Below are 230,686 nucleotides of genomic sequence, written 5' to 3' on the forward strand. Positions count from 1 at the left end.
GTTTCCAAAACCATATAATAACTAATATCATAAGGAATAATACCCATTACACCAATTCTAGCTCTGTTAAAATCGAACGTATTCGTATCATCGTTTGTATCCATTTGATTGTATTCAAATCTCGGTTGAAAAAAACCAAACACATTAACACCCTCAGTTGAAGGTTCATCGCATCCCTGAGCATTTACTATGTTGGGAATCAATAATGCCATTGAAAGCATAAAAACATATATATTTTTCATGTGATCTAATTTTTATGTTGAAGAAACTGCATAACTTCTACTGAAGAAATACAATTCCGATAACTCAGTTAATTTATATAGAGAAATACTCTATTATTAGTAATAATGTCTAATCTGTACTTAAGGGCAAATCTGTTGTTGGAGTAACAAACTTATGAACCTCTAAGTTTGGATAAATCATACTATTAGCACCGAATTTCAAGGATAAAGCATTATACCCAAGGACATTTAAATATGCAGTAACCATAGATGATGTCTGACCAGTCCAACAGTAGGTTACAACTGTAGCATCCGGATCAATATTTGCAATTTCTCCATTTTCTATACTTAACGGATTAATTCGATGAGCACCGACAATATGCCCATAATGATCCACATCAGCTTGTGCCCAAAAGTTATTAATAAAATAGTTGGTGGGATTTGTCAAAACATCTGTTGCTGAAACGCCTTTAAACCCACCTGATATCATTGACTCAACTCTTTCTTCAAGAATAGCTGGTCCTGTAGTAGAAGTAACTATTAAAGCAGGATATTCGAATGATTGAATGCCTGCAATAGGATCTGTTGTCCAACTAACATTACCAATTGCAGCAGCACCATTTACATCTCCCGAATTAGCTTCCCATTTACCTGAAAGGGTTGAATTCCAACCACTCATTCCCCACTTTAATACTTTAGCTGTAAGATATCCGCTTAAACGAAGAGCCACAACTGCATGAGCTGCAGTTTGACCAGTATAACATACCACCAAAAGAGGTTTCGTTGTATTTTGAGCATCGACAAGAATATTTCCTAATGTCGAATTTACTGCACCTTCAATATGTCCATTTGCATAATCCGCAGCAGAGCGAATATCAAGAATATCATAAGTATCAATAAAAGTGGCTACATCAGCAGCAGCAGGTGCTGCTACAATCCAACCAGTTAATACATCAGGTAAGTCCATATCATTATCCACTAAATAAGTAGTTAAGATTTCAAAACTATTATCCCCACCTACAACAACACTATCATCTTTTTTGCACGAAGAAAGAAACAACGTCGGCACGAGAGCCAAAATCAATAAATATTTCAATAATTTTTTCATAACTATTAGGTTTTGAATTAGTATTTAGGTTCTGATTTTAAATTTTCAACATAGGATAAATCCTATTTCTTATTTTGGAATTAACAACCACCAACTTCTTCTACTTGCTGATGAGATTCTTCTTCCAAATTCTTCTCCTGCATCAAAGGATAGCTTAGTTCCCATTTTTTAAATCCCCCTTTGATATATTTTACATTTTTATATCCCAGCTTTTTAAGTGATTCAGCAGCTAATGCACTTCTGCTGCCCTTTTTACAGCACAAAATAAATTCTTCATCTTTCGCTGGCAAATACAGTCCTTCATTTTCCCAATACTTATTGTTAGCTATCTTAAATTCTAGTGAACCTCTCGGAATATTGATAGCACTCGGAATATATCCGTAATTAAATTCAGTTCGCTCCCTCACATCAATCAGGTTAAACATTTCCATAGAATCAATTTTTTGTTTCACCTCTTCCACGCTAATAGCAGCAATATTTGATTGAGCAGCTTCAACCATTTCTTCAACATTAGCATAATCAGCTTTATTATTACAACTCAGGAACACTTGAGATGTCAGTAAAAACATCAATACGAAAAGTAATTTTATATTTTTCATAATATACATTTTTAATCTTCTTTAGATTTACGTTTTTTAAATTCTTCATCAATACGAATTTGTTTTTTTAACAACTCTCTTTCTGCTAATAACTGCCCCGTTGTATCAATTATGAATCCTTCAATACCTACAATTTTATCTTCCTTATAAACTGGTGATATAGTTAAGGTGTGATAACCAATAGAACCATCCTTACAAATTCGTTTTACTTCGCCGTGATTAATAATTTGCCCCGTTTTAAGTACTATTCCGACATGAGCCTCCAATTCAGCAAAATCCTCTTCTGTTCTACTTAAGCGATAATGCTTACCAATAATTTCATCCTTAGAATCATATTTATAAAGTTTGTACCATGTCTCATTCACGTCGTTGTATATTCCGTCTTTACCAATAAAGAAATAACCAGCACCGCTATTCTCAATCGCATCTTTAAATCGAGGATCGGCAAGCGATGTAATCCCTGCCTTTTTACCAACGCTACTTATCGCCGCATCAAACAGCTCGTTATAATCTTCAGTTGATTTTAATTGGGCTCGGCTCTTCAAAATTGATGTTTCAATATCACTAACCAAACGTTCTTTTATTTCTTCTTCACTCATCTCTTCCCAACCCGTAATCATCGCTTTTATAGCAGACATCGGTTTATATCCGGTTGTTGTTAAATATACATGAGCAATCATGAAAGCAAGAAGCAAAAACGCTCCGAAAGTATGTATAACTGCCACTAAATCCAGACTTTGAAGCTCCAGCCCTTTAATAGGATAATGGAAGTAGAGATAAAGAAACCCTGAAATCACCTGTATAGGAATCACCAGGACTTTTAATCCCAAATAGATCAATCGTTGCAGAGGATTAAACTTGTTATAAACCAATTTTTTTGTTGGATGCGGAGCTCCTCTAAAAATTCCCACGACATAATAGTCAAATTGTGCTTTAAGGTATTTTGTTGTTGGAATATACTGCTTCCATTCACCAGTAGTAAAATGCCAAAATATCGCAAAGATGATCAAGACCAGAAATGCCCAAGCAGCAAAGTCATGAATTTTAACAGCAGTACCGTAGCCCAACAAATTAAAAGAACTATGAATTTCAAAACCGGAAATCATCAGGATTAGGATTAACAAAGCCTGAGCCCAATGCCAAAACCGTTCAAATATTTTATATATATATACTTTCTTCATTACTTACTCTCCTATATTTTAGATGATGATTTTTTCCTAAAAAGAACACGTAAGGAGCCATGAAGTATCGCCCCAAGAGCAGCCAAAACAACCAATCCGATACCGATAAAATCAAAGAATCTGTTTTTATCTCTACCCGGAAGATAAAAGTCATTCAGCTGAGCTAATCGTCCTTCATTTCTACTATGGCACTCCTTACAACTCAAAGCTTTTTCTTTGGGCGAAACCATATGATTTAATGGCCAATACATTTCTGTTTTAACAAAATCATATTTACCACTAAAAGGGAGTCCCAAATAATTCATTCCCGCCTGAGATGCTTTATTCCAATCAAAATCTTTCCAATAAGCACTGTCCCCTTTCATTTCGGCATATAACTTTGGTTGTATCAGTTTGTTTAAAACAGGATCGAAGATTTGTTTGCCGCGATGAACCTTAACAGGCCATATTTTAGAAGGTTTATTTGTTTTTTTATGTTCCCCTTTATCCATGTAAGAACCACTCAGGGAATTCATTTGAACAGGAATCGTACCTATTGTATCGGTAATCAGCTGATGATTAGCAATTCCATTAAACCAATAATATTCAGGAATCACATCTGTGTCATAAACAAATGTTCCTTTAATAGACAAATAGTTGTGGTTACCGTCTGCATCATTTTCATGAATCGGATTCCCATCCTCATCCAAACGTCCTGCGGTTGACCAATCCCAATACAATTTGGTGCCATTCACCTTGGCATATGTAGGTATATGACAAGTCTGACAAGCCACTCTTATAAAGTGTTCATTTAATAATTTATCCGTATGAGGTGCATTGGAATGACAGTGGGTACAAGTTGCCCTATTTTTATTTTCGGATGACAAAGCATATAGTTTGCCTTCAATATTGTGCTTATCGGTAATATGACATTCAATACAACTCATATTTTCGCCTTCAACAGCCATGTGTACATCAACCTCTCTGTTGCAATCAAGCAATGCTTTTTCCAAATCACCGTGTTTGACATTATTTCCGCCACCACCCCAAAAATGACAGACTCCACAGTTTATTTTAGATGGTTTTCCTACACTTTGAGCAACATAGTTTAAATCAACTGATTCATCTGGATATCCGGCTCCTCCTCGTTTCTTTTTGTAAGTATCGGAATTATCATGACAAATCAAACAATCAACATTTAGTTTATTGGAAAAATCAAAAGACTTATCCTTCCATCCATATCCAATATGACAACGTGTACAGGATTTTTCGTTTCCTGATATTCCAATACAAAAATTATTCAGAATATTTTTCTTGCCCAAAGGAAGCTCCCCTTTTCCTTCTAATTTTTCGGTTCGTTCCCACAACCAGTGGTTGGTTTTCATGATCTCGTCAGCGCGACCCGTATGACATGAGATACAGGCTGCCGTTACATCATGGGCTGTTTTAAATTCCTGTTTCAGTTGAGGAAAAGTAGAATGATCAACCGAAGGGGTTAAATTTCGATTTTCCATTCTAATGTAATTTTGAACTTTCAAGACCGAAGTAGAGTCAGTCTCCCTATTTTCTGTTTCTATTTGCGCATTACTCCATAAAGGAAACAGAAAAGCAACAAAAAAGAATAGTCGTATTTTTTTCATAAGCCTTAAAGATTAGGTATAGGATAAATTTAAGTGCTTATCAGATTAAATAAATAAAAATAGCAGTAAGAAGGATCTTGTTCTGAATACAATTACATCAAATAGAAAATGATCTGGATCAGAATAAAAAATGATTCTCATCAGAATAGTATTTTTCTAGAACTAAAAATAAAACCAGACTTAAGTAATAATTGTAAAGAATATTAGAAATATTTGATATTTTTATGAAGAGTAAAAACTATAAATATGACTTGTAAATTCAATAATACCTGTACTATTTTCAATAAAAACCTCACTCTTTTTGATGAATTATCGTTAGAACAACAAAAACTAATTGAGGCAAATAAAGTGACAGTTACTTATAAAAAAGGAGAAACAATTTGCAAGCAAGGAGCCTTTGCTTCTCATATAATGCATATCAAAAAAGGTTTAGCTAAAGTTTATTTAGAAGGAGATGCCAGTAATCTTATTTTAAAAATTGCACCCAGTAACAGTTTAATCGGCATGCCCGCCATTTACGAAGGAAACAATACTTTTATATATTCTGTTACTACTTATACCGAATCAACTGTTGATTTAATTGATATGAAGGTATTTAAAGATCTTCTACAGGAAAATGCAAAATTTGCCTTTCGTACGCTTAATATTATGAATGAAAATATTATTCAAATCTACGGACGATTTTTTTGTTTGTCGAACAAACAGCTTCACGGTCGCATTGCAGATATCTTAATGTGTTTAAAAGATCGGGTTTACAAAAAAAATAAATTTGAATTTTCCTTTTCGAGAAGCGAATTGGCTGAACTGACAAATATGTCAACCGAAAGTGTAATTCGTGTCATGAAGAATTTTAAGGATGACGGATTAATTCATCAGGAAAACAAAACGCTCCAAATTTTAAATCCTGATATGCTGAACAAAATTAGCAGTCTGGGATAATCGGATTGCCCAAGAGTTATAGATCTAATTTTAGCCTGATACTGCAGAAATAAGCAATTTCCACATTGAAATATTAGTTATAAGAAGTTAAAGCCCTTTGGTCTAAATCTTATCTTTTCCCAAGAATTACACCATCTTATCTACAAATTAAAACAGTGGTTATTCATATTAAATCACTTCACAATTCCTTGCTGCACATTTCCATTAAAACCTGTTAAACCTCATCATACTCCCTATCGATAAGATGCTGCAAGAAACAGGTACTGCATTCCTGTACATCAAAATCACGCACATCAATTCAAAAAAATCAAGGCTCTTGATTTTTCTTGCACACTTCTTTCTATAATCAAAACAAAAAAAAACATTTCAGTAGTGGGGGTATCTCCCGATTAAATTGTCTTCATGGTAATTGAAACATTTTTACAAATAACTATGCAAAAAAGAAACTGTATCATCTCCCTAATTCTAATTTTAGTATTGGGAATTCAAACCAATCTATCGGCGAACACTACCCAATTCTATCAAACCATACGTGGAAAAATAATTGACACAGAAAGCAAACAATCGCTAATTGGAGCAAATGTTGTGATATTAAATTCAAACCCGTTTATCGGAACGGCAAGTGATATTAATGGAAACTTCAGATTGGACAAAGTTCCTGTTGGACGTATCAACCTCCAAATAACCTGTTTGGGCTATGAACCCAAAATAATTACAAATATCGAAGTAGGATCTGCCAAAGAAGTAATTCTTAATATCGAACTTATCGAATCTGTTACAAAAATTGGAGAAATAAAAGTATATCCTAAAACTGCAAAACACGAAACACTAAACAAGATGGCTGTTGTAAGCGGGCAAGCCTTTACTGTTGAAGAAACCAGTAGGTACGCAGGTGCAATTAACGATCCGGCAAGAATGGTATCGGGCTATGCAGGGGTAACCGGAGATGCCGAAGGAACCAATGAAATTATTGTGCGTGGTAATTCACCCAAAGGAATTCAATGGAGATTGGAAGGAATAGAAATACCCAATCCTAACCACTTTGCAGACGAAGGAACTACCGGAGGTGCAATAAGCGCACTGAACAGTTTTATGCTGTGCAAGTCCGATTTTTACTCCGGAGCATTTACCGCAGAATATGGAAATGCTTATTCTGGTATCTTTGACATCAAGCTCAGATCAGGAAATAATGCAAAGCATGAAAATTCATTCGCTCTTAGTTCAGTAGGAGTTGATTTTTCACTTGAAGGTCCGATTCACAAAAACTATTCAGGTTCCTATTTAATTAACTATCGATACTCCTCTTTAGGATTATTGGATAAATTGGGTATTATGAGTTTTGATGGAGTCCCAAAATATCAGGATGGATCTTTCAAGATTGTTCTCCCTTCTCAAAAAACCGGAACATTTACGTTTTGGGGACTATTGGGCAAGAGTAGTATTGATGCTGTTGAAAAAACAGATGATGAAAGCTTAAAATTAGGTGAATATCAACTGAATTCTAATTTGGGTATTATAGGATTATCAAATCTTTTGCCTGTAGGAAAAAAATCTTATCTAAAGAACACTATTGCTTGGTCAGCCAACAAAATCCAAAATAAATCAAAGCTACTTGGTGATAATAACTCCATGTTTGTAGCAGTAAATGAAAACTACCAAAAATCGTATCTCAAATATGTCTCAACATTTAACACTAAATTGAATGCGAAACACAGTCTTAAAATCGGTTTGGTTTATACAAATCTTAGTTACAATGTCAAAAACATAAATGATCTTAAGAACTCAGGTATATCAACTGTATCATTAAATTCGGATGGCAGCTCACAACTATTTCAATCCTTCGTCAGTTGGAAATATCGGATTACATCCAATCTATCTGTAATATCCGGAGTACATAGCACCTATTTCCAATTAAATAAAGACTACAGCATAGAACCTAGATTGGGGATGAAGTTTCAATTCTTGCCAAACCAATCCATCTCCTTAGGAATTGGAATGCACAGCAAAATAGAAAGTATTTCAACCTATTTTGTACAATTAACCGATGCGAAAAATAATATTTATACGCCTAATTCAGACCTGAAGATGAGTAAAGCAAGACATTATGTACTCGGTTATAACAACCAGCTTGGGCGTAATCTACATTTAAAGATAGAGGCTTACTACCAGGATTTGTATAATCTGGCAGTTGAAAATAATCCAAACAGCAGAATTGTACTACAAGATTTAAATTCAGGTCTTGCAAAATATGATTTTGTAAATAAAGGCCGCGGAAAAAATTATGGACTGGAACTAACACTAGAACGTTTCTTTCACAACAATTTTTATTATCTGCTCACAGGCTCCTTATACGAAGCTAAATTCACCGCACTTGATGGAGTTGAGCGCAATTCACGATACAATGGTAAATTTGCTGCAAATATATTAATTGGCAAAGAGTTTAAAACAAGCTCGAAAGGACAAAATACACTAGGATTAAATGGAAAAATATCGTTCCGGGGAGGACAATATTACACTCCAGTTGATTTAAAGAAAAGTCAGGACGCAGGAGAAACTATTTATACAGATAATAGCTCATTTAGCAAAAGAGGTGATAATATTTTTATTCTGAACGCTTCAGTAAACTATAAAATTAATCACAAAAAGACACAACATGAATTTAAGCTTGAGATACAGAATGCAAGCAATCACAAAGCAAAAATAATGGAACGATATAACGAAGCCACTCATTTAATTGAAGATGCAGATCAATTATCTTTACTACCGGTTTTAAGTTATACCCTGCATTTTTAGCTTATAGAAATTACTAAAAAGTATCGCGCAAATTAATCGATATAGCAACTTGTACATCATAGCTTCGCTTTTAAGCGGGGCTTTACTCATGTAAAATTGCACATATCCCTTATGTTCGTTACTTTATCACAAAAAAAAACATTTACCTTTGTTTCTCTTAACAAGCTTAACATTGATCACACAACAAAGCATACAGTCTGATTGCATCAGCAGATCAGATTTCGAAACCCTATTTAACGACCACTATAGCCGGTTGTGTGCCTATGCCTACAATTTTATAAAGGAACAGGAAGGCTCGGAAGAAATTGTTCAAGAGGTGTTTTTTAAGCTTTGGATTAATCGATCAGATATCAAGATTGAGAGTTCAATAATATCCTATCTCTACAGAGCCGTCCGAAATGCTAGTCTGAATTTAATTAAACACATTAATATCAGAGAGAATTATAAGCAACACAATAAAGAACAGATAGAACAATCCGAACAATTAGATTCTGACCCCTTAAATGTTTCTGAATTAGAAAAAAAGATAAGAGCAAGTATTGATTTACTACCCGAGCAACGTAAAAAAATTTTTATCCTGAGTAGATATGAGCAATTAAAATATAAGGAGATTGCTGAAAAACTTGGAATATCGATAAAAACTGTAGAAAACCAAATGGGAAAAGCACTTCAATTTCTACGTAAGGAATTAGTCGAATATCTGCCACTACTCATTATTTTTTTCAACCACCTGATAAACGGGGAATAGGGTTAAATCAGTTTTTAATTGTCATACTAATGCAGATAAAGAATAAATATAGTAAACTAAAGAGCCTAAAGCCAAATACTAATTAAATGAGCATGAGAAATGAGAATAGACATATTAGCGATACTCTGCTTGCAAAATTTCTTTTGGGTGAAACCAGTCAGAAAGAACAACAGATTATTATAGGCTGGTTAGAGGAAAATATAGCTCATCGTAAACGCCTGGATCAACTGGAAGAAATGTGGCTGGAGACAGGAAAAATAAATCCACGCCCAATCCCTGTGAATAAACACTTAGCATGGAAAGTTTTAAATAAGCGTTTGGATCATCATGAAAAGCTCTCCTCTACTGTCCTTACAAAATTTTCAAAATTCAAGCTCGTTTTATACAGTGCGGTGGCTGCATCTGTTCTTATACTATTAGGCCTGTTTAATTGGTATTTGATTGACTCCTCTCAAAAACAGGAATTTTTGCTAACGAATAACACAAAAACAACTTTGACAGATACCTTACCGGATGGTTCGAAAGTACATCTAAATCAGCTTGCTCAAATTAATTACAAACCATCAGCTGATGGGCATAAAAGAGTAGTTCAACTAAAAGGAGAAGCTTTTTTTAAGGTTAAAAGAGATACACTAAAACCTTTTATAATTCATGCAGGTATTGGTAGTGTTAAAGTATTAGGCACCAGCTTTAATGTAAAAATAAAAAAGAATAGAGATATTGATGTGAGCGTAAAAACAGGACGGGTAGAACTCTTTTATCCCAACAAAGCATTGACTGATACGCTTCACATGGTTTTAAGAGCAGGAGAAAGTGGATTGATATCACTGCAAAAAGATAGTATTATTAAGATGAAAAATCCTTCTGCCTTTTTCTGGATGGACAAAAAGCTGGTATTCCGTAACAAGCCACTGAAAGATGTTTTTGAGGTACTTGAAGATTGTTATGCAGTAAAAATCAATTCGAACAATCCATCCATAAATAATTTAAACTACACATCTACTTTTATTAATAAAGATATAAATGAGGTTATTAAAGTTGTCTCTACCAGCTTTAACTTCACTTATACAAGTGAAGGAAATACATATACCATATTAGAGCTGAAAAAAGATGAATAAATTACTACCAGGAATATTATTTTTCTTCAATTGTTGGCTACTGTCGCCTCAGATCTGTGCACAGAATTATCTGGAAAATAAGTTAAGTATTGAAATCACCAACCAAAGAACAGAAGTAATCATGCTAACTCTGGAACAATTGGGTGGTTTTAACTTCTCATACAATTCACAACTGGTTGATCCGGCAAAAATTATCTCTCTTAAAGAAAGACAAGAAAGCTTACACAAAATACTCGACCAACTTTTTAATAATGAACTCACCTACAAGGTAATTGGATCACATATTATATTACAATCCGTAAATCCGGAAAAGGACAAAAGCAATACAATATGGATTCTTTCCGGAATCATTACTGATTCGAAAGGACATCCTCTGGAAAATGCAATTGTATATGAAATTAACCGGCAGACTTCTTTCATCACTGCATATGATGGAAAATACGCTTTAAAATTAAAGGGCAATCAATCTATCGGAGTAAATTTTAGCTGTAAGGGCTATCAGGATACTATTGCTTACATCCATCCTATGAATAAGCAACTGTTAAATGTAAGCCTTCAGAAACAAATTAGCACTACACAAATACAACGATCGAATGTAGTGCCGATAAATAGTAAATCTATCAACTGGACATATACCAATAAAGAATTGAAAGACATTGGCGTAGTCCATCTCATAGTGCCTAACGAAGCTCTTTATGTCTCCAATAACCTTAATGTAAGTGAAACAAAATTTGCACAAATCTCCTTTGTTCCTTTTTGGGGCACCAATTACCTCACCAGCGGCTTGGTTACAAATAAACTCTCTTTAAATATCCTTGCAGGATACGCTGCTAATGTAAAAGGATTGGAATTAGGAGGACTTGCAAATATCATCAGACAAAACATGAATGGGGTTCAAGTATCTGGTTTAATTAATATGGTTGGACAAGATGTTAATGGCCTGCAAATAGCAGGAGTAATTAATACGAATTTGGGGAATATGCATGGGATTCAAATCAGTGGTACTATCAATAAAGTAAAAGGAAAAATTGATGGTATGCAGGTAAGTGGATTAATGAATATTGCAGCAGCCAAATCTCTTGATAGTCTCAAAACTTCAGGTTGGAACGGACAGTTTAGCGGTGGATTCAATTTACATGGCGGAGACCAAACCAACCTCCAAATCAGTGGACTTTACAATCAGGCCAACAGCTGTTCCGGTCTTCAGGTTGCCGGTGGAATAAACATCGTAAAAGGCACAACCAATGGTTTACAACTGTCTTCCATTTTCAATCATACCGATAAATTACGAGGAGTACAGATTGCTTTGATCAACCATGCCGATACGATCGAAAATGGTTTTCCCATTGGTTTGGTAAATATTATCAAGAACGGATATCAAAAGCTTGAATTTTCGACAGACGAAAGCTTTTATTTCAATGCAGCCTATAAAACGGGAGGAAAAGCACTGTACAGTTTCTTAAGACTAGGAGTAGGCAAATATCTTAATGCTGCTTACGGAATAGGAATTACCAGCAATACCAAGCGTCGCCTTTCTGCCAACCTCGATCTATCCGGATCTGCCCTATTCAATACCGATTCCGAATATGATGTATTTGCGGGAGATCTGTACAGAGCACAATTGGGCTTAAACTACAAAGTATCCAAACACATTACACTTACAACAGGACCATCCTATAATTTTTGTAGTCCAAACAAAGAACAAAACAATGTTAACAATCCATCTATATCAGCTAAAAATTCCATCTATTTTGGAAATTATTACCTCGATAAGGCTATTAATACCAGAAAATCCCAATTCTGGTTTGGCTGGCAAATGGGATTAAGGTTTTAACCAGAATAATTTAAGCACGAATAATATCGAAATTCACCTGACTTTTTTAATCGGGAACAGAGCATTTATTTTCTGATGACATTTTCTACATATTCCACCAATATTGTCCAACTAAATTGGTGCTTCGCCCAAACCCGACTTCATTTTTTTTAAGCTATACAAAAAGTATAGATAAGTACATCACAACAAACAATCACATTCAAGTTTTTTCAAAAAATATTTTTATTTTTTTTAATCCGATAGGGGTATCCTCCTGTTCAATTGTCATCCTCCTATAATATCACAACACAATTATTTAGAAATTACAGAAAATGACAAAAACAAAATTTATCTCATTCGTTATCCTAATGGCATTGGGAACAACATTAACAGCACAACAGAAAACGCCATCAAATCGTAAATTTCAAACTACTTTTTTTCATCCAATCGGAACAAATGGTATTAAATCAACAGACTACACTAATGATTTTTCCTTTAACATGTTATTAGGAGTAAATGGTGGGGTTAATAAGATGGAAATTGGTGGATTAGTGAACTACAATAAAGGAGATGTGAATGGATTTCAGTTGTCGGGTATCGCCAATCTTAATCATGGGAATTCAACCGGTGCCCTTATTTCCGGAGTTTGTAATATTTTAAATGAAGATTCCAGAGGATTTCAGTTAGCAGGTGTAAGCAATATTAATTGCAAAAGCTCAAAAGGTGTAATGATTTCAGGTGTTACCAATATCTCAAAACAAAATGCAACAGGATTTCAATTGGCAGTATCCAATATCACCAATGGTAATTTTAAAGGAACACAGCTGGGAGTTCTCAACTTTGCAAAGACATTAAACGGTACTCAATTAGGGGTTTTCAATATTGTAGACAGTATTGGGAAAGGCACACCTATTGGCTTATTCAGCATCGTGAAAAATGGTTATTATGCAATTGAAATATCCACCTCCGAAGTTATGAATGCCAACTTAACTTACAAAATGGGAGTAGAACATTTCTATACCATATTTACAACCGGTTATACAAAGTACAAAAACAAAGATGTTCTTAAATATGGATTAGGAATAGGAAGTTTATTTTCGCTTGGTAAAAAACATCAAATTGCTCTTGAAGCAGAAAGTAGCCAATTGGTTTATAATAACGATTGGAATAAATTAAACCTGTTGAATACTATAAAAACCAATTACCATTTTCGTTTGAATCAGAAACTATCATTAGTTGCAGGACCTACATTTAATACCTATATAACGGAGAAAAAAACAGGGAATAAATACGGTACAATCAATGTTCCTTATACAATCTACGATCATGAAAGCAGTAAGAACAAATTATTTATGTGGATTGGCTTTAATGCAGGTATTTCATTAAGACTATAACACAAGCTGCATATAATCGAAAACCGCCCTGTCAGTATATTTTGGCAAGGCGGCTTTGTATTTTAGAACATTCCGATTTTCCTTGATTTTCCAGTACACGAAAATCATTAGCTTTGCAAAAGCAAAAGCCCCATTCTCCTCTCCTTTATTTTGCCTAACCTAAACTTACAGGGACAGGTTTGCAAAACATTAGAATATGGAAAACAGGGCCGGAATGCTGATAATACCAGCGAATCATCGGGCAATAAGTACCGGTGGTTCGCTTCTGGCATTTACCAACAAAAAACGATAACGATTTACTGGTTATCAGAACTACCAGACACTACAAGTTCCTCGTCCTGAGGTTCATTTTTCAGATAGCGATACTCAAAACCATAGGTGCGCATAAACCTTCGTTGCTTCGATGCCTCTTGCTTTCTCAGCGAGAATTGGATATAATCTGCAATTTCATGAATCATGTCATCTACCTCATCACGCATATCGGTTAAGGCTTGTTGCACCTGGTTAAATTCCCGATCGGCAGGGGCAACATCACCAATTTCGCGCTTTGCATTATCCAAATGCCGCTGAATTTCTGCAGCCGAAGGATTTTGCATGGCTTTGTAACCAGCCTTCACTGCTTCCCCATCCCCCAGGATGATATTTTCGGCAGCCTTAATCAAATCTGCATCTTTGCGGATATCAGGCAAATCGCCCGACAGGGTAATATTAAAAAAACGCAATACTTCTGCTGGTTGACTCATACGGTAAGTTCGCCGTTTTAATACCTCAAAGAAATCACGTACAAAAGTCCGAAGCACATCGATGCTTTCATTCTTTTCCCTCACCTCTTTCTGTCGAGCAGAAAGTTTAGAATTCACGAGCTCATAACTAGCCTGAAACCGATTCTTTATCTCCTCGGCATTTGTCAATAACTCCTCCGGAATAAAGTGCTTTTCTTGGGTTGCATCTTTTTTACCGGTTTCAATACTTTTCCCCAAAACTTCCAGACGCTTAGTGTCCGATTTTGGTAAAATTAAATTAGGCATATCTTTCTTATTTAATAATTATACATACAGGTTCCTTTTTTTAGCCAAAAAGGAATCCCATTAACTACATTTTTTTATTTAACCCTTACTTATAGTAAGTTTCCCCATTTCACAAGGCTTTCCTGTATTTATAAGGGGGTGCGGACTGAGTTCCGCGGGGTCTTCGTGTCGCACAAAGGGGGCACGGAGTGAAATCCGAGGCCATTTTCTACCTCACAAATAGGCGCGGAGCCAAATCCGAAAGCATTTTTCACCTTGCTAATGGGCGCGGAGCCAAATCCGAGGGCATTATCCACATCGAAAATGGGCGCGGAGTCAAATCCGAAGGCATTATCGACATCGAAAATGGGTGCGGAGTCAAATCCGAGGCCATTTTCCACATTACAAATAGATGCGATCCGAATTCCGAACCAATAAGAAAATCACAAAGTAATTGTGGGAAATATCATTTATCGGTAGAAATAGTCAGGATTTGCAATGCATGGATAGGCATAGATGATGCCCTCTCTTTTTATCCCGACAGGACAACACTATTATTTAAAATTTGGAATATAAATTGGTAAGCTACACTCACAATGCAACTTTTATTGATGAACTCGACTCCCCTATTCGAAACCATGAAAATATATTTAAAAAGTAAAATTGAAATTAATCATATCTTATAAATAAACAAAACAATATGTAAATATTTTGTGTGATATTTCGATAAACAAGCCATATACCCTGTTTAACAGGCATCAGACACTATGAACGAATACTTATTAACTTTCTATCAGTAGGAATGGTATTAGGGAAAATCAATATTTAAGCTAGTGTACCGGAATGGAGTATCATTGGAAATAGAGTGCTACAACACCAATAGCTTACTTTCCGCTCTCGAAAATTAAGCAAAAACTTCATCGCGAATTAAAATAAGCCTTAGAGATAAATTGTATCTTTACCAGTAATCACACCAACTGCTATAATCCACGAACAAAACATTAGATATTGCTTATGAACCAAGTACTACCAATTGTACAGTCAGACTTCTATTTGGAGCCCTATCAGTTTGTTATCGAGCAGCGAATGAAGACAGTGCTCCAAAAAGAAAAAGCCCTGACAAGCACTACCCTATCCGAATTTGCCAACGGACATCATTATTACGGTCTTCACAAGAGCGAACATTCCTGGATTATTCGAGAATGGGCACCCAATGCTACTCAAATCTATTTAATCGGTCCTTTTTCGGATTGGAAAGAACATGCCGACTTTCAATTTAAAAAAACAGATCGCGGTAATTTTGAATTACAAATTGCATCTTATTTATTAAAGCATCAGGATTTATATAAGCTATCGGTACACTGGCCTGGCGGACAAGGAGAACGAATTCCTGTTTGGGTCAATCGGGTGGTTCAGGACGAAACCACCAAACTATTCTCTGCGCAGTTATGGTATCCGGAAAATACGTATATCTGGAAAAATGATAAGAAACGATACCAACCGGAAGTACCTCTTATCTACGAAGCACATATCGGTATGGCTACCGAAAAAGAAGGCGTAGGCAGCTATGCCGAATTTCGGAAATTGGTACTGCCCCGCATCCACAAAGCCGGATACAATACCATTCAACTTATGGCAATTCAGGAGCATCCTTACTATGGCTCCTTTGGATACCATGTTTCCAGTCTGTTTGCCCCCTCCTCGCGCTTTGGCACACCCGAAGAACTGAAGGAATTGATTGATGAAGCGCATGGTATGGGTATTATGGTGATTATGGATATGATTCATTCTCATGCCGTAAAAAATGATTTGGAAGGCATCGGAAATTTCGATGGTTCTCCCTATCAGTTTTTTCATGAAGGAATACGTAGGGAACATGTTGCCTGGGATTCCCTTTGCTACAATTATGGCAAGAATGAAGTTCTGCACCTATTGCTTTCCAACATCAAATATTGGCTGGAGGAGTTCCATTTCGATGGCTATCGGTTCGATGGGGTAACCAGCATGTTATATTACGATCATGGTTTATCCCGCGACTTCACCGGCTACGATATGTATTTTGATGGCAACCAGGATGAAGATGCCATCTGTTATTTAGCTCTTGCCAATAAACTGATGAAGGATTACAATCCCAATTCCTTTAGTATTGCCGAGGAAATGAGTGGCTATCCCGGTTTGGCTGCACCGCTTGAAGCTGGAGGATTGGGTTTTGATTATCGCCTGTCGATGGGTACACCCGATTACTGGATTAAGCTCATCAAAGAACAACAGGATGAAGCCTGGGATGTTGGAAGCATATTCTACGAACTTTCGAATAAACGCAAAGAAGAAAAAACCATTAGCTATGCCGAATCTCACGATCAGGCATTGGTAGGTGATAAAACCATTATATTCCGATTGATAGATAAGGAGATGTATTGGAATATGGCTAAGGATAGTGTAAGTCTGGTAGTGGATCGGGGAATTGCCCTTCACAAGATCATTCGTCTCCTCACCTTTTGCTGCGCCGGTAATGGATATCTTAACTTTATGGGAAATGAATTCGGACATCCCGAATGGATAGATTTTCCACGCGAAGGGAATGACTGGTCGTACAAACATGCACGCCGACAATGGAGTTTGGTGGACAATTCGGATCTGCGCTTTGGTCAGCTGAATGCTTTCGATCGGGCCATGATTCAATTGCAAAACGAACAGCACTTTATGGAAGATAGCTTTATTCATTGCCTTATGGCGGATAAGGGAGATCAGGTTTTGGCAATTCAAAGAAAGGATTTGATTTTTGTATTCAACTTAAATCCCAGCGAATCCTTTACCTTCTATGGCATTCCTGTAACAGCTGGTAAGTACCAGGTATTGCTCGATTCCGATGCAGAATCATATGGCGGTTTCCATCGAGTGGATGATCAGCAAATATACTATTCTCGTGCAGAGGCAAATTTATCCGACAAGCACAGAGTCCATTTATACCTGCCAAGTAGAACGGTTTTGGTATTGAAACACACCCCGCCAAAAAGTATTTTTTAAGCTATGGAGAAAACGAAGATTGTTATCTATCAGCTATTCGTTCGATTATTTGGGAATCGAAATACCAATCCTATTGTAAATGGAAACAAAGAAGAAAATGGAAGTGGTAAGTTTAGTGATATCAGCCATTTGGCCTTAAAAGAGATAAAGCAACTGGGAATCAATCATATTTGGTACACCGGAATTATAGAGCATGCCATCACAGAGGGCTATCCCGACTTAGCTATCCCTAATGGTAACCCTTTGGTGATAAAAGGAAAAGCCGGATCGCCCTATGCTATCAAGGATTATTACGATGTGAATCCTGACTTAGCCAATAATGTGGAGGAAAGAATGCAGGAATTTGAAGCTTTAATTCAGCGTACCCATGAAAATGATCTGAAGGTGATAATTGATTTCGTACCCAACCATTTGTCCCGAGAATATCATTCGGATAAAAAGCCGGAAGGCGTTGAAGACTTTGGTGCAACAGATGATACCGATATTACTTTCACTCCATCCAATAACTTTTATTACCTACCCAATCAGGAATTACAATTGGCAGCAGCAATTCAAAATAGATTTCCCGATACGCATTATCACGAATATCCTGCCAAAGCAACAGGTAATGATCTGTTCACGGCTTATCCCAAGCTTAACGATTGGTATGAAACCATCAAACTCAATTACGGAGTAGATTACCAAAATGAAAATGCTTCTCACTTTCATCCAACTCCCAATACCTGGATAAAGATGAAGGATATTTTATTGTATTGGGCTCGCAAAGGAGTAGATGGCTTTCGTTGTGATATGGCCGAAATGGTTCCTGTTGAATTTTGGGAATGGGTGATTCCGGAAGTAAAGCAGGAATTCCCCGAAATCCTGTTTATTGCAGAGGTTTATAATCCGTCTTTATACGATTCCTATATCCACAAAGGAAAATTTGATTATCTCTACGATAAAGTTGGATTGTATGACACCCTTCGGGGTATTATTCAGGGAGAGCAGTCTGCCAAAGAAATTACGAATTGCTGGCAAAGTCTGAATGGCTTAGATCCCTATATGCTACGTTTTCTGGAAAACCACGACGAGCAGCGCATCACATCCCGATTTTTTGCTGGCGATGCATGGAAAGCCCTTCCGGGAATGACGGTATCTGTATGTTTGCATCAGGGACCTGCCATGCTCTATTTTGGACAGGAAGTGGGAGAAGCGGCTCTGGGAGCTTCTGGTTTTAGCGGTGATAATGGCAGAACAACAATCTTCGATTATTGGAATGTACCCGAGCATCAGAAGTGGATGAACAATGGAAAGTTTGATGGGGACTCACTTTCCCAAGATCAAAAAGAATTGCGAAAGGCCTACGCTGACATTCTACACCTGGCAAAACAACCCGCAATAGCAAAGGGTGCTTTTTACGATGTGATGTGGGTGAATTCGGATAAGAAGCTGTTCAATTTTGATAAAGCATATGCCTTTTTGCGCCATTGTGAGGTACAAAAATTACTTATCGTCTGTAATTTCGATTCTCAATCACAAGAAGTACATCTCAAAATCCCCTCTCATGCTTTGGAAATAATGAATATCCCACGACCTATTTCTATCACCTTACAAAATCTTCAAAATTCCTTAGCAGTAAATACGGATAGTGAGCAGTTGACTGAGGAAGGAGTTAAACTAAAGCTTAAGACTTATGAATCGCTTGTTTTGGAAATAATAATCTAAAAGCTTCGTATTTATAAATCTTCATTAAAATAAAAAAATAGGTTGTCGATTCTATATCAACAACCTATTTCTATTTATTTAAATCCACTTCACATAGTTGAAATCCTGTCTGTGCGGTAGATTAGGATTGCAGGCATACATCCGCAAACCAAAATCGAATATTCCCGGATCTTCCAAATCCAAATCTAATTGATAGAATGCTAAACTGTCCACTTTACGTTTCTGCTCTAGTTTTACAGATCGAATTGGACCAGCAGCCACCCCGTTCATGGCAGTACGAATCACTAATTCTACACAAATTTCCTCTTCAATCAAACCTTTTAAATCCAAAGCTACCTCTACATGGTATGCCTCTCCCGATAAATATTTGTGCTTCGGAGTACTTGGAGCATCTACAGATACCACTTCTATCTGCTCCCAACCTGATAATATCTTCCGCTTCCAGGCAGCTGTACTTTTAGCCAATTCATAATTACTACTTCTGATATCCTTCACTCTTTCGAATAAGGGAGCATAATACCTTTCCTTGTAATCGTCAATCATTCGTTTGGTGGTATAATCAGGAGCAATCTCCGCAATACAATTTTTAATATATTTCACCCAATCCACCGGTATATTATTCTCATCTCTTTTATAATAAAGAGGAATAATCTCATTCTCGAACATGGAATAAATAGTCTGTGCATCCAACTCATCCTGGAAAGCCTGATTTTCATAGGTTCGCTTATCCGTTAGGGACCAGCCAGCTCCTTCGCGGTATCCTTCCAACCACCAGCCGTCTAGCACACTATAATTCAGGACTCCATTCATTACCGCTTTTTCCCCCGATGTTCCGGAGGCTTCCAATGGCCTGGTTGGCGTATTCATCCATATATCCACACCTTTCACCAATCGTTTTCCCAGTTCCATGTCGTAATTTTCCAGGAAAATAATTTTACCTACAAATTCTGGTCGGCGAGAAACATCAACTATCAATTTAATCAAATCCTGTCCGGCCTTATCTGCCGGATGAGCTTTTCCTGCGAAAATAAACTGTACTGGTTTTTCAGGGTTATTTAATAATTTTGATAATCGATTCAAATCGCTAAACAGCAAGTGCGCCCGCTTATAGGTAGCGAATCGTCGTGCGAAACCAATGGTTAAAGCATTCTCATCAATAGAGTCCAATATCTCCACCAAACTACGGGGATCCTCATAACGGCGAATCCAATTATCCTGGAAACGAACTTTCGCATAATCAATTAATTTCTTACGAAGCACATTTTTAATATTCCAGATTTTTTCATCAGCTACTTCATGAATCTTTCTCCAGTAATCTTTGTTGGAAAGATCATTTAAGAAACCATCATTAAATTCGCTTTCATAAAGGGTCCTCCATTCTTTCGCGGTCCAGGTAGGATAATGCACTCCATTGGTAACGTAACCGATATGCAGTTCTTCGGGAAAGTATCCCTCATACAGACTATTAAACATCTTCTGGGAGATTTTACCATGTAACCAACTCACACCATTCATTCCAACAGAGGTGTTCGCAGCCAAATTACTCATAGAAAATCTCTCATTTGCATCTTTAGGATTCACGCGACCTAATGCCAGAAAATGCTCCCAACTTATTTTCAATTGTGCTGGAACATAGGAAAGATAATGCCGAATCATTTCTGGGGTAAAAGTATCGTGTCCGGCTGGTACAGGTGTGTGCGTAGTAAATAAGGAAGATGCTCTTACGATTTCCAAAGCCTCATCAAATTGATACCCTTCTGCTACAAGTTTAACCAATCGCTCCACATTAATTAAGGCAGCATGTCCTTCATTGCAATGGTATAAATCCGGCTTAATTCCCATGCAATCCAAGGTCTTAATACCACCCAAACCTAAAAGTATCTCCTGTTTGATTCTATTATCCCAATCTCCACCATAAAGCTGATGAGTAATAGAACGATCCTGTTCTGCATTTCTTTCTGTATCTGTATCTAACAAATACAAAGAGATTCGACCAACTTCTACTTTCCATATTTTTGCAGTAAGTGTTCTATCCTCCAAAGGCAGGTTGATGGTTTTCTGAATTCCATATTCATCACGTACCTGAGTAATAGGAAGCTGCGAGAATTTCTGAGCATTTAACTCCACTAACTGCTCTCCGCTTAAGGATAAGCGTTGTGTGAAATATCCAAACCGATACATGAATCCGACTGCCACCATGTCCACAAGAGAATCACTTGCTTCTTTTAGATAATCGCCAGCTAATATTCCCAGACCACCCGAATATATTTTAAGATTATCACTTAAACCATATTCCATGCTGAAATACGCAATTTTAGGTTGTGATTTATCTGGTGATTTAGACATATACTCTTTGAAATCCTGATAGACAGCAGTATATTTTTTAATAAATTCTTTATCCTTAGCCAATTCATTTATTCTGGTACTGGATATTTGTTTTAACAAAATAATTGGATTCTTTTTACAGCTCTTCCATAATTTTGGATCGATGGACTCAAATAAGTCAATGGCAGTAAAATTCCAGCACCACCAAATATTCTTTGACAGTTCTTCCAATCCTAACAAATTACTCGGTAAATTGGATTCCACAATTAGCTTACGCCAATGAACGTGATTGCTTTTGGATATTGCAAGTTGCTTTTCAGCCTCAACACTTACATCCACTTCCTTTCCCTTTTTCATTCTTTTTCTAATTGCTAATTCATATGCCTTATAATAATATCCTATAAAATTCTTCCACAAAGCTTTTTCTGCAATTTGTCTTGCATTTTCCCTGCAGGCCTCTATTTCCTTTTTCTTCTTCCCTGCAAAAGATTGAATGTAGTTTGTTATTTGCTGAGTCAATTCTGCGGTATTGGAGTCGCTACGCTCCAAAACCTCTACTCCTCCTTTTCCCGATAGCTTAATTCTTTTAACCCATTGACCAAAACCAGCTAATGAAGTAGTTAGACTAGGAACGCTATACGCAACACTTTCCATGGGTGTATATCCCCAAGGTTCATAGTACGATGGAAAAACAGAAAGATCTAATCCCATGAGCAATTCGTAATAGCTTTTATTAAAAATACCATCGGAACCATCCAGATAAGTAGGTGCAAAAATTACCTTTACCTTTTCTCCAACCTGATTTGTAAATCCCAGTTGTTTGATTTTATTCAAAATATCATCGTGATCAACATTTCCCAAATAGTGAGTAAGGAATGGAGTTACCAAAGGCAGATTCTTTGTTTGATTTTCCAAATTTTCCTGCAAATCTTTACGTGCCCCACGATTATCACCCGGAATTAAAAAGAAGGCAACAATTTCCCGCTGCTGATTTTTATTCTTATTAATCTGGGCTAAGGCTTCCAGAAATACATCAATACCCTTGTTTTTAAACTCGTATCTTCCACCTGTTCCCAGAAATAAAGTATTCTCAGATAGCTGCTGACCCAATAGTGCTTCTGCAACATCTTTCAAAAGGTATCGTGAAGCAATAGATTTAGAATTTAGGATCTGCTGATCAGGAACGAAATCATCCTCAAAACCATTTGGCATGATAACATCTACCTCTCTGCCATAGAATTGTTTACATTCTCTGGCCGTAATTTCACTCACAGTAGTTAAACAATCAGCCGATAGAGCAGCTAATTTCTCTAAGGAACACTTGGCCGTAACATTATATTGCCTGGTTTTTTCGACAGCATTAAACTGATAGAGATCATCGTAAAGGCGTTCATTATTACTGGCCAAAACACGCCCAAGCATTGTTGCATGAGTAGTAAATATAGTAGCAATACTTGCTGCCTGATCTTTAAGATACAGACAACCCATTCCAGTCATCCATTCATGAAATTGAGCCAATACCTTATCTCTAGCATCCAAATTGAATTTAACGAAACTCTCAATCGCCTTTCCTGCAGCATATCCAAACATGGCTGGTTCATGATAATCATCTCCTCCATAAAGAGATTCCAGACCATAAATCTCCCAAAACTTCGCATAAATGGCATCCTTTTTAGGCAAAAAATATTTGAAATCTATTAAGAAAACAATAGGATTTCCAGGAATCTTCCAACGCCCAATCCGAACAGATAGTCCTAAAACTAAAGCAGCTTCTCTCCATTTCGCAAACAAAGAATTGTCTTCCTGAAATTCTTTTGCTCGTTGCTCTTCAGAATCAAAATCAGGACCAACATATACAATGTTGTCCTTAAATTTTTGTTGTAGCGATAAGGCTTTTGTAGAAACTACTGTATGAATTCCTCCTACCTTGTTACAAACCTCCCAACTAACTTCAAAAATAAAATCCGGAGTTAATATCACCTCATTCATACACAATATATTACTTGTAATTCTTTAATACTTAATTTACATACCTCTTAAAACAGCAAATCTTTCATTAAGTTCTGGCATATGAGAAATAAAAACCTATCGTGTTCACGTCAAACATCAAAGGAAATCATTTTTTGTTGACCTTAATTTAAATTCTTGCGTTCTCAGATTTATACATTCAAGAGAATAACCTTCATCATGAACTGGATTCATTAGGAATATTCTTAATCACATTCAAAATTTATTTAATCCAGCATGGCAAAACTTATTCTGTCTTAGAGTACTCATCTTTCAGTTTTCTGATCTCAGATTTATATTCTAAAATTATGGCATCTCTTTTTGTTATTTCAGCTCTCAATGCCTCCGCATCATCCGATGCTAATCCTTTCTTCTCTTTGATTCTTAATTGAAAATCACTTAACACATTCATATAATTAATGAATGCATCATATGGCGAAGAATATGGATTGAAATAGGAGTGAACATCTCCATCAGAGAAAAATTTAGTACACATATAATAAAAATGATCACTGGCCTGCAAATATTTCCAATCCTTAAGCAGAAGATTGTCATTCAAAGCCAATACATCATCACGAAGCGCATATAATTTCTCGAAAGCTTCATTCTGTAATTTATTACCTAACCATGCCGACACGTCTCTTTCTTCATCCGCCCACGAAATAGGATAAGGTACATGTGCTTGAGCTATAGGTTGAAAATTTGTTGCCAGATTAGAAGGTGTCTCAAATTTTAATTTTGATTTCAGAAAAATTTCTGCTGGTAAATACTGCAGAAATTCAAAAATTCCTGATTCTTTTTTCTGGTGTTCCCCAAATGTTTCGTAATCCATAAAGATATTCACAAGCTCCTCTTTCGCATCAATTTCATTGATCCAATCCACAAACTTACCTGCTGTTAATGGCCAATCTTTCCAACCTTCTGCCGAGAATCTAAAAGCAATATCATCGCTCAACTTATAATTTCTCATCAAGATTTTCAATTTGGGATTAATGGCATTGCAGTATAAGTAATTCGGACTCTTCCAACCAAGAATATGTTTTGCACCTTCGGTTAGAATTGCCTTATACCCCATCTCTGAAACCATTTCACCAATACCATCAGAATATATCATTTCTGTATTTCGAAAGGCTGTTGGCCTTACACCAAACAAATTTTCGATTCTATCGCTATGCTCTTTTACCTGAGATACAAATTCATCTTTATTCTTTAGCGATGCCAAAGAATGCGCATAAGTCTCCGCCAAGAACTCTATATTTCCGGTTGCTGCCAACTCCTTAAAACTGTCAATAACCTCTGGGGCATAGGATTCAAATTGATCCAAAGCAACCCCTGTAATGGAAAAACTAAGTTTAAATTTCCCTTTGTATTTTTTCAGGATATCAAGTAATATTTTATTTGCAGGCAAATAACATTCATCTGCAATCTTCCGCATAATCGATTCATTGGTGTAATCATCGTAATAGTAATGGCTATTCCCGATATCGAAAAAACGGTATCTTTTTAATCTTAACGGTTGATGAATCTGAAAATATAAACAAATTGCTTTCATAATTTTGAGTTTTGTGGTTAGACTAAAGAATTAATTGCTGCGGTATAAACCTCGTGAACATGAATTGCTGCATTGGCCCATTTTAAGTTATCAACCTCTTCTTTTCCTTCTTTCTTAAATACTTCAGAAAGAGAATTATAACTAATAATTCCATAGATAGCATCTGCCATGGCATCAATATCCCAATAATCTACTTTCACAGCATGAGTTAAGATTTCTGAGACTCCGGATTGTTTAGAAATAATAACAGGAACATTAGATTGCATTGCTTCTAAAGGAGAAATTCCAAATGGCTCCGAAACGGATGGCATCACATAAACATCACTCAATAGAAACATTTTAAAGACATCGTCGCCTTTTAAAAATCCAGTAAAATGAAATTTGTCAGCAATTCCTAATTGCGCTGCACGTTCCACCATTTTCTCCAACATATCGCCGCTTCCGGCCATAACGAACCTCACATTAGGTGTTCGCTTTAAAACCTGATAAGCAGCCTCCACGAAATATTCTGGACCTTTTTGCATGGTAATTCTACCTAAAAAAGTCACTATTTTATCTTTCACTCCTTTTTTGATAGCCAATTTTTCTTCTACAGAAACTGGTTCTACAGCATTGTACACGGTAATAACCTTAGAAGGATCCTGACCGTATTTCTCAATTACAATATTACGAGTAAGGTTACTAACAGTGATAATTCTATCCGCAGCATCCATTCCCATTTTTTCGATTTCAAAGACTTTAGGATTCACATTTCCACCACTTCTGTCAAAGTCTGTAGCATGAACATGAATCACAAGCGGTTTCCCCGACACTTCCTTAGCAGCAATACCTGCAGGATAGCAAAGCCAATCGTGAGCATGAATCACATCGTGTTCATAATCCGAACTAATGGCAGAAGCAACGTAGGCATATTTGTAAATCTCTTCAATAAGATTGGCTCCGTACTTTCCGCTAAACTCCAATTTACCTTCCTTGTCCACTTTGAAAAATTTATTCTTTCCGTACAAATCCTGACTGGAAAAAGTATAATATTCATCAGGATCATTATAAGGAACCAGATGTGAGTCAACTTCCAGGTAAGTATGTTGTGATTTAAATTTTTCGATATGAGACTGAACCTGCTTTATATTTACACCATTTGCTCCTACTAATTGCATTTTACTTTGATCTTCATCCCCATGTGCTTTGGGAACAACAAATACAATCTCTAAATCTTTAACTTTAGACAATCCTTGTGTCAAACCATAACAAGCAGTACCCAATCCTCCGGAAATATGAGGTGGAAATTCCCACCCAAACATTAGAACTTTCATATTCAATCTATTTTAGATGGTTGTTGTAACATTTTATTCACTCTAATAATTTCGGCAACACTCAGAGCGTAGGAAGTTGCTTCATTGGGACGATGCGGAGGATTTCCGTCGTAAATTTCAGATATCGATCCCAATCCATGTTCATTCAAACAATCTTCAAAATTATTCAATAATCGCTGTATTCTGGATTCTCCTCCAGACTTATAAAGAGCTAAGTAAGCATTGGCAAAATGCCCAAACAACCAAGGAAAAACAGATCCATAATGAAAGGCATTATTCCTTTGTGTCTCATTCCCCTGAAAGACACCAACATACTCGTGATTTTTAGGAGAAAGCGATCTCAATCCTCGTGATGTAACAAGTTCCTTTTCAATTAAATCTAAAATTGACTTTTTTTGTTCTTTTGACAAGCAAGAATAGGGAAGTGAGGCCGCAAATAATTGATTAGGACGAACTGCCCAACTTTTGTGAGAATCATCTATATAGTCTGCCAAATACTTTTTATCCTTATCCCAAAAAACCTCTAAAAAGGATTCTTTAACCATAACGGGAACATCTTCCCAATCAGAAACAAATAGATGATCTTTTGCTTCAGCTGCTAAATCTAAGGCAAAACAAATAGCATTGTACCATAAAGCATTTATCTCAACAACATAACCCATTCGCCGATTCAGAAAAGTTCCATTATTTTGAATATTCATCCAGGTAACACCTTGTTTGATGGTCCAGAGCAAGCCATTCTCATTCATCTTAATGGCTAGATTGGATCCAAATTTATAGTGTTGAAAGATTTCCTTTATTTTCTTTCCATACTTCTTCCATAAATTCTTCTTATCTGCACCATACTCCACATATTTTTGCAAAGCCCAAATAAACCAAAGCGGTACATCAACCGAAGCTTTGCCCTTACTAAGCACACGATCACTGGAGAAACGATCGCACAAATGCTTATAGGAAGTATTCAGTACTGCTAAAAAAGTTTTTTCATCTCCTCTTGCTAGCGTCAGGCCAGGAAGTGAAAGATAAGTATTTCGTTCACTAGTACTAAACCATGGGAAACCATTAATAATTGTAGTTTCTCTTCCTTTTCGGGAAATAAATTGATCCGCTGAATTCTCCAAGCAATTCTCAAAACTATCCCGTTTCACCCTTTTTTTTAATTCTGAATTGAATTGCCGATTAATAACATTTGGAGCAATTTCCTTAGTTCCGGCACAGAAAACAATAGACTCCCCTTTCTGAATCTCCATCTCAAAATAACCAGGAACAAAAAGATCCTCATGACAATCATATCCTCTTTTCTTTTCCTCTTTATATTCCACATTGTAATACCAATCAGGAACATGTATAAATTCAGATTTTTTTGAAGTTTGCATATGCAGGTATGGGAAACCTTCATATAATTTACTTCTTATACCATTATTAATAACCTCTGCTCTTGTATTTGCATCCAGGTTAGCTTTGGTTAATTCATGAATATTTCGAAACGCCAGAAATGGCTGCAAACGTATAACTGTTGGGGAATGTGCATCCAATAAAGAATAACGAATTAATAAACGTTGTTCCTTCTCCACTAGTAAAAATTCCTTCTTTAAGACCACACCACCTACTCTATAAGTAATAGCAGGCATAGGATCCATCTCATATTTCCGAATATACTTATGTCCTTTAGGACTATATTCACCTGGAAATTTGTGAATACCTAAATGAAAATCAGTATCATGTTGAATGATGGTTTCATCCAATGCGGATAAGAGCACATAGTTTTCACCAGAGAAATTTTCAATAGGGCATATTAACATCCCGTGATATTTTCTAGTATTGCAATTAATAATGGTTGAACTGGCAAAAGAACCAGCGCGGTTGGTTCTAATAAACTCCTTCTTTAATGAATACTCCGTATTCACCAATTGAGATTTATCAAATTTTAAGTAATCCATTCGCAAATAATTAGGGTTAGAATTTAAGACACAACATCGTTATTTTATCATAACTTTCAAATCGTACTATTAAAGGTATTATAAATTTTCAAAAAAAATTGAACTATCACCTCTTTTTATTATTAATTTTTCTATAAGTATTAAGGTAATTATCAACTCCTTAACATAGCACTTTCTTGAAAGTGCGAACTGCAAACGTTCCCAAAAAAAAATACCTACATTTACATCGTTTTAAATTTCCTATTCTGAATTATATTTGTTCAATTAAACACACAAAACAACCCAATTTATGATTAGTATTATTTTTCACAGCAATAAGGAAATAATTCTATATTAAAACCTTAATTCAATTAATTTTATAAAGTCAGATTCCTAAATGAATTCTTTACAATACCTATCCCTTACTTTACTCGTATTATATTTTGTTGGTATTATGATTATTGTTCTTCGTTCGAAGGCAAGCGAAAATACAGAAGATTATTTTTTAGCAGGAAGACAATTGCCTTTCTGGGCCCTATCTATTACATTTATTGCCTCTTGGTGGGGAGGTGGTTCTGCCATTGACCTGGTTGATCATGGGTTTAATCAAGGAATTAGTTCCTTTTGGATTTACGGAATGCCTGTTCTCTTCTCTACATTCCTAATGTATCTGTTTTCTAAAGCAATTCGAAAAATAGGAACCATCACTCAACCACAACTTATGGAGGAACGTTATAATAAAAGTGTGGCATTACTCCTTTCTATTCTTATTTTGATATTCATGACCTTAGGTGTTGCCACGCAGGCAGTTGTGATTGGAAATTTCTTTCAATCCTTTTTTGATGTAGATTACAAAATAGCAGCCCTGATAGGAACTGGAATTGTACTCACTTATTCCTTCTTTGGAGGCTTTAAAGGGGTTGTGCTTACCGATATTATTCAGTTTGTATTCCTACTGATCGCAGCAATTGTACTATTTATTTTTGCATATAATCATTCAGGTGGGTTTGAAAAAGTTCGGCAAATTGCAGTGAGCACAGACAAGAAGTCCTTCTTTTCATTTTTTCATAACATCTCCAACAATTTTGTCTTCATCATCACATTCGGATGTTCTTGGATGATACAAGCTAACATTTGGCAAAGAATCTCAGCCACTAAAACTCCTACTGATGCAAAGAGAATGATGTTACTTGCCTTTATTGTTTTTATTCCTTTATACTTGATCGTGACACTTACTGGTATGCTTAGCATTGCTCTATTCGATACTGTTCCCGAGGGAGGGATTGTTCCTGCCATAATCTTAAACTATATGCCAACAGGTTTGGCTGCTCTCCTTTTTGTAGGATTATGCTCGGCTATTATGTCCACTATGGATTCTATGATTAATACCGGAGCTTTGGTCTTAAGTGTTGATATTTATAAACACCGACTGAGACCCAATGCAAATGCAAAGCAGATGGTCTGGACGGGGAAAATAGCGACACTAATCATCTCATTTTTAGGTTTATTAATTGCATTGGAAATCCGATCCATATTAAAAATATCGTGGATTGGCTCCGATTTTCTGGCAACCGGTGCTTTTGTTCCATTGATTTTAGGCTTTATCTGGAAAAAAGGAAACTCGAAAGCGGCAGCTACTTCCTTAATTTTTGGACTTTTATTTTCTGGCTACAATCTTGCCATTGCTCTTGGTGCCAATCTACCAAGCGCATGGGAGATAGCTTCTGTACAACAAGCTTCCATTGGAATGTCTGCTTCATCTATTCTATTCATCGCGGTTAGTCTGCTCACCAAACCCGAGGAGAAAAAAGCAACGGATTTTATAAAGAAAGCTGGTATGATAAAATAGGTAAGAACGTAATTGTGTACATCCTCACCAAATATCAGCAAATTGAATTTATCTTAATCCGTTCAAAAACTTCTCACTATTACCTGCTTGTAGGGCTTTAATAAAAGCAGTTCCAATAATTGCTCCATTTGCAAAACGACTAGCATGTTGAAAACTTTCCTTATTGTGTATTCCAAATCCAATTAAGCTTGGAATATCTAATTGAGATACTTTCTTAAAATATTCTTCTCTTTTAGAATCATAATGCAAAATACCTCCGGTAGTAGCCAAAGAGGAGACCATATATAAAAATCCTTTTGCTGATTTCTCGATTTGCATTAATCGCTCCCTTGTGGTTTGAGGTGTAACTAATAGAATGTTATAAATTCCTGCAAGCTCAAACTTAGCTTTATAATCTTCTTCATATTCCTCCACAGGTAAATCGGGTAAAATCACTCCGTCTACACCACTTTTTCTACAATCAGCCAAAAAATGATCGACACCATACTTATAAACAGTATTCCAATATCCCATTAATATCAATGGCATTGCAATATTTCCCCTTGCATTTTCCAATTGCTGAAAGAGCAGCTTCAAACTCATTCCATTATCCAATGCTCGCTTAGCTGCGGTTTGAATCACAGGACCATCAGCCAATGGATCCGAAAAAGGAATTCCAATTTCTACCAAATCCACACCTTTCTTCTGCAAGAGCTCCAAAGTGGAATTAGTATCGTTCAGATGAGGATATCCGGCAGGAAAATAAATGGATAAAATATTTTTCTTTTTAGTTTGAAATAATTGATCTATTCTGTTCATTTTTTTTGATTTGTTATGCAAATGCTTTCATATAGGTTTCCATATCCTTATCACCTCTACCTGATAAATTTACAACCACTACATCCTCTTTTTTAAATTTAATTTTATCCAATGCAGCCAAAGCATGAGCCGATTCCAAAGCCGGTATAATTCCTTCGGATTGCGCCAGTAGTTTCGCAGCATCTAAAGCTTCCTGATCCGTAGCCGAAATATAGGAGACTCGTCCGCTAACTGCCAAATGAGCATGCAAGGGACCAACTCCCGGATAATCCAGACCAGCAGAAATAGAGTACGGTTCGGTAATTTGTCCATCCTCATCCTGCATCAACATGGTTTTACTTCCGTGGATAAAACCAACATCTCCGATGGTAATGGTTGCTGCTGTTTCGCCACTGTTTACTCCCAATCCGGAAGCCTCTACGGCGATCAATTGCACCTTCTCCTCGTTTAAATAATGATAGAAAGCCCCGGCAGCATTCGATCCGCCACCAACACAAGCAATCACGTAATCGGGATTCAGATTACCCGTCTCTTCTTGCAATTGCTTCCGAATCTCTTTCGAGATAATAGACTGTAGACGAGTTACCAAATCTGGATAAGGATGAGGACCAACCACAGAACCGATCAGATAAAAGGATTCAGGATTTGCTATCCAATCGCGAATTGCCTCGTTGGTAGCATCCTTTAAAGTCTGATTCCCGGATACTGCCGGAATCACCTTGGCTCCCAGCATTTTCATGCGAGCCACATTGGGTGCTTGTCGCTGCACATCAAGCGCACCCATGTAAACTACACATTCCAATCCGAACAAAGCACAAACTGTAGCGGTTGCAACGCCGTGTTGTCCCGCTCCTGTTTCAGCAATAATCCGCTTCTTCCCCATATATTTTGCAATCAGAATCTGGCCAATTGTATTGTTAATTTTATGAGCACCAGTATGTGTTAGATCTTCCCGTTTCAAATAAATATTAGTACCATATTGTTTCGAAAGATTTTCCACTTTGGTGAGAGGCGTTGGTCTGCCCACATAATTATTCAATAATCGATGATAATCGGTTTGAAACTGCTTCGAATTAATAATTTTCAGATAATTTTCGCGTAGTTCATCCACATTAGCACGAAGTAATTCCGGGATAAAAGCACCACCAAATTGCCCGTAATAGCCCCGTTCATCAACGGCATATTTATTCTTTGTAGTCATTTTAATCTCCTTTAAAAATCTTGCCAGTTTGTTTTTGTTCTTTTGTGCCGGAACATCCTCAAAAGCGGAATTTAAATCCAACGCATATAATTGTTCATGCTTAAATTCTTTTATATCCTTAACGTCATCAGCACCAATGCCACCACTTAAAAAGAAAGGTGTTTTACCTTTATATTGCTTCAAAATTCCCCAATTGAATTTCTTTCCACTTCCACCATACTGTTTCGATTTGGTATCGAAAAGGAAATAATCAGCAGAAGAGCGATAGGCAGCAAGTTTTTCGAAATCAAACTCCTCATCTATTTGAAATGCCTTAATCACTTCTAAACCATTCCTTTTTATACTTTCACAGATTTGCAGAGATTCCTCTCCGTGTAGCTGAATGCCATTCAAGCCATATTTTTTCGCCTTAAACATAATTATATCAAGGTCTTCATTCACAAAAACACCAATCTTTTTTATTCCTTTCGGGATGTTTTTCAAACAAAAAACATCAAGTTCCTCTCCTACATATCGTGATGATTTAGGGTAGAATATGAATCCCATATAATCAATGGGAAGCTTAGCCAATGCCTCTATGTTTGAGGTGAATTTTAATCCGCAGACTTTTGTTTTCATTTGTAATTTTCTTTTTGTTCCCATGGGCTGAAGCCTAGGGCAATTGATGTCTAATTAATCTCATTAATGAAATTTCGACATGCATCTCCAGGTGAATCTTGTTTCATGAAATGTTCTCCCATTAGGAAAGCCTGAAAGCCATTTTCTCTCATTTCTTTCACTATTTCAGGATTATCCAATCCACTCTCCGCCACGCGGATTACATCATCGGGTAATTGTTTCGACAAGCGAATGGAATGATCTGTGTCAACCGAGAAATCTTTCAGGTTTCTATTATTGATTCCAACCAAATCTACAAATCTATTCACATGGTCGAGTTCTGATTCATCATGCAATTCCAAAAGGACTTCCATACCCAATTCTTTGGCTAGGAAGGCAAAATCTTTACATCTTTCCGGACTTAATATTGCAGCAATCAATAAAATAACATCAGCTCCCATTGCTTTAGACTGATAAATCTGATAGGGATCCACAATGAACTCTTTTCTCAATAATGGAACACTCAAACATTGTCGAGCTTCCTTAAAATCAGAATTCTTTGCTCCAAAAAAAGTTTCATCAGTTAGAACAGATACCATGGAAACACCACCTTCCTGATAAGCAAGAACCACTTCCTTAAGATGGGAAGTCTCATTTATAACTCCTTTTGATGGAGATTGCCGTTTAAACTCTGCGATAATACCAGATGCCGTATTCTTACTGATCGATTCTTTAGCCGAATAGCAAGTACATTTAAAATTCTCTTCTGCCATTAGAAGAAAAATAGGATGTTGAATCTTTTGTACTGCTACCTCAGCAATTTTCCTTTGCACAATCCGGTCTAATATATTTGGTTTCCCACTCATCTTTAATCTAATTTGCAAGTTTTTTCAACACCTCATATGCTTTACCAGATAATAAAGCTTCCTCTGCTTTACTTATGGCTTCTTCTCTGCTAATTTCCGGATGCAAACAATGAATTGCCAAACCGGCATTTCGGATAACTACAGCATTTTGAGCTTCAGTTCCTTGTTTATTCAAAATTTCAACAAATATCTTGGCAGCTTCCTTTACTGTTTCCCCTCCATATAACTCCTCTGGTTTCAACTTTCTAAAGCCCAAATCTTCCGGTTCCAACAATTCCTCCTTGCCATTTCCAATTAATTTCACTTTATCTGTAAGCGAAACCTCATCATATCCATCAATTCCATGAATTATGGTATATCGTGAATCGGTTTGCTGTAATAAATATTGATACAAACGAGCCAGCTCCAAATCAAAAACACCTACGATCTGATGTCCCGGTCTGGATGGATTTACCAGGGGTCCCAGCATATTAAAGAAGGTTCGCACACCTAAATCGCGGCGAATAGGAGCAATATTTTTCATGGCAGGATTAAAGAGCGGCGCGTGCAGAAAGCAAATTCCGGCTTTATCCAGATCTCGTTTTAAATCTTCTTCCGAATTCTTAAACTGATAACCCAAATATTCAATCACATTAGACGAACCACAAAAAGACGAAACACCGTAGTTACCGTGTTTGGTAACCATCTCTCCAGCTCCGGCTACCACAAAAGAAGCAAGCGTAGAGATATTAAATGTGTTTTTACCATCACCACCAGTTCCACACAAATCAACTCCCTTATATTCCGATAAATCAACAGGAATACAAAGTTCCAATAATGCCTCTCTAAATCCTGTTAGTTCCTCTACCGTAATACTTCTCATCATAAAAACAGTTAGAAAAGAAGTAATCTGAAACTCGTTAAATTCTCCTTTTGTAATTTGAATCAAAACCTCCTTCGCTTCCTCTCTTTTTAAGGTTTTGTGCTCAAATAAATGATGTAATATATTTTTCATTCTATTTCGTTTTAGATTTAATAATTAGGATTCCATAATCCTTACGATGGCTTATCTCCTTAGCTATTCAACCAATTTCGTATCATATCAATACCTTTCGGAGTAAGTACCGATTCGGGGTGGAATTGAACACCTTCCACATCGTATTCTTTATGACGAATTCCCATGATTTTTCCATCTGCATCTTCGCATGTTATCGTCAGACATGAAGGCAAATCCTTTTTCACCACATTCCACGAATGATAGCGACCAGCCTTAAATTCCTTATTTATATCTTTCAATATTCCATGATCGTTATTTGTTCTGAAAACAGAGCTTGCAACCCCATGAAACACTTTATCTAAATTCTCAATGCTCCCGCCAAAGACCTCGGCAATAGCCTGTTCTCCCAAACAAATTCCCAGAATAGATTTTATGGGAGCATATTCCCGAATCAATTCTTTTAAAATTCCAGCTTCCTCTGGAATTCCCGGTCCCGGCGACAATAAAATTTTATCATATTTAGCTACATCCTCCAATGCTATTTCTCTATTTCTGTACACATCAATATTAGCTGCCCCAAGCTTTCGCAGATATTCCACCAAATTATAGGTGAACGAATCGTAATTATCCAATACCAGAATCTTCATAACCTAAATGTTTTGTGCCAAATCCATTGCCTTACGCAATGCAGCCAATTTATTACTCACCTCTTGTAATTCACTCTCCTCATTCGATTTATCCACAACTCCGGCTCCTGCCTGATAATACAACTGATTATCCTTACTTAAAAAAGTCCGAATCATTATGGCTTGGTTTACCTCACCATTAAATCCTAAAGCACCAATACAGCCGCCATAGAAACCTCTCGCTGTAGGCTCATATTGATCGATTAATTCCATCGCGCGGTATTTTGGTGCTCCTGATAGGGTTCCGGCAGGAAAAGTATCTCCCATCAATTGAAAAGGATTATAGTTTGCAGGCAATTCCCCGGAAACCTTCGAAACCAGATGAATTACATGAGAGAAATATTGCACCTCGCGGAATGTTTCTACCTTGATATTTTGAGCATCACGACTTAAATCATTTCTTGCCAAATCAACCAACATTACATGTTCGCTTTGTTCCTTTTCATCACTTAAAAGCGCTTCTGCCAATTCAGCATCCTTTAGTGAATCCCCAGTACGTTTAAAGGTTCCGGCGATAGGATGAATGTATGCTTTCCCATTTTTAATTTCGAGCTGAGCTTCCGGTGAAGATCCCATAATTCGGTAGGATCCGTAATCAAAATAGAAAAGATAAGGCGACGGATTTATGGATCGTAACGCACGATACAGATTAAAATCATCTCCTTTATAAGCATGAGAAAACTGACGCGACAAGACAATTTGAAATACGTCCCCACGCTTGCAATGTTGCTTTCCCTTAGTAACAAATTCCTTATAAGTCACATCATCCATATTCGACTGTTCTTCTCCCTCCAAAGAGAAAATAAAAGCAGGCAGATTTCTATTTCTCAACAAATCAGCAACCTCACGAATACGAGCCTCGTCTCCATTTTTCACCAACTCAATTATCTTCAAAGTATTATTGAAATGATTCACCTCAATAATAAAGCGATAAAGCGAATAGCACATTTGTGGAATCCCTGATTGTTTCTTAGAGGTATTAAATTCAAGATCTTCGAAATAGGGAACCGCATCATAAGCGGTATATCCAAAAAGAGCATTCGCTTTTGTTACTTTTTCTTTACCCTCCAAATCAAATTGATTGACAAATTTTTGCAAGCGATCAGAAATAAACCTTTTTCCTTTTCCCTTAGCCTCGTAAATATCTTTCTTGCCTTCAATCTCTTCTGTTAAAAAGCCATCTTTCAGCGTAATACTTGCTATGGGTTCGAGTGCTATAAAGGAACTAGCATTTTCAGGACTATGATAATCCGAACTTTCCAAAAGAATTGCTCCGGGAAAACGATCTCGAAGTTTCAAATACATGCTTACCGGAGTAATTACGTCGGCAAGCAATTCTTTTTTTAGGTACTTAAATTTAATCATGGTTTATAGCTATTTTCACATTTGGTAAAAAAAAGAAGCGGCCTACTGAGTATCAGTAGGCCGCTTGCATTGTTCTTGTATATTTTCAGAACAAAATTTTGCATATACGGAGTCACATCTGCTCATATTTATTTGAGAGAATCCAGCTGTGCCACCACCAAAATTTACAATTCATTCCGTTCATAATTCTTTGTATTATCTCTACAAATCTAAACAATTATTTTTTCAATATCCAAATTGATTTTCTATAAAAGTTGAAATAAACACTTCTCCTTTTTCACTCAACCCACTAATTTCACAGCCGTTTCAGAGGAATATAAATTTTTAATATTTTTTCATCTGTTGTTCCAGTTTCAAACTCTTTCATCCAAATATTTAACTAAACTGGGGACTAATTGATAATATCTATGGAATTCTTTCTATCACCCATATTCATTAGACTGTCAAAAGTTGATTTTTTTCAAAAAAACTAGAATAATCCCTATATGTATTGATTTTACTAGGATAAGCAGACCTTTAACTATATATTTCAAACGTTATCGTTTTATTGAGTCTAAAAAATAGATTTGCTGGTTATAAAATAATTCATACATTTGAATCAAATAACACACGTAACAATGATGAATACGGTTTCAACATACAATTCTAACTTTTATTATTTTTGGTTTTACTTTTATTCTAAACAATAAGGGCAAGAGTTGATATGTAAGGAAACGAACAAATAAATCAAAAGGTCTTGCCATCAGGTAAGACCTTTTTTTATTTAATAGATTATCATGAAAAATACAGAATTTACATACCGCTTTTATTTTTATTATTTCTGGTTTAGCACATTAAATCGGGCGGGATGCCTTATACCTAAATTCAAGTAAAAAGTATAAAGAGTCCTGCCATATAGAAGCAGGACTTTTTTTTGGATAAAATTAAAAAACCACAATCAAAATTTTTAATACGCAATAAGAAATGATTCAACCAGCAAACAGAACCCAAAGTATTCAAGAGTACTATTTCTCCGTGAAGCTGAAAGAGATAGCTCAGATGAATATGGGGGAAGTAAAAGTGCTCAATCTTGGTATCGGTGATCCGGACATGAGTCCATCAGAAGAAACATGGAACTCACTTAGGGAAGCTTGCTTTCATCCCAAAAGTCATGGATACCAAAGCTATCAAGGAATTCCGGCCTTAAGAGAAGGATTTTCAAAATGGTACAAAACCTACTTTAATGTAGATTTAAATCCGGCTAATGAAATATTACCATTAATGGGATCCAAAGAAGGAATCATGATTACGTCCCTAGCCTATTTAAATGAAGGAGATGAAGTTTTAATTCCAGATCCGTCCTATCCAACCTATAAGTCAGTAACTAACTTACTGGGTGGAAAAATTGTAAGTTATCCTTTATCTGAAAGCAAAAATTGGCAACCCGATTTTGTATCTCTTGAAAAGCGAGATTTGAGTAAGGTTAAGATAATGTGGATCAACTATCCACATATGCCAACTGGTGCCAGAGCCACTAAAGAATTATTAGAGAATATCGTTGCCTTTGGAAAAAAGCACAAAATTCTTATTGTAAACGATAATCCTTACAGTTTTATTCTCAACAATGAACCACTAAGTATATTAAGTATTGATGGTGCTAAGGATTGCTGTTTAGAATTAAATTCATTGAGCAAATCGCATAATATGCCAGGTTGGAGAGTGGGAATGATTGGTGGAAACCCGAAAATGCTGGAGCCTATTTTAAAAGTAAAAACCAATATGGATTCCGGTATGTTTTATCCGGTACAACAAGCAGCAATCAAAGCTCTTAGTCAGGATCAGACATGGTATGATTCCATTAATAAGGTTTACCAAAAAAGAAGAGAGCTTGTTTTTCAATTATTGGATTTAATAAAATGTAAGCCAAGCGCAGACCAAAGTGGAATGTTTGTGTGGGCTTCCATTCCGGATAAATACGAGGACTGCTATAAATTAAGTGATGAAATTCTGCAAAAAACAAAAGTTTTTATTACTCCCGGAGGTATATTTGGGGATCAAGGAAAAAAATACATTCGAATCTCATTATGTAGCAGCGAATCTGTTTTTAAAGAAGCCATCGAAAGAATAAAAAGAAATTAGATTAATAGATAAAGAAGATGATAGTATCAGTAATTGGATTGGGATTAATCGGAGGTTCTCTTGCAGTGGATTTAAAGCAAAGAGGATTTGCAAGCAAGCTTATTGGAGTAGACAATAATCCTATGCATGCACATACAGCAAAGAAACTAGGTTTAGTGGATGAGATTCAGGATTTACAATCAGCAATCCAAAATTCTCATTTAATAGTACTTGCCATTCCTGTAGATGCTTGTGTGAAGATTTTACCAACATTAATGGATCAAATAGATCTGCAGATTGTAACAGATCTAGGATCCACAAAGGAAAAATTAATCACTAGTATCTCCAATCATCCTAAGCGTAAACAATATGTTCCTGCCCACCCAATGGCAGGAACCGAATTTTCTGGTCCGCAAGCAGCGCAAAGAGGACTATTCGATGGTAAATGTTCTATCATTTGTAATCCAGAAGATTCCACAAAAGAAGCTGTTGCTATTGTAGCCGATATGTTTCACTCTTTAAAAATGAGATGTGTTTATATGGATTCAGAAGTACATGATCGACAAACAGCTTATGTTTCGCACTTATCACACATCAGTGCATTTGCCTTATCGCTAACGGTTCTTCATAAAGAAAAGGCAGATAAGCATATCTTTGAATTGGCTAGTGGAGGTTTTGATTCCACAGTAAGATTAGCAAAAAGTTCGGCTGAAATGTGGACACCAATCTTTCAACAGAACAAAAAAAATGTTGGAAAAGTACTTCAAAAATATATTGATACCCTTCAACAATTCAAAGACTTAATTGAAATGGATGATCTGGATGGCATGGACAATTTAATAAATGAAGCCAATGACATAAGAAGGGTTTTGGATCAGAAAGAAAAGAATGAACAAGAGACAATAAAAAAATCAGTAAAAGCAAAAAGAGCTTAGTACTAGTTAAAGAAATAAACCAAATTTTTAATCACTCTAAAAAGAGTTTAAGACATTATACCATGAGTAAAGAAATGAAAATTAAAGATCTCAGCAGCTGGCCAATAAAAAACACGACACGTCCACTAATTATAAGTGGTCCGTGCAGTGCTGAAACAGAAGAACAGGTTTTAACCACAGCCAAAGGAATTAAAGCAGCGGGAATTCCAATTTTCCGTGCCGGCATTTGGAAACCACGTACTCGTCCAAATAGCTTCGAAGGAATTGGTGCCCAGGGTTTAATATGGCTGCAAAAAGTAAAAGCAGAGACTGGATTACTAACAGCTACGGAGGTTGCCAACGCAAGACATGTTGAATTAGCTGTAGGCGCAGGCGTTGATATACTTTGGATAGGAGCACGTACCACGGTAAATCCATTTGCTGTTCAGGAAATTGCGGATGCTTTGCGAGGAAAAGATATTCCTATCCTGGTAAAAAACCCAATCAATCCAGATTTAGAGCTTTGGATTGGAGCAATTGAAAGACTATACGCTGCGGGCTTAACCAGAATTGCAGCAATTCACCGTGGTTTTTCTACCTACCAAAAACAAAAATACCGTAATGATCCGCAATGGCAAATTCCTATTGAATTAAAACGCAGATTGCCACAAGTACCATTATTTTGCGATCCTAGCCATATAACAGGTGACCGTAATTTACTGGATGAAATTGCACAGAAATCAATGGATTTGAACTACGAAGGATTAATTATTGAATCGCACTGTAAACCAGAAGAAGCCTGGAGTGATGCAAAACAACAATTAACACCGCAATCACTTCAGGAACTTTTAGCTAACTTAGTCCTTCGAGATCCGGAAGCTAATAATGAGGTAATCAATAATACCTTAGGGGAACTTAGACACCTAATAGATGATTTTGATGAGAAGCTATTAGAATTGCTGGAAAACAGGATGCAGATAGCCAAGACTATAGGACATTACAAGAAAGAAAATAACATCACGGTATTGCAAAATAAACGCTGGAGTGAAATTTTGGAAAAAAGTCTGGTTCAAGGAATAAAAAAGGGATTCAGCGAACAATTTGTCAGTAATTTATTCAAGGCCATTCACCAGGAATCAATCAACCAGCAAGAAGATATTATGAATTCTTAATTCATTGCTAAATTAGCAGTAGTTAGTATTACACAATTAGTAATACTAGCTACTTAAAACGAAACAACACATCTCTAAACAACATGAAAACCATACATATTGAAAATCAGAATAGCACAATTTATATTGGTGAATCTTATAAAAACATAGGCAAATACTTACCAAAAAAGAAATGCTTTCTGATTTGTGATGAGAACATCTATCAGTACTATTCTGATTTCATTAATAAATTCGAACATGTTGTTATTGGCTGTGGCGAAATCAATAAAACTTGGTCGTCAGCACAATTAATTATAGAAAAATTATTGGAAATGGGTGCCGATCGAAATAGCTTTCTGCTTGGAATGGGCGGAGGATTGGTATGTGATATTAGTGGCTTTGTTGCTTCTATTTACATGAGAGGATTGGAATTTGGTTTTATATCCACCTCCTTACTTTCTCAAGTTGATGCCAGCGTAGGTGGCAAAAACGGAATCAATTTCGGGAAACTTAAAAATATGATAGGTGTTTTTAATTCACCAAAATTTGTTATTTGTGACCCTGTTTTGTTACAAACTCTGCCAAAACGAGAGCTTCGTAGCGGATTTGGAGAAATTATTAAACATGCTTTTATAAAAGATGAAAGTCTATTCCATTTCCTGAAAGAAAACAAAAATGTTTTACTGAATTTGGACTCGGATTGTATAGAGGATTTAATCTATCGGGCAGTATTCATTAAAACAGAGGTAGTGAGACAGGATCCTTTAGAGAAAGGCGAGCGAAAAAAATTAAACTTTGGACATACCATAGGACATGCCATTGAGAATAATTCTGATTTAACCCACGGAGAAGCAGTTGCGGTTGGTATGATAATAGCCTCTAAATTATCTCATGAAATATGCGGATTATCTGAATTGGATGCTTTCAAAATTCAAAGCCTTCTAAAAGCGTATGAATTACCAGTAACTCACCAGGTATCAGCAAAAGTGATCAACGAATTTTTAATCAAGGATAAAAAGAAAAATAGAGATACCATTGATTTTATATTGCTCCGAAAAATTGGAGAAGCATGCATTCAATCTATTCCAATTGAAGATTTAAAAAATAGAATAGAAAACCTTTTTACAGATCCTAAACAAGAATCAAAATGATAATAGTTAGTGCATGCCTGGCCGGAATTAAATGCAAATATGATGGCAAAGACAATTTGATGCCAGAGATTCAACAAATGGTTTTAAAAGGAGAAGCAATTCCCCTTTGTCCTGAACAGATAGGAGGATTATCAACACCCCGAATTCCTTGTGAAATAATTAAGAAGGGGAATTCTATAAAAGTTATAGGGGAAAATCAAAAGGACTATACCAAGCAATTTAAGATTGGCTCTATTAAAGTAGCAGACATTGCCAAAATTCTTGAATGTGAAATTGCTATTCTCAAAGCAAATAGTCCATCCTGTGGATATGGGAAAATATATGATGGCACCTTTTCGGGACGAAAAATAATGGGAAATGGTTTAACTGCCGAACTTCTTGCCAGCAAAGGAATAAAAATTCTGAATGAAAATAATTATCATTCCACTTTACATACGCAAGAATAAACTATTGGCTATTTTTATCTTTACAAAAGAGAATAATTTTAAACTATTCTAATTACTAGTTTCTAAAGACTAACAACAGTATTTATAAATGAACAACTTCGGAAGAATATTCAGAATCAGCATATTTGGAGAATCTCACGGAAAGGGAGTAGGTGTCACTATCGATGGCTGCCCTGCCGGGATCTCGCTAACAGAAGAAGATTTAATGCCTGACTTAGGTCGGCGAAAGTCAGGAGCCAGAGGAACTACTCCCAGAATAGAGAAAGATCTCCCGGCTATTTTAAGCGGAACCTTTGAGGGGAAAACTACAGGTGCTCCTCTAATTATCCTTTTTCGCAATAAAAATACAAAATCGAAGGATTATAGTAATTTATTAGACAGTCCCCGCCCCGGACATGCCGACTTTGTCGCACAGCATAAATTCGGCAAGCATAATGATTATACAGGTGGCGGACATTTTTCGGGTAGAATTACCTTGGGAATTGTGGCAGCCGGAGTTGTGGCAAAAAAAATATTAGGCGATATAAATATCGATGCCAAATTAACAGAAATAGGCGGTAAAACAGATTTTGATGCTGCCATTGAGGAAGCATTATTAGAGCAGGATTCAATAGGTGGAATTGTAGAGTGTAAGGCAAGTAATATGCCAATAGGTTATGGCGAGCCATTTTTCGATTCAGTAGAATCATTGATTTCACACTTAATTTTTGCCATTCCTGCAACAAAAGGAATTGAATTCGGTTCCGGTTTTGCAGCTGCAAAAATGAAAGGTTCGCAACACAACGACAACTTTATTGATGAATCGGGAAAGACAGAAACCAATAATGCAGGTGGTATAAATGGAGGAATCTCCAATGGAAATGATTTGGTATTCCGGGTTGCTATTAAACCAACCTCATCTATTGGAAAGGCACAAAACACCATGAATTTTGCAAAAGGGAAGGTGGAAAGTCTGTTAATAGAAGGCAGACACGATGCCTGTATAGCGCTTCGGATTCCGGTAATTATTGAAGCTGCGGCTGCAATTGCTCTCGCTGATTTAAAATTATTAGACAACACAAGACATTAATTAGATAAAACACAAAAATAAAGCCCTGCAAAGATTCCTTCTTTGCAGGGCTTTTGTTTGCAAATTACCTTCTTTCATTAAGAAAGACCTCTGTAACCTCCTCTTTTCTATAAGCATTTTTTTCCGTAACTTATTCATTATAAATTCACTTGACAACTTTAATTAAACTTAAACCAGCCATGAAAACTTACATTAAACTTATCCGAATAACTACCCTACTTCTTATTTCTTGTGCCTTCACTTTTAAAATTGCAGCACAACAGCCACAAATTAAAAAGAGAATTGCTGTTTTTGTTTTCGAAGACAAAACGGATAGGAGTTGGAGATGGTGGAATAACAAAGGTGTAGGAAACGGAGTGAGTGATATGCTTACTACAGCTCTCGTAAAATCTGGCAACTACAGGGTAATTGAACGACAAGAACTCGATCGCATTTTAAATGAGCAGGATTTTGGACAAAGTGGAAGAATTACACCACAAAGTGCTGCAAAAGTTGGTCAGGTTTTAGGTGTAGAATTGGCTGTAATGGGTTCTGTTTCAGAATTTGGTTATAAGAAAGGCGAAACAGGTGGTGCAATTAAAGGCTTAGGAATTGGTGTTTCCAATCAAGCAGCAACAGTAGGTATTGATGTGCGCATGGTAAACACCTCAACAGGTGAAATAGTAACGGCAGAAAATGTTCGCAAAAAGAAATCAGCAAAAGGAATTAAACTTCGTACCAATAAGTTAAACTTTAAGGATAGGAAAGACTTTGATGAATCCTTGGTTGGGAAAGCCGCCCGAGAAGCAATAGAAGATATTGTTTCGCTAATCGATAATAGCGCCAACGAAATTCCCTGGCAAGCCAAAGTAATCATCGAAAAATCTGGAGTAGTCTTTATTAATTCAGGGGAAGCAGATGGACTAAAAGCTGGTGACAGCTTCGCAGTTTATAGCAAAGGTGATGATTTAATCGATCCTGATACAGGTATTTCATTGGGTAGTGTAGATACAAAAATCGGTGAAATAAAAATTACAGATGCTAGCATAGGAAATGGAAAAGCTTCTAAATGTTCCATAGTGCAGGGATCTGGATTTACCAAAGGCAATTTTGTACGATTAAAATAATCTAAACTTCAATTGATTTGTAGAGATGTTGCATTCCAATGTCTCTACACAATTCCATTAGCCGCAACAGCAGCTCCAATGATTCCTGCTCTATTTTGATATTCAGCGAGCAAAACAGGAACAACTATATCAATCTCCGATTCAAATTTATGTAGTTTCTTACTCACCCCCCCTCCAATAATAAAATAATCAGGAGCACATATTGAATTCACATGATCTAGAAATTTATTAAATCTCTTGCCCCATTGCGAAAAACTTAGATCTTCTTTCTTGCGAACAGAATCTGCTGCATATTTTTCAATGATTTTACCATTCTTATAAAATAATCGTCCTAGTTCAAAGTTGGGAAGTAGCATTCCATTAAAAAAAACACCTGATCCCAAACCTGTGCCAATGGTTACCATTATAACCAACCCCTTTTTCCCTTTTCCTACTCCATATTTCATTTCAGCTAATCCTGCAGCATCAGCATCATTTATTACTGTAAAAGGTAATCCTGTTTTTTGAGCAAATAAATCATCCACCTGCACTCCGGTCCAATCCTTATCTAAATTACCATTAGCCAGAGCCTTCCCTTTTGAAATAATAGTTGGAAATCCACAGCCCACAGCTCCTTTCCAATTAAAATGATCCACAATTTGTTTTACTACTTCAGCCACCTCATTAGGTTTAGATGGCTGCGGTGTCGGAATACGAAAACGCTCGCCAACTAATTCGCCTGTCAACATATTTACGGGTGCACCTTTTATACCCGATCCACCTATATCTATACCTAGTATTTCCATTTTACAAACATTCTAAGGTTAACACTTTAGATAAAAACTAAAAATACAAAAACAATTACTTTTATCTGATATTAGGGCGTTATTTCAAATTAACTACTTTAGTAATCCTTTTTAAAAAGATAAAACTATAGAACAAACATGAATAATAATCATATGAAAGCACTTACATTCTCTGAATTTGGTTCAGCAGATGTAATGAAATATATAAATATTCCCCTACCGGAAGCTCATGATGGAGAAGTATTGGTAGAAATGAAGGCTATTGGGTTAAATTATGCAGATATATATCGCAGGAAGGGAAATTATCATTTAAAAGGAACTCCCCCCTACATTGCAGGTTACGAAGGTGCTGGAATCATTTCCTTATCTAAATCAGAGAAATATAGTATCGGAGATCGAATAGCTTTTGCGGATGTTCCCTTTGCCAATGCACAATATGTTGTTGTGCCCGAATCGCATATCATTCCCATTCCTGATAATATTAAAATGGAATTACCTGCTTCGGTTCTTTTGCAAGGATTAACAGCACAATATCTTGCAGAAGATAGTCATGCAGTCAAGGAGAATGAAATCGTATTGATACATGCAGCCTCTGGAGGTGTAGGTCAAATTCTCACACAAATCTGTAAAATGAAAGGAGCGATCGTTATTGGACTCACCAGAAGCGATGCCAAGAAGGAAATCATCCTTAGGAACAAAGGTGACTTTGCTTTAAATATAAAAGAAGATTGGAAAGAAGAAGTAATGCAAATCACCAATAATAAAGGTGTAGATGTAGTTTTTGATAGTGTTGGTTCCAGCCTTGCAGATAGCTTCGATGTTACCAGGGAATGTGGTCATGTGGTATTTTATGGTATGAGTGGTGGAGATCCGGCACTTGTAGATCCTCGTATGCTAATGGATACTAGTAAAACACTTACCGGTGGTGATTTATGGAGTTATTTGAATTCAGAATCAGAACGACAAAAGCGTGCTGCCAAACTATTCCAATGGATTTCAGAAGGTTTCATCCAGGTTGCACCTGCAAGCACCTTTCCTTTATCCGAAGGAAAAGCTGCCCACGAGTATCTGGAAAGTGGTAAAAGTGTTGGGAAAGTATTGCTGATACCATAAAAACGCCTAATCTTGAGAAAGACCTTTCCTCTTTAAAAGGTCTTTCCTATTTCATAAACCTTCGGATATCAATTTCAGGAGATAAGGGATAATCATGTACCGATAAAAAACGAACCATTTCTCGAGCGAAATACGGAGCCAGCATCACTCCTTTTGTGCCCAATCCGTTAAAAATGGCAATATGTTCGTGCAATGGATGAATTCCTAAAATAGGGCGGCGATCTTTCACTGTTGGACGAATACCAGCCCAATGGTTCACTACCTTGTAAGGAAGAGAAATTATTTCCTCCAAACGAGATTGCAAATCGGATTTGGCCTCCTCGGTTGTTATCTCATCCAGGTTATGCCAATCATAAGTGGCTCCAACCCGAAACCGATGATTGCCCATAGGCATTACAAAGAGATTCTTGTTTAAAATATATTGCTCCTGTAATCCTTCGCAGTAAATTTCTAACAACTCCCCTTTGGTAGGACGAAAATCAATCTTCTTGAAAAAAGGATTTGTCTGTGCGTGATATCCTTCACAAAACACAATGGTTTCAGCAGAAACACCATGCCAGGTAATTTGATTATCAATAAATCCTAAATCTTTATAATCGAAATAAGCATCAATTAATAGTCCTTGCTTTTTGAAAAACCTATTCATATGCTTTAATAACTTGGATAAATGAACATATCCGGAATTTGTTACCCTTCCAAAATTGTAAAAGTCTCTTATCCCTTCCCCAAAATTGTTTTTACCAATGTCAGTGATATAATCTGAAAAATTATCCTCCTTTATTCTCTCCTCCCACATTTGGCATTCGTGCTCCGACAATGGTTTGATAATGTCCATAGGATACAAAAACTGCTCCTGCAATTCACGTTCGAGCTCCCGATAAGTATCAAACATTACAGGCAAACAATCCTCTAGCATCCAACTTTTAGTAAGTCGTTTAAAAACCAAAGGATTGTACATACCTGCAGCCACATCAGAAGCCTTACGAAGTTCAAGACTGGAAATGATTTTAAAATTCAGTCCTGCCTTATACATTTCATAGGCAAGCAAGGAACCAGCAATCCCCTGTCCTATAATCAGAAACTTTTTCTCCATTAGATGTTTGTTGATAGTATTCTGTAAAAGTAGCAATTTAAGACAAATTTATCTTTTTTACAGTCAAAGCCTTTCTCATTTAGGGAAATGCATTATTTTTGCAAAGTTTATTTATTCTAAATAAAGAGATCAGAAAGAATGCAATTATACAATAAACTTAGCAAAGAAGAACTAAAGGAACAATTGGAAGCAGAAACCTTTAAGCGAAAAACCATTTCCTTTTATCGCTATGTGCAGATTGGAGAACCACAGGAATTTCGGGATAATTTGTTCCAAACATGGAATCATCTGAATTGTAAAGGAAGAATCTACATCGCAAAGGAAGGAATTAATGCGCAAATGAGTATCCCGGAGCAAAATCTGGATGCTTTTTTCTTGCAGCTTAATAATATAGCGGAATTAAAAGATATGCCTATAAAATGGGCAGTAGAGGATAATGGAAAATCATTTTACAAACTAATTATAAAGGTGCGTCCTAAAATAGTTGCTGATGGTTTGGATGATAGTGCTTTTGATGTTACCAATGTAGGTAAGCATCTTAATGCCCTTGAATTTCACAATCAGATTGGTAAGGAAGATACTATTGTTATCGATATGCGAAATCACTACGAAAGTGAAGTTGGACATTTCGAGCATGCCATTTGCCCTGATGTTGATACCTTTAGAGAAGAAATTGAGATGGTTGTAAAGGCTTTCGATCAGGAGAAAGACAAAAAGTTCCTGCTTTATTGCACCGGAGGAATTCGATGCGAAAAAGCCAGCGCATACCTTCGGCATCATGGATTTGAAGATGTAAACCAATTGCATGGTGGTATTATTGCCTATGCGCAGGAGATAAAGCAGGTTGGAATAGAATCTAAATTCAGAGGTAAGAATTTTGTGTTCGACGAACGATTGGGAGAAAGCATCAATAAGGAAGTTATTGCCAAATGCCACCAATGTGGTAAACCTTGCGACACGCATACCAATTGTGCTAACGACGATTGTCATTTGCTATTTATACAGTGTGACGAATGCAGAGAACATTATAATGCTTGTTGCACTGATGAATGCAAAGAAATTATTGCTTTACCAATTAAGGAACGTATACAGCTTCGTTCAAAATTTCATGACAAATACAGTAAAAGTCAGATTTACCGACAAAGAATCAGACCAAAATTGCAGGAAATAAGGATAAAGGCAAAAGGATAAAATCACTATTAAATTGCGCCGTGCATCCACCCGGCAATTAAAGAATAAAGATAAAAAATGAGCTTCTGGCAAGATATAAAAAACCCTAATTTCTCCCTGGCACCTATGGAGGATGTAAGTGATACGGCCTTTCGTGAGGTAGTGCTACAAACTGCCCAAACAGGAAAATTAAACCTCCTGTATTCCGAATTTACTTCGGTAGAAGGCATGTGTCACCCTATCGGGCACGATAAGGTAAAGCATCGTTTGCAGATTAACGAATCGGAAAAAGCCTTGTTGAAGAAAAAGAATGTAAAGCTAATTGCTCAAATCTGGGGAAAAGATCCGGAGAAATATTACAAAACTGCACAATACATTGCAACGGAAACCGATTTTGATGGCATCGATATTAATATGGGATGTCCGGTTAAAAATGTAGTTAAAAACGGATGTTGTTCCGCTTTAATATCTCAACCAGAACTTGCCAAAGAAATTATTTTGGCAACCCGGGAGGCAAGCAATTTACCTTTAAGCGTGAAAACTCGCATTGGTTACAAACAAATAGTGACCGAATCGTGGGTAAGTCATCTGTTAGGAATGCCCCTTGATGCCCTTACCATTCATGGACGTATTCAAAAACAAATGTCGGAAGGCATGGCAGACTGGAATGAAATTGCAAAAGCAGTACGACTAAGAAATGAAATTGCTCCAAGCATTAAGATTATTGGCAATGGAGATGTGGAAAGTTACGAAGATGGATTGGAAAAATGCCAAAGCTATGGCGTAGATGGCGTGATGGTAGGCAGGGGTATTTTTAAGAATCCCTGGTTCTTTCATCCTGATAAAGGTGCCGTGAGCCCGGAAGAAAAACTGGATTTGCTTCAAGAACACACCCGATTGTTCGAAGCTACTTGGGGAAGAACCAAAAACTTTGCCATACTTCGCCGATTCTTTAAGATTTATACCAGTGGTATCCGCGAAGCATCTTCTCTGCGCAATACTTTAATGACTACCTGCAATGCTGCTGAAGTCTATAAGGCTATTGCGGAATATTATAACATGCTAAAAAAGAATGAAATTGCCTGACATGACAATATTTACTTCCCAACCTTTGATTTCACCCATTTGTAAAGGTGCTTGGTATTCGTTTTGGCGAGTACTTTATTAACAAATCAAAAAAGCTAGTACTAGCAAATCGAATTAGCTAGTACTAGTAAATCAAAAATGGTAGTACTAGTAAATCAAACTTGCTAGTACTGGTAAATCGAAATTGCTTATACCTTAAATATAAATTCTCCCCTTAAGGTTTCCGACTGCTTAATCCTATACCCATTTAATTGCATATTAATTTCCTTTAAGAACCCAATTCAAGTCATTACCAATTAGGGAACAAGTCCGGCATATTTCACTCCGCTTAATCGATACATATCGTGATTGAAGGTCGTGAGATCGTCCTTATTGAACTGAGAAAATGAATTGTATCCGCATGCACGTGCAATAACCTTCATTAATTCATTGGTTGATAACAAAAAGCGTTTCAATTGAAGAGCTGATGTTTGCACCTTTAGCCGAGCTCTCAAATTTTCCTTTTGAGTAGCAACACCTACCGGACAATTATTGGTATGGCAAGCACGCATACCTATACATCCAACTGCCTGAATTGCCGAATTTGCAATAGCTACTGCATCCGCACCTAAAGCCAAAGCCTTGGCAAAATCAGAGGCTACACGCAGACCACCAGTAATAATAAGACTCACATCATTTGCATTTCTTCTATTTAGATGTGCCTTAGCACGAGCCAGAGCAGGAATAGTTGGAACACAAATATGATCGCGTAAAATGGTTGGAGCTGCACCCGTTCCACCTCCTCTACCATCCAATATGATATAATCAACCCCTACAGCCAATGCAAAATCTATATCTGCCTCGATATGGCTGGCGGAAAGCTTGAATCCGATGGGGATACCGCCTGTTTTCTCCCGAACCTTATTTGCAAAATCTCTAAAATCTTCCACTGATTTTAAATCGGGAAATGATGCAGGACTTATTGCTGCCTCCCCTTCTTTTAATCCTCTCACCTTTGCTATTTCACCTACTACTTTTTGTCCGGGAAGATGACCACCTGTCCCGGTTTTAGCAGCCTGACCAGCCTTAAAATGAAAAGCCTGTACTTTTGCCAGTTTATCCCACGAAAATCCGAATTTGGCAGATGCTAACTCATAAAAATATTTGGAATTCTCTTTTTGCTCATCGGGAAGCATGCCTCCTTCACCAGAGCATATTCCTGTTCCCGCAAGTTCAGCACCACGTGCAAGTGCAATTTTAGCCTCCCTGGATAGGGAACCAAACGACATATCCGAAACGAATAATGGCAAGTCTAATTTCAAAGGTTTCTTAGCCTTTTTTCCGATCACAACCTGAGAATCAACCTCCACCCCATCCAGCAATGGTGTTTTGGAAAGCTGAGCAGGTAGAAACAACAAGTCATTCCATTGAGGAAGCGTGGTACGATCTACTCCCATTGCCGCAGTTGGTCCATGATGACCATATTTCTCCAGTCCATATTTAGCCAAAGCCTGAATTTCTTTGGTATAAGGTTCGGTAGGTTCGGGGTGCGTATCAGCAAAATCCCCCAAATAAGTATCCGATTGAAAAGGAGAAGGTATCTCATGAACCTCAAAATTTCTTACCTCCTCTTCATCAATATACACCAGATTGTCTTTGACTGCCGCAGAGAATTTATGCAATCTTTCCTTTGGATTGTACTCACTCACACCAGTATCTTTCCTAAAATCCCATCCATGAACACCACAAATCAGATTGTTCCCCTGCACATGTCCATCGGCCAGTAAAGCTCCCCGATGCAAACACCTGCCATATAATACGGTAACCCCGTCTTGATAACGGATTACTACCAAGTCGGTTTTCAATACTTTAGCATGTACAGGAATATTTTCTTGAAGATGATCGTACTCGAAAAGGATAATTGGTTTTTTAAATTGTTCGAAAGAAATCTGGCAGCTCATATATACAATATTTAAAGATGAATACTTCCTAATTACCGATGGATTAACCAAACGAGACAAGAAGTTAATTCATTTCAATCTGCATATCAAATAAATAAGGTTTATATACAAAGCGATTCAGAACATAAAGTAAAAACCCAGCAAAGCAATTAAAAAGTTAAAACTTCGCTTAAACGCTCCTTTCGAAATTCATCCAATTGTTTTGTTTCAGATAAAAAACGAGGCCATTGTTTCGAAAGATCCTCGGCCATCATGTAGGATTCGCATTCTTTAAACTGATCGATAATCGATTGAGGTATTTGTTTCTTCTCTGCCCAATTGTAGAATCCCTGGAATTCATCTACCACCTTTTGTTTGTGATCTTCGGGCAATGCCTTTACATTATAATGCAAAGGGCGATCGAGAAGATTGATATAAAGTCCGTCGGATTCTATAATTTGTTCCATCAGGCAAGTGCGGTACAATTCCGGCAGATTTAGTATCGAGAATACCGATATAGTTGGAGCAATCACAAACCGAATGTGTGGTAGCTTTCTAATTGCATCTCTGTTTGCCTGAAATTGCTTCCAATCGAATCCCTTACGGATATACTCCCCCAATTTATCATGTGCATCGATACTCGCCATTATCTCTACGCTCCCAAACTGTTTCCAATACTCCAAAGCATTGAAATTGCCCAGTTGTAATTGCGAGAAATTAGTGTTGTATCTCAATCGGATTTTTGTTGCCTTATGCTTCACCAGCCAATCGAGCAACAGATAATGCTCTTTTGTAACCAATGGTTCCCCGCCAGCAAAGTAGATTTCCTGTGCCTGCAAAAGAGCCTCCCCGGTTTCACTAATAAAGCGATCAAAATCTTCGATATTTTGCAGCAAAGCAACATCCCCCAGGTTTCGTCTTAGCTTTTTTGCCTCTGGAAACCAGCCAGAACTGGCTCCATGCCAACAAGTACGACAGGCAAAATTGCAAGCGTTGGAAAATCGAATATCGAAATACACCGGTAGTTTGGGTGTATCCTGCTCAAAATAATCTCCAAATTTCTCGTGAGTTTCCTGTCGGATACTCTTGCCTCCTGCCTCTTCTACCCGCCTGCAAACGCCACATCGATTATCCGATTCCCCCTTGGTGAATCGCTCCCGCAAATCCTTAATGGCTTTCCCATTCCAAATTTCTCCAAAGGCTTGGGTATTGCAATCCCCGTAAGGGATATTGGCAACACAACAGGCTTTCACGCGACCTGCGTTGCTCACGTGGTAATGAATCCACGGCATCAGACAATATGGTTTTGGTTTTGGCATTTTTTTATAGAAACCTTGCATGATCATGTAGAGACCTTGCATGATTTTTCTGTAGAGACCTTGCATGGTTTTTCTGTAGAGACCTTGCATGGTTTTTCTGTAGAGACCTTGCATGCAAGGTCTGTACAAACAAATAAAATTAATCCGCCATCAATACGGATAATGCGATACAATAGAATTTCGATTTTTCGGATTCACTACGCGACATCACCACCACAGGTTTTGTGGTTCCCTGAATTAAACCACCCAACTCACCACCGGCAAATAGCATCAATCCTTTGTAAAAGGAATTACACGCTTCCAGCGATGGAAAAATCAGGCAATCGGCTTCTCCCTTAATTGGTGTTGGTATACCTTTAATCTCTACCGATGCCGGATCGCAAGCCAGGAACACATCCAAAGGACCATCCACAATGCAATCCTTTATCTGACCACGATCGGCCATTTTACAAATGATGGCATCATCCACACTTCCCTGAAATACGGGATTTGGTTTCTCAGTAGCAGAAATCAAAGCCACCTTCGGTCTCTCGATCCCAAATTTCTGAGCCATCTTTACCGAATAGTTTAGCATGGCTATTTTCTGTTTCAGATCAGGATAAGGCAATACCGCAGTATCCGAGACAAAAAGCAATTTGTTGTATTTTGGTAAATCCAATGCACAAACATAACTCATCACTGCTTTGGGAGGCAAAAGTCCGTGTTCCTTATTTAATACTGCTTTCAGGAATTTATCCGTACCAACCAAACCTTTCATCACCACATCTACTTCGTCCATGCGAGCCATGCGAACAGCTTCAGCAGTAGCAGCCACATCATTAGGAATATGTACTATCGTAAATATATCGGGATTAATATTTTCTTCCTGCGCCTTCTTGCTAATTTCCTCCTCATCACCAATCATCACAGCTTCCACAAACCCCTCTTCAATAGCTTTGGCTATCGCGCCAATAGTATTGGGATCCTGAGCATAGGCAACTGCAATTTTCTTTTTCTTTCCGCTTTCGCGAAGATGATCAACCATTTGATCTAATGAACGAATTGGTTCCATATGTAGTTTTTTAATCCTGCGTAAAAAAAAGGAGTAAACAGGTGTAGCAAACACACCACTTTTTACTCCCTATTCAAATATTATTTAGATGCTACCAAAGCAGCAAGTGCAATAGAGTACAATTTGGTTCTTACACTATCACCACGAGAGGAAAGAATAGCAGGACATTTAGCTCCAACTACCATAGCTCCCAGTTCAGCATTCGCCAATTTAGTATTGGTTTTATAGAATACATTACCTGCCTCTATATTTGGGAATACCATACAATCGGCATCGCCGGCAACAATAGAATCCATCTTTTTAATTTCAGCCGATTCCTTATCAATAGCTACATCTAAAGCCAAAGGTCCATCAACATATGCATTTTTAATCTGTCCTCTATCCGCCATCTTTGAAATAATAGCAGCGTCCACACAAGCCTGCATTTTAGGAAGTACCTGCTCCGATGCAGCAATTAAAGCAACCTTTGGTTTATCGATACCTAATGCTCGGGCAACACGAACTACATAGTTGGTTAATGCAATTTTTTGGTTCAAATCGGGCTGAGGAATTACAGCAACATCACTCACCACCAACAATTTGTGGTAATTAGGATTTTCCATTACAGTGATATGACTAAGAACTGCTTTTGGAGGCATCAAACCACACTCCTTATTAAGGATAGCCTTCATGTACTTGTCGGTACTAACCAATCCTTTCATGATCATATCGCCTTCGCCATTGTTAATCAATTCCACTGCCTTCTGAGCTGCTTTCAATTCGTTAGGCTCATGAACGATGGTAAATTTATTGATATCGAAGTTATGCTCTTTACATGTTTTGGCAATAACGTCTTTGTCTCCTACCAAAGTAGCTTCAATAATTCCATGTAAAATGGCATCATTCACAGCTCCAATTGTATGGGAATCATTTGCATAAGCTGCAACTAATCTTTTTTTCTCGCTGGCTTTCAGCACTTCAAGGATTTGATCCAATCTAGTAATCATCTTCTGTATATATTTTAGTGAATGTGTTGTTTATTGATATTACGCTATTAATAACTTGTAAGGCAAAAATAGAAAATAATTACGAATAGAAGTGAAAACAAGCAGGAAAACGACTAATTGATTACTTACAGACCATTTTTGTAACAATATGAAATTGTCCGTGAATTAACTACTATGAAATGCTTAATGGATTTTAGAACTAAACTGCGATAGAATGAGGAATGGAAAAGAAGAATCTGCTTCCTTTATCCTTGACGCTCTCTACCCATATTTTGCCTCCATTTAATTCCACAAATTCCTTACAAAGCATCAGTCCAAAACCCGTTCCGGTTTCGTTAGCCGTTCCTTCGCTGGTAAATACAGTATCAATTTTAAATAGCTTATCCATCTGTTCCGCTGTCATACCAACTCCCTGGTCTTTCACCTGAATTACCACAAAACCATCTTCCTGCTTAGCGCGAAGATCAATTTCCTTACCGGCAAAAGAAAACTTAATGGCATTGGACATTAAATTTCGGATTACCGTATCGACCATTGCCTTATCTGCATTTACTTTTACAGATTCAAAATGCCCAACCACGTTCACCTCCTTCAGGGAAGCTAAACTCTTGTGTAAATCCAAATTATTAGCCATCACCTCTTCCAAATCAAATTCTTCCCGATTCAATTTAAAATTACCCTTTTGTACATTCGCCCATTCCAAGAGATTCTCCAGTAATTTAAAGGTATCATCAGAACTCTTGTATATGGTTTCTATCATTTCTTTTTTCTCCTCCTCGGTAAGGAAATCCTCATCCTGAACGAGAAGTTTAGAAAATCCGCGAATCGCATTAAATGGGTTTTTCAAATCATGGGCAATAATAGAAAGAAATCTATCTTTTGCCTTATTCGCCGAAAATAGATTTACATTGGCATCCTGCAATTGAATGGTTCTTTCCGAAACCAATTTTTCCAGTTCCATCAGGTACTTTTGCGCTCTTTTCTTACTATATCTGCTGGTTGCATAAACTAATAATAGAACTAAAAAAACTTCAAAAAGGAAAGTGTACCATTGCAAATACCATACTTGATTCACATGTAAAGGCACAATTCGATGATCACTCCAAGCGTAATTTCCCTCATGTTTGCAGCGAATACATATCTTATAACTTCCCGGATCTAAGTCTGAAACCAGAATTTGATTTTTGGAGGACAAGCCTTTCCATTCCGTAATTCTATCCTTATCCTTTTGAATACAGAACTGGAATTGATTTTGTTTTTGCGGATAAATGGTTGCGGTTACATCCATCAAAAGCATTGAATTTGCTGTTATCACCAAACTAGTATCGGGTTTGATGTATTGCGTAACCTCCTTAGCCAAATGTACTATGGGTTTTGGCGTACTGGGAATAGAATCAGAAACATGAGCATAAGCCAGTCCGTTGGAGGTGCCAACCCATAAATATCCATTTTTATCAATTAATAAATTCTTTGTAGTAAATGTTTTGGAAGGCAATCCCTGATCCGGAGTAAACAGGGAAACATCATTCTTTCTTTTGCGGATTACTCCCCTGCTGCTTGTCAACCAAAGAGCATCAAACTGATCGATGGCTATTCCATTAATCTCATTATCGCTCATATCATCTAAATTGACTCGGGTAATGGTTGAATCTTCTAATTGGAATAGACCTACAGAACTACCAAGATATAGAATATCATCATCCAATTTCATATCCCTAATCCAAACATCTCCAGTAAGTTCAAATTTAAAATTCCGGCTTAAATTTGTGATTTTATCATCCTTCCTATTATAGAAAAATAAATAAGCACTTTTACCTTCACCACCGATATATAAATTCTTATTCCCAGTGAGGCAGATATCTTGCACCAATCTTTTACCCCTGAATTGATTCAGGTAGGATTTAAAAGTGCCATCAATCAAATTCACACGAAACAGTTCTTTATTGGCAACCACCCATGCCTCCTCCTCTGAAATTACTTCAATTGCAGTAATTGCAAGATCTGAGATTTTAACAGAAGTCAACAGTACATTATTTTCATATACCTCCAGATTGCCAGACTCGGTTCCAATAAGCATTATATCGCCATAAAACTTTAAAACATTTGCCGATCCCTCAAATGAAATTGCTTCAGTCTCTATATTGTTGTGATTCGAAATTTTATAGATTCTATTTCTCCCTGCAAAATACACCTGACCCGATTTATCATCAGCTATGGAGGCCACATAATCGGAATTGGCAGTTAAAAACTGGGAAGAAAAAAACTTCTCCTCCATAACAACAGCCCCCGAATTGGTAGCAACCCAATACTTACCAAATTCATCCCTAAAGATGGCATTCACAGTAAAATAAGGAAAACCACTAACAGGATAAATCTTGTAATCCTGATCCATATCAATTTCTAACAAGCCCTGAAACCAGGTACCAGCCAAAATGCTATTGTCAGCTAATTGTTCAAAACTCGAAACAATAATATCTTTAAGGATTAAATCTGATTTTATAAGATTAGCATCCTCATCAAAACTGACTTTCAGGACACCTTTTGATGTTCCAATCAGAAAATCATTACCTCCCAATTTAAATGAAGAATGAACTAAAAAATCCTGACGACTAGTTATCGGTGAAAATGAATTTTTTGCTGAATTGTAATAATAAAACAATCCTTTTTGAGAAACCACGATCAAATTACCATTGTCGCATTCCATAAATTGAAAAGATCGCGCGTAGGAACTGGTGAGGTTCTTTTTCCCCATCTCGTATTTCTCAATGGTATTACCATTGTACCTGAAAATATTATTGTAATCGGCAATCCAGATCATCCCCTTACTATCCTGATAAATATGCTTGGGGTATTTGGGTGCAGCAGGATCTAAATTGCATTCTATCAGAAGCTCCATTTTACTCTTTTCAAAAGAAGGAGTAATCTGATAAATTGCATCATCAGAAACTGCTAAGATTTTATTATTCTTGAGTTTCAGCAGTTCCTTAAAATAATGGGATTTTCCCTCGGGTAGTCGAAAAGGAATGAAGTTATCATTAATCAAAGAAAAAACTCCCCCATCCGTGGCTAGATAATAGATTCCCATAGAATCCTGACAGATAGATTTTACCAGCTCCTGATTTAATTTATTTTGCTTATTGTATTCGTGAAATCGGAAGTTGGTTTGCAGACTAAAAGCTGGGAGGGAAATAAATAGGAGTAGCAGAACGCTATAAATTGATAAAAGGTTTTTATAAGTCCTCATAAAGTAGGTATAGATATAGAATAAAGTTGTAATGGTTTTGAATGCTAGTATTCTATGCTGCTAAACGCCATTAACACTAAATTGTTACAAAAAATAATCAAAATATAAATCTTTACCAATTTAATTGCCAAGTGACAATAGTAAATCTCTGGGGTTATGAATTTTTAACCTTTAAAATAGCTTCCTGAAAAATAAAAAAGAACATACAACAAAGCCCGATCAAACGACCGGGCTCTGAAATATAAATAGATATTCTTATTCCTTGCCTTAAGACAAGATTCTTTGTGTATCCGAAGCAATTACCAATTCCTCATTGGTAGTCACAATCATAGCAGTAACCTTCGATCCTTCTTTAGAAATAACAGCATCTTTACCGCGTAAACCTGCGTTCTTCTCCGCATCGAAATCCAGTCCAAGATATCCGAAATCTTTAATAATTTTCTCGCGAGAAATAACATCGTTTTCACCAATACCGCCAGTGAAGATCACTAAATCAACTCCTCCCAAAGTAGCAGTATAAGACCCAATAAAACGTTTCACACGATAGGCGAACATATCCAATGCCAATTGAGCTCTTTTATTTCCATCTTCAGCAGCAATTTCCAAGTCTCTCATATCCGAAGAAATACCTGAAACTCCAGCCAAACCACTTTGCTTGTTAATCATGTTGTTGGTTTCCTCGATAGAAAGATTTTTCTTTTCTGCGATAAATAGTAAAGCACCCAAGTCAAGATTACCAGTACGAGTACCCATCAACAATCCTTCGTTAGGAGTAAATCCCATAGAAGTCTCGATAGACTTACCACCATCAATAGCACAAACAGAAGCACCATTTCCTAAGTGACAGCTTACTATTTTTTTATCTTTAATATCCCAACCTAAGATTTCGCAAGCCTTATTGGCTACAAATTTATGACTTGTACCGTGGAAACCATATTTACGCACATGAAGTTCTTCGTAACAGCTATATGGCAATCCATACATAAACGCTTCAGGAGGCAAAGTCTGGTGGAATGAAGTATCGAACACAGCTACCTGAGGTAAACCTGGAAGTAACTTTTCCATGGATAGAATTCCCTCAAGGTTTGCAGGGTTGTGTAAAGGAGCTAATTCGCAACAAGCAGCGATATTTTTTTTAGCTTCCTCATCAATTCTTGCACTATCCTGAAAATATTCTCCCCCATGAGCAACGCGGTGTCCGGCAGCATCAATATCTTTCAAATCAGAAATTACACCATGTACCGGATCAACAAGAGCCTTTAATACCAAGTCAATTCCAACACTGTGATTGGGAATATTCTGGGTAATTTCATATTTAGCTTTTCCCTCTGGCTTGTGAGTAAGAATTCCTTCTTTTAGGCCAATACGCTCCACAAGACCTTTTGCCAACAAAGTAGCTTCTTCACCCATACTTAAAAGTTGATACTTTAAAGAAGAACTACCACAATTTAATACTAAAACGTTCATCAGAATTATTGTTTACTATTTTGTTTGATATATAATTTTCTTGTTTGATCGAATCCAAAGAACTTATTCAACTATAAAGACAAAGTTTCAGAATCGATCTTTGTATTACATGCCGGCAGCTTGGTTAGCAGTAATCGCAACCAAATTTACGATATCGCTTACCGAGCAACCTCTGGATAAATCATTAATAGGAGCGGCCATTCCTTGTAAAACAGGACCAACAGCTTCGGCACCAGCCAAACGTTGTACCAATTTATAAGAAATATTACCTACCTCAAGTGTAGGGAATACCAATACATTAGCTTTTCCTGCCACCTCGCTACCCGGAGCTTTTTTAGCGCCAATAGCTTCTACGATTGCAGCATCGGCTTGCATTTCCCCATCAATTTGAAATTCAGGAGCCATTTCTTTTGCCAAACGAGTTGCCTCCACCACTTTATCAACCATCTCGTGTTTTGCAGATCCTTTGGTAGAAAAGCTCAACATGGCAACTCTTGGTTCCATTTGAGCAATTGCTTTTGTAGTTTTGGCAGTTGCAACAGCGATCTCTGCCAACTCGCTAGCAGTAGGATTAGGATGAACAGCACAATCGGCAAATACCAACATACCATTATCGCCAAATGTTTTGTCTTTTAAGATCATGATAAAAGCACCGGATACAACCGAAATACCAGGCATGGTCTTCACAATTTGGAATGCAGGACGCAACACATCACCAGTAGCATTCCTGGCACCAGCTACTTCCCCGTCGGCATCACCGGCTTTAATCATCAGAGTAGCTAAATACAATGGATCTTTGGTTAATTCCATGGCTTGTTCCATGGTCATTCCTTTTTTCTTTCTTAGCTCACACAAAATTTCGGCATAAGCTTCCATTTTATCATGATTTTTAGGATCAACAATAATGGCTTTATCCATATTTTTCAATCCCAAACGATTTGCTTCCGCCATAATTTCTTTAGGATCTCCAATCAGGATGATTTGAGCAATCCCTTCCTCTAAAAGGATTTCGGTAGCTTGTAGGGTTCTTTCCTCTGTTCCTTCAGGAAGAACAATTTTTTTGTTGTGCAATTTGGCACTTTCCTTAATCTTCTGCAATAAGTCCATTGTGAATCAATATATTAATCTGTTTTGTAATCTCGACATTGCAAATCTAGGAATAAAACGTAAACTTTAGATTCCTAATTCGATTAATTTACGTGCATTTTATCCAAAAAAAATAATAAATAATGATTCTTGATAAGCCTGCTTTACGAAATAAAAATGTAAATTCAATACCGCAAATCGCGTATCATTAGACCAACAGTAAAGACATCATCAGAGACCTATGCAACAAAATACATCAGCACCAAAATTTCAACTACTTCAGGAAAGATTAGAAGGTGAAGTACATCAGGATATTACTACAAAAATATTGTATGCCACCGATGCGTCGGCCTATAAAGTTATTCCACTGGCAGTGATATATCCCAAGACAGAAAAGGATATTGTGGAACTGATACATTTTGCCCGACAAGAAAAGCTTTCGCTCATTCCGCGTGCCGCAGGTACTTCGCTGGCCGGACAAGTAGTTGGCAATGGCATTGTAGTAGATATCTCAAAATACTTCACAAAGATCATCGAATTAAATACTGAAGAGAAATGGGTGAAAGTACAGCCAGGAGTGATATTAGATGAGCTAAATCTGTATTTAAAGGAGTATGGCTTATTCTTCGGACCCGAAACTTCCACGGCAAGCCGTTGTATGATGGGCGGCATGTTAGGAAACAATTCCTGCGGATCGCATTCCATTATATATGGTAGTACCCGCGACCACACACTAGAGGCCACTTGTATATTAAGCGACGGATCGAAAGCAGTATTTGGGAATATCAGTAAACAAGCTTTTGAGGAAAAATGCGAAGCCAATAATGGCATGGAATCTCAAGTGTATCGTCAGATAAAAGAGATCCTTAGCAAACCCGAAAATCAGGAATCTATCCGCAAGGAATATCCCGATCCGCAAATAAAAAGAAGAAACACCGGATATGCCATTGATTTGTTACTGGAAACGGCACCTTTTACCGAAGAAGGAACAGATTTTAACTTTTGCAAATTGCTGGCAGGTTCGGAAGGAACATTGGCTTTTACTACCGAAATAAAATTGAATCTGGTTGCCACACCACCAAAGGAAAAAGCGCTGGTTTGTGCTCATTTTGCAAATTTGGAAGAAGCCATATCGGGCAACCTTATCGCTTTAAAATATAAGCCCGGAGCAGTAGAATTAATGGATGAAGAAATTCTAAAACTGAGTGAAGGCAATCATTTGCAGATTCAGAATCGATTTTTCCTGCAAGGCAATCCGGGAGCACTTCTCATCATCGAATTTGCCCGGGAATCGATGTCCGAAATTGAAAAGCTCGTCAGCGAGATGGAAGCCGATTTTAAAAAGAACAAGCTAGGATACCATTTTCCCATGGTTACCAGAGCAGAAAAGATCGCCAGGGTTTGGGAATTGCGCAAATCGGCACTAGGAGTGCTTTCCAATATGCCTGGAGATGCCAAACCTGTTTCGCTCATCGAAGATACTTCGGTTCGCCCCGAAGTTATGCAGGACTATATTGCAACATTTAAAGAATTGATGAAAAAGCATCAGATCAATTGCGTATTTCATGCACATATTGGTAGTGGAGAAATTCACATGCGCCCCATATTGAATTTAAAATCTGAAGCCGATCAGCAAAAATTCTATGCCATTGGTGCCGATTCTGCCAGACTGGTGAAGAAATATAAAGGCTCCTTAAGTGGAGAACATGGCGATGGCCGTCTTCGCGGAGAATTTATTTCCATCATGATTGGGGAACACAATTATAATTTATTGCGGGAGATTAAGCATTACTGGGATCCGGAGAACATCTTCAATCCCGGAAAAATTGTGGATACTCCCAAAATGAATACTCACCTCAGGTATCAAGCCAACCAAATTACGAAAGAGATACCTACCTATTTTGATTTTTCGGGAGATTTGGGAATTCTGCGCGCCACCGAACGATGCAATGGATCGGGAGATTGCCGCAACACCCATCTTACCGGCAAGGCAATGTGTCCTAGTTATCAGGCTGGCTTAGATGAAAAAATGAGTACGCGGGCACGAGCCAATCTCTTTCGGGAATTCCTCACCAATTCGGAGGAGAAAAACCCTTTTAATCATCCCGAATTGTATGATATTTTAGATTTGTGTTTATCGTGTAAAGCGTGTAAAGCAGAATGTCCATCGAATGTGGATATGGCAAAACTGAAAGCGGAATTTTTACAGCAGTATTACAATACGCATGGCATACCGCTGCGAAGCAGGCTGATTGCCAATATCACAAAAATAAACCAATTAGGAAGTCTGTTTCCCCGATTATTCAATGCCATTAATCAACATCCCTTTATTGGCAAAGTGGTGAAGAAAAATCTTGGTTTTGCCCCAGAGAGAAGCATACCGAAACTGTACTCCTCTACCCTTCGGAAATGGTATCGTGGCAACACAAATGAGCAGCAAACATTGGAGCGAAAAGTTTATTTATTTGCCGACGAATTCACCAATTACAACGACACCCCTATTGGGATAAAAACAGTGAAGCTGTTACAAGCTTTGGGTTACGAAGTATGTATTCCCGATCATCAGGAAAGCGGCAGAACCTATCTATCGAAAGGATTGGTGAAAAAAGCAAAAGCTCTGGCCATAAAGAATGTAAATTTATTAAAAGATTTAATCACTAAAGAAACTCCCCTGGTAGGAATAGAGCCTTCGGCAATCCTCACCTTTCGGGATGAATATCCGGAATTAGTCCCCACAGAAATGCAGGCTGTGGCAAAAAATCTGGCGAAGCATACCTTCACCATAGAAGAATTCTTACATCAGGAAATGCAACGCGGAAATATTAAAAAAGCGCAATTCACCCATGAGCAAAAAGAAATTAAATTCCACGCCCATTGTTACCAAAAAGCATTAAGCACGAGTAGCCACACGCAGTTTATACTTAGTTTTCCCGAAAACTATACTGCCACCGAAATACCATCGGGATGTTGTGGTATGGCTGGTTCCTTTGGATATGAAAAGGAACATTACGATTTGAGTAAGCAGGTGGGAGAATTGGTTTTATTGCCGGAAATACGCCGAACTGCCCCATCGGTATTGATTGCTGCTTCGGGAACTTCGTGCCGCCATCAGATTAAAGATGAAAGCGAACGAGAAGCCGTACATCCTGTCGAGATTTTATGGGAAGCATTGGTACCAAATTGATACCAAGACCTAATCTTATAAAATACTTTTTTCAGCTATATCTTCGATAAAAAAGATACAAGCTAAGCCAGCAATGTTTTATTTTTTTTGCCTCAAGAACATTTTATTCGTGGATTCTTCTGAAATCAATATTTCTCAATTCACAATTCGTATCAACTTGCTTAGCATCTCCAAGATGCTTAGCAAGTCAATGCTGCCTTTCTATGACTAAAATGTGTGATTTTACAGATAAATTAGAAAGACCTCGCTATTGGAGGTCTTTTGTTGTTTACGAAAGTATTAGTCGTTCCTACTCTCTTTTTATTCGCGCTGCGGCTTTTCAATCCCCGCTGCGGTAAAATCATAGTGCGCTGCGCTTATTTTTGCCACGCTGCGGCAGTTTGGAGTGCGCTGCGGCAATTTTTTGCAATTCTGCGGACTTTTTTGGTGCGCTGCGGTAAAATCATAGCGTACTTCGCGATTTTTTATCGTTCTGCGGCTATTTGAGGTCTCCTGCGGCAGTATCTTGCAATTCTGCGGCTATTTCGGGTCTCCTGCGGCAGTTTTTCACAATTCTGCGGACTTTTAAGGCTTCCTGCGCCTAAATATAGCGTCCTGCGGCAAAATTACCCTTCCTGCGGGTTTTTGCCTAGCCTGCGCGGGGGTTACAGAGCGTTTTCAGGTAGCTCGCTCCCCTGATTAGCCACATCAGTTTTACTTTTCGATACTGCTTTCCATTCCGATTGGGTGGACTGCAAAGCTCTAATTCTTGCAGGTAAAAGATAACTGTATGCTACCGGTACACCCTTTGTTTCCAAAAGACCATTGTCTTTTTTCCTTGCCGAACAATTGCATTATGTGATTTATAAAAAATGTACTAGTGAAATTAAAAAAGCAGTTGCATGTTAAGGCTAATGCATCAAGTTAATGGAGTAAGTTTCTATTTTTCCGGACAAAAGAAATAGACGAAGTATTACAGCAAGCTAAAGGCTTTACAGCAGCTTGCTCTCCCCCATTCAACTTATGAAAAGCTTATTTATATTGATTCCAGCTCAATTGTTTTAAATTTTGCACAGACAAATTAAATAAAATATATATTTTTATCGGACTCAAATAAAATCAACAGATTTTGTATTGTTTAAAGAGCACAACAAACAGGCATGAATAACTATGGAACTGCTTCGGAATTACTATAAAAAAGAAAAACCCAAGCAGTGGGTATTTGAAGGAGTAAATAGTTCTAAATACAGTGCCGAAAGTATTTTAAATGTGGTGAAACAAGCTGCAAAAAGAGCAAAAATTAAAAAACGAGTTGACCCACATATTTTACGTCATAGTTTTGCAACACATCATTTAGAGCAGGGAACAGATTTAAGATATATACAGGAAGGCTTAGGACATGGTAGTTCGAAAACGACTGAAATTTACACTCATGTATCCAAAACAGATTTCTGTAAGTTTAAAAATCCTATTGATGATTTAATCAACACATCTTAAAAAACATACGCATACACAGCCAAATTGGCTGTGTATGCGTATAAATTCAACCGATAAAAGAAGTACAAGTCGGAAGATTGTGCTGACAGTTGGGAATCAAAGCCATTTAATTATTTGTAAATTTCATTATTAACCTTTTAATTTCTAATCTAATGGGATACGTATTATTATTCATTTTCTTCATTTGTATTTGTTTTATTGCCGGATGGAACACTCTCGGGACAATCCTTGTTGTAGCTACAGTTGTGATTATTATTGTCGCTATTATTTTTTCTGAAAAAGACAAAGAAGAAAGGAATGAACGAGAAAAAAAAATCAAAGAAGCTAAAGCTAAAAGGAAACAAGAATTGCAAAATGTAATTATACCAGCATATAATGAATCTCGAACTGAACTCATTAATAAATACGGTGATCCTACAAAAGTATTTGTATTGAAACAATATAGCTTAGACAAAGAAATTATTGCGTTTGAAGAATCAAAAAGAATTTGGATTTGTGGTAAAAACTTTCAGATGAAAAGTATATTAAGTTGTACGTTTACAGATGATAAAAAGGTTGTTAAGGGACAAATTACTTCTACTACTAAGGCAAATAGTGGAAATATGGTTAAACGAGCTGTTGTAGGTGATGTATTATTAGGAGGTGCTGGCGCAGTTATTGGTGGTTCTACAGCCAAAAAATCCACTATTACTACGCAAGACGATGATAAAGTTTATCACGACTATACTGTTATTATTAATGTTGACAGTTTATCTGAGCCAATTATTCGAGTTCATATTGGTTCTGATAGAAAGACATTGAATGAAATTGTAGGACTTATGAATGTTATAATCAACAGGAAATAAAACTCATCCCAACAGGCTGTAAAAATCATAACAGGTGACGGATTCTTACAGCTATTCGTTAGGCACAAGCAGGAGAAATGAACAGAATGGGAATATCAAGTAAGACAAGAAAAAATATTTGGTCTAAATCAGCAAATAGATGCTCAATATGTAAGATAGAACTATTCTCAAAAAAAACTGATAGAGATGAATTCAATATTGGTGAAGAATGTCATATAATCAGCAGTAAATTAGATGGACCAAGACATAAACCGAATATTGATAATTATGACATATCCGACAACTTAATTTTATTGTGTAGAAATCATCACAAAGAAATTGATGAATTGACAGATACTTATTCTGAGGAACTACTCAGATACATCAAATTAAGTCACGAAAATTGGGTGAAAAATACTTTAGACAAATCAATTAACAAAGGAAAATCAAATAAACCAAGATTTTTAGCAAGAATAACTTCTGGAAAAGAACTCTTAAATATTGTTTCTGATTCCTATGGATACAGAACTGATTATGATGAAGTGGAAAATGAAGAAGATGCTAAATATATTGGCGGAGTTTTGCAAGATTTAACTGATTACGGAGATTTAAGTGGAATGGTTGAAGTTTATGATAAAGTACAAATGGGATTGCAATTAAATGAACTTTTAAAAGACCTTGAACAAAAAGGATATTATCTGTTTGGTGAAAAAAATATAGAAAAAATGAAATTTAAAAATGGAGAAACAGATAATTGGTCTATTGCAACTTTGGTAATTAAAAAAAAGGATAATGAAGAAGTAATAAAAATTAACCTTGACAAGAAAAAATAGTTGATTGCATTGAAAAAGACTACTGAAATATATGATAGAGATTTAGAATTGAAGGAGAGATTAAATGCTTTTCTCAAGAACTTAACAAAATCTGAAAAGGACTATTATAACACCTTAAATCAGAGCCAACTTCTTGACCTTAAAATGGCTTTATCTGATATAAATAATGTTTTAACATTAAAGACAACTTTAGCATTTAGTAACTGGATTGCTAACTATTTTAACTTATCAAATGAAGAGCACAATCAATTAGTTCAAAAAGTAAATAGAACTAAACCAAATACTAATGGATTTGATATTCAAGTACCGAACAAAAAAATAATAGCTGAAATAAAATGTGTTATTCCAATCAACGAAGGATTTTACTATGGAGCGGCACAACGAAATTCAATTCTTGATGATGCTATCAAATTAACAAACGGGAAAAGAGAACTTCCTGATACGACAAAATATATCAAATTAATTGGTCTTATTGACCTTAACGAAAAGACTGATAAAGCAATAGAAAAATTAATTAAGCCTGCTAAAAACATTAGAACAGAAACACAATTAAGACTGGATAGACACGATATTGTACATAAGTTAAAGTTAATTGATAACTCAACCGAATTAAGTGAATTAACAACAGACTATGTGTACTTGAAAAAAATAAAAATAGCCAGTGCCTAACAATGTATATAAAAAATAAGCGAGATTGTAGTAACATCAACATTCGTAGCCCGTTTAACCTTTCTTGCACACAGAAAGATTTTTGCTTCGCAACCGCTTTCTTTTCATATACGCAACGTTGAAATGAATATTGCTGTGAATTTGAGCGTTTGAGATAAAATTTCAGGGATTGGGTTAAGGAAGGATTCTTGGGAACGAAGTTCTTCAAAGTCAACGCTTGAAGCGTGCGAGTGTTACACACTTGGAACGTAAAAACGTTTTTGACTTTGAGAAGTTACAGGACTTTTCCCAGAAAGTCAAGTAAGGAAAGAATCCTGGGGTGTGGCAATCCCTTCTTCCCTTATTGAACAGATTCATACATGGATGTATAAACAATACAAAAGGGAATGAAATTTTAAAAGTAAAATTATAAATCAGAATAGCTTAAAATTTACGTCAGTGGTATTCACAGCAAAACTCATCCCAACAGGCTGTAAAAATCATAACAGGTGACGGATTCTTACAGCTATTCGTTAGCACTTATTTAAGAAAAAAATGAAACGATTACCTAAATTTATAGAAAAGAATATTTCAGGAAAAAAGGTTTTAGGACTTTTTATTTTGACCAATGTTGTTTACATCTTTATGCTGACTGTTACAATTCCTAAAACAATGGAATTCTCTAACGGAATGAAATTATTGGATATGATGCCCTCTGGATATGATTTGAATTATGTAAGTGAATTATTCAGTTCTCTTGGAGAAAATGGACGAGAGACTTATCTAACCAGCCAAATACCTGTGGATATGATTTACCCACTACTTTTCGGACTTTCTTACTGTTTGCTTTTGGGATATTTCTTAAAAAAACTAAACAAACTTAATAGCCCATTTTTATATTTATGCCTACTTCCTGTAATTGCAGGAATTTCAGATTATTTGGAAAATATAGGAATAATTACAATGTTGAACAATTATCCAGACTTGACAGAGACTATGGTTAATGCAACCAATACTTTTACAGTTCTAAAAAGTATTTCAACAAGCGTATTTTTTATTGCCTTGATAGTAATCTTAATAATACTTGGAATTAAATTCGTAAAAAGAAATAAAACAAGTGCTAATAAATAGAACTATGAGTGGTCTGCAAGACCCAGCGATGAGTACATGTTGAACTACATCCCGTGTTGCTTTGGATTTTCTATGCTTTTACCGACGATTTTTCTTGTATTCTGAAGTCTTCAGAGGGGGAGTTAGTATTAATCTGGTGCATTAATCTTCCTAATTTATGGATTTTCAACAGGCTGTACTGTTTGTAAAGCGATGAAAACCGAGAGATTAGGGCGTACAAATCCAGTCTTCATAGGAATGAAGATTTGAAACGAAGTCATTCATATTATTGTAAAAAGGCGTTCATCAATTGGTAAATAGGGCGACTGGGGGAACGTATTCGAGGGAGTTCGCCAACAATATGCATTCGTCCATGTTTGCATTTTGGGCATTTCCCAATATCAAAGCCTGTGAGCCGTTTGATATGCTCAAGCTTTGTTTCCTTTTTATTTTTGCCCGATAACTCCTTCTCTACAGCAGATTCTTCAGGAATAAATTGAAGTTCCAGGTTTCGTTTTGTGGTTGCATTATAAATGCCATATCGTCGTATTTTAACGAAGCCTTTGGGTAGAATGTGCTGACAAAAACGATTCAAAAATTCTACACCTGATAATCGGACTGGTTTTTTCTGAGCCTTATTGCGATAATCTTTGGCAATGAAACATACATGTGTATCGCTTATTTCAAGAAGACGATCATTGCTGATAGCCACTCGGTGTGTGTACTGTCCCAAGTATTTAATTACATGTTCGGCATCAGCCATTGACGGTTCACAATGTACCACCCACGGTTTATTATACGCTGTTTGAATAGCAGAATCGAAACCGCTGAGATGCCCTATTTTTCGCAATGCACGCTTGATGCTATCCAGGAATTTACCTTTGAATGTATCGCTCAGTTAATGTATCGGATACAAGTATTTTTTATTTTTCCCGATCTATTTCCATTCTCCTTGAGTTCCTTTCTGTTCAAAATGACAGGAAGTTTTGTTTCTCGTTTTAGGGATGGCAAAGCGATGGCTTTTTTATTCATTCCCAATAAGCGATAATAATACCGAAGTCCATAAACCATGTGCTTAAAACTACTGCGCGATGGTGATTTGGGATCTCTGGCAAGAGCCACAAGATATTCGTTGATTTCATCCTCGCTGATCTGTTCAGGCAGGCGATTAAAGTGAAGAACAAACAAGGCAATCCGCCTGATGTAGTTGTTTAAAGTACTTTGACTTTTTCCAGAAAGCTCGATAGAGCGTTTCATTCTACAAAAGAGTTCATTAAATTTAGGAATGATAAGACAAGCGCGTTCAATCAGATTCTTACTTTTCTTTCATCACAATAATTTTTAATTAAACATTTACTAAAAGTAGCCAGAGTTTTGTGCTTTAGCTACCTTTAGGTTTCGTTCAACAATAAATCATATTTCAGTTACCCATTTGTTGAACAGCACTCATGGCTGCTAATACAATAGGATAATTACCGGGACCAGCTGTAAGCATAGGTTGTGTACCATATTGCATAATAGCTAACTCAGGAGCAGTCATATTTTTCTGAATTGCTAATCCCAATATATTAATCATTTCCCCTGTCGTTGAGCCGCCAATTATTTGTGCTCCTAAAAGAACTCCTGCACCTTTTGAGAAAATTAATTTAATAATTTGAGGAGAAGTATTTGGCAATAAGGCAGGGTGATGATCAACACCTGTATTTCTACCAATAATAAACCTAAAGCCTTCAGCCTTAGCTTGCTTTTCAGTTAGTCCTGCTGCACCTAAAGATATCTCATTAAGAGTTGTTGAAAAAATCGCTATACTACCTTTAGTTTGCCTAATAACCCTCAAGTCATACAAATTCATTCCGGCAATACGAGCTTCAGAAGCACCTGTAGATGCAAGCATTAACTTCGACTGTTTTCGGGTAAAAAAATCTCTGTGTTCGACACAATCACCTACGGCATAAATATCATCTATACTAGTTCTAAGATATTCATCTGTAACTATTCCCCCATAAATACCAATTTCAAGTCCGCATTTTTTTGCCAAACTAATATTTGGTCTATAACCAATGGATAAAATAATCCGATCGGCCTTAATTACCTCTCCAGTTTTAAGTTTCACACCTGAAACTTTGCCATTTTCTCCGATTATCTTGTCCACCATAGTATTTGTACGAACATCAACGCCATGTTTTAATAGTACTTCCAGAGCAGGAGTTATCATATCCTTATCAAAAGCCAATGGTAAAATCGAATCCATTGATTCTATCAAGCTTACATTATCACATATCTTAGACAATTCATCGCTCATCTCAACACCTATAAATCCAGCACCTACAACAACAATATTTTGCCCACTTCTCAGTATAGGATTAATAGATTTAATATATTCTAAGTCTTTTCTTATTGCTACAACTCCTTCCAAATCATTTCCTTCGATTGGGGGAATAAAAGGCTGTGAGCCAGTAGCTATTATTAATTTCTCATAAGTTATATCTTCACTGTTTTTTAAGGTTAATAATTTCTCATCACTTTTAATAGATATTACCTCATCGATAAGGAAATCAACACCCATTTTCTTTGCAGGTTCTATACTTTTAATATTATCCTCAATATTATTAAGAGTACCAAATGTATAAGGTATTCCACATGGGATAAGAGATTCAGCCTCTTTTCTTATCACCAATACCGATTTATCTTCATGGATCTTTTTAGCTGCTATAGCAGCAGTACCACCTGCTGGATTACCCCCTATTATTACTATTTCGTAATTCATTATTAAAATTTTATTATTAATTATTACTATTTATGATTTAAATACGATTTATAGCATGATATCAGAATTTTAACACATTTATGATTTCTACCTACTACACTTTATTTTTAAAATAAAGTAAAGTGAAAAAGAAATAATGAGCATAAAAAAAATGAAAAATGCAGCATACCCAAGTTTACTAATAATACCTCCGGCTATCAGAGGAAAAATTGATGGAATTATATTTCCAGCACCAGCAAATCCTGCATAAAGAGCACGATTTTCGTTCCCTGAAATTTCAAGCAACAAACCATTCATGGTAATGGTAAATAGAGAAATTACAATACCTCCTAAAATAAATATATATTTTAATGTATCTACATTATTAATCAGCAGGATTAACAATGCCAACAGTATCGATAAAAATACATTACTATATAATATTGTATTATACTTAACTTTTTTATTGACTAGCCATATCATAAAGCTAACTATAACCACTCCAATTACTTTAAACAATAAAAATTCACCAGTATCTGAACCCTGTGTATTGAATGTTTCTTTTGCATAAAGCATTACAAATGGAATAAAAGATATAACAATACCTTGTGTGTTTATAAAGCCCAAAAAATAAACAAGTTTTTTATTCACCTTTATTTCATTCAGCATACTGCCTATAAAATTATTAAAACCTGAAATTTTTATCCCTGAAGGTTCTGTTTCTTTTATTTTCCAAAATCCCAATGAAGCAATAAATAATGCAGTTGCTCCAATTAAAAACATAATTGAATAATTTGTAGGATAATCAAATGATGACAACATTTTTTTTGCTAGAAACGCTGTAGACAGTACAATTACTCCTCCTATTATTTGCTTTAAAGCAAAGAAAGATTTTCTTTTATTTTGATTAATGGTTTTTCCAAATATATCAACATAACTTATGTTAGCAAATGCTCCACTCAGAGAAAATAGAGAAATAAAAACGAATACGAACCAAAAAATATAAATTGAATGACGTGAGGAAAACCAATATAGGACAATGGTTAAAGCAATCAATGACAACACTCTTAAGTTGATTCCATACAATAAATAATTCTTCTTATATTTGCTATTATTTACAAGAGGAGCAAAAAACAATTGTGTAAAACTAGATCCTCCCATCATAATTGCTGTTATTATTCCTATGTGCATGGCACTACCACCACTTTCAACAACCATTGCTGGAATAACTGTATCTACGTCCATGAAGTTTTGAGCGAAAGCCAAAAAACCAGCATGCCATAAAAAAGCTTTAAAATTATGTCTGGATATATTGTCAAATAATGTCATTCTGTAATTTCCTATATAAATCTTAACATTTATTCATAAAATATTCAAATATGATTAAAGTTCCTAAACCCTATTCCAAGTTTTTCCTATTTTTTGATAATAGTTTTAAGTATACCTTTTTTCATAAGAAATAATTTATAGTCTGAAGACTTGTTTATCAGTTCATCCTCAATCCAATTAATATGTCTTTTTAAGATTTCAATTGCCTCTATTGGCTCTTCCACACTCACAATTACAGGAATAAAATGACTATTAATCACTTTAATATTCTGTCCAAATTGTCTTGACACAAACACCTTAACCCCTTCATCTTTTAACAAATGAATAATTGCTTTTCCTTTTTGTTGTGAGCCATGCTTTTTTTCTTCTTTAAAGATTCTATATGGATTTTCAACCTCATCAACAAAGCTAATTTCCTTACCATTCAATGCATAAATAATAAATTTGTCGGCGTCACCAAAATGCTTTTGTTCAAACAAGTTTGAATGATTTACCGCAAATGCAAATTTTAAAATTTCATTCATTTTCTATTAATTAAGTACTCTGAAATACGTCTCAGAATTATTATCTTAGTGTATCAGGAATTTAATTAGAATAGATTCTACATTAAACCTGTATATTTTATTAATTACCTAAATTATCTGTTTTCAATGTTTACTCTATTATCATTTCGATCAAAAAGGTGTTCTATTTCTAGTTGCTTTTTCTAAACACGAGCTATTAAGCTTCCCCAAGCCTTATGCTCTGCTTAACAAAAATCCACAAATATAAAGTTTGAAAAACATCATCCCTTCCAAGCCTTAGACTCCATTTGCAAAAACAACTCACGTTCCAAATCATCCATAACTCTCGTTTCATACTCAAATTCTAAATCTAATTTTCTAACTACAATAGAAATTGAAGCAATCAATTGATCAGCGATTGGAATATTAGGGAATGGAAAAGCAAATACAACATTCACCTTTTTTCCTTCTAATTCAATATCCTTAACAATCCCAAGTTTTATCAAAGAATAGCAAATAGCCGGGTGTTCTATTTCATTCAATATCTGTACAATTTCCTGGTGATTCATAATTATATATATTCGTTTTTAAATTTTCGAATTCGCATAAGTCCTCTAATTAATCAAACCTCTTTTCATCTAAGATATTCCTGCCGGTATACCATTAATATTGCCTAAGACAAAACCAGATCTTGGGATCATATTTCCTGAGAGCACTGAAAATATTTCATAGACATTATCAATGTTTGTAATCTTAGGAACTGACAGCTAATTATTCTCTTTCACTTGTTATCTCTGAAATGATTGATTCATCAGAAATTAAAGTGCCTTCTAAGTATTTTTTAATTATTTCGTTTGAAGTAATCTTTCGAATACCTATAAACAAGTTAATTTTATGATTTCCGAATAGATTTACAATCCGTTTATCTATCTTAAATGTAACAACATCAGTTATTCCAATGCTTGCTATCCATTCCGGTAGTTGAATAATATCCTTCAATTGTGGAAAATCAATCCTACTGCTTTTTACATATGCTTTATCAATTTCGAATATCTCGAAGTAGCTACATTGTCCAAAAAACTCACTAAGTTTACCTTCTGCAATTGGGATAGCTAATCTTTTCATTATTTTTTTTACAAAATTATTTAAGATAAATTTTGTAACAACAAAAAATAATTTAAGTAATCGGTAGAATAAATTAATATATTATAGGAAATTACTTATCAAATATTAATTTTCGACTCTTAATGATTTGCAAACAAATGAAATAGAATATTTCTATTAGTTGCTGCAAAATCATTAATATTAACTTGACAAGTATATTCATAGCATTAACTTTTAACTAACAATTTAAATTCGAATAGTTTTGGCACTAAATGAAAATATTGAACACATTTCAGGATGCTTTCAAAATTTGAATAATGAGGATCTTAAATTCTTGAATGAAAAGAAAACTCAAATAAATTATTTAAAAGGAGAGACAATATTTAAACAGGGAGCATTCGCCCCTCATGTATTATTTGTGAATAGTGGTTTAGTTCGAGTTTATCTTCAAACAGGGAAAGAAAAACAAATTAATATTCGCCTAGCCAAAAAAGGAGACTTCATGGCTTTTTCATCAATTTTCAATAAAAACACTTATCAATATTCGGCAATTTCACTTACTGATTCATCCATTTGTATGTTAGAAAAGGAAGCATTAAAAGAAATCATTCTAAAAAATCCTGATTTTTCCATGCAAATCACTTCAAAGAATTCCAAAAATGAAAATAGGTATTTGGAAATAATTAAAAATGTTTCTTTTAAGCAAATGAGAGGCAAGCTTGCATCCTCTTTATTATACCTAACTTCTGATGAATTTAAAGCAGATAAGGTTTTTCAGTATTTAACACGTCAGGATATAGCAGACTTTGCATCTATAACTGTTGAAAGTGCAGTTAAATTCCTAAAAGAATTTGAAAAAGAAAGCATCATAAGCTTAAAAGGGAAAGAAATATTTATTGAAAACAAACAAGCTTTAAATGATATCAATATGAAAGGATAATATTTTTGGACATTTCGAATTTAGTGTTTCCTTTAAATAATTGCAATTTTACACCCACCATTCTACAAACTAAATTGCAACAATCTAATTATATACCACTTAATTACCACAGCTAAGATTAAAAAATAAATATGCAATCAAATATTTCTTTAAAATTTAAAGAATTCAGCGATTCAAATCAAAAAAATATCAAAACTTTAAAAAAATTCGTTGTATAGGATAATATGCCAGCTTGATTAAAAAGTAAGGTTCCATCAAATTACTATTGGCAATTATCTGTTACGGTAATCAGCAGATCTTCAACCCTACGAGCTTTCAGATCTGTTAAGACACTCATCCAGTAGGCTGAAGATTCTTTTTACACAATCATAATCCCTGCGAAGCCTTATGGCAATGTAAATGGTTTTGTTGATTACCTTCGAGTTCTCCCTCAGCTTAAAAACAATACCATCCATCCTAACAATCAGACAAACTGGTTCTAGTAGGCGATTTTGACAGGCAACAATATCACCAATTACTTTATCGGTAATACGGGATATTGTGCTTGTGGAGAATTCAAACTTATAGACTACCCGAATTTGCCGTTCGATGTCTCCATTGCTCATCCCTTTGACATAGAGTGATACAATAACATTTTCTATCCCTTCCACCATATTGCCACACTTGGGAACAATCATAGGGTTGAAAATAGCATCTCTATCGCGAGGTACAATGATTTCAGATTCTCCCAGACTTGTACGTACTTCCTTTGTACCATAGCCATTTCTGGAGTTATTTGTTATTGATTTTTCGTGCTTTTCGTAGCCCAAATGACCATCCAATTCTCCTTCTAGCATTTTCTCGATACCTCGTTTTTGCACCTGCTTTAAAAAGTCATCGGTCAATAAATCTTATTACCCGATGAAAAAAGACTGCCAATATTAAAATCAGCAGCCTTATCCTACATGGGTTAAATATCTTATTTCACCGCAATGGTTTCAATTTCAATCAGTGCTCCTAAAGGCAAATCTTTCACAGCAAAAGCAGCTCGTGCCGGACAATCTTCCCTATAATACTCACCATATACCTCGTTCATTATAGCAAAATTTGAAATATCGCTAAGTAAACAAGTTGATTTTACTACATCTTTATAGCTGTAACCAGCCTCTTCCAATATAAAGCCAATATTTTTCATGGCTTGCTGTGTTTGCTCCTTAATTCCACCTTCCACAAACTTACCAGTTGCAACATCAACAGGAAGTTGTCCTGATATGTATAATGTTCCGTTTGCTTCCACTGCCTGACTATATGGTCCAATTGCTTTTGGAGCTTTTTCTGAATTAATAATTCTTTTCATTTGTTAATAATTAGTATTTGTTGAAAATTGATTTATTTTGCGCTCTAAGTTAAAAGAAAAAAGCCTGAATGAGAATAGCAATAATTGATAATTACGACTCCTTTACCTACAATTTGGTTCATATCGTTGAGCAATACTGTGAGAAAGTATTTGTGATGCGAAATGATGAAATTGACTGGGAAAAAATTAATAAATCTGATAAAATTATATTCTCCCCCGGACCAGGATTACCTGATGAGGTATTTGCTATGAAGAAAATTATGGATCGCTATGCCAAACAAAAACCAATTTTGGGAGTTTGCCTGGGAATGCAATTTATTGGCGAATATTTTGGAGCTCAACTCATCAACTTGAAAGATATTATTCATGGAATTCCTAAAAACACCAGAATACTTGCAATAGATGATCCCTTATTTAAAACAATTCCTCAAACTTTTTTATCCGGAAGGTATCATTCCTGGGCACTTTCGGCAATACATTTTCCCGATTGTCTTCAAATCACTGCTGTGGATGAGACGGAAATTATTATGGCCATACGCCACAAACATTTGGATTTATGTGGTGTACAATTTCATCCTGAATCTATTATGACTCCATACGGTAATAAAATACTGCAAAACTGGATTCTGGAATAAGAACTCTAACCGGCCAAAATAGGGAGGATAATCCTACAATTAAATTTATCTAGAACTGAACATCCTGCCATGCTTGTTTCTTCTCGTATTTTAAATCCTGAAGAATAGATGATTTCACATTGATTCTGAAATTATAGGATTGATACGTCCCAAAAGGGATGGAATTAAAGGACATTTGCCAACAGTGAAGATCTCTGGTAATAGTAAACTGGGTTGCGGTAACTTCTTTATCAGCAAAATCATATCCTGTTGAAAAACTCATTTTCCATTTGGGTGTTAAGCTAAAATTACCGGTAACTCCCAGCGTTTGATTTACATTGCTCGTTCTTTGTGGCTTGGAATAAGTCCATCCATATTTTATGGAGAAAGACCAGGGAATATCAAAATCTACATAACGAGGATCTTTCCATTCTTTTGCAACTTCTTTATCACCTTCATTACCACCTTTTCCATCTGTCTGACCCGTTAAATCCCGTGACGAAAGACTAAATCCGACATCAATGGATGCATTTGTTAATCGGGGACCAAATTCGTTAATCTTTTGATTATTGGCATTCAATTTATAGGGATCAACCGTAGAGTTAAATTTCAGATCCAATTTCTTATTAAAGATTTTAGTTCTTCCGGTCATTCGTATAGCGGACCAGTTCAAAGAATCTGCAAACATGTTGTAACTAGTGGAAAATTTAAGACTCTCTAGAATTTTCACTTTCTTCATGTCTTCCACGCCGGTAGTATCGTTTGCCGTACGTACTTTCGCTTCAATATTATTATCCAGACTTAATCCAATACTTCCCGATTCCATTGCTCCTGAAGGAGTTCCATACAAACTACCTGCAAAGATGGAATACTCCACATCCGATTGCGTTTCTTCATTAAAATAGGTCTTATAATATTTACTCCTTGAAACCCCAATACCCGGCGTATAGCTTACACTCACGCTGGGAGTCATGACATGCCTAATCGCAGCAATTTTAGAACTCTCCTTAAAAGTGTACATCCCATAAATTTTAGGACTTAAGGACAAGGAAGCACTTGTTGAATAATTGTGCGCATATCGAAAGCCCTGAACCGTATCTATACGAACATCTCCAGCCCCTTCATTCAAACTATTGTCCCAAGACTTACGAATCGATTTGGTATATAATACCCCAGTATAATTTAAGGTTGGCGAAAGGGTTAAATCCTTAGCCAATTTAAAATTAGTGCTTATCGGAATGCTATGCTTATATCCATTTTGCCATTCTTTCGATAAAGAAGAGGACATTAATTTACTTTCCTTGGTATTAATTCGATTCTCCATTTTAGAAGAATAGCTTACTCCAACTTTATCATACCACCGTAAATTAGTACTCTTCCCTTTTGCTCTAAACGGATAGATTTGAGTCATGTTCAAGGACACACTTGGCAAGGTAAGCGAGATAGTAGTATCTCTACTATTCTGCGAATGTCTTAAACTGGCATTTAAACTAAACGGACTATCGGGCCATTTTTTACTATAGGAAATACTAGACTGTTTCTGATTATTTACAATATTCTGTATAGACTGTGAATTGTTTCTATCGTTATTTGTAGTGGAAACATTTACCGATGCCGAAAAGGTTCGATATGGGTTAGCTTTTGCATCCTGTGTATGCGTCCAACGAATTGCAAAGTCTGTTGATTCAGAATAATCCTCTAAACCCTTATCTCCATATTTATTAAAATGGTATTCTGTAGCAAGTGTACCACTATACCTATATCTTTTCTTATATTTTGATTCCAAATAGGTTCCCCAGGAGCCGTTGGCAAAAATATCTCCTTTAATTGCCAAATCTAAATAATCGTTGATAGCCCAATAATATCCACCACCACGTAAATTAAAACCTCTTCTTTGCTCTTCACCATAGCTAGGAATAATAATTCCGGAAGAATATTTGGAACTAAATGGGAACATAGCAAATGGTAGGCCAATAGGAAGAGGTACGTCTTCAATAACCAGGTTCAACGGACCGGAAATAATTTTATCTCCTTTAATCATCTTCGCCTTGCTCATATTCACGTAAAAATGAGGGTGAGGATGATCACAGGTGGTATATTTTCCATTACGGAGATAAAAAGTCTTGTCATCAATTCTTTTGGTTATCTCGCTATGAACAAACCCGCCTTCCTGCTCAGTAATAACTTCATTAACCAAGCCCTTACCGGTTTTAAAATTATATTTTAACTCCTTACAAGTAAACTCTTCGGAGCCATCTTTAAATTCGGGGGTATGTATAAAAGTTCCTATACTATCTTGAATTCCATAAGCAAAAGCTTCCTGCTTATCCAAATCAAGTTCAATATAGTAAGCCTTTAATTCGGTTTGTCCATATTTCACAAAAGCATTATTAGTTAGGAATACTTTCTGACCGGTAAGCGAAAAAATAATAGAATCATCAGCATTATACTCCACAACCGTTTCAAATAGAGCCTTTTTTTCAGTTTTTGTTGAATCTGAAGTAAGACTATCTGAGACTACCGTATTCAAAGTATCCTTTTGTGTGATTTTTTGCAATTCTGAGATTCCCTCCCCATTCCATTCATTATCAGACAAAATGATTGCAGATCTGTTCGGAATAGAAGAAAATGAAATATTGGCAAATATATTCAGAGGAAGAATAACTCCAATGAATAGAATAAAAACCCTTTGTTGTAATTTCAATTGCAATTTTATCTATTAATTTTGTGAAAGAGACGATTTCATGAATCTAAGTAGATGTCCCAACTTCCTTAGCTCATTCTTGAGTCGCCAAAAATACAAATAAATGTACTATATTCCCTAATCGAAACGAACTTCGAAAACATTTTTTAAGTTCTTTTATGAAGATTTTTCTAATGAACATTATCACATTCAATATTCTATCAAAGCTAATAAAAAGATCATCAATAGGTTTAATACTATTTTCGTCCTGTTTATTGGTAAGTAATAACTGCTATTCCCAAAAGCACAACTACCGTATCAAAACTATTGTTATTGATGCTGGCCATGGAGGAAAAGATCCCGGAGCTTTGGGAAAAAAAGTTAGAGAAAAAGATATTGTTCTGAAGATTGCATTAAAATTAGGCTCCTATATAGAGCAAACATATCCCAATTTAAAAGTTATTTATACTCGTAAAACAGATGTTTTTATTCCTTTAAATGAAAGATCTAATATTGCGAATCATAGTAATGCTGATCTTTTTATTTCAATTCATGCCAATTCCAACCCAAATCCCAAAATCCGCGGCACGGAAACTTATACATTAGGATTACACAAAACTCAAGAAAATCTGCGAGTCGCAATGAAGGAAAACTCTGTAATGCTCTACGAAGAGGATTATAGTACAAAATATGAAGGCTTCGATCCAAATAATCCAGCCTCCTATATCATCTTTAATTTAATGCAAGGTGTAAATCGTGATAAAAGTATTGATCTGGCAGAATTAACCGAGGCTCAATTTAAGAATAGAGCTGGTAGACATTCCCGCGGGGTTCGAGAAGCGGGATTCTGGGTTCTAAAGCAAGTAAGCACGCCATCCATATTAGTTGAAGTTGGATTTGTTTCGAATCCTACAGAAGAGAAATATTTGAATACAATAAATGGTCAGGATTATCTGGCTAGCGCTATATATAGAGCATTTAAACAATACAAAAACAAAATTGAAGATTCAAGTGTAGTATTGAATAGAAAGAAGATTGAAAAATCTGATTCTGTTACCTCTTACCCCAATGTAGCTGTTGCAAAAAAAAATGATTCTGAATTAATTTATTGTGTACAGATAAAATCATCATCTAAAAAAATCCCTTTAAACTCAAGAGAATTTAAAAGTCTCACCAATATAGAGGAAAGAATTTCTTCCGGAACTTATAAATATACCATTGGCGCAACAGATAATTATCGTGAAATAATACTTCTTCAAAGGAAGATAAGAGAAAAAATAAAAGACTGTTTTGTAGTTGCTTATTATAAAGGAAAGCGAATTTCTCTATCAAAAGCCAAAAAACTTCAAAAATCATGATTAACTTTACTTTAAATAAGTAAATCAAATCAACAAATTAAGTTGTTCCTAATCAGAACTTAAATAATCTTATAGGAATTAAATTCGAAATCAATAATATTCCATTTATTTCCTCAAAGATTCAAGTATTTAAGAAAATAGTCCATATATGAAGATCTCAAAAGATGCCATTATAGGTTTAGTAGTTGTAGGTACAGTTGTTATCCTAATTTGGGGGGTAAATTTTTTAAAAGGATTTAATATGCTTTCCTCTGAGCAAATATTTTATGCCCGATATGAGCGAGTAGACGGACTAAAAAATTCCAGTCCCGTAACTTTAAGAGGGTTTAAAATAGGACAAATCAGATCCATCAAATTTAATACCGCTTTAGCAAATCAATTAATTGTTGAATTTTCTATTTCAGATGAATATAAACTACCATCCAATACTATCGCCAGAATTGTTAGTTCTGATATAATGGGAACGAAAGAAATTAAACTTATTGCAGGTTCTTCAAAACAGATGCTTCAATCCGGTGATACCATAAAAGGAAATATCGAAGGAGATTTAAAAGAGCAAGTTAGCATGCAGATGCTACCACTTAAAAGAAAAGCAGAGAAATTAATGGCAAGTGTAGATTCTGCGCTTTCCGTTATTCAATATGTATTTAATGAGAAAACAAGAGAAAATTTATCCCAAAGCTTTAGTAGCATTAATACAACTATCAAAAGTTTGGAACATACTTCTGGAACACTGGATACTATTGTAACAGGTCAGAAATCTCATATGGAAAATATAATTGCTAATGTTGATTCCATAACTGGTAATTTGAAAGACAACAATAAAAATATCACTAAAATTCTAACTAATTTCTCTACAATCAGTGATTCTCTCTCCGGCGCTGAAATTGCACAAACTATTATTCAGGCTAAACAGACATTACAGAATGCCAACCAAATATTGGATAAGATTAATGCCGGAGAAGGATCTATAGGAATGCTGATAAACAACGATACATTATATATGAATTTGGAAGCAGCTTCGAATAATCTAACCAATCTTTTAATCGACTTAAAGAACAATCCAAAAAAATACATGCACTTCTCTCTTTTTGATACTGGAAAAACGGTTTACCTAAAAGCTGAAAAAAATAAAAAGAAACAAAATAAAGACAAAAAAGTATTCTATCGCATTCAAATCATGTCTTCCTTATCACAAGTCTCCGTAGATGACCCTGCATTTAAACAATACAGAAATATTGAAGAGATCTATTTTAATGGAAGATATAAATACACAATTGATGAAACTCAAAACTATAAGGAGATTATACGGAAACTTAAAAAAGCAAAGGCCGATTTCCCCGATGCCTTTATTATTAAAATAACACCTGAAGAATTGTGAAATATTTAACAGCTAAATTTATAGTAAAACAAAAACACTCAAATTACTGACTCTTATTTGGATAGAAGCACATTTCAAGCATTACTTAACCCGACTCACATTATGTATTTATCTAGCTGGTTTTAAAGATGATAAATCAGACAAAAGAGTACTAATATCAGAAAACTCTATTAACCAGAAGTTTAGATCTTTTTAAGCCGTTACGTACTGTACTTCAGCTACTTACATTTTTTTTGTTTTTTTTACATTTCTCAATCCCTTTAGTTTTGTAGGATAAAAAATGTTTTTAAAAAGTCAAGAGTAAAATAATTTTTTTTTCTTTTTTTTTTTCACAATCTTGCATAAGCAAATTTGAGCTACCCTATATCTTTTAAAACTCTGAAATAGAAATGAATAATAATCACTTCCAGGTTTGGAATAATTGCTTGGCTGTAATAAAGGACAATGTTCCTCCAATTAGTTTCAAAACATGGTTCGAGCCCATCGTACCTTTGAATTTGGAGAATCAAATCCTAACATTACAAGTTCCAAGTCACTTTTTTTATGAGTATCTGGAAGAGCAGTATATTGATATTCTGAGAAAAACACTTCGGAAAGAAATCGGTAATAGTGCTAAATTGGAATACAATGTGGTAATGGAAAATAACCATATTGCAGATTCAAAGCCTGTTTCAGTTGTTGTACCTGGATCGAACGGAGCTAAGACAAAAAATCGTCCTATTAGTATGCCTTCGGATAAAGAAGAACAAACCATTCGAAATCCATTTGTAATTCCAGGAATTAAAAAATTACATATTGACTCCCAATTAAATCCTGATTATTCATTTATGAATTTTATTGAGGGAGATTGCAACAGACTTGCAAGGTCAGCGGGTCTGGCTGTTGCTGAAAATCCTGGAGGAACAGCATTTAATCCTTTGGTTTTATTTGGTGATTCCGGATTGGGAAAAACTCATCTTGCACAAGCAATTGGTTTAAAAACGAAAGAATTATATCAGGATAAAACTGTATTGTACGTTAGTTCGAATAAATTCCAAACCCAATTTACGGAAGCTATCAGAAATAATAACAAGAATGATTTTCTTCATTTTTATCAAATGATCGATGTTCTTATTATTGATGATATTCAGGAATTAGCTGGAAAAGAGAAAACACAAAATACGTTCTTCCATATATTCAACCATTTACATCAATCGGGCAAACAATTAATTCTTACTTCGGATAAAGCTCCTATTGAGTTAAAAGGAATGGAAAACAGATTATTATCCCGATTTAAATGGGGACTTTCTGCTGATCTTCAAAATCCGGATTATGAAACAAGAGTACGTATCCTACAGCAAAAAGCATATAAAGATGGTATTGTATTAGACAACGAAGTCATCGAATATATTGCTAGTCAGGTTACGAATAATGTAAGAGAACTGGAAGGAGCCTTAATATCATTACTTGCTCAATCTACTTTAAATAAAAAAGAATTAAACCTTGAATTAGCCATTGGTATCATCGATAAATTGGTAAAAAATACCAAACGTGAACTTTCTATAGATTATATTCAGAAAGTCGTTTGTGATCATTTTTCACTACCTATTGATGTTCTTCAGGCAAAAACCAGAAAAAGAGAAATTGTTCAGGCTCGTCAGATTGCTATGTATTTCTCTAAAACTCTAACAAAAGCCTCTTTAGCTTCTATTGGTTCTCAAATTGGAAAAAAAGATCATGCAACTGTTCTGCACGCATGTAAAACAGTGAACAATCTGATGGATACAGACCGAGGATTTAAGACACAAATAGATGAAATTGACAAAAAATTAAAGATGTAGTTCTATCACTAACTACTATTGCTAACCGAGAAGCAGATTCAATTTGAATCTGCTTTTTTATTTTCTTTTGATTTACTTTACGCCAAATCAAACAACATGCTCAACTTACTATTTGCAATTCTCACCTCGTCCGGAATTTTTCTTTGCTTCAAATATCTTGAGAAATTCAATATTGATATTCTATATGCCATTATTATCAATTATATAACCGCTTCATTCTGTGGATTTGTTTTATCCACAAAATTCCATTTCGGGAAAATAATTCAGCAGGATTGGTTTATCTTATCCATATTAATTGGCATCTTATTTATAGGAGTTTTCTTTATTATAGGCAGATCTACACAAAAAGCAGGCATATCAGTTACAACTTTAGCAAGTAAAATGTCCTTCGTTCTTCCCATGATTTTCTCGATTCTTTACTACCAGGAATCCATTTCAGCAAAAAAATCAATTGGTATTGGGATCGCTGTATGCTCGGTGATTTTAGCCATCTACAAAGATCAAAAAGACAAAATAAATCGAAAATACATTTGGCTACCTATCCTACTCTTTTTTGGAGCCGGAACTGTTGACTCTATGGTAAAATATGCACAAGAAGAACATCTTAGTAAGGGTGGTACTGAACAATTTTCCACCTTGCTATTTGCAATTGCCGCAATAGCGGGATTAGTAATTTTGATGATACGAAAAGAAGATTTAAAGCGCCTGTTACAACCCAAAATATTAATTGGAGGAATAGTATTGGGACTTACAAATTTTGGCTCTCTCTACTTTCTAATTGCATCCTTAAACACATCCAGATTGGATAGTTCCATTGTATTTAGTATCGTTAATATTGGAATCGTTACACTCTCTGTTTTTTTTAGTTTGAGTATATTCCATGAAAAACTAAACAAACTAAATCTATTAGGGATTCTGATGGCATTTATTGCTATTTTTATCCTTACAAATTAAAACACCTGTATTTCTATAGCTAAATGAGTACTGATACCTATAAAACCATCGCCGAAATATCTGAAGGAGCCTATAAAGAAAAAGGAAGTAAATTTATTGCTTATGCCTATCCTGTAAATTCTGAAGAGGAGTGTAAGAAGATTATCACTAAGTTAAAGAAAGAATACTACGATGCCCGTCACCATTGCTATGCTTATATGCTTGGTGCTGATAAACAGAATTTCCGGGCAAATGATGATGGCGAGCCTTCCTCCACTGCTGGCAAACCTATTTTGGGTCAAATACTTTCAAATAATTTAACCAACTTATTGATTGTTGTTATTCGTTATTTCGGAGGAACAAAGCTAGGTGTTAGTGGTCTAATTCATGCCTATAAAACTGCCGCTGCCGATACTATTGGCAATGCCGAAATTCTGGATAAAACGGTAAATGATATTTACGAAATAAAATACGATTACCTGGTAATGAATGATGTCATGAAAATCATTAAAGAAGATCAGCCAGAGCAATTAACTCAGGATTTCAACTTAAATTGTACGATTACCTTAAGCATCCGCCAAAGTGAAGTGGAAAGAATTATTTCAAAATTCAATAAAATTGATAGTATAAAAACCAAATACCTTAGAACTGTATAGTAAATTTTCTAATTGAGTAGAAACAAAATCCCTACATTTTTTTTTGAATTGTTGATAATTAAATCGTATCAAACCCGAATTCCAGAAAATATTATTTCTATATTTGTGATCTAGAATGAAGCCTGTAAATATTCAATCTAGAACCGCAAATATCATTAAATGGAGTAAAAATCTTTACTTTCATTATCCTATTTTCCAATATTTATTTCGTTGTAAACATGATATGAGCAGGAATTTCTATTTCTCTGATTTGGATATTTCCCCTCGTAAAAAATATTTCTACAAAAAACCAACATTGCTCCTAATAACGGCAATTGTTGGTTTTTTTTTGCATAAAATAAACAATCATTTTATATACACTTTTAATTTTTAAACCATGGATAACAAAAGTTTAGTATCAATTGATGACTACACAAAAGAAGAAATCCTGGAAGTGTTGGACAGAGCTGCCAAATTCGAAGAAAACCCCAACTGCAATCTACTGGAAGGTAAAGTAGTTGCTTCTCTGTTTTTTGAACCTTCTACCCGCACCCGTCTAAGTTTCGAGACTGCAATAAGCCGCATGGGAGGCAAAATTGTTGGATTTACCGATTCTTCTTCGTCGAGTGTTACTAAAGGAGAAACGTTAAAAGATACCACTAAAATGGTAAGCAACTACTGCGATTTAATTGTAATGCGTCATCCTATCGAAGGATCTGCCCGCTATGCTTCAGAAGTATCTGATGTACCAGTTATCAACGCTGGAGATGGAGCCAACCAACATCCTACACAAACAATGCTCGATTTGTATTCGATTTACAAAACGCAAGGCACGCTCGAGAATTTGAATATCTTCATGGTTGGCGATCTCAAATACGGTAGAACGGTTCACTCGCTGTTAATGGCGATGTCACATTTCAATCCCACTTTCCATTTTATTGCACCGCCAGAATTGGAAATTCCTCGAGGATACAAAATTTTAATGGATAAGAATAAAATCTCCTATCATGAGCACACCGATTTTGATGATATCATTAATCAGGCAGATATTTTGTACATGACTCGTGTACAAAGAGAAAGATTTGCTGATCCATTAGAATATGAAAAAGTGAAAAATGTTTATATTCTAAAAAATGATATGCTGAAGAATACGAAAGATAATCTTAGAATTTTACATCCGCTGCCAAGGGTAAATGAAATTGCTGTTGATGTAGATACCAATCCGAAAGCCTATTATTTTGAACAGGCCCTTAACGGAGTTTATGCACGTCAGGCAATTATTGCCAAAGCTTTAGATCTTTAATTTTCTTTCACAAAAAGCACAACATCAGATGAATATTAAAAAAGAATTACAAGTAAGCGCCATTGAAAACGGAACGGTAATAGATCATATTCCTGCCGAATATTTATTTCAGGTAATTAATATTCTGGGACTGGATAAAAGTAAAAACTCCGTTACTTTCGGGAACAATCTGGAAAGTGATAAACTTGGCAAAAAAGCAATTATTAAAATATCAGAAAAGTTTTTTGAGGATGAAGAAATTAATAAAATTTCATTGATTGCCCCTCATGCAAAACTCAATATCATTAAAAACTATAAAGTAGTTGAGAAAAAGATTGTGGAATCACCTAAAAAAGTTGTGGGCATTGCCAAATGTATGAATCCAAAATGCATTACCAACGTAGAGCCTGTAACTACTCGTTTTAAAGTGATTAACGATTCACCAATTACCTTGAAATGTCATTATTGTGAAAAGATAACCGACCATAAGCATATCGAAATTATTTAGCACAAGTAAATAATTAAAAAAAGAAGTCTCAAAAAGACTTCTTTTTTTATATCCGTTTTATCAATCGCATCACTTTCCCGATCGCCTTGTTTTATACTACCTTTGCAGTGCATTAAAAAATATACATTCAACACAAAGATTATATGCTTACAAGTGTAGAACAGATGAAACAATTGGTTACCGAAGCCATTGATTTAGGGCAAAATGGAAAAATTCGCGATAGTAAAATTGCCTTAAGAAAAATATATCAAATCCTCAAAAAAGACCCCTTTATTTTATGGGAAGATATAATGGTTTCTCAACTGGGAAAATCTATCATCATGATGATTCATTGGGATTTGCTAGAGGAGGAAGAGGAAAATATAGGTTTGGCGCTTCTATCCTACCTTTATATCTCGAAGGGAATAAAACGGGAAGAAAATTTAAATAGCGAAGTCGATCTTTGTGAATTATTTCGATTGAGAAAAGATAGAATTATCCTTTTAAAAAGTTGCGATGATTCTTTTGTAGACAGTTTAATCTCCTTTTATTTCGCAGATAAAAAGGCCACTAATCTGGATACTTATAATGAACAACGAAAAGCAGTTTTAAGCAGGCTGCCATATCTGCAATTATCAGACATTTATTTGATTGAACAGGATTATCCCAATCTAAGAAATGATGAATTCCTATTAGAATTAGCGAATTATATTGAGAGCGATCATCAGGATTTTTCCAACGAAAATTTAAAGGAAGCATTCCTGCTTCATAAAGTTTTGTATCAACAAATTTATGCAAATCTAAAAGATGGAAAATTAATTTATTAGAACGATCAGCAATCTACTTTCATTAGTAAGGATTCCTAAAAAAGCATGATTAAAAAAAAGAATGATATACGGATACACAGATCAGAATTGGTTGAAATTATAGATCAAACTCAACTTATTATTTCTATTTTTATGCTACAAACGTAATTTCTCAACAATTAATGTACACCAAGTAAATACTATTCAACATACTATCCAGGAACAAATACTACATTTTTATGAGTATAGAAAAATACGATCTAGTTATTTTAGGAAGTGGTCCGGCAGGATTCTCAGCGGCAATGCGAGCAATAGATTTTAATAAATCTGTTTGCCTGATTGAAGCAAAACATTTAGGCGGTACCGGTATTATTAATGGTGCACTTACCTCCAAAACTATGTGGGAACTTTCCCGCGATTTTTCTATTGCTTCTTCTGTAAAGCGTGGGTATCGCGCATCAGGGCTAAATGTAAATTATAAACAAGTACAGAAAACCATTATACAGGCAGCTAAGCAAAAGCAACTACAAATGCTTTCGCAGATAGAAACCTATTCTCAACCTAATAAAGAATCTGGTAATATTACCCTCAAGAATGGATGGGGAAAATTCATCGATTCGCATACCGTTGAAATTACTTCTGGTTCAAAAACAGAGCAAGTACATGGCGAAAATTTTATTATAGCAACAGGATCTCGCCCCAGACAAATACCCGAAGTTGTTATTGATCAGGAGAGAATCATTGATTCGGAGGGAATCATGGGATTGAAAGAATTTCCGGAGCGTATGATTATTTTGGGATCGGGGATTATTGGTTGTGAATTTGCAACTATCTTTTCCAATTACAATCAGACCGAAGTACACCTACTCGATCGGCAGCACAAAGTGATTCCTTATGAAGATGATGATTTAAGTAGCTTTGTTTCCAAAAACCTGGAAAATAATGGTGTAAACATTCACCATACAGCCAATCTTAGAACCATACGAAAACGTCCCGATTGTCTGGAAGTTGTTCTGGATTATCAGGATGGACATTCAAAAGTCTTAGAAGTAGATGTGGCCTTGGTAGCCATCGGTAGAATTCCGAATTTAGATAATATTGGACTTGAAAATGTAGGAATCAAAACAACCGATCGTGGATATTTAGATATTAATGAGGTATGTGCCACCGATAATTTTAAATCCTGTAATATTTTCGCTGCCGGCGATATTTCGGGGCATGCTCAATTGTACTCGGTTGGAGAATTACAAGGCAGATATATTGTTGAAACACTGTATGGCAATTTAGAATATCCTCTCGACTACTCCAATATGTCGACATTAATGTTCTTTAAGCCCGAAGTAGCTGCGGTTGGATTGAACGAAAAAGCTTGTCGTAAAAATAAAATTCCCTACAGAGTTGCTACCTATTCTAATTCCCTGGTAAATCGTGCTGTTGCTATGCGTGCTGTTGACGGATTTATTAAAATTATTGTGAGTGACGATGGTGAAGATAGGATTCTGGGGATGCGTGCCGCAGGTCCACAGGCATCTACTCTAATCACCTCTATTGCCTATCAAATCACCCAAAAAGGAACTTTGAAAGATATTCGGCAAAATGTGCATCCTCACCCTAGTATTAGTGAAGGAGTACAGGAATGTTTGAGGGTTTTTGAAGAGAAATCGATATACAAACCAAAGGCTTTTCCCGATTTAATTAAACTGAAGAGTTGGAAACCTGAGGTATAAAAACAAAAAAGGCGTGATATAATTCACGTCTTTTTTGTTTATGGATTTTCGCATCCTTCACGTTCCTTTCAACAAATACCATAATCAGCAAGAGAAGCATCGCCAAATCTGCAAGAATCATATGTTGTTCTGACTTAAGTTTTGTAACTTTTACTAACACCCCTCTAAACTCAAGTCTTATGAATTCCGATGAAATGATGCTTATTATCACGCATGGCGAATGGTTTAATCCCGAAACCAATAATGTCTGTACCTTTAGCTGGTCAGATTCCGATCAGTCCATAAACATAGAATACCTTTCCGGGGATAAAGCGGGACGAAAGAAATCTCACCAGCTCGTTAAAATATACCAATCCCAAGAGGCATTACAAAACTGCACCGTTTTAAGATATCAAAGCAATTTATTTACAACAGAATTTAAACTTTGCTCAGAAGAAGGACCATTGTCTGTCGTCTCCAATGTATTTGGAAAAATGGAATTGATAAGAAGATGAAAACGCTATCCTACTCCCCTTTATTTCCGGCTCTTTTCCATGCCAAAAAGACTCACGCCTATATTTTCCCTGTGAACCTGTGAATTTCTTTCCTCGTAGAAAATCAATAAATGAATCTACATTTTATTTCCTTTCACCAATAATTTCCTTTTTTTAAAAATCCTCTGTAAGTCCCGCGATGATCGGATTCTTAAGCCGACAGGAGGGGTGATTTGCCCGATAGTCGACCCCAGAAGCCGATAGAAGGGGTGATTTATCCGATAGTCGACTCCAGAAGCCGATAGAAAGGGTAATTTATCCGATAATAGACTCCGGAAGCCGATAGAAAGGGTGATTTACCCAATTGATTACTTCTGGTAAAAGAGTTATTACAATTTAAGAGAATCCAAACTAATAGGATAAAGTAAAAACAGAAACCCAACTTTTAGAGTCGGGCTTTCAATTATTTCACAAGTATTCTATAGCTATCAGGGATTAATCAAATCCTTATTATAATAACTCATAATAGAGCGTATCATTTCAATTTTTACCTGAGCCTTTTTATTCTCCGGATCTAAATCAACAACACGTAAATAAGTACTTAAGGCATTTGTTAGTTCGCCCAACTGATGTTGCATCTCCCCCAGCTGAAATTGAGCATCTAAATCCTTAGCATCAATTTCCACTATTTCCTGATATTTTTTAAGGGAAGCAGCAAAATCTTCAGCTTTTTTAAGCTGCTCAGCTTCCTTTCTTAATTGTTCTATGTCCTTATTCATTGCATTTAAGTATTCACGAAGGAATTATACCCTTCTCGTTAGTGTTGTGCAAATGTAAATAAAATTGCTGCTCAAAATTAATTTTCCTTCATGGGATACGTAAAACAAAATCGATATTTGTAATTTTGATGTTCTAAATTGAAAATATTATGGCAAAACAACATTGGAAACCGGGAACCATGCTTTATCCATTGCCTGCAGTAATGGTGAGCTGTGGTGCAAATCCCGAAGAATATAATATCATCACAGTTGCCTGGACAGGCACCATTTGTTCCGATCCAGCTATGTGCTATATCTCTGTTCGCCCGAACCGACACTCACACGATATCATTAAAAAAACCGGCGAATTTGTTATTAACATCACTACCAAAGATCTTGCGTTTGCAACGGATTGGTGTGGCGTAAAATCCGGTAAGGATGTGAACAAATTCGAAGAAATGCATCTTACTCCCGGAGAGTCGAAAGAAATTTCAGCTCCCATTATCATGGAATCTCCTTTAAGCATAGAATGCAAAGTGAAAAATATTGTGGAACTAGGTAGCCATGATATGTTTATTGCTGAAGTGGTAAACGTGCAAGCCGATGAAAGATTCATTGATTTTAAGACAGGGAAATTTTTGCTTAGCAAAGCCCGTCCATTGGCCTACTCGCATGGATTTTACTACGAATTAGGTAAGATGGTTGGTAGCTTCGGTTATTCAGTAATGAAAAAGAAAACCAAAGAGAAACGATCTAAATAAAATTTTGTCAGAAGCAATATTCTGAGAAAAGGATAAAAAAAACCGACGATGATCGTCGGTTTTTTTTATAAGTTCTACTTTTTTATCTAATTCTATCCATCGAGCGGATTAAAGTTTCATCTTTTCCAATGCTTCGAATAGCCAGAAAAGTTAACACCATAGCAACCAAAGGAAATGCATTTATCAAGCTGTAATCAACGATAGCATTTAAATCGTTCACTTGACTATTAATGCTATAATATATCAAACCCATTGCTCCCAACATACAAATCAAATTGAAAATACTCAAACGAATTTGAAGCATTCTTTTCTTGAATAAGAAGATGGTAATGAGCGTGATTAAAGCAATAATACTCAATAATATTGCAACCGGATAAGCATTGAAAATTGCCGGATCGCCTTCTTTTACCGCTGGTATCCCCCTATAAAGAAAGGTAAATGTATTACCCGCAGCATCTATCAGTTCTGCCAGTGGCAAAAAAAACATTACTACTATTAGCACGAAACTTCCTAACAAATATAAACTCTGAATTCTTTGTATCATTTTATTTTTATTTTGATACAAATTTAAATTTAAATACAAAAGCAGCAAATTTTCATCTGCTGCTTTTTACCATCATTACTTAACTCTAACTAATCACACTCTTCAAAATATTGCTCGGGTGAACCCCTAATTTACTCTAAGCTAGTTCTGAAAGCTTTTGCAGTAAGTAAAGCTGCAAAATTTAAGCAGGCTAATTAACCTTTGCGTTTTAACGACATATAGTCGATATAATAAAGTATTTTAATCGAAAAACTATTAAATTGAGTGGCATCAAAAGTATTTTTCAGATTATTTATAAACCGATGTGCCACCTTATCATCATCGGTAAAAATGGAATTCTTCCAAACTACCGCCAATTCACTTCCGGGTGCAAATCGCCACGAATACACCATATCGATATTGAAACTGTTAAAATTAATATCCTTATTTTCGTTATAGTCCGATGGTTTTACATCTCCATTATCCTTCAAGGTGAAAAAGTGTTTATATTCTGCCTTAGCCCAATAGTGTCGCGCCCTAAAACTTAGTGAACTTTTATTATTGAAAATATAATTTGCACTGATGCGATTCTCTAGATAGGAAGTATTTCGTTCACCAATATACACCGTTGTTAATCCATTCTCTTCTATATCATCTGCATGCCCCAATTCACCTAATTGTCTTTCCCATTCTATCTTATAATCCATTCCAAATTTATCGTTGAAGCGGTAACGAGGTTGTATCTTCATAGAAAAAACTTTTAGATGATCATGATTCACACTCTTGCCATAATCTCCTTTCAAATCGATGGCAAAAGCTTTTCTATAATCTGAAGAAAGCCAAAGCCCTGAAAATACAGAAGCTCCTTTCTTCAATTTCATTCCATCCACGCGAGGTTCATTGAAATCATAATGAGCAATTGGTTTGATATTACCATATATTCCAACTGCGGTATGGTCTTTAAAAACAACTCTGGAATTATACCTTATCGTGAAACTGGAAAATCTTCTTGGCTGATATCTGGCCTCATGCTGAATGCCAATCCAGTTGCGCCGTTGTAATATTATTCCTTTGGGTTGATATACATTATAAAAAAAGTTGAGATTATTATTAATCTGATTATTGCGATGCAAAAATCCCATATCATTTGGGTTGTATTGATCGGATATCATTCGGTGATAAAAACTCCATGTGAATTGACCTTTTATTTTCTCAAAGATTAATTCATGATAATGTCCAAATTCATCATTTTCAGCTTGCTGGTAACGTTGCGAAACAATACCTTTTCCTTCTATTTTATAACTTCGAGCTGCATTCTTAAATGCAAATTCAGTACCGCTGACATTCGCAATATAATGGGTTTGCGGAGTATACAAATTTGTATTAAAAAGACTCACATACGATTCGTTTTTCAAACTCTGATCGAACACAAACATATTGTAATTTGTGAATGGCTGCGTTTTATATTTCCTGGTTTGTCCAGTAATAGTATCCTGTATGGTAGCAAAAGTTTTCTTTGTCATCGCATTTAAAACTCCAATACCAAGACCTTTGGTGTTACGTCCGGAAATTTTAGTAGCATTTATTATTTTCGATTCAATGGGATTTTCTGTGATGCTTTCGTTCTCCTTTAAATTATCCTCCACATCATACATATTTGCAGGTCGTCCTCCTATTCTTCGGGAATAAAACACTCCTCCTCTATCAAATAATTCTGTTGCTTCTGTGAAAAACTGTCTTTTTTCATCAAACTTTACCTCAAATGGAGATAGGTTCAACACCTCATCATCCGATTGAATTTGTCCAAAATCGGGAATCAACATCATATCCAGTGTATAGCTTTCATTGATCCCATATTTGAGATCCATTCCTCCCCTATAATTAATATCCCACGAAGAATTATCCGAGGCATTATCAAAATAAGTCGAAAAATAAGGTGAAAAGGATAGACGAACCGGTGGCTTAACATTTTCTATGCCTTTCAATACGCCACCCTGATTAATAAAGCCATCTTCCCCTTTATCGATAAAGTTCCAAGAGCATTTTTCTCTGTCCCGCTGAATGTTTCGCATAATATTAACGCCCCATTCCTGAATATCTTTAGAAGGAAATCGTAAGGCTGAATAAGGAATTTCTATTTCGGCACTCCAACCATTTTCATTTATATTAGCAGCACTATTCCAAACTCCATCCCAACTCGAATCTTCTCCATTATTTCCTACTTTAGCATCCCATTGGACTCCTGCAGGTGTGAGAATAAACTCGAAAGCATCCAAACCATTATTAAAAGGATCAATAATAATTGATAAAAAATCGGAGTTGTTAATTTCATCACGTCTGCTAAGCTCTTTAAGAATTTGATCTGGCTTAGGATCAAACATCATCACTCCTATTATTACCGCACGATCGGTATATATAAACTTCGCTTCTGTTTTGTACTTAGAAGATGATCCATTTTCTGGCTCAAATTGAATAAAATCGGTTGCAACAGGAACATTATTCCAAACTACATCATTCAGTTTCCCATCAATTATTGGCTTTTCACTTACTCGTACGGCAACAACTTCTTTCTTGATAGCAGTTGCCGACGCAGGTAATTTGCAAATTAAGACAAGAAATAAGATTAAAATAATAACTCTACTCATGATTAATTTAGTGGTATTATAACAGTGTTAAATTGGTTGACTCCGGACAAAAAGCACTTTTCATGCCACTTCTTCTTTCCATCTATCAAACAGACTCTTATTAAAATTTCACAAAATAAAAACTGAACGCATACGGAACGGTCGTGTCCGTAAACGAACACAATAAAAAAGAGCCGTTTGAATCAATCAAACGGCTCTGAAATTAATATATTAATGCAATTTTTAATTATTCCCTAAAATAAGAGGCATTCCCGACTTACCACTTCCAATTACTATGACTTTGGAATTAGGCGATTTTGAAAGCTCTATTGTTGCCTCAATACCACGCATTTTCAGCAATTCATTGGTTAAACTACTATTGATAATTTTATTTGCTTTTGCCTCTCCTTCAGCTGCAATTCTTTTTCTCTCTGCCTCACTTCTCTCCTTTTCCAACTTAAATCGATAAGCCAAAGCTTCCTGTTCCTGAGTCAATTTGTTTTCAATAGCTTGTTTAATCTGATCAGGAAGGTTGATGGCCCGTATTAATAGTTGAGACATCTCAATATTATTCTTTTTTAAGGCCTCTTTAGTCTCCTGCTTAATAGCTTCTTCAACTTCACTACGTTTTGTAGAATAAATCTCTTCGGCGGTATAACGTCCTGCTACCTGGCGAACAACTGATCGCAAAGGAGGAACAACAACTCTGGATACATAGTCCTTTCCCACTGATTCATGTAAATATCCAATGCGATCAGGAGTAGGATAAAACAATAGAGTTACATCCATATTCACCGAAAGTCCGCTTTTATCAAGTACATTCATAGTTTCTTCCCGAGTTTGACGTCTCACATCATATACATTCATTATATTCCATGGTGCAATTACCTGAAGACCTGCGGTATAAACATGATCCTTATCCAAACCGGCAAATCTGTTGAAAACAACTCCTCGTTCTCCTGGTTCAAGTGTTACAAACATACTTGACCCTGATAGTATTAGAATAAAGGCAAATACACCTAATACAATTAAAAAATATGGTTTCTGTTTCATAATATTGTTTTTTTACGATTCGAAATAAAATTTAGTTAAATATAGTACATTATTATTAGAATCGTATTTTCAAATGTTCTTGTATTGATAAGATTTTAAAAAATACATCATTTTACACCTATTTTGCTAAAAAATGTGAATATTGAAAAAGAAAACAAAGGCTTGGTTTGAAGATTCAAAAATTTTAAATAGCTTCGACTCCTTGTTTTTCAAAATTTTTTGAATATGGAAAAAATAAAATCATCAGAATTAATTATTAATCCAGACGGCAGTGTTTTTCACTTACATCTGAAACCAGAACATCTCGCTGATACAGTAATATTAGTTGGTGATCCGGGAAGAGTTGAATTAGTAGCTAGCTATTTCGACGAGATTGAATGTACTATTTCCAATAGAGAGTTTGTAACTACAACAGGTGTTTATAATGGAAAGCGTATTTCTGTTCTTTCTACTGGAATTGGTACCGACAATATTGACATTGTTGTAAATGAATTAGATGCTTTAGTGAATATCGATCTGGAAAATCGTACTCCTAAAAAAGAGCATACTAGTTTGAATTTGGTTCGAATTGGAACTTCCGGAGCCTTACAAGGAAATATTCCTGTAGATTCCTTCTTATTATCCCGTCGTTCGATTGGATTTGATGGAATGCTGAACTTTTATGCAAATAGAGATCAAGTTTCCGATTTGGATTTCGAAGCAGCTTTTAAAAAATCTGTTCAATGGAATGAAAAGCTGGCATCACCATATGTTGTACCTGCATCTTCCATGTTAATCGAAAAATTAGATGGACCTGATATGATTCAGGGAGTAACTATTTCCGCAAATGGATTTTACGGTCCACAAGGAAGAGTATTGCGCTTACAGACTCTGGATCCAAAACTCAACGACAAGATAGAAGCATTTGATTATCAGGGCGAAAAGATCACCAATTATGAGATGGAAAGTTCTGCAATCTTTGGTCTTTCTGCCATGTTAGGTCATGATGCAGCTGCCGTATGCGCAATTATTGCCAATAGAATTACAAAAGATGCAAGTAAAGATTATAAACCTACCATAAGAAGATTAATTCAGACTGTACTTGACCGTTTAAGTTAATTAGCTTTAAGGCTTATTATCAAAGTTTTAACCCGCAAGATTGCTTTTCCTTGCGGGTTTTACTATATTTAGAAAGGTCAAAACGTAAAGTTATGAATAAGAACAAACTAAATGCGCTTCTATCTCTTGTTGATGATCCTAATCTGGAAATATTACAAGAAGTTGAAAAAGAGCTAATTGAGTTTCCCATCTCAATTATACCACAACTTGAAGATGCGTGGTTGGAATCTAAAAATTCTTTATTTCAAGAAAGAATTGAACTAATAATTAACAAAATTCAATTTACACACGTTAAAAAAGAGATTATTGCCTGGGGAAAAACGAATGCCCCAAAGTTAATTGATGGTGCTATTCTAGTGAATAAAAGCTATAATCCAAACTTGCTTATCGATCCTATTTTAAAGGTAATCCAGAAAATAAAGCAAGATGTTAGGTTGGAAATAAACGATCAGTTAACTGCATTAGAAAAAGTAAAAGTCTTAAATCATTTCTTTTACAACATTCATAACTACCAACCTTTATCCCCTACAAAACCAACAAATTGGGATGGCGATATTAGCACTGTATTAGCTCAAAAACAAGGGAACTATATTATTTTAGCAATTATATATGCGGGAATCGCACAAGAATTGGATATTCCAATTTATGGTATTCATTTACCAGATAGTGTTCTACTTTGCTATATTGATAAAAAAAATAATGAGGACAACAATTCTCCAGATATTCTTTTTTATATCAACCCAATTGACAAAGGAAATATTTTTGGCCGTAAAGAACTAGAATCGATAATGCTTAATAAAAATATAGAAAATCGTCCCAGATACTTTGAGCCAACTTCCAATCCAAGTCTTATTAAAAGATTAGTTAAGCATGAAATTAGTGTCTACAAAAAGCTTAAACTCAACAGTTATCTTCCTAATTTTAAAGAATTATACAAATCGATCTAAAGTAAAAGCCCAACTCTAACAAGAATTGGGCTTCTTTTATTAATTCGATTAAAATTTATTTTGCGTAATTAATAGCACGAGTTTCGCGAATCACTGTAATTTTAACTTGACCAGGATAAGTCATTTCATCCTGAATTTTCTGTGCTATTTCCAATGAAATTGTTTCAGCTTCTTTATCAGATACTTTATCACTACCTACAATTACCCTAAGTTCTCTACCAGCTTGTATGGCATAAGTTTTAAGAACTCCAGGATGTGACAAGGCTAAATTTTCAAGATCTTTTAAGCGCTTAATATAAGATTCAACGATTTCACGTCGTGCTCCAGGCCGTGCTCCAGAAATCGCATCACAAGCCTGAATAATTGGAGAAATCATGGATGTCATCTCAATTTCGTCATGATGAGCTCCAATTGCATTACAAATATCCGGTTTTTCCTTAAACTTCTCTGCTAGCTTCATTCCTAATATTGCATGTGGCAATTCTGGCTCATCATCAGGTACTTTACCTATATCATGCAACAATCCAGCTCTTTTGGCTCTTTTCGCATTCAATCCGAGTTCCGTAGCCATTATAGCACATAAATTGGCAGTCTCCCGAGAATGTTGTAATAAATTCTGTCCATAAGAAGAACGATACTTCATTTTACCAATTAAACGAATTAGCTCTGGATGCAAACCATGAATCCCCAAGTCTATAGTAGTACGTTTACCAGTTTCAATAATCTCTTCTTCAATTTGTTTGCGAACTTTATTTACAACCTCTTCAATACGAGCAGGGTGAATTCTACCATCTGTTACTAATTGATGAAGTGCTAATCGAGCGATCTCTCTGCGTACCGGATCAAACCCCGAAAGAACGATAGCTTCTGGCGTATCGTCTACAATAATTTCAATTCCTGTTGCGGCTTCCAGAGCCCGAATATTTCTACCTTCCCTACCAATAATTCTTCCTTTAATTTCATCCGACTCGATATGGAAAATGGTTACCGAATTTTCAATTGCCGTTTCGGTAGCTACTCGCTGGATAGTTTTTACTACCACTTTTTTAGCTTCCATATTGGCACTCATCTTAGCCTCTTCCATTATTTCATTCACATAAGACATGGCTTCAGTTTTTGCCTCTTCTTTCAATGAATCTATTAATTGACTTTTTGCATCTTCAGCAGATAAGCCAGAAATTTTCTCCAATTGTTCAATCTGTTGCTTCTTAGATTTCTCCAATTCCAATGATTTCTTATCCACTAAATCAATTTGAATGCTCAAATTTTCACGAATTGCATCTACTTCCTTTTTCTTACGCTGGAAATCGTCAATACGCTGTGCTAAGGTATTCTCCTTTTGTTTAAATTTATTCTCAGAAGCTAATAATTTATTATTTCTGGAATTGATTTGTTTTTCATGTTCCGTCTTTAATTGTAAAAATTTCTCCTTTGCCTGAAGAATTTTATCTTTTCTAATCACCTCAGCTTCAATTTGAGCTTCCTTTATCATTGCCTCCCTCTTTGTTTTAAGAGCTTTTTGGATAACAAAGTACGATATAATACCGCCGCCAATAAAAGCAATGGATCCTATTATTATTTCAATCATATTTTAGAATATTAAGTCAATACTAGTTATATATAAGATAACCCGCATCACCACTCTTCCTCATAAAAATTATCACAGGTTTATTAATTGATATTGAAACAATTCAATTAAAACCTTTGTAATAATTACAAGTTCAAGAAATAATGCGGGTTACTTTTTAAAAATTTAAATAAAGATTAGTTCTCCTTCTCAAGAAATTCATTCAGCTCCTTCTCTATCGTTGCCAGTTCCTCAATAATAGGTGAAACATCAGCTTTGCTCTCCGATTCAATAACTTTAATGACAAATTGTAAAGAAGCCATTGCTAAAAAATCCTGAGTGTCTTTATCTTTATATCTTTGTTTGTATTGCAATACTTTCTCGTTAATCATCTTGGCAGCCTTACGAATTACCTCCTCTTGATCACGATCAATATTTAGCGGATAATAACGATCTGCAACATTAACTTTTATTGAAAGTTTATTATCCATAAACAAATATTATCTGTTTAAAAGTGCAATACATTTATCAATCTCCCGCACAATTCGGTTAATCTTGAGCTTTGCCTGGTGCGAATCATCACTGTTCGCAGCTAATGTTTTGGCAAGCTTTAACGTATTGTATTGATGATTCAGCTCCTCATTTATCCTATTCAAAGATTCAATCTGTTCCATGAGCTCAATTTTTTCATGAATTAAAGATTCCTTCTCCTCCTTAGATTTTTGATATAACGAAATAAGTTCGGTTATCCTATTTTTTAAACTGATTATTATTTCGCTTGATTCCTGAACCATCACTAAAAATTTCTTTTACAAAATTAACATTGCTGAGAAGATAATCAAATATATTAGTTTGTATTTTGCAGACTTTCTCCGAAAAAAATTATTTTTTTTGTAATTTAAACTCCTAATCTAATAAATAACAGGCACAAAGCATGAAGTATTCTAATTCAAACATAATAATTCTCTCTTTAATTCTATTTATTTTAAATCCATTTGTTCTATTTGCCGAAAAAAAGGAAATTCCCATTAATTATTTTCGAGCTCCAGTTGACTTCACAATGACTCTCGCTGGTAATTTTGGAGAACTTCGAAATAATCACTTTCATTCTGGTATTGATATTAGAACATTTACTACTGGGAAAAAAGTTTACGCAGCAGCAGATGGTTATGTTAGTAGAATAAAAGTTTCTGCAACTGGTTATGGGAAGGCTCTTTATATTGATCACCCTAATGGCTATACAACCGTTTATGCTCATCTAAGTAGATTTAACCCTGAAATTGAAGCCTTTATAAAAACATATCAATCTCACAAAAAATCTTTTGCAGTAGATCTTAATTTAGCCAAAAATCAATTCGTAGTAGAAAAAGGAAATATTATTGCCTATTCAGGAAATTCTGGTACCTCTGGTGGTCCACATCTCCACTTCGAAATTAGAGAAACAAAATCCGAACATCCTTTAAATCCATTGCTTTTTGGATTCAAAATAAAAGATACTACTCCACCCAAAATATTCAATTTATATATTTACCCTAAAGATTCGTTAAGTAGTGTAAACGGGAATAATTCCCGACTTAAATTCCCTGTCACTTTTTACAATAATGCATTTCATCTAAAAGGAGATCCAGCCATTAAATTATCAGGGAAAATAGGTTTTGCCATTCAGTGCTATGATTATTTGGATAATACATGGGGGAAGTGTGGCATCTATAAACTGCAATTAAAAATTAACGATTCTTTAATCACTAAATATCAATTTGATGAATTCTCCTTTGATGAAACCAGATATATCAACAGCTTAATAGATTATGGTTTGAATATTTCTGAGAATAGGAGAATCTATAAAACTTTTAGAGAACCAAATAATAAATTAGACATCTATCAGACAGTTAAAAACAATGGTATTTTTCAATTTAAAAAAGAGGTAAAATATAAAATAACATTAATTGCCTCTGACAATAAAAACAATCAATCCAAACTTAGTTTTCATGCAGAAGGATTTTCGATACATAAAGCTTTCCCCAAAGCAGAGTTCACAAAGATAATGAACTACGAAAATCCCAATTCATTTTCAAATTCACAGATCAAGGCCAGCTTTCCAATAAATAGCTTCTATTCTAATATTAATTTTGATTATTCTACAAGAAAAGATATAAGTTTTTTATCTCCTATTCATTCTATTCATAATGAACTCACTGCAGTTCATCGCTACTATACACTATCCATAAAAACCCCATTCAGCAGAAAATCACTATTTAATAAACTACTGATCGTCAGAATTAATAAAAAAGATGAATTAGTTAATGAAGGAGGTGTTTATATTGATGGTTGGGTTAAAACAAAAACCAGATACTTTGGTGATTTTGCAGTTACAATAGATACGATTGCTCCATCTATAAAATTATCGAATGGGTTGAAGAAAAAGAATTACTCAAAAAATAAGCATATAGATTTCATTATAAAAGATGAGCTTGCCGGAATAAAGTCCTATAATGGTTTTATAGATGGGAAATGGGTTTTATTTGAGTATGATAAAAAAAATAATCGTTTGCAGTATTATTTTGACATTAGAAGATTAAAGAGAGGCAATCATCAAATTAAACTTACAATTATCGATTTTGTGGGTAATAAAAGTGACTTTACAAGTAATTTTTATTGGTAATCAAAAGCATCTATACATACTACTACATTTCCTTATTTTATATAGTAACACTTCTATAAATAAGGACATTTATCATCTTTAGCTATGGTATTTTTTCCTATTTTTGCCCGTAATGATTACAAAACCTGCTTGAATTAGCTGGTTCGTATATATATTAAACAAGAAACACGCCATCAAATATAACTCAAGTTTAGTAATATTCATATGGCAATTCCAACCGACCTTAATCGGGATGGTATTAACATTTAAATTGTAATAACATGAAAAAAAATTATTTCGCTGCTGCTGTTCTTATGGTAGTATCGGTATTTTCAGCTCTGAATTCGGATGCGTGTACAAATTATTTAATTACTCGTGGTGCTTCAACTGATGGTTCGAATATGATTAGCTATGCTGCAGATTCGCATGTGTTATATGGAGAGCTTTATTTTCGTCCAGCAGCTGATTGGGCTGAAGGTACCATGGTTGACGTCTATGAATGGGATACCGGTAAATATTTAGGTAAAATCCATCAGGTTGCTCATACTTACTCTGTTATCGGAAATATGAATGAGAATCAAGTGGCCATAGGAGAAACCACCTATGGAGGAAGACATGAGTTAGGATCCCAAGAAGGTGCCATTATTGATTATGGTAGCTTGATTTATTTAGCGCTCGAACGTTCTAAGTCTGCTCGTGAAGCTATTAAGGTAATGACAGATCTTGTTGAAACCTACGGATATTATAGTTCTGGTGAATCATTTTCAATCTCAGATGCTAATGAAGTTTGGATTTTAGAAATGATCGGTAAAGGTAATGGTGAAAAAGGTGCAGTTTGGGTTGCAAGAATGATACCTGATGGTTATGTAAGCGGACATGCGAACCAAGCAAGAATTACCAACTTCCCTTTAGAAGGTAAAAATTCTATCTCTTCTGATAAAATGGATAAAATCTTCAATCCTGAAGTGACGAATGTGTATGCTAAAGATGTTATTTCATTCGCAAAAGAAAAAGGATATTACCCAAAAGAAGGTAAAAATAAAGATTTTAGTTTTTCTGATTCCTACGCTCCTGTTGATTTTGGTGGTGCCAGATTTTGTGAAATCAGAGTATGGTCCTTTTTCAATAGTGTAAAAGAGGGAATGGATAAATATTTTGACTATTGCAAAGGTAATATTGAGCACGACAGTAAAGGTTATGCTACTAATAGGATGCCTTTATGGGTTAAACCAGACAAGAAAATCAATGTCTTGGATGTGATGGACTTTATGAGAAATCACCTTGAAGGAACGGAACTTGATATGTCTAAAGATATGGGAGCAGGACCTTATGGTAATCCATATAGATGGAGACCTTTAACATGGAAGGTTGATGGAGTAGCATATTGTAATGAACGAGCAACAGCTACACAACAAACAGGATTTTCTTTTGTTGCCCAAAGTCGGAATTGGTTACCAAATGCAGTTGGCGGAATCAATTGGTTTGGAGTAGATGATGCTGCTTCATCGGTTTATTTTCCGATGTACTGCGGAAGCAATCGCGTACCAGAATCATTTGCAGTAGGAAATGGAAAAATAATGGATTTCACTAACAAATCGGCATTCTGGATATTCAATCAAGTAAGTAATTTTGCTTACACAAGATATAATCTTATACATCCGGTAATAGCTAAAAAACAAAAAGCACTGGAGAAAAAATATTATTCTTTCACTAAAATAATTGATCTTGCTGCTGAAGGTATGTTTAAGGAAAATCCTGATGCTGCAGTTGAATTTTTAACTGATTTTTCTTGCAATCAAGGAAATAATCTAGTTCGCGAATGGAGAGGATTTTACGGAGATTTGTTCGCTGAATTTATGGATGGAAATGTTAAGGCAAAGGATGGTAACAAACAAAATCCTAAATTGGATCAACCTGGTTATAGCAAAGAATTTTACAAAACCATCGTGAAAACAACTGGTGATAAATTAAAGGTAAAAGGTGAAATGAGTCATTAAGAAAATGAAATAAATAACCAATAAAATATTAGGGAGCTTTGGAGCTCCCTTTTTTTTCAATTATTTCTCTCTTCTTTAAATTCTTTTATTTCAAAAAATCAAATAAAAAAGTTCACTACTTAGATTTTTTTGCTAATTTTGCGGCGAATTCGTGCGTAATCTCTGACATGGAAATAGCTAAATATGTTTACATTGCGCTCGTAAACCTTAATAAATAATACAATGAATTTAATTAAAATTGCGGAAGAAGCTTTTGCTACCGGAGTAGATGTTCCTGAATTTAATTCAGGTGATACAGTTAGTGTTTCCTATAAGATTAAAGAGGGAAATAAAGAAAGAATTCAGATTTTTAGAGGTGTTGTGATTCAGATTAAAGGTTCTGGATTAACTAAAACTTTCACAATTAGAAAAATGTCTGGTAATGTTGGTGTGGAAAGAATTATCCCATTATTTTCTCCATTCATTGAAAAAATTGAAGTAAACAAAAGAGGCCGTGTTAGAAGAGCAAGAATATTCTATCTTAGAGGTCTTACTGGTAAAAAAGCTAGAATTAAAGAAAGAAGATTCTAAGCCATTATCGATTAAAAAAGGGTGTCTCAAAAGGACACCTTTTTTTATGCTTTTAAGTATCAAGAATAAAAATTCACGATATAATTATTTGGGATTAATCCATTCTGGCATTTCTGCATTTTTAATAATTTCCTCGCGATTCTGTCCATCAGTATCCATCGTCCAAATATTTTTTGTTCCATCCCCATCATTAGCAACATTCATAAAAATAATTTTACCACCTGTCTGTGAGAATACAGCCTGTAAATCATTTGTACCAGCTTCCTTATTGTCTTCTGATAGATCCGTTAAATTTGACCCGTCAACATCAATACTATATATTTTAGCATTAAATTGTTGACCTTGATCATCTTCATACAAAGAATCCAAGGAGAAAATAACCTTATCTCCAGTAATGGTAAAGTGAGGATTTGATAAAGTTCCAGGTAGATTATCCACTAAAAGAGTCATATTAGAACTATCCGGGTCCATCAAATATATCTCATTATCGTATGGTAATTCTCCTTGCGTTAGCGCTACAATTTTCTCCTGACTTCTATTTTTAAAATGCCCACTCCATTCACAAGATTTAAATTGACGATTAACTGGTGCTTTTGCAATAGACTGTAATCCTGTACCATTATAATTAATTTTATAAAGATTACTATAGTTTGCATAAGCAATTTGACTTCCATCTGGCGACCAGGAAAAACCAGAACCATTATTCTGATATCCTGCAATAGGAAGATCTGTAACCTTAGTCACATTATTGCCTTTCAGATCCATCGTATATATTTGATACTTTCCAGTTACATTTGATGAAAAAGCCAAGAGCTCTTCATTCGGAGAAATCCTAGGGGAAACTTCACTACCACCATCATCCGTTAATCTAATAAGATGATTCTCTGCTAAATCCCATGAATAAATATCTTTACTACCAAGTGTATCCTTAACGAAAAAGAAAGGGTTACTCGGGTATTTTTCTGTTTTAAATTTCCATAATCGCCCTTCAGTTTCATCCAAACTTCGGTTACGCGCCACAATCTTCCATTGATATGGTGTCTCAAATTTAAGACCAGAAACAGTATAAGTCGTATCAAGAATATTAGATGCCACTTTAGTTCCCTCAAAATCATCACCTCCTTCAAATATGATTACATCATAACGCAAAGTATCACCGGTTTCTGTCTCTCCGGCATTCCATACCAATTCTGTACTTGTAGCTAGATCAACAGTCGCATTTAAAGGTGTTATATAAACAGGCTCTTCAGGTGCTGCAAATTCAGGTGGTGCTACCTGCATCACAATATCCATAACCAGTGCTTGTCCTACAAGAACTTTAATACTAACATTTTCCGAAGTATAATCTTCCTTTTTAGCTGTAACAGAATAATCCCCAACCAGTACTTCGCCAAGATTAAAATGCCCATCAACATCCGTAGTAACAGACTTGGAACCAGGACTTGTGGAAATCGCAACTCCTTCCATAGGAAGATTTCCATCGGAAGTTTTGACCGTTCCGCTAATAGAGCCAAATTGATCTGGATCGATGGTGTTCTCATTACACGAAAAAACCAAAGAAAATATAGTCATCAAGAATAAAAATCTGAAGAGTAAGTAGAATTTTCTCATAAACTAGCTGCAATTTTAATTTTTCTTAATTTAATGATTATCTCCATGTAAAACAACCGAATCTTGAGCAATCAACAAGTTATTGTGATAAACCTTCAAGCTGACAATGAGATTATCATTACGCAAAAGATTTACTCTAGATTCAGATAATGATAAAATCGTTAATTTCTCTGATATTACCTTCCCTTTTTGTATTGTTGACGAATGCCCGGATCGACCATTCTTTTCAGTTTTCAGAATATAATCAAGGTTTATAAGCTTACTCCCTAAATTTTGTAATTTTGCCGTAAGTGTTAAATTACTCACTTCGCCTTCCATTTCAATCCAGGCTTTTATTTGCTTACCATCCAAAAGGTTTGTTTGACTAACTCCTATAAGTAGGAAGGAATACAAAATGATCAGGTGTTTAATAATCATTTACATGTGATTTTGATTTCCTTATAAATGTATTTAATATTTAACTTAAAATCAATCACTATTACGTTAAAATATTATAAATACATTAAAAAAAAATGTAATTACTATAAAATACCTTAAAAACAAAAGGGATGCCCTAAAGGACATCCCTAACAATTTAAACCTGCTCCGTATTCACAAACCACTCTTTATTATATCGTGATTTTCAATTTATTTAAAATATAGCATATCTTCTACGATAAGCAGTATTCATTGTAATCTTTTTGCTCCAACTTTAATTTTCAAAGCTCTTATTATTCCCAATAATTTTTTGTTGCAATGAATTAACATCACCAATATAATGGCGAATATTTGAAGAATTGTTGAATGCAAAGTTAATTCTCAAAAAAATAAAACATCAATTAAAATTAAAAGACTATATAATCTTGAATACTCTGCGATTTTATCAACATCCATAAGTCAGAACTAATCAACAAATGCAAATCGATTTCTATTAAAAATTTAATTGCTTATTAATAATAAAATTACGATGTAAACAAATGTCCTGATACAAATCTAAAATGAGATCAAAATACAATAAAGAAATTCTTTTATAAACTTAAAAACAATTGCACAGAGCATATCAATTGAAGAATTCATAAAAGAATCATTTTAAAATCTTTATCAGGAAAAAAATTCCCGCCATTGGCGGGAATTAATTCTTAATTTACTTATGGAGTTACGACAAATGAAGTACCTACATTACCTTGCTGAACGAAGGAGAAATTGTCATTACCATCTTGAATAACTAAACCGAAATGGTCATTACCAATTTGCTCTAGATGAGATGAATTGTCGTCACCAAACTGATAAGTTAAACCAGTATTGTTATCACCTGTTTGTGAAATGAATGCCATATTTCTTGCGCCATCCATTTGTGCAATTACAGCTACGTTACCGTCACCTTTTTGCATGATATCAGCAGAACTTCCATCTTGATCATACTGAAATACCCAACCTCTGTTGAAATCACCTCGTTGAACAACACTAGCAGAAGACATTGAACCACCAAATTGACCTACGAATGAGAAATTATGTTCTCCATTCTGTCTTATTTTAGCGTTATTTTTAACACCTCCAATTTGATCAATAATTGCAGTATTTCCATGATCTAACTGTACTATTCTTGCACGATTTCTAGTTCCATTAATTTGAGAAATATAAGCAGTTTGATGATCACCATATTGCTTAACAGTAGCTTTGTCTTTATAACCCCACTTTTGAGATACATCAGCAAAATTACGATAGCCATCTTGCAAAACATCAACAGTACCACCTACTTCAGCAATTTGATCAACATATGCAGCATTACGTGCACCTATTTGAGTTGTAGTTGCTGTATTATAACCACCACCAATTTGAATTGTTCTTGCTACGTTTCCGCTGCCATTTTGATCAATCGTTGCCATATTCATTTCTCCCCAACGTTGTAAGGTATAAGCACGATTAAAGAATCCATTTTGAAGGATATAAGATTTATTAGCATATCCTCTAAACTGCATCGCTTCAGCAGAATTAAATCCTAAGAACTGAGTGATTGTTGCATTATTGAACTGACCTCCTAATTGAGTGGTTCTTGCTCTATTTAAAAAGCCATCCTGATTCACAAGTGCAGAATTCATATAACCGCCTAGCTGAGAAACATTAGCCATATTGCGATAACCAAACTGTAATACAGTTGCAGTATTTCCGATACCGAATCTTTGACTAATATTGGAACGATTTCTAACACCAACTTGTAATACATTTGCCATTGTTCCCCAAGTAAGGAATTGTGAAACTGTAGAAGAGTTTGCTATACCAAGCTGTCCAACATATGCACCACTTAATGCACCCATTTGCCATACATTACTTTGATTAAAAGCACCTAATTGGCCAACAAGAGCAGTATTTCCAAATAACCCCTGAGTGATTGAAGAACCGTTTCCTAAACCAGCTTGCCATGCATTAGCAGAATTAAAGAAACCAGACTGACTAATAGTAGAGTAGTTAAATAATCCAATTTGAGTTACACCAGCATTATTAAATGCTCCTAATTGACTAATCATGGACATATTAAGAAGTCCCCATTGGTCAACAGTTGCAGAATTCAACAAACCAAATTGATTAATTAATGATCCGTTAAAAATACCTTTCTGTGTAACGTCAGCAGAATTAGCTATAAAAAATTGATTAATGTCTGAATAGTTTGCAAAACCATCCTGATCTACATTAGCCATATTAAAGAGTCCAAGCTGGTTAATATCACTATTATTATATAATCCGACCTGCATTACAAAATCGGTATTCATATAACCAGTTTGGCTAACATTGGATGTGTTTACCTGCGCAAAAGCAGAACTTGCTGCAAATACGACGGCCACAAATAAAAATAATAATTTTTTCATGGTTGAAAATTTTTTAAGGTTTTAAAGTGAATTTTAAAGTAAAATCTAAATAAAAGGTTTAAGAGCTCTGATCTATCACGAAAATGCTTTTCCAACATGTTTCGATCCTTTATCTAAATTAAGAAAAAGCAGTCCCAAAAGCCTTGATTTTTACATGAATGGACTTCATGTGTTGATTAATCCTATCGTCAGCTCAGCTAATTTTTATGAGGTCTAAAAAAAAATAAGAAATATTAAACAATTATTGAGCTTCAATGAATTACTGTGATATAAAGAAACCGCCAAATCGCATAAAATTCGCGAATTTGACGGTTTGGTTTATTCAAAATCAATCAAATCGAAGAAAAAATTTTGTTGCAAACAAATTAATTTGATTGAATAACTACTGCCGAATTTCCATTACCGTATTGAGTCACAACAGAACTATGTCCTAAACCATACTGATATACATCTACGCTGTTATTACTTCCAAATTGCTCTGTATAGGAAGAATTAAGTACACCTTCCTGATACGTATTAGCTACATTATTCTCGCCATAAGCTTGTACAGACACAGCTAAATTCAAATCACCATTCTGAATAATTAAAGCAGAACTATTGTCTACCTCATACTGAACTATAGCAGCCATATTACCATTTCCAAACTGGCCAATACCAGCATAACTAGCTTCGGTATTAGTTTGTTCAATGTATGCGTAATTATAAGTTCCAACTTGTAAAGCTTCCGCAACACTACCGTAATTACTTACCTGCATAATTTCAGCATCATTATCCATTCCAACTTGTCCGATATAAGCGTCATTCCACGCTCCATCAACCTGTGTAATAAGAGCTTCATTTCCTGCACCAAACTGATCCACTTGAGCAGTATTAAATTCTCCACCTAGTTGAACTACTTCTGCATCATTATAATATCCGAATTGATTCACAACAGCTGTATTATAAAATCCGTTCTCCTGATCAACAAATGCAGTATTTCCACGACCTTGTTGAGATACTAACGCCCAATTTAAAGAACCATAAATCTGATCAACTTCTGCTGCATTATCTCTGCCATGCTGATTAATTGAGGCTAGATTTCCGATACCGCCATATTGATATGTGAAAGCAAAATTATCTTTGCCATGCTGAGCGATACTTGCGGTATTAAACCAACCGCCATACTGTAATGCATAAGCATCATTTGACTTGCCATGCTGATTAATGTTAATATTATTCATCCAGCCACCTTCTTGTAAACTATAAGCAAAATTAAATTTCCCCTTCTGCATAATGGTAGAACTATTAGAATCTCCCCAATTTTGATCTATCATAGCTGTATTAAACATACCTCTTTGATCAACTGTTGCATAATTATAAACGCCGTATCGTTGAGATATTGAACTGCTATTAGCAAAGCCAAATTGATTTACCCATGCACCATTAGCATAAGTAAACATTTGCTCAACGTTGGAAGAATTAAATAATCCAATTTGGCTTACTTCTACCATATCATACATCCCTTCAAATTGGAATACATTTGACTGATTAAACCAACCATACTGGTAAACATCAGCTACTTCGCCATAACTAAACCACTGATTAATGCTAGAATAATTAATACCAAACTGATTTACAAAAGCACTGTTTTCTGAACCCCAAAATTGACTAATAAAAGAAGTATTTGCTCCCTCCTGATAAACAACTGCAAGGTTATTTAAACCAAATTGAAAAGCTTTAGAAAAATTACTTCCTGCCTGAGTAGCGTAATATTCATTACCTTCTCCTAATTGTTCTGATAAGGAAACATTAAAAATGCCATTTTGATCTACATTTGCAACATTAAGTGTTCCATTCTGATAGATATCGTTAATGTTAAAAAATCCAACTTGCGATACTATAACCTGATTTCCAAGTCCAAGTTGGTTGACATTAGATTGATTAATCTGTGCAAACGAAGCGGCACCAGATAAAATTAAAACTAAAAGAAAAAATAAATTCTTTTTCATGGTTTGATTTTTTAGGTTTAAAGTGAATAAATCAGGTTTCCCTGAGTAAAATTTAATTACTAGATTCAACTATAAATAAATTTCGATTTATTGATTTATGTTTTGAATACAGATTAAATTTAAAAAGATCATATGGAAATATAATGTTAGATTACATTAGTTTTACATTTTAAATGATGAAACATCCGAAGATATTGACTAACATTATTGAAATATACAAACCACTGATTATTTATTAATTATAATTAAACAAACACAAAACCACATGTAAATACAATAGATGTAATAGATTTTTTTCAACTTTTAATACTTCATAAAAAATGCCGGAATAAATCCCGGCATTGTTAATAACTTGTTAATATTTTATTTAGTAGAAATCAAGCTTATTTCTCTTTTTTCCTTATCTTTTTGTTCTTCTTATTCTTATTTCTATCCCAAATTTTATCAAAGTAAAAATTCAATCCAATTTTACCTTCCCAGAAATAATCATTATACTTTCCCTTATTTAATCCATCAACTCCATCATCAAATATATAATGATTTAAAATAGAAAAATTTAATCCAAACCTTTCATTAAGTAAAAACTCCACACCAACTCCATAAATACCTTGTGCATTAATTGAATTTGACAAATCAAAAGTGTAAGCTGATTTATTCTGCTCTGAAACTACACCAAAACCACCTAAAATATATGGTGTCCAATCTTTATATGGGGACAATCGATACTTCATGGTAAAATCCAAGGAATTAAACGTTTTCTGAAGATATTGAGTCGTAGCAAAATCACCTCGACTCAAATTTATCCCAAGTTGTAAAAAAGATTGAGTATCGTAAAGCATTGAAACTCCACCCATAAATTTCATTTCTGGATTACTATAATCACCCATAAATAGCCAAGAACCTGCATTAAACCCTAGTCCAAATTTATGCCGGCGTGGAGTTAGTAAATGATCGAAAAAATCAGCTCCCTGATTATCTTCTTTTTCGGCTACATAATTCTTGATTACATCAGAATTTACATCCTCTGGATTTTTTAAATCCCATAAACCTTCAATAACTCCTTCGATTATTAAAGACTCCACAGCCTTTTCAATAGCCTCTTTTACAGCCATTTCTGACGGCTCATTGTATGTGAAACCTGTTTCTGCCTCCAAAAGTCTTTTGAATTTCACATATCGAAAAATACTTGCATCAATCTTTTGGGAAAGAATCATTTTTGAAGTATACACAGTTTTAAGAATCCGACCATTACTGGTAGAAATAGCTCTTAAATATACCGTAACCCGATCTTGTCTATATTGTCCTGAAGCCCCTGCTCCAAAATATTTTAATCCAGCTCCTCCAGTAAGAACATTTGCATCATAACTAATAACTCCACCTTCTAAAACTAATCCGGCAAACAAAAGTGGTGGTAATAATTGAGATCCATCTTTTTGACCAGCATAATTCGCTCTGCTTGATCGAATTATTTTTCTTTCGTTAAGAAGATTTGATAAACCCTCCCTTTCAATAGGAATAAACCAACCAGACTCTTCAATTGCTTTTAATAAAATTGAGGTTGTCCCTTGCGTTACAGCAGTAGACCAATTCGCTCCTGTAGTAGATGGTTTATATTGACCTGTTTGGTCTCTAAATTTATATACAGCAGCTACAATCTTTTCTTTAGGTTCAGGAAGACCAACTAAAGTTTTTCGTCCTGGTGTTTCTGCACCTATTTCTGCCCTCTGTTCTGTTAGAGGTTGATTAAAGAATGGTACACAAGAAGTAAAGAGTAGAATAAATAATAGAATAAAGGAACTATAGCGTATAAGTTTGAACATATAGAGAGATTTAATAGATGACAATTATTTTTTAATAACTCGGTATAACTACATTGGTGAAATTCCCAGTCGTTATATCCTGCACATTAACCGTCACACCTCCTCCATCTTGAAAAACATCAACCTTATAATTTCCAAGATTATAAGATCCTGTCTCAAGATTTCCTCCATCACCAAAAATAGAATTTACCAATCGGCTCGACAATTGATTTAAAATTTGACGATTTAAATTATCCTGAAAATCATCTAATGGATCAGTTTTGAGTTGATCGTCTGCGTTAGGGTCCTTAAGTCTATTCTGTTGTGTCGCAGAGTTTAAAAGCCAGTTCATATTATACTGATTTCCACCAAACGATGAATTAATTGGCTGGTAAACGAAATCTTGTGCAGTAGCATTTAATTGTCCTAACAAGATTAAAACTGATAATATAAAGATTACTTTAAAAAATCTCATATGTTGATATTTAAGATTAAAATATTCCTGTTCCTTGTTGATCGTCTCCATCTAATTGAGCCTTCATTTTTTCATAGTTATTCAAATATCTTTTTGTTCGCTGACTTGCGTAATTCGACATTTGCTCTAAAATTTCATAGCGAGGTTGAACTCTTTGTTTAAAAACCTCATTATCATTAACCAAAACAGTAATTTGGGTTGCTAACCCAGGCAATACCATCTCCTTAATTGTGATAGTATAGTTTTTCGAGTTCTTGGGAGCATCCCAATTCGAAAAAAACAAATCGTAAAAGTCCCGGCCTACTTTTGTTATTGTTTGATCTACCACAAGACCATCGATTTCCATATCAAGTTCATTTGATTTAGCTTGATTATTCTCCTCAATTACAGCATCAAATGTCTTTTTAAGAAGCTTTAGTGTTCTCAAAGAATCTCTTTTTAACTTTGAACTTTGCGCATGTACCTGAGTTAAATTGATCAAAAACAAATTAACAAACAAAACGAGTGCGATTTTTTTCAAAAACCCTATCATTTACATTACTATAAATTACGTATTCAATACTATATAAATATAAACTTTCTATTTATAATTTCATAAACTTTTACACTACAATAGACTTCTATTAAGAAGTCTTAACTTTATTTAACTGCTTAAATAAAGTTAAACAGACAAAACTAATTCTTTGACTACTACTCTTTTTTTATCCATTAAAATTTTGGACACCTTATAGCATGAATCCTTCGTCTTCGTTTAAAGTAACGAGTTCCAGTACGAGAGTGACTTATTTTTCCCAACAAAAAACTAACACTAATTTCATGAGCTCCTGAATTAGTCTTCACCAATTTAGACACCACATAATCATAGGAATACCCAATACGAAAATTGTCTGTTTGATAACCCAATAGTATAATAAATGCATCAAAATCGAAAGATAAATTTTGTCGAAACCATCCTCCAATCACCCAATAATTTCTAGATAAATATAATCCATAGTTTATTTGCTCAAAATTATCTTGTTTCTGATAAAGAATATTAGGAGACATTATATAGGAACTTTTCAATAATCCTCGAGAAAAGCCAACAGGTATTGATGCTCCAGCATGAATTGTATACTTTCTAGGCAAAAGTGTGGGGTTATTATTAGGATTGAATCTTTGATCAGGTTCAGATATATGGTCTATTACTGCACCGAAATAGTAATTTTTATAATTAGCAACTAGTCCTCCTGAAAAATCAAGATAGGACTGAGTTAGGTTGTTTGGCTGAATTTCTCGGCTGGGGTAAATTACACCATAGAGAGGATCGATCATATCAGAAAAAACCAGAGCTTGCCAATCTAATGTTCTTTGCACATAACTAACTTTTAAACCCGTCTTTATTGAAAAATCTCTGTTTATATCAATTGAATAAGAATATATACCAGAAGCCATCGTAGTTTTAATGGCTCCTAATCCCTGATTATCCTGAAGAATCAGTACTCCAATCCCTCCATTAATAACATCTACAAATTGATCGTATGATGCGCTGTATGTAACAAAAGGACGTTCGTTTGTTGGCCATTGATTACGATAAGAGAAGGAAACAACAGGAACAATATCAGCCCCTGCAAGAGCAGGATTCAAATATAACCGATTTGCATAAAATTGAGAAAATTCAATATCCTGTGCCTGCATCGTAAAAGCGGACATCAAAAAGATGATTATATGAGTGAATTTCCATTTTAGCATTTTATCTGATTAAAGAAACAGTACCATCCTGTCGGGCTTTTCCGTTGATTAATAAAATCCATACATAAACACCAGTATTTGCATTTTTACCTTTGTAAGTTCCATTCCACCCCTCCCCTAAGTCTGTAAATTTATAAATCATCTCCCCCCATCGATTATAGATGTACATCTCAATATCTTCTCCTGCCAGATCACCAGTAATCACCGGTGCAAATGTATCATTTACCCCATCTCCATCAGGAGTAAAAGCATTGGGAACAAAAATCCGATAACGATCCACATAAACCATTATTGAATCCCTGCCAATACATGAATTTAGATCGGTAAATTGCAATTTATACACCCCTTCCTCAGTTACCGTATATGTTGAAGAAGTATTACCATCTTGCCAAAGATAACTTCCAGGCAAAAATTTAATATCAATAGCGGGATCAAGCACTTTACTCTCCGAATAAAAGATGGTAATATCCTTTCCTAAATCGAATATTGGTTTAGGATGAATGATGAAATTTATTACTGATAAATTGGAGCAATTACCATTATTAACCTTGGCATAAACCGTTAAATTATCAGTAAGAACATAGGAATTAGAATTAAATATTTCATCCAATAGGTCAAGATCTTCGTACCAGGATAAAATCGCTGCACTTGTATTTGTTATTTGAGAAGCTAAATCTCCCAGATTATAATTTTCAATCTCTCCACTCCCATGTATATTTTCACATAATTCAAGACTCAGATCATTTGCTTCAGGCAAAGAATTCACATAAAAGTTTAAACGAGCTGAATTCTCACATAAATTGCTATTTATAATTAAAGCATAATAAGAACTTTGATTACTAATACTTATATTCGCAGGATTTAATACCGGAATAGTATGTTGATCGTCTTCAAACCACTGAATAGTGGCATCAGGATCTATACTTACCTGAGTATCGTATTGTGTTAAATCTACATTTCCGGTTTGAGCTAAACCAAAACTGTCTTCACAAAACATTTCTGTTCCCGAATTTGTAGGAGGTAATCCAATAATCTTATAAGATAAAATTGCAAAATTTTCGCACGATCCATTCCATACTCTGGCATAAAATCGATCACCATCTACTACTCGGGTATTTTGAGGATTCCCAACAGGAATTGAGTAAGAGGCATCAGAATACCAAAGAATATTACTATTCGGAGCATTACTAATATCTGACTCATGTGATCGTAAGCTCTCTCCACTAACTTTACCAGTATTGTAAATATCTTCGCAAAGAACAACTTGGTAATCATTTGCAATAGGAAGTGAATTAACCGTAAAATCAATTTTACCAACATTATTTTCTCCCCCGAAACTAACTCTTACAAAGAAGCTGTCCCCATCACTAATACTTGTATTTGCAGGGGTAGAAACAGGGAGACCTAAGGCAGCATCAAAAAACCATTCCTTAACCGTTCCCGGATCATTATTTACTGCAGTTTCCAACTGTGATAAATCATAGCTGGAAACAGTTGCGCTTCCCTGAATATCCTCGCATAGCTCAATTTGTAAATCATTTGCTTCGGGTAATGGTCTGACATTAAAAGTTAAGCTCGCACTATTATTACATTTAGAATCGTTAACCAACGCATAAAAAACTATTCCCGATGAAACACTTACATTATTTGGAGTAACGACTAGTGTAATCAAGGTAATATCCTGATACCATATTACACCTGCCCCACTATTCTGTGTAATAGTATTATTATAATTTGAAAGATTAATCCCAGAAGCAATACCTGTTCCAAAACTATCCTCCCAGACATCCTGTATTTGATTTACAGCAACAGGTAAAGGGTTAATTGTGTAAGTCACAATAGACACATTTGTATTGGAACCGTCACTAACAGCTGCAAAAAATCGAATTCCATTAGTCGCCAACACATTAGTAGGATCTACGATTGCATTATTAGGCAATCCATTAGGTTCGGTTGCCCAATCAGAATACCAAGCGAAGGAGTCACCGTTTCCCTCATTAATTTGATTTTCCAATAAAGTTAAATCAACAAAAGCACTACCTGAGCCTGTAGCATCTTCGCAAATATCAGGAAAAACATCCCTAGCAACAGGAGTATTTACTACTGTAAAAGTTAATGTTGCTGTGTTGTCGCAAGTTCCATCTGAAATAAATGCATAAAATATGTCTCCATCAGTTACATCCTGACTTGTCGGATCAGGAACCACGGTAGTTAATCCAACATCAGAATACCAGACAATGGAATTTGACAAACCTCCTAGTATAGAATTGTTATAATTTGTCAAGTCGACACCCTGAGCAATTAAAGAACCAATAACATCTTCAAATTCAACCACAAACTGACTGTTTGCTGTTGGTAAGGATCCCACAGAATAGGTAACCGTAGAAGAATTAGATTCTCCATTGCTCTGTACCAAAACATAGTATATTTGGTTATTGTTAACCGTTACATTTGTTGGATTTCCTACAGGATTGGTAAATGCTGCATCAGTAAACCAATTAACCGATGCTGTAGTCCCCCCATTAACAGCGCCATCCAATAAAGTTAAATCAATATTAGATGCATTTCCACTACCACTGATATCTTCACAAACTTCTATATTCAAATCATTTGCTATGGGCGAAGATCTTACATCAAACTGAATGCTTCCTCTATTACTACAAGTACCATTATCAATCCATGCATAAAACACATCCTTATCGTTTACGGTCAAATTAGTAGGATCAGGAATCGCAATTGTAAGTGCAGCATCCTGATACCAAACTATACCGGCGGTACTACTCACCATTGCATCATATGATGTCAGATTTACACCTGAAGCAAAACCACTTCCAAATGTATCCTCCCAAATTTGGATAACAACATCATTGCCTTCTGGTAAACTTTCAACCGTATAAGTTATAGTAGCAACACTAGTTTGAGTACCTGTTGATACTTCGGCATAAAATATTTCACCATCAGATACTATCCTGTTGTTAGGAGTTGCAACTGGCTGAGTTAAATTAACATCATGATACCAAACCACTAAAAATCCATTATTATTTGTTATCGCTGGTTCTAACAAAGTAAGATCAATATTTGAAACGATGCCAGAATTATAATTGTCCTCACATACAATAGGATTCTGATCTACCGCCATTGGCAAGGTATTCACCGTATAGGTAACTATGGCTACATTTGAACAATTTCCATCATCTATTTCTACCCAAAATTGATCTCCATTAGAAACTGTTACATTAGTAGGAGTAGGAATAGTGGTACTTCGTGCTGCATCAGAATACCAGGTGTAAGTAATCCCTGAACTTCCATTTATTGCAGATTCCAGAGAGCTAAGATCAATACCTGTAGCCTGACCAGACCCTGGATTATCTTCCCAGACTGATAGTGTCTGATCATTTGCAATGGGCAATGATTGTATAATAACATCCTGAATAACATTATCTGTTCCTCCAGAAATTAAATTAACTGTTAGATTTACACTATATGTTCCTGATGAAGCAAAAACATGATTTACAGTAAAGGGACTAACATTACTGGTTAGAGTAGTACCATCGCCAAAATCCCACAATACATCAGCAATATCGGTAAGATCTGATGTAATTGTAAATTCTGTATTATCCCCCTCACAATCGAATTGATATGCAAATTTTACCGTAAATAAACTCGTGACAAAATTCGGAAGTCCTAATTGACATGCCCTTCCTGCTAAACTCTTTGAATCAGGTACAAAATTGCAGCCTAATCCGGTAACATCAGGGCTATTAATAACATCTAGATTAGGACTTCCTGCGCTTAGAGTCAAATTCATTTTTGCCAGATATATTTTTCCATCTGGAGCTAATTGTAGGGCTCCATATAACCAAGACACACTATTGCCAACTATCTGGGCAGAGGAATTAATTGTATTTTGAACATTTGAGGTAAGGTCAAATTGGAGCACTTCTCCTGTACTGAACAAACTAATATAAAGCAAATTACCTGAAGGGGAGAATTCAACGCCATAAGGAGTTGAATGATTATTTAGTTGAATTGGATTTGAAACAGAACCATTAGAAGTATTAAAATCAAAAAGCTCAACCCTATTTTGGTCATATATAGCTACTGCAAGTTTGCTACCGCTAGTTGAAGTTTTCATGTAACCCACGGCATCTAAATTTGTATTGTGGCTTACACCAACAGTAGATACAACAGGTGCTGATACTCCACTAGAACTTAATAGATAAGCATAAAAATCACGACTCTTCCAACGATGCATAAGTATCCAAAAATCAATGCCATTTGCATGTTTAACAGCCGTAATTTTCTCACAAACCTTATTTGCGTTTAAAACCGTATTTTTAATCGTCACTGCACCCAAACCTCCATTTTGTGATAAATCAACAATGGAATATTTTAAACCATTATTCAAATTATTTTGCCATGCATCTACGGTAAAAATGTAGTAGAGAACAGTGCTTCCTGGTTGTTGAACAATAATAGAAGACTGTGTCGCAGAAGAATTACCATCCAATCCGTTTCCATTAGCCATCACAACATGGTTTTTATTATACACGGTGACTCCATCTGAATAAAATAACAAATCCCCTTGAACATTTCCGACAGTAGAACATCCTTCCTGTGTATCCATCGCCCCATCGGTTAGAGCTACAGAAGGATTGACATTAAAATCAAGACCGGCTTTTTTCCCAAAATACCAAATTCCTGCCTGACCCTGCCCCAGGGTAATTAGAGAAGAGAACAAACACGTTAATAATATAATGAATCTTGATTTCACCTAATTCTGTTTTAAAAATCTCACAATTTGATGCTATTCATTGAGTTGAAATGCCAACCTGTTTATTAATGATTAAACATTGATTTTACTCACTTTACATACAATTTACAAAATACTTTCCCAATGAAATATTAATAAAATTAAAAAACCAGGTAATTATTTCAAAAATCTTGAATCATCACCTGGCATTTAATATAAGTTAAACCGTAATTGAATAAAAAAAATCAACTTAATCCTAGATAATCGAACAATTTAGATTTCACATTAGCGGTTAAAGGTCTCTTTCCATTAAGAATATACGACAAGTAAACATCAGTAATTCCAATAATCTTGGCTACCTTTTTTTTCTTGTCATCAAGAATTCTCAATCTCTCTTTGATTCTTACTAAATCATTTTGAACTTCTTGTTTCATAGGTACTGTTTTATATATGATTGAAATTAAGGTTTCTTTTTTCTTAACTTGGGTGAAAGTAAATGGTAATTCCATTTACCTCCACAATTCCAAGTTAATTTTCTGCAAATTTTAACCAATTTACATGGTCTGGTTTTAAAGTGAATAGAGCCAAAATTAGTTCGGACTATAACTCAATCCTGAACCAATAGCCTTTTTTAATTCGAACAATCTCAATTGCTTTTGCAATAAATCATAGTTCCGATATAAGGTTTTGTGACTTTCAAATTTTGAATTCTTCCCCTCCCGATCTACTGTAATAACCACCTTGGTTTCTTTAAAATGATCATTAATATATTTTAGCATTTCTAAATTAGATAATGCTTTAAGAGGTATAATAACTAAATCTATTGATGTTTTATTTAGAATTATCTGAGTTTGAAAAGGATCATCAGCGAAGTAGGCCATTGCATCCAAACTATGAATATATTCTTTCAATTCATCAATTAGAGATCTATTTTCATTTATAAATAAAATGTTCATTGTTTTTCCTGATGAGGGAAGGATTTTAAAACTATTCCCTTCCAATATTAAAACATCCATATGAGATATAATTACAACACAAACTCACTATTCAATACATATGCCGAAAACCACTAAAGCCTGAATATGTACCACTTACACCCAGCTCCTATAATGGAGAGATATAATGTTCGTATCCGTTTTTGGATAGATTTATTTAAGATCCCTGAAACTAAATATGCAATCTCTTGTTAATCTAGGACATATAAGATATTGTCCATTTTTATCCAATTTCGTATATATCAAAAATGGAATATTCCATCATTTTATGAACAAGCTAAATACACAGGGATAGATGTGATTTTAACAAATATAAAAGCGTATATATCCGAATCTGGATGAAAAAAAAATCTGGAAAAATCCAGATTTTTAATTTTCAATTTTATACTTTTTTATCCTCCTATTCAGAGACTGCCATGTGATATTTAATAGATCTGCAGCCTTTGATTTATTATTATTACAACGTTCCAAGGCCTTTTTAATACAATTTCTTTCAATAAGCTCTAAATCAAAGATTTCCTCCGATAAATTGTAATTAGTATGATTTTTTCCTTTCAGCTCTTGCAATTGAAAATGAGACAAGCGAAGTTTATTTCTATCACAAACGATTATTGCTCTTTCTACCATATTTTTAAGTTCTCTAACATTGCCTGGAAAATCATAGTCCAATAGTCTTCTAATTACGGCTTCATCAATTTCATTGATATTTTTCCCCATTATTCGATTAAAATACTTCACAAAGTAATCCAATAACAAAGGGATATCTTCCCGTCTATTTCTCAAAGGCTCCAAATGAATTATGAATGAGCTAATTCTATGGTAAAGATCCAATCGAAAACCTTTGGTAATATTAAGCTCTTTTAAATTTTGATTGGTTGCAGCAATTATTCTCGTGTCAAAAGGAATTTCAATATTAGATCCAACTTTTCTAATCTTCCTATCCTCCAAAACTCTTAAAAATTTAGATTGAAGATTCAACTGCATATCTCCAATTTCATCTAAAAATAAGGTTCCTTTATTAGCAGCCTCAAACCAACCGGTTTTAGTGTCAACAGCTCCGGTAAAAGCACCTTTAGTATGCCCAAAGAATTCACTTTCGAATAAAGATTCAGGAATGGCACTACAGTTTACCGCATAAAAGCACTTCTCCTTCCGATTACTTAAATAATGAATCGCCCGTGCCACCAGTTCCTTGCCTGTTCCACTCTCTCCTGTGATTAAAACAGAAGTATTCTCAGCTTTTGCAACCTTACCTATTAAATTAATAAGTTCCTTCATATGGCGGCTATCACCAATTATTTCATAGCCTAATGCCTTATTAAATTCTTCAGAAATAATAGAGTAATTTCTTTTTACTTCCTGCAAACTTTTATTTAAATGCACAAATTTTTTTGTTCTTTCAATAGCATTTTCAACATCCCGAAGACGAAATGGTTTGGTGAAAAAATCTGATGCGCCAAGTCGCATGGAATGAATAACAGAATCCATCTCACTATAACCACTTATCATGATAACCTCGATCTCCGAATAATCCTGCTTCATTTTCTCTAACACATCCAAACCACTCATTTGTGGTAAATTAACATCTACAATGGCAATGTCAATTTCACTTCTATCCATTATTTGAAATGCTTCCGACGGAGATCCTGCTTTAAAAATCTGAAAATTAGGATCTGATAAAAAATCACAGAGCTCATCTCTGACAAGTTTTTCGTCATCAAGTATTAATATTCTTAGGTTATTAACTAAAGTCATTTAGTGGTTTTTTGAGGTTATTTTGAAATAATACTCAGATTCTTTTTTCTCTCCTTTTTCTCAAATGGCAATATTAGTTTCATCTCGGTAAATTCATTTTTCGTACTGTGAACAGCAATTTCACCATTCATCTTTTGAATAATATCCTTACTTACGTACAATCCTAAACCCGAAGCAATTCCGGTTTGTTTAGTAGTAAAAAAAGGTTCAAAAATATAATTCAAATTTTCAGGATCAATACCTCTCCCATTGTCTTTAATAGCGATTACAAGCCGATCATGGTCAATTTCTGTTGAAATATGTATATTTTCATCAAATTCTTTATGTCCTTCTTGTCTTAATCTCTGGCCAATTGATTCAAATGAGTTATTAAGAATATCTACAATTACCTTCTGTAATTTATATTTATTTCCACATACATATAGGCTTTCCGGATTTACCTCAAGTTTAATATCAATATCGCTGTTCTTATATTGCTTTTTAACCATTTCAACAGCGTCCATAATGGTGTTATTCACATCAATAGAACCACTTTCTTTTATGTTTTGTGATGAATTAAATATTCCTATTTGAGATAAATATTTTTTAATCCGATCAATATCTTGAAATACTCTTGAGCATTTATCACGAAGATACTCCTCATCAATCTTATTCATGGATAAACGTAACAAGATATTATCCATTATCATCGATATTCCAGTAAGTGGTTGATTAATTTCATGAACAACAGAACCTGCCATTTTCCCCAATGATTCTAACTCGGACTTATTTGATAGTAACTGCCGTTGAAATTCGTTGACCTCTAATTCTTTTTCAATTTTTTCTTTAAGTTTAAGATTACTTTCCTCAAATTGTTTTTCTTTTTCTTTCAAATTCGTGATTATTTTCTGGTATTCCATTGAATTTTTGTTATCTGATATTTCAATCAAAATACCACGAATTCCTTTTTTAAATTCTTTTGATGTTACATGAGCAGCAAGAACAACCTTTTTTAGATTTCCTTTATTTGTTGCAACAGTAAATTGTTCAAAAATAAATTCCCGGTTTTGAGTAGAGTGCTCCAGTACCTTCAATATCCTTTCCTGATCATCTGATTCAAAAAACTTAATAAATTCACATCCCACGGATTTATTTGCTGCTTCACACTCAAAAAAATCACATGCAAAACCATTCAAATAATAAATACAATAATTTGTATCCAATTCAAAATACACTTTATCATGATATGATTCTTTATCCAAATTAAAACTACTTATAAAAGTTGCTTCCATCATCTTATGAAGAGAAATATCACATGTTAATCCATACAAATTTATAATATCATTAATGTCATCGTATTCGCAATAAACAACCTCTTTGAAGTGTTTTATGCTTTTATTTGCACATATTATTCTATGTTGAATTTCCAATTTCCTATTCTTTTTAGGAATATTAGATAAAATACGATTTATCACCTGTTGATCCTCAGGATGTGTTTTCATCCGAATCAATTCTAAATCGTGCTCCGAGTCACCTTTCTCCAACTCATACAAACGATAAAATTCATCAGATCCTCTTAATATCTTAGAATAGGAATCCCACTCCCAACTACCAATTTTCGCAGAACGTTCTGTTTTTTCAAGCAGTTTTTCCTTCCTAATCATTGATTCTTTAAGTATCCTTTTATCAGAAATATCTCTACCTACAACTAAATAATGCAATCCATCAAATTCCATATCCTTAAATACAGACCATTCCAACCACTTTAGATCTGATCTGTAATTCCTAATTGAAAACTCGAATTCAGATGTTCTCTCATTCCCGTTCATCTCTTTTACTTTATCAAGCAACTGGGAATTTAACTCTTCACTTATTTCAGCCAGCGAATTCAGAGACACCCCATCCATAGTAAAGTTGAAAAAATTTGAAAATGCCTTATTTGAAAATTCAATTTTGAGATTCTCATCAAGTTTGAATATTAATTCACGCTGACCTTCAAGAATTGTCCTGTAGTTGGATGCTAAATTACGGAGCCTGTCTTCCAAGACATTTTTTTCATTTAAGGCAGTACTCAGTTTTTCGTTTTTAATTTCTTTAATTCTACGATTTTTATACAAATCAAGAAAAACATTAACCTTACTAATTAGGATAGTTGAATCAAAAGGTTTTATTATAAAGTCAGAACAACCACATTTGTATCCTCTTAACTCACTTTGCCTATCTAAATAAAAAGCTGTAAGAAATATTATAGGAGTAGACGGATTCAGTTTACCTTTTCTGATTTTTTCAGCAAGCAGAAAACCATCCATTTGTGGCATCTGGATATCGAGAATAATAAGAGCATATTCCTTACTTTCAACTCTTTGCAGTGCTTTAACTGGTGATTGAATTAGCTCCAAATTAACATCCATATTTCCCAACAAGGCACGAAGTAGTTCCAGGTTTTCCTCTCTATCATCCACAATCAGTAATTCGGGAGTAAAATCTAATCCCATAAGCGGTTTTTTTAATTTTAATTAATTGATAAGAGAAAATTTCAAGAATTCTTGTATTTCTCTATTTTTCACTTTGTTTAATCAAAATTAAAACTAATGCGTGTAAATGTCAATGAATTTATGATTAATGACTATTAAAACTACTTGAGGTGATCTAAAAACTAGGTTAACTATCCGAAAATGGTTATTTCAGAATATGACAATTTCAGCTTACAATTAACCATAAATGCTATTTATTGTTACATTTCTAAACTTATATCCTTCTGATTTAAGGCGTTTAGAGACAACTTTTTGACCATTTAACAGAGCATCAGCGCCACCTAAAAATATCAAGTGCAATAAATAGGATGGAACCGTAAAAATGGCTGGCATTTTAAAATGTAATTTTAATATTTGAGTGAAATCAATATTGGAAATTATTTCAGGAGCAACTAAATTGTAAATACCTACAGATCGATCATTTTGAATAACATGCAGATAAGCGCATAGTAAGTCATTAATATGAATAAATGGAAATGCTTGCTGTCCATTGCCTATTTTTCCTCCCATCCCAAATTTGAAAACTGGTGAAATTCTTCTTAATATTCCTCCATCAGGACTTAATACCAACCCAAGTCTGAATATTACTGTACGTACACCTATTGCTTGAATTGGATTGGTTGCATTTTCCCACTCCTGACAGAGTTGACTTAAAAAATCATTGCCATAGTTTTTACTAAAATCATCATGCAACTGTAGAGAATTATAAATGCCAACGGCAGATGTTGAAATAAACAATTTTGGTTTTTTATGCATTAAGATTATTGCCTTTGCCAAGGTTTGAGTAGTCAGAACTCTACTATCACGTAGTACTTTCATTCGCTTTTTGGTCCAACGCGAGACAATTGGAGCTCCAGAAAGATGAATAATGACCTCACAATCTTCTAGGAATAGGGCTAAATCCTTTGGATCACTATAAAGTAATTTCCTTGTTATTGCAATAATTTCAGCCTGTAGTATTTTGTCTAAATAGGATCTCAAATGAGAACCGACAAAACCGTTGCTACCTGAAATACCAATTTTCATTTTTCAAGGCTTAATGAATAAATCCCGCAAAATCCCCTTCTAAAAAGCTCCTGAGTTCCGGAATAGAGATTCTAACTTTAATCTTACCACCCATTACATAGGATATATTTCCTGTCTCTTCAGAAACAGTAATAACGTGAGAATCTGTCGCCTGACTCATTCCTATGGCAGCTCGATGTCGTAAACCAAGACTTCCCGGAATATTAGTATTATCAGAAACAGGAAGAATACATCGTGCGGCTAATAAACGATTATTTGCTAAAATAACAGCACCATCATGCAAAGGAGCATTTTTAAAGAAAATAGATTCCAGAAGACTTGTAGATACTCTTGCTTTCACGATTTGTCCCGTTTCTGCATAGCTTTGCAAATCCGAGTTTTTTGCAATAACGATTAATGCACCGGTTTTTGATTTTGCCATGTGTTCACAAGCACCTAAAATGGCAACAATCTCTTTCTCTCTAATTCCTCTATCTTCAAAAGCAAACCAATTCTCCAAGGTAAACTTTTGATTAATATTATATTTAGACCCAAGTAACAGCAAAAATTTTCTTATTTCCTGCTGAAATACAATAATTAATGCAATTACACCAACACCAATAAACTGACCCAAAATACTAGATAATAGCTCCATATTTAAAGCTCTTACTAATAGCCACATCAAATAAAACAGGAATAATCCAACAAAAATATTAATCGCCACAGTCCCTCTTATCAGCATATAAACCTGATAAAGTAATAATGCAACCAATAAAATATCGATAATATCAAAAAGCCCCAGAGTGATAAATGCAAGAATCATTTTTTCTTTAAATTCAGTATGTTAACAAAATTACAATTTTATCGGATATTTCCGTCTCAAAAAGATTTGATCTTTGTATAGAGCCTAACGCAATCAACAGCTTCCCTTACATCATGAACTCTCAAAAGGCTAGCACCGCTATCCAAAGCAAACATGTTTAAAGCAGTAGTACCATTTAAACTGGTTGTTGGATCTCCTCCCAGAAATTTATATATCATTGATTTTCTGGAAACACCAACAAGCAAGGGACATTTCAACTTAGTAAAAATCTTTAATTTGCTTATAATTTCATAATTGTGATCTAAGGTTTTTCCAAAACCAAAGCCTGGGTCAATGATTACATCTTTCGCCCCAAACTCCTTCAAAAGTTTAATGCGTTGCTGAAAGAAATCCAATATTTCCTTTATTATATCATGGTAAATTGGGTTATCCTGCATGTCTTGAGGCATTCCTTGAATATGCATCAAGATATAAGGAACCTGTAATTTTCCAATTACTTGAAACATCTCTTTATCCATTGTACCACCAGAAATATCATTAATAACACAAGCACCAAATTCCTCAACAATTCTCTTGGCAATTTCAGCCCGAAAAGTATCTATGGATAATATGGTGTTGGGAAACTCCCTTCGAATACTTTTCACTGCCGGTTGCATCCTTTTATATTCCTCCTCGGTGCTAACCTGCTTGGCTCCTGGTCTTGTAGAATAAGCTCCCAGATCAATAATTGATGCTCCTTCTGTTATTATTTGCTCAGCTCGTTTTAAAATACTTTTTTCATTCCGATAATTTCCTCCATCAAAAAAAGAATCAGGAGTAAGATTCAAAATCCCCATTACAACAGGATTCTGGAAATTTATGCAGTGATTTCCACACTTAATGAAAAGATCATCGCGCTTAAAACAATTAGTTTTATAATTTTGCATAAAGGTTATTTTTAATCAAACAACGTAGCAAAAGTAAAATAAAATACTGTGGCTGCGGCTAATTTTGTACTTTTACGGGGAAAATTTCAAGAATGAATAAATTCTTACAAATGTGATGGGGTTTGCTTTTGAATATTACTATCAGAAACAGACTCTTTCGATTTGATTAAAGCATTTATTTAAACAATTAGCAAACCAACAGCATCTATCCATCAAGCTAATATTACATAATAATATGAATAAAACAGACCAACAATACAACTCAATTATTAAGATCTGCACAAATATCTTCACAAAAAAAATGCACGATTATGGAACAGCATGGCGGATTCTACGCCCAAGTTCAATAACCGATCAGATTTATATCAAAGCTCAACGAATCAGAAGTATCCAGACAAAAGGAATCAGCAAAATTGAAGATGACATTCGTTCTGAATTTATTGGTATCGTAAATTATGCAATCATGGGAATAGTGCAACTCGAATTAGGCACTTCGGAGCAAGAATTAGCTAGCGAGAAAGCGCTTGAATTGTATCAAAAATATTTTCTTCAGGCTAAATCATTGATGGAAGCGAAAAATCATGATTACGATGAAGCATGGCGAAGCATGAGGATTAGTTCGTACACCGATTTAATTTTAATGAAGATTAATCGTACCAAACAAATAGAAGACTTGCAAGGAAAAACCTTGATATCAGAGGGTATTGATGCCAACTATTTTGATATGATCAACTATGCAGTATTCGGCTTAATCAAAATAGAATTCGAGAACGCTAAATAAAAAATCTAATGAAAATAGTAAGGTTCGTATGTCGAATACTGGTAGGATTGGTTTTTACTTTCAGTGGTTTTGTGAAAGCTGTAGATCCTTTGGGATCTACTTATAAATTCTCCGATTATTTTTATGCTTTCGGTATGGATGCATTCGTGAGTGTGGCTTTTCCACTTGCTATATTCTTATCAACTCTGGAATTTGTATTAGGATTAAGCTTACTTTTTAATGCTCGTAAGCAAATTGCCTATAGCTTAGCCTTACTTTTCATGCTTTTCTTTACACCTCTGACTCTAATTCTGGCTATTTCGAATCCTGTTACCGACTGTGGATGTTTTGGTGATGCCCTCGTAATTACAAATTGGCAAACCTTCGGTAAAAACATTGTTATTCTCGTTTTCAGCTTAATTTTATTTTTGGGTAGAAAAAAAGAAGATACCACTTATCCAATCTGGCAGCAAAACCTATTGGTGCTTTTCTCCATCTTATCTGTTCTTTGGATTTCCATATTTTCCTATCGTCATCTGCCTATTATAGACTTCAGACCCTATCATATTGGTGCAAATATTAGTGAAAGCATGGTAATCCCCGAAGGTGCTCCAGCAGATCAATATCGCAGCATCTTTAAGTATCAGAAAAATGGAAAAGTGAAGGAATTTGACGAAACCAACTATCCTTGGCAGGACAGTACCTGGACTTTTGTTGATGCCACTCAAATTAAAATTAAAGACGGTTATACTCCTCTAATTCATGATTTTTCAATTTCTAATGAGCAACAGGGAGACATTACTGACCAAATACTACATGACAATTCATACACTTTTATTCTTATTGCAAAAGATCTTTCCAAAATCAAGAAAGATGTCCTTCCAAAGATTGAGGCCCTATCCTTATTTGCAATGGAAAAAAATATCCCCTTCCTGGCATTAACTGCCTCTGGAAGTGCCGAAATAGAATCTTTTAAAGAAAAAAATAATATATCCTTTGAATTTTATAACACAGATGAGATTCAGCTAAAAACAATTATCCGTTCCAATCCGGGATTGATTTTAATAAAGCAAGGAACTATTTTAAACAAGTGGCATTATAATGATTTACCTAAGCCTAAAAACTTAAATGGGGATCTTTTAGCCTATTCCATCACACAACATCAAAAATTAAATATCAAACTAATTATTATTAGTATTACATCGACTCTGCTTCTTATAATCAGCTTATTTATTTTGCTGATGAATAGGAAAGCAGTAGCGAAAAACAGATTACAATTATGAGAAGAAAAATTGTTGCAGGAAACTGGAAGATGAACAATACCTTAGAGGAAGGTGTTGTACTAGCAAAAGAAATCAATGAGTTAGTTGAGAAAACTGATATCAAAGATGTTAATGTAATTATTGGAACTCCCTTTATCCATTTAACTGAAGTTAATAAAGTAGTTGGAGATAAAGTTGCTGTTGCAGCCCAAAACTGTGCAGATCAAACAAGTGGTGCTTACACTGGTGAAATTTCAGCTCCAATGATTCAATCAACCGGAAGCAAATATGTAATTCTTGGTCACTCTGAGAGAAGATCGTACTATGGTGAAACCAATGAGATATTGGTTAAAAAAGTGAATCTTACTTTAGAGAATAATTTATTACCTATTTTCTGTATTGGAGAGGTTTTAGAAGAGCGACAAGCTGAAAAGCATTTTGACGTTGTAAAAAGTCAAATTGCAGAAGGATTATTTCACTTATCTGCAGATGATTTTGGCAAAATAGTTTTGGCTTATGAACCAGTTTGGGCTATTGGTACCGGAGTAACTGCTTCCTCTGCTCAAGCTCAGGAAATGCATGCTTTTATTCGTAAAACTTTAGTAGAGCAATATGGCGAAGAAGTTGCGAACAACACTTCCATTCTTTATGGTGGTAGCTGCAAACCTTCCAATGCCAAAGAATTGTTTGCAAATGCAGATGTAGATGGTGGACTAATTGGTGGTGCATCACTAAAAGCTGAAGACTTCATGGGAATTATTACTGCTTTTTAATAACCCTTGAAATATAAAACAAAAGCCGATGCCTGAGTATCGGCTTTTGTTTTCGTTTACTTCGAACCAAGCTTGGTTTTACCAATGAGTTGGTAGCAAATGAATGTAGATTTAGATTATTAAGACTTATCAGTTATTTTTTTGTGCCTCCTAAGCAAATATCCAATAACTTACGCATTATAATAAAACAAATAACACCATGGATTACATCGAGCTAAAATGCAATATACAACCATCTTCGGATGAAATTGCAGAAATCTTAATTGCAGAGCTAAGCGAACTAGAATTCGAAAGTTTCACACAAAACGAGAATGTCGTTGATGCCTATATACAAGCTCCATTGTTCGACATGGAAAAGGTCAATCAAATTACTGTCAATTCAATCCCCAACTATTCCATTGAGTATTCTTCTCAAATTATTGAATCTCAAGATTGGAATGCCTTATGGGAATCGAATTTTCAAGCTGTAATTATTTCCGATCAGGTTGTGATCAGGGCTTCTTTTCATACCGACGTTCCTAAGGTTCCCTATGATATAGTGATAGATCCCAAGATGTCGTTCGGTACCGGACACCATTCTACAACCTCACTAATGGTTCAAAGTATCCTGGAAACAGAATTGACTGATAAAACCGTTTTGGATATGGGCTGTGGAACCAGTGTACTGGCAATATTGGCTTCCAAACGAAATGCAGCTAAGATTGATGCCATTGACATCGACGAATGGCCTTACAATAATTCTCTGGAGAATATCAAAAACAATCATGCCAATAATGTTTCCGTGTTTCTGGGTGATGCATCTTTATTACAAGGAAAGAACTATGATGTGATATTCGCCAATATCAATCGGAATATTTTACTCAATGATATGAAACACTATGTAGCATGTCTAAACCAGAAGGGACAATTAATCATGAGTGGATTCTATACCGAAGATTTGCCTTTTATACAGAAGGAAGCTGAAAGAAATAATTTGAGGTATATCTCTCACAAGACAGATCAGAACTGGGTTGCTGTGAGATTCGAAAAAAAGTAAGATCAGAACATTGCCGGTTATCATTTTACAAGAACCATGTGAACGAACCGGCACTTTACTTCCCCTATATCGATCAAAATGGTTAAATTGCCTTAACTAATTTTTTCGCGACCCGAAATTTTAATACCATGAAGCACTCCTCTCTCCTTTTTTTTGGGATTTTTCTATTCACAATTTCCCTTTATGCGCAGACTCCAAAAACTTTTTCTCACGATTCATTGAAGTTTCAGGAAGAATTGCTCCAATTCATGGATCATCCTACGAAAAAAAAAGAAAGTAAATCCTTTGCTCAACAATTCCCGGAATTTTGGTTTTCTGCTAGTATTTCTCCAGAAGAACGTCAAAAAATCTATAAAATTTGTGATCTCTTTCTTTCGAAAAAAGCAAGATCCTTTCCCGATTTCTATAATTATTTTAGAACGCTGTTTTTATTTCAGAAACAGAACCTTCCTCAGACAGATTTCGAGAACTGGGAAAAAGGATTACTCCAGCAAATGGGAAATAAAAAAAATAAATTAAGCAGTATCACTGATTTTTTGGTTCAAACACAACACTTGTTTCGAGATAGTATCCTCAATGCATCCTATTCCAATAGATGGTCCATAAAAAATGCTGATTTCTCCTATCAATTCGAGAATAAACTGAGTATTGTATTCAATAATGCAGACCTATCCTGTATTTCGCAACGCGATACTTCCCGTATTTATAAAACCAGTGGAACATATTATCCATTCGAAAAACTTTGGATTGGGAAAAAAGGAAAAATAACCTGGGAACGTGCGGGAAAAGATCCTGCCACAGAATATGCCACATTCAATTCCTACCATATTAATATCAAGCAATCAAGTTACAAAATAGATACCGTTCAGTATCTTAATAAAGACTTATTCCCCGGTGTAATTCTTGGGAGTCTATCCGAAAAAATCAATCCTGTAAGAAATCCTCGAAAAGCCATCTATCCTAAGTTTGAATCTTTTGATAAAGCGATTCAAATAGATAGTTTATTTAAACATGTAAATTACAAAGGAGGAATTGCAATAAACGGAGCCAAATTTATTGGAAAAGGGAGTTCTGACTCTCCAGCTGAAATTCATATTTCAAGAAATGACACCCTGTTTCTTATAGCCAAATCTCAATATTTTGCGTTTCAGCCAGAAAGAATTGTAGGACAAAACACACAAATAAAAATTCTAATAGATACTTGCCTTATTTATCATCCCGGTTTGTTATTTAAGTATTTTCCTCAGAGAGAAGAACTCAATCTTATTCGTGATGGAGAAGGAATTTCTGCAAGTCCTTACTTCGACAACTATCACAATATCATTATGGATTTTGGAATGTTGATCTGGAAATTAGGCGAAAATATGATGCACTTTGGAAGCATGAAAGGGGCAACCAAACGACAGGCCAGATTCGAATCCATGAATTTCTTCAGTATGCGAAGATACATGCGTATTCAGGGCATGGATCAACAAAACCCTTTGGTTTTACTCCGCAAATTCGCAGACTATATGTATGTAGATACTTTCACCGCCAGCGAATATGCCAATTACATTAAAAAGCCTATCAACCAAATCCGCCAACAGCTTCTCTCCCTCTCCTTTCAGGGTTTTGTGAGCTACAACACAAATACCGATGAGGTGACCTTACAGAAAAGACTTACCGACTATATTCAATCGGGAATGGGAAGACAGGATTACGATGTGATTCGATTCACCACACAAACAAAGGACAAAGAATCGGATGCCATTTATTTTATTGGAAGTTCCAACCTTCAGATTAATGGAGTTCGGAGAATCGCAGTAAGTGATTCTCAAAATGTGGTAATCTATCCCAAATACAGGAAAATATTACTTAAGAAAAACCTGGATTTTCAGTTCGACGGTAAAATTACAGCCGGATTGCTGGATATGTATGGCAAGGATTTTAGTTTCTCCTATCAAAACTTTAAAATTGACTTGAACCGAATTGATTCTCTTCAAATTAATTTTGTGATCGATTCGCTTAGCAATTACGGCAAACGTTACACAACTCAATTAGGTAGTGTATTGGAAAAAATTACCGGTGATCTATTAATTGATGACCCGAATAACAAATCAGGACACCAAAAATTTCCGGAATATCCCATCTTTAATAGCACAGACTCCAGCTATGTCTTTTACGATGATCGAAGTATCCAAAATGGAGTTTATAAGGCCGATAAATTCTATTTTAAAGTAGATCCATACACCATTAAAAACATCAACAAGTTTGATAAGGAAGACATAGAGCTAAGTGGAACCTTTGTCTCCGATAGTATATTCCCGATTTTCGACGAAGTATTGAAAATACAAAAAGACAATTCTCTCGGCTTTGCCCATCTCACACCGCAAAATGGATTCCCGACTTATCGTAAAGGCGTATTCACCGATACTATTCATTTGTCTAATCAAGGGTTGCGAGGCAATGGAACCTTAAACTACCTTAGCTCTGTAACGCAATCAAAAGATTTTATTTTCAGACCGAATGATATGCGAACCAATGCACAAAGCTTTGTGCTTAAGGAACAGGAAACGCTCATGAATAATCCGGAAGTAAACGGAGAACACATCTATATTGAATGGTTTCCCTACCACGACGAGATGTATGTGAAGAGTTCGGCTCTGCCACTTGACATGTACCGTAAACTTGCTACTTTGGCCGGAACACTAAAAATTACTCCGGAAGGAATTACAGGTGAAGGTAATATGGAGTTGGTAAATGCTGAGTTAAACTCTAAATATTTCACCTACAACAAAAAAAATATACTAGCAGATTCCGCAAACTTTAAATTAAAAAATACAGAAGCCGAAGGATATACATTCGAATCCGAATCAGTAAATACCAATATCGATTTTGTTTCCCGTAGTGGTAAATTTGAAAGTACTACACCTAAAAACCTTAGTATTTTTCCCGCAGACCAATATCTTGCCAGGATCCAAAATTTTAAATGGTATATGGATCAGCAAAGTATTGATTTTGGAAATCGTGATGAAAGTATACTCGCACAACTGTGGGAACAAAATCAAATCGAAAGTCTGGATTCCTCTTCTTTGAATCAATTTATCTCTATCGATCCAAAACAAGATTCCCTCGCCTTTGCTACTCCAATCGGTCACTTTAATGCTCTGGATCAAACCATACAGGCAAAATTTGTGAAGCGAATGAATATTGCCGATGCAGAAATCTATCCGGATAAAGGGGATTTAAGCATAGAAAAAGGTGGATCGCTACAAACCTTGAGAAATGCCAAATTGATTGCCGATACCATTCATCATTATCATACAATTACCGATGCAACACTAAATGTTCATGGTAAAAACTCCTATTCGGGTTCGGGTAATTACACCTACATAGATAATAGCAAAACGGAGCAGAATATATTATTTGATGTGATTGATGTGGATTCCTTAGGACAGACCATTGCACTAGGTGATTTACCGGAAGAAAGATCCTTTAGTTTGAGTCCCGATTTCGATTATAAAGGGAAAATAAGACTCGAAGCCAGAGATTCTGCTTTGTATTTTGATGGTCAGACCAGAATTCACAATAAGTGCGATAAGATTAAAGACAATTGGTTGGATTTTGCTGCGAAAATCAATCCTATGGATATTCTAATTCCTGTAAAAACCTACGCTACCGACGATGACAGATTAAAACTCTACAATTCGTTTTTCCTAACCAACGATTCCATACATATTTATTCCTCCTTCCTGTCGCATAGAATTTTCTATACCGATAATGTACTGCTCGATGCCGAAGGATTCCTTACTTACAACAAGAATTTACAGGCTTATCAAATCGCTTCGCGTGAGAAATTAAAAGATGAAAATGCTTTTGGGAACATCCTCTCCTTTTACCAAAATAATTGCAATATGAAGGGGGAAGGTGCTATAAGTCTCGGTGCTGAACTAGGACAAATGAAACAAGTGGCTGCTGGTAATATCGATCACGATTTGTCGAGCGATATTGTAACCCTTGACCTTATTTATGGTTTGGATTTCTTCTTTTCGGATGCATGTACTAAAATCATGGAAAATGCATTTCAACAAGCCAATCTGCGCCATAGCAAACTGAATAAGCAGGTTTATACCAGAAAACTTACTGCATTAATGGGACGTGAGAAAGCAGTGCAAGCAATGAGTGAAATGGATGCAAACGGTATTTTTAAGAACTTGCCAAAAGAATTGCAACACAGCATTTATTTTAATAATCTCGACTTTATCTGGGATAAGGAAAGTAAGGCTTATCAATCGATTGGCGAAATTGGAATCGGAAGCATCAACGATATACAAATTAATAAATCGGTAAAGGGAAAAGTGGAGTTGGATAAAAAAAGAAGTGGCAACAGAATTACGATCTATCTGGAAATTGATAAATCTACCTGGTTCTTTTTCGAGTACTTTCATGGAGTGATGTTCGCACGATCTTCGGATGAGGAATTCAATAATATACTTCATGAAATGAAAGAAGATAAACGAAAATTTAAAGATCCGCTGAAGAAAAATCCATATTCCTATATTCTTTCGCCACGATCGGCTAAAACTAAATTCTTAAGACGATTTAATTTATAAGAAAATCAAGAAAGTATTGTATGACACCCATTAAACACTTAATACTACAACACTAAGCTTAACGATAATTTTTTAATCCAAAATCCAAAACTTTTAGCTTATATCGTGGTTCGAAGTACGGCTAAGTGTGCCTTTTTTAGCAACAAGTGTGGTTCGAACCACGATATAGCCCAAAACTTTTGAGGGCAAGCGTGTATCGATACTCGATTTAGGTGCTTCAAACCACCACCAAGCGTGCTTTTATTAGTGTGAGGCGTACTTCGATCCTCGCTTTATCCTAAAAGATGTGTACAATTTGTATTTACAAGCTGGGGGTATCGTGTTTGGAAACACACTTAAGGCATAATTACTTTAATTTCTACTGTTTGTTCCTGCTCTATATACAGGTAATTGGTACGCTACACTCGCAATGGCAGCTTTGATGGAACGGATATCAACAGAAACAGCCACAAGAAATAACTCCTGTAGCTGTAAATTATCACTAAAAAACCCCATAGAAAAAAGCCTTTCGCTACATTCTGTGAGGTCTTAAATTTATTCTATAATTTCTTGTACTCTTCCCACTTGACCATCCTCTAATCGTACTTTAATGCCGTGTGGATGAGAAAAGGAATTGGTCAGCAGATCTTTCACAATACCTTCGGTTAATTTGCCACTACGCTGATCGGCTTTCAATACTATTTTCACCCTCAATCCAGGCTTGATATTCTCGCGCTTGTTTCCGTCTTTCATCTGATTTCGATTTATGGTTATTACCCCATGTTCAAAGGTAGTGCTTTTGAGAGATTATTGCAGGAATGATGCGACAAATTGAATTTAATAGATAATTTCGCACTTTCACAAAGCTTATTGTGATAAAAGTATCAATCACTTAATCCTTTTGAAAATCGAAAATTACGAATGAATAAAAAAATAGAATTATTAGCACCTGGCGGAGATATTGACTCCATAAAAGCGGCAATAGCAGCAGGAGCAAATGCTATTTATTGTGGCTTAAATAAATTTAATGCCAGAAATCGTGCAGCAAATATAACTTTCGAGGATTTAAACGGGATATTAAGATTGGCTCATAAAAATGATTGCGAAGTTTTTTTAACGCTTAATATCATTTTTGTGGAGAGTGAGATTCCGGATCTCATTCGCTTGCTGAATAAGCTAATTAATACAAGCATAGATGGTGTTATTATACAGGATCTAGGATTATTTTATATCCTTTCCAACTATTTTAAAAGTCTTAAAATTCACGCCTCTACTCAACTTACCACCCACAACAAAGGTCAGCTTAAATTTCTGAGCAAACTAACTGCCAATCGGGTTAATCTATCCAGAGAATTAAATATTAAAGAGATAAATCATCTTAGCCACATTGCACACCAAAACAATCTCCTAACCGAAGTATTTGTGCATGGTTCCTACTGCATTTCCTTCTCCGGTATTTGTTATATGAGCTCTGTTCATGGTGGAAACTCAGGGAATAGGGGCAGATGCAGTCAGCCTTGCCGGGAACAGTATATAAGTACTCCAAGAGGCATCGATTACCCCCTTAATCTTAAAGATAATTCGGCTTACCTTGATTTACCGGAATTAGCCGACGCAGGAGTTGACTCCTTAAAGATTGAAGGAAGAATAAAAAAGTATCCATACGTATATACTGTGGTAGATGCCTACAGGAAACAACTCAACAAATTCTATCAGAAAGAGAAGCTAAACAGAGATACCAGTATTCTTTACAAGGTGTTTAACCGCGATTTTTCGGATGCCTTTTTACAGGGAAATCTTCATAAAGACATGTTTATTGATAATCCCCGAAACCATTCGGCAATTCATCTGGCAAAGCAAAAAGGAAGTCTATCAGAAGAGAATTTAGAAGCTGCCAAAAAAGAAGTTTACGAGCAAAGTATGGATATTAGCGCACAGGTTAAAAAGATAATAGACCAATACCATGCTGCAAAAGCTCCTGTAGAGATAAATGTTTCGGGGCAAGATGGACTTCCATTAAAAGTATCTGTCACTACTCCGGAAACTACTTTTGACTTAGTTTCGGATAGTAATTTAGTAAATACCGATAAGCAAAGCCTCGATTATGACGGTTTATTAAAAAGGCTAAAAGCAATTAACGATACCGAATATTTCATCAAAAATATGAAGATAGGAGATCTTCAAACCAATCTTTACCTGCCTTTTAAAGAACTCACTGCCATAAAAAATAAAATTGTATTTCGTCTAAATGATTCCAGAGAGATCCTTCCTCCAGTTAAAATTCCAGGTCTAAAAAAGCAAGATAGAAAGCAGACTAAAGCTTCCCTGTCGGTATTGATATCCTCGGAAGAGGATTTGAAATTATGTGGTGAAACCATAGCGGACATCTATTTTCAGATTCCGAATAGTATAAAAGATCAGTCGAAAGAATTGATGGCTCTTTTCACAAGTAACAAGAATATAATTCCCTGGTTTCCTACAATCCTAATTGGCGATGATTATGATGCAGCAGTAAATTTGCTTCGGGAAATACAGCCTAATTTAATTGTAAGCAATAATACAGGAATAGCTTACGAGGCCAACCAATTGGGAATTGACTGGATTGCCGGACCTCAGCTTAATATTGTAAACTCCTACAGTCTGCTGTGCCTGAAAGAAAATTTTAACTGCTCAGGCTCCTTTATTTCTAATGAAATTAATCAGCAGCAGATAAGAAGCATCAAAAAACCAAAGGATTTCAAACTATATTACAGCATTTATCATCCTATGGAATTAATGACTAGCAGGCAATGTCTGTTTCATCAGGTTATTGGTTGCGAAAAAGATAGTATTGATGAAAACTGTATCCCAAATTGTGATAAGTCTGTTTCCCTATCCAATTTGAAAAACACTTCCTTTTTTATTAATAAAACAAAGGGGAATTATCACAAAATTTATAACGAACATCATTTCTTAAATACAGCTATTGTTACTGATATTCCAGATTTCTTTTCCAGTTTTTTTATCGATTTAAGGGATGTAAAAACCGAAACAAAAATGGAGGTTGATAAATTAGAATTAATTAAGCTTTTTGAAAATCATCTTGAGGCTGATTCCCATTCAACACAGCAAATCAAAAAACGGATTCATCCTATCACCAATAATCAATATCAAAAGGGTATTTAGTCCTGATATTTTTTTTATCTGGTAAGATAATCCTGTATAAAACATCACATTAATTGGCTTGATCCAATAATTAAATTGAACGAATGCTACTATTCATGTGGGAAGACAACACACTCCTAAATAATATATTCGAGCAATCCAAAGTGGAAAAAAAGCAAAGCGAAAAGTCCAATATCACACAAGAGTTCCGACTTGCAAAACTGTTAGCCTGAACTCCATCGCGGAGAACGCTCCGTACATCGTGTAATATTCAACTCCATCGCGTTTTTTAATCTTTTGATGATTGAAAAAGGCTATACAGCGCCATTTTTTGAGTTTTACAGGATATATTTTCCAAGTCCGATGAGGAGAAGCACATTTTCATGATGTAATTTACTTACTCCGATGAGGAAAAGGCTATTTTCATGATGTAAATTACTTACTCCGATGAAGAGAAGGCCATTTTCATGATGTAAATTACTTACTCCGATGGAGAGAAAGCCATTTTCATGATGTAAACACACTTTACCGAAGGATTCTAGTGTTTTTTCATGGTGTAAAACTCAACTTCCTTCTATTCTCTGACATATTATCCATTAGAATTGATCTATTTTTATAATTGTCGAATTTTTTCATCCTATGAAATTCAATTCCTGAGAAGTAAAGGATGTGAACTTACTATAATTTAAAGGAACTGCACCGTTCTGTCCTGTCCAATATCTTCAAAACTGAATAATTAAAGAAGGTGCAATTGGAGTAAGATGGTGAACTTACTATATTGAGGCTGTATTCTTCTCCCCTTTTCAGAAGAAGGATAGGGGAAGTGTATTTAAGCCAAACCCTATATTTGTAAATACAGGAATCAAAAAATTGACTAATTTTAGAGAAGAATTATACTATCTATCAGAAACATTTATATGTCCAAATATCAATTTCTTAACCGCGATTTAAGTTGGCTCTCGTTTAATAAACGAGTATTGGAAATGGCACAAAACACCAATCTCCCGCTTTACGAGCGCATAAAATTTCTTGCTATCTACTCCTCTAACCTCGATGAATTTTATCGGGTTCGGGTTGGTACCTATAAACGATTTACCGAGTTAGCTCCCGAGGACAAAAAGAATCTGCGTGAAAATCCGGATATCATTTTAAAAAAAATTAATGCCGAGGTAGATCGACAACAAAATGAATTTGGACGAATCTTTACTCAAAATATTATTCCTGAATTGCAGGATAATAACATCACTCTTTTGCAGGATGAAGATCTGTGCGAGGAACATCATCAATTTATTAAAGATTTTTTTCTCGACAATTTATTGCCTCATGTGCAACCCATCCTTTTATTGAAAAAGCAGATACAACCTTTTTTACAGAACAATGCCATTTATCTGGCCGTGAAACTATTTAAAAAGCCAGGAAAGAAGGAAGAAGAGGGCAAACCTACAAAAATACGCAGAGCAAAATATGCCATCATCAAAATCCCGAGTCACCGCTTCGATCGTTTCGTTGAATTACCCGAAATAGATGGAAAGCACTATGTAATGTTTTTGGATGACATCATCAAACTACGAATGAAAGTGCTATTCCCCGGCTTTAAAATTGATTCGAGCTATAGTTTCAAACTAAGTAGGGATGCCGATTTATTGATAGAGGATGAATATTCGGGCGATTTGATCAAGATGATTGAAAATAGCCTGAAGAAAAGAGAAACAGGTCTACCATCCCGATTTTTATACGATGAAAAAATACCAAAGGACTTTCTTCGGTTTTTAAGAGAATCCTTCAATCTCCACAATATTGATATGGTGAAAGGTGCTCGTTATCACAATTTCCAGGATTTCTTTGGTTTCCCAAACCCTTTGAGCCCGGATTTGGAAATACACCCTTTTCATGCTTTGAAAGCAGCAGGATTTAGCGAAAATAAATCTGTTTTTAAAACGATAGGAAAGAAAGATCAACTTATCCACTTTCCCTATCAGTCGTACGAATATGTAATCCGTTTTTTAAATGAGGCAGCGATCGATCCTAAAGTGGAAGAAATTAAAGCCACCCAGTACAGGGTTGCTGATAATTCTGCGGTTGTCAATGCTTTGATAAATGCATCGCTCAATGGAAAGAAAGTAACCGTTTTTGTGGAGGTTAAAGCACGATTTGATGAGGAAGCAAATCTGAAATCGGCGAGAGAAATGCGCAAAGCAGGAATCAAAATTATTTATAGTATTCCCGGACTAAAAGTACATGCCAAAATTGCCCTTGTTTTACGAAAAGGTGATAAAAAAGATTATGCATTCCTTAGCACTGGTAATTTTAACGAAAACACAGCTAAAATATATGCCGATCATGGTTTGTTCACATCGCAAGAGCTCATCATTTCAGAATTAAAACAACTGTTCGATTATCTGGAGAACCAAACTCCCGGTTATACATTTAAAAAACTTTTGGTTGGACAATTTAATCTGAAACTAGAACTGGAAAAATTAATCGATCGGGAAATCGAAAATGTAAAAAGCGGAAAAACTGGTCATATTATCTTAAAAATGAATGGAATTCAAGAAAGAGGTATGATTACCAAGCTATATGAAGCCAGCGAGAAAGGAGTGAAAATAGATATGATTGTTCGCGGAATTTGTTGCTTGAAACCAAATAAAACCTACGCAAGAAACATACGAGTTATTCGAATTGTAGATCAGTTTTTGGAACATGCCCGTATCTTTTATTTCTACAATAACGGGGAAAAAGATGTGTATTTATCGTCTGCCGATTGGATGAACCGAAATTTGCACCGAAGAATAGAATGTGCTTTCCCCATTGAGAATGCTAGTATTAAACAAGAATTAATCGATATTCTACATTTTCAGTTGGAGGATAATGTGAGTGCACGCATTTTGGATAGGAAACTAAATAATTTACCTATCCCAAATTCGGAGAAGAAGAAGCAAGTGCAGTCGCAGAATACTATTTTTGATTATCTATTAAAAAAAGAATTAAAGAAGAATAAAAGCGAAACCCATTCCAATCCGATTTAAACAATAACCCAATTAACCAAGCCATGAAAAGATTAATCCTTGTTCGTCACGCAAAAACGGAAGTAATCAGATATGATATTACCGATTTTCAGAGAAGTCTGAAAGAACGTGGAATCAGCGATTCAAAACTAATCGCAAACAAGTTATTTTTAAAAAACGTTCAACCGGGTTTGCTACTTTCCAGTCCTGCCAACCGAGCCATAGAAACGGCCTTAATATTTGCTGAGGTATTAAATTATCCTGTTGAATTAATCGAACAGCTGGATGATTTATATGATGGCTTCACCACGCAGGACTTTCTTGGCATTTTATCAGAATTAGGAGAAAAACACGAGCGAATTATGGTGATTGGTCACAACCCCAGCATTGAATATCTGGCTTTTAATCTTTGCGATCAATTTTATGGTCATGTGCCAACCGGCACAGCAATAGGTATTGACTTCGACGTTGATGACTGGGATGACATTGAAGCGAGAACCGGAAAATTAGCCTTTTACGAATATCCACGAAAATATAAAACTGCAAAATAGATCAATATAAGCGAGAGTCTCACTACCGGAGACTCTTCTCTATTTTGGTATTATTGCTTTCCAAAGACAATCGTTCCCTGATTGTCCAGAATTAATTTTCCATTCACTAATTCATCTGTATTATCATCCTTAAAGCCTTTGATTAATCCTGTTTTGGATTTTGTAATCAGAGCTTTTACTTGCGATTCGCTCAATTTTTTTCCCATAAATTCAAATGGCACGATAAATTTACAGCCATTCTTATAGTTGGAACATCCATAGGCAGAATTTCCTTTTAGGATATTGCCGGTTTTGCACACCGGGCAAGTCCAAATCTCCTTTTCTTCCTGCTGAAATACAATCGTAAAATCAGGATCAAATACCAATGTTCCATTCTGCTTGTTGCCATCTACAACAAATCCCTTAATTTTTGGAGTTTCTCCTTTTAAAACCAAAGCCTCGATTTGTTTATTGCTAAGTTTTTTCCCCTCAAATTCGAACGGAATAAGAATTTTACAACCCTTATTCCAATTGGTACATCCCCAAGCAGATTTTCCTTTTACAATTTTGCCTTCCTTACATTTAGGACAAGTCCATTTCTTAATTTCTTTCTTTGGGGCACTTGTCTTCGAATCCTTCTTCTTGTTTTCTTTTACGTCCTCAACAATTTCTATTTTACTGATATTCTTTCTGGATTTCACATCCCAAACAATACCGGTAACCATATTCTTCAACTCTGCCATAAACTGATTCACCTCATAGTTGCCTAGTTCTATATCCCTCAATTTTTTCTCCCATTGTCCTGTTAACTCAGCCGATTTCAAAAGTTCATTCTGTATGGTATCAATCAATTGCATTCCTGTTACCGTAGCCACCAAGCGCTTTTTCTCCTTCTTAATATATCTTCTTTTGAATAATGTTTCGATAATATTTGCCCGTGTGGAAGGACGACCGATTCCATTCTCCTTCATTAGCTCGCGAAGCTCATCGTCATCTACCTGCTTCCCGGCAGTTTCCATTGCACGAAGTAAGCTAGCTTCGGAATAATATTTAGGCGCTTGCGTTTGTTTTTCGGCCAAGTCGGGTTGATGCTCCCCGGTTTCCCCTTTTACAAAGGCAGGTAAAATCACTCCTTCGCCAGCATTACTATCCTTAGCATACAGTACCCGCCATCCTGGTTCCAGAATCTGTTTTCCGGTAGCCTTAAAATCAATATCAGTAACCTTACCCAATACGGTGGTATGACTCACCTTACAATCAGGATAAAAAACACAAATAAACCTGCGGGTAACTAAATCATATACCTGCTTCTCCTCATAACGTAATCCAGATGGCAACACACCGGTAGGAATAATAGCATGATGATCTGTTACTTTCTTATCATCAAAAACCTTTTTTGATTTCTTGATTTTTTCCTTCAATAAAGGAATAGTGAAAGCTTCGTAGGGCTTTAGTTTCTTTAAAATATCAGGAATTTTCTTATAAATATCATCAGTAAGATAAGTGGTATCCACCCTGGGATAGGTAGTGAGTTTCTTTTCGTACAAACTTTGGATAATCCGAAGGGTTTCTTCTGCAGATAAATTCAATTTGCGATTGCATTCCACCTGAAGAGAGGTTAAATCGTACAAACGAGGAGGTTGTTCTTTTCCACTTTTCTTTTCTTGTGATACAATTTCGAAAGGTTCCGATTTTATCTTATCCAGAAATGCCACTCCTTCCTCCTTGTTATCAAACCTACCTCTGGTTGCAGCAAAAGACACTTCTCTATAATCTGTTTTTAATTCCCAATACGTTTGGGGAACGAAATTATCGATCTCCTTCTGCCTGTTTACAATAAGCGCTAAGGTTGGTGTCTGCACCCTTCCAATAGAAAGAACCTGCTTTCCATTCGCATATTTAAGTGTATACAATCGGGTTGCATTTATTCCCAATAACCAGTCCCCAATAGCTCGCGAAGATCCTGCTGCATAGAGCAAGTCGTACTCTTTCCCATCGTGCAGATTTTGAAACCCTTCCCGAATTGCCTCTTCAGTTAATGAAGAAATCCACAATCTTTTAATCGGAACATTGCATTTTGCCTTGTGCAGAACCCAGCGCTGAATTACTTCTCCCTCCTGACCAGCATCCCCGCAATTAATCACTTCATCGGCCTTGGCAATTAATTTTTCCAGCGTCTCAAATTGCTTCTGAACTCCTTTATCCGGTATTACCCGAATTCCAAAACGTGGTGGTATTAATGGCAAATCATTTAGATGCCAATATTTCCAATTCAAATTGTATTCATGAGGTTCTTTTAAGGAACATAAATGACCAAATGTCCAGGATATTTGATAACCATTACCTTCATAGTATCCATCTCTTTTGGATTTAGCTCCTAATATCATCGCAATTTCACGTGCAACACTAGGTTTCTCAGCAATACAAACTTTCATCAGCAAATAATTCTAATAAGATTACACATTCTTTAGGAAGATTATACTTCCTTAAATAGTCCTAAATTCAGTTAAAACAAGTACTTGAATTCTATAGAAAAAATATCATCTTCGGTTGAGTGGCTAAAATTAGTAGTTAATACCATTAATTTAAAAGGAGAGAGCCAAAAACCGCCACCAAAACCGTGATGCCATTTTTCGGAATTTTCATCGTCAATCCAAACCCTTCCAAAATCATTAAAGCCTAATAATCCCATCTCCCCGGCAAGATAATAAGATTTGAAGCGAGCCAATCGGAATCTTAAGTCTGTATTCTGATATACCATATCTTTACCGGCAAAACGATCCTGTCGGTATCCTCGCAAATTGGTTTTCAATCCTAATTTATTAGATTGATAAAAGGAAAATCCGTTCGTATTATGAGCAGCTCCCACTCGAATGGCCAGAATACTTCTTTCGGTACGTCCCAGACTAGTATAAAACCTTAAATCTGTTTCCATTTTTTGAAAATTGTGATCTTCAGCATTCAGTCCACGAAAAAAACTCCAGTTAGATGTCCAAAATAAGCCTCGCCGTGGAATTATCTTACTGTCCCTGGTATCCCAATTATATCTCGCAATCACGCCAATATACTTTCTGGTATTAAAATCGGCAAGTAGATTCAAGTCATATGCAGGATTGGTAATATCTGTAACAAAACGATCGGGAGTAGCTTTCAATTTTAACTGTTGATAAAATAAGCCAAAAGATACACTATGGGCTTTTCCAAATCTCTTTCTTAATCGGGAACTCACCATAAATTTAGCCATTCGGATTCGATTGTATTCATCAGCTTCCTCCTCCGACACTTTTGTTCGGTTTCCTAATCCAAAGTAATAACCTTGAAAATTTGGTGTGTTATAATCAATATCAGCTAAAAAGTCCAAACTTCGGATTGTGCCAATCATTTCACCAGAATATTTCAATTCAACGGATGGATACATAAAGGCATAATTCGCCAAAAATTTGTGTAATGATCCGTATGGTTCCTTTCTAAATTTCTGCGTTTTCACATTAACTCCTGCTCCCAAAATTAAGCCATCATCACTCACAAAATTTAAATTTGCTCCCGGACTCACAATATCATATTTAAAGTCTTTTCTGTTGTATGCATTCACCTTAGAATTTCCTGACAATCTTTTTTCGTAGGCTCCTTTCCCTTTTACCTTTGTTTTCCTTTTATCGTAAACCGCGACATTCTGGCGTCTTGTATTTTCGATATGAACTTTATCCTTTCCCTTTCCGCCAATTACTCTGAGTTTAACTCCTTTATTCCTTTTACCAATTAGATTAAATTTATCCTTTCCTTTCAGTCCGTATAACCTAACCTCCTTGGTTTCCTCTTTCACAAAAGTTCTATCGAATAGCAATTCTTTGCGATGATCTTTTTTACTCAAACGATGTATGGTAACATGAAGGTCGCCCTTTTCATTCCATTCCGCATCAAAAACTTCTTTCGCATTCGTGCCAACAACATCCACCTGCTTGGATAAAAAGTCATAAAATTGAATTGCCAAGGCAGGCAATTGATTCCTTCGAGCTTTTAGCTTTCTGATAATTTCTTCTCCCGAAATTTTATAAGCTTCTTTTGGTAGATCGCGAACTGCTGATTCAATTACCTGATCGGTCAATCTACTTTTCAGATCTGCGGCCATCTTCTCCCAATCTGATTTGGATTTAGATTCTAAAAAACTACGATCGAAATATCGGGAATTAAATCCCAATCCATTTACATTCTCAATGATGGTATCAAAAGGTTGAAACTTTGGCATTCCCCATTTCCTACGGATAAGCCATGGTAATTTCCCATTGCTATAAAAAAACACTTGATCGCGATCTCTCGGTATCGGACGTGCGATAATCTTTCCTTTCTCTTTGAAAGTAGCCCATCGCCACTGATCATCATGACGATCCCAATCATTTAAAAAAATATCAAATAGTCTGGCTCGTAAGACTGCAGTTTCATCTACTGATAAATCAGAATTCTTATATCTTTTCTCTATTAATTTATCCGTACCCAAAACACTTTTTGAATTCCCAAAATTATTCATGTCGGAAACATCACCCTTTGGGCGTTCCTCAAACAAAAATAAATCATTCTTAAATTCATCACGATAAATTCCAAATCGAGGATCATCCGGCACATACACAATTCTAGGATTAGTATGATATACTCCCGCAGCTTCGGCTAACTTGGGAACAGCAATCGCTGCATACGGGTAGGATTCTGATATGCCATCCTGAACCAATTTTGCAGCAAAAGTACCCTGCAACGACAGAGGGATTGCCTTCGCTGTATATTTCTCAACGGAACGTAACACGTATTGCTTTCCATCAGCTGCTTCTAATCGTAGGGATCTGGTTTGCTGACCTCCGCCGCGTTTAATAATCCGAAGGCCACCTTTTTCTGTGCCAATATCAAAAACAGGAACCTTAATAGGTGTAGCCCAATCTTTTCGATAGTTGGAACCAAGCATACTTTGTTTCCATTTGCTATCTGTTTCGTATTGATTGCTTGCCGCAACAGTGAGCACACTATCCTGATAATTCAAATTCTGATATTTCTTTTTTAAATCTTCTTCAGACAGATACTTTTTTGTGTATAGTTTTGTTCGGAAAGCAAGATGTGGCGGCTTTAGTCCATTCTCACCCATCGACCAGAATTCCAACCAAACTTCATCATTAGTGTAAAAATTAAGTCGGGCGAAACCAATTTCTCTGATGGCGATATCCATCTTTTTATCCGACACATAGTCGGCTTTACTCCCAGAACCAGAGACTACAAAGAAAGAAGAATCCTTTTGGGCAAACTGAAGGCTATTATCGTGTGCCGATACTGTAATTATATTTTCTTGCTTCTCCCCAAGCTTTTTTGCCATATATCTCATTTGCTTATAATGAGGATAAGCAAAATCCTGAGAGCTTCCGAAAAATTTGCGGTATAATTCCACCGGACCTGGAAATGGGAAATTTCCACCATGCTTACCAGCACTGTATATTGGATGATGCGTTGCAATTACAATTTTTTTATTTTGATTCCTTTTCAAAGCATCACTCAACAGAATTAAGAAGTCTGCACTACTCTCCAAGCCACATTCAGATTCCGGTTTATCACCTAAATGCAACCACCATTGAGAATCAACGATCAAAAGCACAATGTCATTGGTGAGATTTATTTCTACTGGTCCAGGACATCCACCTGAGGGAAGAAAAACATCACCTCGCCCCAAATAATCCTCTACATAAGTTTCTAAATTCATCAAGGCTTCCCAACCATGTTTTTCACCTTCACTCCATTCTCTATCTCCTGGAATAATAATAAGTTCTCCCTTAAAACTCTTTCCCAAATCCAATAGCTTCTGTAATTGCGGATCACACTGTTCTGTCTCCTCTTTATCTTCTAAAGTAATTTTTTTTGCAATTGAATTTCCAAGTATTACCAATGTTCCCTTCTCAGCGACCTGATTCAATTGGAATTTCATGAAATTGATATTTGCATCAACAATATCCGCCTCGCCAAGATCTCCAATAAAAAAAATCGACTGCTCCAATAGTGTATCATTCGGTGCTTTTGCGAACCTATTATCCTGTGAAAATACTTTCACCACAATAAACAACAATATTAAAATTGAAAATGTCTTTTTCATAGTATTTTCATTTTGCAAGGCCATTTCTAATAGTTTGGCCTCTGCAATTATCTATTTCTTAGGCTTAAATTTTAAAATGGTAGCTTTTCCACCTCTTCCTTCATTAGAAATAAACATCGTACCATCGGGAGCGAAACAAATTCCTTCGGGCTGTCGGAAAATTTTGCGCTTCAGCTTCACCGCTGCCAAAATTACTCCATCAGGATGGATCACAAGCAAAAGTTTACCAACGGAACCTAAAACATATAGATTTCCTGTAAGCGGGTTGATTGCAACTGCTGAAGGCTGAAAAGTAAGATCTCCTTCTGAAGGAATAAAAGTCTCTAATAATTTTACAGAGAAATCGGTATAGGAATTAAATCCAAGAATGTTTCTAATCTGCTCCTGATCGATCAAAAAAGCAGGAGTTTTCGCTAAAAAATGATCTTTTAAATAATATTTATAGATGGCTCTTTTACCTTGGTATGCATTATTCTTTCCGGGTAATCCTTTACAGGCAACCAGTAGGGCATTATCAGTTGGATCGTATCCTAATCCTTCCGTATTATTTCCAGCATTTAGAAAAGTTACTTTCTTATTAGTAGAATTTTCCTTCGCCTTTAAATGTTTCACATAGTAAATCGTTCCATCCGATCGTAAAACGTAAACCAATGAATCAACCAACTCTATTCCTTCATAGTCTCCTGACTTCCCAAATTTATATTTTTTTGTTATTTCTTTTTTCTTCCAATTATATTGGTAAATAATACCCTTTTCATCATTAATACAAAGCAAACTATGCCTACCAAAATAAGTCAATCCAGATATCTCTCGAAGCTCTTTTTTTAATTGAAATTTACTGCTTGGCTCGTATATAGAATACGGAAATTCATTATAGCTATCTGCTAGATACATCAAATTTGAATTTTTGCTGTTCTGTGTGCAAGATTCAAAAGAAAGCAGAAGAAGAAAAAAAATTATATAAGTGACTAAGAATTTTGGCATTTTCAATTTTCAAATCTAATATTAATAGAAATTTAAAATTACATAAATAAGCCTCAAATCCCAATAAAAATAGGAATGCAATGATTTACCACAAAGAATAAATCCATTTCCGCTTTAATGATTATATTTATTCGGAATTAAGATAATATGCTAATAGAAAATTATTTGGATATGAACATCGTACAGGAAGCTGAAAATTACGTTACTAGCCTAATTGAAGAAACTCATCAGTCTATTTATACCTATCACAATTTAGAGCATACACAAAGAGTTGTGAAGCATGCTGCCAAAATAGGTCAGGAATCGGATCTTTCTGAAGACGAAATGGAAATACTTTTATTGGCTGCTTGGTTTCATGATTCAGGTTATTATGAGGATTTCACAAGACACGAAGAAATAGGTGCTCAAAAAGCAATAAAGTTCTTAGAGGAAAGAAATTATTCACAGGAAAAAATTGAACAAGTTACAGAGGCCATAAGACATACTAAAGTTCCACACATACCCTGTAATCTACCAATTTGCGATGCGCTTTGTGATGCAGATCTTCAGCATTTATCTTCCAAAAATTACATGAAGATTTCGGAAAGTTTAAGGGAAGAAAAAGGAGCTCTACTTCAACATGAATTGGCACCTAAACTTTATTGGGAGCAGACTTTAATATTTTTGAAAGAACATAAATACAAAACAAAATACGGAAGGAAAGTACTTGCTAAAAAGAAAGAGGCAAATTATCAAAAAGTGGCGGAGAAAGTTGCAGGCTATCAAAACAAAGAGATTCAGAAACTCACAAATATGATTAATAAGCTTGAGCAACAAAATATCAAGCTGAAAACGCCGCAAAGAGGTATCGAAACCATGTTTAAAGTGACTTCACGTAATCAAATCAATCTAAGTTCTATCGCTGATAAAAAGGCAAACCTAATGATTTCGGTGAATTCAATAATTATCTCTGCCGTCTTTTTTATATTCAAAAATATTATGGATGTACCTCAGTTTATCATCCCTAGTGTCATTTTGCTCACAGTTTGTTTATGCACCATTACCTATTCAGTTCTTGCCACAAGACCAATTGTAACGTCCGGTACATTTTCACAAGAGGATATCAAAAAGAAACGTGTCAACCTCATGTTTTTCGGGAATTTTCATAATATGGATTTAATGGATTATTCAAAAGCATTAAAAGGAATGATGACAGACTATGATGAATTATACGATAGTTTAATTCGGGATCAATATTATTTAGGTAAAGTATTGGGTAAAAAATATAAGTTCTTAAGAATATCCTATACTATCTTTATGTATGGTTTAATTTTTTCAGTTTTAGCTTTCATACTAGCTACAGTATATCAACCAATGATTTGGTGAAAAATAATTGTCCTATTTCTATTTTAAAGAATACTTGAATTAACTTTGCACCCATCATGTTTTATTGAATTAGTTTTATGAATTTATTTTACACTCCTGATATTCAGGGAAAAACATATCAATTGGATGAAATTGAATCCAAGCATTGCGTTAAGGTTCTTCGTTTAAAGGAGGAGGACATTATTCATCTTATTGATGGCGTAGGAACCCTGTTTAAAGCAAAAATCATTCAAGCCCATCCCAAACGATGTACCGTGGAATGTATTGAATCTATAAAAGAATTTGGCAAACTAAACTATGAACTTCATATTGCTCTTGCACCAACAAAAAATATTGATAGAACCGAATGGTTTTTAGAAAAATGTACAGAAATTGGGATTGCCGAATTCACCCCCTTGCTTTGTGAACATTCTGAACGTAAAGTTGTAAAACACGATCGTCTTTTTAAGGTAATCACTTCAGCAGTAAAACAATCCTTGAAAGCTTATCATCCAAAGCTAAACGAAATAACAAAATTCAAAGAATTAGTTGAGTCTGATTTTAAGGGTGATAAATTTATTGCTCATTGTTATCCTGGAAAGAAAAAACATTTGAAGGAGATTTGTCAACTAAACAAAGATACGCTTATTCTGATAGGACCTGAAGGTGATTTTAGTCCTCAAGAAGTGCAACTAGCAAAGGTCAATAACTTTGTAGAAATTAGCTTAGGAAGCAGTAGATTAAGAACTGAAACTGCTGGGGTTGTGGCTTGTAATATCGTAAGTTTATCAAATCAATAATATGAGAATAATCCGATTTTTTCCTATTCTGCTTTTACTATTTATGAGCCTTCAGGTGTATTCACAAAGTTCAAGCGTTAGAATTGCTCTCCTAAAATATAATGGAGGTGGCGATTGGTATGCAAACCCAAGTTCACTTCCTAATCTTATAGCTTTCTGCAACAAAAATAATATTACAAATATTGAACATGAACCAGCAACAGTTGAGGTTGGAAGTCCAGAAATTTTTTCATATCCTTTTGTTCATCTAACCGGTCATGGTAATATTATATTTTCAAAAGAGGAAGTTGTCAACTTAAGAAATTATTTGCTTGGAGGAGGATTTCTACATGTTGACGACAACTATGGTTTGAATACTTACTTCAGGAGGGAAATCAAAAAGGTTTTTCCAAATGAAGAATTGATTGAGCTCCCCTACTCTCATCCCATTTATCATCAGATATATGACTTTCCAAATGGTCTTCCTAAAATTCATGAACACGACGGTAAAGCGGCTCAAGGGTTTGGTATCATTTACAAAGGACGCTTGGTTTGTTTTTATTCTTATGATACTGATCTGGGAGATGGATGGGAAGATCCCTCCGTACATCATGATCCTGAAAAAAAGCATTTACAAGCTTTAAAAATGGGTGCAAATATCCTTTCTTATTGTTTTAGTAATTAGATTTATTCTTAATTAAACACCCCAACTCAATTAATTCTATTCTTGTTAATCTTTTTCTTGAATATTCATTATCAAAATGATAACTTATAGTGATTTTTTTATTATTACCAATCATTAAAGTTTATCGCTATGCAAAGCATTAAAACAAGTAAGGGAATTATTGGAATTTTAACTGGTGGTGGAGATGTTCCAGGGTTAAATCCAGCAATTCGCGCAGTTACAATTAGAGCATTAAGGGAAGGCTATCAGGTTATCGGAATTAGAAAAGGTTGGAGAGGCTTAATTGATATTGTAAGAGACAAGAAAGTTGATAACAGTGAAAATTATGAAATTCTAACGGAAGAATTGGTAAATAAAGTCGGACGAACTGGCGGAACATTTTTACATACATCAAGGGTGAACCCTTCGAAAACACCCAAAGAAAGAGTTCCTACTCATTTACAAGAAAAATACAATCAAGACATTAATGACCTTACAAAAGAAGTTCTGGCAAATCTTGATTTTCTAAATATTGATTATCTTATTCCTATCGGTGGAGACGACACTTTAAGTTATGGTGTTCGACTTTATCAGGAAGGATTTAAAGTAATAGCCATTCCTAAAACTATGGATAATGATGTTCCCGGAACTGATTATTGTATCGGATTTAGTACCTGTATTACTCGTACCATTTCTCTAACACACAGTTTAAGAACATCAGCCGGATCGCATGAACGATTACTTGTCTTGGAAGTTTTTGGAAGATATGCAGGTTTCACAGCCATATTACCAACCTTAGCGGGTGCAGCAAATCGTTGTGTAATCCCTGAGTACGATTTCGACATTGAGCGCCTTACGGAACTCATGATACAAGATAGATTCTCAAATCCTAGTCATTATTCTGTGGTTCTAATTTCGGAAGGAGCAGCATTTTCAGGAGAAAAAATGATATTTCAAAACGCCCTGAAAGATGATTACGGACATAAAAAACTTGGAGGCATCGGCGAAAGAGTTTCCATGCAAATGAAACAATTGTCTCCAAAATTCAATAATTCCAAGCCAATTAATGTTATCAATCAAAAATTAGGCTATTTGGTTCGTTGTGGAGATCCTGATGCAATTGATTCAATTGTTCCGATGGCATTTGGAAACCTCGCATTAGACCTAATCATTAAAGGCATTCATGGTAGATTAATTACCTTGCGGAATGGCAGATACGACAATGCACCTATTGATATTGTTACTAGCACCAAAAAAATAGTAGATGTAAATAGATATTACAATGTGGATCGATTGCGCCCTAAATACAATAGTTTTGAACTACAACCACTTTTCCTTATGACAGGCTTGTAGCAATGGCATTTTTGCATAAAAAATTGAAGTTTAACACGTACACTTAGTTATAAACAAAAAGTTTACTAATTTTGAGAAACCTTTCAGTAATGGAAGGTTTCTACTTTTGCAACCATCCCTCATACCATTTTTAAATCCTTTTATTAATTTTTTTGTTTTAAATAATTCAACTTACTATGCTGGAATATAATTTATTAGGCATTTCTGTCTTAGAGTGGATTGGTTACGCTGCTTCTACTTTAGTTTTAATATCACTTACAATGACATCTATCGTCAAATTAAGATGGTATAATCTTGCCGGAGCTATTCTTTTTTCAACCTATGGATTTTTAATTGGATCATTGCCAGTTGGGATAATGAACTTTCTAATCGTTTGTGCGAACATCTTCAATCTCAGGAAAATGAATAGACAGAAAGAAGATTTCAAAATTATAGAAATTAAGGAAAATGACGATCTACTTCTTTATTTTTTAGACTATTACAAAAAGGATATCAAAAACTATTTTCCTGATTTCGAGCTTGTAAAAAATCAACTAAGCCTATTTGTTTTGAGAGATATGGCTGTTGCAGGAATCTTCATTGGTACAATGGAACAAGAAAATATACGTATCGATATGGATTATGCTTTACCAAAATACAGAGACTTTAAAGTTGGAAATTATTTATATAGAAAATTGAATCAAATATTAAGCAATCACAATATCCATTCGGTATATGCCAATTCCCAGATTAATTTGAAGTATATGGAAAAAATGGGATTTGAACCTAAAACTAAAAATGGCAAATCCATCCTAGTGAAATCAATTAAAAAGCCCTTATAAAAGGGCTTTTTTTAATCATCAATCATCATCAGTTAATTTCATATTCGATACTTTACTTCTTCCAGAATCCTTCAGCGCTTTATTCAAAATCCATTCAATTTGTCCATTCGTGCTTCGAAATTCATCCTGAGCCCACTTTTCCAATTTTTTGTACATCTCCGGACTTAGGCGCAGAACAAATGTTTTCTTTTTCGTCATAGCTGTAAATAATTTATTGATACAGGCTACCAGTATTTAATACAGGAGTCGCATCTTTATCTGAACAAAGCACTACCATTAAATTACTGACCATAGTTGCTTTCTTATCTTCGTCCAAATCAACGATATTTTTTTCGGTCAATTCCTCTAAAGCCATATCAACCATACTAACAGCACCTTCAACAATTTTAAATCGAGCGGCAACTACTGCTGTAGCTTGTTGACGACGTAGCATTGCACCAGCAATCTCCGATGCATAGGCTAAGTAATTAATTCTCGCCTCCATAATCTCAATCCCTGCAATAGTCAACCTATCCGTTAATTCACTCTCTAGCAACTCACTTACATCATCTCCTCCTGATCTCAAGGTAATCTCAGCACCTTCATCTTCAAAATTATCATATGGATAAGATCCTGCCATATTGCGAATTGCAGCTTCCGACTGAATGTTCACAAAATGCTCATAATCATTCACATCAAAGGCGGCTTTGAAAGTATCCTTAACTCGCCATACTAAGACAACACCAATCATTATCGGATTTCCTATTTTATCATTTACTTTGATCGGATCACTATCGAGATTCCTGGCTCGTAGTGATATTTTCTTTTTTACAAATAAAGGATTTACCCAAAAAAATCCATTTTTAAGAATCGTTCCTTTATATGCACCAAAAAGAACCAATACCATTGATTCATTTGGATTTACAACTGTAAATCCTGGGATACATATAATTCCAACAACAAATAATATGGCTAAAACCGGGTTTTTCACTATTGCTAGTCCTAATACCCCTAATGCAATAATAGCAAATACAACAAATACCATTAGAAATCCAGATACTGCCGAATACTTTTTTTCCGTTTCCATGTTTTTACACTTTTTTTAGTGATTAGTATTAATTTACAATCAAATAACTCATCGTAATTACGATGTTGTATTGATCTATATCTTAAAAAGATATTTAAAAAATTAAATTATTTTCTGCTAATACTCTTGAGCTAAAATTTAGTATATTTAATTCTTTTCGATATCATTTTGATATCAATTTATAATATTTAAATGAGAAATCAAAAAAAAATCGAAGTGATTATCACTTCGATTTTTTTTAATTTAAAGAAAACTCCCTGATAAATAAGGGTTTATGCTTTACAGAAATAGTAGAATTTTTGAAATTTTTCACCTTTTGTACTACCTCAGTATTAGCTTCGCTTTTGTATCGATCTAAATAGTTATACAACTCTAAGGAATCAAATACGTTAGTACTTGCTATTTTCTCAAGAAGTGAAATCATTTTATCCGCGGAATATAAAAAATCGTTTTGCATTAAAGTGTATAAGTCGTCCATAGGCATTTATTTTATGACTTAAACGCAATTGCAATCAATTTATTATATCTAAACCAATAGCGTCCTAAACGATTAAAAAAAAGAGAAAGAATTTAAGTATCTCAATATTAACTTTGAGTTGCATAACAAAAAAACTTTCTCTCATGACAAATTTAAACTTATTCTCTCAAATCATATCCAAATTGGATCGAACCTGTTTCAAGCGAATAGTTTCAGATAAGAAAACGGATAAGCATCAGAAAGGATATGACAGTTGGACCCATTTAGTATCAATGTTATTCTGTCAATTTGCAAAAAATCAATCGATCAGAGATATTAGTAATGGTTTGCGTTCGGCAACAGGAAATTTAAATCATCTGGGAATTGATAGAGCTCCATCCAAATCAACGATAAGTTATCAGAATAAACATAGAGACTGGACACTTTTTAGGAATTACTATTATCAGTTACTATCTAGTTTAGGACAGCAAGCTGATTTTAAACAAGTAAAATTCCGTATTAAATCGAAAATATTATTGCTTGATTCCTCAACTATAAGTTTGTGCTTAAGCCTTTTTGATTGGGCAAAATACAAGACAGCTAAAGGGGCAGTAAAAATGCATACACTTCTTGATTACGATGGTAATTTACCTACATATATAAATATTACAAATGGCAAAACAGCCGATAATAAAGGAGCTTACGATATTCCTTTACTTAAAAGGAGCGTCATTGTTGCAGATCGATATTATAATGATTTCGCCTTGCTAAATGTTTGGGGCAGCAACTCGGTATATTTTGTAGTGAGACATAAAGAAAATATTCAGTTTACATGTATAAAGGAAAATGAATTACCAGATGATCGACATCAGAATATTCTAAAAGATGAAATCATTGAATTATCAAGTGCCAGATCAAAAAAAAGATACCCTAAAAAGCTAAGAAGGGTGGCTATATGGAATGAAGAAAACCAGCAAGTGATAGAACTTATAACAAATCAAATGTCTTGGACAGCAAACACAATAAGTGAGCTTTATAAGAGCAGGTGGCAAATAGAAATATTTTTTAGAGAGGTAAAACAACTACTGCACATCAAATCATTTATTGGAACAACAGAAAATGCAGTGATGATACAAATATGGACAGCCATGATTACAAACTTATCCTAAAAATTCTTAAAGAACTCGCAAAGTTTAATTGGCAGTTGTCAAATCTTGTAGCCTTTATCAGGTTAAATCTATTTGTTAAAATAGATTTACAAATCTGGCTGGATAATCCGTTTAAAAAGCCTCCTAAGAGAGATAATTCTGTAATACAGGGGGTGCTTTTTCAAATATGACATTATAAACCTTGAAAAGATCATATTTAGGGTCTTGGAAATTATGAATGAAAACGTTTAGGACGCGATTGTATCTAAACAAAAAGGTCGGAGAAAAATATCCGACCAATACCTATTCAAACACAAACTATGAAACTAAGCTCATTTTTCTCTCCTCTATAATTTTACGCATATTAATTAAGGCGTATCTCATTCTTCCAAGAGCAGTATTTATACTCACATCAGTTTGCTCAGCAATATCTTTGAAACTTAACCCCTTGTAATGTCTCAAAATTACGACTTCCTTTTGATCAGCAGGTAATTCCTCTACAAGTTCACGAATATCAGCATAAATTTGATGTTTAATTAATTCGTCCTCGCAATTACTATCACTAAATTTAGCAGAATTAAAAATATCAAGTTCATAATCATCCTTTGAAAAGGTATTATTCTGTTTTACCCTTCTAAAATGATCTATGATCAAATTATGAGCTATGCGTAATACCCAAGCAAGGAATTTTCCATTATCCTGGTATTTGCCCAAGCGCAACGAACGGATTACTTTAATAAAAGTATCCTGAAATAAATCTTCGGTAAGCTGATGATTTTTAACAATTAGATAGATATATGTATATAAACGATCTTTATGCCGATTTATAAGAATATCAATACTATCTGGGTTACCATCAATATATTGCTTAACGAGATCATAATCGGTAGGATTAGTTTTTCTCAATTTCACATCTATTTAGTTTGAACTGAAAACAGTGTAAAATTTATTCGATAAGCAATTTTCTTTTAGTTATGAGTTTATGAATACAGGTAACAATATGCAAGAAAGTAATTTTAATTGATATTTGAAAATCTATAGAAGTTAAATAACTTTGTAGATTGAATTTTTCAATTATAGTATTTACCTTAATCGTAGGTGAAAATAGGAGTATGGCTAATCAGAATATCAATAAATTTATTCAAATAAAAGGAGCTCGTGGGCACAACCTTAAAAATATAAATTTACAAATACCCAGAAATAAATTCATTGTGATCACAGGACTTTCAGGATCGGGAAAATCTTCCTTGGCTTTTGATACACTTTATGCGGAAGGTCAGAGAAGGTACGTGGAGAGCTTGTCAGCATATGCAAGACAGTTTCTTGGCAGAATTGATAAGCCTGAAGTAGATTACATCAAAGGAATTCCACCGGCAATTGCGATTGAACAGAAAGTAAATACACGAAATCCAAGATCTACGGTTGGCACTTCCACGGAAATATATGATTATCTCAAACTATTATTTGCCCGAGTTGGCAAAACATATTCTCCTGTAACAGACCAATTGGTGAAAAGGCACAGTATTACTGATGTGTCAAATTTTATTCTATCACAAAAGGAAGAATTAACTGTGATGATTCTTGCCAAGGTGATAACGGAAGACAGAACGGCAAAAGAACAACTCGAAATTCTTACAAAACAAGGATTTACGAGAATAGAATCACAAGGTGAAATCTATAAAATCCTTGATCTTTTAGAAAATAGCGATGTCATAAAAACAAAAGATTCTATAAGCATTGTTATTGATAGAATAAAAGTTACTCATGATGAAGATACGCAAAATAGAATTTCTGATTCTTTGCAAACGGCTTTTTACGAAGGCAAGGGAGAGTGTATTGTTTTACTTGGATCTAATCAGGAGAAGCATCTTTTTTCGAACAGATTTGAGGCAGATGGCATTGTATTTGAAGAGCCAAGTGTACATACATTTAGCTTTAATAATCCAGTTGGAGCATGTCCTAAATGTGAGGGATTTGGAAAAGTTATCGGCATTGACGAAGATTTGGTGATCCCAAACAAAACCAAAAGCATCTATGAAGATGCAGTTGTCTGTTGGAAAGGGGAAAAAATGCAAGAATGGAAAAACCAACTAATTTATACCTCTGACAAATTTCAATTCCCAATTCATCGTCCCTATTTTGAATTAAGTGAAAATGAAAAACAACTGCTATGGACAGGAAATAAATACTTTAAAGGATTAAATGCATTTTTTAAATACTTAGAATCAAAACAATACAAAATCCAATACAGAGTAATGTTATCCAGATATCGTGGAAAAACTATTTGTCCGGATTGCAGGGGAACTCGATTGAAAAAAGAGGCTGGATATATAAAAATTCAAAATATAAATATTCAGGATTTAGTTTTAATGCCAATAAATGAATTACTCGAATTCTTCTCTAACTTAAAATTAAATGAAAATGATGCACAGATAGCCAAAAGAATCCTAATAGAGATCAAAAACAGATTGCAATTTTTATCAGACGTTGGACTCTCCTACCTCACCCTAAACCGACTATCAAGCAGCCTTTCCGGAGGAGAATCTCAACGAATCAATCTTGCGACTTCGTTAGGAAGCAGTTTGGTAGGATCACTTTATATTCTGGATGAACCGAGTATTGGTTTACATTCCAGAGATACACAATTATTGATCAAAGTATTAAAACAACTTAGAGACCTGGGAAATACAGTTATTGTAGTGGAACATGATGAAGATATCATTCTTGCTGCTGACGAACTTATAGATATTGGTCCATACGCGGGCAGACTAGGTGGTGAAATTGTTTTTCAAGGAACATTAAATGAACTTCCAAAGGCTAAAGAAAGCTTAACGTCGCAATATATTCTAGGGGAAAAATCTATCCCTTTGCCGAAGAGCAGGAAAAAATGGAATAACTTTATAGAAATTCTTGGAGCTAGAGAAAACAACCTTAAAGGACTAAATACAAAATTCCCTTTAAATATAATGACAGTGATTACAGGAGTTAGTGGCTCCGGAAAATCCTCCTTAATAAAAACAATTCTTTATCCTGCATTAAAAAAGCACTATGGTGGATATTCTGATAAAAGTGGCCATTTTGATGCTCTAAAAGGAGATTTACAATTAATAAAAAACGTTGAGTTTGTTGATCAAAATCCAATAGGTAAATCCTCACGATCCAATCCGGTTACTTACCTGAAAGCATATGATGAAATCCGCAAACTCTTTGCAGATCAAAAAGCGTCGAAATACAGTGGATATAAGGCTTCGCATTTCTCATTTAATATAGATGGCGGAAGATGCGAAGAATGTCAAGGGGAAGGTATCATTAAAGTAGAAATGCAATTTATGGCCGATATTTATTTGCAGTGTGAAAGCTGTAAAGGCCGAAGGTTCAAAGATGATATTTTAGATATTAGATACCAGACAAAAAACATTCATGACATATTAGAAATGACGGTGAATGAAGCAACTGAATTTTTTGCTAAAGGCAAGGGAGCTACAGAGAAAAAGATTGTTCAAAAATTACAACCATTAGTAAATGTCGGTCTTGGCTATGTTAAACTTGGTCAATCCTCGAGTACGCTTAGTGGTGGTGAAAGCCAACGCGTGAAATTAGCCTCTTTTCTTGCCAAGGAAAAGGCAGAACCTTGTTTATTTATTTTCGATGAACCAACAACCGGACTTCATTTCCATGATATTCATAAATTAATGGATGCATTTAATGCATTAATATCAAGAGGACATACTTTGCTTATTATTGAACACAATATGGAAATAATAAAATGTGCTGATTGGCTTATAGATTTAGGCCCGGAGGGTGGAAATTCAGGTGGAAATATTGTTTTCCAAGGCACTCCCGAGGATGCTATTAAATGTAAAGAATCTTATACGGGTAAATTCTTGAAAGGTAAATTATAAGCTTAAAAAAATAATAGCGTTTAATTCACTTCTATTGTAAAAAGGGAGGAATTAAACGCAATATATTACAACTTCATACCAAATAAAAGGGCAACACATCCACTCACAGATCGATCCATATCTTCTCCGGTTTGTACAAATTCCATGGAAATAATTAAGGTCGTGGATTTTGGTATTTCAAAATCATACTGGCCGATATAACCTTCATCTTTATTATCGAATAGAACGACGAGATCATCATTCATGACTTTAAAATGCACAGGGGGAAGCTGTTCCTCGGGACATACCACCATTCTATATTTCTGGCCACTAAAAAATGCCTTATGCAATTCCACTTGTTCACCCACATTTAGGACTACTCCATTGTAATTCCCATCATGAATGTATTCTTCCAGCTTAGGTTTACACTCTTCCTTTGCAAAATTTCTACATTGTGAAAAGGAAATATTTGTACTTAGCATCAATACAAGAAGTACAACAATCATTGGATATTTCATGAACGATATAATATTGAAATGTTATTTACTTAAAATAATAAAGAATTTAATGAATCATATAATCTCTAATATCATTAACCTTTCTTACCAATTTATCGAAGCTTTCAAAATCAATTTTCTCATAGAAATTCTCATCATCAGGGTTTGATTTAATAGATTCGGAAAACAAGTGCTCCAAATCTAAAATATCCTTATAAATTGGAGAAATTACGGGATCTGTTTTATTATCTTTTAAAACTTCCTTGATACTTTCCAATGAAAGCCTTTGCTCCAAAACTCTCTGTATTAATAGCTCATGAGCTATATCAGTAGATTGTAAGCTTTGGGTGGCTAGATATAAACTTTCAATCCATCCGCCAATTAGCATTAAAGAAGCCAATTTATAGCGATCCTGCTCCCGGAGTTGTTCACTTGACTCCATATAGATTTCAGAAATAATGTCCACAATCATTTTTTTATCGGTCACATTTTCCTCAAGTAATTGAATCTTCTCTTGGTCAACAGTACGCAATACCCCCAATGATTCTGCCAGATTTCTAGCAATGTTTATATATTCAATTGAAGTCTGATACTGCTCATTTAAACTCGCATAACTTAAATCAGCGCAATAAACCCCTAGAGCAATTGCTCTGGAAACACTGGTAGAATATCCGGATAAATTGTCCGCACTATTCAATAAATCTTCTTGATAGTGTATTCCTGATTTCTTGATCAGTAAAGAAATTTCAATAGGGCTTGGAAGCTCGAAGAAAATTCGCTTCATTTTTTTTGTGTTTTCCTGCATTAATGCGTGTTCAAGATTCTCGCTCTTTCCTTCCTTGTTGCTTTTAGAAGAGAACCAATTACACGAATAAAGAAGAAATAATATACAAATACCTGAAATTATTTTTTTCATAAAATTATACCAATAGGTTATTTATGCTTGCTTTTAGATATATTAAAATACAATTTTTATTAATAGAATATTATATTTTTCAATATTCCCCACAAAATTGGTGAAATATGACGAAATACGTATGGGTAATTTTGCCCAATTATTAATTGGTAATAATTGATAGTATTAAAACTACAAATGATTTTTAAAATATACTGAATTTTTAAATCAAAAAAAACAAATATATTTTACTAATTTTGTGCTTCGTTAAAAAATAGTTTTATGAGCGATAACAAAAAAAAAGAAATTAAATCAGGAGTTATTACAGGGCTTCAATCAACAGATATTAATGTTTTCTCTGGTTGCATCTCTCAACTTAAAAAAGGGGGTAAAACAGAAGATATACAAGTCCTGTTGGATTTATTATTGGACCAGAAAAATAAGGAAATTAATAATCTTATTTTAAAATTTCTGGCTGACGTAAAAGATAAAAGTGCTGTTGAAATTATTACCGCTGCGATCTCAAATGCAAAATATGCTGCTATTAAAAAGAATCTCCTAATCACCTGCTGGGAATCCAGTCTTGATTTTGGTGAATATCTGTCCATTTTTGTTGACTGCCTTATTCATTCTGATTTCGAAACGGCCTTTGAGGCTTTTACGGTGATTGAAAATCTTACCGAATCGATTTCGGATAAAGTAAAACAAAAACAGCAAGAAAAGTTAAAAAATGCAATCGCCGAAAGTAACGAGGATAAAAAAGGCATACTACACGAAGCAATACATATTCTCGATCAACATTAAAAATATAAAAGCCGCTAAAAGCGGCTTTTATTTTATATCATCACATCCTTTTCGTTACCAGAAAAGTATTTCATGAATTGTGCTCGTTCGTATAAGGATGAATTAGGAATACTTCCATAACTCAGTTTACCACGGAAAACATCTACTGATTTAAATTCCTTTTTCTTCATCCAAGCTGTAATTTCTTCAAGGATAATACTAATTTGATCGAATCCATGTTCATATACAGTAGAGCAAATTTGTACAGCCTTAGCTCCTGCAAGTATTTGCTTTATTGCTGCTTCGCCATCATGAATACCAGTAGATGCGGAAATATCCAACCCCTTAACTTTATCTGAAATCATTCCAACAAAGCGAAGTGATTTACGAATATCGCTTGCGGAACTCAAAACATTGGCACTTGTAATTTTCAGATTATCAATGTCTATATCAGGCTCATAGAATCTATTAAATAATACCAATGCATCTGCTCCATTCGCATTTAATCGATTGGCAACAGCAAATAAATTTGTAAAATAAATACCAATCTTCATTGAAATTGGAATATTTACTTCCTTTTTTACAGCGCTAAAAATATCAAAATAAATTTTCTCATACTCTTCAGCACTTTTATTTCTATCATTTGGTACCACAAATACATTCAATTCAATTGCATCTGCACCAGCTTTCTCAATTTCCTTGGCAAAGTGTGTCCAATCAGAAGAAGAAACACAATTTATACTGGCAATTACCGGGATCGAAACCGCAGCTTTTGCTTCTTTAATCAAACTTAAATATTTGGCGACAGAGTTTCCTTTTACATAATTTTGAATATAATCCTCAGCTTCGGGATAACCTACATTTTTAGGATCCTTACCAATCAAATTTTGAACTTCATTAGTAATTTGCTCTTCAAAAAGTGATTTTAACACAACGGCTCCAGCACCTTTTTCTTCAATTATCTTTATCTTTCTTACAGAATTTGTAAGGCCAGAACTACTAACAATCAAGGGATTCTTTAGTCGTAATCCCATATAAGTGGTTTCAAGATTTATCATGTTATTTTTTTTAAAATTTCAATCGTTGACAGACAAATATAAGCATTTAAACAAAGATAGAAACACCTCATTTGGAGAGATTGAATTCGAAGTAAATTATCTTCCTCCGAAAATAGAACTTCCCACACGAACTATTGTGCTCCCTTCTTCTATAGCAAGTCTATAATCGCCTGACATTCCCATAGAGATTTCCTTAAAAGTATCGTCGGTATTAAAATATTTTGCTCTCAGAAACTTAAATATATCATTTAAATTTCTGAATTCATTTCTAACTTGATTTTCATCAGGAGAATAACTAGCCATTCCCATCACCCCAACAATTCTAACATTTTGCAGTTCCTTAAAATTATCGGACATCAATAGTTCCTCTGCCTCGGATAATGACAAACCAAATTTAGATTGTTCTGTAGCGATATGAAATTGTAATAAACAGTCGATAACCCTGTTATTCTTTTCTGCCTGTTTATTTATTTCTTTAAGGAGTTTAATACTATCTACAGCATGGATCAATTTTACAAACGGAGCAATATACTTCACCTTATTTGTTTGTAAATGCCCGATCATATGCCACTCGATATCCTTTGGTAAATCGTTATATTTTAGAGTGAGTTCCTGTGGTTTATTTTCACCAAATATTCTGTAACCACCTTTATAAGCCTCAAGAATATCTTCATTCGGCTTTGTTTTTGACACCGCAACTAATTTTACATGGTCTGGGATACAGGCAACAATTTCATTTATTTTTTGAGATATATTCATAGTAAATATCAGATTTGAGTAATAAACTTCAAAATTAAAACTTTTCATGCTTTTGATGAACTTGATTGAAGATTAATTCACATCCGACAAAATAAACCCAACACCATGAACATTTTCAATTTTAATATTTTCATCTGCTTTTAAATGCTTTCTCAATTTAGAAATAAAAACATCAAGACTTCTACCCATAAAATAATCGTTCTCACCCCAAACCTTAACCAAAATATCTTCTCGTTTCAACACATTATTTTTATTCTGCAGAAGCATATAAAACACTTCCCCCTCCTTCTGAGTAATACGGGTTACTTCCCCATTTCTTTGTAAACTAAGGTTTGTGTGATCATATTCAAATGTTCCAATATTAAAATTAGTAACAGGAGTCTCATAATTACCCGTAGTTCTTTTTAAGACTGCATTTATTCTCCTCACCAACTCATCTTCATCAAAAGGCTTAGTTATATAATCATCCCCTCCTAAATCAAATCCCTTTAACTTATCTTCCTTAAGAGATTTTGCGGTCAAAAAAATGATTGGAATATCCTGATTTACCTTTCGGATTTTTCGAGCCAAGGCAAAACCATCTAATTTTGGAAGCATACAATCCAACAGACATAAATCAGGTTCTGCTTTCATGAAAGCATCAAAACCTTCAATTCCATCACGCTTTAGCGTAATAGAAAATCCTTCCATCAATAGAAATTCAGTTAATACCTGACCTAAGTTTTTATCATCTTCAACCAGCAAAATATTTTTTGTATCCTTCTTACTCATAAAATCAATTTAAACAATAGGTAATTCAACAGTAAAGGTACTTCCCATATTCTTTTTACTATTTACTTTAATGGATCCATTGTGAGCTTTTATTATCATTTTTGAATAAGATAAACCAATCCCGAATCCTTTTACATCATGTCTATCACCAGTTGAAGCACGATAATACCTATCAAATATATGTTTTTGTACTTCATTAGTCATTCCAATGCCATGATCAGAAATTGAAACTAACAGGCTACCATTAATATTTTTACTCATCAGTTCGATCTGAGGCGTATTAGGAGAATATTTAACTGCATTGTCAAGAAGATTACAAAACACATTTTGAAGCAAGTCCCTATCACCATAAATCAATTCCTGTGATGCAAATTTATTAAATTTCAGGCTTCCTTCACGTTCTGCTACTTGCATAGATAAACTCTCACAACAATCCTCTAATAAATCATGTAAATGAAAACTGTTAAAGTTTAATTTTAAATCTCCTCTTTCAATATTAGATAATTTCAACAACTGATCAATTTGCACACCTAATCTATTATTTTCAGATGATATAATATTTGAATAGTGATTAACCTTATCCTTGTTTGCACTTACTTTTTCTCGTCCAAGCATTTTACTTGCCAATGCAATTGTCGCCATTGGGGTTTTAAATTCGTGGGCAATATTATTAATCAAATCAGTTGTTCTACTAAGAATTTTTCTATCACGAATCAGGCTAAAAATAGTAATTCCCAATAAAACACATAGGATTAAAATCAAGATAATGGAACAGATAAACATACTTCCCATACTATCCATGAGGTTTTTTTCTCTTTTTTTGAAATACACATTTAATATTGCCTTATCGTGACTTAATGCCTTTCGAAGGCTAAAATAAAAACATTTGCTCTTCGGCTGTTCATCCTCCGTACTTAGTACTTCAATAGTATAAGGCGATTGTATTTGATAATTTTTGAATTGCTCTTTAATAATAGAATCTAAATGTTCCACTTCCGATTTTAACAAGGCACTGTCATGAGCATCGTATTTTGATTTACTCATGTATTCCTTCATTTTCTGGCAACTTTGTAAGTCTTTGGTAAATTCATCAACAGATTCATGTAAGGCTAGTCCTACCCGGTGGTTAAACTGCTCTTCATTCAAACTTCGAGCTCTCCTTATCCAGCTAAATTGTATCAAAAGCAAAAGCAGTAATACAATTACAGATACAGAAATAAAGATCTGTATTCTATAAGTACTTATTTTGTCAATTAGTTTTCGTTTGAAAATTCGCATATATTACCCTCTAAGACTCTTTAAATTACAGACCTTTCATGCTACCAAAGTTAATTTTAATTTTTAAGCTAATTACTGCTTTAACAATTCATTAACAAGAGATAATAAGATCTTTTGCGTTCTTGTAGAAGTACAATTCAAATCAATATGGATTTATAACACTTAAAAATTATAGAAAACATGAAAAAATTACTATTTGGACTATTGTTTGTATTTGCTTTTAGCATTGTAAGTTTTGCCAATCAACCAATGGTTGTTACTACAGATAACGCCATCACTGTAACCCAAAAGCAAGACCAAAAGAAAGATCAGAAGCAAGATCAGAAAAAAGAAGTTAAAAAGTGCAACAAAGACTGTAAAAAGGCCTGCTGTAATAAAGCTGTAAAATCAGATAAGAAAGCTTGTTGCGCCAAGCAGGCTAAAGCTGATAAAAAGTGTGCTGCTGACTGCCAAAAACCTTGTTGTAAAAAAGATGCTAAAGCTGAAAAAAAATGTGGCCCAGATTGTCAAAAGCCTTGTTGTAAAAAATCATAAGGATATAATGATCCAAATTGAAACTCTCTGGAACCCCAGAGGGTTTTTTTATGCATTTTGGTACAATTTATGCTCGGTATTTTGAGTTATATAATTAAAAACTGATAGTCATGAAACACATTATTATCCTATTAATACTGTCTTTTTTATCTTGTTTCTCTTTTGCTCAGAATGTGGATCGCTATATGAAATATCACGATAAAGGCAGAATGTTGATTTTAGAAGGAAAGTACGATCAAGCCATCCATTATTTGGACACAGCAATTCAAATCATGCCATACTATCCAAGCATTTTTCAGGATAGAGGATATGCTTATATGCAAGTCAAGAATTACCAAAAAGCAATACTTGACTTTAATCACGTATTGGATAAAAAGCCTTATCTCACGGAAGTACTTTTACAAAGAGGAATGGCTTATTATCATTTGAATCAATTAGAGCAAGCGGAAAATGATTTGCAAGAATTTGTTCATTCTACGCCCGTTAAATCTTTGGAAGCCATGCATTATTTGGATAATATCCAACATGAAAAAGCATTAGCTCAAGCTCAGGAATCCGCTCGTATCGATCAGCTGCATTATCAAATTGAAAATGAACGAATTCGTCGTGCTCGTCATAGAGAAGATGTAATTTGGAATACTGTTGTTCCCCTTGCATTCTGGACTACCCTTTTCTTAACCTGGTAGATCTGTATCTGGTTGAATGGATTTTCGTTTAAAGGAAATTGTTTTCCCTGTGAATCTATTTTTTTTATAGTCCTGGACTTTATTATTTTCCATTTTTAAACGGAGTTTTTCTATACTATCCAGAGATCCAACAACAGTAAGAACATCACCGATCCGCAAACGAGTAAAACCCGTAGAAATTATCGTATTTTGATTGCGTTTTGTCGCCAAAATAATAAGGTCGGTAGGTATATTTAAATCCCGAATCACTACTCCGTGGAATAAAGGATTCTGCATTTCCAGATCTACTGTATCCTGATTTTCTTCCATTCCTAAAAGTAAGGAAGTCGCAATAGGCGACCGTACCAAATGATCCATTAAACTTACCATTACCGTTGTAGGTTCAACAATTAGTGCTCCAAGCTCCTGGAATTTACTCAAATACCCTCTTTCATTTACTCGAACCACTAAATCTCTGGTTCCAAAATATTCATAAGCCAATTCACAAACTTTTAAATTATCTTTATCCTGATTTAACAAAACAAGTGCATCTGCTTTATCTAATTTAATCCGTTTAAGTTCCTCCAGCGTAAACTTGTTTATATATTCTGTTTCAACTCCATGATATTTTAATTGAGATTTTTCCTTATTTCTAGTAATAATTTTCACCTTCCATTCATGCGCAGCCAATTGACGGGCCAAAGTAACAGACTGGCATTCAAGCCCAAAAATAATTACATTTTGCACCCTGTTTTTTAGTTGCAATTCTCTTTGGCGATGGCTTTCACCTACCATTAAGATAGACCATTTAAAAAGTGGAGGACCAAAAATTTGATTCAAAACAATTACTGCTATTAATATCGTAGAAAACTCAGCCCCCCATGTAGGATACTTTGCCGCAACCACCTCAACTAGTCCTATAGCAACCCCGGCCTGAGTTACATATGGCATCCAGGATATCCGATTAAATCGTAAGGGATCACCTCCAAGTGTGCCTCCTATAAATGCACCAATTGCCATACTAATCAATCGAATAGCAAAAAACAATAAAGCAATTACCCATGCTTGCTTTAATATTTCTAAAGAAATGGAAGCGCCTGTTAGAGTGAAAAAGACAACATATATCATGGGGACAACAAGATCAATAATCTTTGAAAATTCTCTTCTAAACTTACTATAATTAACAACTACAAAGCTTCCTATAATACAAATTAATAAAGGTTCAATATAGATATCAACCCCTATTATTAAAATACTTTCATGATGTACAAAGCGGGCTAAAAGATAGATGCTATATCCCAGAGCAGCTAACAAAACAGCCTTTACTGCAATTGTCAACTTTAAGCTTAAGACCCAATTCATTATTTTACCAAGTAAAAACCCAATAAAGATTGATAAACACAATTCTCCACAAAGTATCAAGACCAACCAAATATCAAATGGAATATTGGAAATCAGAGCATTAGCAAGCGCAAAACAAATCGTAAATAAAATGATTACCAATACATCTTTAACAACAGTGACTCCTATTGCAGTTTGAGTAAATGGCCCTTTGGCTCTCATTTCATTTATAACAGCAATGGCAGAAACTGGGGATCTGGCAACAAAAATAGTTCCGATCAGAAGTGAAATTGCAAGTTTAATTTTCCAATCGAAATCAGAAATAAAACTGATGCGATTTGACAAAAACAAAATTGCACTACCACTTAAAACAAATGTGAAAAACAATTGCCCAAATGTCATCCATTTAATACTCTTCATTCTCCCCTTCAATTCTTTCAAGTAAAGCTCAGCACCTGCAGCAAAGGCAATAAAAGACAATGAAATTTCATTTAGAAAATACAATTTGGGAATGGCTTTTTCAGGAATTAAATTCAATACATATGGACCCGTTAAAATTCCAATAAATAATAAACCAGTAATTACAGGAAGTTTTATCTTCGGAAAATAAGAAGCAATTTTATTTGCTGCAATCGCAACAATTATAAATCCTGCAATAATATATAGTATATCTAAATTATTTTCCATTCAATAAACCTATTTAGTTAGAGTAAAAATTTAAAACACATTCTGGATTTTTAGTTCTATGTCTATTTCCTAATCATTCTAAATTAAGATACTGAATAATATTTTGATGTGCAATCATCAAGAATATCACAAAACATAACAAAACATTAATTACCCAAAGAAAGCACTTAGGAATTAATACTTTTTATTTGTTCAAATACGAACAGAAAGTGTCCGATCTGTAACAAATTCTCTCGTTAACAGACAAGACTAATTCCTATACATACCTGATTTTATGCATCTTATTTCTTACGGCACACTTACTGCAATAAATATACAAAGTTGATATATGCCTATTTATTCTGATTCCAATTGACTGATTAATTGAAAAAATAGAAAACAATGAAAACTATCAAACTTATTATTATTTTGCTATTTTTATTTCCTTTAATTTCCTATTCCATAAATGATATTGAAGAAATAGAAAAAGTATTTGCTGAAACAAGGGAGCTTTGCAATTCTGATAATGGATTTCTATGGGGATATTCACTTGAGGTGCCTATCCTATTTATAGATCGACAAAAAAATCTTATTTATACAAATCAGAATAGCCCTAAACTACAATTATACAAAACAGGCAACATTTATATAGGGGAAATTCCTGATTCGATCCCATCTGTGAAGGGAATTTTTCACTTGGATGATCAAAATTGGGCTTTAATTCCGCTTCCCCTCCCTAAGGACAAAATAAAACGACAGTGTATAATTATACATGAAGCTTTCCATTATATACAGGGAAAATTACACTTAAATCCACAGCCATACAATAATCAGCACATGGATGAAATGGAAGCAAGATTTTGGCTCAAGCTAGAATGGCAAGCCTTGCAGAAAGCATTAGTGGCAACTGAAGAAGCTAAAAAACAAGCTATTGTTGATGCGCTTTGTTTTCGTAAATACCGAAGAGCTCTTTTTTCTAATTGTGAAGTCTGCGAAAATCGATTCGAGATCTATGATGGTTTGGCAGAATACACAGCCATGAAACTTTGCTGCAACAAAGATGAATTTATTAGTACTTTACAAAGACGTCTTGATAAATATTGGAATACCCCGTCCTTTGTTAATTGTTTTGCTTATTTCTCTGCACCGGCCTATGCTTATTTATTAGATCAAACGAACCTGAAGTGGAGAGCAAATCTATCCGACAAAGATGATATTGCCCTACTCACACAATTTGCATACAACATTTTTTTACCAACCGATCTATTTCTGGAGGCAGAGGAAAGATCTGTAATCTACAAAGGCGCTCAAATCATGGGAGAAGAACTGAACCGTGAATTCTTGTGATAAAAAGACAATTCCTATCCTTCTACTTGATGTGATAAAATTTAAAAAATCGAATTCTTTTCTCTATTTACATTGCGATTTTCTTTGCTTAACTTTATATATCAAACGAAAATCTCATGAATATTTTAATAGATCAAGGCTGGAGCGAAATTGATAGTAAACTGATCAAGAACTATGTATTAACTAATTTTGTGGAAGCCATCAATTTCATCAACCTGATTGCCGAATCTGCCGAAAATATGGATCATCATCCAGATTTGAAGCTCTATAATTACAAGAATGTACGAATTACGCTCACCACACATTCCAGCGGACGCATTACTGATAAAGACATAGATCTGGCAAAACAAGTTGATCAAATTTATGAAAGCATGAAGTAAACTAACGGATTACAAGACCTTTGTTATAAGTCCCTAATATTCTCATTTTCACGGCAACTTCCTCAATTTTCTGAAGCGCATTTTTAAATTGTCGCGGTGCCTCGAATTCTAAATCTACATGAAAAAAATACTCCCAATTAATGCCGGGGATTGGATGGGATTGAATCTTTGACAGATTGATTTTCTCCTTGGCAAAACAATCTAAAATATAAGACAAACTTCCAGGTTGGTGACTGGTACTAAAATACAAGGAAGCTTTATTGTATCCACCATTGGGGTGCACATCCTTTTTCCTTTTCAGCATAAAAAATCGAGTTTGATTGTTTACAATGCTTTCAATTTGTTCAGCCAATATTTCCAAATCATATAACTCCGCTGGCAAATCACCGGCGATTGCACCTATTCTCAACCATTCGTTTTCACGGATATTTCTGGCACTAATAGCAGTATCCTCTGTTTCGACCAATCTAATTTGCGGATAATCGCGAAAGAAAGCTCGACATTGATTAATGGCCATTGGATGAGAGTGAACTTCCTTTAAATCTTCAATTTTTTGTCCGGGTAAAGCCATTAAGTTTTGCTTAATTCGAAGATAAATCTCCCCTTCAATGATTAATCCGGAATCCTGTAAAAGTCCGTAATTCTGCAGGATACTTCCGGCAATGGAATTTTCAATTGCCATTATACCACCATCGCAAATGCTTTCATCATTCACTAGATCAATCAACTTTGCAAAGTTTTCGGCAGGAATAATCTCCACATCTTCCCCATAATAGGCATTGGCAGCGAGATGGTGAAAACAGCCTTCTACTCCTTGTATTACAATTCTTCGTTTGTCCATGGTTATAACTAATAGTTAGATTTTACATCAAAAAAAGAGTCCTGTTTAAAACAGGACTCTTCATATATTATATTTCATATTTATACCATAAGAATCCCGTTTCATTCTCTGTTAAAAAAGAAGAAGCTAAAAAAGAAACTATGGAAAAATAAATTTGTCATTTTCTATTCTAAAATATTCTACGATGATCCAAAGGTAAATAAATAAATGCAAGATTCAATGGAGAAGGGAATCCCGATTCAAAAATGATTTAACAATTCAATAACAAGGCTTATTATATACAACTCCCTTGATAGTTGTATATTGAAAATTAATTATTCTGATATATGAAAATTTTAATAACCCTTATTGTGCTCATTTCGATGAATGAAATTCAAAGCGTATCCGCACAGGAAATAAAAACTGTTAACTTTGCTCAATTAAAACCGCTATTGCACCAAACCAACGATACCACATACGTGATCAACTTTTGGGCGGTGTGGTGTAAACCTTGTGTAAAAGAACTTCCCGAATTCGAAAAAATCAGAAAAGCCTATGCTGCTAAAAATCTTAAAGTAGTTCTGGTAAGTTTGGATTTTGGTGCTCATGCTGCAGATCGGGTGCGTAAATTTCTGGATAGAAAAGAAATTCATGCCCATGCAATTATTCTTGATGATCCGGATGCCAATGCCTGGATAGAAAAAGTTGATGAAAACTGGGATGGTGCAATACCGGTTACCCTTATTTACAATAAGGAGAAGCGAATATTTTTAAGTCATGCTATTACCTCTGCCGAGCTTTCAAAAACTATTGATCGAATTATTAACTAAACCAATAATACCAAAAGAAATGAAAAAGTTAATGTTTTTAGGAATTCTCCTTATAGCATGCATTACGATTCAGGCACAAGGCTATAAAGTAGGAGATATAGCAAGCGACTTTCAGCTTAAGAATATAGATGGAAAAACTATTTCTCTGGCCGATTACAAGTATGCTAACGGCTTTGTTGTAATCTTCACATGTAATACTTGTCCTTATGCAATTGCCTATAAGGATAGGATTATTGCCATTGATAAGAAGTACAAATCTAAGGGGTATCCCGTAATTGCGATTAATCCGAATGATCCGGAGTTGGTGCCAGGTGATTCTTACGAGAATATGCAGAAAAGAGCGATGAGGAAACGCTTCACTTTTCCCTACTTATTCGATGCCAGGCAGGAAGTGTTTAAAGCTTATGGTGCTACCCGAACTCCTCATGTTTATATCCTGAATAAGAAAGATGGAAAGCTAGTGGTGGAATATATTGGGACTATTGATGATAATTACAAGGATGCTTCGCTGGTAAGTAAAACTTATGTGGAAGATGCCATTGATGCTTTACTTCAGCATAAAAAACCAAGCGTGAAGTTTACTAAGGCCATTGGCTGTTCGATAAAAAGCAAAGGTTAATACAACTTAAAAGCTGTCCTTAAAAGACAGCTTTTTTTCTTAATCGGCAATCCGTAGGGATAACTTTCCGGTTACCCGGCCAGTCTCGCTATACTTATGAGCAGCTGCAATATCAGAAAGATTGAAGCTCTTATCAATATGTGTATTTAATAATCCGGCAGCCACAAAATCTGCCAACAATTCCAGGTCCGCTTTATTTTCCTGAACAAATATCTTTTTCATTTTTCGTGAGCTTACCAGATTATGAATAGCTCCCAGAAGCAAAACATTAAAAGTTGGCAATGTTGTTACATAAACACCAGCACGTTGCAAGAGATGTTTCACAGCTGAATAATTCTGATTGCCCACCACATCGAAAAATATATCATACTCTTCCTGAACGGCTAATACGTCTTCATGATGATAATCAATAACCCGATCGGCACCCATTTCTTTAGCAAAATCTACATTTCTGGTGCTACAAACACCCGTTACCCTACATTCGAAAGCCTTCGCCAATTGCAATGCAAATGAACCCACACCACCGGAACAACCGTTAATCATCACATTCATTCCTTTTCGGATATTCCCCATATTACGTAAGGCCTGAAGCGCAGTTAATCCAGCAAGTGGCATGGTTGCAGCTTGTTCAAAGTCCATTTTTTGGGGTTTTAGTGCCAGTTGCGATTCCTGAGCCGCAACATACTCCGCATAGGCTCCATTTTTAATGATATCCACCATTCCAAACACCTCATCGCCTACTCTAAAAAACTGCACTTTTTTGCCTACCTGAACCACACGACCAGCAATATCACCACCCAAAATACAAGGCAATTTCTTGCGCATAAACAACTTTAGCATGCCTTTTCGAATTTTCCAATCCACAGGATTCACCGAGGAAGCATATACCTCCACCAAAACCTCCTGATCTTTAATTTGTGGTCGATCCAGGTTGGTTAATTCCAACACATCAGGAGTCCCATATTTTTTCATCACAATTGCCTTCATAACTGATATGTTTCTAATTCAAAATATATTGATTTCGAGCTATCTACCAATCAAGTTACGACAAGTTACCATCAATTTCAAGCATACTTAAACAGGCCTACGCCTATTTATCCGACTGAATTTGATAATCGATCTCCACCCTATCTGTGAGGGCTATGGGATTAGGATTTGTAAAAGATTCTGCTGCAACGGAACTAGTCTTTAGCGATTCATTTTTCCCCATATATCTTATGGGACTATAGGGAGAATCGGCTACACCGTATTTAATTTGTAGTATTCTAATAAGTTGGCATTTGGAAGCCTCAGCAAGAATCTGAGCTTTTTGTACAGCATCAGCAACGGCCTGCTCCATCAAAGTCTTCTCAACCGATTTTAATAAGTCCGGACTCAGTTTATAGTTTGCGTTATAGTTCATCACCACCTCAGACTGTTTCATGGCTTGCAAACTGCTATAAATTACACCAGACTCAGCAGGGACTTTTAACATAAGCTGATAATTTGCACGGTAGCCATTCGGAACAGATTTTCCGCCTATATAGCTGCGTTCCTCATTTACTCTTTGCCCAACATCCAATAATTGCATATTCTTAATTCGTGCACTCTCCATTGCCTTCTTCAATCGATTCACCTGCTCCAAATTTTGATCGATGCACCCCTGGTATTCCATATCCTTATTGCTGATGGTAATGGATATCTCCATAATATCAGGCATTTGAAATATTTTACTCTCCCCTTTTACACTAAGAGTAGCCATTCCGGATTGTGCAAAGCTGCTTGCATAAAAGCTTATTAATATCAATATAACAGATATCTTTTTCATTATTTTTCTATTTAGTTTGTAATGCCAGATTCCTTCCCAAAAATGATACCAAAAAATCACACTACGATAAACCTTGTCCATTTATTTCATTACTTCCCAATCTCCGTCAAACAGAATGCTCTCCATCGGACGTCGAATTCTTTCGCTATTTTCCATTTCTCGGATATTCTCGGGCAATTGTTTTAGATCTCCCAAATATCCTACAGCAATCATAGTAAGCACATCAAAATCATCAGGAATATCGAATATCTCGCGAGCTTTTTCTGGTGAAAATCCAGCCATATGATGCAGATATAAATCCATACTCATGGCCTGAACAGACAAATTCCCCATAGCCAATCCCAAATCGTGCTGTGCATGGGCATTGGGTTTTTGATTCTTTGCAAATTTCTTAGATACCAGCGTGAGAATAATCATCGGTGCTGTTTTTACCCACATCTGATTAAACTCGCCCATACAGGAAAGCAACTGCTCGTACCTTTCCGGATAATCCTTCGTGGCATAGATAAATCTCCAGGGCTGCTCGTTAAAACAGGAGGCTGCATAGGAGGCAGACTGGAACAGCATCTTTATTTTTTCTTCCTCTATTTCCCGATCCGAAAATGCCCGTGGACTCCAGCGTTTGTCTATTAAATCATGAATTTTTTCAGTCATAGTGTTTTCAGTTTAAGTATTCATCCCGTTAATACGGGAACAAAAAATGATGGTATTCGTACTCCTTCTGTAATAATTAATATTGGTGATAGCAGCATACTAAACGATTCGTTGCTCTTGCTTTAGCACCATCTGAATATAACTAATTTTTAACAAAAATTAAGGACTAACTTGTATTTTATTCTATATATTTGGGGCTTATTATTATCACAGAATCACACGGTTAGAACCATATGCGAGCAAGTGTTTTCCTATTAATTCCGTTACTGCTGTTTATGTTGATGGTCGATTTTTACACCTATCGAGGTATAAAACCGCTTATCGCAAAGATCAGTTATTTGTATCTGCGAAGGTTCTTAGAATTTATATTCTGGGGAATTTCGATAATCGTATTTCTGGGTTTTGTCGTTTTCATGTTTGGGATTAAGCATGTGCATAAATCGGATGCCTACATTTATGTTGGCTACCTGGTAGCAGGCTTTTCCTTATTTTATATTCCAAAGTTTGTATTCATACTTTTCGTTCTAATAAAAGATATACAAGGGGCGATTGTAACCACCGTAAGGTGGTTGAGAGAGAGAAAGAAAAAAAGTGTACCACAATTAAATGCGAAAAGAAAAATGGAGAGATCCGAATTTTTGTATCAAATGGGATTGATGCTGGCAGCAATTCCCTTTGCCTCTATCCTTTATGGGGTAACCAAAGGCAAATTTAATTTCAGGGTGATGAAAGAAAAGATCCATTTCGATCATCTGCCCCAATCCTTTCAGGGATTAAAAATAGTTCAGATTTCGGATATGCACCTGGGTAGTTTCAATAAGAACTACGAGAAAATTGCAAAAGCCGTTGAATTAATCAATCAGCAAGAACCGGATTTGATTCTCTTCACCGGCGATTTGGTAAATAATTTTGCTGAAGAAACCGATGGTTGGGTTTCTGTCCTTTCCGGGATGAAAGCAAAAATAGGCAAATACTCCATTCTGGGAAATCACGACTATGGTGACTACTCCTATTGGGATAGTCCGCAACTAAAGGAAGCCAACCTGCAAGCCATTAAAGATTTTCACAGTAAAATGGGTTTTGAATTGATGCTGAATGAAAATAAAACCATAGCAATTGATGGTGAAGAAATTGCATTGATAGGAGTAGAAAATTGGGGGAAACCGCCATTTCCACAGCATGGCGATTTGAAAAAAGCCTCGGAAGGAATTCAATCTGTTCCTTTTAAAATATTGATGAGTCATGATCCATCGCACTGGGATGCTCAGGTGCTGGATACTAACATTGCGCTTACCTTTTCAGGACACACCCACGGCATGCAATTCGGTATTGAACGCGCCGGAATTAAATGGAGTCCCATTCAATATAAATACCCTCGCTGGGGAGGATTATACCGCGAATCTGCACAATATTTGTATGTGAACCGAGGTTTTGGATATATTGGATTCCCAGGAAGAATAGGGATGCCGCCGGAAATTACTGTGGTGGAATTAATTTCCCATGGTTAAAGCCATGGGCAATTCAAAAGCTATGGCAATTATAATCTTAGCCTTGCAGCTTTCCTGAAAATATCACCAAACCATTACTTTCCTTATGCTATGGTTTATAGTCAACATTGCAGGCACGCAAAAAGGCTTGCTTTTGCGCTTCAATTTTTGGTCAGCTTAGTCTGCAAGCTTACAAAGACAACCAAATCTCGGTGGAGTGTACTTTGTAAGCTTACAAAGCTCATTTTTTTTCTGTAGAATATACCTTGCAAGCTTACATGACGTATTTATCTTTGGTAGAGCATACCTTGTAAGATTACAAAGCATATTTTTTTCTGGTAGAACACAACTTACAAGCTTACAGAACATATTTTTTTTCTGTAGAATATGCCTTGTAAGCTTACAAAGCATATTTTTTTTCTGAAGCGTATGCCTTGTAAGTTTGCAGAACATACTTTCCCGAAAATTTAAATGGATTTCATTTCCGCAGCACAAAATCTCTTATGCTAAAAGCTAACAAAACGGCTTGCGTGAGGGGTAGTAGCGGCATCCTTTTGCGAAGGAACGTAGCAAAAGATATAGCGAATAACCCGACCCGCAGGGACACGCCCAAATGGTTATCCCCAAAATTCTAAAATGAGTTTAGTGCGAATGTGAGCAGGAAGCTGGCAAAAATACCATTGCTTTGACTCTCGTATCCCAATCGCAGCCCAAAGTTTACAGGCGCAGGAAAACGCAATACATGCATATCAGTATTAAACTCGCCTCCGAAAGAAAAAGAATCGAAAACGGAATTAAATAATTGATCGTCTCCATTGGGGATTTTACTTTGCTCGTAGCCATAATCGAAAAAAGCATCGAAATTAATTCGCTTGAAGTAAGCCAAGGCACCCAAATTCCAATCGGGATAAAACAATGGCATGGCATAATCGATGCCCAGCATGTAAATGTTCTCGCCAAATAAATCCTGTGTGCCGCGCGGACTCTTAATCATATTGCCATATCGTGAGTTATGACTGGAACGATATTGATAGCCGCCATATAACTTAATGCCATGATGCCTTTGGAATCCGGGAAAATACAGATGCGATTCGGCAGACCAGGTCTCGCCCAGACTTGCATCTCCGAATGGTGTATGCCGATAGTTGAGTTCGAGGATTTGTGCCCAGCGATATTGAACATCCCGTGGCGATGACTTAGCAATATTATAGGCAAACAATTGGTATTCCATTATCTCCTGCGTTTGATCGCGATCGGTGATATTATATTGCCCCAAAGCCAAATTGGAATTGGTATGAATTGCCAAAGGCTGCGTAAAAGTATCGGCAAACTTCACGTAATTATAGGTTATTTTCGGAATCACCTGTGAGGTAAATTGTCCCCTGGATAGTGTGAGAGGAAGGCGAATACTATTTTCCCATTCCCACTGCCGCCATGCCGTATTCACCAAAACAGTATCTACCTGAGGAGGTGATATCCGATTTGCCAAAGCCAGATAATTGTTATTGCGATCGCCCACCGTTAGCTTGGAATCGATAATAGGAAACCAGCCCCGATAGGATAGGTTGGCGTAAAACTGACCGTGATCAAAACCTTGTTCCTTCTTATAACCTATGGTGGTCATCAGTGTGCTTAACTTATTCTGACTTGCCAGGGAAACACCAACATCTGCTTGAGAATCCAATCCGTCGATAAATACAGGTGCCCAAGAATGAATATTAAATAGATGCGTGGTTTTGGAATAGTTCTTTACCTGAAAACGCTCCAAATTTGTGGTATCTGCCTCCATCTTTTCCCCCAATTGATTGGAAAGTGCTTCGGCCAAAGGAAAAGGCTCAAAATGCTGCTTCCATTCCTGCCAATCTGTTTTTTGTAAATCTATCCTTACCGGGATATATCCGTCAGAAGTATAATCGGAATAATACAGTTGATGATTATACCAACAAGCATCGGTAGCCCCAAATCGCGAGGAAGTCACCTGCCATACTTTTCCGTTGGAAAGCTGGTAGGCGTATATATTATCGATCCCCGAAAAGGCGGCCGTAAAAAAGATGTTATCCCCTCCTATTGCTACTTGAGCTATATCGTGTTTTCCGGCTTCGAACAGTGTTTTTCTTTTCCCTGTTGCCAGATCGATAGCAACCAATTGCTTTCCTTGTTTATTCAATAAAATCATCACTACTGATTTTCCATCAGGCATCCATTTTGGAGTGATAAAATATTCTTCTCCTTTGGCAGGATATTGCTTCACAATCTGTCCGCTTTGCTCATTCAAAACAACAAGGGTATTATTTCCTGATTTATCGACCTCTACTGTTAGAATTTGATTGCCATCGGGAGAATATACGGGAGCAAAGCATGAATTTGCAATCTTATAGGTTCTCCGCTTGTGCGTTTGAGTATTGTAAGTCACCAGAATACTTTTATCCGATTTCTCCCAGCGAATATTGTCCTTTTGCTCTGTCCACAATAGTTTTCCTTGCTGATAATCAAATCCCGGATAATAGATAAAACCAGGCGTGAATAATTTAGTGGCAACGCCAGCTTTATTCAAGCTCTCGAAATATCCCTCATCGGCCAATCCGCTTTTGTAAACAATTATTGCTCCGTTCTCTTTTACATGCGGATAGCGTTTATTGGTATAGATCTGTTCGCGATTGCTAAGGGGAACAAATTGCGATTTGATGGTTTTTGCATCCTGTGCCTTCCATTCCCATTCCAGCTCCTTCATTACATCGGCATACAAAAGCAATTTCCCATCGGCGTGTTTATTTTTTTCCTGTACGGCTTTCCAATCTATTTCTTCTACGTTTACTCCTTGTGCCACAAGCTTTTTTTGTTGTGCTTGCAAACGCTGAAAAACAGCATCGCGATTTGCTTGCATTCCTTTTTTAATTCCACTTGCAAAGCTTGTAAAACCAAACGGTCTGCGTGCAACCCGATTCAATGTATTCCTCCAAAGCTGATCGCCATAATTTGTGCGTGCCTTCCCTACCAAATAGTAACCTAGTTTATACCTATCGGTAATAAAATCGGCATAGGAGCCATTCACCGCCTTATCGTAGGAATACATTCCTTTCTCTAACAATTGTGCGCGCAATTCCTGTTCAAAGGCAGGAAATCTTCCTCTTCCCGATTCGCTTAAGGCTGTCTCTGTACAAACCGCATCTCCTTCCAAAAACCAAGGTGGCAAATACATGCCAACGACTACCACGGTAACTTGTTGTCCGAAAATAAAATTCAGTGCTTTAGTGAATCCTTGTTCTATCTTATCCAGCTGAATTACATGCCGGTATTCGTGTGTTGCCACATGATCGATCCAAAGCTGGGCATCGTTATCTTGCGGGGAGGTAGTGAAAACTTCCATTCGTTTCGGTGCCCATGCTACCATACCATTGGTTGTTGCATTGTAGGTATGCAAAATCACTGAAAACTTTTTAGGCTGATGTTGCAGATCCTTTCCTCCCTTTGCTAACAAATCTTGAAATACAGCAGCCATATAGCGTGCTTTTTGCTCGTAAGCAGCAGGAAATACGATTTGAAAATCTTTGGTATTGATCTGTTGCCAGGATATGGAAGCCGGATCTTGTCCAGTATTAAAATACTGAGCATAGGCTACAGATTCTGAAATTATTAGCAGTAAGCATAAGCTAAGAAATCGGAATACAATTTTCATCTGTTATATTTTGTTTTTAAAAGCCTGATGGAAACCAACAATAAATATTCTCTTGTGCGTTTAAATAAATTACACCTGATGCTTTCCCAATAAGTGCCTTCTTTGAATTAGTTTACCAAAGTACTAAAATCAAGCCAAAAATAAATAGGTAAGCACTAGCCAGGCCTCCATTTACCCATTCTCACAAAAAGAGAAAGTTATTACATCAAACTCCCGTAATTTGGTTTGCAAAATTCAATTTCAATGCAGACCTTTGCCTCCCTTAATACATAAATCATAGTTTCTGAAAGGAAAAATATATGGGAAAAATTATCATCAAAACCGCTGAGCAAATTGAAGGCATACGTAAAAGTTCTCAATTAGCCGGTAACACTCTAAAATATATTAGCGATTACGTGAAAGAAGGTGTTTCTACACTTTACCTGGATCAGTTAATCGAAGCATATATCCGTGATAACGGAGCCATTCCAGCTCCTCTAAACTATTATGGATTTCCAAAATCATGTTGTATTTCGGTAAACGATGTAATCTGCCACGGTATCCCTGATGAAAAGACAATTCTTAAGAAGGGAGATATATTAAATATAGATGTTACTACTATTTTAGATGGTTACTTTGGTGATACCAGTTCCATGTTTACTGTTGGTGAGATTAGTAAACAAGCTGAAAAGCTTATCGAGGATACCGAACATGCCTTGTATTTAGGAATTGAGCAAGTGAAACCAGGTAATTACTTTGGGAATATTGGTTTTACCATTGGTCGTTATGCCAAAGCAAAAAAATATGGCGTAGTGTATGAATTCTGCGGTCATGGTGTTGGTATTGAATTTCATGAAGAACCACAGGTAGAACATATCTGTCCTCGTAATTCGGGTCCGAAAATGAAAGCTGGAATGATTTTCACTATTGAGCCAATGATTAATATGGGAAAAGCAAGAGCTGTTGTGAATGAAGAAGATGGCTGGACTGCCCGAACAATAGACGGAAAACTATCGGCACAATTCGAACATACCATATTGGTTACTAATGATGGATATGAAATTCTGACCGATGTTGGAGAATATGAGATTCATAAGTAACAAAAACAGACAACAATGATAAAATAACCGCTTCGATATGTAGCGGTTATTTTTTTACTTTTAGGCTAGTATATTTTATTGTAAATTCCGCTCGTAATCTAAACCTGTGATATGAAAAATGTGGCTGTTCTCCTTGCCGGAGGTAGTGGAAAACGTATGGGAGGCAATCTTCCCAAGCAATTTCTGTTGATTGGTGAGAAACCAATTATTCAACATAGCATGGAAGCCTTTGAGCTTCATTCCCAAATCGAGGAGATTTGTGTTGTAATACCTACCGATTATATTGCTGAAATAGATGCTATTGTTCGTAAGTATTCCTTCAAAAAGATAAAACATATACTGGCTGGAGGAAAAGAGCGAAGCGATTCCAGTTTAGCTGCCATTCATGCCTATGCAAATGATACCGATGTAAATTTGATTTTTCACGATGCGGTTCGTCCCTTTATTTCTGAGAAAATCATATCTGATGTTATAGCAGAAGTTCAGCAAGGGAAATCGGTTGCTGTGGCAATTCCCACCACCGATACCATACTGAAAGTTACGGCGGAGAATTGCATAGAGTCAGTACCCGTGCGAAGTTCATTAAGAAGAGCCCAAACACCTCAAGCATTCCCTTATTCTGTTATTAAAAAGGCTTACGACCTGGCTTTAAAGGATATTCATTTTGAAGCAACAGACGACTGTGGTGTTGTATTGAAATATCTTCCTAAAGAAAAGATATATATCGTTGAAGGTGATGAATCGAATATTAAAATTACGTTTGAGGGAGATCTGATTCGGGGAGAGCAGATTAATAAAAATTCTAAATAAACCTTCCCCTTCTATTGCTCCATTTTTATGATGAAAGTGAAGCAATCAATTATTTGACATATTTATATCCAATGAGTGTTAAGGTAATTATCCGCAATTTTTAAACTATTTTTAGCAAAAATTAAACAACAAACCTTCATCGCTCTGCAACAATTTTAACTATCGCATTGTGATGCCTAAAATTGAATAACATGCGTAAAGAAAGAATTATTGTTTACACATCAGGCACATTCGATATGTTTCATAGTAATCATCTTAAAATGATTAACTATGCGAAAGCTCTGGGAGATTTGCTAATTGTTGGTGTTAGTACCGATGAATTAGTAAACACTTATAAAGCTCCTCCTATTGTTCCATTTGAAGAAAGACTTGCTATCATTGAAGGAATGAAAGCACCTGATTTAGTAATTCCACAGAGATCACTGGAACATACCGAAATTGTAAAAAAACTTCATATCGATATATTTGTTGTTGGAGATGACTGGACTGGAAAATACGATTACCTGGAAGAAATTGGAGTCAAAGTTTTTTATTTCCCTTATGGAGCAGGAACAAGTAGCACCGTATTAAAACAGAAAATCTACGAAAGCTATTCCAAAATTAAAAAGAGAATTGACACGCATGAAAATCCGGATATCGTAAAAACTCCAATTCTTACTAAATGAAATATGCATTCGTAACAGGTTCCACTAAAGGAATTGGCAAAGCAATAGGAATTAAACTTTTACAAGAAGATTACTTTGTCATTTTTAATTATGCCAATTCAGATGATGATGCTATTCTATTAGAATCAGAACTAGACAAAGAATTTTCCGGTCAATATAAAATTCTCAAACATGATCTTAGTGATATCAACCTTGTAAATGAAGTTTCAGAAAAGATTCTCGAAATAGCTCCAAAACTAGATTTATTAGTATTCAACACTGGATTAACAGATCGGAATACGTTTGGAGAAATTGAAGAAGCAGATTGGATAAACGTTTTCAATGCAAATTTGAATGTACCTTTTTTCCTCATGCAATCTCTAAGCAAGCATTTAAATCCTAAATCGAATATTATTTTCATAGGATCTATGTTAGGAAATATTCCTCATTCTGTTTCTATCTCCTATGGCGTTACCAAAAGTGCCATTCATACTCTTGTTCAGAATATGGTGAAATTTTTATCGAAAGATGAAATTAGAATCAATGCCATTGCTCCTGGTTTTGTAGATACGGATTGGCAAAAAGAAAAGCCAGATTGGTTAAGAGAAAAAATAAAAGCAAAAATTGCCTTACAAAGATTTGCTCAGCCAGAGGAAGTGGCTCAGCTATGTTATCAAATAATACAGAATGAATATCTGACAGGTCAAATTATTCAGCTTGATGGAGGCTATAATTACGAATAGAAAAAGAGCCGTATGGGCTCTTTTCTCTTTTAAATAAAATATCTAATTCAGTTATTTATTCCTACGATATTAGTCTTCCCTTTCTGAATTTTTGCTCTCTTTGATATTATTATCTTTTTCCTTGGTGGAATATTCCATTTGATGTTTTTCTAAAATATTTACCATCCGGAAAGACACTTTTCCATCCACAGGTCCAATGATTTCTTTTGCATATTCTTTTCTTTTTGCCCTTTTCTGTTCAGGATTTTTCAATTCTGATTCAACAGCAGCCTTTAAATCCTTATAATTCCATACATTTTCGCCAATATCCCTAAACTGATTCATATTCGACTCCATACGTTTATTAAACTTATATTTTCCGAACAAACGATAAGATAATCTCAAATGAATAAATCGGTTGCAAATAACTGGCTTATCTAATGCAGCAAATTCAAACACAACAGATGATTCATCTGATATAAGTAAATCTGCAATTGCAAAAAACGGAGCGATATTATAATCCTCGAAACCGGCAAAATAGACATTGTCAAAAGCCTGCCACTTTTTAAATGTTTTTCTTTGCTTTTTATACTTCTTCCTTAGATAACTAAAATAATGTGGCTTTATAATAATATTGTAATCTTTGAAATACCTTGGAAACTCTTTAGACATTTTCTCTATAGAACTAGGATAAAAAGTAGGAGCATATAACAACGTAGGTTTATCTGGGTTCAATCCCATTTTTAAGAGTAAGTCTTCCTTATCATTTTTAGTATACTCAAATACATCATCAAGCTTCGAAAAACCAACATTCTCCCATATTACTTTTGCATCAGGATAAAGTTCATTTAATTTCCTTAAGCGAAAATCACCTTCTACAAATCTGATATTATATTGATTCTTCTCCTCCGTAAATGCACTAACTTTTGTACCAATTCCATGTATGATTAATACATTTTGGCGATAGGGAATGTTAGTTTCAGGGTATCGGTCTCCTCCGCAGATCAAATATTCAATACTTGTATCTGATAATCCATCCTCTCCAATTTGATATGGTAGTCCTTCCTTTTCACAGACTTTGCAGATAGCATCATTCTGATCAAAAATATCGCGTTTACTACTTTCCTTAACAACAAAAAGAAAAGATAAGCCTCTTTTTTTCAATTCTTTTGCAACAGGTAAATATTGAGGAATATAGTAAAGATGCTCTGTATAAAAAACGGCAAAATAGTCTGTCGTATTCATATAAATTTAATTTTAATTGTAGGTATTGGAAATTGAATTGGTAACACAACCTAAACTCCCAAATTTAATGCCGCAAATATAAGAATAGACTTAATAAATTAACAATCAAATCACTATTTATTAATCATCTAACAAACCTATAAGTGAACCTATTAACATACCGGAGGAATAAAATAAGGAAATTCCTTTCATAACTTTTTCATACAGAGAAAAATCAATTTAAATTACCATATCAAAAGCCTGATAACTTAATCAATACAAACAAATTAAAACATATAGAACTAATTATAAATTGAAGCTTAAAAACTATTACATAAGCTTAAGTAGAGTCTTTCTGTTTATACAATAGTATCGTAAAGGAATTATTAAATTTTAGAACTTAAATGAGATTGCGAATAATTTATTACGATGATTCTATTCAAACTGAATCAACAATAAACCTCTTTTCTACTCCTATCCCTAATTCTTTGTGTATAGCAAAATTACAAATTGACTCTCAAAATTATTAAAACAACCTATCAAATTCATTTACAAGTTGCTCTTAAAATGAGTTATTGCTGACACCTGATTTTTATTCAATAGCAAAGAAATTTCATTTAAGATCTCAGAAGGTTTTATTTGGGAAATAAATAAATCCTCATCAATTAAACCATTCTCATTCTTCATATATCTACCAGAGTTTACTTTTGGTTTCACAATACAAAATGCGCTGGTTGAATGTCCTAAAACTGCTATAAAAGGAGTGTTAACAGCAGCAGCGATATGCATTGCTGAAGAATCAATGGTGATTAAAAGATCTAACTTTTTAATAATATTAATATGAGTGCCTACATCCGTTTTTCCAGAATAGTTTTGAATGTTTTTTGAAAATGGAGAGGTAAGCATCTCCATGTAAATATCATTTCTTTTTTGCTCTCTCGAATCTCCTATTAACACCAAATTAAAGCGATTCTGCTCTAACAACAACTTTATTAACTCAAGTGATTCCTTTTGGGGATAAGCTCTGGCGCCCTGTTCATCGCAGCCTAAAGCTAAACCAATTACCGGAAATTCATTATTAAAACCGAAATCAACCTTTTTCCCATTACTCCATATATTCAATGCTGGAAGTTCTAAATATTTATCTTCAAGATATTTATTTATAAGATTCGCATAATGGTTGATATAATGGCGACTTCGATCCATTTTAATCCAAAAATCAAGCAAAAACTTTCTGGATTCATTATTATATCCAATAACATGTTTTATTCTTGAAAATTTAAAAATAAGGGCACTTAGAAAACTATTGTGAAACAAAATTCCTAAATCATATTTTTTCTTTCGAATAGTAAAAATCAATTTAATTGTTTTAAAAAACCGATTTCCCCTTGCTTTCGTGTCATCAATAATAATATTTCCTAAACTGGGTAGGCTTTTAAATAATGCTTCCGATGGTTTTCTACATACGATAGTAAACTGAGCGTTGGGATACTCTTGAATCAAAAGCTTAATAGCTGGAGAACAATTAATAGAATCCCCTAAAAAATTTGGCAATCGAATAATAATATTCCGAACATCAGCAAGTGGAGCAACTCTCTTTTTCATGATATTATAATTGACAATTAAGCTCTAAAGTATAGTGAAACAATTATTTATTCAAATTGTGGATCTGAAGATCATCTAGGATAAAGATCCACAATTATTATTTATTAAACTTGAGTTTTATTTCGAAGCTTGCGTTTCAACGCATTTTTCCGATCAATTTTAAGCTTGTGAGCCTGGTCAAATTGAATTAGTAGTTTAATGGCCTTGTGTTCATCCTCCCCATTTATTCTTGCATATTCACGAGCAACTACTTCCAGTTCTTTTTCGTTTGCCCAAAGCTGAGCAAAATTCTTCAAGCCTTTTAGATAATTCATACGCTCGAATTTCATTCGATTAATATCAACGACACTAAAAAAATATTTGTTTGCCTCTCCCTTTTGAATCAGAATATTGCCTCTGGAATAATCCAGGTGATGAATTCCATTTAGATGCAGCTTTTCATAGGTAAATACCGCAAATTGCTTTAAAACATTTTCTTTATCCGGATAGTCATACCCTATAATATCGCGAATGGTAAAATCATACTCGTGATGTAGGCTCACATAATAGCTTCTAGCAAATAAACCATTCCTCAAAACTTCCAGATAAGCAATTGGTTCCGGTGTGTTCGCTCCTCTTCTTATCATTTCCATTGCATATTCATAGGAGTGTCTGGCCTTAGAACCTCTTATATAAGCATAGGCAACTTTATTAATGAAATGAGGTATTTTAAATGATTTTACATTTATACGAAGTCCATTTTCTTCGAAGTACTTAATTGTATTTCTCCCTTCATAAATTGTTTCACCAAATTGATCAAATTGACCTGGCAATCCTTTTAGAAATTTTTCTAAGCCGTAATATTTTGGATTAATCTTGAACCTCATTCCTAAATGTAAAATTTTTATAAACACTTCTTATAATATGCCAATTTTAGCAATTTTGATAAACAATCCGATATTTTGCCCTAGTAAATCCCCATGATCTCCAGAAATTGCAAAACTAATATTAAACGGCAGCTTTGATGCAGGTATATCAAATTCTGTAATCCATGAGAATTGCTGTTTCATTCCTCCCTGGTACGGATTTCCATAGGTCCCCCAATTTTGGGTATAACTGCATCTGGCACGATAGGTAATCTTATGAAAGAGCAAGCCTTTGATTCCAATATGATGGGCGATAAAACGATTATTAGCAATTCCTAAGGTAATACCATCTTCCGACTCCGGAACAGTCAGGAAAAATGGAGAACCTATAGTCCGACCAAAATAGGTCCAACCTGAACGATAAATACCATTATTAAAAAAGTTATCCATTCCTGTATATAATCCACCATCCGGTTTTGCAGCTCCTCCTGGAGTACTACCTGATTGATATTTGGTATAATAATTCTCGTATAGAAAGGAAGATATCCATCGATTTTCATCTTTAAATTTCACGAATAAACCAGTAATACCATCAGGTCTTGTCATGTAAATGCCGGAATGATCTTCAAATATTGTCTGACGGTAAAGTTCTGCATCAAATTTTGCAGCATGATAATGTAGCTGGAAATCCCATCCACCAATATGGTTGCCCACGCTATTCTCCCATTCGAAGTAATTTGATTCATCGGTTCCTCCCTTAGCTTGAATCATTTGGATATAGTTCTTAAAATCGGAAGCGAGTTTCCCGTATTTAGGATCACGAGAAGTCCCGGCCCATTGAGAATAATGATGAAATCCCAGTACAAAATTAACACGTCGTTTCCCACCAAATTTCACGAATACATTCTTATAATGTACCCGAGTGTTCTTGACGAATCGCTTGTCATTCATAATTCCTTCGGAATACAAACCCTTTACTGCGACCCAATCTCCAATTACCGGAAGATCCATGTAGTTGGGAATGTTCAGAGCAACCCGAGGTATTGATCTTGCATTCCCTGAATAGAGAAGGTTTCCATTAGTGGAAGAAATACCATCAAACTGAACAGGGGCATCCTTAACTCCAATATCCAGCTGTAGTCCTTTCCATTTCATACTTCCATATGCTTGCTGCAAAATTAAATCCGCTTGATTTGAAACGGAACCTATCATTTCAACTCCAAAAGCATAATCTAAAGTTTCCTTGGCAGGAGTTAAGTCTGAATAGACTTTCATATTCATTAATCCACTGTTCCGATCCGGAATAATTCCATTTTTATTGGAAACCAACCAGAATGGAAGATGAGATTTACTGGAAAATTGAGATGACATTCCTGTTTCATAATTCATCGCCTTTTTTTGACTATGAGCGGATAGAGAACAAAAGAATATTCCTAAATACAGGAATAGATTTTTTTTATTAATCATTATTTAAACTTGAATATATTTTATAAATGCCTTAAGAATCGCCTTCATTGACGTCCCACCAATATCATTAAATGGTATCTCCTCCGGTCTGTAAAACTCAAAGGAAGAAATATCATCTTTTGCATCTATTTTGTTAAAAGATTTGATGGCGCAAATATATGCTAAATCAATTGTAAAAACAGAGATACCTCCAAAAACATATTCGTTTGGATAGGACATGAAGTACTTACTTTCTTCTATTTCAAGGTTTAGTTCCTCCTTAATTTCTCTGCCTAGAGCAGTTTCCACCGTTTCCATCACATCTACAAATCCTCCTGGCAAATCGAGCATTCCTTTTTGAGGCTCCACAGCCCTTCGTGTGAGTAGAATCTCTCCTTTATCATTCACAATCAGCGCAGCTACGGCAGCAGCAGAATTAACATACAAATGAAATTTACACTGTGTGCACAAAAAAGAATTATCTGTTTGATAAATAAATTCAGGATTACCACACTTGGGACAAAATCGAATTACTTTTTCGGGATTCGTTGGACTCATATTTTACTTTCAAAATTACTTGATTGATAATTAGAAATCATTTGCTTATCACTAAGCTATAGCTTCTAAATCCATCTGTTTTCAGCTTTAGAAGTTTTCCCTTACTTGGGATAACAAAACTAAAGGAATGAAAATTGTTTACCAATTATGTAAGCAGATTTTTCGAAACAGAATTCCGCTAAAAGTGGGGAATTTAAAGAATTATCCACTACAAGCATTCCTCCTCTAAAATTTTAAAAGCTAATTCTTATTTGGATTTAAATCAAACTATTCATGAAAATGCCATAGCAGAGATATGTGTATGAAAATGTTATTATTTTAGAAGCTTGTAAATACAAATGGGATGGCCAATTTCCCTTTTTTATAAATAGGACTTGGGATTGTATCTTACTCGAGATTAATAGTCGCTAATTATAATTGAATAAAGATATTCAGGCCGCCCATTGGATTTACATTCCACCTTTTCTAAATTCAATACCCAACAGCTCTGCTATCAGCATGTCTTAAAGTATCAGCAACACCAATATAGGCACCGCTTGATTCTATCATTATATTTGCCATCATTCCTATTTTGGGCACTTCTTTAATAATATGACCCATTTGTTCAAGTTGCTTTCTGATACTATCCGAAAGTAAATTGGGCTCTACATACACTTCGTCTGGTAAACATTGAGAATGAAAACGCAGTGCATTTACAATCTGTTGAGGATTCATTTTAAAGTCGACTGCGTTGATGATATTCTGAAATACGGAAGTAATGATGGTAGACCCTCCGGGAGATCCCAAAATCATATACAATTTATTGTTTTTCTCCAGGATAGTAGGCGACATACTACTCAACATCCTTTTCTCGGGCTGAATGGCATTTGCTTTGCCCCCAATTAAACCAAATTGATTGGGAACACCAGGTTTTGCACTAAAATCGTCCATTTCGTTATTTAAAAAGAAACCACCGCCCTGCACCACCAGCTTACTTCCATAGTTTCCATTTAGCGTGGTAGTAATCGCAATAGCATTGCCATCCTTATCTACAATAGAGAAATGAGTAGTTTCGAAGCTTTCGATCAAATCTACTGCTCCATCCATCACTTCCCGCGAATCGGTTTTCCGATTCATTTGAATATCTGCAAAACGCTTTTTTAAATAGGAAGTGCTGATTAATTCTTTAACAGGAACCGGATAAAAATCGCCATCACCAAGGTATTTTGCCCGATCGGCAAACACTCTGCGTTCCAGCTCTACTAACAAATGAATATATCTCGCTGAAGCAAAACCAAGTTTTTGAATTGGGTATTCCTGTGCCCCTTTAAGCAATTGAATTAAGGCAATTCCTCCGCTTGATGGAGGCGGCATACCTATCACCTTACAATCCCGATAGTTTCCTGTTAAGGGAGTACGCCATACAGCTCTATAATCTTTTAAATCCTGAGCAGTTATCAAACCATTGTTCTGTTGCATTTCGTCAATGATAAATTTCGCTATAGCCCCATCGTAAAACCCTTTTCTACCCTGCTTTTGAATTCGTATCAATGTTGCTGCCAATTCAGGATTCTTTAAGGTATCTCCCGTAGCAAAAGCTTCACTTTTTTGGTAAGGATTATTCTCATACCCTCCGTTAATTAATTCAATTTGATTTTTATAATTATTTAATTTAGCAGCTTCTAACCTGGTTAACACAACACCTTCTTTCGCAAATTTAATGGCAGGTTCAAGCAGAGCAGACCAATTTAATTTTCCATATTTTTGATGCAAACGCACCATTCCATCTACCGAGCCAGGCACTCCAACTGCCAAATATCCCAATTGACTCAAACCAGGAATCACATTACCTTCCTTGTCTTGATACATATTTTTCGTGGCAGCTTTTGGTGCTTTTTCTCTAAAATCGAGCGCGTTGTATTCTCCATTAGCAGTTCGGATTAGGGCAAATCCACCACCGGCAATATTGCCAGCTCTCGGATAAACTACTGCTAAAGTAAATTGAACGGCAACGGCAGCATCAAAAGCATTCCCTCCTTCTTTCAAAATTTCCACGCCTACTTCACTGGCAAGAAAATGGGCTGTTACAACCATTCCCTTATCTGAATGCTTCCCTATATTATTGATCTGACAGGAAGAGGAAATCACAAAAAAAACAACGAAGAATATTAGTAAGTGATTTTTAATATGCATTACGCAATTATTTAGGATTAAAGCTTAAAGATAATTGAATTGAGACAGTCTGAGAATAGAATCGGAGGAGAAACGGGATTAATTCCCGTTTCGTCCTTCCACACCACCCTACGTACCGTTCAGTATATGGGCGGTTCCTTAATTTACACCATTTCTCCGATAATAATCCGTAAAGAAGATGTATCCTGCTTGCTTTAGACGGTTATTGGTAGTGTAGCTCGCTACCTCTCTACTATTCCTCCCTTTTTTATTTTGTAATTAGCAATTAAATATTAGTTGTTTGTATTTGTAGGTATTAGGCTTTGTGATAGGAGCAATAGGGTTCTGTATCGAAATGCTTCGCTTATTTACCAAAGCATTTGGCTTAACTAACCGAAACGTTGGACTTAGGAAGCGAAATTATGCAGTTCTTAGCCTACTCAGAGTGGTTGATAAACGTAAAATTTTAGGTTCCGAACCTCAAAATTAGGCTAACAAACCACAACGAAAGCTTAGGGAACGGAAAGGGAAGTATAACGAACCTAAACAGAACGGTCGGTAACCTATAATTTGGGGTTTCGTACCTAAACGGCGGGGTTAGGGAACGTAAAATTTTAGGTTCTGAACCTCAAAATTAGGGCAACAAACCACAACGAAAGCTTAGGGAACGGAAAGGGAAGTATAACAAACCTAAACAGAAGGGTATATTCATGGAACTGTGTCTGACCATTTTTATTTCAGCTCATCTGTGAGATCTCCCGTGGTAAGACCAATAACTTTCATTCCATGTACCCGCATCATTTACACCCCGATTTTCCTGTAGTTTTGATCTTTGCTTTGTTGGCAAACTCATCCCATCAGATATGCCTGATGATATTCGTATTCCTCGAATCGGGAACTTGCCGCCAGACTTCGGCATTAGATTTATCGAATGCTTCCTTCAAGATTCCACCTCACGATGGACAGCCTGCTTTGAGCTAATATTTGGTTACTACAACCCCTCACACCTAGTTTATTACCATGCACGATACACCTAAAAAAAGCTGTTGCATTTTGCAACAGCTTCCTTGTGTATATTATAAGGTTTACTACAAACTATTAATTAAAAATATAACGTATTCCGATTTGTAACTGCCATTTTGAATTAACGGTTACATCATCAATGTAAGATTTTTTCAAGTTTGGATCGAATTGCAACCATGGAGTACCATTATTGTCCACGCCATTCACTGTGATAGGATTGTTCGTTGTTGCAAACTGACGAACTCCCCAATTAGAGCTTATCATATTTCCAAAATTCAATATATCAACAGAGAATTGGAAAGTATTTTGCTTGCCATGAATATCCAAATTAAAATCCTGCATAAAACGAAGATCCATTTGACCATACCAAGGTAACATTGCTCCATTACGCTGTGCATACTTTCCTCTTCGATCGCTTAAATGATCATCCTGACTAATAAATGCATCCAAAGCAGACCATTGCTGAGCAGCATCTGCAGCAACAACACCCAAACCATCGACAACGGTACCAAAATGAATATCACTGGAGTTTTCAGGAACATAAACCAAGTCGTTATTGGAGATTGCATCATTATTCACATCACCGGCATAAGTATAGGAATAACGATTTCCTTTTCCAGCCTCGTAGAACATAGCAAATGAAGATGCCATTTTACCATACTTCACTTTGTACATCACAGAAGAAATAATTCTGTGTTGTAAACCATATCTGGACCATGAGTAGGCAGGCATGTTAGGATTTCCTACAACAGGATTTCTTTGAAAAGCATCCGCTGCAATCTCGGCTGGAATGGAAGTTAAATCTTTTGCACTTAAATAAGTATATGCAATATCAGCAGACAATCCTGAATTCCATTTCTTTGCTAATTTAGCTGTTGCTGTAAACTGATAACCTTTTTTAGTATTATCCATCACGATAGCTCCTGCTTCCAAAAAAGCTTCTGATCCAGCCGAAGCTGAATAAATATTTTGCTCGTTAAAACCTGCAAAACGTGCACGTGTATCACCTGTCCCAGATAATTGTCCGGATGGTGGCAACATGTTATAGTTTCTGTGAACTACTGCATTTACATCCTTTGAATAAATTCCTTCTACTGTTGCTAGCCATCCATGTCCAAATTTCACATCCATTGCAAGATTGTTTTTCCATACTTGTGGAAATTTGAAATCCTTAGAAGTGGCATTCAACTGAAATTCGTAGCCAGCATCGATACGAGCATTCGTGGATTGATTCCCTAACCAAACAAAAGGAATACGACCGGTAAAAATACCAGAACCACCTCGTAATTGCATGGTATTATCACCTTTCACATCCCAGTTAAAACCGAATCGAGGCGACCACATTATTTTTGCATCGGGCCAGGTAGCTGGATCTAATTTAACAGAGTTTCCATTCTCATTTACCCAACCATCAAAGTTTTTACCACGATCGGTTGCTTCATCCTGAGGTATATCATTATAATATTTAGGAACATCCAAACGTAAACCAAAAGTTAATTTCAAATCATCATTTACCTGAAATTCATCTTGAGCATAAAATGCGATTTGAGCAACATCAACATCCGACCATGCGAATGGATTTTTTTGTGCATCGGTAACATCCTGATTTAAATCGCCTGTTGGATTTCCCACAAAATACGCGAAATTATCATCCAAAAAGTCCTGAACACTAAATGCAGTGATCCATGGATAATAGAAAAGATTAAAAGAATTTTCAAATTTGAAACGCTCATAGTTAAAACCCAAAGTAAACGTGTGACGATCGGCATAGTATGTCAAATTATCTGACACCTGAATTACATCCTGATTCAATCTGTTGTTGGTTGAGAACATTTCTGAACCAGCAGTAATTGCAATATTACCATTCTGATCCAGGATATCAACAACAGGAAATGGAGTAGAATGAGGATTACGCTTATCGCGGAAAGCAGTATAACCTGCCATAAATTTATTGGCTAATTTACTTGAGAACATAGAATGTAGTTCTCCAACTACCGAATGAATTTTATTAAAAATACGGTAAGACGAATTTTCGAATGGCAATCTAAAACTTGTTGGACCTCTTCCAAGTACTGCTTCTGGGTGAGGAAGGATATCTCTGTAGGCATCCAACATATTATAACGCAAAACAAAATTGTGCTTTGGAGATAAGTTCGCATCCAATTTGATCAAAAACTTATTATTGGAAGTTTTGTGATTATAATTCTGATAAGCTCCTGTATCGTATCCCCAACGTTCCATAAAATGTTGCTGTACAGCTTTAATATCAGCTTCGGCCACACTGGTTGTATTTGAATTACCAGTATTAGTACCATTATCTGCTACAAAACCATGTGCTTGCTGGTCTCTTCTTTCCTGCTCATAGTTAACGAAGAAAAACAATTTATTTTTGATGATTGGACCACCAAGACTAACACCGTATTGCTTAGTACTAAAGTCAAGGTTTTTCACGGTTAAACCATTTACTTTATTACCAATCATATTCTCGTTACGGAAAAAGTAGTAGGTAGAACCTTTAAATTGATTGGTTCCTGATTTTGTAACCGCATTTACACCCGCTCCGGTAAAACCACCTTCACGAACATCAAAGGGAGCCAATGAAACTTGAATCTGATCAATTGCATCCAATGATACTGGTTGAGCATCAGCCTGTCCTCCTGGAGTTGCAACATCCAATCCAAATGAGTTGTTGAAGATAGATCCGTCTAAAGAGAAGTTGTTGTATAGATTGTTACGACCACCAAAACTGTTTCCATCAGATTCAGGAGTTAATCTGGTCATATCTGCCTGACTTCTGGAAATTGTAGGCAAAGCAACAATTTTCTCCCGATCTACACTGGTTTGTGCGCCGGTTCGATTCTGACTGATTACATCATTTTTATCGTAAACAATAGTAATCTCGTCAATCTGAACATTATCCTCGTTAAGAACCAAATTGATCTCTGCAGATTTATTCAACAGCAAATAGATGTTTTCCTGTTTGGTTTCCTTGTAACCAATAAATGTTACTGTAACAGTATATGGTCCGCCAACCTTCATGTTTCGGATATCAAAACGCCCATCTTCCTGTGTAATGGTTCCGTATTGAGTTCCAGTTGGTGTATGAGTGGCTACAACAGTTGCTGCAAAAACAGGTTCATTTTTACTATCAACTATTTTTCCATTCATTGAAGAGGTGGTTACCCCTTGTGAAAATGCATTTGGCAAACATGTCGCCATTGCAGTAATCAGAAATAGCAATTTTAATTTATTCATATTCAACTAAGATTAGATTATATAATTAGGTAAGTGTAAAAATACAAAAAGCTCTCGACAATAAAGAGCTTCACACCTTATGCTTATGGACTTAGAGGTGTTTGAAAACAATAATCCGACAACATATTACCCGACACTTAACCATCTGCAATAAAGTTTGAATGTTAAAATTTGTTAAAGGAATCGAGCCTTCCGAAACATGTTGCTTAACATACTTTCATACCGAATATCAAATTTTATCATCAATTATTATTTTTTAATTTTTTTTTAAATTTCATCCTATTTTATATTCTCCGTAGCGAAATACTTCCCTAACTCATCAAAAAAACTTACTTTCACTTTTATTTGAGGACCAAATAATACTGAAGCAAATTCCAATTAAATAATCAATACTACCTATGAAGAGCTTTAATCAATTTCTTAATTATCCAATAATTTCTTCAAAAACGATCAGCATCAGCCCATACCATCTACTCATTATTATCGCGCTATTATTCACCACTATCATCACGCTACGAATCGTAAAAAAAGTATTCAAACGACTCACAGAAGAAAAAAAGATGGATCAGGGAAGTGGAGCTTCAATTTACCAGATTGTCAAATACATTATTTGGGTATCGGTAATTGCATTTAGTCTGGAAACAATTGGTATTCATCTCACGCTGCTTATTGCCAGTTCTGCAGCATTGTTAGTTGGATTTGGTCTTGGTATTCAACAGATTTTTCACGACATCGCCTCTGGAATCATCCTCTTATTTGAACGAAACTTATTAGTAAACGATATTATTGAATTGGAGAACGAGATTATTGGTAAAGTATCTGAAATAGGACTTCGAACTTCTAAAATTGTTACCAGAGATAACATCATCATGATTATTCCTAACTCCAAATTAATAAGCGATAATGTTATCAATTGGAGTCACAATGAAGAAATCACAAGGTTTTATGTTGAAATAGGCGTGGCATATAGTTCGAATGTAGAGCTGGTTGAGAAAATACTCCTGGAGGTAGCAAATAATCATGCCGAAATTTCTAAACGAAGAAATGCCTTTGTGAATTTCCGCAATTTCGGTGACTCATCACTAGATTTCCGTTTGTATTTCTGGACAAAAAAGAATTTCCGGGTGGAATTTATAAAAAGTGATCTTCGGTTCGGAATCAATAAAGCATTTGCAAAAAATAATATTAGTATTCCTTTCCCACAAAGAGATATTCATATTAAATCGGAGACTTTATAGCTCAGCATCCTATAATCTCCGCTATTATTCACTCCAAAGCTTACTTTCCTGATTGATATACCAAATTTTTCCGGAATTGCCCTTTAAATATGCCAAGAACTGTTTTTTGGTAATTTCTATTTGTCCCTGAAAACCAGGTTTTATCTCAACAGAATAGTAACCTTTTTCTGCAAAATATTTTTTTTCTTGCTGATAGATACGAATCAAAGTTATTTTTGTGATATAATCTTCATCGGGGATAAACATTTCGGTATCCTCTCCAACAATTTTATCTGAAAATTGCACATATCCCCAGGTTTCCGGCTGATGCATTGCAATTACGCCCTGTGGCGACCACACCCAATTATGCTCAGGAAGAGTTTTCCTGGTTTTGGGGTCTTTCTTTTTTTGATAATTGCCATCAACTACCTCAACATCCCAATTCACACGCGAAAAATTCACTCTCCATTGCTCTCCTGATAATGGTTTACGTTGCCCGGGAGCACACTCTTTCAATACCTTCCAGGGAAAAGCTATTTCAACAGTCCATTTTTCATCTGCATTGGAAGAATCATTAATACTTCCATAAATTTTCACCGCCGATTTTAATCCTTTTATATCCCATGCATTAATAGCAGGTGCCCCATCCCGATAAGGTTTTGCCAATAATAAATCCCAAATGGTATTTAAAGCATTCATCTCAAATTCGTAATACAAATGATTATCACCCTGCGGATCAATAAACACCTCAAAATCGTTATCATGAAATATTACAGCATCGCGTTGATTCAATTTTGCCCAAATATGTGGTTCCTGTAATTCCGCTGCGACATAAAAATAATCCTCATCCCACAACATTTTTACTCTTGTATGGTATGTAGGCAATGGCTTCTTATCTCCCTCTATATCCACAAAATTATGACTCCATTCTGCTTTTGCCCAGTCTGATTCCGAAACTGCCCCATCTACCGTAATTGACTCCGATGTTTTGTAGCAGACATAAGATTCTGGATGTTTTTGAGCAAATATAGAAACAGGTAAAACAAATAAGAAAAGAAATGTGAAAATATCCTTCATAAGTATATGATTTATTTAATAATCTAATTATACATTAATTACGACAGATATCGCAATTATTCTTTTACTACCTTTTATCCTACAAGCAAACGAATTTTCACTGTTTTTCTTGATGAAAAAAGTAAACAAAAAAATTTACTGCTTCCTCACACATGCCTACTCCGGATCGCCCAAATTTTTCATTCCTTCACGCTTCCCTGACAGTGTTAAAATTCAACTTCTATAGAAACTTTCGAGAACTTAACTTGATTTAAATTTTAACCACGAAGCTAAGGAATAAATTTGGCTATTTTATACATGCAACCCAATCAGAGCTTACAATACAACGTGTTTTACTGCTCCAACATCTTCTACTAATCAGGTTTAGTTACAATCTTAAAAAAAATCAAAATTTAATTCTTAAACACTAAGTAGAGTTCAACTATTAAAATAAATCATTTTACAGTTTCGCAGAACACTTCACCTTATATTGTCGCAAATTATGATGATACACTTAAATAAATTAATAGCAAGCAAAGGTTTAAAGTACATCTTTAAGCCAGATTAGTAATGATAGAATTTCAGACTTGGCAACAAGCTATTTTCCAAAGCAGCTTAAACTTGTTATGTAACACAATTTAAACATTTCGTTGTCTGATAAAATTTGTAGATTTGCTCGTGGCATAAATTTGTTTTTATGGTGACTATAAATTAACAATGAACAGATTTTAAAGAATGATTAAGGATACATCTGAACAATTGTATCCTTAAATTATTTAATTCACACTAAGTTTCACACAACAACCTAATATAATTATATGAGATTCTTTTACACAATGTTCCTGTTAAATTTCATTACTGTTTTAGGGACTTCTCAAACAGTAAAGGTTATAGATAAAACCAATATACAACCAATTGAAAATGTATATATTTTCAGTAACAACAAATCAATGTTAACAAATAAAAAAGGGGAAGCAGATATAAGTGCTTTTGGAAATAATGAAATACTGATCTTCCAGCATTCTTCTTTTGAAAATGATACAATTAGTTATGAAAATTTAAAGCGTGCAAATTTCAAAATAAAACTATCAGAAAGTATTCTAAAACTAAACGAAGTTATTGTTTCAGCTAATCGTTGGGAACAAAACAAAAAAGAAGTTCCCAATAAGATAGCAACAATTTCAACCAAAGAAATAAAATTTACAAATCCACAAACCACAGCAGATTTACTGGGCACATCAAATGAAGTTTTTATTCAAAAAAGTCAGATGGGAGGTGGTAGTCCGATGATAAGAGGATTTGCAACCAACAGAATTTTAATTGTTGTTGATGGTGTAAGAATGAATAATGCAATTTACCGAAGTGGAAATTTACAAAACATTATTTCGTTGGATGCAAATAGTATTGAAAATGCCGAAGTAATTTTCGGACCGGGCTCAGTTATTTACGGTAGCGATGCAATTGGAGGAGTTATGGATTTTCATACTCTACGACCTAAATTAACAACCACAGATAAATTGGATTTTACAGCAAATGCACTAAGCAGATATTCATCAGCAAATAATGAAAAAACAGGGCATCTCAACTTTAATTTTGGTACTGAAAAGTGGAGTTTCTTATCAAGCATCACACATAGTAATTTTGGTGATTTAAAAATGGGAAGTAAAGGAAATCATGAATATGTACGTCCAGAATATGTTACCAGGATAAACGGGCAAGACTATATCATGAAAAACGATAATGAAAACATACAAAAATACTCCGGTTACAATCAGATGAATGTGATGCAAAAAATCAGATTCAGACCAAATGAAAAACTGGATATTAATTATGGATTTCATTGCTCCAAATTATCAGATGTGCCACGATACGACAGGCTGATACAATACAAAAAAGGAAAGCTTAAATATGCCAACTGGTATTATGGTCCGCAAAAATGGATGATGAATATTCTGAATGTGAAATATTCTAATTCTACAAAACTATTTGATGAGGCAAAATTAATTATTGCTTATCAGAATTATGAAGAAAGCAGACATGACCGAAAATTTGGTAAAGATGAAATAAGAGAAAGAACCGAAAAAGTAAAAGCCTTTTCGGCAAATCTTGACTTTGATAAACAACTGAACCAAAAAAGCTTTTTATTCTATGGTCTTGAAGCTGTTACAAACAAAGTAAATTCATCCGGACAAAAAAGAAATATTGAAACAAAAGAAATTACACCTCATGCAAGCAGATATCCCGATGATTCAAATTATACATCTTATGCAGGCTATTTGAATTACAAAAATAATCTGAATACAAAAATGACTTTTATTGCAGGCATTAGATATAGCCGAATTTTATTAGATGCTGATTTTGACACTACTTTTTACAAATTTTCATTCAATAAAATAAGCATCAATACAGGAGCACTAAATGGTAGTATTGGTCTTGTTTTCAGACCAAATAAAAGCTGGCAATTTAATCTAAATACTTCTACTGGATTTAGAGCACCAAATATTGATGATATAGGGAAAACATTTGATTCCGAACCAGGTAATGTTGTTGTGCCTAATAAAGATTTAAATTCGGAATATGCATATAATATAGATTTTGGAATAATTAAAACTATAAATGATAAAATCCAGATTGAAGCAACAGGATTTTATACTCTGTTGAAAGATGCCATGGTACGACGTAATTTTACTTTTGACGGTCAGGATTCAATTATGTACGATGGTGAATTAAGTAGAGTACAAGCACTTGTTAATGCTGATAAAGCAAAAGTTTACGGAATACAATTGGGTTTATATGCTGATATTATTAAATATTTATCTTTTAAGACAAATCTAACATATACCAAAGGTGAAGATCAGGATGGAGTGCCATTAAGACATGTTGCTCCATTATTTGGCAGTACACACATCATATTAAAAGCTGAAAAAATAAAAGCTGATTTATATGCAAACTATAATGGTAAAATATCTAATGAAAATTTAGCTCCTTCGGAACAAAACAAAACCTATATGTATGCCACAAACAGTGAAGGAAAACCATATTCTCCCTCATGGTTTACTTTAAACTTAAAAGCCAGTTATCAGTTAAATAAACTTTTACAGGTAAATGCAGGAATCGAAAATATTTCAGATAAGCGTTATCGTCCTTATTCATCAGGAATTGCTGCTCCCGGAAGAAATTTTATTTTAGGATTAAGAGGAAGTTTTTAAACCATAAAAACAGGATAACGAACTTATCCCATCTTTCGCTAAACTTGAAAAATTATCCTGGGAAAATATTTGTAAATAAGCAATTAAACCGGATAGGTTTTGAAAACCTATCCGGTTTATATAGAAATACTCTCATCTCCATTCGTCGAAAATATTTTTACAATGCAAATATTAACTCAATTTATGACGCTGTTTCAAAACATCAATAACTTGTTCCAGCCTATACTCTTTTGCAGATAAAAGAACCAAATAGTGAAAAAGTAAATCAGCAGCCTCTCCCATAAATAATTCCTGATTGTCGTCTTTTGCTTCGATCACTAACTCAACGGCCTCTTCCCCAACTTTTTGAGCAATCTTATTAATTCCCTTCTGAAACAAACTGGCAGTATAAGACTTTTCGGAAAGATTCTTTTTTCGCTCCGTAATCACCTGCTGTAATTGCAAAAGAAAGTCAATATTTCCAGCTCTATTCTCCTCTGCCCAGCAAGTGTCTGTTCCCTTATGGCAAACCGGTCCTACCGGATCTACCTTCACAAGCAAAGTATCCTTATCACAATCCAAACTCAGGTCTTTCAGGTTTAAAAAATTCCCACTTTCCTCCCCTTTGGTCCAAAGCCTCTGTTTACTCCGACTAAAAAAAGTCACTTTTCCTGTTTCGATGGTTTTTTCATAGGATTCTTTATTCATATATCCCAACATTAAAACCTTTTGTGTTTTCACATCTTGTATAATTGCGGGAACCAATCCTTCTCCTTTTTCAAAATCAATTTGGTTTGTTAATTCTTTAAAATTCATAATTTTTGATATAAAATGTGAGACATGGGATTACAGAAAATTGCAAAAGAAAAAAATCAAGTTTGTGATCTTTCTAAGACAATTAGCATTCAACCCTTCTCACCTATTAATTTTTGTGGTTTGTTAAATTCTTATTGGTATTCCTTTGTCTTTTAGAAATGTTTTCAAATCAGGAATTTCAATTTCCTTAAAATGAAAAACACTTGCTGCAAGCGCCGCATCTGCTTTTCCTTCGGTGAAAGTGTCCGCAAAATGCTGCCTATTCCCAGCTCCGCCAGATGCTATTATCGGTATATTTACCATTTCGGATATTTGTGCCAGAGTTTCATTGGCAAATCCATTTTTAGTTCCGTCGTGATTCATAGAAGTAAATAAAATCTCGCCAGCACCAAGTTTTTCCACCTTCAAAACCCAGTCGAACAAATTGATGCCTGTTGCAATTCTCCCGCCATTTAAATAAACTTCCCAATCACCATCGGTACATTTTGCATCAATTGCCACAACTACACACTGACTTCCAAAACGAGAAGCCAATTCCGATATGAGATTTGGATTTCGCACTGCGGAAGAATTAATAGAGACCTTATCAGCTCCTGCATTCAAAAGCACTCCTACATCAGCAATAGTGGAAATTCCTCCACCAACGGTAAATGGAATATTTAATTCCCTAGCCACTTTCTGAACCAGTTCTACCAGTGTTTTTCTTTTTTCGTGTGTTGCGGTAATATCTAGAAATACCAATTCATCAGCACCCTGATCGGCATAGTATGAGGCCAACTCTACTGCATCACCAGCATCCCGAAGATCAACAAAGTTGACTCCTTTCACTGTTCGCCCATCTTTCACATCCAGACATGGTATAATACGTTTTGCTAACATCTCTACAGTATAAATTCTTGAACCAATTCCTTAACTTCTATTCTCTTCTCGTAAATGGCCTTGCCAATAATCACACCCCAACATCCAATTTCATTCAGGATACGCACGTCATCAATCTCTCCAACGCCACCACTGGCTACTAATTCCAAATTAGGAAACTCTTTTATTATTCCACGATATAAATCAATTGCAGGACCTTGTAACATACCATCCTTCGATATATCTGTACATATGATACGCTTTATTCCCTTGGCTTGATATTTTTCCAAAAAACGATACAAATGATAATCAGAATCTTTCTTCCATCCTGAAATAGAAATCATTTCATTGCGAACATCAGCACCTAGAATAATTTTTTCTGGTCCATATTGATCCAACCATCGTTCGAACAATTCTGGATTTGATACGGCTACACTTCCTCCTGTTACCTGAGTAGCGCCAGATTGAAAAGCTAATTCTATATCTGCATCAGATTTAACACCGCCGCCAAAATCTATTTTTAAATTAGTTCCTTCAGCTACTCGTTTCAATACCGCTGCATTGCAAATATGTCCTGATTTTGCTCCTTCCAAATCCACCAAATGAAGACGAGTAATTCCGATTTTTTCAAATTCTTTAGCCACCAAAAGAGGATCTTCGTTATACACTTTTTCCGTATTGTAATCGCCTTTCGTCAAACGCACACATCGTCCCTGTATGGTATCTATAGCGGGTATTATTTTAATTTCCGTCATTTAATTTCTTCTATTTATTCCTACATATCCTCATAGATTGAGAAAGTTTTTTAAGATCTGATTACCAACTTCTCCCGATTTTTCAGGATGAAACTGACATGCGTAAAAATTATCCTTTTGCAAGGCAGCACTAAATGTTTGAATGTAATCACAATTGGCAACAGATTCTCCTGTCATCGGAACATAATAGGAATGTACAAAATAGGCAAATGCCTTTTCGGATATTCCTTTGAATAAGCCTCCTTTCAGATTAGTTAACTGATTCCAACCCATATGCGGGACTTTTCGATCTTTACTAAATCGCCTCACATGAGCTGGAAAAATCCCCATTGCTGAAGAATCTCCTTCCTCCGAACTTTCGCACATCAATTGCATTCCCAAACAAATACCCAAGACAGGTTGTTTCAGAGAAGGAATTACCATGTGCAATCCATTTTTGCGAAGCGAGTTCATCGCCCATGATGCCTCGCCAACTCCAGGAAAAATCACTTTATCAGCAGTACGAATTTCTTCCTCCTGATTGGATACAATTGGAAAAACTCCCAATCGCTCGAAAGCATACTTTACAGATTGTATATTTCCTGCATCATAATCTATAATTACAATTTTTTGATCTTTCATTCTTGTCTCTTATTTCGGAATATTCTTAAAAAGATAGAATTCTATCCTCTGAATTACCAGATAGATATCTCTAAAGTTTCCCTTTAGTACTAGGCAATTGCAAACAGTTCGCATCCCTGCGAATTGCCATTCGTATTGCCCTTGCCAACGCCTTAAAAATCGCTTCAATTTTGTGATGTTCATTTTGACCTTCTGCTTTGATATTCAAATTGCAGGAAGCTCCATCAGTAAAAGATTTAAAAAAATGAAAGAACATTTCCGTAGGCATTCCTCCGATCATCTCGCGCTTAAATTCAGCTTCCCATACCAACCAATTTCTACCTCCAAAGTCAATAGCAACCTGAGCCAGACAATCGTCCATTGGTAAACAAAATCCATATCGATCTAAGCCTAATTTACTACCCAAAGCTTTCTTGAATACTTCTCCTAAGGCGATAGCTGTATCTTCAATTGTATGATGTTCATCAACCTCTAAATCTCCATCAACTTTCACTTTTAAATTCACTCCAGCATGACGGGCAATCTGATCGAGCATATGATCGAAGGATCCAATTCCGGTATCAATATCCCCATTTCCTTCTCCATCTAAATCCAATTCAATGGATATTTTGGTTTCATTGGTATTTCTTACTAGGCTTGCCGTTCTTTCCTCTAATCGCAAGAATTCAAATATATTTTCCCAGTCACTTGTTCGTAAAACAATACAAGACTCCAGTTCCTTCTTAGATTCAGACAACTCCCCATCTCCCACTTCCCCACTTGTCGTGATAAAAATAGCCTTGGAATTTAAATTTTTTGCCAACTCCATATCCGTCCAGCGATCCCCAATCACAAAAGAGCTTTTCAGATCATACTCTTCTGTAAAATATTTCGTAAGCATTGCCGTGCCAGGTTTCCTCGTCGCAACATTATCTTCCGGAAAACTACGATCGATACATACCTCATCAAAAGAAATTCCTTCATTGGCAAAGCCTTTCATCATCTTATTATGAGCAGGCCAAAAAGTATTCTCCGGGTAAGCATAACTTCCCAATCCATCCTGATTGGTCACCATTACCAATTCAAAATCAAGTTGTTTTACAATTTTTGATAATCCCCCAAATACTCCCGGATAAAACTCTAATTTCTCCAAGCTGTCCACTTGAAAATCTACGGGCGGCTCCAAAATCAGGGTTCCATCCCGATCAATAAATAGAACTTTCTTTTTTGTTGTCATTTTCTCTAAATTTGGTATCAAAGCTTAATAAAGCTTTTTTGAGCAATCGATTTTCTTCTTTGGTTCCCACGCTAATTCTTACACACTGTTCTAAGCTTTCTATTTTTGAACGATCCCGAATCACAATCCCTTGTCTCAACAAATAATCATACAATCCGCTGGCATCCTTCACTTTTATCAAAAGAAAGTTGGCATCAGAAGAATACACTTTCTCCACAAATTCACACTTAGATAAGAAACCAAACAAACTTGTTCGTTCCTTCAATATAAGTTCTATTTGTTTTTCATAGATTTTTTCCTTTTTCAAAGCTTCCAATGCCTTTTTTTGCGTCAGACTATTCACATTATAAGGAGGCTTAATCCGATTCAGAAATTGAACAATTTCATTGGATGCCATTCCAATGCCTAAACGAATACCAGCCATTCCCCATGCCTTCGATAAGGTTTGTAAGATCACAAGATTAGGAAATTGATTCAAATATTTAGTATAGGTTTTATCTTTTGCAAAGTCGATATACGCCTCATCCACAACTACAATTCCCGAAAATTTATTTAACAATTCAAACACACGGACTTCCTCATACAAATTTGCCGTGGGATTATTCGGAGAGCAGAGAAAAAGCAATTTCGTATTTTGGTCTGTGGTATTCAGAACAAGTTGTACTTCAGGTTGAAAATCAGAATTCAATGCAGCCTTCCGAATTTCAACAGCATTAATATTTGCAGCCACCTCATACATTCCATAAGTTGGCGTACATATCACCACATTGTCTGTATTTGGCTCGCAAAAAGCTCGAAACAAAAGATCAATCACCTCATCGCTACCATTCCCCAATATCAACCGATCCGAATCAACGCTCTTTATTTCTCCAATACGTTTTTTCAATTGTCTTTGCAAAGGATCGGGATAGCGATTCACCCCATTTTCAAAAGGATTTTCATTGGCATCCAAAAACACAGAAGCCTTACCTGTAAACTCATCTCTGGCAGAAGAATAGGGAATCAAGTTCTTTACATTTTTACGAAGAAGTTTTTTTAAATCAAAATTTGATGTATCCATACGATTTTATCCTTCTGCATTTATTTTCTGTAAACGGACACTCACAGCATTACTGTGCGCATCTAATTGCTCCGCCTTCGCCATTATTTCAATTACAGGTCCCAGATTCTGTAATCCCTCTTTAGTAATTTTCTGAAAGGAAATATTCTTCATGAAGGACTCCAGACTCACTCCTGAATATGCCTTTGCATAACCATTGGTTGGCAATGTATGATTGGTTCCCGACGCATAATCACCAGCACTCTCAGGAGTATAATTCCCAAGAAATACAGAACCTGCATTTCTTATTCCTTTTACCAGTTTCTCCTCCTCCTTCACCGATACAATTAAATGCTCAGGACCATATTGATTACTCAAATCCAATGCTTCCTCCAGAGAACTCACTACGATAATTTTAGAATTCTTTAATGCTAAATCAGCAACTTCTTTGCGAGAGAGAACATTGATTTGCTTCTCCACTTCGACCTCCACTTTTTTTACCAAGTCAACATCCCATGTCACCAAAATCACTTGACTATCTGCACCATGTTCGGCTTGTGATAATAAATCTGCAGCCACAAATACCGGATTAGCACTATCATCTGCCAAGACCATTACTTCGGAAGGACCAGCCGGCATATCAATCGCCACACCCAGATTATTCACTCTTTGCTTTGCAGCAGTAACAAATTGATTACCCGGTCCAAATATCTTATATACGCTTGGAATAGATTCTGTCCCAAATGCCATAGCACCAATAGCTTGTACCCCACCAACCCGAAACACACGATCCACACCAACCAATTTACTAGCATATAATATCGCAGGATCAATCTTACCATCCTTGCCGGGAGGAGTGCACAGAATGATTTCCTCACATCCTGCTAATTTAGCGGGAATTCCAAGCATCAACACCGTAGAAAACAAGGGTGCACTTCCCCCCGGAACATAAAGACCTACCTTTTCAATTGGAGTGGTTTTTCTCCAACATACTACTCCAGTAGATGTTTCAACCTCCTTTGATTCCGTAAATTGTGCCTTATGAAATCTCTCAATATTCTCTGCTGCTTTGGATAATGCATCTTTTAATTCCTGACTGATTACATCTTCGGCCTCATCAATTTCCTCAACACTAACTTCTAATTGGTCTAATTTTATTCTATCGTAGAACCATGTATATTTAAAGAGTGCTTTGTCTCCGTCCTGCTTAATCTCTTTATAAATTTGATTTACCACTTCTTCCAATTCATCTTTATCGATTGATGGACGAACGAGGATCTCTTTCCAATCTTCCTTTTGGGGATAATTTATTATTTGCATTTTGTTTGATTTTTAGCGTTATAAATACGATTACAATACCATTTTTTGAATTGGTATAATTAATATTCCCTCAGCTCCATTTAATTTTAACTGATCGATCACTCCCCAAAAATCATTTTCATTTATCACAGAGTGAAGAGAACTCCATCCCTTCTCTGCCAATGGCATTACGGTTGGACTTTTCATTCCTGGTAGTACATTTATAATATCGTCAATTTTATCATTAGGAGCATTTAAAAGGATGTATTTATTGTTTTTAGCAGCTAAAACCGAACGCATTCGAAATAACAATCTATCCAGAATAGCTTTTTTAAGATCACTGATATTTTTATTAACCACCAAACAAGCTTCCGACACCAAGATCTCCTCTACTTCCTTTAGCCCATTTTTAAACAGTGTACTTCCGGAACTCACCAAATCACATATTCCATCTGCTAAACCAATATTCGGAGCTATCTCTACAGAACCAGATATCACATGGATATCGCAATCTAAATTATTAGCCTTTAAGAATTGTTGTAGCGAATTAGGATAGGAGGTAGCCAGTCTTTTACCATTAAAATATTCTATTCCCTGATAATCCACATCTTTTGGGACAGCCATTGCCAAGCGACATTTAGAAAAGCCCAGTTTTTGCAAAATTTCTAACTTTTTCTGCTTCTCTATCACAACATTTTCCCCAACAATTGCAATATCAGCAACACCATCCTTCACATATTGGGGGATATCTGAGTTTCGCAAATACAACACTTCCAACGGAAAATTAAATGCATTCGCTTTTAGCTGATCCTTTCCGTTATCAATGGAAATGCCACACTCTTTTAAAATTTTTAATGATTCTTCTTGCAGTCGCCCTGATTTTTGGACTGCAATTTTTAATTTCTCACCCATGGTTTTTAAATTTTGGTTCGCCTGAATTTAGGACATGGGCAATAAAAAACGCCCAACCTGTATCAGGCGGGCGTTAATAATGTTAGTTAGAATATCTTAAGGATAAGGCACAACATCGTCAGCTCACCGGATGGTAAGTATAATGATGATGATGTAGTGCGCTAAATTTCATTTTTTCTCTTTATGGCTACAAAGATTAAGAATTTATTTTTAGTGTGCAAATATTTCTGTTAGGTATAAAAAGCTTTATCAAATAACACCTCCTATTTCAAAATCTAAAGAAATAGAACACTAAAACAATTACTTTTAAACTAATTCGTTTTTAAAAATGGCAGGAGTTTTTTCGACTCCTTGCCCTTTTTTTTTGTAATCCTAGACCAAACCAATAAAACATTGTAAATTCAAATGAACTAATTTACGAATGAGATTAGGAACAATTTTTCTTTAAACCTTATAACAATAAAAAAAATGAAAAAACTAAATGTTTTCTTTCTGGCAAGCTTACTCTTTGCTTTAAGTATTGGACAAACCGGCTGTTATGGCCCATTTCGATTAACTAAAAATCTTCACGAATGGAATAGTACTGTTGGTGATAAATTTATTAATGCGTTAGTATTTTTTGCATTTATTGTGATACCTGTATATGAAGTTGCCGTGTTAATCGATGGTGTTGCCTTAAATACTATTGAATTCTGGACTGGAGATAATCCGGTTACCATGGGAGCAAATGATAAAGATGTTCAGATTGTAAAACAAGATGGTAAGAAATATAGAATTACGGCTACAAAAAACAAATTTCACATCGAACAATTACAAGGTCCTGATAAAGGTAAATTTGCAGATCTTATTTTTGATCCTCAAACTAAATCCTGGAATCTGAAGGATGGCAATAAAGAGCTCCAAAGACTCGTCAATTTAGACGAAGAGGCACAAGTAATTCATATTTACAAGCCCGATGGGCTAATCATTACCATCGATCAAAACAATAATAATTTAGCCGATATCCAAAAGAAAATAAATTCACCCTCGTTGCATTGGGTAATAAAATAATTCCCTCGCCCCCAAATGAAACCATTTGGGGGCTTTTTATTCTTTTATTCACGTAAAAAATTTTTTTCCCAAACTCGTTAGACTTAACTTTATTAGTATCACGACGAGCAAGGAAATATGAATAAAAAATCCCGTAAATATTCTATTGCAATTTCAGGAATTCTATTCCTCTTTTTATTTGCGTCTTTTTCTGCTTTTAGCAATAACGCTTCCAAACAAGCTCCTCTTCAAAAAATAAGACTGCAATTAAAGTACTACCACCAATTTCAATTTGCTGGATATTATGCTGCAGTACAAAAAGGTTTTTACAAGGAGGAAGGCCTCGATGTTGAATTACTCGAAGGAGGTGCCATCAACTCTATAGATTTGGTTCTTAATGGGGAAGCAGAATATGGTATTGCTGCCAATGATATACTGATTGCACGATTAAATCATAAACCCATTGTTCTGCTAGCTTACATTTTTCAATCATCTCCTTCCATTTTTTTGAGTCTTAAAGCATCGAATATTAATACGGCTCAAGACATGATTCATAAAAAAGTAATGCTACTGGATGAATATCGTGACCCTGAGCTTTTGGCTATATTCTATCAGGAAGGCATTAAACTAAAAGATATTAATCGAGTAAGAACTACTTATGACATTCAGGACTTAATTGATGGTACTACTGATGTTCTCAATGCATATTCTACGAATGAACCCTATTATTTACAAGAACATCATATCGACTATTCTGTTATAAGGCCTCAAAGTTATGGTATTAACTTTTATGGAGATGGCATTTTCACCAGCGAATCAGAAATAAAAAAACATCCTAAACGAGCAGAAGCTTTTCTTCGGGCTAGTAAAAAGGGCTGGGAATATGCAATGCAAAACACCGAGGAAATTCTTGATATACTGGAAAAGGATTACGGTGTTAACAAGACTCGTGCTCATCTTCGTTTTGAAGCGAAAGAAATTAAGAAGCTTATTATAAATGACTATGTGGAGATTGGTCATATCAATCCGGGAAGAGTAGATCATATTGCTCAAATCTGTTCTAAAATGGGTATGGTTCCCACAAATTACAATCTGGATGGATTTATTTATCAGCACGAATCATTTAAAACACCCCCTTGGTTAAAATGGTTAATATTTTCGATCACTGTAATTAGTTTAATCATAATTATCATCTCCCTATACCTCTTTTTGTTTAACCGTCAGCTTCGGGTGGCTGTAGATAAGCAAACAAAAAGCTTAAGTGAGAAGAATAAGGAACTGGAAAGAGAAATATCAGAACGGGTAAAAACAGTCATCGCCTTGCAGGCGTCTGAAAAAAAGTTTCGGGAAATGATTGAAAACCTGCCATCCGGAGCTGTTCTAGTTGAAAATAAACAGATCTTCACAAATAAAAAAGCTTTAGAAATTACAGGCTATACTAATTCTGAATTACCTGATATAGACACTTGGTTTATCCGATTATATCAAAATAGGAGGAATGAAAATTACAAAATCTACAAGGAGAATAAGGAAGATAATTTTAAGTATCCTGTAACAAATACTATTATTTGTAAAAGCGGCGAGGAAAAACAGGTGGAGTTTCATGCCTACAAATTTGATAATAAAGAAATTTGGCTCCTAAATGATATCACGGAACGAGTGAAAATACAGCAAGAACTAATTGACAGTGAAACCAAGCTAAGCACATTTATTGAAGAATCACCAAATGGTATAGTCATGTTCACCGGAGATACCAAGGTTGTTTATACCAATCCGGCATTTAACTCCTTAATGAAAATTAATTCTGACCAGAAGCAAAATCTACGAATACCTGATTTTTTTACTCCTTCGCAATATCAGGAGAATAAAACGCTTTGGGAGCGCTTGCTCGAAACAGGAAAATCGCAAGGTGAGGTATTGGTAAAAAATACAAACAAAAAAAATATCCCTGTTTATATTAGTGCCCTTAAATTAATCAGTAATGAATACCTGGCCTTTGTAATAGATATATCCAACCTTAAAAATGTAGAAAAAGAATTGATAATCGCTTTAGAAAAAGCAGAAGAAAGCGATCGATTAAAATCAGCTTTTCTCGCCAATATGAGTCATGAAATCAGAACTCCTATGAATGGAATTCTAGGATTCAGTCAACTACTACTAAGAGATGATCTTACCAAAGAGAAGAAAGAACGATATGTTGATATTTTGAACCAAAATGGAAAACAACTACTGGATATTATTAATAACATCATTGATATCTCCTACTTAGAAGTAAAACAATTAAGATTGCTGAAGTCTGAAATTTCTATCAAAAAACTTATTGCTGATTTGGATGCTCTATTTCAATTAGAAAAGAAAAAATACCATAAAAGCGATCTGAAAATAAGTTTCCATAACGAGCTTTCCGAAGACCAGGATTTGATTACCACAGATGCCGGAAAATTAAAACAAGTACTCATAAATCTAATCAATAATGCACTAAAGTTTACAACAGAAGGATATATCAGAATCAGTGTGAAGCTTGAACAAAGCAAACTTTCCTTTAAGGTAGAAGATAGCGGAATTGGCATACCATTAGCTAAGCAGAAATTTATTTTCAAACGTTTTGCTCAGGTTGAAAATATATATACTCGTCAGTTTGGTGGAGCTGGACTTGGACTACCAATATCGAAAGGGATTATTGAACTTTTAAATGGAGAAATTTTCTTCGAATCAAAAGAAGATGAAGGAACTACTTTCAAATTTTATATTCCCATTTCGAAAATTGCCAAGCAAAATAAAACGAAAGATTATCCGACGCCCAACAACTACCAATGGAATAACAAAAAGATATTATTAGTTGAAGATATGGATACCAATATTACTTTTTTCAAGGAGCTTTTACGGGATACAAATGCTGAATTAAGTATTTGCTATAATGGTCTGGAAGCCGTGAATATTTGCAATACAGATTACCGCCCGGATATCATATTAATGGACATTCAAATGCCAGAGATGAATGGGATTCAGGCGAGCATAGAAATCCGAAAACACCTGACAAGCACTCCTATTATTGCTCAAACGGCATATGCTTCGGAGGAAGACAAAGAAATGGCTCTAAAGGCCGGATGTAATGATTATTTCTCAAAACCTCTTGATGCCGACAGGTTACTTCAGAGAATGAATGAACTCCTCCTTGATCGTGACTCCAATAAATATTAATCTCTTTTTGATTCTCGCATTTTTCCAAAATTCAGTAATAATCTGACCAACTATTTTAGGAGGTGCCAAACGAGCTTGCAACAGCATTTCCCCTTCTACGGGAAGTCCATTACGAGCTCGCAACAGCCTTTACCTCTCCGGGTATTGTCAATACGAGCTCGCGACAAGCCATTCCCACCCAAGGAATTTGCCCCTGCAGCTTGCAGCAAGAAATCCCCAAGCCGGGAATTTGCCCCTGCAGCCTACGACAAGCTTTCCCCACCGCAGAATTTTGTTTCTGCAAGTTACTTCAGCATTTTCAGAAGTAAGGAATTGGGTGCCTAGTGCACATAGGAGAGTTAAGCATAGAAGAATAGCTTCTGGTAATAATATTCCGTAATAAACCGCGCAAGAAAAAGGCCTACTTACTTTGACGATGTAGAAATCCTTTTCGCTCCATTTTTCCCCATTTTCTGTTTCCCATCAGATATTCTATATTTCCCTTAACTGCAAAAAACAGATTTAGTGGATGCAATAAAAACGGTTCAAAAACGGCGGCAATCCACAAACGAAAAACATCCATTTTTCGTTCATACCGATGAAAAGTAATTTCTTCGTAGAGAATGGCGGCAGTAGAAAAGAATAGTGCAAATGTATATACAAATACAAATGTGACCAGAATAAAATTAAGACTCAGATTATTCGTGAAGTAAAGTACCAATACATAAATAATGCCCAGCAATTCAACCAAAGGAGCAAGCCATTCAAAAATAAACCAAAATGGATATCCGAGCATCCCCATAGCTCCATATCGGGTAGAGAAAAATATTCTGGAATGATCGGTAAGCGTTTCAATTGTTCCCCTGGTCCATCTACTTCTTTGTCTTCCAAAATCACCAATGCTTACGGGAGCCTCCGTCCAACATAATGGATCCGGCACATATTCAATTTTATACTTCTCACGGCTCTCCGACATAAAACGACGAATTCGAACTACCAATTCCATATCCTCCCCTATCGTGTGGGCATATCCTCCACTTTGAATCACAATATCCCGATCGAACATCCCCATAGCTCCGGAAATAATAATCAATCCATCTAACTTAGCCCAGGCAATTCTTCCCATTAAAAAGGATCTTGTATATTCCAAAACCTGCATTCTGGCTAGTAAATTCTTTGGCACACGAACCTCCGAAATCCTTCCCTTCTCTACCATGCAAGAATTGGCAATACGCACCACTCCACCAGCTGCAATCACCCTTCTATCTGTTCTTTCGAGAAATGGCTTTACCAATTTAAGAACTGCATCCGGCTCTAATATGGAATCGGCATCAATAGCCATAAAAAGTGCTTTTCCAGAAACATTAATTCCCGCATTTAAGGCATCTGCTTTCCCTCCATTTACTTTATCAACTACTATTAAATTTGGGTATGTAGGAAGACTCGATTTATAAACGCCGCGCACTTCCTGCGTAGGAATTTCCATATTAACAGCGAAATTAACCTGTTCTAACTGAAAAGCTTTTTTCAATTCCTGAAATGTAGAATCTGTACTCCCATCGTTGATGATGATAACATCAAAATTATTGTAATGAATGGTATAAATAGACTCTACATTATCTACAATTGTCTTTGCTTCGTTAAATGCAGGTACCAACACAGAAACCGAAGGAGCCAGTGGTGAATCCAAAATCACACTATAGTCAACAAAGCTATTTTTCTTCAGATAATAGTTTAAGGAAAATCCGGAAACCAGGCTCAATATTGTATAACTAAATATCAATAGAAAGGCATAGGATATGAAAATCTTATCCAAAAAATAGCTTATAAAACGTATCAGTTCATCGTAATTCATAACCTTGGATCTAATACATGATTGATAATTTTTTTCAATGTCTCATCCGCCTCCAATTCAATCTCTCTCAAACGCTTTTCTCCCCAGGCACCAAGCAAAGCAATGGACTTACAACACTCCATCCTTATTTTAAATTCAGGATTCTTCAACTCCTTTTTTAAAAATCCTATTTCCCCTTCCAGTCTTAGCTGTCCGATAGATTTTAGAATATTCAATTTATTGGGTAATTCCTCTAAAAGATACATTTCTTTTAACAGGGCAACAGCATCAATATTTTCCAATTCCACCAATGTTTTTATTACTTTTCCTTTAACCCTGTCATTGTCGTGATTAACCAGCTCCAACACTTTTGGTGTGGCTTCTTTCTGTTTTAATATTCGAATCATATCCAAACAAAACATTACCACAGAATCATTCCAATGATCCAACCATAGGTGAAACTCTGGAATTTCAATTCTTTTCTTACGGATTAAATCGAATACATTGATTTGCTCCCAAACTGTAAAAGGTTTTTCCTGAGAGTCGAGGAAAGCAAAAGGAACAAAAGGAAGCAGCTTTATCAATCCGATCTGCGATTCAATCCGCAGCACCTCATTTTTATTATTTAGAAAATCCAGTATTCGTTGATTCTCCGACTTCTCCCGCATATGGCTCAATTCCCGAATCCCTCTAATTCGTTTGTACCAGGCTCGTTTCTGTACTTTTCTTCTGGAATCAGCATCTAGCTTGATATCCTTATAAAGTTTCCGAATCTTATCACTTACCTCTTTATTTTCAGCTTTATCTATTGCCATTAAAACATCAACCATCACTCTTCGGTGGAAACGAGACTTTCTATTTTTGAGTTCCTCCATATCCTTATCCTCCAAAGCATTCATAAGATATTGAATCACATCATTCGAATATTTCTTATACAAATGCGCATATTTTCTATCCCTATAGCTTATATATACCTTTAGAAAAGCAATGGATGGCAGGAGTACCATTAAGGCTACAAAAAATAAGATGATCAGGTAAATGATCAATCGGTTTAATGCATTATAAGGCAATCGTTCAAAAATATAATTCACAACAGCTTCCAGGCGTTCGATGATAGATTGAATCCAATCAAACACTTTCAGGCTTTCCTTCGGAACAAAACCGAACAAAACCTGACTCTGAGGAATGGCTATATGTGAAATCAACCAGAACATATTAGTTTCTCTCTTCGGTATTCATTTTCAACTCCTTTTTCACGGCCTTTATTCTATGATGAACGAAAGATTTTAGCCCGGGAATAAATGCTCCCGGATCCTCCTCATCTCCTATTGTACTATGTAAATTCTGTTCAAAATCAGCATTAGAATACATTTTATTATTGTCCTGATAAACATACTTGCGTATCTTAATCGATAATTTATCTATTCGATCAACCAGCTGATTCTCCGTAAATTTATTCTCTAAAAGATGGGTGATATAATTCGAATAAAAAGTTCTGTATTTTTCGAATCCCAATAAGTAACGAACCAAAGGCATTTCTTCTCCATTATAGAGATAAAATACACTGAGGTCTTGTGCTTCTGCCAAAGTAAATTTTTTACTAAAGGCACAAAAAGCATAATTCCCGTCGTATGGAATCCATTCCAACTTCTTCGTACTGCTGTTGCTATATAAATAATAGTTGTGCGGATACAGCAGGTTGTAGGCATCCACATTCATAAATAAGCTGGTAACTGCATAAATTTTCAAACAGGCTTCTACATTGAAAATAGAATCTAATTCCGAAAATTTTCCCCCATCGTCTATGCTATACTGATTAATAGTACGTATTAAATCCTTTAAATCAGGATAAGGATTTTCCAAGTTCGATTTATTGCGATAGTCCTCCTGATATTTCAAGCTATTTTCGCCCAAATATTTTAAAGTTGCTCTCGGTTCTCCTTTAAAAAATGCCCCATCTTTATTCCCGAAATTTCGCTTCAAAAACCCTTTATTAATCTCTTCTGTCAGCACATAAAAACCCAGATGTTCTCCATTTAGATAAACATTTGCATAGGAACATCGGGGAGCTGGAAGTCCTTCTTCTCTCAAAAAATCCAAATATATTTTTTCGCGCATATAAGTTGGATCTCTGAATGCATTATTCAGATTTAGAGTTTTCAGGCCATCTACCCGCTGCTTTTTCACATACTTGCCAAAATTTATTTTAAATGACTTTTTCTTTCCCGGATAAAAATCAAAGGAAGATTCTCCTTTCATACGAACGCCACAACTATAATAATGCTTGCCATCCACTACAACATTTCCTTGTAGGTATCTTCTTATTTCAAGAGAATCACGCATTTTCTTCACCATCAAAAGAGAATCCCAGGCATTGCATTGAAGAAAATTAATCTGAATTTCATGTACGATACCATCCACAAAAATTCTCTCCCCGGCTTTCTTTTTTTCTTGTCCTTTTGGAGACTGAGAAAAACCAGTAAGCGGTAATGTAAGACAACAAAGTACTATGAGTAAAGTAAATCGCATAGGCATCTATAGTTGATAAGATAATTTTAAGGAGAAGGTTAATACATTACGCTTGACATTCACCAAATATTCTTCCCGTTCAAATCCCAGACGGAGCAGATAAGTAAGACGCTTTTCGAATAGTTGATCCTGATAAGCAAGCTTAAATTTCCTGCTATCGTATTGATAAATATTAGAATTAGAAACATTTCCTCTGGGTTCATCGGGTGAAACTCCCGAGCCCAGTTCAATACCAATATAATGTTTTGAACTGCTTAAATAACGACGCATTAACAACCAATATGATTGCGAAATATCATTATTCTTAGGGCTTAAATAGGTGCGGAATAAAAACCAATAATTCCTATAATATTTACCGATAGAACCGGTGTATATATATACGTTACTGCGGCTGCTACTTGTATCAAAATTCAAATAGCGTATTCCTGCCGAAACTTCGAAGGATGCAGGTAACTTCTGATAAAATTCGGCTCCTGCTCTGTGTTTAGGAAATAAATGATCGGGAGAATATCCATAATTCAAATACATATAATTTGATTTTGAAATTCTGGGATAAGCATCCAACTCAAATTGCTTGGCAATATTATTGGACCAAAATGTCTCTCCATCCTTAATCAAATCACCCAGGTTAACTTTTGCAAACCAGCTTCCCCATATATTTCGCCTTGATAATTGAAAAGAACTTACATGCCACCTTCGAATGTAAGGTTTGGTGAAATGCTCAAAATCGTGCTGATAAATGATTTGATATTTTCTCCGGGCAGCTTTATATTTTTGAAGAAGTTGCCTTCCTGCCTGGCTCGCAGGCTTTAGATCCAATAATTCGTTAATGGTTTGTAATGCTTTACTCTCCTCTCCATTTTGCTGAAGCAGCTGAATCTTTTGAACCAGGAACTTCTCCTCATTTGGGAAGAAAGACTGTCCATAATCACAATAAAATAATGCTTTGCTTAGATCTCCTGCCCATTTCTCCAGATCAATTATGGCAAATATGGCATCTTTATTATCAAAATCATCTTCCAAAACCTGCTGTAACTCTTTTCTGCCCTGCTGAAAATTCTTCTGCCATGCAAAAGTCCTCCCAATCAGTATTCGCGCATCAAAATAAGCTGTATTTTTTTCAAGAATCTGATAACATATCTTTCTGGCCTCTTCCCTATTCCCATCAAAGGCTAATTGCTTTGCCCGCTGAAAATCAACAGATAGACTACTGGATATAAAATCCCTGTTTTCCTGCGAGAATAACATCGTGGAACTAAGTAAAACCAAAAACACAATACTTGTAAGCCGGGTAAAAAATTTTGCCATTCTTAACAGTTTATAAATACAATTTCATTTTTATAAGGTTGCAGTTCAGCACTTCCTTAATCTACATACTTTAGCTCCCGTTTCTTGCGAGCCGATATACTATCCATCACCGTTTTCATGAACGGACGATAGAACGTCCAAAAAAACATCTTCCTGTCCTTCACCTGGTTCGGATTATAAAATGCACCACTCAACTTATCAATACCATTAAAATAGGAAGAATAAATTCCCATCGGATTATCAGAAAAATCACATGCAAAATATAAAAAATGGTACTTCTGATCGTGTTCAAAAATAGCAGGAAAGCTAGTAGGAACATGATAAGCATCCATTAGTGCTTTACCAGATTTGTTCACATCAATATGAAAGTTTGCCAAAGTATAATTTCTATCATCCGTGGTATTAATCTCGAACCAATAAGGGTAAAAAATCTTCTCCGGAACATTATACTGTAACTGCGTACTTAACTCGCTTTCCAAAATCGGAAATCGTTGATTTAAATGCGTCTTATCCTCTAATATGATGATGTGTTCCTTATTATCTACTAATACGATTCCACTTTTTTTAAATTTATATTCTTTCTTATAATTCTTCCGATACAAAGCCGGCAACCATTTCGGTATTTCCGGGTCAAGCAAAGTATCCAGGGTGCTATAATGCTTGCCTACCCATCCACTCCATTTCACTCCCAGCAATTGCTCTGTCTGGTGCCGAAGCACTGCTGATGTTGGGGAAGCAAAAAGATTAAATTCTGCAATAATAGTTTTACCTCTCCTTTTCAATTCTCGCAATAAATTAAAATCCCCAGCTTGTAATCCACCATACAAAAGACTTATGGTATCTTTCCCATAGTCGGGATGATCCTTCCAATTCGAATTATAAATACCGTAAGTATCTGCAAAATAGACCACATCCAACGAATCCGCAATATTTTTCAAATCCTCCTTCTTATAAACGGAAAGGTCATTTATGGTATAAGTGCCATCAGAATGTGGATGGAATCCAACAAAGTCAGTTGCAAAATCATAGATCTCGCCATTCGATTTCACCCACCGATCTTGATTGGCTACCCAAAAGAAAGAAAGGTGTTCCGAATAAGTTGAATTTGGTGCAGTCTTATCAATCACCAAAAGGTTAATATGATTTCTATCCTCTAATTTCCAGCTTAGCCAGGAAAATACAGGAATTAGTAAAAGAAGTAGAATGAATATGCGTAGCAATTTCCACATTTGCCTATTTTTAATTAAAATTACCTATCATTCCCCTTTTTAACGGTAATAAAGTCAATTAAGTTTTATTTTTTTGATCGGTAATTTGAAATGATAGATCTATAACCTGTTTTTCCATATAACTAGATTCGTTAAGTCAGAAAATTTTGTCTGTTTTAATGCTTAAACGACTGATTTAATTTATTAAAGACATAAATTAATCCATGAGAAATAGAATTCATTGTCGTCAAACAGTCTGAATTTAAAACGCCTAATTACATCTAAATAATTACTAGAATATGTTACAAAAAGAAAGCAAAAAATTAGTAGTCTTATGGACAAGTGGAGATCGAGAGATTGCCTTAAAGATGGTTTATCCCTACACCTATAATTCTATCAAAATGAATTGGTGGGAAGAAGTTACTTTTATTATTTGGGGATCGTCTACAAAATTACTGAGCGAAGACACTGAATTGCAAGCCTATATTGCCAGAATGAAAGAGATTGGAATACGGCTGGAGACATGTAAGTTCTGTGCCGATTCCTATGGCGTATCCGATATTCTGGACAAGTTAGGAATTGAAGTAAAATATATGGGGGAACCTCTCACCGAATATCTACAGAACGACTATAAAGTAATCACTTTCTAACACCCCTTATCATGTTGAATAGTTCTATTTATGAGTTCCTTTTAGAATTAAGAGAAAACAATAATCGCGATTGGTTTCATGCCAACAAATCTAAATACGATCAGGCTAAAAAAGATTTTGAGCTTTTTATTGATTTAAGCATCGCACAAATTAAAGATATTGATCCGGACATAGCAGGACTGAATGCAAAGGACTGTATTTTCAGGATATTTAGAGATGTACGTTTTTCCAATGATAAGCGACCTTACAAAACCAATTTTGGTGCCTTTCTTGCCAAGGGAGGAAGAAAAGGAAGGTATGGAGGATATTATATCCATATAGAACCGGAAGAGTGTTTTTTAGGTGGTGGCTGTTATATGCCTGCACCAGCTGTTTTAAAAAAAATACGAGAGGAAATATTCCATAATCCGGAGACTTTTAAGTCAATCATTGAAGATCCGGACTTTAAAAGTAACTATCCCGAACTCTATGGAGACAAATTAAAAACGGCACCACGAGGATTCCCCAAGGATTTCAAGGACATCGATTTGCTAAATTACAAGAGCTATGCCGTTGGTAAAAAAGTGCCGGATGCTATCGTTACTTCGTCACAATTTCCAACAGAAATCGATCAAGCCTTTAAAGCATTATATCCATTAAATCATTTTTTGAACGATATTATCCTGGATCTGTAAATGTAAATCTATTATTATAGCAAGCATTCTCTAAAATTCTTTTTTAAAGACAAAATCCTATTATTGGTTGGATTTACAAAAGTATATTCCAACTTTTCATCCAAAATATCCTTACTATACAAGGAACGGTATTTTTTTATTAATCAACAAAGAATTGCATTAACAAAGAATAACATCTTTTAAGGCTTTTCCATTGTTCCTTACTTAAATCTGCGTTTACTTAGTGATGCCATAAAATGAAGATGCAGCAGAACAATAATTTCATAGAAGAAGTAGAAAAGTATGTCGGTAAATTGCTTGAAAAATTACCGGCAGAACTTTGTTATCACAATCTCAAACATACCTTGGAAGTTGTTGAAGCAAGTAAGAACCTGGCCGTAGAATCGGGATTATCTGCTGAACATACTGAAATTGTAATCATTGCTGCCTGGTTTCATGACTGTGGTCACACCATCACTTATTTTGGACACGAAGAAGCCGGAATGGAGATCGCTAAAAACTTTTTAAATAAAATAGAGTATCCTTCAGATCACACACAGGAAGTCCTTCGCTGTATCGCTTGCACCAAATATCCTTCTCAGCCACAAAATGAAATGCAAAAAGTACTTTGCGATGCAGATATGTTTCATCTCACTTTTGATGATTACGAATACAGAAGCATGAAATTAAAAGAAGAACTGGAAGCTGTCACTCACAAAGAAATCCCTTTTCAGCATTGGTGCGACACAAATTTAGAGTTTTTAGAAGATCATTGTTATTTTACCAATTACGGAAAGAAAATATTGACCTTTTTTAAGGAAAGCAATCTTAAAAAATTTTTACATGATTACTGTAATCATTAAAAAAATAGTGCTTTGTCTCTATTTTAATATCCTGATGCTAAAGAAATAGTCTTCCCCCAAGGCATCCTGGCCTTCCTCCTTTTGTTCCTTCTTAATTTCTTATGCACTAATAAATCAAGCTTAAACTGATAAATATCCCAATTAACAAGCAATTATATATTGCTTGTTTTCCTTCTTCTATAAGTTATCAATATAGAATCATTCTTATTTTAAATTTAGATATATTTAATTCACCTATAAATATAATATATCTAATCTTATGAAACACCTAAATTTACCAGTTACCTTATCCCTTTTTATCCTCCTATTGGTGGATTGTTCTAATTTATATGCTATAAAAGATCCTATTAAATTTGGCAAAGTAAGCATAGAAGAACTCCAAATGAAAACTTATCAGAAAGACACTTCTGCGGTAGCTGTCTATCTTTGTGATTATGGCGTAAGTGATATTACATTTCGAAACGATGTTGGATTCCTATTTATTTACACCAGAACCCTTCGTATCAAAATACTAAAAGATAAAGGGCTTGATTACGGTACCTTTAGCTTTGGTTACAATAAAAATAGCAGTCATGTTTCTTTAACCAGAGCATGTACCTATAATCTCGAAAATGGAAAAGTTGTAAAATCGAAACTCTCTGGTAAGGATAAAATTTTAGAGAAGACTTCGGAGAATTACTATAGCTATAAATTTACCCTTCCTAATGTTAAGGTTGGCTCCGTTGTGGAATTCATGTATCAGGTTAGCTCAGATGTTTCCTGGAGTTTACGGCCCTGGTATTTTCAGAAAGATATACCTGTAGCCTGGAGTGAATACCGTGTATCTATTCCGGAATACTTCAACTTTAAAAGAAATGCAAAAGGATATCTTCCCTTCCAGATCAATGAGCATGATTATTCCAATGGTATTGCTTATAAGGAAAATTATTCTATTGACAATTACCGATGGGTTGTAAAAGATGCACCTGCCTTTAAAAAGGAACCTTACGCTACCACCAGCAAAAACTTTAAATCCGCTATTGAATTTGAAATAGCAGGATATAAGGGTTTTAATGGCATCTACCATGACAAGACCGGTAGCTGGAAAAAAATCAATAAAATATTAATGGAAAGCGATGATTTTGGCTTGCAGTTGAGAACAGGAGGATTTTTAAAAGATGTAGTTACCGACATTAATGCCAAAGGAGGAACAAATCAAGAAAAAATGATGGCTGCATTCGATTATATCAAATCGAATATGAAATGGAACGAATATAATAGCGCTTTCACTACTACCACATTAAGAGCCGCTTTTAAAGAAAAAAAAGGAAATGTGGGAGATATTAATCTGATGCTGGTTGTACTTCTCAACAAATTGGGTATACATGCAGATCCAGTAATCCTAAGTACACGTAACAACGGCTTATTAAGCCTCGTTTCCCCCAGCCTTGGAAAATTCAACTATGTGATTGCCTGCTGTAAGATAGACAATAAACAAATCCTTTTGGATGCCACAGATTCCAATTGCCCTTGCAATCTATTGCCATTAAGATGTATCAATGACAAAGGGAGGTTGATTAGTAGTGCAGGTTCCTATTTTGTAAACATCGGAGCCAGGAACAGATACAAATCTGTTACCATTGCAAAGCTAAACCTTTCGGAGGATGGAAATGTTGATGGAGATTTGATGTTCTCCTACAAAGGACATGCTGCGCTTAATTTCAGAAATGAAATGAAAGATAAATCTACCGAAGAGATACAGGAGAGTCTGGCTAAAGAATATTCCAATATTAATATCGAAGAGCTTGAATTAAAAAATATGGATCAGGTGGAAAAACCTATTCAAACTAAGCTACAGATAGAACTTGCAGAAGAACCTGAATCCGGAGTAGATAGAATTTATTTTAATCCCTTTATTGTTGGCAAAACGGAATCGAATCCCTTTACACTGGAAGAAAGGAAATATCCTGTTGACTACGGTTATCCAATTGATAAAACCTTTATGTTAGAATTAACAGTACCTGAAGGGTATGCTTTGGAAACCACTCCAACTCCTGTCCGAATTAGTCTACCCGGGAAATCGGGACAATACCTATATTCTGTGGCGCAAAATGGCAATAAAATAATTGTTACCAGCAGATTTAAAATTAACAAACGACAGTTTCTATTCAATGAATATGCTAACCTGAAGGAGTTTTATAATCTAGTTGTTGCGAAAAATGCAGAAATGCTGGTCATCAAAAAAACCTCCTAAATCAATTCGATATAATCATCACATTCTATCCTGGAGATTCGTAAGTAATCCAATCACTTGATACAATCATCATCATCATCATCATGCGAATTACTGAAATGATCCATGAATAACATGTTAAACATCTGAAAGATGTCTTTTAGGCATCTTTCATCCTCCATATAAAAATACAATCAGATGAAATTAAAAAACTACCTATTTCTCCTTTTAATATTTTGTTACTCCATTAATGGATATGCAAAAAAAGATACAATATACCCTTGTTCTTCTATACCTGCTGATTTAAAAACCAATGCAAATGCTGTAATTCGCTATGAATCTACGCTGTTGACAATTTTATCAAAGAGTAAGTCTGTTAGCGAATATAAAACAGTGGTGAGTATTCTCAACGAAAATGGTAATGATTTTGGAAATGTTGAAATTTATTTCGATAAGGAATCCCCCATTTTTCAACTTCAAATTAACATCTATGATGCCAATGGAAAGCTAATAGAAAAGGTGAAGAATAGTGAAATAAAAGAATACAGCGCATCCGGCAGTTCCCTGTTTACGGATAATAGGGTGATGTATTACGAACCAGTTCAAAAGAATTATCCCTATACCGTAGTTTATTCCTACAAACAAAACAACAATGAATATCTAAATCATGACTCCTGGTATCCCTATGGAGGATATCGGTGTGCCATTCAGTATTCCCAGTTTAAGGTAATAACCGATGCTGAAGAAAATTTCCGTTACAAAGCTTACTTTCTGGATCAGGAACCAATTACTGCAAGTGTAAATGGACATAAAAGTTATTTTTGGAAATTAGAAAATCTCCCGGCGCTTAAATCAGAGCCCTATTCTCCTCCATTCTTTGCTACTGTGCCCAAAGTGCTTTGTGCTCCCAACAATTTTGAGATGGATAAGGTAGATGGTAAAATGGACAGCTGGAATCATTTTGGTAAATGGTTTTCTGCACTCAACCAGGAACGCGATGTATTAGACGAAGCCACCATAGCAAAGATTAATGATTTGGTTAAAGACTGTAAGACAGATAAAGAAAAGGTAAAAGTTTTATATCAATACTTACAAGGTAAAACCAGATATGTGAGTATTCAGATAGGTATTGGTGGATGGCAGCCATTTACAGCTCAATCGGTAGAAGACAAGGCCTATGGTGATTGTAAGGCCCTATCGAATTACATGAAATCTATTCTAAAAACAGTACACATTCCGGCTTATTATACTTTGGTGAAAGCAGGAAATTCTGCTATTGCCATCGACACTGGTTTTGTTCGCAACTTTGCTACCCATGCAATTCTAATGGTGCCACTTCAACAGGATACCATTTGGTTGGAATGTACAAGCAAAACACAAGCCTGTGGATTTCTAGGCTCGTTCACGGATGATCGGGATGTACTTTGTATTACCGATGCAGGAGGAAAAATCATACACACTCCTGCCTACTCTATGCTTGAAAATGAACAAAGCCGAAAAGCCATAGTAAAAGTACTGCCCAATGGCAATGCAGAAGCTCACGTATCTACCGTTTATAGTGGAATTCAGTACGAGAATATTTCCAATTTATACAACGAAGGTCTGGAGGATCAGAAAAAGAAATTATACAAATCTATCAAGCTTCCGGATTTCAAAATCAACACTTTACACATCAATCAGGAAAAAACCAGAATTCCCTCTTCCGTATTAGAATTAGATCTGGACATTCGAAATTATGCCTCTAAATCCGGAGAACGGCTCTTTATTCCCTTAAACTTATTGAATAGATCGACTTATATCCCCAAGAAAATTAAAAACCGAAGAACCTCTATCCTGATGAATAGAGCCTATTGTGATACCGATTCTATTGTCTTCGAAATCCCGTCAGGATACGAAATGGAGAGTATCCCTGTAAAAAAATCCATCCATTCAGATTTTGGAAACTACGAAAGGGAAGTCATCCAAACGAATCAACATCTTACTTATATTCGGAAAGTTCAATTCAAAAAAGGAGAATTTCCGGCGGACCGGTACGAGGATTTTCGGAATTATCAGAAAGCAAAGGTGAGAGCCGATAAAGCAAGATTGGTTCTGAAGAAAACTCCTTTGTTATCTAGTCAGCCATAAAAGGATCTTAAAACCAGTAGATATTCCTACTAATAAGCTAGCAAGGATTGCCTCCAATCCGATAGAAAAATAAACCAGCCTAATTAAAGAGTAGAATTTCTCTCCCTAATTAGGCTGGTTTAATTCTTTTATGCTGCAGGTTTTTGCACTTATCCAAATAGAAATGCACTTAGGAAAGCTAAATGAATCCCACAAGGTCATATATTACGCTATTCTAATATTCTGGTAACAGGAAAGAAACACGAACTCCGCCTTCCTCTAAATTTTCAACTTCCACATCGGTTTTATGAAGATCCATTACCAACTTAACTACTACCAGACCAGGAGTGAATCTTTTAAAATTATGATTGTGATCCTCCTTTTTAAGCTCGAAAAAGCGGAATGTATAATCAACTTCTGTCGGTGCAAAATGTACTCCTCTATCCTGAACAAAGATATTCACTTTCGGACCTTTTAATTCAGCTCCAATGGTAACTTCTGATTTTGGGGGAGCATTAGTAATGGCATTCTCTATCAATTTTTCCAGACTGATTTCCAACAACTTCTCATCCGCACGAACGATATAGTTTCGAGGAATATTCATCTTCACTTTCACCTTACGCTGATTACTTAAAGACTTCAACTTATCCGCGCTGTTTTTTGCAATCTCATGCACCGGAATTCCCAAGACCTTCATTTCATATCTATCGAAGCGTAAAGCAGAGAGTAGTAAAGCCATATCTGAAACCCCAATTAGCTTTTCACAAGCCTGGCGAATAAAGCGTACATATCTTAAATTGGTTTTGTTCTTAATGGCATATTCGAGCATCTCTACAAAACCGACGATTCCATTCAATGGTTCCCGAAGTTCTGTGGACATCAGCGAAAGAAAATCATTCTTTGCCTCCTCCAGGGAAGAAAGATGCTTATTGGCTCGCGTCAGGTCTTGATTCATTTCCTCCAATTCAAGGGTTCGAACCGCAACCTTCCCCTCTAAATCCATATTCATGAATTTCAACGCCTCGTTTTTATGCTTCAGATCCAAATGGGTATTCACCCTGGCTATCAACTCCTGAGAATTGAATGGCTTCGTCACATAATCCTGAGCACCCACCTCAAAGCCTTTGATGATTGCCTCCTCATCCACCTTGGCAGTTAGGAATATGATCGGAATATCTTTGGTTTTATTTTTTGATTTTAAAAACTGACAAACCTCATAGCCATCCATTTCCGGCATCATGATGTC

179 protein-coding genes and 2 pseudogenes (2 of these 181 running past the window's edge) are annotated in these 230,686 nt (G+C 35.3%); 80 read left to right on the forward strand and 101 right to left on the reverse strand.

Features of this window, described 5'->3' with window-relative positions; all coding sequences use genetic code 11:
* The 5 genes from DLK05_RS00915 to DLK05_RS00935 all read right to left on the reverse strand — a co-directional run.
* Positions 1–242: the 5' end (the start) of a porin gene (locus DLK05_RS00915; RefSeq protein ID WP_127342089.1), read on the reverse strand. It extends 793 nt beyond the left edge of the window; only the first 242 of its 1,035 coding nucleotides appear in the window; its start codon is at positions 240–242; its stop codon lies off the left edge, out of view.
* Between the two features lie 109 nt (positions 243–351).
* Positions 352–1,329 carry a rhodanese-like domain-containing protein gene (locus DLK05_RS00920; RefSeq protein ID WP_127342090.1) on the reverse strand — a complete coding sequence of 326 codons (978 nt, stop codon included), beginning with the start codon at positions 1,327–1,329 and terminating at the stop codon, positions 352–354.
* Between the two features lie 80 nt (positions 1,330–1,409).
* On the reverse strand, positions 1,410–1,928 hold the full coding sequence (locus DLK05_RS00925) for a rhodanese-like domain-containing protein (RefSeq protein WP_209319635.1): 519 nt from the start codon (positions 1,926–1,928) through the stop codon (positions 1,410–1,412).
* An 11-nt stretch (positions 1,929–1,939) separates the two neighbouring features.
* Positions 1,940–3,109: a cytochrome b/b6 domain-containing protein gene (locus DLK05_RS00930; protein ID WP_127342092.1), complete on the reverse strand. Its 1,170-nt coding sequence runs from the start codon at positions 3,107–3,109 to the stop codon at positions 1,940–1,942.
* Between the two features lie 11 nt (positions 3,110–3,120).
* Positions 3,121–4,728 carry a tetrathionate reductase family octaheme c-type cytochrome gene (locus DLK05_RS00935; protein WP_127342093.1) on the reverse strand — a complete coding sequence of 536 codons (1,608 nt, stop codon included), beginning with the start codon at positions 4,726–4,728 and terminating at the stop codon, positions 3,121–3,123.
* A gap of 246 nt (positions 4,729–4,974) precedes the next feature.
* Between DLK05_RS00935 and DLK05_RS00940 the strand changes: the two genes are divergently transcribed.
* The 6 genes from DLK05_RS00940 to DLK05_RS00965 all read left to right on the forward strand — a co-directional run bounded on the left by DLK05_RS00940 (position 4,975) and on the right by DLK05_RS00965 (position 13,533).
* Entirely contained in the window at positions 4,975–5,667 is a 693-nt protein-coding gene (locus tag DLK05_RS00940; RefSeq protein ID WP_127342094.1) for a Crp/Fnr family transcriptional regulator, read from the forward strand.
* 432 nt (positions 5,668–6,099) lie between these two features.
* A complete protein-coding gene (locus DLK05_RS00945; RefSeq protein WP_209319636.1) occupies positions 6,100–8,460 on the forward strand; it encodes a TonB-dependent receptor in 2,361 nt (786 codons plus the stop codon).
* Between the two features lie 172 nt (positions 8,461–8,632).
* Complete coding sequence (locus tag DLK05_RS00950) at positions 8,633–9,208, forward strand: RNA polymerase sigma-70 factor (RefSeq protein ID WP_127342096.1); 576 nt, start codon at positions 8,633–8,635, stop codon at positions 9,206–9,208.
* A gap of 86 nt (positions 9,209–9,294) precedes the next feature.
* Complete coding sequence (locus DLK05_RS00955) at positions 9,295–10,326, forward strand: FecR family protein (RefSeq protein ID WP_127342097.1); 1,032 nt, start codon at positions 9,295–9,297, stop codon at positions 10,324–10,326.
* Positions 10,319–12,160, forward strand: a complete 1,842-nt coding sequence (locus tag DLK05_RS00960) for an STN domain-containing protein (protein ID WP_127342098.1) — start codon at positions 10,319–10,321, stop codon at positions 12,158–12,160. The genes DLK05_RS00955 and DLK05_RS00960 overlap by 8 nt, the downstream gene beginning before the upstream one ends.
* A 311-nt stretch (positions 12,161–12,471) precedes the next feature.
* Positions 12,472–13,533 carry a hypothetical protein gene (locus DLK05_RS00965; protein ID WP_127342099.1) on the forward strand — a complete coding sequence of 354 codons (1,062 nt, stop codon included), beginning with the start codon at positions 12,472–12,474 and terminating at the stop codon, positions 13,531–13,533.
* Positions 13,534–13,829: 296 nt separating this feature from the next.
* On the opposite strand, the gene DLK05_RS00970 is transcribed toward DLK05_RS00965, so the two are convergent.
* Positions 13,830–14,561 (reverse strand): hypothetical protein, encoded by a 732-nt coding sequence (locus tag DLK05_RS00970; RefSeq protein WP_127342100.1) that lies wholly within the window; start codon positions 14,559–14,561, stop codon positions 13,830–13,832.
* 993 nt (positions 14,562–15,554) lie between these two features.
* Between DLK05_RS00970 and DLK05_RS00975 the strand changes: the two genes are divergently transcribed.
* Positions 15,555–17,567: an alpha amylase C-terminal domain-containing protein gene (locus DLK05_RS00975; protein ID WP_127342101.1), complete on the forward strand. Its 2,013-nt coding sequence runs from the start codon at positions 15,555–15,557 to the stop codon at positions 17,565–17,567.
* A gap of 3 nt (positions 17,568–17,570) precedes the next feature.
* Positions 17,571–19,271, forward strand: a complete 1,701-nt coding sequence (locus DLK05_RS00980; RefSeq protein ID WP_127342102.1) for an alpha-amylase family glycosyl hydrolase — start codon at positions 17,571–17,573, stop codon at positions 19,269–19,271.
* Positions 19,272–19,349: 78 nt separating this feature from the next.
* Here the strand turns inward: DLK05_RS00980 and glgP are convergent, their stop codons facing one another.
* The 4 genes from glgP to DLK05_RS01000 form a co-directional block, all read right to left on the reverse strand.
* Positions 19,350–23,585: an alpha-glucan family phosphorylase gene (glgP, locus tag DLK05_RS00985; protein ID WP_127342103.1), complete on the reverse strand. Its 4,236-nt coding sequence runs from the start codon at positions 23,583–23,585 to the stop codon at positions 19,350–19,352.
* 265 nt (positions 23,586–23,850) lie between these two features.
* Positions 23,851–25,155, reverse strand: a complete 1,305-nt coding sequence (locus DLK05_RS00990; protein WP_127342104.1) for a glycoside hydrolase family 57 protein — start codon at positions 25,153–25,155, stop codon at positions 23,851–23,853.
* A 17-nt stretch (positions 25,156–25,172) separates the two neighbouring features.
* Positions 25,173–26,468: a glycosyltransferase family 4 protein gene (locus DLK05_RS00995; RefSeq protein ID WP_127342105.1), complete on the reverse strand. Its 1,296-nt coding sequence runs from the start codon at positions 26,466–26,468 to the stop codon at positions 25,173–25,175.
* 2 nt (positions 26,469–26,470) lie between these two features.
* Positions 26,471–28,408, reverse strand: a complete 1,938-nt coding sequence (locus DLK05_RS01000) for a glycogen debranching enzyme N-terminal domain-containing protein (protein ID WP_127342106.1) — start codon at positions 28,406–28,408, stop codon at positions 26,471–26,473.
* 376 nt (positions 28,409–28,784) lie between these two features.
* Here DLK05_RS01000 and DLK05_RS01005 point away from each other — a divergent pair, with 376 nt between their 5' ends.
* Positions 28,785–30,236 carry a sodium:solute symporter family protein gene (locus DLK05_RS01005; RefSeq protein WP_127342107.1) on the forward strand — a complete coding sequence of 484 codons (1,452 nt, stop codon included), beginning with the start codon at positions 28,785–28,787 and terminating at the stop codon, positions 30,234–30,236.
* Between the two features lie 48 nt (positions 30,237–30,284).
* Here DLK05_RS01005 and trpA read toward each other — a convergent pair whose 3' ends face one another.
* From trpA to DLK05_RS01035, 6 genes are read right to left on the reverse strand one after another with little or no spacing between them, the layout of a single operon-like run.
* Positions 30,285–31,034 carry a tryptophan synthase subunit alpha gene (gene trpA, locus DLK05_RS01010; protein WP_127342108.1) on the reverse strand — a complete coding sequence of 250 codons (750 nt, stop codon included), beginning with the start codon at positions 31,032–31,034 and terminating at the stop codon, positions 30,285–30,287.
* Positions 31,035–31,047: 13 nt separating this feature from the next.
* Complete coding sequence (locus DLK05_RS01015; protein ID WP_209319637.1) at positions 31,048–32,853, reverse strand: bifunctional phosphoribosylanthranilate isomerase/tryptophan synthase subunit beta; 1,806 nt, start codon at positions 32,851–32,853, stop codon at positions 31,048–31,050.
* A 50-nt stretch (positions 32,854–32,903) separates the two neighbouring features.
* Positions 32,904–33,698, reverse strand: coding sequence for an indole-3-glycerol phosphate synthase TrpC (gene trpC, locus DLK05_RS01020; protein ID WP_127342110.1), 795 nt, complete (start codon positions 33,696–33,698; stop codon positions 32,904–32,906).
* A 7-nt stretch (positions 33,699–33,705) separates the two neighbouring features.
* Positions 33,706–34,692 carry an anthranilate phosphoribosyltransferase gene (trpD, locus tag DLK05_RS01025; protein WP_127342111.1) on the reverse strand — a complete coding sequence of 329 codons (987 nt, stop codon included), beginning with the start codon at positions 34,690–34,692 and terminating at the stop codon, positions 33,706–33,708.
* Positions 34,693–34,751: 59 nt separating this feature from the next.
* A complete protein-coding gene (locus DLK05_RS01030; RefSeq protein ID WP_127342112.1) occupies positions 34,752–35,321 on the reverse strand; it encodes an anthranilate synthase component II in 570 nt (189 codons plus the stop codon).
* Positions 35,322–35,324: 3 nt separating this feature from the next.
* Entirely contained in the window at positions 35,325–36,725 is a 1,401-nt protein-coding gene (locus tag DLK05_RS01035; protein ID WP_127342113.1) for an anthranilate synthase component I family protein, read from the reverse strand.
* A gap of 963 nt (positions 36,726–37,688) precedes the next feature.
* Between DLK05_RS01035 and DLK05_RS01040 the strand changes: the two genes are divergently transcribed.
* From DLK05_RS01040 to DLK05_RS01070, 7 genes are all read left to right on the forward strand, one after another.
* The gene (locus DLK05_RS01040; RefSeq protein WP_127342114.1) at positions 37,689–38,843 is read left to right on the forward strand and encodes a pyridoxal phosphate-dependent aminotransferase; all 1,155 of its coding nucleotides are present in this window, start codon (positions 37,689–37,691) and stop codon (positions 38,841–38,843) included.
* Positions 38,844–38,860: 17 nt separating this feature from the next.
* Positions 38,861–39,757 (forward strand): prephenate dehydrogenase, encoded by an 897-nt coding sequence (locus DLK05_RS01045; RefSeq protein WP_127342115.1) that lies wholly within the window; start codon positions 38,861–38,863, stop codon positions 39,755–39,757.
* A 62-nt stretch (positions 39,758–39,819) separates the two neighbouring features.
* Positions 39,820–40,908 (forward strand): bifunctional 3-deoxy-7-phosphoheptulonate synthase/chorismate mutase type II, encoded by a 1,089-nt coding sequence (locus DLK05_RS01050; RefSeq protein WP_127342116.1) that lies wholly within the window; start codon positions 39,820–39,822, stop codon positions 40,906–40,908.
* 83 nt (positions 40,909–40,991) lie between these two features.
* Positions 40,992–42,038: a 3-dehydroquinate synthase gene (gene aroB / locus DLK05_RS01055; RefSeq protein WP_127342117.1), complete on the forward strand. Its 1,047-nt coding sequence runs from the start codon at positions 40,992–40,994 to the stop codon at positions 42,036–42,038.
* Positions 42,035–42,484: a 2-thiouracil desulfurase family protein gene (locus tag DLK05_RS01060; RefSeq protein WP_127342118.1), complete on the forward strand. Its 450-nt coding sequence runs from the start codon at positions 42,035–42,037 to the stop codon at positions 42,482–42,484. The genes aroB and DLK05_RS01060 overlap by 4 nt, the downstream gene beginning before the upstream one ends.
* A gap of 88 nt (positions 42,485–42,572) precedes the next feature.
* A complete protein-coding gene (locus DLK05_RS01065) occupies positions 42,573–43,553 on the forward strand; it encodes a chorismate synthase (protein WP_127342119.1) in 981 nt (326 codons plus the stop codon).
* Positions 43,554–43,732: 179 nt separating this feature from the next.
* The gene (locus DLK05_RS01070; protein ID WP_127342120.1) at positions 43,733–44,659 is read left to right on the forward strand and encodes a CsgG/HfaB family protein; all 927 of its coding nucleotides are present in this window, start codon (positions 43,733–43,735) and stop codon (positions 44,657–44,659) included.
* A gap of 44 nt (positions 44,660–44,703) precedes the next feature.
* Here DLK05_RS01070 and ppgK read toward each other — a convergent pair whose 3' ends face one another.
* Positions 44,704–45,444 (reverse strand): polyphosphate--glucose phosphotransferase, encoded by a 741-nt coding sequence (gene ppgK / locus DLK05_RS01075; protein ID WP_127342121.1) that lies wholly within the window; start codon positions 45,442–45,444, stop codon positions 44,704–44,706.
* Positions 45,445–45,582: 138 nt separating this feature from the next.
* On the opposite strand from ppgK, the gene DLK05_RS01080 reads away from it, so the two are divergent.
* Positions 45,583–46,557 carry a quinone oxidoreductase family protein gene (locus DLK05_RS01080; protein ID WP_209319638.1) on the forward strand — a complete coding sequence of 325 codons (975 nt, stop codon included), beginning with the start codon at positions 45,583–45,585 and terminating at the stop codon, positions 46,555–46,557.
* Positions 46,558–46,603: 46 nt separating this feature from the next.
* Here DLK05_RS01080 and DLK05_RS01085 read toward each other — a convergent pair whose 3' ends face one another.
* Positions 46,604–47,650, reverse strand: coding sequence for an NAD(P)/FAD-dependent oxidoreductase (locus DLK05_RS01085; RefSeq protein ID WP_127342122.1), 1,047 nt, complete (start codon positions 47,648–47,650; stop codon positions 46,604–46,606).
* 138 nt (positions 47,651–47,788) lie between these two features.
* Here DLK05_RS01085 and trhO point away from each other — a divergent pair, with 138 nt between their 5' ends.
* Entirely contained in the window at positions 47,789–48,841 is a 1,053-nt protein-coding gene (gene trhO, locus DLK05_RS01090) for an oxygen-dependent tRNA uridine(34) hydroxylase TrhO (protein WP_127342123.1), read from the forward strand.
* A gap of 57 nt (positions 48,842–48,898) precedes the next feature.
* Positions 48,899–49,906 carry a tRNA dihydrouridine synthase gene (locus DLK05_RS01095; RefSeq protein WP_127342124.1) on the forward strand — a complete coding sequence of 336 codons (1,008 nt, stop codon included), beginning with the start codon at positions 48,899–48,901 and terminating at the stop codon, positions 49,904–49,906.
* Positions 49,907–50,202: 296 nt separating this feature from the next.
* On the opposite strand, the gene DLK05_RS01100 is transcribed toward DLK05_RS01095, so the two are convergent.
* From DLK05_RS01100 to pta, 7 genes are all read right to left on the reverse strand, one after another.
* Positions 50,203–51,846: a glutamate synthase-related protein gene (locus DLK05_RS01100; RefSeq protein WP_127342125.1), complete on the reverse strand. Its 1,644-nt coding sequence runs from the start codon at positions 51,844–51,846 to the stop codon at positions 50,203–50,205.
* A gap of 149 nt (positions 51,847–51,995) precedes the next feature.
* The gene (locus tag DLK05_RS01105; protein WP_127342126.1) at positions 51,996–53,258 is read right to left on the reverse strand and encodes a twitch domain-containing radical SAM protein; all 1,263 of its coding nucleotides are present in this window, start codon (positions 53,256–53,258) and stop codon (positions 51,996–51,998) included.
* A 25-nt stretch (positions 53,259–53,283) separates the two neighbouring features.
* Positions 53,284–54,195: a phosphate acyltransferase gene (locus DLK05_RS01110; RefSeq protein ID WP_127342127.1), complete on the reverse strand. Its 912-nt coding sequence runs from the start codon at positions 54,193–54,195 to the stop codon at positions 53,284–53,286.
* Positions 54,196–54,275: 80 nt separating this feature from the next.
* Entirely contained in the window at positions 54,276–55,181 is a 906-nt protein-coding gene (locus DLK05_RS01115) for a bifunctional enoyl-CoA hydratase/phosphate acetyltransferase (RefSeq protein WP_127342128.1), read from the reverse strand.
* Positions 55,182–55,380: 199 nt separating this feature from the next.
* Entirely contained in the window at positions 55,381–58,425 is a 3,045-nt protein-coding gene (locus DLK05_RS01120; RefSeq protein ID WP_127342129.1) for a sensor histidine kinase, read from the reverse strand.
* Positions 58,426–58,692: 267 nt separating this feature from the next.
* A complete protein-coding gene (locus DLK05_RS01125) occupies positions 58,693–59,892 on the reverse strand; it encodes an acetate/propionate family kinase (RefSeq protein ID WP_127342130.1) in 1,200 nt (399 codons plus the stop codon).
* A 105-nt stretch (positions 59,893–59,997) separates the two neighbouring features.
* The gene (gene pta / locus DLK05_RS01130) at positions 59,998–60,999 is read right to left on the reverse strand and encodes a phosphate acetyltransferase (RefSeq protein ID WP_127342131.1); all 1,002 of its coding nucleotides are present in this window, start codon (positions 60,997–60,999) and stop codon (positions 59,998–60,000) included.
* A 220-nt stretch (positions 61,000–61,219) separates the two neighbouring features.
* Between pta and DLK05_RS01135 the strand changes: the two genes are divergently transcribed.
* The 6 genes from DLK05_RS01135 (at position 61,220) to DLK05_RS01160 (ending at position 69,074) form a co-directional block, all read left to right on the forward strand.
* On the forward strand, positions 61,220–64,162 hold the full coding sequence (locus DLK05_RS01135; protein ID WP_127342132.1) for an FAD-binding and (Fe-S)-binding domain-containing protein: 2,943 nt from the start codon (positions 61,220–61,222) through the stop codon (positions 64,160–64,162).
* Positions 64,163–65,311: 1,149 nt separating this feature from the next.
* Positions 65,312–65,638, forward strand: a complete 327-nt coding sequence (locus DLK05_RS01140) for a tyrosine-type recombinase/integrase (RefSeq protein ID WP_127342133.1) — start codon at positions 65,312–65,314, stop codon at positions 65,636–65,638.
* Positions 65,639–65,790: 152 nt separating this feature from the next.
* Positions 65,791–66,483, forward strand: coding sequence for a hypothetical protein (locus tag DLK05_RS01145; protein ID WP_127342134.1), 693 nt, complete (start codon positions 65,791–65,793; stop codon positions 66,481–66,483).
* A 77-nt stretch (positions 66,484–66,560) separates the two neighbouring features.
* Positions 66,561–67,295: an HNH endonuclease gene (locus DLK05_RS01150; protein WP_127342135.1), complete on the forward strand. Its 735-nt coding sequence runs from the start codon at positions 66,561–66,563 to the stop codon at positions 67,293–67,295.
* A 9-nt stretch (positions 67,296–67,304) separates the two neighbouring features.
* Positions 67,305–67,964: a hypothetical protein gene (locus DLK05_RS01155; protein ID WP_127342136.1), complete on the forward strand. Its 660-nt coding sequence runs from the start codon at positions 67,305–67,307 to the stop codon at positions 67,962–67,964.
* Positions 67,965–68,498: 534 nt separating this feature from the next.
* A complete protein-coding gene (locus DLK05_RS01160) occupies positions 68,499–69,074 on the forward strand; it encodes a hypothetical protein (RefSeq protein ID WP_127342137.1) in 576 nt (191 codons plus the stop codon).
* Between the two features lie 265 nt (positions 69,075–69,339).
* On the opposite strand, the gene DLK05_RS01165 is transcribed toward DLK05_RS01160, so the two are convergent.
* From DLK05_RS01165 to DLK05_RS01195, 7 genes are all read right to left on the reverse strand, one after another.
* A complete protein-coding gene (locus DLK05_RS01165) occupies positions 69,340–69,951 on the reverse strand; it encodes an IS91 family transposase (RefSeq protein WP_127342138.1) in 612 nt (203 codons plus the stop codon).
* On the reverse strand, positions 69,948–70,310 hold the full coding sequence (locus DLK05_RS01170; RefSeq protein ID WP_127342139.1) for a phage integrase N-terminal SAM-like domain-containing protein: 363 nt from the start codon (positions 70,308–70,310) through the stop codon (positions 69,948–69,950). Before DLK05_RS01170 ends, DLK05_RS01165 begins: the two co-directional genes overlap by 4 nt.
* A 163-nt stretch (positions 70,311–70,473) precedes the next feature.
* Positions 70,474–71,820, reverse strand: coding sequence for an FAD-dependent oxidoreductase (locus DLK05_RS01175; RefSeq protein WP_127342140.1), 1,347 nt, complete (start codon positions 71,818–71,820; stop codon positions 70,474–70,476).
* 87 nt (positions 71,821–71,907) lie between these two features.
* Positions 71,908–73,128, reverse strand: coding sequence for an MFS transporter (locus DLK05_RS01180; protein WP_127342141.1), 1,221 nt, complete (start codon positions 73,126–73,128; stop codon positions 71,908–71,910).
* Between the two features lie 86 nt (positions 73,129–73,214).
* Positions 73,215–73,652: a NifB/NifX family molybdenum-iron cluster-binding protein gene (locus DLK05_RS01185; RefSeq protein ID WP_127342142.1), complete on the reverse strand. Its 438-nt coding sequence runs from the start codon at positions 73,650–73,652 to the stop codon at positions 73,215–73,217.
* Between the two features lie 260 nt (positions 73,653–73,912).
* Entirely contained in the window at positions 73,913–74,200 is a 288-nt protein-coding gene (locus DLK05_RS01190; RefSeq protein ID WP_127342143.1) for an iron-sulfur cluster assembly protein, read from the reverse strand.
* A 202-nt stretch (positions 74,201–74,402) separates the two neighbouring features.
* A complete protein-coding gene (locus DLK05_RS01195; RefSeq protein ID WP_127342144.1) occupies positions 74,403–74,756 on the reverse strand; it encodes a NifB/NifX family molybdenum-iron cluster-binding protein in 354 nt (117 codons plus the stop codon).
* A 241-nt stretch (positions 74,757–74,997) separates the two neighbouring features.
* Between DLK05_RS01195 and DLK05_RS01200 the strand changes: the two genes are divergently transcribed.
* Complete coding sequence (locus DLK05_RS01200; protein WP_235831937.1) at positions 74,998–75,675, forward strand: Crp/Fnr family transcriptional regulator; 678 nt, start codon at positions 74,998–75,000, stop codon at positions 75,673–75,675.
* Between the two features lie 271 nt (positions 75,676–75,946).
* Here the strand turns inward: DLK05_RS01200 and DLK05_RS01205 are convergent.
* Positions 75,947–76,553, reverse strand: a pseudogene (locus DLK05_RS01205) (transposase); the annotation flags it as partial.
* Positions 76,554–76,633: 80 nt separating this feature from the next.
* Positions 76,634–77,011 carry a RidA family protein gene (locus tag DLK05_RS01210; protein WP_127342146.1) on the reverse strand — a complete coding sequence of 126 codons (378 nt, stop codon included), beginning with the start codon at positions 77,009–77,011 and terminating at the stop codon, positions 76,634–76,636.
* Between the two features lie 68 nt (positions 77,012–77,079).
* Here DLK05_RS01210 and DLK05_RS01215 point away from each other — a divergent pair, with 68 nt between their 5' ends.
* Entirely contained in the window at positions 77,080–77,646 is a 567-nt protein-coding gene (locus DLK05_RS01215; RefSeq protein WP_127342147.1) for an anthranilate synthase component II, read from the forward strand.
* 49 nt (positions 77,647–77,695) lie between these two features.
* Here the strand turns inward: DLK05_RS01215 and DLK05_RS01220 are convergent, their stop codons facing one another.
* A complete protein-coding gene (locus DLK05_RS01220) occupies positions 77,696–80,329 on the reverse strand; it encodes a putative LPS assembly protein LptD (protein ID WP_127342148.1) in 2,634 nt (877 codons plus the stop codon).
* 173 nt (positions 80,330–80,502) lie between these two features.
* Between DLK05_RS01220 and DLK05_RS01225 the strand changes: the two genes are divergently transcribed.
* The 10 genes from DLK05_RS01225 to DLK05_RS01270 all read left to right on the forward strand — a co-directional run bounded on the left by DLK05_RS01225 (position 80,503) and on the right by DLK05_RS01270 (position 91,231).
* On the forward strand, positions 80,503–81,666 hold the full coding sequence (locus DLK05_RS01225) for an N-acetylmuramoyl-L-alanine amidase family protein (RefSeq protein ID WP_209319640.1): 1,164 nt from the start codon (positions 80,503–80,505) through the stop codon (positions 81,664–81,666).
* A 148-nt stretch (positions 81,667–81,814) separates the two neighbouring features.
* A complete protein-coding gene (locus DLK05_RS01230; RefSeq protein WP_127342150.1) occupies positions 81,815–83,047 on the forward strand; it encodes an MlaD family protein in 1,233 nt (410 codons plus the stop codon).
* Positions 83,048–83,436: 389 nt separating this feature from the next.
* Complete coding sequence (dnaA, locus tag DLK05_RS01235) at positions 83,437–84,867, forward strand: chromosomal replication initiator protein DnaA (protein ID WP_127342151.1); 1,431 nt, start codon at positions 83,437–83,439, stop codon at positions 84,865–84,867.
* Positions 84,868–84,963: 96 nt separating this feature from the next.
* A complete protein-coding gene (locus DLK05_RS01240) occupies positions 84,964–85,821 on the forward strand; it encodes an EamA family transporter (RefSeq protein WP_127342152.1) in 858 nt (285 codons plus the stop codon).
* A 23-nt stretch (positions 85,822–85,844) separates the two neighbouring features.
* Positions 85,845–86,456, forward strand: a complete 612-nt coding sequence (locus DLK05_RS01245) for an IMPACT family protein (RefSeq protein ID WP_127342153.1) — start codon at positions 85,845–85,847, stop codon at positions 86,454–86,456.
* Positions 86,457–86,832: 376 nt separating this feature from the next.
* Entirely contained in the window at positions 86,833–87,738 is a 906-nt protein-coding gene (gene pyrB, locus DLK05_RS01250; RefSeq protein WP_127342154.1) for an aspartate carbamoyltransferase, read from the forward strand.
* 28 nt (positions 87,739–87,766) lie between these two features.
* On the forward strand, positions 87,767–88,225 hold the full coding sequence (pyrI, locus tag DLK05_RS01255; RefSeq protein WP_127342155.1) for an aspartate carbamoyltransferase regulatory subunit: 459 nt from the start codon (positions 87,767–87,769) through the stop codon (positions 88,223–88,225).
* Between the two features lie 143 nt (positions 88,226–88,368).
* A complete protein-coding gene (locus DLK05_RS01260) occupies positions 88,369–89,031 on the forward strand; it encodes a hypothetical protein (RefSeq protein WP_127342156.1) in 663 nt (220 codons plus the stop codon).
* 218 nt (positions 89,032–89,249) lie between these two features.
* Positions 89,250–90,737 carry a dihydrolipoyl dehydrogenase family protein gene (locus tag DLK05_RS01265; RefSeq protein WP_127342157.1) on the forward strand — a complete coding sequence of 496 codons (1,488 nt, stop codon included), beginning with the start codon at positions 89,250–89,252 and terminating at the stop codon, positions 90,735–90,737.
* A gap of 179 nt (positions 90,738–90,916) precedes the next feature.
* Positions 90,917–91,231, forward strand: coding sequence for a hypothetical protein (locus DLK05_RS01270; protein WP_127342158.1), 315 nt, complete (start codon positions 90,917–90,919; stop codon positions 91,229–91,231).
* A gap of 467 nt (positions 91,232–91,698) precedes the next feature.
* On the opposite strand, the gene DLK05_RS01275 is transcribed toward DLK05_RS01270, so the two are convergent.
* Complete coding sequence (locus DLK05_RS01275; RefSeq protein WP_127342159.1) at positions 91,699–91,989, reverse strand: tetratricopeptide repeat protein; 291 nt, start codon at positions 91,987–91,989, stop codon at positions 91,699–91,701.
* Positions 91,990–92,138: 149 nt separating this feature from the next.
* On the opposite strand from DLK05_RS01275, the gene DLK05_RS01280 reads away from it, so the two are divergent.
* The gene (locus DLK05_RS01280) at positions 92,139–92,729 is read left to right on the forward strand and encodes a flavin reductase family protein (protein WP_127342160.1); all 591 of its coding nucleotides are present in this window, start codon (positions 92,139–92,141) and stop codon (positions 92,727–92,729) included.
* 82 nt (positions 92,730–92,811) lie between these two features.
* Here the strand turns inward: DLK05_RS01280 and DLK05_RS01285 are convergent, their stop codons facing one another.
* From DLK05_RS01285 to DLK05_RS01295, 3 genes are all read right to left on the reverse strand, one after another.
* A complete protein-coding gene (locus tag DLK05_RS01285; RefSeq protein ID WP_127342161.1) occupies positions 92,812–93,273 on the reverse strand; it encodes a DUF4293 domain-containing protein in 462 nt (153 codons plus the stop codon).
* A gap of 194 nt (positions 93,274–93,467) precedes the next feature.
* Positions 93,468–95,897, reverse strand: coding sequence for a DUF5916 domain-containing protein (locus DLK05_RS01290; protein ID WP_127342162.1), 2,430 nt, complete (start codon positions 95,895–95,897; stop codon positions 93,468–93,470).
* A 222-nt stretch (positions 95,898–96,119) separates the two neighbouring features.
* Positions 96,120–96,929 carry a prohibitin family protein gene (locus DLK05_RS01295; RefSeq protein WP_127342163.1) on the reverse strand — a complete coding sequence of 270 codons (810 nt, stop codon included), beginning with the start codon at positions 96,927–96,929 and terminating at the stop codon, positions 96,120–96,122.
* A 225-nt stretch (positions 96,930–97,154) separates the two neighbouring features.
* Between DLK05_RS01295 and DLK05_RS01300 the strand changes: the two genes are divergently transcribed.
* Positions 97,155–98,027 (forward strand): nucleoside phosphorylase, encoded by an 873-nt coding sequence (locus DLK05_RS01300; protein WP_127342164.1) that lies wholly within the window; start codon positions 97,155–97,157, stop codon positions 98,025–98,027.
* A gap of 92 nt (positions 98,028–98,119) precedes the next feature.
* Entirely contained in the window at positions 98,120–98,974 is an 855-nt protein-coding gene (locus DLK05_RS01305) for a transglutaminase family protein (RefSeq protein WP_127342165.1), read from the forward strand.
* A gap of 55 nt (positions 98,975–99,029) precedes the next feature.
* On the opposite strand, the gene rny is transcribed toward DLK05_RS01305, so the two are convergent.
* From rny to DLK05_RS17380, 3 genes are all read right to left on the reverse strand, one after another.
* Entirely contained in the window at positions 99,030–100,562 is a 1,533-nt protein-coding gene (gene rny, locus DLK05_RS01310; RefSeq protein ID WP_127342166.1) for a ribonuclease Y, read from the reverse strand.
* A gap of 176 nt (positions 100,563–100,738) precedes the next feature.
* A complete protein-coding gene (locus DLK05_RS01315) occupies positions 100,739–101,032 on the reverse strand; it encodes a cell division protein ZapA (RefSeq protein WP_127342167.1) in 294 nt (97 codons plus the stop codon).
* A gap of 9 nt (positions 101,033–101,041) precedes the next feature.
* On the reverse strand, positions 101,042–101,335 hold the full coding sequence (locus DLK05_RS17380) for a coiled-coil domain-containing protein (RefSeq protein WP_148114099.1): 294 nt from the start codon (positions 101,333–101,335) through the stop codon (positions 101,042–101,044).
* Positions 101,336–101,475: 140 nt separating this feature from the next.
* On the opposite strand from DLK05_RS17380, the gene DLK05_RS01320 reads away from it, so the two are divergent.
* From DLK05_RS01320 to rplS, 3 genes are all read left to right on the forward strand, one after another.
* Positions 101,476–103,203 carry a M23 family metallopeptidase gene (locus tag DLK05_RS01320; protein WP_127342168.1) on the forward strand — a complete coding sequence of 576 codons (1,728 nt, stop codon included), beginning with the start codon at positions 101,476–101,478 and terminating at the stop codon, positions 103,201–103,203.
* Between the two features lie 260 nt (positions 103,204–103,463).
* The gene (locus DLK05_RS01325) at positions 103,464–105,179 is read left to right on the forward strand and encodes a dipeptidase (RefSeq protein WP_127342169.1); all 1,716 of its coding nucleotides are present in this window, start codon (positions 103,464–103,466) and stop codon (positions 105,177–105,179) included.
* A gap of 222 nt (positions 105,180–105,401) precedes the next feature.
* Positions 105,402–105,749, forward strand: coding sequence for a 50S ribosomal protein L19 (gene rplS / locus DLK05_RS01330; protein WP_127342170.1), 348 nt, complete (start codon positions 105,402–105,404; stop codon positions 105,747–105,749).
* Positions 105,750–105,833: 84 nt separating this feature from the next.
* On the opposite strand, the gene DLK05_RS01335 is transcribed toward rplS, so the two are convergent.
* The 16 genes from DLK05_RS01335 to folP all read right to left on the reverse strand — a co-directional run bounded on the left by DLK05_RS01335 (position 105,834) and on the right by folP (position 128,963).
* Complete coding sequence (locus DLK05_RS01335) at positions 105,834–107,360, reverse strand: carboxypeptidase regulatory-like domain-containing protein (protein ID WP_127342171.1); 1,527 nt, start codon at positions 107,358–107,360, stop codon at positions 105,834–105,836.
* 30 nt (positions 107,361–107,390) lie between these two features.
* Positions 107,391–107,777 carry a hypothetical protein gene (locus DLK05_RS01340; protein WP_127342172.1) on the reverse strand — a complete coding sequence of 129 codons (387 nt, stop codon included), beginning with the start codon at positions 107,775–107,777 and terminating at the stop codon, positions 107,391–107,393.
* A 710-nt stretch (positions 107,778–108,487) separates the two neighbouring features.
* Positions 108,488–110,203 (reverse strand): hypothetical protein, encoded by a 1,716-nt coding sequence (locus tag DLK05_RS01345; protein ID WP_127342173.1) that lies wholly within the window; start codon positions 110,201–110,203, stop codon positions 108,488–108,490.
* 365 nt (positions 110,204–110,568) lie between these two features.
* Positions 110,569–112,191 (reverse strand): hypothetical protein, encoded by a 1,623-nt coding sequence (locus DLK05_RS01350; RefSeq protein ID WP_127342174.1) that lies wholly within the window; start codon positions 112,189–112,191, stop codon positions 110,569–110,571.
* Between the two features lie 383 nt (positions 112,192–112,574).
* A complete protein-coding gene (locus DLK05_RS01355; protein ID WP_127342175.1) occupies positions 112,575–114,011 on the reverse strand; it encodes a CsgG/HfaB family protein in 1,437 nt (478 codons plus the stop codon).
* Positions 114,012–114,042: 31 nt separating this feature from the next.
* The gene (locus DLK05_RS01360; RefSeq protein ID WP_209319641.1) at positions 114,043–114,465 is read right to left on the reverse strand and encodes a curli production assembly/transport component CsgF; all 423 of its coding nucleotides are present in this window, start codon (positions 114,463–114,465) and stop codon (positions 114,043–114,045) included.
* Between the two features lie 16 nt (positions 114,466–114,481).
* A complete protein-coding gene (locus DLK05_RS01365; RefSeq protein ID WP_209319642.1) occupies positions 114,482–114,892 on the reverse strand; it encodes a CsgE family curli-type amyloid fiber assembly protein in 411 nt (136 codons plus the stop codon).
* 281 nt (positions 114,893–115,173) lie between these two features.
* The gene (locus tag DLK05_RS01370; protein WP_127342178.1) at positions 115,174–116,193 is read right to left on the reverse strand and encodes a PorP/SprF family type IX secretion system membrane protein; all 1,020 of its coding nucleotides are present in this window, start codon (positions 116,191–116,193) and stop codon (positions 115,174–115,176) included.
* Between the two features lies 1 nt (position 116,194).
* Positions 116,195–120,967, reverse strand: a complete 4,773-nt coding sequence (locus DLK05_RS01375; protein ID WP_127342179.1) for a T9SS type B sorting domain-containing protein — start codon at positions 120,965–120,967, stop codon at positions 116,195–116,197.
* 224 nt (positions 120,968–121,191) lie between these two features.
* Positions 121,192–121,380 carry a helix-turn-helix domain-containing protein gene (locus DLK05_RS01380; protein WP_209319643.1) on the reverse strand — a complete coding sequence of 63 codons (189 nt, stop codon included), beginning with the start codon at positions 121,378–121,380 and terminating at the stop codon, positions 121,192–121,194.
* A gap of 156 nt (positions 121,381–121,536) precedes the next feature.
* Positions 121,537–121,962, reverse strand: coding sequence for a hypothetical protein (locus DLK05_RS01385; protein ID WP_127342181.1), 426 nt, complete (start codon positions 121,960–121,962; stop codon positions 121,537–121,539).
* Between the two features lie 348 nt (positions 121,963–122,310).
* Positions 122,311–123,696: a sigma-54-dependent transcriptional regulator gene (locus tag DLK05_RS01390; protein WP_127342182.1), complete on the reverse strand. Its 1,386-nt coding sequence runs from the start codon at positions 123,694–123,696 to the stop codon at positions 122,311–122,313.
* Positions 123,697–123,713: 17 nt separating this feature from the next.
* Complete coding sequence (locus DLK05_RS01395; RefSeq protein ID WP_127342183.1) at positions 123,714–126,170, reverse strand: response regulator; 2,457 nt, start codon at positions 126,168–126,170, stop codon at positions 123,714–123,716.
* Positions 126,171–126,386: 216 nt separating this feature from the next.
* Complete coding sequence (locus DLK05_RS01400; RefSeq protein WP_127342184.1) at positions 126,387–127,235, reverse strand: TIGR01777 family oxidoreductase; 849 nt, start codon at positions 127,233–127,235, stop codon at positions 126,387–126,389.
* 10 nt (positions 127,236–127,245) lie between these two features.
* Complete coding sequence (gene cdaA, locus DLK05_RS01405; RefSeq protein WP_127342185.1) at positions 127,246–128,037, reverse strand: diadenylate cyclase CdaA; 792 nt, start codon at positions 128,035–128,037, stop codon at positions 127,246–127,248.
* 56 nt (positions 128,038–128,093) lie between these two features.
* Positions 128,094–128,963: a dihydropteroate synthase gene (gene folP / locus DLK05_RS01410; protein WP_127342186.1), complete on the reverse strand. Its 870-nt coding sequence runs from the start codon at positions 128,961–128,963 to the stop codon at positions 128,094–128,096.
* Positions 128,964–129,198: 235 nt separating this feature from the next.
* Here folP and DLK05_RS01415 point away from each other — a divergent pair, with 235 nt between their 5' ends.
* The 5 genes from DLK05_RS01415 (at position 129,199) to DLK05_RS01435 (ending at position 137,386) form a co-directional block, all read left to right on the forward strand.
* Positions 129,199–129,744 carry a DUF1599 domain-containing protein gene (locus DLK05_RS01415; RefSeq protein WP_127342187.1) on the forward strand — a complete coding sequence of 182 codons (546 nt, stop codon included), beginning with the start codon at positions 129,199–129,201 and terminating at the stop codon, positions 129,742–129,744.
* Between the two features lie 8 nt (positions 129,745–129,752).
* Positions 129,753–131,006: a BT_3928 family protein gene (locus DLK05_RS01420; RefSeq protein WP_127342188.1), complete on the forward strand. Its 1,254-nt coding sequence runs from the start codon at positions 129,753–129,755 to the stop codon at positions 131,004–131,006.
* Positions 131,003–131,758: a triose-phosphate isomerase gene (gene tpiA, locus DLK05_RS01425; protein ID WP_127342189.1), complete on the forward strand. Its 756-nt coding sequence runs from the start codon at positions 131,003–131,005 to the stop codon at positions 131,756–131,758. Before DLK05_RS01420 ends, tpiA begins: the two co-directional genes overlap by 4 nt.
* Before the next feature lie 199 nt (positions 131,759–131,957).
* The gene (gene prmA, locus DLK05_RS01430; RefSeq protein WP_127342190.1) at positions 131,958–132,794 is read left to right on the forward strand and encodes a 50S ribosomal protein L11 methyltransferase; all 837 of its coding nucleotides are present in this window, start codon (positions 131,958–131,960) and stop codon (positions 132,792–132,794) included.
* A gap of 128 nt (positions 132,795–132,922) precedes the next feature.
* The gene (locus DLK05_RS01435) at positions 132,923–137,386 is read left to right on the forward strand and encodes a hypothetical protein (protein ID WP_127342191.1); all 4,464 of its coding nucleotides are present in this window, start codon (positions 132,923–132,925) and stop codon (positions 137,384–137,386) included.
* Between the two features lie 351 nt (positions 137,387–137,737).
* Here the strand turns inward: DLK05_RS01435 and DLK05_RS17395 are convergent, their stop codons facing one another.
* Both DLK05_RS17395 and DLK05_RS01440 read right to left on the reverse strand, forming a co-directional pair.
* The gene (locus tag DLK05_RS17395; protein ID WP_209319644.1) at positions 137,738–137,881 is read right to left on the reverse strand and encodes a hypothetical protein; all 144 of its coding nucleotides are present in this window, start codon (positions 137,879–137,881) and stop codon (positions 137,738–137,740) included.
* A 39-nt stretch (positions 137,882–137,920) separates the two neighbouring features.
* Positions 137,921–138,118: a YwbE family protein gene (locus DLK05_RS01440; RefSeq protein WP_127342192.1), complete on the reverse strand. Its 198-nt coding sequence runs from the start codon at positions 138,116–138,118 to the stop codon at positions 137,921–137,923.
* Positions 138,119–138,286: 168 nt separating this feature from the next.
* Between DLK05_RS01440 and DLK05_RS01445 the strand changes: the two genes are divergently transcribed.
* The 3 genes from DLK05_RS01445 to DLK05_RS01455 all read left to right on the forward strand — a co-directional run bounded on the left by DLK05_RS01445 (position 138,287) and on the right by DLK05_RS01455 (position 144,065).
* Positions 138,287–140,530 carry a peptidase U32 family protein gene (locus DLK05_RS01445; RefSeq protein WP_127342193.1) on the forward strand — a complete coding sequence of 748 codons (2,244 nt, stop codon included), beginning with the start codon at positions 138,287–138,289 and terminating at the stop codon, positions 140,528–140,530.
* Positions 140,531–141,426: 896 nt separating this feature from the next.
* Positions 141,427–143,535 (forward strand): polyphosphate kinase 1, encoded by a 2,109-nt coding sequence (gene ppk1, locus DLK05_RS01450; protein ID WP_127342194.1) that lies wholly within the window; start codon positions 141,427–141,429, stop codon positions 143,533–143,535.
* A 23-nt stretch (positions 143,536–143,558) separates the two neighbouring features.
* Positions 143,559–144,065 (forward strand): SixA phosphatase family protein, encoded by a 507-nt coding sequence (locus tag DLK05_RS01455; protein WP_127342195.1) that lies wholly within the window; start codon positions 143,559–143,561, stop codon positions 144,063–144,065.
* Positions 144,066–144,115: 50 nt separating this feature from the next.
* Here DLK05_RS01455 and DLK05_RS01460 read toward each other — a convergent pair whose 3' ends face one another.
* The 3 genes from DLK05_RS01460 to DLK05_RS01470 all read right to left on the reverse strand — a co-directional run bounded on the left by DLK05_RS01460 (position 144,116) and on the right by DLK05_RS01470 (position 151,059).
* On the reverse strand, positions 144,116–146,479 hold the full coding sequence (locus DLK05_RS01460; RefSeq protein ID WP_127342196.1) for a type IA DNA topoisomerase: 2,364 nt from the start codon (positions 146,477–146,479) through the stop codon (positions 144,116–144,118).
* 71 nt (positions 146,480–146,550) lie between these two features.
* Positions 146,551–150,165 carry a BamA/TamA family outer membrane protein gene (locus DLK05_RS01465; protein WP_209319645.1) on the reverse strand — a complete coding sequence of 1,205 codons (3,615 nt, stop codon included), beginning with the start codon at positions 150,163–150,165 and terminating at the stop codon, positions 146,551–146,553.
* Between the two features lie 51 nt (positions 150,166–150,216).
* Positions 150,217–151,059 (reverse strand): SdiA-regulated domain-containing protein, encoded by an 843-nt coding sequence (locus DLK05_RS01470; protein ID WP_127342198.1) that lies wholly within the window; start codon positions 151,057–151,059, stop codon positions 150,217–150,219.
* A gap of 261 nt (positions 151,060–151,320) precedes the next feature.
* On the opposite strand from DLK05_RS01470, the gene DLK05_RS01475 reads away from it, so the two are divergent.
* The 5 genes from DLK05_RS01475 to DLK05_RS01495 all read left to right on the forward strand — a co-directional run bounded on the left by DLK05_RS01475 (position 151,321) and on the right by DLK05_RS01495 (position 156,110).
* Positions 151,321–152,514: a Pycsar system effector family protein gene (locus DLK05_RS01475; protein WP_209319646.1), complete on the forward strand. Its 1,194-nt coding sequence runs from the start codon at positions 151,321–151,323 to the stop codon at positions 152,512–152,514.
* Between the two features lie 77 nt (positions 152,515–152,591).
* The gene (locus tag DLK05_RS01480) at positions 152,592–153,293 is read left to right on the forward strand and encodes a 16S rRNA (uracil(1498)-N(3))-methyltransferase (RefSeq protein ID WP_127342200.1); all 702 of its coding nucleotides are present in this window, start codon (positions 152,592–152,594) and stop codon (positions 153,291–153,293) included.
* A gap of 1 nt (position 153,294) precedes the next feature.
* Entirely contained in the window at positions 153,295–153,957 is a 663-nt protein-coding gene (locus DLK05_RS01485) for a DUF4159 domain-containing protein (RefSeq protein WP_127342201.1), read from the forward strand.
* A gap of 129 nt (positions 153,958–154,086) precedes the next feature.
* Complete coding sequence (locus tag DLK05_RS01490) at positions 154,087–155,289, forward strand: 6-phosphofructokinase (protein ID WP_127342202.1); 1,203 nt, start codon at positions 154,087–154,089, stop codon at positions 155,287–155,289.
* A 260-nt stretch (positions 155,290–155,549) separates the two neighbouring features.
* Positions 155,550–156,110 (forward strand): hypothetical protein, encoded by a 561-nt coding sequence (locus DLK05_RS01495; RefSeq protein WP_235831938.1) that lies wholly within the window; start codon positions 155,550–155,552, stop codon positions 156,108–156,110.
* Positions 156,111–156,128: 18 nt separating this feature from the next.
* Here the strand turns inward: DLK05_RS01495 and DLK05_RS01500 are convergent, their stop codons facing one another.
* The 3 genes from DLK05_RS01500 to DLK05_RS01510 all read right to left on the reverse strand — a co-directional run bounded on the left by DLK05_RS01500 (position 156,129) and on the right by DLK05_RS01510 (position 157,654).
* Positions 156,129–156,308 carry a type II toxin-antitoxin system antitoxin gene (locus tag DLK05_RS01500; RefSeq protein WP_127342204.1) on the reverse strand — a complete coding sequence of 60 codons (180 nt, stop codon included), beginning with the start codon at positions 156,306–156,308 and terminating at the stop codon, positions 156,129–156,131.
* Between the two features lie 13 nt (positions 156,309–156,321).
* A complete protein-coding gene (locus DLK05_RS01505; protein ID WP_127342205.1) occupies positions 156,322–157,176 on the reverse strand; it encodes an SPFH domain-containing protein in 855 nt (284 codons plus the stop codon).
* Positions 157,177–157,414: 238 nt separating this feature from the next.
* Positions 157,415–157,654 (reverse strand): hypothetical protein, encoded by a 240-nt coding sequence (locus DLK05_RS01510; protein WP_127342206.1) that lies wholly within the window; start codon positions 157,652–157,654, stop codon positions 157,415–157,417.
* Between the two features lie 143 nt (positions 157,655–157,797).
* Here DLK05_RS01510 and DLK05_RS01515 point away from each other — a divergent pair.
* Positions 157,798–158,972, forward strand: a pseudogene (locus tag DLK05_RS01515) (IS4 family transposase).
* Between the two features lie 127 nt (positions 158,973–159,099).
* Here DLK05_RS01515 and DLK05_RS01520 read toward each other — a convergent pair.
* Positions 159,100–159,693, reverse strand: coding sequence for an RNA polymerase sigma factor (locus tag DLK05_RS01520; protein ID WP_127342207.1), 594 nt, complete (start codon positions 159,691–159,693; stop codon positions 159,100–159,102).
* Positions 159,694–159,893: 200 nt separating this feature from the next.
* Here DLK05_RS01520 and uvrA point away from each other — a divergent pair, with 200 nt between their 5' ends.
* A complete protein-coding gene (uvrA, locus tag DLK05_RS01525; RefSeq protein ID WP_127342208.1) occupies positions 159,894–162,683 on the forward strand; it encodes an excinuclease ABC subunit UvrA in 2,790 nt (929 codons plus the stop codon).
* A 65-nt stretch (positions 162,684–162,748) separates the two neighbouring features.
* Here the strand turns inward: uvrA and DLK05_RS01530 are convergent, their stop codons facing one another.
* Positions 162,749–163,180 (reverse strand): hypothetical protein, encoded by a 432-nt coding sequence (locus tag DLK05_RS01530; RefSeq protein ID WP_127342209.1) that lies wholly within the window; start codon positions 163,178–163,180, stop codon positions 162,749–162,751.
* Positions 163,181–163,226: 46 nt separating this feature from the next.
* Positions 163,227–164,075 (reverse strand): hypothetical protein, encoded by an 849-nt coding sequence (locus DLK05_RS01535; RefSeq protein ID WP_127342210.1) that lies wholly within the window; start codon positions 164,073–164,075, stop codon positions 163,227–163,229.
* Positions 164,076–164,336: 261 nt separating this feature from the next.
* Between DLK05_RS01535 and DLK05_RS01540 the strand changes: the two genes are divergently transcribed.
* Complete coding sequence (locus tag DLK05_RS01540) at positions 164,337–164,858, forward strand: hypothetical protein (protein WP_127342211.1); 522 nt, start codon at positions 164,337–164,339, stop codon at positions 164,856–164,858.
* Between the two features lie 32 nt (positions 164,859–164,890).
* On the opposite strand, the gene DLK05_RS01545 is transcribed toward DLK05_RS01540, so the two are convergent.
* The 4 genes from DLK05_RS01545 to DLK05_RS01560 form a co-directional block, all read right to left on the reverse strand.
* A complete protein-coding gene (locus DLK05_RS01545; RefSeq protein ID WP_127342212.1) occupies positions 164,891–165,895 on the reverse strand; it encodes a dihydroorotate dehydrogenase-like protein in 1,005 nt (334 codons plus the stop codon).
* A gap of 96 nt (positions 165,896–165,991) precedes the next feature.
* Positions 165,992–166,654: a YggS family pyridoxal phosphate-dependent enzyme gene (locus DLK05_RS01550; protein ID WP_127342213.1), complete on the reverse strand. Its 663-nt coding sequence runs from the start codon at positions 166,652–166,654 to the stop codon at positions 165,992–165,994.
* 72 nt (positions 166,655–166,726) lie between these two features.
* Complete coding sequence (locus DLK05_RS01555; RefSeq protein ID WP_127342214.1) at positions 166,727–167,425, reverse strand: response regulator transcription factor; 699 nt, start codon at positions 167,423–167,425, stop codon at positions 166,727–166,729.
* 9 nt (positions 167,426–167,434) lie between these two features.
* Positions 167,435–168,703, reverse strand: coding sequence for a sensor histidine kinase (locus DLK05_RS01560; protein ID WP_127342215.1), 1,269 nt, complete (start codon positions 168,701–168,703; stop codon positions 167,435–167,437).
* A 180-nt stretch (positions 168,704–168,883) separates the two neighbouring features.
* Between DLK05_RS01560 and DLK05_RS01565 the strand changes: the two genes are divergently transcribed.
* Both DLK05_RS01565 and DLK05_RS01570 read left to right on the forward strand, forming a co-directional pair.
* Complete coding sequence (locus DLK05_RS01565; protein ID WP_127342216.1) at positions 168,884–169,237, forward strand: hypothetical protein; 354 nt, start codon at positions 168,884–168,886, stop codon at positions 169,235–169,237.
* 110 nt (positions 169,238–169,347) lie between these two features.
* On the forward strand, positions 169,348–169,923 hold the full coding sequence (locus tag DLK05_RS01570; RefSeq protein WP_127342217.1) for a tetratricopeptide repeat protein: 576 nt from the start codon (positions 169,348–169,350) through the stop codon (positions 169,921–169,923).
* Here the strand turns inward: DLK05_RS01570 and DLK05_RS01575 are convergent.
* Positions 169,912–171,930: a monovalent cation:proton antiporter family protein gene (locus DLK05_RS01575; RefSeq protein WP_127342218.1), complete on the reverse strand. Its 2,019-nt coding sequence runs from the start codon at positions 171,928–171,930 to the stop codon at positions 169,912–169,914. The two genes, DLK05_RS01570 and DLK05_RS01575, sit on opposite strands and share 12 nt — an antisense overlap.
* A 381-nt stretch (positions 171,931–172,311) precedes the next feature.
* Here DLK05_RS01575 and DLK05_RS01580 point away from each other — a divergent pair, with 381 nt between their 5' ends.
* Both DLK05_RS01580 and DLK05_RS01585 read left to right on the forward strand, forming a co-directional pair.
* Positions 172,312–173,256: a hypothetical protein gene (locus DLK05_RS01580; RefSeq protein WP_127342219.1), complete on the forward strand. Its 945-nt coding sequence runs from the start codon at positions 172,312–172,314 to the stop codon at positions 173,254–173,256.
* Between the two features lie 116 nt (positions 173,257–173,372).
* A complete protein-coding gene (locus DLK05_RS01585; protein ID WP_127342220.1) occupies positions 173,373–173,636 on the forward strand; it encodes a 4a-hydroxytetrahydrobiopterin dehydratase in 264 nt (87 codons plus the stop codon).
* Between the two features lies 1 nt (position 173,637).
* Here the strand turns inward: DLK05_RS01585 and DLK05_RS01590 are convergent, their stop codons facing one another.
* Entirely contained in the window at positions 173,638–174,477 is an 840-nt protein-coding gene (locus tag DLK05_RS01590) for a prephenate dehydratase (protein ID WP_127342221.1), read from the reverse strand.
* 326 nt (positions 174,478–174,803) lie between these two features.
* Between DLK05_RS01590 and DLK05_RS01595 the strand changes: the two genes are divergently transcribed.
* Both DLK05_RS01595 and DLK05_RS01600 read left to right on the forward strand, forming a co-directional pair.
* On the forward strand, positions 174,804–175,286 hold the full coding sequence (locus DLK05_RS01595; protein WP_127342222.1) for a TlpA family protein disulfide reductase: 483 nt from the start codon (positions 174,804–174,806) through the stop codon (positions 175,284–175,286).
* 19 nt (positions 175,287–175,305) lie between these two features.
* Positions 175,306–175,905, forward strand: coding sequence for a thioredoxin family protein (locus DLK05_RS01600; RefSeq protein ID WP_127342223.1), 600 nt, complete (start codon positions 175,306–175,308; stop codon positions 175,903–175,905).
* A gap of 39 nt (positions 175,906–175,944) precedes the next feature.
* On the opposite strand, the gene DLK05_RS01605 is transcribed toward DLK05_RS01600, so the two are convergent.
* The 3 genes from DLK05_RS01605 to DLK05_RS01615 all read right to left on the reverse strand — a co-directional run bounded on the left by DLK05_RS01605 (position 175,945) and on the right by DLK05_RS01615 (position 178,366).
* Positions 175,945–176,892, reverse strand: coding sequence for an NAD(P)-dependent alcohol dehydrogenase (locus DLK05_RS01605; protein ID WP_127342224.1), 948 nt, complete (start codon positions 176,890–176,892; stop codon positions 175,945–175,947).
* A gap of 103 nt (positions 176,893–176,995) precedes the next feature.
* Positions 176,996–177,712 (reverse strand): SIMPL domain-containing protein, encoded by a 717-nt coding sequence (locus DLK05_RS01610; protein WP_209319647.1) that lies wholly within the window; start codon positions 177,710–177,712, stop codon positions 176,996–176,998.
* A gap of 81 nt (positions 177,713–177,793) precedes the next feature.
* The gene (locus tag DLK05_RS01615) at positions 177,794–178,366 is read right to left on the reverse strand and encodes a nitroreductase family protein (protein WP_127342226.1); all 573 of its coding nucleotides are present in this window, start codon (positions 178,364–178,366) and stop codon (positions 177,794–177,796) included.
* Positions 178,367–178,599: 233 nt separating this feature from the next.
* Here DLK05_RS01615 and DLK05_RS01620 point away from each other — a divergent pair, with 233 nt between their 5' ends.
* Positions 178,600–179,874, forward strand: coding sequence for a metallophosphoesterase (locus DLK05_RS01620; RefSeq protein ID WP_498366000.1), 1,275 nt, complete (start codon positions 178,600–178,602; stop codon positions 179,872–179,874).
* A 610-nt stretch (positions 179,875–180,484) separates the two neighbouring features.
* Here DLK05_RS01620 and DLK05_RS01625 read toward each other — a convergent pair.
* The gene (locus tag DLK05_RS01625) at positions 180,485–183,529 is read right to left on the reverse strand and encodes a TolB-like translocation protein (protein ID WP_127342227.1); all 3,045 of its coding nucleotides are present in this window, start codon (positions 183,527–183,529) and stop codon (positions 180,485–180,487) included.
* Between the two features lie 299 nt (positions 183,530–183,828).
* Between DLK05_RS01625 and map the strand changes: the two genes are divergently transcribed.
* The 4 genes from map to DLK05_RS01645 all read left to right on the forward strand — a co-directional run bounded on the left by map (position 183,829) and on the right by DLK05_RS01645 (position 186,805).
* Positions 183,829–184,608 carry a type I methionyl aminopeptidase gene (gene map, locus DLK05_RS01630; protein ID WP_127342228.1) on the forward strand — a complete coding sequence of 260 codons (780 nt, stop codon included), beginning with the start codon at positions 183,829–183,831 and terminating at the stop codon, positions 184,606–184,608.
* Between the two features lie 111 nt (positions 184,609–184,719).
* Positions 184,720–185,418 carry an IspD/TarI family cytidylyltransferase gene (locus DLK05_RS01635; protein WP_127342229.1) on the forward strand — a complete coding sequence of 233 codons (699 nt, stop codon included), beginning with the start codon at positions 184,720–184,722 and terminating at the stop codon, positions 185,416–185,418.
* A gap of 191 nt (positions 185,419–185,609) precedes the next feature.
* Entirely contained in the window at positions 185,610–186,083 is a 474-nt protein-coding gene (locus DLK05_RS01640; RefSeq protein ID WP_127342230.1) for an FAD synthase family protein, read from the forward strand.
* On the forward strand, positions 186,080–186,805 hold the full coding sequence (locus DLK05_RS01645; protein ID WP_127342231.1) for an SDR family oxidoreductase: 726 nt from the start codon (positions 186,080–186,082) through the stop codon (positions 186,803–186,805). The genes DLK05_RS01640 and DLK05_RS01645 overlap by 4 nt, the downstream gene beginning before the upstream one ends.
* Before the next feature lie 69 nt (positions 186,806–186,874).
* Here the strand turns inward: DLK05_RS01645 and DLK05_RS01650 are convergent, their stop codons facing one another.
* From DLK05_RS01650 to ggt, 6 genes are all read right to left on the reverse strand, one after another.
* Complete coding sequence (locus DLK05_RS01650) at positions 186,875–188,029, reverse strand: CDP-glycerol glycerophosphotransferase family protein (protein WP_127342232.1); 1,155 nt, start codon at positions 188,027–188,029, stop codon at positions 186,875–186,877.
* Between the two features lie 528 nt (positions 188,030–188,557).
* Entirely contained in the window at positions 188,558–189,613 is a 1,056-nt protein-coding gene (locus DLK05_RS01655; RefSeq protein WP_127342233.1) for a glycosyltransferase family 9 protein, read from the reverse strand.
* 104 nt (positions 189,614–189,717) lie between these two features.
* Positions 189,718–190,479 (reverse strand): hypothetical protein, encoded by a 762-nt coding sequence (locus DLK05_RS01660; RefSeq protein WP_127342234.1) that lies wholly within the window; start codon positions 190,477–190,479, stop codon positions 189,718–189,720.
* A 30-nt stretch (positions 190,480–190,509) separates the two neighbouring features.
* A complete protein-coding gene (locus DLK05_RS01665) occupies positions 190,510–191,925 on the reverse strand; it encodes a capsule assembly Wzi family protein (RefSeq protein WP_127342235.1) in 1,416 nt (471 codons plus the stop codon).
* Between the two features lie 3 nt (positions 191,926–191,928).
* A complete protein-coding gene (locus DLK05_RS01670) occupies positions 191,929–192,462 on the reverse strand; it encodes an NUDIX hydrolase (RefSeq protein WP_127342236.1) in 534 nt (177 codons plus the stop codon).
* A 471-nt stretch (positions 192,463–192,933) separates the two neighbouring features.
* On the reverse strand, positions 192,934–194,634 hold the full coding sequence (ggt, locus tag DLK05_RS01675) for a gamma-glutamyltransferase (protein WP_209319649.1): 1,701 nt from the start codon (positions 194,632–194,634) through the stop codon (positions 192,934–192,936).
* A 39-nt stretch (positions 194,635–194,673) separates the two neighbouring features.
* On the opposite strand from ggt, the gene DLK05_RS17400 reads away from it, so the two are divergent.
* Positions 194,674–194,832, forward strand: a complete 159-nt coding sequence (locus DLK05_RS17400) for a hypothetical protein (RefSeq protein WP_209319650.1) — start codon at positions 194,674–194,676, stop codon at positions 194,830–194,832.
* A gap of 879 nt (positions 194,833–195,711) precedes the next feature.
* Here DLK05_RS17400 and DLK05_RS01680 read toward each other — a convergent pair.
* On the reverse strand, positions 195,712–198,891 hold the full coding sequence (locus tag DLK05_RS01680; RefSeq protein WP_127342237.1) for a TonB-dependent receptor: 3,180 nt from the start codon (positions 198,889–198,891) through the stop codon (positions 195,712–195,714).
* 398 nt (positions 198,892–199,289) lie between these two features.
* On the opposite strand from DLK05_RS01680, the gene DLK05_RS01685 reads away from it, so the two are divergent.
* On the forward strand, positions 199,290–200,129 hold the full coding sequence (locus DLK05_RS01685; protein ID WP_127342238.1) for a mechanosensitive ion channel family protein: 840 nt from the start codon (positions 199,290–199,292) through the stop codon (positions 200,127–200,129).
* Between the two features lie 24 nt (positions 200,130–200,153).
* Here DLK05_RS01685 and DLK05_RS01690 read toward each other — a convergent pair whose 3' ends face one another.
* Positions 200,154–201,185 carry a carbohydrate-binding family 9-like protein gene (locus DLK05_RS01690; RefSeq protein ID WP_127342239.1) on the reverse strand — a complete coding sequence of 344 codons (1,032 nt, stop codon included), beginning with the start codon at positions 201,183–201,185 and terminating at the stop codon, positions 200,154–200,156.
* Positions 201,186–201,982: 797 nt separating this feature from the next.
* Here DLK05_RS01690 and DLK05_RS01695 point away from each other — a divergent pair.
* Complete coding sequence (locus DLK05_RS01695; protein WP_127342240.1) at positions 201,983–204,373, forward strand: TonB-dependent receptor; 2,391 nt, start codon at positions 201,983–201,985, stop codon at positions 204,371–204,373.
* Between the two features lie 171 nt (positions 204,374–204,544).
* Here the strand turns inward: DLK05_RS01695 and hisIE are convergent, their stop codons facing one another.
* From hisIE to hisG, 8 genes are all read right to left on the reverse strand, one after another.
* Entirely contained in the window at positions 204,545–205,168 is a 624-nt protein-coding gene (gene hisIE, locus DLK05_RS01700) for a bifunctional phosphoribosyl-AMP cyclohydrolase/phosphoribosyl-ATP diphosphatase HisIE (protein ID WP_127342241.1), read from the reverse strand.
* 123 nt (positions 205,169–205,291) lie between these two features.
* Complete coding sequence (gene hisF, locus DLK05_RS01705; protein ID WP_127342242.1) at positions 205,292–206,047, reverse strand: imidazole glycerol phosphate synthase subunit HisF; 756 nt, start codon at positions 206,045–206,047, stop codon at positions 205,292–205,294.
* A 2-nt stretch (positions 206,048–206,049) separates the two neighbouring features.
* A complete protein-coding gene (gene hisA / locus DLK05_RS01710) occupies positions 206,050–206,781 on the reverse strand; it encodes a 1-(5-phosphoribosyl)-5-[(5-phosphoribosylamino)methylideneamino]imidazole-4-carboxamide isomerase (RefSeq protein ID WP_209319651.1) in 732 nt (243 codons plus the stop codon).
* 30 nt (positions 206,782–206,811) lie between these two features.
* Positions 206,812–207,402: an imidazole glycerol phosphate synthase subunit HisH gene (hisH, locus tag DLK05_RS01715; RefSeq protein WP_127342243.1), complete on the reverse strand. Its 591-nt coding sequence runs from the start codon at positions 207,400–207,402 to the stop codon at positions 206,812–206,814.
* Positions 207,403–207,472: 70 nt separating this feature from the next.
* A complete protein-coding gene (gene hisB / locus DLK05_RS01720) occupies positions 207,473–208,618 on the reverse strand; it encodes a bifunctional histidinol-phosphatase/imidazoleglycerol-phosphate dehydratase HisB (RefSeq protein WP_127342244.1) in 1,146 nt (381 codons plus the stop codon).
* Positions 208,587–209,678: a histidinol-phosphate transaminase gene (gene hisC / locus DLK05_RS01725; protein WP_127342245.1), complete on the reverse strand. Its 1,092-nt coding sequence runs from the start codon at positions 209,676–209,678 to the stop codon at positions 208,587–208,589. Before hisC ends, hisB begins: the two co-directional genes overlap by 32 nt.
* A gap of 6 nt (positions 209,679–209,684) precedes the next feature.
* Complete coding sequence (gene hisD / locus DLK05_RS01730) at positions 209,685–210,977, reverse strand: histidinol dehydrogenase (RefSeq protein WP_127342246.1); 1,293 nt, start codon at positions 210,975–210,977, stop codon at positions 209,685–209,687.
* 30 nt (positions 210,978–211,007) lie between these two features.
* Entirely contained in the window at positions 211,008–211,868 is an 861-nt protein-coding gene (hisG, locus tag DLK05_RS01735) for an ATP phosphoribosyltransferase (protein ID WP_127342247.1), read from the reverse strand.
* A 468-nt stretch (positions 211,869–212,336) separates the two neighbouring features.
* On the opposite strand from hisG, the gene DLK05_RS01740 reads away from it, so the two are divergent.
* Together DLK05_RS01740 and DLK05_RS01745 are read left to right on the forward strand one after the other, a co-directional pair.
* Positions 212,337–212,918 (forward strand): DUF3332 domain-containing protein, encoded by a 582-nt coding sequence (locus tag DLK05_RS01740; RefSeq protein ID WP_127342248.1) that lies wholly within the window; start codon positions 212,337–212,339, stop codon positions 212,916–212,918.
* A 117-nt stretch (positions 212,919–213,035) separates the two neighbouring features.
* Complete coding sequence (locus DLK05_RS01745) at positions 213,036–216,098, forward strand: ABC transporter substrate-binding protein (RefSeq protein ID WP_127342249.1); 3,063 nt, start codon at positions 213,036–213,038, stop codon at positions 216,096–216,098.
* Between the two features lie 400 nt (positions 216,099–216,498).
* On the opposite strand, the gene DLK05_RS01750 is transcribed toward DLK05_RS01745, so the two are convergent.
* The 5 genes from DLK05_RS01750 to DLK05_RS01770 are packed head-to-tail and all read right to left on the reverse strand — an operon-like array spanning position 216,499 to position 222,977.
* Positions 216,499–217,932: a glycosyltransferase family 2 protein gene (locus DLK05_RS01750; protein WP_127342250.1), complete on the reverse strand. Its 1,434-nt coding sequence runs from the start codon at positions 217,930–217,932 to the stop codon at positions 216,499–216,501.
* On the reverse strand, positions 217,929–219,116 hold the full coding sequence (locus tag DLK05_RS01755; protein WP_127342251.1) for a HEAT repeat domain-containing protein: 1,188 nt from the start codon (positions 219,114–219,116) through the stop codon (positions 217,929–217,931). Before DLK05_RS01755 ends, DLK05_RS01750 begins: the two co-directional genes overlap by 4 nt.
* 10 nt (positions 219,117–219,126) lie before the next feature.
* Positions 219,127–220,440 (reverse strand): CotH kinase family protein, encoded by a 1,314-nt coding sequence (locus DLK05_RS01760; RefSeq protein WP_209319652.1) that lies wholly within the window; start codon positions 220,438–220,440, stop codon positions 219,127–219,129.
* A gap of 6 nt (positions 220,441–220,446) precedes the next feature.
* Complete coding sequence (locus tag DLK05_RS01765) at positions 220,447–221,748, reverse strand: YaiO family outer membrane beta-barrel protein (protein ID WP_127342253.1); 1,302 nt, start codon at positions 221,746–221,748, stop codon at positions 220,447–220,449.
* A gap of 56 nt (positions 221,749–221,804) precedes the next feature.
* A complete protein-coding gene (locus DLK05_RS01770; protein ID WP_127342254.1) occupies positions 221,805–222,977 on the reverse strand; it encodes a hypothetical protein in 1,173 nt (390 codons plus the stop codon).
* 278 nt (positions 222,978–223,255) lie between these two features.
* Between DLK05_RS01770 and DLK05_RS01775 the strand changes: the two genes are divergently transcribed.
* The 5 genes from DLK05_RS01775 to DLK05_RS01795 all read left to right on the forward strand — a co-directional run bounded on the left by DLK05_RS01775 (position 223,256) and on the right by DLK05_RS01795 (position 229,461).
* The gene (locus DLK05_RS01775) at positions 223,256–223,606 is read left to right on the forward strand and encodes a DsrE family protein (RefSeq protein ID WP_127342255.1); all 351 of its coding nucleotides are present in this window, start codon (positions 223,256–223,258) and stop codon (positions 223,604–223,606) included.
* Positions 223,607–223,617: 11 nt separating this feature from the next.
* Positions 223,618–224,280, forward strand: coding sequence for a DUF2461 domain-containing protein (locus DLK05_RS01780; protein ID WP_127342256.1), 663 nt, complete (start codon positions 223,618–223,620; stop codon positions 224,278–224,280).
* A 242-nt stretch (positions 224,281–224,522) separates the two neighbouring features.
* Positions 224,523–225,122 carry an HD domain-containing protein gene (locus DLK05_RS01785; RefSeq protein WP_209319653.1) on the forward strand — a complete coding sequence of 200 codons (600 nt, stop codon included), beginning with the start codon at positions 224,523–224,525 and terminating at the stop codon, positions 225,120–225,122.
* 259 nt (positions 225,123–225,381) lie between these two features.
* Positions 225,382–227,355 (forward strand): DUF3858 domain-containing protein, encoded by a 1,974-nt coding sequence (locus DLK05_RS01790; RefSeq protein ID WP_127342258.1) that lies wholly within the window; start codon positions 225,382–225,384, stop codon positions 227,353–227,355.
* Between the two features lie 177 nt (positions 227,356–227,532).
* A complete protein-coding gene (locus DLK05_RS01795) occupies positions 227,533–229,461 on the forward strand; it encodes a DUF3858 domain-containing protein (RefSeq protein ID WP_127342259.1) in 1,929 nt (642 codons plus the stop codon).
* A gap of 214 nt (positions 229,462–229,675) precedes the next feature.
* Here the strand turns inward: DLK05_RS01795 and DLK05_RS01800 are convergent, their stop codons facing one another.
* Positions 229,676–230,686: the 3' portion of a hybrid sensor histidine kinase/response regulator gene (locus DLK05_RS01800; RefSeq protein WP_127342260.1), read on the reverse strand. 159 nt of this gene lie beyond the right edge of the window; only the last 1,011 of its 1,170 coding nucleotides appear in the window; the start codon falls outside the window, past its right edge — the gene reads right to left on this strand; its stop codon occupies positions 229,676–229,678.

It is taken from the genome of Ancylomarina longa, from assembly GCF_003996985.1.
GTDB classification, from domain to species: domain Bacteria; phylum Bacteroidota; class Bacteroidia; order Bacteroidales; family Marinifilaceae; genus Ancylomarina_A; species Ancylomarina_A longa.

Excerpts from the sequence above, each read along its gene's own strand:
- DLK05_RS00965 (WP_127342099.1), top strand. The coding sequence starts at position 12,472 with ATGACAAAAACAAAATTTATCTCATTCGTTATCCTAATGGCATTGGGA.
- trpD (WP_127342111.1), bottom strand. The coding sequence starts at position 34,692 with ATGAAAAATATATTACATCATTTATTTGAGCACAAAACCTTAAAAAGA.
- DLK05_RS01350 (WP_127342174.1), bottom strand. The coding sequence starts at position 112,191 with ATGAAAAAGAATTTATTTTTTCTTTTAGTTTTAATTTTATCTGGTGCC.
- DLK05_RS01135 (WP_127342132.1), top strand. The coding sequence starts at position 61,220 with ATGCAACAAAATACATCAGCACCAAAATTTCAACTACTTCAGGAAAGA.
- DLK05_RS01765 (WP_127342253.1), bottom strand. The coding sequence starts at position 221,748 with ATGGCAAAATTTTTTACCCGGCTTACAAGTATTGTGTTTTTGGTTTTA.
- hisA (WP_209319651.1), bottom strand. The coding sequence starts at position 206,781 with ATGACGGAAATTAAAATAATACCCGCTATAGATACCATACAGGGACGA.
- DLK05_RS01495 (WP_235831938.1), top strand. The coding sequence starts at position 155,550 with ATGACATCTATCGTCAAATTAAGATGGTATAATCTTGCCGGAGCTATT.
- DLK05_RS01050 (WP_127342116.1), top strand. The coding sequence starts at position 39,820 with ATGAGTAAAGAAATGAAAATTAAAGATCTCAGCAGCTGGCCAATAAAA.
- DLK05_RS17395 (WP_209319644.1), bottom strand. The coding sequence starts at position 137,881 with ATGGGGTTTTTTAGTGATAATTTACAGCTACAGGAGTTATTTCTTGTG.
- DLK05_RS01315 (WP_127342167.1), bottom strand. The coding sequence starts at position 101,032 with ATGGATAATAAACTTTCAATAAAAGTTAATGTTGCAGATCGTTATTAT.
- DLK05_RS01770 (WP_127342254.1), bottom strand. The coding sequence starts at position 222,977 with ATGTGGAAATTGCTACGCATATTCATTCTACTTCTTTTACTAATTCCT.
- DLK05_RS01575 (WP_127342218.1), bottom strand. The coding sequence starts at position 171,930 with ATGGAAAATAATTTAGATATACTATATATTATTGCAGGATTTATAATT.
- DLK05_RS01390 (WP_127342182.1), bottom strand. The coding sequence starts at position 123,696 with ATGACTTTAGTTAATAACCTAAGAATATTAATACTTGATGACGAAAAA.
- DLK05_RS01685 (WP_127342238.1), top strand. The coding sequence starts at position 199,290 with ATGAAGAGCTTTAATCAATTTCTTAATTATCCAATAATTTCTTCAAAA.
- DLK05_RS01615 (WP_127342226.1), bottom strand. The coding sequence starts at position 178,366 with ATGACTGAAAAAATTCATGATTTAATAGACAAACGCTGGAGTCCACGG.
- DLK05_RS01265 (WP_127342157.1), top strand. The coding sequence starts at position 89,250 with ATGAGTATAGAAAAATACGATCTAGTTATTTTAGGAAGTGGTCCGGCA.
- aroB (WP_127342117.1), top strand. The coding sequence starts at position 40,992 with ATGAAAACCATACATATTGAAAATCAGAATAGCACAATTTATATTGGT.
- DLK05_RS01080 (WP_209319638.1), top strand. The coding sequence starts at position 45,583 with ATGAATAATAATCATATGAAAGCACTTACATTCTCTGAATTTGGTTCA.
- DLK05_RS01275 (WP_127342159.1), bottom strand. The coding sequence starts at position 91,989 with ATGAATAAGGACATAGAACAATTAAGAAAGGAAGCTGAGCAGCTTAAA.
- dnaA (WP_127342151.1), top strand. The coding sequence starts at position 83,437 with ATGAATAATAATCACTTCCAGGTTTGGAATAATTGCTTGGCTGTAATA.
- DLK05_RS01210 (WP_127342146.1), bottom strand. The coding sequence starts at position 77,011 with ATGAAAAGAATTATTAATTCAGAAAAAGCTCCAAAAGCAATTGGACCA.
- DLK05_RS01170 (WP_127342139.1), bottom strand. The coding sequence starts at position 70,310 with ATGAAACGCTCTATCGAGCTTTCTGGAAAAAGTCAAAGTACTTTAAAC.
- DLK05_RS01145 (WP_127342134.1), top strand. The coding sequence starts at position 65,791 with ATGGGATACGTATTATTATTCATTTTCTTCATTTGTATTTGTTTTATT.
- DLK05_RS00955 (WP_127342097.1), top strand. The coding sequence starts at position 9,295 with ATGAGCATGAGAAATGAGAATAGACATATTAGCGATACTCTGCTTGCA.
- glgP (WP_127342103.1), bottom strand. The coding sequence starts at position 23,585 with ATGAATGAGGTGATATTAACTCCGGATTTTATTTTTGAAGTTAGTTGG.
- DLK05_RS01270 (WP_127342158.1), top strand. The coding sequence starts at position 90,917 with ATGAATTCCGATGAAATGATGCTTATTATCACGCATGGCGAATGGTTT.
- DLK05_RS01175 (WP_127342140.1), bottom strand. The coding sequence starts at position 71,820 with ATGAATTACGAAATAGTAATAATAGGGGGTAATCCAGCAGGTGGTACT.
- DLK05_RS01000 (WP_127342106.1), bottom strand. The coding sequence starts at position 28,408 with ATGGATTACTTAAAATTTGATAAATCTCAATTGGTGAATACGGAGTAT.
- DLK05_RS01400 (WP_127342184.1), bottom strand. The coding sequence starts at position 127,235 with ATGAAAATTGGTATTTCAGGTAGCAACGGTTTTGTCGGTTCTCATTTG.
- DLK05_RS00930 (WP_127342092.1), bottom strand. The coding sequence starts at position 3,109 with ATGAAGAAAGTATATATATATAAAATATTTGAACGGTTTTGGCATTGG.
- ppgK (WP_127342121.1), bottom strand. The coding sequence starts at position 45,444 with ATGGAAATACTAGGTATAGATATAGGTGGATCGGGTATAAAAGGTGCA.
- hisG (WP_127342247.1), bottom strand. The coding sequence starts at position 211,868 with ATGGGTGAGAAATTAAAAATTGCAGTCCAAAAATCAGGGCGACTGCAA.
- DLK05_RS01300 (WP_127342164.1), top strand. The coding sequence starts at position 97,155 with ATGGAAAAAATAAAATCATCAGAATTAATTATTAATCCAGACGGCAGT.
- DLK05_RS01320 (WP_127342168.1), top strand. The coding sequence starts at position 101,476 with ATGAAGTATTCTAATTCAAACATAATAATTCTCTCTTTAATTCTATTT.
- trhO (WP_127342123.1), top strand. The coding sequence starts at position 47,789 with ATGCAATTATACAATAAACTTAGCAAAGAAGAACTAAAGGAACAATTG.
- DLK05_RS01225 (WP_209319640.1), top strand. The coding sequence starts at position 80,503 with ATGAACATTATCACATTCAATATTCTATCAAAGCTAATAAAAAGATCA.
- DLK05_RS01775 (WP_127342255.1), top strand. The coding sequence starts at position 223,256 with ATGTTACAAAAAGAAAGCAAAAAATTAGTAGTCTTATGGACAAGTGGA.
- DLK05_RS01100 (WP_127342125.1), bottom strand. The coding sequence starts at position 51,846 with ATGAGCTGCCAGATTTCTTTCGAACAATTTAAAAAACCAATTATCCTT.
- DLK05_RS01245 (WP_127342153.1), top strand. The coding sequence starts at position 85,845 with ATGAGTACTGATACCTATAAAACCATCGCCGAAATATCTGAAGGAGCC.
- ppk1 (WP_127342194.1), top strand. The coding sequence starts at position 141,427 with ATGTCCAAATATCAATTTCTTAACCGCGATTTAAGTTGGCTCTCGTTT.
- DLK05_RS01540 (WP_127342211.1), top strand. The coding sequence starts at position 164,337 with ATGAGCGATAACAAAAAAAAAGAAATTAAATCAGGAGTTATTACAGGG.
- DLK05_RS01340 (WP_127342172.1), bottom strand. The coding sequence starts at position 107,777 with ATGATTATTAAACACCTGATCATTTTGTATTCCTTCCTACTTATAGGA.
- DLK05_RS01760 (WP_209319652.1), bottom strand. The coding sequence starts at position 220,440 with ATGCGATTTACTTTACTCATAGTACTTTGTTGTCTTACATTACCGCTT.
- DLK05_RS01420 (WP_127342188.1), top strand. The coding sequence starts at position 129,753 with ATGAAAATAGTAAGGTTCGTATGTCGAATACTGGTAGGATTGGTTTTT.
- DLK05_RS00920 (WP_127342090.1), bottom strand. The coding sequence starts at position 1,329 with ATGAAAAAATTATTGAAATATTTATTGATTTTGGCTCTCGTGCCGACG.
- DLK05_RS00960 (WP_127342098.1), top strand. The coding sequence starts at position 10,319 with ATGAATAAATTACTACCAGGAATATTATTTTTCTTCAATTGTTGGCTA.
- DLK05_RS01040 (WP_127342114.1), top strand. The coding sequence starts at position 37,689 with ATGATTCAACCAGCAAACAGAACCCAAAGTATTCAAGAGTACTATTTC.
- DLK05_RS01435 (WP_127342191.1), top strand. The coding sequence starts at position 132,923 with ATGAAGCACTCCTCTCTCCTTTTTTTTGGGATTTTTCTATTCACAATT.
- hisD (WP_127342246.1), bottom strand. The coding sequence starts at position 210,977 with ATGCAAATAATAAATTATCCCCAAAAGGAAGATTGGAAAGAGATCCTC.
- DLK05_RS01305 (WP_127342165.1), top strand. The coding sequence starts at position 98,120 with ATGAATAAGAACAAACTAAATGCGCTTCTATCTCTTGTTGATGATCCT.
- pta (WP_127342131.1), bottom strand. The coding sequence starts at position 60,999 with ATGGACTTATTGCAGAAGATTAAGGAAAGTGCCAAATTGCACAACAAA.
- DLK05_RS01640 (WP_127342230.1), top strand. The coding sequence starts at position 185,610 with ATGCGTAAAGAAAGAATTATTGTTTACACATCAGGCACATTCGATATG.
- hisIE (WP_127342241.1), bottom strand. The coding sequence starts at position 205,168 with ATGAATTTTAAAGAATTAACAAACCAAATTGATTTTGAAAAAGGAGAA.
- DLK05_RS00990 (WP_127342104.1), bottom strand. The coding sequence starts at position 25,155 with ATGAAAGCAATTTGTTTATATTTTCAGATTCATCAACCGTTAAGATTA.
- DLK05_RS01510 (WP_127342206.1), bottom strand. The coding sequence starts at position 157,654 with ATGGACGACTTATACACTTTAATGCAAAACGATTTTTTATATTCCGCG.
- DLK05_RS01545 (WP_127342212.1), bottom strand. The coding sequence starts at position 165,895 with ATGATAAATCTTGAAACCACTTATATGGGATTACGACTAAAGAATCCC.
- DLK05_RS01260 (WP_127342156.1), top strand. The coding sequence starts at position 88,369 with ATGCTTACAAGTGTAGAACAGATGAAACAATTGGTTACCGAAGCCATT.
- DLK05_RS01035 (WP_127342113.1), bottom strand. The coding sequence starts at position 36,725 with ATGATTAAATTTAAGTACCTAAAAAAAGAATTGCTTGCCGACGTAATT.
- rplS (WP_127342170.1), top strand. The coding sequence starts at position 105,402 with ATGAATTTAATTAAAATTGCGGAAGAAGCTTTTGCTACCGGAGTAGAT.
- ggt (WP_209319649.1), bottom strand. The coding sequence starts at position 194,634 with ATGCATATTAAAAATCACTTACTAATATTCTTCGTTGTTTTTTTTGTG.
- DLK05_RS00995 (WP_127342105.1), bottom strand. The coding sequence starts at position 26,468 with ATGAAAGTTCTAATGTTTGGGTGGGAATTTCCACCTCATATTTCCGGA.
- DLK05_RS01620 (WP_498366000.1), top strand. The coding sequence starts at position 178,600 with ATGCGAGCAAGTGTTTTCCTATTAATTCCGTTACTGCTGTTTATGTTG.
- DLK05_RS01470 (WP_127342198.1), bottom strand. The coding sequence starts at position 151,059 with ATGTATCTAGCAGATAGCTATAATGAATTTCCGTATTCTATATACGAG.
- DLK05_RS01580 (WP_127342219.1), top strand. The coding sequence starts at position 172,312 with ATGAAAACTATCAAACTTATTATTATTTTGCTATTTTTATTTCCTTTA.
- DLK05_RS01045 (WP_127342115.1), top strand. The coding sequence starts at position 38,861 with ATGATAGTATCAGTAATTGGATTGGGATTAATCGGAGGTTCTCTTGCA.
- cdaA (WP_127342185.1), bottom strand. The coding sequence starts at position 128,037 with ATGATTCTTGCATTTATCACTCTGGGGCTTTTTGATATTATCGATATT.
- DLK05_RS01070 (WP_127342120.1), top strand. The coding sequence starts at position 43,733 with ATGAAAACTTACATTAAACTTATCCGAATAACTACCCTACTTCTTATT.
- DLK05_RS01790 (WP_127342258.1), top strand. The coding sequence starts at position 225,382 with ATGAAACACCTAAATTTACCAGTTACCTTATCCCTTTTTATCCTCCTA.
- DLK05_RS17380 (WP_148114099.1), bottom strand. The coding sequence starts at position 101,335 with ATGGTTCAGGAATCAAGCGAAATAATAATCAGTTTAAAAAATAGGATA.
- DLK05_RS01605 (WP_127342224.1), bottom strand. The coding sequence starts at position 176,892 with ATGAAGGCAATTGTGATGAAAAAATATGGGACTCCTGATGTGTTGGAA.
- DLK05_RS01455 (WP_127342195.1), top strand. The coding sequence starts at position 143,559 with ATGAAAAGATTAATCCTTGTTCGTCACGCAAAAACGGAAGTAATCAGA.
- DLK05_RS01670 (WP_127342236.1), bottom strand. The coding sequence starts at position 192,462 with ATGAGTCCAACGAATCCCGAAAAAGTAATTCGATTTTGTCCCAAGTGT.
- DLK05_RS01030 (WP_127342112.1), bottom strand. The coding sequence starts at position 35,321 with ATGAAGATTCTGGTATTGGATAATTACGATTCGTTCACCTATAATTTG.
- DLK05_RS01095 (WP_127342124.1), top strand. The coding sequence starts at position 48,899 with ATGAGCTTCTGGCAAGATATAAAAAACCCTAATTTCTCCCTGGCACCT.
- map (WP_127342228.1), top strand. The coding sequence starts at position 183,829 with ATGGGAAAAATTATCATCAAAACCGCTGAGCAAATTGAAGGCATACGT.
- DLK05_RS01690 (WP_127342239.1), bottom strand. The coding sequence starts at position 201,185 with ATGAAGGATATTTTCACATTTCTTTTCTTATTTGTTTTACCTGTTTCT.
- DLK05_RS01655 (WP_127342233.1), bottom strand. The coding sequence starts at position 189,613 with ATGAAAAAGAGAGTTGCTCCACTTGCTGATGTTCGGAATATTATTATT.
- DLK05_RS00925 (WP_209319635.1), bottom strand. The coding sequence starts at position 1,928 with ATGAAAAATATAAAATTACTTTTCGTATTGATGTTTTTACTGACATCT.
- DLK05_RS01215 (WP_127342147.1), top strand. The coding sequence starts at position 77,080 with ATGAGAATAGCAATAATTGATAATTACGACTCCTTTACCTACAATTTG.
- DLK05_RS01550 (WP_127342213.1), bottom strand. The coding sequence starts at position 166,654 with ATGAATATATCTCAAAAAATAAATGAAATTGTTGCCTGTATCCCAGAC.
- DLK05_RS01485 (WP_127342201.1), top strand. The coding sequence starts at position 153,295 with ATGAGAATAATCCGATTTTTTCCTATTCTGCTTTTACTATTTATGAGC.
- DLK05_RS01780 (WP_127342256.1), top strand. The coding sequence starts at position 223,618 with ATGTTGAATAGTTCTATTTATGAGTTCCTTTTAGAATTAAGAGAAAAC.
- DLK05_RS01560 (WP_127342215.1), bottom strand. The coding sequence starts at position 168,703 with ATGCGAATTTTCAAACGAAAACTAATTGACAAAATAAGTACTTATAGA.
- DLK05_RS00975 (WP_127342101.1), top strand. The coding sequence starts at position 15,555 with ATGAACCAAGTACTACCAATTGTACAGTCAGACTTCTATTTGGAGCCC.
- DLK05_RS01060 (WP_127342118.1), top strand. The coding sequence starts at position 42,035 with ATGATAATAGTTAGTGCATGCCTGGCCGGAATTAAATGCAAATATGAT.
- DLK05_RS01745 (WP_127342249.1), top strand. The coding sequence starts at position 213,036 with ATGAATAAAAAATCCCGTAAATATTCTATTGCAATTTCAGGAATTCTA.
- tpiA (WP_127342189.1), top strand. The coding sequence starts at position 131,003 with ATGAGAAGAAAAATTGTTGCAGGAAACTGGAAGATGAACAATACCTTA.
- DLK05_RS01535 (WP_127342210.1), bottom strand. The coding sequence starts at position 164,075 with ATGAAAAAAATAATTTCAGGTATTTGTATATTATTTCTTCTTTATTCG.
- DLK05_RS01585 (WP_127342220.1), top strand. The coding sequence starts at position 173,373 with ATGAATATTTTAATAGATCAAGGCTGGAGCGAAATTGATAGTAAACTG.
- DLK05_RS01335 (WP_127342171.1), bottom strand. The coding sequence starts at position 107,360 with ATGAGAAAATTCTACTTACTCTTCAGATTTTTATTCTTGATGACTATA.
- DLK05_RS01355 (WP_127342175.1), bottom strand. The coding sequence starts at position 114,011 with ATGTTCAAACTTATACGCTATAGTTCCTTTATTCTATTATTTATTCTA.
- DLK05_RS01625 (WP_127342227.1), bottom strand. The coding sequence starts at position 183,529 with ATGAAAATTGTATTCCGATTTCTTAGCTTATGCTTACTGCTAATAATT.
- folP (WP_127342186.1), bottom strand. The coding sequence starts at position 128,963 with ATGCAAAATTATAAAACTAATTGTTTTAAGCGCGATGATCTTTTCATT.
- DLK05_RS01150 (WP_127342135.1), top strand. The coding sequence starts at position 66,561 with ATGAACAGAATGGGAATATCAAGTAAGACAAGAAAAAATATTTGGTCT.
- DLK05_RS01480 (WP_127342200.1), top strand. The coding sequence starts at position 152,592 with ATGAATTTATTTTACACTCCTGATATTCAGGGAAAAACATATCAATTG.
- DLK05_RS01565 (WP_127342216.1), top strand. The coding sequence starts at position 168,884 with ATGAAAAAATTACTATTTGGACTATTGTTTGTATTTGCTTTTAGCATT.
- DLK05_RS01635 (WP_127342229.1), top strand. The coding sequence starts at position 184,720 with ATGAAAAATGTGGCTGTTCTCCTTGCCGGAGGTAGTGGAAAACGTATG.
- DLK05_RS01650 (WP_127342232.1), bottom strand. The coding sequence starts at position 188,029 with ATGAATACGACAGACTATTTTGCCGTTTTTTATACAGAGCATCTTTAC.
- DLK05_RS01490 (WP_127342202.1), top strand. The coding sequence starts at position 154,087 with ATGCAAAGCATTAAAACAAGTAAGGGAATTATTGGAATTTTAACTGGT.
- DLK05_RS01115 (WP_127342128.1), bottom strand. The coding sequence starts at position 55,181 with ATGATTACTAGATTGGATCAAATCCTTGAAGTGCTGAAAGCCAGCGAG.
- DLK05_RS01680 (WP_127342237.1), bottom strand. The coding sequence starts at position 198,891 with ATGAATAAATTAAAATTGCTATTTCTGATTACTGCAATGGCGACATGT.
- DLK05_RS01660 (WP_127342234.1), bottom strand. The coding sequence starts at position 190,479 with ATGAGGTTCAAGATTAATCCAAAATATTACGGCTTAGAAAAATTTCTA.
- DLK05_RS01500 (WP_127342204.1), bottom strand. The coding sequence starts at position 156,308 with ATGACGAAAAAGAAAACATTTGTTCTGCGCCTAAGTCCGGAGATGTAC.
- DLK05_RS01110 (WP_127342127.1), bottom strand. The coding sequence starts at position 54,195 with ATGGAACCAATTCGTTCATTAGATCAAATGGTTGATCATCTTCGCGAA.
- hisB (WP_127342244.1), bottom strand. The coding sequence starts at position 208,618 with ATGACAACAAAAAAGAAAGTTCTATTTATTGATCGGGATGGAACCCTG.
- DLK05_RS00980 (WP_127342102.1), top strand. The coding sequence starts at position 17,571 with ATGGAGAAAACGAAGATTGTTATCTATCAGCTATTCGTTCGATTATTT.
- DLK05_RS01795 (WP_127342259.1), top strand. The coding sequence starts at position 227,533 with ATGAAATTAAAAAACTACCTATTTCTCCTTTTAATATTTTGTTACTCC.
- DLK05_RS01590 (WP_127342221.1), bottom strand. The coding sequence starts at position 174,477 with ATGGACAAACGAAGAATTGTAATACAAGGAGTAGAAGGCTGTTTTCAC.
- DLK05_RS01290 (WP_127342162.1), bottom strand. The coding sequence starts at position 95,897 with ATGAGTAGAGTTATTATTTTAATCTTATTTCTTGTCTTAATTTGCAAA.
- DLK05_RS01570 (WP_127342217.1), top strand. The coding sequence starts at position 169,348 with ATGAAACACATTATTATCCTATTAATACTGTCTTTTTTATCTTGTTTC.
- DLK05_RS01465 (WP_209319645.1), bottom strand. The coding sequence starts at position 150,165 with ATGAAAAAGACATTTTCAATTTTAATATTGTTGTTTATTGTGGTGAAA.
- DLK05_RS01005 (WP_127342107.1), top strand. The coding sequence starts at position 28,785 with ATGAATTCTTTACAATACCTATCCCTTACTTTACTCGTATTATATTTT.
- DLK05_RS01415 (WP_127342187.1), top strand. The coding sequence starts at position 129,199 with ATGAATAAAACAGACCAACAATACAACTCAATTATTAAGATCTGCACA.
- DLK05_RS01065 (WP_127342119.1), top strand. The coding sequence starts at position 42,573 with ATGAACAACTTCGGAAGAATATTCAGAATCAGCATATTTGGAGAATCT.
- DLK05_RS01285 (WP_127342161.1), bottom strand. The coding sequence starts at position 93,273 with ATGATACAAAGAATTCAGAGTTTATATTTGTTAGGAAGTTTCGTGCTA.
- DLK05_RS01160 (WP_127342137.1), top strand. The coding sequence starts at position 68,499 with ATGAAACGATTACCTAAATTTATAGAAAAGAATATTTCAGGAAAAAAG.
- DLK05_RS01595 (WP_127342222.1), top strand. The coding sequence starts at position 174,804 with ATGAAAATTTTAATAACCCTTATTGTGCTCATTTCGATGAATGAAATT.
- trpC (WP_127342110.1), bottom strand. The coding sequence starts at position 33,698 with ATGAGTGGGAAACCAAATATATTAGACCGGATTGTGCAAAGGAAAATT.
- DLK05_RS01140 (WP_127342133.1), top strand. The coding sequence starts at position 65,312 with ATGGAACTGCTTCGGAATTACTATAAAAAAGAAAAACCCAAGCAGTGG.
- DLK05_RS01475 (WP_209319646.1), top strand. The coding sequence starts at position 151,321 with ATGAACATCGTACAGGAAGCTGAAAATTACGTTACTAGCCTAATTGAA.
- DLK05_RS01785 (WP_209319653.1), top strand. The coding sequence starts at position 224,523 with ATGCAGCAGAACAATAATTTCATAGAAGAAGTAGAAAAGTATGTCGGT.
- DLK05_RS01180 (WP_127342141.1), bottom strand. The coding sequence starts at position 73,128 with ATGACATTATTTGACAATATATCCAGACATAATTTTAAAGCTTTTTTA.
- DLK05_RS01600 (WP_127342223.1), top strand. The coding sequence starts at position 175,306 with ATGAAAAAGTTAATGTTTTTAGGAATTCTCCTTATAGCATGCATTACG.
- DLK05_RS01380 (WP_209319643.1), bottom strand. The coding sequence starts at position 121,380 with ATGAAACAAGAAGTTCAAAATGATTTAGTAAGAATCAAAGAGAGATTG.
- uvrA (WP_127342208.1), top strand. The coding sequence starts at position 159,894 with ATGGCTAATCAGAATATCAATAAATTTATTCAAATAAAAGGAGCTCGT.
- DLK05_RS01440 (WP_127342192.1), bottom strand. The coding sequence starts at position 138,118 with ATGAAAGACGGAAACAAGCGCGAGAATATCAAGCCTGGATTGAGGGTG.
- DLK05_RS01295 (WP_127342163.1), bottom strand. The coding sequence starts at position 96,929 with ATGAAACAGAAACCATATTTTTTAATTGTATTAGGTGTATTTGCCTTT.
- DLK05_RS01325 (WP_127342169.1), top strand. The coding sequence starts at position 103,464 with ATGAAAAAAAATTATTTCGCTGCTGCTGTTCTTATGGTAGTATCGGTA.
- DLK05_RS01015 (WP_209319637.1), bottom strand. The coding sequence starts at position 32,853 with ATGAAAACAAAAGTCTGCGGATTAAAATTCACCTCAAACATAGAGGCA.
- DLK05_RS01230 (WP_127342150.1), top strand. The coding sequence starts at position 81,815 with ATGAAGATCTCAAAAGATGCCATTATAGGTTTAGTAGTTGTAGGTACA.
- trpA (WP_127342108.1), bottom strand. The coding sequence starts at position 31,034 with ATGAACAGAATAGATCAATTATTTCAAACTAAAAAGAAAAATATTTTA.
- DLK05_RS01360 (WP_209319641.1), bottom strand. The coding sequence starts at position 114,465 with ATGAGATTTTTTAAAGTAATCTTTATATTATCAGTTTTAATCTTGTTA.
- DLK05_RS01695 (WP_127342240.1), top strand. The coding sequence starts at position 201,983 with ATGAGATTCTTTTACACAATGTTCCTGTTAAATTTCATTACTGTTTTA.
- DLK05_RS01240 (WP_127342152.1), top strand. The coding sequence starts at position 84,964 with ATGCTCAACTTACTATTTGCAATTCTCACCTCGTCCGGAATTTTTCTT.
- DLK05_RS01750 (WP_127342250.1), bottom strand. The coding sequence starts at position 217,932 with ATGAATTACGATGAACTGATACGTTTTATAAGCTATTTTTTGGATAAG.
- DLK05_RS01125 (WP_127342130.1), bottom strand. The coding sequence starts at position 59,892 with ATGAACGTTTTAGTATTAAATTGTGGTAGTTCTTCTTTAAAGTATCAA.
- DLK05_RS01280 (WP_127342160.1), top strand. The coding sequence starts at position 92,139 with ATGGCAAAACAACATTGGAAACCGGGAACCATGCTTTATCCATTGCCT.
- DLK05_RS00970 (WP_127342100.1), bottom strand. The coding sequence starts at position 14,561 with ATGCCTAATTTAATTTTACCAAAATCGGACACTAAGCGTCTGGAAGTT.
- pyrB (WP_127342154.1), top strand. The coding sequence starts at position 86,833 with ATGGATAACAAAAGTTTAGTATCAATTGATGACTACACAAAAGAAGAA.
- DLK05_RS01185 (WP_127342142.1), bottom strand. The coding sequence starts at position 73,652 with ATGAATGAAATTTTAAAATTTGCATTTGCGGTAAATCATTCAAACTTG.
- DLK05_RS01370 (WP_127342178.1), bottom strand. The coding sequence starts at position 116,193 with ATGCTAAAATGGAAATTCACTCATATAATCATCTTTTTGATGTCCGCT.
- DLK05_RS01740 (WP_127342248.1), top strand. The coding sequence starts at position 212,337 with ATGAAAAAACTAAATGTTTTCTTTCTGGCAAGCTTACTCTTTGCTTTA.
- hisC (WP_127342245.1), bottom strand. The coding sequence starts at position 209,678 with ATGGATACATCAAATTTTGATTTAAAAAAACTTCTTCGTAAAAATGTA.
- rny (WP_127342166.1), bottom strand. The coding sequence starts at position 100,562 with ATGATTGAAATAATAATAGGATCCATTGCTTTTATTGGCGGCGGTATT.
- DLK05_RS01530 (WP_127342209.1), bottom strand. The coding sequence starts at position 163,180 with ATGAAATATCCAATGATTGTTGTACTTCTTGTATTGATGCTAAGTACA.
- DLK05_RS01385 (WP_127342181.1), bottom strand. The coding sequence starts at position 121,962 with ATGGATGTTTTAATATTGGAAGGGAATAGTTTTAAAATCCTTCCCTCA.
- DLK05_RS01460 (WP_127342196.1), bottom strand. The coding sequence starts at position 146,479 with ATGAAAGTTTGTATTGCTGAGAAACCTAGTGTTGCACGTGAAATTGCG.
- DLK05_RS01505 (WP_127342205.1), bottom strand. The coding sequence starts at position 157,176 with ATGGAAACGGAAAAAAAGTATTCGGCAGTATCTGGATTTCTAATGGTA.
- DLK05_RS01120 (WP_127342129.1), bottom strand. The coding sequence starts at position 58,425 with ATGAGGACTTATAAAAACCTTTTATCAATTTATAGCGTTCTGCTACTC.
- pyrI (WP_127342155.1), top strand. The coding sequence starts at position 87,767 with ATGAATATTAAAAAAGAATTACAAGTAAGCGCCATTGAAAACGGAACG.
- DLK05_RS00945 (WP_209319636.1), top strand. The coding sequence starts at position 6,100 with ATGCAAAAAAGAAACTGTATCATCTCCCTAATTCTAATTTTAGTATTG.
- DLK05_RS01665 (WP_127342235.1), bottom strand. The coding sequence starts at position 191,925 with ATGATTAATAAAAAAAATCTATTCCTGTATTTAGGAATATTCTTTTGT.
- hisH (WP_127342243.1), bottom strand. The coding sequence starts at position 207,402 with ATGAAAGATCAAAAAATTGTAATTATAGATTATGATGCAGGAAATATA.
- DLK05_RS01555 (WP_127342214.1), bottom strand. The coding sequence starts at position 167,425 with ATGAGTAAGAAGGATACAAAAAATATTTTGCTGGTTGAAGATGATAAA.
- DLK05_RS01190 (WP_127342143.1), bottom strand. The coding sequence starts at position 74,200 with ATGAATCACCAGGAAATTGTACAGATATTGAATGAAATAGAACACCCG.
- DLK05_RS01610 (WP_209319647.1), bottom strand. The coding sequence starts at position 177,712 with ATGAAAAAGATATCTGTTATATTGATATTAATAAGCTTTTATGCAAGC.
- DLK05_RS01445 (WP_127342193.1), top strand. The coding sequence starts at position 138,287 with ATGAATAAAAAAATAGAATTATTAGCACCTGGCGGAGATATTGACTCC.
- DLK05_RS01395 (WP_127342183.1), bottom strand. The coding sequence starts at position 126,170 with ATGGGATTAGATTTTACTCCCGAATTACTGATTGTGGATGATAGAGAG.
- prmA (WP_127342190.1), top strand. The coding sequence starts at position 131,958 with ATGGATTACATCGAGCTAAAATGCAATATACAACCATCTTCGGATGAA.
- DLK05_RS01645 (WP_127342231.1), top strand. The coding sequence starts at position 186,080 with ATGAAATATGCATTCGTAACAGGTTCCACTAAAGGAATTGGCAAAGCA.
- DLK05_RS00935 (WP_127342093.1), bottom strand. The coding sequence starts at position 4,728 with ATGAAAAAAATACGACTATTCTTTTTTGTTGCTTTTCTGTTTCCTTTA.
- DLK05_RS01195 (WP_127342144.1), bottom strand. The coding sequence starts at position 74,756 with ATGAAAAGATTAGCTATCCCAATTGCAGAAGGTAAACTTAGTGAGTTT.
- DLK05_RS01345 (WP_127342173.1), bottom strand. The coding sequence starts at position 110,203 with ATGAAAAAATTATTATTTTTATTTGTGGCCGTCGTATTTGCAGCAAGT.
- DLK05_RS01085 (WP_127342122.1), bottom strand. The coding sequence starts at position 47,650 with ATGGAGAAAAAGTTTCTGATTATAGGACAGGGGATTGCTGGTTCCTTG.
- DLK05_RS00940 (WP_127342094.1), top strand. The coding sequence starts at position 4,975 with ATGACTTGTAAATTCAATAATACCTGTACTATTTTCAATAAAAACCTC.
- DLK05_RS01105 (WP_127342126.1), bottom strand. The coding sequence starts at position 53,258 with ATGCAAGGTCTCTACAGAAAAACCATGCAAGGTCTCTACAGAAAAACC.
- hisF (WP_127342242.1), bottom strand. The coding sequence starts at position 206,047 with ATGTTAGCAAAACGTATTATACCATGTCTGGATGTGAAAGATGGGCGA.